Source organism: Streptomyces sp. NPDC051136 (assembly GCF_044455745.1).
Lineage (GTDB): Bacteria > Actinomycetota > Actinomycetes > Streptomycetales > Streptomycetaceae > Streptomyces.
Map to the genome: position 1 here is coordinate 227,177 of NZ_JBITFE010000001.1, position 230,686 is coordinate 457,862.

The 230,686-nt window shown below is 72.6% G+C and carries 189 protein-coding genes and 2 pseudogenes (2 of these 191 cut by a window edge); 103 read left to right on the plus strand and 88 right to left on the minus strand.

Features of this window, described 5'->3' with window-relative positions; all coding sequences use genetic code 11:
* From ACIBCJ_RS00985 to ACIBCJ_RS01000, 4 genes are all read right to left on the minus strand, one after another.
* Positions 1 to 257: the 5' portion of an NADP-dependent isocitrate dehydrogenase gene (locus ACIBCJ_RS00985; protein ID WP_362507544.1), read on the minus strand. The gene continues 1,963 nt to the left of window position 1, outside the view; the window shows 257 of its 2,220 coding nt (coding positions 1-257); the start codon lies at positions 255 to 257; its stop codon lies off the left edge, out of view.
* 102 nt (positions 258 to 359) lie between these two features.
* Positions 360 to 1,439, minus strand: coding sequence for a mechanosensitive ion channel family protein (locus tag ACIBCJ_RS00990; RefSeq protein ID WP_166661543.1), 1,080 nt, complete (start codon positions 1,437 to 1,439; stop codon positions 360 to 362).
* Between the two features lie 205 nt (positions 1,440 to 1,644).
* Complete coding sequence (locus ACIBCJ_RS00995) at positions 1,645 to 3,159, minus strand: amino acid permease (RefSeq protein ID WP_362091444.1); 1,515 nt, start codon at positions 3,157 to 3,159, stop codon at positions 1,645 to 1,647.
* Positions 3,160 to 3,246: 87 nt separating this feature from the next.
* A complete protein-coding gene (locus ACIBCJ_RS01000; RefSeq protein WP_362091447.1) occupies positions 3,247 to 4,257 on the minus strand; it encodes a hypothetical protein in 1,011 nt (336 codons plus the stop codon).
* A gap of 271 nt (positions 4,258 to 4,528) precedes the next feature.
* Here ACIBCJ_RS01000 and ACIBCJ_RS01005 point away from each other — a divergent pair, with 271 nt between their 5' ends.
* The 3 genes from ACIBCJ_RS01005 to ACIBCJ_RS01015 all read left to right on the plus strand — a co-directional run bounded on the left by ACIBCJ_RS01005 (position 4,529) and on the right by ACIBCJ_RS01015 (position 8,995).
* Complete coding sequence (locus ACIBCJ_RS01005; protein ID WP_365978932.1) at positions 4,529 to 5,968, plus strand: FGGY family carbohydrate kinase; 1,440 nt, start codon at positions 4,529 to 4,531, stop codon at positions 5,966 to 5,968.
* 385 nt (positions 5,969 to 6,353) lie between these two features.
* Positions 6,354 to 7,757, plus strand: coding sequence for an FAD-dependent oxidoreductase (locus tag ACIBCJ_RS01010; RefSeq protein ID WP_362091450.1), 1,404 nt, complete (start codon positions 6,354 to 6,356; stop codon positions 7,755 to 7,757).
* Entirely contained in the window at positions 7,754 to 8,995 is a 1,242-nt protein-coding gene (locus ACIBCJ_RS01015) for an FAD-dependent oxidoreductase (protein ID WP_365978868.1), read from the plus strand. Before ACIBCJ_RS01010 ends, ACIBCJ_RS01015 begins: the two co-directional genes overlap by 4 nt.
* A gap of 16 nt (positions 8,996 to 9,011) precedes the next feature.
* Here the strand turns inward: ACIBCJ_RS01015 and ACIBCJ_RS01020 are convergent, their stop codons facing one another.
* On the minus strand, positions 9,012 to 9,911 hold the full coding sequence (locus ACIBCJ_RS01020; protein WP_365978931.1) for a lysylphosphatidylglycerol synthase domain-containing protein: 900 nt from the start codon (positions 9,909 to 9,911) through the stop codon (positions 9,012 to 9,014).
* A gap of 195 nt (positions 9,912 to 10,106) precedes the next feature.
* Here ACIBCJ_RS01020 and ACIBCJ_RS01025 point away from each other — a divergent pair, with 195 nt between their 5' ends.
* A complete protein-coding gene (locus ACIBCJ_RS01025; protein WP_365978930.1) occupies positions 10,107 to 11,981 on the plus strand; it encodes an ABC transporter ATP-binding protein in 1,875 nt (624 codons plus the stop codon).
* A gap of 11 nt (positions 11,982 to 11,992) precedes the next feature.
* Here the strand turns inward: ACIBCJ_RS01025 and ACIBCJ_RS01030 are convergent, their stop codons facing one another.
* The 9 genes from ACIBCJ_RS01030 to ACIBCJ_RS01070 form a co-directional block, all read right to left on the minus strand.
* Positions 11,993 to 13,777, minus strand: coding sequence for a SpoIIE family protein phosphatase (locus tag ACIBCJ_RS01030; RefSeq protein WP_365978867.1), 1,785 nt, complete (start codon positions 13,775 to 13,777; stop codon positions 11,993 to 11,995).
* Positions 13,778 to 13,893: 116 nt separating this feature from the next.
* The gene (locus ACIBCJ_RS01035; protein WP_365978866.1) at positions 13,894 to 15,501 is read right to left on the minus strand and encodes a glycoside hydrolase family 13 protein; all 1,608 of its coding nucleotides are present in this window, start codon (positions 15,499 to 15,501) and stop codon (positions 13,894 to 13,896) included.
* Between the two features lie 142 nt (positions 15,502 to 15,643).
* Positions 15,644 to 16,519, minus strand: a complete 876-nt coding sequence (locus tag ACIBCJ_RS01040) for a carbohydrate ABC transporter permease (RefSeq protein ID WP_362091462.1) — start codon at positions 16,517 to 16,519, stop codon at positions 15,644 to 15,646.
* Positions 16,520 to 16,538: 19 nt separating this feature from the next.
* Positions 16,539 to 17,498 (minus strand): sugar ABC transporter permease, encoded by a 960-nt coding sequence (locus ACIBCJ_RS01045; RefSeq protein WP_365978865.1) that lies wholly within the window; start codon positions 17,496 to 17,498, stop codon positions 16,539 to 16,541.
* 67 nt (positions 17,499 to 17,565) lie between these two features.
* Positions 17,566 to 18,981, minus strand: a complete 1,416-nt coding sequence (locus tag ACIBCJ_RS01050) for an extracellular solute-binding protein (protein ID WP_365978864.1) — start codon at positions 18,979 to 18,981, stop codon at positions 17,566 to 17,568.
* Between the two features lie 150 nt (positions 18,982 to 19,131).
* A complete protein-coding gene (locus ACIBCJ_RS01055; protein WP_365978863.1) occupies positions 19,132 to 20,145 on the minus strand; it encodes a LacI family DNA-binding transcriptional regulator in 1,014 nt (337 codons plus the stop codon).
* 94 nt (positions 20,146 to 20,239) lie between these two features.
* Complete coding sequence (locus ACIBCJ_RS01060) at positions 20,240 to 24,526, minus strand: discoidin domain-containing protein (RefSeq protein ID WP_365978862.1); 4,287 nt, start codon at positions 24,524 to 24,526, stop codon at positions 20,240 to 20,242.
* A gap of 259 nt (positions 24,527 to 24,785) precedes the next feature.
* Positions 24,786 to 25,796, minus strand: a complete 1,011-nt coding sequence (locus ACIBCJ_RS01065; RefSeq protein WP_362506627.1) for a LacI family DNA-binding transcriptional regulator — start codon at positions 25,794 to 25,796, stop codon at positions 24,786 to 24,788.
* Positions 25,797 to 25,883: 87 nt separating this feature from the next.
* A complete protein-coding gene (locus ACIBCJ_RS01070) occupies positions 25,884 to 28,883 on the minus strand; it encodes a carbohydrate binding domain-containing protein (RefSeq protein ID WP_365978861.1) in 3,000 nt (999 codons plus the stop codon).
* 351 nt (positions 28,884 to 29,234) lie between these two features.
* Between ACIBCJ_RS01070 and ACIBCJ_RS01075 the strand changes: the two genes are divergently transcribed.
* The 4 genes from ACIBCJ_RS01075 to ACIBCJ_RS01090 all read left to right on the plus strand — a co-directional run bounded on the left by ACIBCJ_RS01075 (position 29,235) and on the right by ACIBCJ_RS01090 (position 33,889).
* Complete coding sequence (locus ACIBCJ_RS01075) at positions 29,235 to 30,959, plus strand: carbohydrate-binding module family 20 domain-containing protein (RefSeq protein ID WP_365978860.1); 1,725 nt, start codon at positions 29,235 to 29,237, stop codon at positions 30,957 to 30,959.
* Between the two features lie 183 nt (positions 30,960 to 31,142).
* Complete coding sequence (locus ACIBCJ_RS01080) at positions 31,143 to 32,246, plus strand: NlpC/P60 family protein (RefSeq protein ID WP_362091485.1); 1,104 nt, start codon at positions 31,143 to 31,145, stop codon at positions 32,244 to 32,246.
* 4 nt (positions 32,247 to 32,250) lie between these two features.
* Positions 32,251 to 33,192, plus strand: coding sequence for a hypothetical protein (locus ACIBCJ_RS01085; protein ID WP_362506636.1), 942 nt, complete (start codon positions 32,251 to 32,253; stop codon positions 33,190 to 33,192).
* Between the two features lie 97 nt (positions 33,193 to 33,289).
* A complete protein-coding gene (locus ACIBCJ_RS01090) occupies positions 33,290 to 33,889 on the plus strand; it encodes a GNAT family N-acetyltransferase (protein ID WP_362091491.1) in 600 nt (199 codons plus the stop codon).
* 175 nt (positions 33,890 to 34,064) lie between these two features.
* On the opposite strand, the gene ACIBCJ_RS01095 is transcribed toward ACIBCJ_RS01090, so the two are convergent.
* Together ACIBCJ_RS01095 and ACIBCJ_RS01100 are read right to left on the minus strand one after the other, a co-directional pair.
* The gene (locus ACIBCJ_RS01095; protein WP_362091494.1) at positions 34,065 to 35,579 is read right to left on the minus strand and encodes an SAV_2336 N-terminal domain-related protein; all 1,515 of its coding nucleotides are present in this window, start codon (positions 35,577 to 35,579) and stop codon (positions 34,065 to 34,067) included.
* Positions 35,576 to 37,066, minus strand: coding sequence for a hypothetical protein (locus ACIBCJ_RS01100; protein ID WP_362506645.1), 1,491 nt, complete (start codon positions 37,064 to 37,066; stop codon positions 35,576 to 35,578). The genes ACIBCJ_RS01095 and ACIBCJ_RS01100 overlap by 4 nt, the downstream gene beginning before the upstream one ends.
* A gap of 185 nt (positions 37,067 to 37,251) precedes the next feature.
* Here ACIBCJ_RS01100 and ACIBCJ_RS01105 point away from each other — a divergent pair, with 185 nt between their 5' ends.
* The gene (locus tag ACIBCJ_RS01105) at positions 37,252 to 37,671 is read left to right on the plus strand and encodes a hypothetical protein (RefSeq protein ID WP_362091498.1); all 420 of its coding nucleotides are present in this window, start codon (positions 37,252 to 37,254) and stop codon (positions 37,669 to 37,671) included.
* A 22-nt stretch (positions 37,672 to 37,693) separates the two neighbouring features.
* On the opposite strand, the gene ACIBCJ_RS01110 is transcribed toward ACIBCJ_RS01105, so the two are convergent.
* Positions 37,694 to 42,706 carry a hypothetical protein gene (locus ACIBCJ_RS01110; protein ID WP_365978859.1) on the minus strand — a complete coding sequence of 1,671 codons (5,013 nt, stop codon included), beginning with the start codon at positions 42,704 to 42,706 and terminating at the stop codon, positions 37,694 to 37,696.
* A gap of 566 nt (positions 42,707 to 43,272) precedes the next feature.
* Between ACIBCJ_RS01110 and ACIBCJ_RS01115 the strand changes: the two genes are divergently transcribed.
* Genes ACIBCJ_RS01115 through ACIBCJ_RS01125 form a run of 3 tightly spaced genes read left to right on the plus strand, consistent with a single transcriptional unit; the run spans position 43,273 to position 46,729 of the window.
* Complete coding sequence (locus ACIBCJ_RS01115; protein ID WP_365978858.1) at positions 43,273 to 44,598, plus strand: uracil-xanthine permease family protein; 1,326 nt, start codon at positions 43,273 to 43,275, stop codon at positions 44,596 to 44,598.
* Positions 44,595 to 46,022: an amidohydrolase family protein gene (locus tag ACIBCJ_RS01120; RefSeq protein WP_362091508.1), complete on the plus strand. Its 1,428-nt coding sequence runs from the start codon at positions 44,595 to 44,597 to the stop codon at positions 46,020 to 46,022. The genes ACIBCJ_RS01115 and ACIBCJ_RS01120 overlap by 4 nt, the downstream gene beginning before the upstream one ends.
* Positions 46,019 to 46,729: a sulfite exporter TauE/SafE family protein gene (locus tag ACIBCJ_RS01125; RefSeq protein WP_362506657.1), complete on the plus strand. Its 711-nt coding sequence runs from the start codon at positions 46,019 to 46,021 to the stop codon at positions 46,727 to 46,729. The genes ACIBCJ_RS01120 and ACIBCJ_RS01125 overlap by 4 nt, the downstream gene beginning before the upstream one ends.
* 84 nt (positions 46,730 to 46,813) lie before the next feature.
* Here ACIBCJ_RS01125 and ACIBCJ_RS01130 read toward each other — a convergent pair whose 3' ends face one another.
* From ACIBCJ_RS01130 to ACIBCJ_RS01145, 4 genes are all read right to left on the minus strand, one after another.
* Positions 46,814 to 47,854, minus strand: coding sequence for a substrate-binding domain-containing protein (locus ACIBCJ_RS01130; RefSeq protein ID WP_362091514.1), 1,041 nt, complete (start codon positions 47,852 to 47,854; stop codon positions 46,814 to 46,816).
* 202 nt (positions 47,855 to 48,056) lie between these two features.
* Complete coding sequence (locus ACIBCJ_RS01135) at positions 48,057 to 48,470, minus strand: hypothetical protein (RefSeq protein ID WP_365978857.1); 414 nt, start codon at positions 48,468 to 48,470, stop codon at positions 48,057 to 48,059.
* A 128-nt stretch (positions 48,471 to 48,598) separates the two neighbouring features.
* Entirely contained in the window at positions 48,599 to 49,432 is an 834-nt protein-coding gene (locus tag ACIBCJ_RS01140; protein WP_365978856.1) for a DUF4397 domain-containing protein, read from the minus strand.
* Positions 49,433 to 49,542: 110 nt separating this feature from the next.
* Positions 49,543 to 50,205, minus strand: a complete 663-nt coding sequence (locus tag ACIBCJ_RS01145; protein WP_365978855.1) for a sigma-70 family RNA polymerase sigma factor — start codon at positions 50,203 to 50,205, stop codon at positions 49,543 to 49,545.
* 163 nt (positions 50,206 to 50,368) lie between these two features.
* Between ACIBCJ_RS01145 and ACIBCJ_RS01150 the strand changes: the two genes are divergently transcribed.
* From ACIBCJ_RS01150 to ACIBCJ_RS01160, 3 genes are all read left to right on the plus strand, one after another.
* On the plus strand, positions 50,369 to 51,373 hold the full coding sequence (locus tag ACIBCJ_RS01150; protein ID WP_365978854.1) for a MerR family transcriptional regulator: 1,005 nt from the start codon (positions 50,369 to 50,371) through the stop codon (positions 51,371 to 51,373).
* Between the two features lie 231 nt (positions 51,374 to 51,604).
* Positions 51,605 to 52,855, plus strand: coding sequence for an NAD(P)/FAD-dependent oxidoreductase (locus tag ACIBCJ_RS01155; protein WP_365978853.1), 1,251 nt, complete (start codon positions 51,605 to 51,607; stop codon positions 52,853 to 52,855).
* A gap of 426 nt (positions 52,856 to 53,281) precedes the next feature.
* Positions 53,282 to 54,841 (plus strand): FAD-dependent oxidoreductase, encoded by a 1,560-nt coding sequence (locus ACIBCJ_RS01160; RefSeq protein ID WP_365978852.1) that lies wholly within the window; start codon positions 53,282 to 53,284, stop codon positions 54,839 to 54,841.
* A gap of 218 nt (positions 54,842 to 55,059) precedes the next feature.
* Here the strand turns inward: ACIBCJ_RS01160 and ACIBCJ_RS01165 are convergent, their stop codons facing one another.
* The 6 genes from ACIBCJ_RS01165 to ACIBCJ_RS01190 form a co-directional block, all read right to left on the minus strand.
* Positions 55,060 to 56,070: a DUF5914 domain-containing protein gene (locus ACIBCJ_RS01165; RefSeq protein ID WP_365978851.1), complete on the minus strand. Its 1,011-nt coding sequence runs from the start codon at positions 56,068 to 56,070 to the stop codon at positions 55,060 to 55,062.
* A complete protein-coding gene (locus ACIBCJ_RS01170) occupies positions 56,067 to 57,062 on the minus strand; it encodes a phytoene/squalene synthase family protein (RefSeq protein WP_365978850.1) in 996 nt (331 codons plus the stop codon). Before ACIBCJ_RS01170 ends, ACIBCJ_RS01165 begins: the two co-directional genes overlap by 4 nt.
* Entirely contained in the window at positions 57,049 to 58,608 is a 1,560-nt protein-coding gene (locus ACIBCJ_RS01175; RefSeq protein WP_365978929.1) for a phytoene desaturase, read from the minus strand. Before ACIBCJ_RS01175 ends, ACIBCJ_RS01170 begins: the two co-directional genes overlap by 14 nt.
* 5 nt (positions 58,609 to 58,613) lie before the next feature.
* Complete coding sequence (locus ACIBCJ_RS01180) at positions 58,614 to 59,756, minus strand: polyprenyl synthetase family protein (RefSeq protein WP_362091544.1); 1,143 nt, start codon at positions 59,754 to 59,756, stop codon at positions 58,614 to 58,616.
* Between the two features lie 157 nt (positions 59,757 to 59,913).
* Positions 59,914 to 61,410, minus strand: coding sequence for a cryptochrome/photolyase family protein (locus ACIBCJ_RS01185; RefSeq protein ID WP_365978928.1), 1,497 nt, complete (start codon positions 61,408 to 61,410; stop codon positions 59,914 to 59,916).
* 480 nt (positions 61,411 to 61,890) lie between these two features.
* Positions 61,891 to 62,778, minus strand: coding sequence for a sigma-70 family RNA polymerase sigma factor (locus ACIBCJ_RS01190; RefSeq protein WP_365978849.1), 888 nt, complete (start codon positions 62,776 to 62,778; stop codon positions 61,891 to 61,893).
* 84 nt (positions 62,779 to 62,862) lie between these two features.
* Here ACIBCJ_RS01190 and ACIBCJ_RS01195 point away from each other — a divergent pair, with 84 nt between their 5' ends.
* The 7 genes from ACIBCJ_RS01195 to ACIBCJ_RS01225 all read left to right on the plus strand — a co-directional run bounded on the left by ACIBCJ_RS01195 (position 62,863) and on the right by ACIBCJ_RS01225 (position 76,161).
* Positions 62,863 to 63,633, plus strand: coding sequence for an SDR family oxidoreductase (locus ACIBCJ_RS01195; RefSeq protein WP_365978848.1), 771 nt, complete (start codon positions 62,863 to 62,865; stop codon positions 63,631 to 63,633).
* A gap of 186 nt (positions 63,634 to 63,819) precedes the next feature.
* Positions 63,820 to 64,692 (plus strand): MOSC N-terminal beta barrel domain-containing protein, encoded by an 873-nt coding sequence (locus ACIBCJ_RS01200; RefSeq protein ID WP_365978847.1) that lies wholly within the window; start codon positions 63,820 to 63,822, stop codon positions 64,690 to 64,692.
* A gap of 481 nt (positions 64,693 to 65,173) precedes the next feature.
* Positions 65,174 to 66,310: a tyrosine-type recombinase/integrase gene (locus tag ACIBCJ_RS01205; protein WP_365978846.1), complete on the plus strand. Its 1,137-nt coding sequence runs from the start codon at positions 65,174 to 65,176 to the stop codon at positions 66,308 to 66,310.
* 507 nt (positions 66,311 to 66,817) lie between these two features.
* Positions 66,818 to 67,393 (plus strand): hypothetical protein, encoded by a 576-nt coding sequence (locus ACIBCJ_RS01210; RefSeq protein WP_365978845.1) that lies wholly within the window; start codon positions 66,818 to 66,820, stop codon positions 67,391 to 67,393.
* A gap of 101 nt (positions 67,394 to 67,494) precedes the next feature.
* Positions 67,495 to 69,468, plus strand: a complete 1,974-nt coding sequence (locus tag ACIBCJ_RS01215) for a DEAD/DEAH box helicase family protein (protein WP_365978844.1) — start codon at positions 67,495 to 67,497, stop codon at positions 69,466 to 69,468.
* Entirely contained in the window at positions 69,458 to 72,187 is a 2,730-nt protein-coding gene (locus ACIBCJ_RS01220; RefSeq protein WP_365978843.1) for a TerD family protein, read from the plus strand. Before ACIBCJ_RS01215 ends, ACIBCJ_RS01220 begins: the two co-directional genes overlap by 11 nt.
* Before the next feature lie 530 nt (positions 72,188 to 72,717).
* Positions 72,718 to 76,161, plus strand: coding sequence for a hypothetical protein (locus ACIBCJ_RS01225; RefSeq protein ID WP_365978842.1), 3,444 nt, complete (start codon positions 72,718 to 72,720; stop codon positions 76,159 to 76,161).
* Between the two features lie 35 nt (positions 76,162 to 76,196).
* Here ACIBCJ_RS01225 and ACIBCJ_RS01230 read toward each other — a convergent pair.
* Positions 76,197 to 76,881 (minus strand): annotated as a pseudogene (locus ACIBCJ_RS01230) (IS5 family transposase); the annotation flags it as partial.
* Positions 76,882 to 77,003: 122 nt separating this feature from the next.
* On the opposite strand from ACIBCJ_RS01230, the gene ACIBCJ_RS01235 reads away from it, so the two are divergent.
* Both ACIBCJ_RS01235 and ACIBCJ_RS01240 read left to right on the plus strand, forming a co-directional pair.
* On the plus strand, positions 77,004 to 79,133 hold the full coding sequence (locus ACIBCJ_RS01235) for an AAA family ATPase (RefSeq protein WP_365978927.1): 2,130 nt from the start codon (positions 77,004 to 77,006) through the stop codon (positions 79,131 to 79,133).
* Positions 79,111 to 80,607 (plus strand): UvrD-helicase domain-containing protein, encoded by a 1,497-nt coding sequence (locus tag ACIBCJ_RS01240; RefSeq protein ID WP_365978841.1) that lies wholly within the window; start codon positions 79,111 to 79,113, stop codon positions 80,605 to 80,607. The genes ACIBCJ_RS01235 and ACIBCJ_RS01240 overlap by 23 nt, the downstream gene beginning before the upstream one ends.
* Before the next feature lie 372 nt (positions 80,608 to 80,979).
* Here the strand turns inward: ACIBCJ_RS01240 and ACIBCJ_RS01245 are convergent, their stop codons facing one another.
* The 5 genes from ACIBCJ_RS01245 to ACIBCJ_RS01265 all read right to left on the minus strand — a co-directional run bounded on the left by ACIBCJ_RS01245 (position 80,980) and on the right by ACIBCJ_RS01265 (position 86,062).
* Positions 80,980 to 81,669, minus strand: a complete 690-nt coding sequence (locus tag ACIBCJ_RS01245) for a hypothetical protein (RefSeq protein ID WP_365978840.1) — start codon at positions 81,667 to 81,669, stop codon at positions 80,980 to 80,982.
* On the minus strand, positions 81,666 to 83,882 hold the full coding sequence (locus ACIBCJ_RS01250; protein WP_365978839.1) for a hypothetical protein: 2,217 nt from the start codon (positions 83,880 to 83,882) through the stop codon (positions 81,666 to 81,668). The genes ACIBCJ_RS01245 and ACIBCJ_RS01250 overlap by 4 nt, the downstream gene beginning before the upstream one ends.
* 50 nt (positions 83,883 to 83,932) lie before the next feature.
* A complete protein-coding gene (locus tag ACIBCJ_RS01255; RefSeq protein ID WP_365978838.1) occupies positions 83,933 to 84,736 on the minus strand; it encodes a hypothetical protein in 804 nt (267 codons plus the stop codon).
* Between the two features lie 105 nt (positions 84,737 to 84,841).
* The gene (locus ACIBCJ_RS01260; protein ID WP_365978837.1) at positions 84,842 to 85,486 is read right to left on the minus strand and encodes a Crp/Fnr family transcriptional regulator; all 645 of its coding nucleotides are present in this window, start codon (positions 85,484 to 85,486) and stop codon (positions 84,842 to 84,844) included.
* 57 nt (positions 85,487 to 85,543) lie between these two features.
* Complete coding sequence (locus tag ACIBCJ_RS01265; RefSeq protein WP_365978836.1) at positions 85,544 to 86,062, minus strand: hypothetical protein; 519 nt, start codon at positions 86,060 to 86,062, stop codon at positions 85,544 to 85,546.
* 549 nt (positions 86,063 to 86,611) lie between these two features.
* Here ACIBCJ_RS01265 and panD point away from each other — a divergent pair.
* From panD to ACIBCJ_RS01280, 3 genes are read left to right on the plus strand one after another with little or no spacing between them, the layout of a single operon-like run.
* On the plus strand, positions 86,612 to 87,031 hold the full coding sequence (gene panD, locus ACIBCJ_RS01270) for an aspartate 1-decarboxylase (RefSeq protein ID WP_365978835.1): 420 nt from the start codon (positions 86,612 to 86,614) through the stop codon (positions 87,029 to 87,031).
* Between the two features lie 42 nt (positions 87,032 to 87,073).
* Positions 87,074 to 87,418: a GNAT family N-acetyltransferase gene (locus ACIBCJ_RS01275; RefSeq protein WP_365978834.1), complete on the plus strand. Its 345-nt coding sequence runs from the start codon at positions 87,074 to 87,076 to the stop codon at positions 87,416 to 87,418.
* A gap of 46 nt (positions 87,419 to 87,464) precedes the next feature.
* Positions 87,465 to 88,154: an aspartate/glutamate racemase family protein gene (locus ACIBCJ_RS01280; RefSeq protein WP_365978833.1), complete on the plus strand. Its 690-nt coding sequence runs from the start codon at positions 87,465 to 87,467 to the stop codon at positions 88,152 to 88,154.
* Positions 88,155 to 88,575: 421 nt separating this feature from the next.
* Here ACIBCJ_RS01280 and gndA read toward each other — a convergent pair whose 3' ends face one another.
* Entirely contained in the window at positions 88,576 to 90,015 is a 1,440-nt protein-coding gene (gene gndA, locus ACIBCJ_RS01285; protein ID WP_365978832.1) for an NADP-dependent phosphogluconate dehydrogenase, read from the minus strand.
* 288 nt (positions 90,016 to 90,303) lie between these two features.
* Between gndA and ACIBCJ_RS01290 the strand changes: the two genes are divergently transcribed.
* A complete protein-coding gene (locus ACIBCJ_RS01290) occupies positions 90,304 to 91,626 on the plus strand; it encodes a transglycosylase family protein (protein ID WP_365978831.1) in 1,323 nt (440 codons plus the stop codon).
* Here the strand turns inward: ACIBCJ_RS01290 and ACIBCJ_RS01295 are convergent.
* Positions 91,616 to 92,986, minus strand: coding sequence for a DMT family transporter (locus ACIBCJ_RS01295; RefSeq protein WP_365978830.1), 1,371 nt, complete (start codon positions 92,984 to 92,986; stop codon positions 91,616 to 91,618). The genes ACIBCJ_RS01290 and ACIBCJ_RS01295 overlap by 11 nt on opposite strands.
* Positions 92,987 to 93,213: 227 nt before the next feature.
* Here ACIBCJ_RS01295 and ACIBCJ_RS01300 point away from each other — a divergent pair, with 227 nt between their 5' ends.
* From ACIBCJ_RS01300 to ACIBCJ_RS01330, 7 genes are all read left to right on the plus strand, one after another.
* On the plus strand, positions 93,214 to 94,053 hold the full coding sequence (locus ACIBCJ_RS01300) for a (2Fe-2S)-binding protein (RefSeq protein WP_365978829.1): 840 nt from the start codon (positions 93,214 to 93,216) through the stop codon (positions 94,051 to 94,053).
* 37 nt (positions 94,054 to 94,090) lie between these two features.
* Positions 94,091 to 95,254, plus strand: a complete 1,164-nt coding sequence (glgA, locus tag ACIBCJ_RS01305; protein ID WP_365978828.1) for a glycogen synthase — start codon at positions 94,091 to 94,093, stop codon at positions 95,252 to 95,254.
* A 47-nt stretch (positions 95,255 to 95,301) separates the two neighbouring features.
* Entirely contained in the window at positions 95,302 to 96,522 is a 1,221-nt protein-coding gene (glgC, locus tag ACIBCJ_RS01310; protein WP_365978827.1) for a glucose-1-phosphate adenylyltransferase, read from the plus strand.
* A 210-nt stretch (positions 96,523 to 96,732) separates the two neighbouring features.
* A complete protein-coding gene (locus ACIBCJ_RS01315) occupies positions 96,733 to 99,351 on the plus strand; it encodes a PA14 domain-containing protein (protein ID WP_365978826.1) in 2,619 nt (872 codons plus the stop codon).
* Between the two features lie 60 nt (positions 99,352 to 99,411).
* Entirely contained in the window at positions 99,412 to 101,730 is a 2,319-nt protein-coding gene (locus ACIBCJ_RS01320) for a GH92 family glycosyl hydrolase (RefSeq protein ID WP_365978825.1), read from the plus strand.
* 150 nt (positions 101,731 to 101,880) lie between these two features.
* Entirely contained in the window at positions 101,881 to 103,239 is a 1,359-nt protein-coding gene (locus ACIBCJ_RS01325) for a wax ester/triacylglycerol synthase family O-acyltransferase (RefSeq protein ID WP_362091585.1), read from the plus strand.
* Between the two features lie 102 nt (positions 103,240 to 103,341).
* Entirely contained in the window at positions 103,342 to 104,844 is a 1,503-nt protein-coding gene (locus ACIBCJ_RS01330; RefSeq protein ID WP_362091588.1) for an SDR family NAD(P)-dependent oxidoreductase, read from the plus strand.
* A gap of 7 nt (positions 104,845 to 104,851) precedes the next feature.
* On the opposite strand, the gene ACIBCJ_RS01335 is transcribed toward ACIBCJ_RS01330, so the two are convergent.
* Positions 104,852 to 105,307, minus strand: coding sequence for a hypothetical protein (locus ACIBCJ_RS01335; protein ID WP_365978824.1), 456 nt, complete (start codon positions 105,305 to 105,307; stop codon positions 104,852 to 104,854).
* A gap of 475 nt (positions 105,308 to 105,782) precedes the next feature.
* Here ACIBCJ_RS01335 and ACIBCJ_RS01340 point away from each other — a divergent pair, with 475 nt between their 5' ends.
* Positions 105,783 to 105,956 (plus strand): hypothetical protein, encoded by a 174-nt coding sequence (locus ACIBCJ_RS01340; protein WP_133885075.1) that lies wholly within the window; start codon positions 105,783 to 105,785, stop codon positions 105,954 to 105,956.
* 56 nt (positions 105,957 to 106,012) lie between these two features.
* Positions 106,013 to 106,495, plus strand: coding sequence for a GNAT family N-acetyltransferase (locus tag ACIBCJ_RS01345; protein ID WP_362506729.1), 483 nt, complete (start codon positions 106,013 to 106,015; stop codon positions 106,493 to 106,495).
* A gap of 39 nt (positions 106,496 to 106,534) precedes the next feature.
* Here the strand turns inward: ACIBCJ_RS01345 and ACIBCJ_RS01350 are convergent, their stop codons facing one another.
* Complete coding sequence (locus tag ACIBCJ_RS01350) at positions 106,535 to 107,881, minus strand: amidase family protein (protein WP_365978823.1); 1,347 nt, start codon at positions 107,879 to 107,881, stop codon at positions 106,535 to 106,537.
* 125 nt (positions 107,882 to 108,006) lie between these two features.
* Complete coding sequence (locus ACIBCJ_RS01355) at positions 108,007 to 109,053, minus strand: LacI family DNA-binding transcriptional regulator (protein ID WP_362091601.1); 1,047 nt, start codon at positions 109,051 to 109,053, stop codon at positions 108,007 to 108,009.
* Between the two features lie 215 nt (positions 109,054 to 109,268).
* On the opposite strand from ACIBCJ_RS01355, the gene ACIBCJ_RS01360 reads away from it, so the two are divergent.
* From ACIBCJ_RS01360 to ACIBCJ_RS01380, 5 genes are all read left to right on the plus strand, one after another.
* Entirely contained in the window at positions 109,269 to 110,561 is a 1,293-nt protein-coding gene (locus ACIBCJ_RS01360; protein WP_365978822.1) for a sugar ABC transporter substrate-binding protein, read from the plus strand.
* 6 nt (positions 110,562 to 110,567) lie between these two features.
* Entirely contained in the window at positions 110,568 to 111,500 is a 933-nt protein-coding gene (locus ACIBCJ_RS01365) for a sugar ABC transporter permease (RefSeq protein WP_362091607.1), read from the plus strand.
* Positions 111,497 to 112,417 carry a carbohydrate ABC transporter permease gene (locus ACIBCJ_RS01370; protein WP_362091610.1) on the plus strand — a complete coding sequence of 307 codons (921 nt, stop codon included), beginning with the start codon at positions 111,497 to 111,499 and terminating at the stop codon, positions 112,415 to 112,417. The genes ACIBCJ_RS01365 and ACIBCJ_RS01370 overlap by 4 nt, the downstream gene beginning before the upstream one ends.
* A gap of 64 nt (positions 112,418 to 112,481) precedes the next feature.
* Positions 112,482 to 113,774 carry a glycosyl hydrolase gene (locus ACIBCJ_RS01375; protein ID WP_365978821.1) on the plus strand — a complete coding sequence of 431 codons (1,293 nt, stop codon included), beginning with the start codon at positions 112,482 to 112,484 and terminating at the stop codon, positions 113,772 to 113,774.
* Positions 113,775 to 113,837: 63 nt separating this feature from the next.
* Positions 113,838 to 116,858, plus strand: coding sequence for a glycoside hydrolase family 38 C-terminal domain-containing protein (locus tag ACIBCJ_RS01380; RefSeq protein ID WP_365978820.1), 3,021 nt, complete (start codon positions 113,838 to 113,840; stop codon positions 116,856 to 116,858).
* Between the two features lie 49 nt (positions 116,859 to 116,907).
* On the opposite strand, the gene ACIBCJ_RS01385 is transcribed toward ACIBCJ_RS01380, so the two are convergent.
* Complete coding sequence (locus ACIBCJ_RS01385; protein WP_365978819.1) at positions 116,908 to 118,329, minus strand: lipase maturation factor family protein; 1,422 nt, start codon at positions 118,327 to 118,329, stop codon at positions 116,908 to 116,910.
* Positions 118,330 to 118,444: 115 nt separating this feature from the next.
* Here ACIBCJ_RS01385 and ACIBCJ_RS01390 point away from each other — a divergent pair, with 115 nt between their 5' ends.
* Both ACIBCJ_RS01390 and ACIBCJ_RS01395 read left to right on the plus strand, forming a co-directional pair.
* Positions 118,445 to 120,535 (plus strand): SpoIIE family protein phosphatase, encoded by a 2,091-nt coding sequence (locus tag ACIBCJ_RS01390; protein WP_362091622.1) that lies wholly within the window; start codon positions 118,445 to 118,447, stop codon positions 120,533 to 120,535.
* 67 nt (positions 120,536 to 120,602) lie between these two features.
* Positions 120,603 to 121,466: a DNA-formamidopyrimidine glycosylase family protein gene (locus tag ACIBCJ_RS01395; protein WP_365978818.1), complete on the plus strand. Its 864-nt coding sequence runs from the start codon at positions 120,603 to 120,605 to the stop codon at positions 121,464 to 121,466.
* Positions 121,467 to 121,512: 46 nt separating this feature from the next.
* On the opposite strand, the gene ACIBCJ_RS01400 is transcribed toward ACIBCJ_RS01395, so the two are convergent.
* From ACIBCJ_RS01400 to ACIBCJ_RS01410, 3 genes are all read right to left on the minus strand, one after another.
* Positions 121,513 to 122,169 carry a zf-HC2 domain-containing protein gene (locus ACIBCJ_RS01400; RefSeq protein WP_362091627.1) on the minus strand — a complete coding sequence of 219 codons (657 nt, stop codon included), beginning with the start codon at positions 122,167 to 122,169 and terminating at the stop codon, positions 121,513 to 121,515.
* Positions 122,170 to 122,285: 116 nt separating this feature from the next.
* Positions 122,286 to 122,801 carry a hypothetical protein gene (locus tag ACIBCJ_RS01405; protein ID WP_365978816.1) on the minus strand — a complete coding sequence of 172 codons (516 nt, stop codon included), beginning with the start codon at positions 122,799 to 122,801 and terminating at the stop codon, positions 122,286 to 122,288.
* A gap of 141 nt (positions 122,802 to 122,942) precedes the next feature.
* Positions 122,943 to 123,497: a sigma-70 family RNA polymerase sigma factor gene (locus ACIBCJ_RS01410; RefSeq protein ID WP_133885061.1), complete on the minus strand. Its 555-nt coding sequence runs from the start codon at positions 123,495 to 123,497 to the stop codon at positions 122,943 to 122,945.
* A gap of 251 nt (positions 123,498 to 123,748) precedes the next feature.
* Between ACIBCJ_RS01410 and ACIBCJ_RS01415 the strand changes: the two genes are divergently transcribed.
* A complete protein-coding gene (locus ACIBCJ_RS01415; RefSeq protein ID WP_365978814.1) occupies positions 123,749 to 124,903 on the plus strand; it encodes a CapA family protein in 1,155 nt (384 codons plus the stop codon).
* A gap of 22 nt (positions 124,904 to 124,925) precedes the next feature.
* Here ACIBCJ_RS01415 and ACIBCJ_RS01420 read toward each other — a convergent pair whose 3' ends face one another.
* Entirely contained in the window at positions 124,926 to 125,399 is a 474-nt protein-coding gene (locus ACIBCJ_RS01420; RefSeq protein WP_362091636.1) for a MarR family transcriptional regulator, read from the minus strand.
* A gap of 82 nt (positions 125,400 to 125,481) precedes the next feature.
* On the opposite strand from ACIBCJ_RS01420, the gene ACIBCJ_RS01425 reads away from it, so the two are divergent.
* Positions 125,482 to 126,297, plus strand: a complete 816-nt coding sequence (locus ACIBCJ_RS01425; protein ID WP_365978813.1) for an alpha/beta hydrolase — start codon at positions 125,482 to 125,484, stop codon at positions 126,295 to 126,297.
* On the opposite strand, the gene ACIBCJ_RS01430 is transcribed toward ACIBCJ_RS01425, so the two are convergent.
* Together ACIBCJ_RS01430 and ACIBCJ_RS01435 are read right to left on the minus strand one after the other, a co-directional pair.
* Entirely contained in the window at positions 126,294 to 127,700 is a 1,407-nt protein-coding gene (locus tag ACIBCJ_RS01430) for an amino acid permease (protein ID WP_362091642.1), read from the minus strand. The two genes, ACIBCJ_RS01425 and ACIBCJ_RS01430, sit on opposite strands and share 4 nt — an antisense overlap.
* 101 nt (positions 127,701 to 127,801) lie before the next feature.
* Entirely contained in the window at positions 127,802 to 128,263 is a 462-nt protein-coding gene (locus ACIBCJ_RS01435; RefSeq protein WP_133885058.1) for a universal stress protein, read from the minus strand.
* 109 nt (positions 128,264 to 128,372) lie between these two features.
* On the opposite strand from ACIBCJ_RS01435, the gene ACIBCJ_RS01440 reads away from it, so the two are divergent.
* Positions 128,373 to 129,212 (plus strand): polysaccharide deacetylase family protein, encoded by an 840-nt coding sequence (locus ACIBCJ_RS01440; RefSeq protein ID WP_365978812.1) that lies wholly within the window; start codon positions 128,373 to 128,375, stop codon positions 129,210 to 129,212.
* A 31-nt stretch (positions 129,213 to 129,243) separates the two neighbouring features.
* Here ACIBCJ_RS01440 and ACIBCJ_RS01445 read toward each other — a convergent pair whose 3' ends face one another.
* Positions 129,244 to 129,912 (minus strand): class F sortase, encoded by a 669-nt coding sequence (locus ACIBCJ_RS01445; RefSeq protein WP_362091649.1) that lies wholly within the window; start codon positions 129,910 to 129,912, stop codon positions 129,244 to 129,246.
* Between the two features lie 330 nt (positions 129,913 to 130,242).
* Between ACIBCJ_RS01445 and ACIBCJ_RS01450 the strand changes: the two genes are divergently transcribed.
* Positions 130,243 to 130,737, plus strand: coding sequence for a hypothetical protein (locus ACIBCJ_RS01450; RefSeq protein ID WP_362091652.1), 495 nt, complete (start codon positions 130,243 to 130,245; stop codon positions 130,735 to 130,737).
* A 102-nt stretch (positions 130,738 to 130,839) separates the two neighbouring features.
* On the opposite strand, the gene ACIBCJ_RS01455 is transcribed toward ACIBCJ_RS01450, so the two are convergent.
* From ACIBCJ_RS01455 to ACIBCJ_RS01465, 3 genes are all read right to left on the minus strand, one after another.
* Positions 130,840 to 131,355, minus strand: coding sequence for a hypothetical protein (locus ACIBCJ_RS01455; protein ID WP_365978811.1), 516 nt, complete (start codon positions 131,353 to 131,355; stop codon positions 130,840 to 130,842).
* A 188-nt stretch (positions 131,356 to 131,543) separates the two neighbouring features.
* Positions 131,544 to 132,308 carry a hypothetical protein gene (locus ACIBCJ_RS01460; protein ID WP_362091658.1) on the minus strand — a complete coding sequence of 255 codons (765 nt, stop codon included), beginning with the start codon at positions 132,306 to 132,308 and terminating at the stop codon, positions 131,544 to 131,546.
* 15 nt (positions 132,309 to 132,323) lie between these two features.
* Entirely contained in the window at positions 132,324 to 132,455 is a 132-nt protein-coding gene (locus ACIBCJ_RS01465) for a hypothetical protein (RefSeq protein WP_279588467.1), read from the minus strand.
* A 752-nt stretch (positions 132,456 to 133,207) separates the two neighbouring features.
* Here ACIBCJ_RS01465 and ACIBCJ_RS01470 point away from each other — a divergent pair.
* From ACIBCJ_RS01470 to rmdA, 3 genes are all read left to right on the plus strand, one after another.
* Positions 133,208 to 134,155 (plus strand): SCO0930 family lipoprotein, encoded by a 948-nt coding sequence (locus ACIBCJ_RS01470; RefSeq protein ID WP_365978926.1) that lies wholly within the window; start codon positions 133,208 to 133,210, stop codon positions 134,153 to 134,155.
* Between the two features lie 231 nt (positions 134,156 to 134,386).
* Positions 134,387 to 135,199 carry an SAM-dependent methyltransferase gene (locus tag ACIBCJ_RS01475; protein WP_362091664.1) on the plus strand — a complete coding sequence of 271 codons (813 nt, stop codon included), beginning with the start codon at positions 134,387 to 134,389 and terminating at the stop codon, positions 135,197 to 135,199.
* Positions 135,196 to 137,340: a cyclic Di-GMP phosphodiesterase RmdA gene (rmdA, locus tag ACIBCJ_RS01480; RefSeq protein ID WP_362091667.1), complete on the plus strand. Its 2,145-nt coding sequence runs from the start codon at positions 135,196 to 135,198 to the stop codon at positions 137,338 to 137,340. The genes ACIBCJ_RS01475 and rmdA overlap by 4 nt, the downstream gene beginning before the upstream one ends.
* Positions 137,341 to 137,741: 401 nt before the next feature.
* Here rmdA and ACIBCJ_RS01485 read toward each other — a convergent pair whose 3' ends face one another.
* Positions 137,742 to 138,578 carry a LysR family transcriptional regulator gene (locus ACIBCJ_RS01485; RefSeq protein ID WP_365978810.1) on the minus strand — a complete coding sequence of 279 codons (837 nt, stop codon included), beginning with the start codon at positions 138,576 to 138,578 and terminating at the stop codon, positions 137,742 to 137,744.
* A gap of 181 nt (positions 138,579 to 138,759) precedes the next feature.
* On the opposite strand from ACIBCJ_RS01485, the gene ACIBCJ_RS01490 reads away from it, so the two are divergent.
* A complete protein-coding gene (locus tag ACIBCJ_RS01490) occupies positions 138,760 to 139,659 on the plus strand; it encodes an NAD(P)H-binding protein (RefSeq protein WP_365978809.1) in 900 nt (299 codons plus the stop codon).
* A gap of 57 nt (positions 139,660 to 139,716) precedes the next feature.
* Here ACIBCJ_RS01490 and ACIBCJ_RS01495 read toward each other — a convergent pair whose 3' ends face one another.
* Positions 139,717 to 140,601 (minus strand): LysR substrate-binding domain-containing protein, encoded by an 885-nt coding sequence (locus tag ACIBCJ_RS01495; RefSeq protein WP_362091674.1) that lies wholly within the window; start codon positions 140,599 to 140,601, stop codon positions 139,717 to 139,719.
* A 131-nt stretch (positions 140,602 to 140,732) separates the two neighbouring features.
* On the opposite strand from ACIBCJ_RS01495, the gene ACIBCJ_RS01500 reads away from it, so the two are divergent.
* The 6 genes from ACIBCJ_RS01500 to ACIBCJ_RS01525 all read left to right on the plus strand — a co-directional run bounded on the left by ACIBCJ_RS01500 (position 140,733) and on the right by ACIBCJ_RS01525 (position 146,949).
* Positions 140,733 to 141,404, plus strand: a complete 672-nt coding sequence (locus tag ACIBCJ_RS01500; RefSeq protein WP_362513317.1) for a succinate dehydrogenase — start codon at positions 140,733 to 140,735, stop codon at positions 141,402 to 141,404.
* Position 141,405: 1 nt separating this feature from the next.
* Positions 141,406 to 143,355 (plus strand): fumarate reductase/succinate dehydrogenase flavoprotein subunit, encoded by a 1,950-nt coding sequence (locus ACIBCJ_RS01505; protein WP_362091676.1) that lies wholly within the window; start codon positions 141,406 to 141,408, stop codon positions 143,353 to 143,355.
* Positions 143,352 to 144,101, plus strand: a complete 750-nt coding sequence (locus ACIBCJ_RS01510; RefSeq protein WP_362091679.1) for a succinate dehydrogenase/fumarate reductase iron-sulfur subunit — start codon at positions 143,352 to 143,354, stop codon at positions 144,099 to 144,101. Before ACIBCJ_RS01505 ends, ACIBCJ_RS01510 begins: the two co-directional genes overlap by 4 nt.
* 221 nt (positions 144,102 to 144,322) lie before the next feature.
* Positions 144,323 to 145,096, plus strand: coding sequence for a GNAT family N-acyltransferase (locus ACIBCJ_RS01515; protein ID WP_365978808.1), 774 nt, complete (start codon positions 144,323 to 144,325; stop codon positions 145,094 to 145,096).
* A complete protein-coding gene (locus tag ACIBCJ_RS01520) occupies positions 145,093 to 145,959 on the plus strand; it encodes a lysophospholipid acyltransferase family protein (protein WP_362091684.1) in 867 nt (288 codons plus the stop codon). The genes ACIBCJ_RS01515 and ACIBCJ_RS01520 overlap by 4 nt, the downstream gene beginning before the upstream one ends.
* Positions 145,960 to 146,031: 72 nt before the next feature.
* Entirely contained in the window at positions 146,032 to 146,949 is a 918-nt protein-coding gene (locus ACIBCJ_RS01525; RefSeq protein ID WP_365978807.1) for a PRC and DUF2382 domain-containing protein, read from the plus strand.
* Between the two features lie 45 nt (positions 146,950 to 146,994).
* Here the strand turns inward: ACIBCJ_RS01525 and ACIBCJ_RS01530 are convergent, their stop codons facing one another.
* Positions 146,995 to 149,340, minus strand: a complete 2,346-nt coding sequence (locus ACIBCJ_RS01530; RefSeq protein ID WP_365978806.1) for an excinuclease ABC subunit UvrA — start codon at positions 149,338 to 149,340, stop codon at positions 146,995 to 146,997.
* A 42-nt stretch (positions 149,341 to 149,382) separates the two neighbouring features.
* Complete coding sequence (locus ACIBCJ_RS01535; RefSeq protein ID WP_365978805.1) at positions 149,383 to 150,402, minus strand: LLM class flavin-dependent oxidoreductase; 1,020 nt, start codon at positions 150,400 to 150,402, stop codon at positions 149,383 to 149,385.
* Positions 150,403 to 150,500: 98 nt separating this feature from the next.
* On the opposite strand from ACIBCJ_RS01535, the gene ACIBCJ_RS01540 reads away from it, so the two are divergent.
* The gene (locus tag ACIBCJ_RS01540) at positions 150,501 to 150,992 is read left to right on the plus strand and encodes a hypothetical protein (protein WP_365978804.1); all 492 of its coding nucleotides are present in this window, start codon (positions 150,501 to 150,503) and stop codon (positions 150,990 to 150,992) included.
* A 36-nt stretch (positions 150,993 to 151,028) separates the two neighbouring features.
* Here ACIBCJ_RS01540 and ACIBCJ_RS01545 read toward each other — a convergent pair whose 3' ends face one another.
* Entirely contained in the window at positions 151,029 to 151,244 is a 216-nt protein-coding gene (locus ACIBCJ_RS01545; protein WP_030399431.1) for a dodecin, read from the minus strand.
* A gap of 249 nt (positions 151,245 to 151,493) precedes the next feature.
* On the opposite strand from ACIBCJ_RS01545, the gene ACIBCJ_RS01550 reads away from it, so the two are divergent.
* Complete coding sequence (locus ACIBCJ_RS01550) at positions 151,494 to 152,762, plus strand: extracellular solute-binding protein (protein WP_365978803.1); 1,269 nt, start codon at positions 151,494 to 151,496, stop codon at positions 152,760 to 152,762.
* Between the two features lie 258 nt (positions 152,763 to 153,020).
* Here ACIBCJ_RS01550 and egtD read toward each other — a convergent pair whose 3' ends face one another.
* From egtD to egtA, 4 genes are read right to left on the minus strand one after another with little or no spacing between them, the layout of a single operon-like run.
* Positions 153,021 to 153,992 carry an L-histidine N(alpha)-methyltransferase gene (gene egtD / locus ACIBCJ_RS01555; protein WP_362091704.1) on the minus strand — a complete coding sequence of 324 codons (972 nt, stop codon included), beginning with the start codon at positions 153,990 to 153,992 and terminating at the stop codon, positions 153,021 to 153,023.
* Positions 153,989 to 154,789, minus strand: coding sequence for an ergothioneine biosynthesis protein EgtC (gene egtC / locus ACIBCJ_RS01560; protein WP_362091707.1), 801 nt, complete (start codon positions 154,787 to 154,789; stop codon positions 153,989 to 153,991). Before egtC ends, egtD begins: the two co-directional genes overlap by 4 nt.
* Positions 154,789 to 156,171: an ergothioneine biosynthesis protein EgtB gene (gene egtB, locus ACIBCJ_RS01565; protein WP_365978802.1), complete on the minus strand. Its 1,383-nt coding sequence runs from the start codon at positions 156,169 to 156,171 to the stop codon at positions 154,789 to 154,791. The genes egtC and egtB overlap by 1 nt, the downstream gene beginning before the upstream one ends.
* Positions 156,168 to 157,469, minus strand: coding sequence for an ergothioneine biosynthesis glutamate--cysteine ligase EgtA (gene egtA / locus ACIBCJ_RS01570; protein ID WP_362091713.1), 1,302 nt, complete (start codon positions 157,467 to 157,469; stop codon positions 156,168 to 156,170). Before egtA ends, egtB begins: the two co-directional genes overlap by 4 nt.
* A gap of 304 nt (positions 157,470 to 157,773) precedes the next feature.
* On the opposite strand from egtA, the gene ACIBCJ_RS01575 reads away from it, so the two are divergent.
* On the plus strand, positions 157,774 to 158,616 hold the full coding sequence (locus ACIBCJ_RS01575; RefSeq protein WP_362514413.1) for a TIGR02452 family protein: 843 nt from the start codon (positions 157,774 to 157,776) through the stop codon (positions 158,614 to 158,616).
* Here the strand turns inward: ACIBCJ_RS01575 and ACIBCJ_RS01580 are convergent.
* Entirely contained in the window at positions 158,601 to 159,065 is a 465-nt protein-coding gene (locus ACIBCJ_RS01580) for a type II toxin-antitoxin system PemK/MazF family toxin (protein WP_362091719.1), read from the minus strand. The two genes, ACIBCJ_RS01575 and ACIBCJ_RS01580, sit on opposite strands and share 16 nt — an antisense overlap.
* A 133-nt stretch (positions 159,066 to 159,198) precedes the next feature.
* Here ACIBCJ_RS01580 and ACIBCJ_RS01585 point away from each other — a divergent pair, with 133 nt between their 5' ends.
* The 3 genes from ACIBCJ_RS01585 (at position 159,199) to ACIBCJ_RS01595 (ending at position 161,139) form a co-directional block, all read left to right on the plus strand.
* Positions 159,199 to 160,089: an NAD(P)-dependent oxidoreductase gene (locus tag ACIBCJ_RS01585; RefSeq protein ID WP_365978925.1), complete on the plus strand. Its 891-nt coding sequence runs from the start codon at positions 159,199 to 159,201 to the stop codon at positions 160,087 to 160,089.
* Positions 160,090 to 160,175: 86 nt separating this feature from the next.
* Positions 160,176 to 160,598 (plus strand): PPOX class F420-dependent oxidoreductase, encoded by a 423-nt coding sequence (locus ACIBCJ_RS01590; protein WP_362091722.1) that lies wholly within the window; start codon positions 160,176 to 160,178, stop codon positions 160,596 to 160,598.
* Positions 160,599 to 160,710: 112 nt separating this feature from the next.
* Positions 160,711 to 161,139, plus strand: a complete 429-nt coding sequence (locus tag ACIBCJ_RS01595; protein WP_365978801.1) for a VOC family protein — start codon at positions 160,711 to 160,713, stop codon at positions 161,137 to 161,139.
* Between the two features lie 46 nt (positions 161,140 to 161,185).
* On the opposite strand, the gene ACIBCJ_RS01600 is transcribed toward ACIBCJ_RS01595, so the two are convergent.
* Positions 161,186 to 162,448, minus strand: coding sequence for an MFS transporter (locus ACIBCJ_RS01600; RefSeq protein ID WP_365978924.1), 1,263 nt, complete (start codon positions 162,446 to 162,448; stop codon positions 161,186 to 161,188).
* 109 nt (positions 162,449 to 162,557) lie between these two features.
* Positions 162,558 to 163,436, minus strand: coding sequence for an alpha/beta hydrolase (locus ACIBCJ_RS01605; protein WP_365978800.1), 879 nt, complete (start codon positions 163,434 to 163,436; stop codon positions 162,558 to 162,560).
* Between the two features lie 231 nt (positions 163,437 to 163,667).
* On the opposite strand from ACIBCJ_RS01605, the gene ACIBCJ_RS01610 reads away from it, so the two are divergent.
* Together ACIBCJ_RS01610 and ACIBCJ_RS01615 are read left to right on the plus strand one after the other, a co-directional pair.
* Positions 163,668 to 165,638, plus strand: a complete 1,971-nt coding sequence (locus ACIBCJ_RS01610) for a BTAD domain-containing putative transcriptional regulator (RefSeq protein WP_365978799.1) — start codon at positions 163,668 to 163,670, stop codon at positions 165,636 to 165,638.
* Positions 165,639 to 166,256: 618 nt separating this feature from the next.
* Positions 166,257 to 167,276 carry a sigma-70 family RNA polymerase sigma factor gene (locus ACIBCJ_RS01615; protein ID WP_365978798.1) on the plus strand — a complete coding sequence of 340 codons (1,020 nt, stop codon included), beginning with the start codon at positions 166,257 to 166,259 and terminating at the stop codon, positions 167,274 to 167,276.
* A gap of 118 nt (positions 167,277 to 167,394) precedes the next feature.
* Here the strand turns inward: ACIBCJ_RS01615 and ACIBCJ_RS01620 are convergent, their stop codons facing one another.
* Positions 167,395 to 168,657 carry a polysaccharide pyruvyl transferase family protein gene (locus ACIBCJ_RS01620; protein WP_365978797.1) on the minus strand — a complete coding sequence of 421 codons (1,263 nt, stop codon included), beginning with the start codon at positions 168,655 to 168,657 and terminating at the stop codon, positions 167,395 to 167,397.
* Between the two features lie 150 nt (positions 168,658 to 168,807).
* Here ACIBCJ_RS01620 and ACIBCJ_RS01625 point away from each other — a divergent pair, with 150 nt between their 5' ends.
* Positions 168,808 to 169,761 (plus strand): TerC family protein, encoded by a 954-nt coding sequence (locus ACIBCJ_RS01625; RefSeq protein WP_365978796.1) that lies wholly within the window; start codon positions 168,808 to 168,810, stop codon positions 169,759 to 169,761.
* An 88-nt stretch (positions 169,762 to 169,849) separates the two neighbouring features.
* Here ACIBCJ_RS01625 and ACIBCJ_RS01630 read toward each other — a convergent pair whose 3' ends face one another.
* Complete coding sequence (locus ACIBCJ_RS01630; RefSeq protein ID WP_362511329.1) at positions 169,850 to 170,413, minus strand: NAD(P)H-dependent oxidoreductase; 564 nt, start codon at positions 170,411 to 170,413, stop codon at positions 169,850 to 169,852.
* Positions 170,414 to 170,550: 137 nt separating this feature from the next.
* Here ACIBCJ_RS01630 and ACIBCJ_RS01635 point away from each other — a divergent pair, with 137 nt between their 5' ends.
* Together ACIBCJ_RS01635 and ACIBCJ_RS01640 are read left to right on the plus strand one after the other, a co-directional pair.
* Positions 170,551 to 171,258 carry a helix-turn-helix domain-containing protein gene (locus ACIBCJ_RS01635; protein WP_362091747.1) on the plus strand — a complete coding sequence of 236 codons (708 nt, stop codon included), beginning with the start codon at positions 170,551 to 170,553 and terminating at the stop codon, positions 171,256 to 171,258.
* 72 nt (positions 171,259 to 171,330) lie between these two features.
* Positions 171,331 to 172,365 (plus strand): LacI family DNA-binding transcriptional regulator, encoded by a 1,035-nt coding sequence (locus ACIBCJ_RS01640; RefSeq protein ID WP_362091750.1) that lies wholly within the window; start codon positions 171,331 to 171,333, stop codon positions 172,363 to 172,365.
* A gap of 18 nt (positions 172,366 to 172,383) precedes the next feature.
* Here ACIBCJ_RS01640 and trxA read toward each other — a convergent pair whose 3' ends face one another.
* Entirely contained in the window at positions 172,384 to 172,788 is a 405-nt protein-coding gene (trxA, locus tag ACIBCJ_RS01645; RefSeq protein ID WP_362091753.1) for a thioredoxin, read from the minus strand.
* A gap of 119 nt (positions 172,789 to 172,907) precedes the next feature.
* Here trxA and ACIBCJ_RS01650 point away from each other — a divergent pair, with 119 nt between their 5' ends.
* On the plus strand, positions 172,908 to 174,341 hold the full coding sequence (locus ACIBCJ_RS01650) for an NAD(P)/FAD-dependent oxidoreductase (RefSeq protein WP_365978795.1): 1,434 nt from the start codon (positions 172,908 to 172,910) through the stop codon (positions 174,339 to 174,341).
* Positions 174,342 to 174,378: 37 nt separating this feature from the next.
* Here the strand turns inward: ACIBCJ_RS01650 and ACIBCJ_RS01655 are convergent, their stop codons facing one another.
* Both ACIBCJ_RS01655 and ACIBCJ_RS01660 read right to left on the minus strand, forming a co-directional pair.
* Entirely contained in the window at positions 174,379 to 175,035 is a 657-nt protein-coding gene (locus ACIBCJ_RS01655; protein ID WP_362511350.1) for a peptide deformylase, read from the minus strand.
* 42 nt (positions 175,036 to 175,077) lie between these two features.
* A complete protein-coding gene (locus tag ACIBCJ_RS01660) occupies positions 175,078 to 175,425 on the minus strand; it encodes a tetratricopeptide repeat protein (RefSeq protein ID WP_362091759.1) in 348 nt (115 codons plus the stop codon).
* 128 nt (positions 175,426 to 175,553) lie between these two features.
* Between ACIBCJ_RS01660 and ACIBCJ_RS01665 the strand changes: the two genes are divergently transcribed.
* A complete protein-coding gene (locus ACIBCJ_RS01665; RefSeq protein ID WP_362511320.1) occupies positions 175,554 to 176,519 on the plus strand; it encodes a pirin family protein in 966 nt (321 codons plus the stop codon).
* Positions 176,520 to 176,579: 60 nt separating this feature from the next.
* On the opposite strand, the gene ACIBCJ_RS01670 is transcribed toward ACIBCJ_RS01665, so the two are convergent.
* The gene (locus tag ACIBCJ_RS01670) at positions 176,580 to 178,406 is read right to left on the minus strand and encodes a glycoside hydrolase family 3 protein (protein WP_365978794.1); all 1,827 of its coding nucleotides are present in this window, start codon (positions 178,404 to 178,406) and stop codon (positions 176,580 to 176,582) included.
* 500 nt (positions 178,407 to 178,906) lie between these two features.
* Here ACIBCJ_RS01670 and ACIBCJ_RS01675 point away from each other — a divergent pair, with 500 nt between their 5' ends.
* Together ACIBCJ_RS01675 and ACIBCJ_RS01680 are read left to right on the plus strand one after the other, a co-directional pair.
* On the plus strand, positions 178,907 to 179,986 hold the full coding sequence (locus ACIBCJ_RS01675) for a serine hydrolase domain-containing protein (protein ID WP_365978793.1): 1,080 nt from the start codon (positions 178,907 to 178,909) through the stop codon (positions 179,984 to 179,986).
* A 216-nt stretch (positions 179,987 to 180,202) separates the two neighbouring features.
* Positions 180,203 to 181,231, plus strand: coding sequence for a hypothetical protein (locus ACIBCJ_RS01680; RefSeq protein WP_365978792.1), 1,029 nt, complete (start codon positions 180,203 to 180,205; stop codon positions 181,229 to 181,231).
* Positions 181,232 to 181,342: 111 nt separating this feature from the next.
* Here ACIBCJ_RS01680 and ACIBCJ_RS01685 read toward each other — a convergent pair whose 3' ends face one another.
* From ACIBCJ_RS01685 to ACIBCJ_RS01695, 3 genes are all read right to left on the minus strand, one after another.
* Complete coding sequence (locus ACIBCJ_RS01685; RefSeq protein WP_362091931.1) at positions 181,343 to 181,690, minus strand: hypothetical protein; 348 nt, start codon at positions 181,688 to 181,690, stop codon at positions 181,343 to 181,345.
* Entirely contained in the window at positions 181,687 to 182,229 is a 543-nt protein-coding gene (locus ACIBCJ_RS01690; protein ID WP_362091934.1) for a DUF6232 family protein, read from the minus strand. Before ACIBCJ_RS01690 ends, ACIBCJ_RS01685 begins: the two co-directional genes overlap by 4 nt.
* A gap of 310 nt (positions 182,230 to 182,539) precedes the next feature.
* A complete protein-coding gene (locus ACIBCJ_RS01695; RefSeq protein ID WP_362511303.1) occupies positions 182,540 to 182,941 on the minus strand; it encodes a hypothetical protein in 402 nt (133 codons plus the stop codon).
* A 265-nt stretch (positions 182,942 to 183,206) separates the two neighbouring features.
* Here ACIBCJ_RS01695 and ACIBCJ_RS01700 point away from each other — a divergent pair, with 265 nt between their 5' ends.
* On the plus strand, positions 183,207 to 183,839 hold the full coding sequence (locus ACIBCJ_RS01700) for a bifunctional 4-hydroxy-2-oxoglutarate aldolase/2-dehydro-3-deoxy-phosphogluconate aldolase (protein ID WP_365978791.1): 633 nt from the start codon (positions 183,207 to 183,209) through the stop codon (positions 183,837 to 183,839).
* Between the two features lie 302 nt (positions 183,840 to 184,141).
* The gene (locus ACIBCJ_RS01705; RefSeq protein ID WP_393523839.1) at positions 184,142 to 185,098 is read left to right on the plus strand and encodes a sugar kinase; all 957 of its coding nucleotides are present in this window, start codon (positions 184,142 to 184,144) and stop codon (positions 185,096 to 185,098) included.
* 36 nt (positions 185,099 to 185,134) lie between these two features.
* Here the strand turns inward: ACIBCJ_RS01705 and ACIBCJ_RS01710 are convergent, their stop codons facing one another.
* Positions 185,135 to 185,560 carry a hypothetical protein gene (locus ACIBCJ_RS01710; RefSeq protein WP_362091946.1) on the minus strand — a complete coding sequence of 142 codons (426 nt, stop codon included), beginning with the start codon at positions 185,558 to 185,560 and terminating at the stop codon, positions 185,135 to 185,137.
* A gap of 189 nt (positions 185,561 to 185,749) precedes the next feature.
* Between ACIBCJ_RS01710 and ACIBCJ_RS01715 the strand changes: the two genes are divergently transcribed.
* On the plus strand, positions 185,750 to 186,262 hold the full coding sequence (locus ACIBCJ_RS01715) for a DUF2269 domain-containing protein (RefSeq protein WP_362091949.1): 513 nt from the start codon (positions 185,750 to 185,752) through the stop codon (positions 186,260 to 186,262).
* Complete coding sequence (locus tag ACIBCJ_RS01720) at positions 186,259 to 187,260, plus strand: NADPH:quinone reductase (protein WP_365978789.1); 1,002 nt, start codon at positions 186,259 to 186,261, stop codon at positions 187,258 to 187,260. The genes ACIBCJ_RS01715 and ACIBCJ_RS01720 overlap by 4 nt, the downstream gene beginning before the upstream one ends.
* A gap of 68 nt (positions 187,261 to 187,328) precedes the next feature.
* On the opposite strand, the gene ACIBCJ_RS01725 is transcribed toward ACIBCJ_RS01720, so the two are convergent.
* Positions 187,329 to 188,129: a thioesterase family protein gene (locus ACIBCJ_RS01725; RefSeq protein ID WP_365978788.1), complete on the minus strand. Its 801-nt coding sequence runs from the start codon at positions 188,127 to 188,129 to the stop codon at positions 187,329 to 187,331.
* A 179-nt stretch (positions 188,130 to 188,308) separates the two neighbouring features.
* On the opposite strand from ACIBCJ_RS01725, the gene ACIBCJ_RS01730 reads away from it, so the two are divergent.
* The 3 genes from ACIBCJ_RS01730 to ACIBCJ_RS01740 are packed head-to-tail and all read left to right on the plus strand — an operon-like array spanning position 188,309 to position 189,308.
* Positions 188,309 to 188,536, plus strand: coding sequence for a DUF2945 domain-containing protein (locus ACIBCJ_RS01730; RefSeq protein ID WP_362091958.1), 228 nt, complete (start codon positions 188,309 to 188,311; stop codon positions 188,534 to 188,536).
* A gap of 6 nt (positions 188,537 to 188,542) precedes the next feature.
* Complete coding sequence (locus ACIBCJ_RS01735; RefSeq protein ID WP_362091961.1) at positions 188,543 to 188,884, plus strand: DUF3140 domain-containing protein; 342 nt, start codon at positions 188,543 to 188,545, stop codon at positions 188,882 to 188,884.
* Entirely contained in the window at positions 188,877 to 189,308 is a 432-nt protein-coding gene (locus ACIBCJ_RS01740) for a hypothetical protein (protein WP_365978787.1), read from the plus strand. Before ACIBCJ_RS01735 ends, ACIBCJ_RS01740 begins: the two co-directional genes overlap by 8 nt.
* A gap of 51 nt (positions 189,309 to 189,359) precedes the next feature.
* Here ACIBCJ_RS01740 and ACIBCJ_RS01745 read toward each other — a convergent pair whose 3' ends face one another.
* Together ACIBCJ_RS01745 and ACIBCJ_RS01750 are read right to left on the minus strand one after the other, a co-directional pair.
* Positions 189,360 to 190,736 carry a deoxyribodipyrimidine photo-lyase gene (locus tag ACIBCJ_RS01745; RefSeq protein WP_365978786.1) on the minus strand — a complete coding sequence of 459 codons (1,377 nt, stop codon included), beginning with the start codon at positions 190,734 to 190,736 and terminating at the stop codon, positions 189,360 to 189,362.
* A gap of 333 nt (positions 190,737 to 191,069) precedes the next feature.
* Complete coding sequence (locus ACIBCJ_RS01750; RefSeq protein WP_365978785.1) at positions 191,070 to 192,632, minus strand: SDR family oxidoreductase; 1,563 nt, start codon at positions 192,630 to 192,632, stop codon at positions 191,070 to 191,072.
* Between the two features lie 104 nt (positions 192,633 to 192,736).
* Between ACIBCJ_RS01750 and ACIBCJ_RS01755 the strand changes: the two genes are divergently transcribed.
* Positions 192,737 to 193,249, plus strand: coding sequence for a MarR family transcriptional regulator (locus ACIBCJ_RS01755; RefSeq protein WP_362091973.1), 513 nt, complete (start codon positions 192,737 to 192,739; stop codon positions 193,247 to 193,249).
* Positions 193,250 to 193,389: 140 nt separating this feature from the next.
* A complete protein-coding gene (locus ACIBCJ_RS01760) occupies positions 193,390 to 195,489 on the plus strand; it encodes an MMPL family transporter (protein ID WP_365978784.1) in 2,100 nt (699 codons plus the stop codon).
* Between the two features lie 18 nt (positions 195,490 to 195,507).
* Here the strand turns inward: ACIBCJ_RS01760 and ACIBCJ_RS01765 are convergent, their stop codons facing one another.
* Both ACIBCJ_RS01765 and ACIBCJ_RS01770 read right to left on the minus strand, forming a co-directional pair.
* Positions 195,508 to 195,921 (minus strand): TIGR03618 family F420-dependent PPOX class oxidoreductase, encoded by a 414-nt coding sequence (locus tag ACIBCJ_RS01765; protein ID WP_362091979.1) that lies wholly within the window; start codon positions 195,919 to 195,921, stop codon positions 195,508 to 195,510.
* A gap of 113 nt (positions 195,922 to 196,034) precedes the next feature.
* Complete coding sequence (locus tag ACIBCJ_RS01770; protein WP_362091982.1) at positions 196,035 to 196,244, minus strand: hypothetical protein; 210 nt, start codon at positions 196,242 to 196,244, stop codon at positions 196,035 to 196,037.
* A gap of 223 nt (positions 196,245 to 196,467) precedes the next feature.
* Between ACIBCJ_RS01770 and ACIBCJ_RS01775 the strand changes: the two genes are divergently transcribed.
* From ACIBCJ_RS01775 to ACIBCJ_RS01805, 7 genes are all read left to right on the plus strand, one after another.
* A complete protein-coding gene (locus tag ACIBCJ_RS01775) occupies positions 196,468 to 197,469 on the plus strand; it encodes a mechanosensitive ion channel family protein (protein WP_365978783.1) in 1,002 nt (333 codons plus the stop codon).
* Between the two features lie 198 nt (positions 197,470 to 197,667).
* Positions 197,668 to 198,312, plus strand: coding sequence for a class I SAM-dependent methyltransferase (locus ACIBCJ_RS01780; protein WP_362511347.1), 645 nt, complete (start codon positions 197,668 to 197,670; stop codon positions 198,310 to 198,312).
* A 97-nt stretch (positions 198,313 to 198,409) separates the two neighbouring features.
* Positions 198,410 to 198,598 (plus strand): hypothetical protein, encoded by a 189-nt coding sequence (locus tag ACIBCJ_RS01785; RefSeq protein ID WP_133884991.1) that lies wholly within the window; start codon positions 198,410 to 198,412, stop codon positions 198,596 to 198,598.
* A 20-nt stretch (positions 198,599 to 198,618) separates the two neighbouring features.
* On the plus strand, positions 198,619 to 199,326 hold the full coding sequence (locus tag ACIBCJ_RS01790; RefSeq protein WP_365978782.1) for a hypothetical protein: 708 nt from the start codon (positions 198,619 to 198,621) through the stop codon (positions 199,324 to 199,326).
* Positions 199,323 to 200,315, plus strand: a complete 993-nt coding sequence (locus tag ACIBCJ_RS01795; protein WP_362511271.1) for a DUF6895 family protein — start codon at positions 199,323 to 199,325, stop codon at positions 200,313 to 200,315. The genes ACIBCJ_RS01790 and ACIBCJ_RS01795 overlap by 4 nt, the downstream gene beginning before the upstream one ends.
* Positions 200,312 to 201,232 (plus strand): DUF6895 family protein, encoded by a 921-nt coding sequence (locus ACIBCJ_RS01800; protein ID WP_365978781.1) that lies wholly within the window; start codon positions 200,312 to 200,314, stop codon positions 201,230 to 201,232. The genes ACIBCJ_RS01795 and ACIBCJ_RS01800 overlap by 4 nt, the downstream gene beginning before the upstream one ends.
* Positions 201,229 to 202,308, plus strand: coding sequence for a serine hydrolase domain-containing protein (locus ACIBCJ_RS01805; RefSeq protein ID WP_365978780.1), 1,080 nt, complete (start codon positions 201,229 to 201,231; stop codon positions 202,306 to 202,308). The genes ACIBCJ_RS01800 and ACIBCJ_RS01805 overlap by 4 nt, the downstream gene beginning before the upstream one ends.
* A 64-nt stretch (positions 202,309 to 202,372) precedes the next feature.
* Here the strand turns inward: ACIBCJ_RS01805 and ACIBCJ_RS01810 are convergent, their stop codons facing one another.
* Complete coding sequence (locus tag ACIBCJ_RS01810) at positions 202,373 to 203,749, minus strand: trypsin-like serine protease (protein ID WP_362092002.1); 1,377 nt, start codon at positions 203,747 to 203,749, stop codon at positions 202,373 to 202,375.
* Between the two features lie 197 nt (positions 203,750 to 203,946).
* Positions 203,947 to 205,608, minus strand: a complete 1,662-nt coding sequence (locus tag ACIBCJ_RS01815; RefSeq protein ID WP_362092005.1) for an alkaline phosphatase D family protein — start codon at positions 205,606 to 205,608, stop codon at positions 203,947 to 203,949.
* Between the two features lie 234 nt (positions 205,609 to 205,842).
* On the opposite strand from ACIBCJ_RS01815, the gene ACIBCJ_RS01820 reads away from it, so the two are divergent.
* Positions 205,843 to 206,148 (plus strand): hypothetical protein, encoded by a 306-nt coding sequence (locus tag ACIBCJ_RS01820; protein WP_362092008.1) that lies wholly within the window; start codon positions 205,843 to 205,845, stop codon positions 206,146 to 206,148.
* Between the two features lie 48 nt (positions 206,149 to 206,196).
* Here the strand turns inward: ACIBCJ_RS01820 and ACIBCJ_RS01825 are convergent, their stop codons facing one another.
* A complete protein-coding gene (locus ACIBCJ_RS01825; RefSeq protein ID WP_365978779.1) occupies positions 206,197 to 206,997 on the minus strand; it encodes a class I SAM-dependent methyltransferase in 801 nt (266 codons plus the stop codon).
* A 267-nt stretch (positions 206,998 to 207,264) separates the two neighbouring features.
* On the opposite strand from ACIBCJ_RS01825, the gene ACIBCJ_RS01830 reads away from it, so the two are divergent.
* The 3 genes from ACIBCJ_RS01830 (at position 207,265) to ACIBCJ_RS01840 (ending at position 209,368) form a co-directional block, all read left to right on the plus strand.
* The gene (locus tag ACIBCJ_RS01830; protein WP_362092014.1) at positions 207,265 to 207,945 is read left to right on the plus strand and encodes a PAS domain-containing protein; all 681 of its coding nucleotides are present in this window, start codon (positions 207,265 to 207,267) and stop codon (positions 207,943 to 207,945) included.
* Between the two features lie 8 nt (positions 207,946 to 207,953).
* On the plus strand, positions 207,954 to 208,931 hold the full coding sequence (locus tag ACIBCJ_RS01835) for a threo-3-hydroxy-L-aspartate ammonia-lyase (RefSeq protein ID WP_365978778.1): 978 nt from the start codon (positions 207,954 to 207,956) through the stop codon (positions 208,929 to 208,931).
* A 77-nt stretch (positions 208,932 to 209,008) separates the two neighbouring features.
* On the plus strand, positions 209,009 to 209,368 hold the full coding sequence (locus ACIBCJ_RS01840) for a cupin domain-containing protein (RefSeq protein ID WP_133884980.1): 360 nt from the start codon (positions 209,009 to 209,011) through the stop codon (positions 209,366 to 209,368).
* 90 nt (positions 209,369 to 209,458) lie between these two features.
* On the opposite strand, the gene ACIBCJ_RS01845 is transcribed toward ACIBCJ_RS01840, so the two are convergent.
* The 8 genes from ACIBCJ_RS01845 to rhaI form a co-directional block, all read right to left on the minus strand.
* Complete coding sequence (locus ACIBCJ_RS01845) at positions 209,459 to 210,769, minus strand: ABC transporter permease (protein WP_362092021.1); 1,311 nt, start codon at positions 210,767 to 210,769, stop codon at positions 209,459 to 209,461.
* A gap of 3 nt (positions 210,770 to 210,772) precedes the next feature.
* Entirely contained in the window at positions 210,773 to 211,564 is a 792-nt protein-coding gene (locus tag ACIBCJ_RS01850) for an ABC transporter ATP-binding protein (protein WP_393523671.1), read from the minus strand.
* Positions 211,565 to 211,684: 120 nt separating this feature from the next.
* The gene (locus ACIBCJ_RS01855; protein WP_362092024.1) at positions 211,685 to 212,332 is read right to left on the minus strand and encodes a lactate utilization protein C; all 648 of its coding nucleotides are present in this window, start codon (positions 212,330 to 212,332) and stop codon (positions 211,685 to 211,687) included.
* Positions 212,329 to 213,807 (minus strand): LutB/LldF family L-lactate oxidation iron-sulfur protein, encoded by a 1,479-nt coding sequence (locus tag ACIBCJ_RS01860; protein ID WP_362092027.1) that lies wholly within the window; start codon positions 213,805 to 213,807, stop codon positions 212,329 to 212,331. Before ACIBCJ_RS01860 ends, ACIBCJ_RS01855 begins: the two co-directional genes overlap by 4 nt.
* Positions 213,804 to 214,559, minus strand: coding sequence for a (Fe-S)-binding protein (locus ACIBCJ_RS01865; protein WP_362092030.1), 756 nt, complete (start codon positions 214,557 to 214,559; stop codon positions 213,804 to 213,806). The genes ACIBCJ_RS01860 and ACIBCJ_RS01865 overlap by 4 nt, the downstream gene beginning before the upstream one ends.
* A 77-nt stretch (positions 214,560 to 214,636) precedes the next feature.
* On the minus strand, positions 214,637 to 216,091 hold the full coding sequence (locus tag ACIBCJ_RS01870; protein ID WP_365978777.1) for a rhamnulokinase family protein: 1,455 nt from the start codon (positions 216,089 to 216,091) through the stop codon (positions 214,637 to 214,639).
* Positions 216,088 to 218,127 carry a bifunctional aldolase/short-chain dehydrogenase gene (locus ACIBCJ_RS01875; RefSeq protein WP_365978776.1) on the minus strand — a complete coding sequence of 680 codons (2,040 nt, stop codon included), beginning with the start codon at positions 218,125 to 218,127 and terminating at the stop codon, positions 216,088 to 216,090. The genes ACIBCJ_RS01870 and ACIBCJ_RS01875 overlap by 4 nt, the downstream gene beginning before the upstream one ends.
* 120 nt (positions 218,128 to 218,247) lie before the next feature.
* Positions 218,248 to 219,408, minus strand: coding sequence for an L-rhamnose isomerase (gene rhaI, locus ACIBCJ_RS01880; protein ID WP_362092041.1), 1,161 nt, complete (start codon positions 219,406 to 219,408; stop codon positions 218,248 to 218,250).
* Between the two features lie 277 nt (positions 219,409 to 219,685).
* Between rhaI and ACIBCJ_RS01885 the strand changes: the two genes are divergently transcribed.
* From ACIBCJ_RS01885 to ACIBCJ_RS01930, 10 genes and pseudogenes are all read left to right on the plus strand, one after another.
* Positions 219,686 to 221,203: a sugar ABC transporter ATP-binding protein gene (locus ACIBCJ_RS01885; RefSeq protein WP_362503730.1), complete on the plus strand. Its 1,518-nt coding sequence runs from the start codon at positions 219,686 to 219,688 to the stop codon at positions 221,201 to 221,203.
* The gene (locus ACIBCJ_RS01890) at positions 221,200 to 222,240 is read left to right on the plus strand and encodes an ABC transporter permease (protein WP_362092047.1); all 1,041 of its coding nucleotides are present in this window, start codon (positions 221,200 to 221,202) and stop codon (positions 222,238 to 222,240) included. The genes ACIBCJ_RS01885 and ACIBCJ_RS01890 overlap by 4 nt, the downstream gene beginning before the upstream one ends.
* On the plus strand, positions 222,233 to 223,264 hold the full coding sequence (locus tag ACIBCJ_RS01895; protein ID WP_362092050.1) for an ABC transporter permease: 1,032 nt from the start codon (positions 222,233 to 222,235) through the stop codon (positions 223,262 to 223,264). The genes ACIBCJ_RS01890 and ACIBCJ_RS01895 overlap by 8 nt, the downstream gene beginning before the upstream one ends.
* 38 nt (positions 223,265 to 223,302) lie before the next feature.
* Positions 223,303 to 224,384: pseudogene (rhaS, locus tag ACIBCJ_RS01900) on the plus strand (rhamnose ABC transporter substrate-binding protein).
* A 20-nt stretch (positions 224,385 to 224,404) separates the two neighbouring features.
* Positions 224,405 to 224,725, plus strand: coding sequence for an L-rhamnose mutarotase (locus ACIBCJ_RS01905; protein WP_365978775.1), 321 nt, complete (start codon positions 224,405 to 224,407; stop codon positions 224,723 to 224,725).
* An 87-nt stretch (positions 224,726 to 224,812) separates the two neighbouring features.
* Positions 224,813 to 225,838, plus strand: a complete 1,026-nt coding sequence (locus tag ACIBCJ_RS01910; protein WP_362092061.1) for a LacI family DNA-binding transcriptional regulator — start codon at positions 224,813 to 224,815, stop codon at positions 225,836 to 225,838.
* A gap of 115 nt (positions 225,839 to 225,953) precedes the next feature.
* Positions 225,954 to 227,255, plus strand: coding sequence for an alpha/beta fold hydrolase (locus ACIBCJ_RS01915; RefSeq protein ID WP_365978774.1), 1,302 nt, complete (start codon positions 225,954 to 225,956; stop codon positions 227,253 to 227,255).
* 140 nt (positions 227,256 to 227,395) lie between these two features.
* Complete coding sequence (locus ACIBCJ_RS01920) at positions 227,396 to 228,139, plus strand: PIG-L deacetylase family protein (RefSeq protein ID WP_365978773.1); 744 nt, start codon at positions 227,396 to 227,398, stop codon at positions 228,137 to 228,139.
* Between the two features lie 4 nt (positions 228,140 to 228,143).
* Positions 228,144 to 229,091 (plus strand): sigma-70 family RNA polymerase sigma factor, encoded by a 948-nt coding sequence (locus tag ACIBCJ_RS01925; RefSeq protein ID WP_365978772.1) that lies wholly within the window; start codon positions 228,144 to 228,146, stop codon positions 229,089 to 229,091.
* Positions 229,092 to 229,148: 57 nt separating this feature from the next.
* Positions 229,149 to 229,997, plus strand: a complete 849-nt coding sequence (locus ACIBCJ_RS01930) for a pentapeptide repeat-containing protein (protein ID WP_362092073.1) — start codon at positions 229,149 to 229,151, stop codon at positions 229,995 to 229,997.
* On the opposite strand, the gene ACIBCJ_RS01935 is transcribed toward ACIBCJ_RS01930, so the two are convergent.
* Positions 229,959 to 230,686: the end of a cytochrome P450 gene (locus ACIBCJ_RS01935; protein ID WP_362503708.1), read on the minus strand. 850 nt of this gene lie beyond the right edge of the window; the window shows 728 of its 1,578 coding nt (coding positions 851-1,578); its start codon lies off the right edge, out of view; the stop codon is at positions 229,959 to 229,961. The genes ACIBCJ_RS01930 and ACIBCJ_RS01935 overlap by 39 nt on opposite strands.

A 230,686-nucleotide genomic window follows, 5' to 3' on the forward strand; every position in this document is an offset into this window, starting at 1 on the left:
ATGTTCGGCAGCTTGATGATGTTGGCGGCGGGCGTCTTGGCCAGCTCGCCCAGCTCCGCGAGGGCGTCCGGGATGCGCTGGTCCTCGGTGAGGTACTCCGGGAACAGGGCGATGATGCGGCCGGCCAGCGAGATGTCGCGGGTCTCGACCGCGACACCCGCCTGCGAGGCGTACGCCCGGACCACCGGCAGGAACGAATACGTCGCCAGGGCCGGGGCCTCGTCAGTGTGTGTATAGATGATGGTCGAGTCAGTCACCGGGTGCTCCGCTCCACGTCTGCAACATTGCTCGACATCAAGATATCTCCTGATCGACCTCGGCTCGACAGGGGTGGCCGGGAGATTCCGGCCACCCTGCGGTCAGACGAGCGGAAGGGCGTCCTCGCCCGCCCGCTGCTGCGGGAGCACCACGGCCCCCTGCTGGAGCGCGACCGTCCGGGCCGGCGCCGGGATCCGGATGCCCTCGGCGCGGTAGCGCTTGTGCAGGCGCTTGATGAACTCGTGCTTGATCCGGTACTGGTCGCTGAACTCGCCCACGCCGAGGATCACCGTGAAGCCGATCCGCGAGTCGCCGAAGGTGTGGAACCGGATCGCCGGCTCGTGGTCCGGCACGGCGCCGCCGACCTCCGTCATCACCTCGGAGATCACCTCGGTCGTCACCCGCTCCACGTGGTCCAGGTCACTGTCGTAGGACACCCCGACCTGGACCAGGATCGTGAGCCGCTGCTCGGGGCGCATGAAGTTGGTCATGTTGGACTTCGCGAGCTGCCCGTTCGGAATGACGACCAGGTTGTTGGACAGCTCCCGGACGGTGGTCTGCCGCCAGTTGATGTCCTCGACGTACCCCTCCTCGCCGCTGCTGAGCTGGATGTAGTCACCCGGCTGCACGGTCTTCGAGGCGAGGATGTGGATGCCCGCGAAGAGGTTGGCCAGCGTGTCCTGGAGGGCCAGCGCGACGGCCAGACCGCCGACGCCCAGGGCGGTGAGCATCGGCGCGATGGACACGCCCAGCGTCTGGAGCATCACCAGGAACCCGATCGCCAGCACCAGGATCCGGGTGATGTTGACGAAGATGGTGGCCGACCCGGCGACCCCGGAGCGCGAGCTGGTCACCGTCCGCACCAGACCCGCGACCACCCGGGCCGCGGTCAGCGTCACCACGAAGATCAGCAGTACCGTCAGCACCTGGTTGACACTGTGCTGCACCGCCCGCTTCAGCGGCAGCGCCGCCGCCGCGCCGGCCGCCCCGGCGGCGATCGCCGCCCACGGCGCCACCGTGCGCAGCGCGGCCACGATCACGTCGTCGCCGCCCCAGCGGGTGCGCCCGGCGTGACCGGCCAGCCAGCGCAGCAGCAGCCGCAGCAGGAACGCGCCCAGCAGACCCGCCACCAGCGCGATGCCGGCGGGCAGCAGGCGGTCCATGGTCAGGTCCTCGGTCACCGGCCACCTCCAGGGGGCGCGGCCGCGGCGAAGCCCTTCGCCGACGGCCGCGTGTGCTTGCTCGTCACGTCGTCACCTGCTCGATAACGGGATGTCGGGGATGTGCGACCCGGCCGAACCGCAAGGCAGTTCGACCGGTGCGCGGGCTCATCCTGCCGCATCCCGAGCGGTGTTCCGCACCGCGCCGAGGCGCCGGACCGGTGTTTCAGACGATGCCCTCGGCCAGTTCCGCCTGCTCACGGTCGTCGCCGTAGGCCGCGGTCGTGGGCGTGCCGTACGAACGGCGGGCGACGAACCACCACACCGTGGCCAATACCAGTACGACGGCCAGCGCCACGACGGCGTAGTTCATCGTGTCGGCCGTCACCGGGGACGACTGGGGGAGGCAGAACAGCACGGTGACCAACGCCACCCACACCACCGCGACCCACCCGACCGGCCTGCTCCACCGCCCCAGGCTCCACGGGCCCGGCGTGAACCGGTCACCGGCCCGCAGCCGCAGCAGCACCGGGATCGCGTACGCCGGGGTGATGCCGATGACGTTGATGGCGGTCACCGCGCCGTACGCCGTCGCCGAGTACAGGGACGGCACGGCGAGCAGACAGGCCACCGCCACCGACAGCCACACCGCGGCCACCGGCGTCTGGGTGCGGGCGGACACCTTGCGCCACAGCGACGAGCCCGGCAGGGCGCCGTCCCGGCTGAACGCGAACACCATCCGGCTGGCGGCGGCCACCTCCGCGTTGCCGCAGAACAGCTGCGCCACGATCACCACGAGCAGCAGCGCGCTCGCGCCGTCCGTGCCCAGCCCGTCGAGGAGGATCTGCGCGGGCGGCACACCGGTCGCGGTGTCGCGCGTCGCGTCGTAGTCCTGGATGGCGAAGGTCAGCCCGGCCAGCAGCACGAAACCCGCCAGCCACGACACCCAGATGGCCCGCACGATGCCGCGCGCCGCCGACACCGAGGCGTTCGAGGTCTCCTCGGAGAGGTGGGCGGAGGCGTCGTAGCCGGAGAAGGTGTACTGGGCGAGCAGCAGCCCGATCGCGGCCACGTACAGCGGGTTCTCCCAGCCGGTGTCGTTGACGAACTCCGTGAAGACGAAGGACGGTGACTGGTGGTGGTCGGGGACGATCACCAGCGCGCCGACGATCAGCGCCACACCGGCCAGGTGCCACCACACGCTCACCGAGTTGAGGACGCTGACCAGCCGCACGCCGAAGAGGTTGAGGGTGGCGTGCAGCAGCAGGATCACGACGAAGATCAGCATCGTCTTCTCCGGCGTCGGCTCGAAGCCCCACTGCAGGTTCAGGAACGCGCCGGTGAACAGCGCCGCCCCGTAGTCGATCCCGGCGATCGCGCCGAGCAGCCCCAGCAGGTTCAGCCAGCCGGTGTACCAGCCCCAGCGCCGGCCCCCGAGCCGGTCGGCCATGTAGTACAGCGCGCCCGAGGTCGGATAGGCGCTGGTGACCTCGGCCAGTGCCATCCCGACGCACAGCACGAACAGGCCGACGCCCGCCCAGCCCCACAGCATCACGGCGGGGCCGCCGGTGCCCAGCCCGAAGCCGTACAGGGTCATGCAGCCGGACAGGATCGAGATCACCGAGAAGCTGATCGCGAAGTTGCCGAAGCCGCCCATGCGGCGGGCCAGCACCGGCCGGTAGCCGAGTTCGCGCAGGCGTTGTTCCTCGTCGTGGACGGTCGGTTCAGACGGGCGGGACAAGGGAGACCTCCGGGGACGGAAGGGCGGAAGAACGGAAGGGTGGAACGGCGGAAGGACGGAAGGGGGGTAGGGGCGAAAGGGTGGGGGTCAAGGGCGGCGTCGGTCACCGCCGCGGCCGCCGGCGGCCGAGCGGCTGCGCGTGCGGGCCTGGAGGAAGACCTCCACCGCCCGCCGGGCCGAGCCGTCGCCCGGGGTGCGGCAGGCCCATGGCATCGGCGTCCAGTAGGGGCCGAGCGCGTCGAACACCTGGTTCGCCTCCCGGAACTTGAGGGCGCCCCACAGCGCGTGGGCCAGGTGGTTCAGGTCCGGCAGGGAGCGCTCGTCGCGCTGGGACAGCGTGAACCAGGAGTCGAACGCCTGCCGCGCCTCACGGGTGGCGTCCTCCGCCACCCAGTGCAGATCCAGCGCCGCCTCCCGCGCGGCCGAGCGGCGGTAGCGCTCGACCCGCACGTACAGCGGCAGCACGTGCAGCGCCGAGCCCGGCGGCGCCGATCCCGCCGCCCAGTGCGCGAACCCCGCCGCCTGGGCGAGGCGTTCGGAACCGCCGCGCGGATACAGGAACTGCAGCATGCGGTGGTGCGCCTCGCGGTTGTACGGGTCCCGCTTGGCGGCCTCGGCGAGCAGCCCCCACGGCCCCGGCGGCAGCATCGGCTCCGGCGGCGCCATCCGGTGCTCCTCCCAGCGCTGCCCCTCGTCCAGCCGGGCCAGCGCCAGCAGGCACACCCACGGCACCGGGTCCTGGGGCACGGCCCGCGCCGCCGCGTCGCAGGCGTGCCAGGCCTGCAGCCACAGTTCGCGGGTGCGGGGGTGGTCCTCACGGTGCGCGCGCAGTGCTCGCTCCACGACGACCCGCGCGTGCATCACCGCGGCCGCCGCACTGTGCGGCTCCTCCTCGAGCCAGGTCCGCACCACGTCCGTACCGGCCGCCGAGGCGGCCAGCACCTGGGTGCGCCGGGTCCACTGCGACCAGGTGCCGGTCTGCTCCAGCAGGGTGCGCATCGACATCCAGCGTCCGGCCCGCACCTCCTGGAGGGCGGAACGCAGCGCGGTGTCGTGGCCGGCGGGGTCGTAGGCGGGCTGTGCTCCGTCTCTGGCCATCAGGCGCCCGCTGACGGGAGCGGAACGATCCGGACGGCAGCATGGCGTAACAAACAGCCCTCCCCGGGGGCGGTGGTGCGGGTCGATCGGTCGGCGCACACTATAGAGGCGGAGGTTCCGCCTCTGTTCGCTTTTGAGCGAGCGGCACAAAACCTTCGCCACCAGCGCCAACCGACCGACGATCAGCCGCCCTTGACGCGCTTGGGCCGTACGGGCAGGCTGGCGCGCAGTGATCGCCGAGACGGTCGGCGCGGGAGCCTGGAGGTGGGCGGTGCCGGAGTGCGTGCTCGCCGTCGACCAGGGCACGTCCGGTACCAAGGCGCTGGTGCTCTGCCCCGAACGCGGCGTCGTCGGCACCGGGTTCGCGCAGGTGCGTCCCCGGTACCTGCCCGGCGGTCTGGTGGAGGCGGACCCGCGGGAGCTGTACGGCTCGGTGGTGGACGCCGGCCGCCGCGCACTCGCCGACGCCGGCGAGCCGGTCACCGCCGTGGGTCTGGCCAACCAGGGCGAGACGGTGCTCGCCTGGGACCCGGCCACCGGCCGCCCGCTCACCGACGCACTGGTCTGGCAGGACCGCCGCGCCGAACCGGTCTGCGCCGAACTCGCCGACCACGCGGCCGAACTGCGCCACCTGACCGGCCTGCCCCTGGACCCGTACTTCGCCGCGCCCAAGATGGCCTGGACACGACGGCACCTCACCCGCGACGGCCACGTCACCACCTCCGACACCTGGCTCGTCCACCGCCTCACCGGCGCCCACGTCACGGATGCCGCGACCGCCTCCCGCACCGGCCTCCTCGACCTCGACCGGGCCGAGTGGTCGCGACGCGCCGCGGAGCTGTACGGACTGGCCGACGAACGGCTCCCGGACATCGTGGACAACGCCGCCCACGTCGGCACGACCCGGGCCTTCGGCCCCGAACTCCCGCTCACCGGCCTCGCCGTCGACCAGCAGGCCGCCCTGCTCGCCCAGCGCGTCACCGAACCCGGCACCGCCAAGTGCACCTACGGCACCGGCGCGTTCCTCCTCGCCCACACCGGCGGCACCCCGCACCGGGGCAGCTCGGGCCTCGCGGCCTGCGTCGCCTGGCGCCTCGGAGGACGCACCGACCACTGCCTGGACGGCCAGGTGTACACGGCCGCCTCCGCCGTACGCTGGCTGACCGACCTCGGCGTCCTCACCGGCGCCGCCGACCTCGACCCGGTGGGTGCCACGGTGCCCGACGCGGGCGGTGTCACCTTCGTCCCGGCGCTGGCCGGACTCGCCGCCCCCTGGTGGCGCGGGGACCTGCGCGGCTCGCTCACCGGACTCGGCCTGGACACGGCCCCCGGGCACCTGGTGCGGGCCCTGTGCGAGGGCCTCGCCGCCCAGGTCGCCGAACTCGCCGACGCCGCCGCGGCCGACCTCGGCGCCCCGCTGACCGTGCTGCGCGTCGACGGCGGCCTCACCCGCTCGGCGCTCCTCATGCAGACCCAGGCCGACCTGCTGCAACGCCCGGTCGAGGTGTCCGCCCTGCCCGACGCCACCGCGCTCGGCGTCGGCGCGCTCGCCCGGCTCGGCGCCGACCCGGCCCTCTCCCTCGCCGACGCGCTCCCCGGCACCGGCCCCACCACCGTGTACGAGCCCCGCGTCACCGCCGACGAGGCCGCCGAACGCCGGGACCGCTTCCGCGCGGCGGTCACCGCGCTGCTCGCCGGGGACCCGGCATGACGGGCGTCCACCGCCCCGACGCGGCCGGCCCCGCATCCGGCCCGCCCGGCCGGGACGCGTCGGACGCCGGGCGCCTCCCAGACCGGGCCGGTTACTTCCCAGACCGGCCCGGGCACCTCCCCGACCGGCCCGGGCGGCCGACCGGACCCGCCTCGCGGCGACCCGCCCGCCCGTCTCCGGCGGCTGTCCTGTCTTCGGCGGCCGTCCCGTCTCCGGCGCCCGTCCTGTCTCCGGCGGCCGTCTCGTCTCCGGCCCCCGTTCCGTCTTCGGCCCCCGTCCCGGCGCCGGCAGCCGTGCCCGGCGCCGCACGGGCCGTCCACCGGCCGGTCCCCGCCGCGGGGAAGCGCCGTGCCCGGGACGGCGCGTGGTGCCGAGGGAACCGGGCATGACCGTCACCGCGTCGGGGCCCCCTCCCGTCGAGCCGTACGACGTGGCCGTCGTCGGCGCGGGCGTCGTCGGGTGCGCCATCGCCCGGCGGCTCGCGCAGCACCCGGGGCTGAGGGTGGCCCTCGTGGAGGCGCGGGACGACGTCGGGCAGGGCACGTCCAAGGCCAACACGGCCATCCTGCACACCGGGTTCGACGCCGTGCCCGGCTCGCTGGAGGCCCGGCTGGTCCGCGAGGGCGCCCGCCAACTCGCCGAGTACGCCGCCGAGTCGGGCATCCCCCTCGAACGCGTCGGCGCCCTGCTCGTCGCCTGGGACGAGGAACAGCTCGCCGCCCTGCCCCGGCTCGCGGAGAAGGCCCGGCGCAACGAGTACCACGACACCGACGTCCTCGGCCCCGCCGACCTCTACGCCCGCGAACCCCACCTCGGCCCCGGCGCGCTCGGCGCCCTGCACGTCCCCGGCGAGAGCATCATCTGCCCGTGGACGACGACCCTGGCGTACGCCACCCAGGCCGTCCGCGCCGGAGTCGACCTGCACCTCGACTCACCGGTCGGCCACGCCGGTCACGCGGACGGCGTCCACCGGCTCGGCACCCCGCGCGGCCCACTGCGCGCCCGCCGGCTCGTCAACGCCGCCGGACTGCACGCCGACACCCTCGACCGCCAACTGGGTCACGAGGACTTCACCGTCACCCCGCGCCGGGGCCAGCTCGTCGTCCACGACAAGTTCGCCCGCGCCCTCGTCCGCCACATCCTCCTGCCCGTCCCCACCGCACTCGGCAAGGGCGTCCTGGTCGCCCCCACCGTCTACGGCAACGTGCTGCTCGGCCCCACCGCCGAGGACCTGGACGACAAGCGCGACACCGGCTCCACCGCCGAAGGGCTGAGCCGCCTGCGCGCACAGGGCCGCCGTATCCTGCCCGCCCTGCTGGACGAGGAGGTCACCGCCGTCTACGCGGGCCTGCGCGCCGCCACCGAGCACGACGACTACCGGATCACCGCCCACCCCGGCCAGGGCTACGTCACCGTGGGCGGCATCCGCTCCACCGGCCTCACCGCCTCCCTCGCCATCGCCGAGCACGTCACCGGCCTGCTCGCCGGCACCGGCCTGGACCTCGGCCCCCGGCGCCGCCTCGAACCGGTCCTGATGCCCAACCTCGGCGAGGCGTTCCCCCGCTCCCACCAGCGACCCGACCTGGTCGCCGCCGACCCGGAGTACGGCACCCTGGTCTGCCACTGCGAACGGGTCTCCCGCGGTGAGATCCGCGACGCCCTCGCCGGCCCGGTCCCGCCCCGCTCGCCGGACGGACTGCGCCGCCGCACCCGGGCCGGGGCCGGCCGTTGCCAGGGCTTCTACTGCGGGGCGGCGGTACGGGCCCTGTTCGAGGAGGCGCAGAGGTGACCCGTCATCGGGTCGACGTCCTGGTGGTGGGGGCCGGCCCGGCCGGACTCGCCGCCGCGTCGCTGCTCGCGGCCACCGGCGCCCGCGTCGAGGTCCTGGAGCGCGAGCGGACACCCGGGGGAGTGCCCAGGCACTGCGCGCACCGGGGCTTCGGCACCTGGCCGCACGACCTGACCGGACCGGCCTACGCACGCCTGCGCGCCGACGCGGCCGTCCGCGCCGGAGCCGACGTCCGCACCGGCGTCACCGCCCTCGACTGGGCCGGCCCCCGCGCCCTCACCACCGTCGGCCCCCGGGGCACCCGGACGATCGGCGCCGACGCGGTCGTCCTGGCCACCGGCGCCCGGGAACGCCCCCGCGCCGCCCGCCTCGTCCCCGGCACCCGGCCCGCCGGCGTCTACACCACCGGCGAACTCCAGCAGGCGGTCCACCTGTACGGCCAGCACATCGGCACCCGCGCGGTGATCGTCGGCGCCGAGGACGTCTCCCACGCCGCAGCCGACACCGTACGGACCGCGGGGGCCGAGGTCGTCGCGCTGGTCACGGAACCGCCCAGGGCCCCCGCCGCACGCGCCCGGACCCTCCAGGCACGCCTGCGGCACCGCACGCCCGTCCTCACCGGCACCACCGTCACCGAACTCCTCGGCCACGGACGCCTGTCGGGCGTGCGGGTGCGCCACCGCGACGGCCGTACCGCCACGCTGCCCTGCGACACCGTCGTGTTCACCGGCGACTTCGTCCCCGACCACGAACTCGCCCGGCGGGGCGGGCTGCTCCTGGACCCGGGCACCCGCGGCCCCGCCGTGGACGGCGCCCTGCGCACCTCACGGCCCGGCGTCTTCGCGGTCGGCAGCGTGCTGCACGCCGTCGAGAGCGCCGCCACGGCGGCCCGCGAGGGCGCGCACGCCGCCACCGCCGTACGCGAGTGGCTGGAGGACGGCCCGCGGGCGAGCGGGGCGGACCCGCACTGGCCCACCGGTGTCCCCCTGGTCACCGGACCGCCCCTGCTGCGCGTCGCACCCAACCGCGTCACCCCGGCCGACCGCCTCCCGTACCTCCTGCGCACGGCGGTCCCGCTGCCCCGCCCGGTCCTGCACGTCACCCAGGACGGCCGCCTCCTGCACCGCGAACGGTGCCGCCTCACCACCGCCGTCCCGCACCGCCCGCTGACCCTGTCGGCCCGCTGGACGCACCGGGTCGATCCCGACGGCGGCCCGGTGCACGTCACCGTCACCTGACCGTCGCCCCGGCCCCTCAGATCACCCGCATCCGCACCAGCGCCGCCAGCGTCAGCGCCCCCGGCAGCAGCGGCAGCCACACCGTCAGCAGCCGGAACGCCAGCACGACCGCCGTGGCCACGGCCGCCGGCCCGCCCGCCGCCACCAGCGCCACGACCAGCGCCGCCTCGACCGAGCCGAGGCCGCCCGGCGTGGGCACCAGCGCCACCGCGACCGTCGCCGCGAGGTACGCCACCGCCATGTGCCCGGCCGGCACCTCGAGACCCAGCGACCGCCCGACCAGGACCAGCGCGGCGCACTGCAGGGCGGGGAACGCCAGCGCGCCGCCCCACAGGGCCAGTGCCCGCGCCGGACGGGCGTGCACCGAGCGGGCCTCGCCCAACGCCGTCCGCAGGAAGGAGACCAGCGCCCCGCGCAGCCGCGGCAGGAGCGCCAGCACCACCACCGCCACGACCGGCACCGCGCCCGCGAGGGCCAGGAGCGGGCCCATCGCACCCTCGGGCACCAGGGCGCCGACCCGCAGCGCGCCGGGGAACGCGAGGAGCAGGGCGCCCAGCAGGGCGAGGCGGCCGACGCTCTCCGCCAGCAGGTACAGCGCCAGGGCGGCCGAGGAACGGGCGAGCGGCAGACCGCACACCGTCATGAACCGCAGGTTCACCGCGCTCGCGCCCAGGCCCGTCGGCAGCAGGTGGTTGGCCGCGCCGGCCGCGAACTGCGTGGCCAGCAGCCGCCGCCGGGGCAGCCGCTCCACCACCGCGCCCTGCCGGGTGCAGGCGGCGGCCACCCAGGTCAGGCAGGTCGCGCCGGTCGCGGCCAGCAGCCAGGGCCAGCGGGCCGTGGCGAGATGGCCGAACCCCTCGGCCAGCACGGCCCGGTGCCGCACCGCGACCACGCCCACCAGGAGTAGCGGGAGCACGCACAGCACCCGGCGGACCGGGACTCGGTGCAGGAGTGGTTTCTCGGAGATGCCAACCGCTGTCGTCACACCACAAGACATTCCCCCAGTCGCGCCAACTACGGGTGACCGACGCGCGGACAAGGGCTTACGGACCTCCGGCGGCGCCTCCTTGACCTCAAGGCCGGTCGAGGTCCTACCGTCTCCCGCATGAGTATGGAGACCACCGCGTGGACGCAGCTGTACAGCGTCATGCACGCCAAGGACGAGCGCCGCCCCTTCGCCCGCGCCACGCTGCGCCGCATCGGCGCGTTCGCCCGCCCGCACCGCCGCCGCATCGTCCGGTTCGTGCTGCTCGGAACGGCGACCGCCCTGCTCGCCGTCGCCACCCCCGTCCTCGCCGGGAAGATCGTCGACGCGATCGTGTCGGACGGCGACGAGGGCACGGTCGTGCGCCTCGCCCTGCTCAGCGCGCTCATCGCCCTCGCCGAGGCGGTGCTCGGCATCCTCTCGCGCCGGCTCTCGGCGACGCTCGGGGAGGGACTCATCCTCGATCTGCGGACCGCCGTGTTCGATCATGTGCAGCGCATGCCGGTCGCGTTCTTCACACGTACCCGTACGGGAGCGCTCGTCTCCCGGCTCAACAACGACGTCATCGGCGCCCAGCGCGCCTTCAGCAACACCCTGTCCGGCGTGGTCAGCAACGCGGTCACCCTGGTGCTCACCCTCGCCGTCATGCTGACCCTGTCCTGGCAGATCACCCTGCTCGCCCTGGTGCTGCTCCCGGTGTTCGTGCTCCCGGCCCGGCGCATGGGCCGCCGCATGGCCCGCATGCAGCGCGAGGCCGCCGCGCTGAACGCCGCCACGGGCACCCGGATGACCGAGCGCTTCTCGGCTCCCGGCGCCACCCTGATCAAGCTGTTCGGCCGCCCGGAGGAGGAGTCCGCCGAGTTCGCCGACCGGGCCCGGCGCGTCGCCGACATCGGTGTGCGCACCGCCACCGCCCAGGCGGCCTTCATCACCGCGCTCACCCTGGTCTCCGCGCTCGCCCTCGCCCTCGTCTACGGCCTCGGCGGCTTCTTCGCCCTGCGCGGCACCCTGGACCCGGGCGCCGTCGTGGCGCTGGCCCTGCTGCTGACCCGCCTGTACGCACCGCTGACCGCGCTCGCCGGGGCCCGGGTGGAGGTCATGAGCGCCCTCGTCAGCTTCGAGCGGGTCTTCGAGGTGCTGGACCTGACCCCGCTGATCGACGAGAAGCCCGACGCCCGCCCGGTCCCCGACGGGCCGGTCGCCGTCGAGTTCGACGACGTCCGCTTCGGCTACCCGTCCGCCGACAAGGTCTCCCTCGCCTCCCTCGAAGAGGTCGCCACCCTGGACACCCGCGGCGGCGAGGAGGTCCTGCACGGCCTCTCCTTCCGCGCCGAACCGGGCCAGACCATCGCGCTGGTCGGCTCGTCCGGCGCCGGCAAGTCCACCATCGCCCAGCTGCTGCCGCGCCTGTACGACACCGACACCGGCACCGTCCGCGTCGGCGGCGTCGACGTGCGCGAGCTGAGCGCCCGGTCGCTGCGCGACACCGTCGGCATGGTCACCCAGGACGGCCACCTCTTCCACGACACCGTCCGGGCCAACCTGCTGCTCGCCCGGCCGGACGCCACCGAGGACGACCTGTGGGAGGCGCTGCGCCGCGCCCGCCTGGCCGACCTCGTACGGTCCCTGCCGGACGGACTCGACACCGTGGTCGGCGAGCGCGGTTACCGGCTCTCCGGAGGCGAGCGTCAGCGCATGACCATCGCCCGGCTGCTCCTGGCCCGCCAGCGCGTCGTCATCCTCGACGAGGCCACCGCCCACCTCGACAACACCTCCGAGGCGGCCGTCCAGGAAGCCCTCGCCGAGGCCCTCCAGGGCAGGACGGCCGTGGTGATCGCGCACCGGCTGTCCACCGTCCGGGCGGCCGACCGGATCCTGGTGGTCGAGGACGGCCGCATCGTGGAGAGCGGCACGCACGAGGAACTCCTGGTGGCCGACGGCCGCTACGCGCAGCTGCACCGCACCCAGTTCGAGCGGACCGCGATGGACAAGGCCGCGTAGCGCGGACCGCGCTACCGCGGGCCGGGCGCCCCGGCCCGCACCGGCAGGTCCTGCTCGGCCCAGACGACCTTGCCCCCGGGGGTGCGGCACGAACCCCAGCGCCGGCACATCATGTTGATGAGCTGCAGGCCGCGCCCGCTCTCGTCGCTCACGTCCGCGTGCTGGATCTGCGGCAGGTCGGGACCGGAGTCGGAGACCTCGACCGACAGCCGCTCGTGCCGCAGCAGCCGCAGCTCCCCGGGGGCGTTCCCGTACCGCAGGGCGTTGCCGACCAGCTCGCTCACCACCAGCTCCGTGGTGTCGACCAGTTCCTCCAGATCCCATCGCCGCAACTGCTCGCGCACCGCCGCACGGGCCTGCCCGGCCGCCTTGCCGTCCGGCGGCAGCGCCCGCACGTACACGTCGCAGTCCGGACCGAGCGGCCGGGCGAGGGCGGCCAGGACGATGGCGTCGTCCGACCGGTCGCCGCCGACCCGCTCGGAGACCGCCCGGCACACGGTGCCGTCCTCGGGGACGCCGCCCCCCAGAGCCTCGCGCAGCCGCTCCAGCTGCGTGCCCAGGTCCGTGGTACGCGATCTGACCAGCCCGTCCGTGTACAGCGTCAGCCGGCTCCGCTCGGGCACCGGCCGCTCGACCGGGTCGTACGGGATCACCCCCGTGCCCAGCGGCGCCCCCGCCGGCACGTCCAGGAACGAGACGGTGCCGTCGGGTCCGGTCAGCAGCGGGGGCGGGTGCCCGGCGCTGGCGATGCGGAAGGTGCCGCCGCACGGGTCGTAGACCGCGCACAGGCAGGTGGCCACCTGGTCCTCCTCCAGGTCACGGGCGGCCAGGTCGAGCCGGGCCAGCAGCCGCTCGGGAGCGATGTCCAGTGCCATCAGGGTCCGGGCCACCGTGCGCAGCCGCCCCATCGTCGCGGCGGCGGCCAGGCCGCGCCCCATCACGTCGCCCACCATCAGAGCCGTACGGCCGCTGGGCAGCGCGACCACGTCGAACCAGTCACCGCCCACGGCGGCCGGATCGGCCGCCGGGTCGTAGCACGAGGACACGTCCAGGCCCGGGGTGCTCGGAGCTGACCGGGGGAGCAGCGCCCGCTGCAGGGTGACCACGTGGTCGCGTTCGCGCCCGTAGAGCCGGGCGTTGTCGATGTACACGGCGGCCTTGGACGCCAGCTCCATCGCCAGGGCCACGTCGGTGCGGTTGAACGGCGCCCGGCGCCCCGCCCGGACGAAGTCGGCGAGGCCCAGCAGCACCCCGCGGGCGATCAGCGGCACCGCCAGATAGGAGTGGACGCCCGCCCGGCGCATGATGTCCGAGGACTCCCGCGAGGGGGCGATCACGGCGAAGTCCGACCGGGTCATCCGGGACACCAGCACCGGCCGACGGGTGGTGAGGCACCGCTGGCCCAACCGGTCGGCCGTGTGCACCGACAGCTCGCCCACCGGGTCGGGCGCGAGATCCAGCCCGGCGACCTCCGACACCGCCATGGCCCTGAGCCGCGGCGCGTCCCCTCCCGCGGGGGCCCGGTCGCCGTCCTGGAACCGCAGGACCGAGTCCAGCAGGTCCACGGCGGCGCCGTCGGCCAGCTCCGGCACGGTGAAGTCGGCCAGCTCCTCCGCCGTCCGCCGCACGTCCAGTGTGGTGCCGATGCTCAGGTCCGCCGCGTTCAGCCAGGCCAGCCGCCGACGCGCCCCCAGCGCCTCCGACACCGACCGCAGCGCGCCCCGCGCCGCCCGGTGCCCGCTCACCAGGGGATTCGGAGGGCGGCGCAGCCCGCCCGGCCATGGTCGTTCCCGCACGCGTCGCCTCCTCCCACGGCCTCCTGTGCTGATTCTGCCCTGCCGCGGGACGACCGGCGACGGCGGCACCCCCGGCCGGCACCCGCACCGGCAGGGGTCCGCCGCCCCGTCACACCTCAGGCGCGCAGCCACACCGCCGTGTCCGACGGCAGCCGCCCGGCCTCGTCCAGCGACCCGCTGACGAGCAGGACGGCACGGTGCGCGGGCAGCTCCACCAGCGCGGCGGACAGGTTGACGACGCACACCGGGCCGTTCGCGCGCCGGAACGCGAGGACGCCGTCCGGCGCGGGCAGCCAGTGCAGCGGACCGTCGCCGAACCCCTCGGTGGAGCGTCGCAGGCGCAGGGCCTCGCGGTACAGCGAGAGCATCGACCGCGGATCGGCGCTCTGCCGGTCCGCCGCGTACGCCGACCAGCCCGCAGGCTGCGGCAGCCAGGGCTCCGCCTCGGCACCGAACCCGCAGTGCGGCGCGTCGCCGGCCCACGGGAGCGGCACCCGGCAGCCGTCCCGCCCCGGATCCACGCCTCCCGAGCGGAAGTGCATCGGGTCCTGGATGCTCGCGCGCGGTATGTCGGCCTCGGGCAGGCCGAGTTCCTCTCCCTGGTACACGTAGACGGACCCGGGCAGGGCCAGCGTCAGCAGCGCGGCGGCCCGCGCGCGCCGGGTGCCCAGGGCCAGGTCGGTCGGGGTGCCGAAGGCCTTCTTCGCGAAGTCGAATCCGGTGTCCTCGCGGCCGTACCGGGTCACGGTGCGGGTGACGTCGTGGTTGCAGAGCACCCAGGTCGCCGGGGCGCCGACGGGGGCGTGCTCGGCCAGGGTGTCGTCGATGCTGCGGCGCAGCCGTTCCGCGTCCCATGGACAGGACAGGAAGTTGAAGTTGAAGGCGGTGTGCAGCTCGTCGGGCCGCAGATAGCGGGCGAAGCGCTCGGCGTCGGGCAGCCACACCTCACCGACGAAGACGCCCCCGTACTCGTCGGCGACCTTGCGCCAGGAGCGGTAGATGTCGTGCAGCTCGTCCTGGTCGATGTACGGGTGCGGATCGACGCCCTCCACGAAGTCCGCGAGCGCGGGGTTCTTGGCGAGCAGTGCGGCGGAGTCGATGCGCACGCCGGCCACCCCGCGCTCGAACCAGAAGCGCAGCACGTCCTCGTGCTCCCGGCGCACCTCGGGATGGGCCCAGTTGAGGTCGGGCTGCTCCGGGGTGAACAGGTGCAGGTACCACTCGCCGTCCGGGACCCGGGTCCAGGTACGGCCGGAGAACTGGGAGGGCCAGTCGTTGGGCGGCAGTTCGCCGTGCTCACCGCGGCCGGGACGGAAGTGGAAGCGCTCCCGCTCCGCGCTGCCCGGGCCGGCCTCCAGCGCCGCCCGGAACCAGGCGTGCTGGTCGGAGACGTGGTTGGGGACGATGTCGACGATGGTGCGGATGCCCAGCTCGCGCGCCTCGGCGATCAGCTTCTCCGCCTCGCCCAGGGTGCCGAAGGCGGGGTCGATGGTGCGGTAGTCGGCGACGTCGTAGCCGCCGTCGACGAGTGGTGAGACGTACCAGGGGGTGAACCAGACGGCGTCCACGCCGAGTTCGGCGAGATAGGGCAGTCTCGCCCGGACGCCCGCGAGGTCACCGGTGCCGTCGCCGTCGCCGTCGGCGAAACTGCGGGGGTACACCTGGTAGATGACGGCGTCGCGCCACCAGTCTTCGGTGCGGTGGTGCGAGGTGGGGGCTGCCACGTGACGGTCCTTTCGGGCAGGGTGGGTCTTCGCCGCCGGCCCGGACAGAGCGGGGCGTCGGACGGACCGGCGGCGAAGTCTGACGGGACGTGCCGGGAGGCGGGGAGGGCGGCGGGCGGCGAGCGCCCCGGCCGGTGGACCCTCAGCCCTTGAGTCCTCCCGCGGTGAGTCCGCTCATGATGTTGCGCTGGAAGACCAGGAAGATGAGGAGCGTCGGCAGCGAGGCCATGGTGAGCGCGGCGATCAGCACGTTCATGGGCACTCCGTTGGACAGGGAGTAGATCCCGACGTTCAGGGTCTGCTTGGCCGGGTCGGGCAGGGTCAGCATGGGCCAGAGGAAGTCCTTCCAGACGCCCACGATCGCGAAGATGGACACCACGCCGAGGATCGGCCGCGAGATCGGCAGCACGATCGACCGGAGCGTGCGCATCGGCGAGGCGCCGTCCATGGAGGCGGCGTCGAGGAGCTCCTGGGGGACCGAGTCGAAGAACCGCTTCAGCAGGAAGATGTTGAAGGCGTTGGTCACCGAGGGCAGCCAGATCGCCCACGGCGAGTTCAGCAGGTTGCGCTCGAAGATCGGCACGTCGAGCACCGTCAGGTACTGCGGCACGACCAGCACGGTCGCCGGGATCATCAGCGTCGCCAGCATCAGACCGAGGATCGCCTTGCCGAGGACCGGCCGGAGCTTGGACAGCGAGTAGGCCGCCGCCACGTCGAACACCAGCTGGAAGGCGAGCGCGCCGAACGCGTAGAACAGGGTGTTCCCCAGCAGGCTCGCCAGGTCCATCACCTCCCAGGCCTGCGTGTAGTTGCCGGGTTCGAAGGACTCGGGGACCAGTGTCGGCGGGGTCTGCACGGCCTCCTGGGTGTTCTTGAAACCGCTGGAGACCATCCAGTACATCGGGCCCAGGAAGACCACGGTGAACAGGGCGACGACGAGGCCGAAGACCACCCAGTACAGCCGCTTCCCACGAGGCCGGGCGAGCTGGGCCGGTGAAATGAGTGTGCGTGTGGACATCTGCCGATTCCCCCGGGCTCTATTCGTCCTCGACGCGGCTGAGCTTCACGTACGCCGCCGAGACACCGGCCAGCAGTACGAGGAGCAGCAGGCCGAGGGCCGCCGCGGCACCGTAGTTGTTGAAGTTGAAGGCGTACTGGTAGATGAGGTAGACGACCGTGGTCGTCGAGCCCTCGGGGCCGGCACCACCGGTGAGCAGGAAGGGCTCCACGAAGACCTGCATGGTGGCGATGACCTGCATCAGCAGCATCAGCGAGAGGATGAGCCGGGTCTGGGGAATGGTCACGTGCCAGATCTTGCGCAGCAGCCCGGCACCGTCCAGCTCCGCCGCCTCGTACAGCTCGCCGGGAATGCCCTGGAGCGCGGCGAGGTAGATCAGCGCCGCGCCGCCCATGTTCATCCAGGTCGACGCGATGACCACGGACAGCATGGAAAGGCCGGGGTCCTGAAGCCACTGCTGCTCGGGCAGTCCGAAGAAGTCCAGCACCTCGTTGAGCAGGCCGTAACCGGGGTCGTACAGGTACTTGAACAGCAGCACGGAGGCGACCGGGGGCAGCATCACCGGCAGGTAGACGAGCAGCCTCAAGTACCCCTTGCCGTGCCGCAGTTCGTTGATCACGATGGCGACGACGAACGGCACGGCGAAGCCGAGGACCAGGGCCAGCACGGTGAACAGCGCGGTGTTGCGCCACGCCTGCCAGAAGGCCGGGTCGTTGAAGACCGTGGACAGGTTGTCCATGCCGACCCAGGAGACCTCGCCCCGGTCCGTCTTCTGGAAGGCGAGGAGGAACTCCCGGACCATCGGGTACCAGGAGAAGAACGCGAAGCAGAGAACCGCTCCGATCAGGAAGCCGTGCGCGGTGAGGTTGCGCTTCAGGCTCCTGCCGAACGATCCGCCGCGCCGGGGCGGGCCGTCCGCCGGCGGCTGCGCGGGGCGGACTCTGGCCGCCTTGCTCGGGGTCAGGCTGGGGGCCGACATCGTCGCTCCTTGGGGCTGGTCTCATGGGCCCCGGGGGGCGGTGCGTCCCGCCCCCCGAGGGAGCCGGTCACTGCGTGGCCAGAACCTGGTCGACCTGCTGCTCGGCGGTGGAGAGCAGCTTGTCGACGTCGGCGTCCTCGTTGGTGAGGAGGCCCGACATCACGTTGTCCAGGACCTTGTAGACCTCCTGGGCCTTCGGCGGCTCGGCCATGCCCGGGACCGGGTTGTCCATGAACGCCTTGAAGTTCTCGACCGGCATGGTGGCGTGCTCCAGCCGGGCCGCGTCGTCCTTCGTCTTCGAGTCGTTCAGCCAGAAGTTCGGCTGCGGAAGCCCGACGGGCAGCTTGTCGGCCTTCTTGCGGGCCCAGTCGAACTGGCCCTTGCCGACGGTGAGGTTCTCGAAGTTCAGCCAGGCGACGGCCGCCTTGATCTTGTCGGCGGAGATCCCCTTCTTGATCATGTAGCTGTTGCCGCCGGCCAGGGTGTTCTTCTCGCCCGGGATCGGCCCCATGCCGAAGTTCTCGTAGTCGGCGCCCAGTTGCTGCACCATGTAGGTGATGTCGTCCGGTGCGGCGAGGAACATGCCGAGCTTGTCGGTGGCGATCTGCTTCTGCAGGTCGCCCCACTTGAGGAGCTGGGTCTTGCCCATGCTCTCGTCCTCCCAGCGCATCGCGTGGAGGTTCTCGGCCACCTCCTTGCCGGCCTCGTTGTTGAACGCCGCCTTCTTGCCGCTCTCGTCCACGACCTCGGCCCCGCGGCTGTACATCTGGGCGGTGAAGTGCCAGCCGCCGGTGTTGCCCGCGCTGTACTCGCCGAAGCCGGCGATGCCGTCGCCCAGAGCGGCGATCTTCTTGGCGGCGGTGCGGACCTCGTCCCAGGTGCGGGGAGGGGTGTCCGGGTCGAGTCCGGCCTGCTCGAAGAGCTTGCGGTTGATCAGCAGGCCCATCGTGTAGTTGCTCGTGGGCAGGCCGTACAGCTTGTTCTCGTCCTTGAGCGAGCCGAGGACGTTCGGGTCGATGTCCTTCAGCGCCGGGACGGTCTTGTCGTTGACGTAGGCCGTGATGTCCTCGGCGCCGTCGTTGTCCAGCACCTGCGGCAGGTCGGTGAAGTAGGTGTAGAAGACGTCGGGCTGCGACTTGGCCTTGAGCATCGCGGTGAAGCGCGGCGGCTCCAGACACTGGCCCGGGGTGGAGCGGCCCTCGATGGTGACGTTCGGGTAGATCTCGTTGAAGGCCTTGACGTCCTCCTGCCACTCCTTCAGCTCGGCCGCCTTCGCCTTCGGCGGCATGCAGTCGATGGTGATCGTCACCTTGGTCTTCGGGTCCAGCGGGGCGGACGGGTCGGAGGACCCGCTGCCGCCTTCGGAACCGCCGCCGTCGTCGCTGCTGCTCGTGCCGCAGGCGGCGAGAGCGGTCAGGGTGAGAGCGGAGACGAGCGTGATGGCGCCGGCACGGCGAGTACGGCGGAACCGAGCACTTCTCATGGGTGGTCCCCTTCGGGCATGAACGTGGAAGGCGCCCCACCGCCGATGCGTTGTGGGGCGCCGCTCACTCAACCACCGCGAACAAGTGAACGCAATATCTCGCGCTGATTTCGTAATTGTTTGACAGCCCACCGCAGACGGTGGGTTCCGCTAGCGGGCCGAGACCTGTGCCGTGGAGCCGCGGACGACGAGTTCCGGTTCGAAGAGCAGCTCGCTGTGCGGGACTTGGGTGCCCTGGATCTGGGCGCAGAGGAGGTCGACGGCGGCGCGTCCCATGGCCTCGATGGGCTGGCGCACGGTGGTGAGGGGTGGTTCGGTGCAGGTCATGAAGGCGGAGTCGTCGTAGCCGACGACGGAGACGTCGTGGGGGACGCGCAGGCCGCGCCGGCGGGCGGCGCGGACGGCGCCGAGGGCGAGGGGGTCGCTGGCGCAGATGATGCCGGTGACGCCGCGGTCCAGGAGGTGCGAGGCGGCTGCCTGGCCGCCTTCCAGGGAGAACATGGCCCGTTCCACGTGCGCGTCGGGCAGTTCCGTGTGCGCGGCGCGGGCCGCGTCCCTGGCCGCGGCCAGCTTCCGGCGGGAGGGGATGTGGTCGGAGGGGCCGAGCACGAGACCGATGCGCTCGTGTCCCAGTGAGACGAGGTGCCGCCAGGACTGCCCCACGGCGACGGCGTCGTCGCAGGCGATGCAGGGGAAGCCGAGGTCGGCTATGGAGGCGTTGACGAGCACCACGGGGATGTTCCGCTCGGCCAGCAGCCGGTAGTGGTCGTGCGGGGCGTCGGCCTGCGCGAACAGTCCTCCGCCCGCGAAGACGACGCCGGAGACCTGCTGCTGGAGGAGCAGCTCGACGTAGTCGGCCTCCGAGACGCCCCCCTTGGTCTGGGTGCACAACACCGGAGTCAGTCCCTGCTGAGCCAGCGCACCGCCGATGACCTCGGCGAACGCCGGGAAGATCGGGTTCTGCAGCTCCGGCAGCACCAGCCCGACCAGGCGGGCCCGCTCGCCCCGCAGCTGGGTGGGACGCTCGTAGCCCAGCACGTCCAGCGCGCTCAGCACGGACTGCCGGGTCGACTCCGACACCCCCGGCTTCCCGTTGAGCACCCGGCTGACCGTGGCCTCGCTGACCCCAACCTTCTTCGCCACCTGAGCAAGTCGTCGCGTCACAAACGCAAGACTAGCGCAAGTCTCCGCAAGAGACTTGCGCCAGTCGGTGGCCCGTCCGACAAGAGGTGCTGTCGGCCCCCGTTCCGAGCCGGGTCTACGGGTTGCGGATGATCTTGAACGTGGACGTCGTGTTGCGGATGTCCACCGCGTTGTCGCCGAGCTTCAGCCCGTTGAAGGTGACCTCACCGACCGCGGGCCCCTGCCCCGCTTCGGGCATCTCGTTGGCCCACACGCCGAAACCGGACTTGGCGTCGAACTCGTCGCCGCTCTTGTGCGCGCCCGTCACGGACACGTCGGTGAAGACCGTGTCCTTGATGGGGAACTGCGGCTGGCCCCCGACGTAGTTCGTCTGGAACATGACGCCGCTGTAGGTCGGGTCGACGATGTCGACGTTGTTGACCCTGATTCCCTGGAACACCTTGGACGCGGAGAACACCCAGATGCCGGGGAAGGTCTGCCCGCCCCAGAAGTGCCCGCCGGCCCGGACGATCGATACGTTCTCGAAGGTCGTCGGATCGGTGCCGAACCCGTTCATCGGGTAGCCGAAGTCCAGCGAGCTGATGGTGATGCCCGAGTAGACCAGGGTGTCGGCGATGTGGATGTTCCGGAAGGTGTTGTTGTAGCCGCCGTAGACGGCCAGACCCGCGGCACGCCAGGTCAGCGTCGTCGTCAGGTTCTCGTACAGGTTGTTCTTCATGTCCGCGCCGCCCGCGTCGATCGCCGAGAACAGCGCGAAGCTGTCGTCGCCGGTCGCCCGGGCGTCGTTGTTGGACACCAGGTTGTCGGTGGAGCCGTTGGTCATGTTGATGCCGTCGGCGAACATGTTGCGGATCCGGGAGTTCCTGATCGTCATCCGGTCCGTGTTGGCGCCCCAGTACAGGCACACCATGTGCTCGTTCCAGATGTTGTCGATCACGATGTCCGAGGTGTTGGAGAAGTCGAACACCTTGCCCGGCCCGTCGATGCGGGAGGTGTAGTTGCCGAAGTAGGCGAAGTTCGCGAACGTGGAGCCCTTCGAGCTGGCCTCGGCACGGAACCCGATGTCGGTGTTGTCCTGCGTCGTCGGAGCCTGGAACCGGGTGAACCAGGGACCGGCGCCGATCACCTTCACCGCCTTGCCGTACACCTGGAACTTGCTCGACGTCTGGTAGTCACCGGGCGGCAGGTACACCCCGACCAGCTTGCCGGAGGTGTCCATGCGGACCTTGTCGAGCGCGTTCTGCACGTCCTGGTGCGTGAACCCGGCCGGCACCGCGTACGCCGAGGGGTCGGGGTTCGGGACGGCGGAGACCTGCTCCAGGTTGACGAAGTCGATCGCGTAGTCGGAGGTGTTCGCCGCGTCCTTCTGCAACCGGATCCTGCTGCCCGCCGGGACCGTCTCGCCCAGCATGATGTGGGCCTCGTCGTAGATGTGCCGCGGGGCGCCCGCGCCGGGGGAGTTGCCCGGTGAGGCCTCGGCGCCGTACAGCCAGGCGTACTTCGACGTGAGCGGCAGCGCCTTCTTCATGACGCCGTCCACGTACACGTTGAGTGTGGCGTCGATGCCGCCGCCGCCCGGCGCGTCCGGGATCGAGAAGCGCGTCACCAGGGTGTTGGTGTCCGCCTTCGTGGTGAACTCGACGTACTCGCCGGTCTTGTCCAGGTGGACGGCCTTGCGGCCGGACGCCTCGCCCGCGATGTCACCGATGGTCCGGTTGGGCCCGACCACGGTGGCGCCGCCGCCGACCGTCCCGTCCTCCGCCTCGTACATGTCGTACGGCATGTTCGCGCCGCGCCCGACGAACAGCGGCTGGGTGGAGGTGTTGTTCTCCCGCTTGACCGGCAGCTCGTTCGCGTCGTCGGCGACCGTGACCTTCAGGGAGTACGAACCGTTGACCGCCTTCCAGGTGCCGAGGCTCACGGCCGGGGCGGTCGAGCCTGCGGCGACGACACCGGAGTGCGCGCCGGTCAGGGTCTTGACCGTGGCGCCCTTCGCGTCGAGCAGGGCGACGGTCACCGCGTGGCTGCCGCCGGCGGAGTCCCGGGTGCCCTGGTTCTTCAGAGCGACCTTGAAGGTCACGTCGTCACCGGCGGCCGGACTGGACGGCGAGGTGGTGACGGCGGCGACCAGGTCGGAGCTCTGCACCGGCTTGACCACCAGCGGGTCGGGCCGCGTGTAGGTGTTGTTGGTCTCGTTCTGCTCGATGATCTCGTTCGCCTCGTCGGCGACGGCGCTCAGTGTGTACGAACCGGCGTCGCGGGCTCCGACGGACGCGCTGACCGTGCTCTGCGCGCCCGCCTTCAGAGCGGGGACGCCGACGGTGGCGACCTTGGTGTCACCGAGCCTGAGGGCCACCTTGCCGGCCGGGGCGTCCGCCGCGCCGCTGTTGGCGACCGTCGCGGACACCGTGATCTCGTCCGACTCGACGGGGGAGGCGGGAGACGTGGTCAGCCCGGTCACCTCCAGGTCCGGGTTGGGCGCCGGGGTGCCGATGACCTCGAACTCGGCCACCTGTCCGGCCGTCGCCCCCGTGTTGGCGGTGAACCTCAGCTGCACGTCCGCGGCCCGCTTGCCGACGGGTACGGAGACGCTGTTGCCGCCGCTCGCCGGGTCGAAGACGTAGTCCTTCGCGTCGACGAGGGAGGTGAAGCCGGAGGCGTCCTGGGCGCGGCCGAGCACCTGGATGTTCTGGGTGCGCTTCGACCAGGCGGTGTCGGGGTTGAGCTTCAGCACGACGCGGTCGACGTCCGCGTTCGCGCCCAGCTTGAGGGTCAGCGTGTTCGGGTAACTGCCCGCAGCTCCCTCCCAGTAGGTCGACGTGTTGTTGTCGTTGGCGTTCCCGGCGACATAGGTGTGGATGAAGGACGAGGCACTGATCGGCTTGCCCACGGCCAGGTTCGACCCGCTGCCGGTGCCGTTGCGGATCACCTGGTTGCTGTTGCCCGACTGGTTGCCGGCCGCGTCCTTGGCCCGCACGAAGTAGGTCACGTTCGCCGACGCCGGCTGAGTGTCGGTATAGGTGGTCACGTCCCCGGCGACGCTCTTGCGGAGCTGGTTGTTGGCGTAGACGTCGTAGCCGGTGACGCCCTTGTCGTCGGTGGAGGCGGTCCACGCCAGCCTGACCTTGCCCGCGGCCGGCTCGGTGAGCGTCAGGTTCGAGGGCGCGGTGGGCGCCTGTGTGTCACCTGTGTCGGCGCGGCGCGTGACCGTGTTGCTGTTGCCCGACTGGTTGCCGGCCGCGTCCTTGGCACGGACGTAGTAGGTGACCGTCGTACCGGTCGGCCTGGTGTCCGTGTACGTCGTGACGTCACCCGCGACCGAGGTCAGCAGCTTGCCGTCGGCGTAGACGTCGTACCCCGTGACGGCCGTGTCGTCCGAGGACCCGTTCCAGGTCAGCCTGATCTGTCCGGTGGCCGGCTCCGTGAAGGCGAGATTCGCCGGGGTCGTGGGCGCCTGTGTGTCACCCGTCTGCGGGCCGTAGACCTCCAGCTCGGAGATCTGGGCGGCGGGCCGGCCGGTGTTCGCCGTCACCAGGACCCGCACATGGCGCGTGGTGGCCGCGTCGAAGGTGATCGTCGCCGTCTGCCCGCCCGCCGAGTCGAAGGTGTACGCCTTGGCGGCGGTCAGGTCGGTGAAGTCCGAGCCGTTGTCGCTGGCCTGGATCTTCAGGGTCTGGCTGCGGGACGGCCAGCCGTCCGGCAGCCGCAGGACCACGCGGTCGATGCGGCGCGAGGAGCCCAGGTCGGCCTGGAGCCACTGCGGCAGGGCGTCGTTGGCGCTCTCCCAGTAGGTGCCCTTGTTGCCGTCGTTGGCGTTGCCCGGGGTGTACGCGGCCGTCGAACCGCTCGCCGTCAGACGCCGGCCGGCGGCGAGGTTCGTGGACGACTCCCCGGCCGCGTGCACCTCCAGCTCGGAGAGCTGAGCCGCCTGCCAGCCGGTGTTCGCCGTGATGTCCACCCGCACGAACCGGGTCCGGGTGGCGGGGAAGGACACGGTGACCGTGTTGCCCGATCCCGGGTCGAACGCGTACGTGGCCGACGTCTTGAGCGTGCTGAAGCTCGTGCCGTCGGCGCTCCCCTGGACGGAGAGGGTCTGCCGGCGGCTCTCCCAGCCCGCGGGCAGTCGCAGGACCACCTCGTCGATGCGCTCGGTGGCGCCGAGATCGGTCTGGACCCACTGGGGCAGGCTGCTGCCGGCGCTCTGCCAGTACGAACCCTGGTTGCCGTCCGTGATGTTGGCGGCGCCGTACTCACCGTGCGAGCTGCTCGCCGCCGTGGCGTCTCCCACGGCGATGTTGGGACCACCGGCTGCCGTGGCAGACAGCAGCGGTCCTCCCAGCGCCAGGAGACTGGCCGCGACCACGGTGCACAGGGCACGCGATCTCCAGTTCCGGTTTCTCATCTGTCCCCACATCAGGTAGACACTCGATGTTCTCCGACATTTACGTTGAGCGCTCAGAGAGTTGCAGAGAAATGTTGAGTCGTCTACAGAACGGGCAGCCGGAAATTGGCGCACGTCAGCGCGGAGTGTGAGTGGAGACAGCCCAATGCGCACTGGTCTGAGCCTCGGATCAGCGACTTTCAGGCGCTACGTTCGGCAGCCGCAAGCCACTGTCAATTCCCGCAAACAATTTGCGGGCAGGGGTGGGGGTGAGATCCCGTTACCGGGCGGAAACCTGTGCCGTGGAGCCGCGGACGACGAGTTCCGGTTCGAAGAGCAGCTCGCCGTGCGGGACTTCGGTGCCCTGGATCTGGGCGCAGAGGAGGTCGACGGCGGCGCGTCCCATGGCCTCGATGGGCTGGCGGACGGTGGTGAGGGGTGGTTCGGTGCAGGTCATGAAGGCGGAGTCGTCGTAGCCGACGACGGAGACGTCGTGGGGGACGCGCAGGCCGCGCCGGCGGGCGGCGCGGACGGCGCCGAGGGCGAGGGGGTCGCTGGCGCAGATGATGCCGGTGACGCCGCGGTCGAGAAGACGCGAGGCGGCCGCCTGGCCGCCCTCCAGGGAGAACATGGCCCGCTCGACGCACTCCTCGGGCAGTTCCGTGTGCGCGGCGCGGGCCGCGTCCCCGGCCGCGGCCAGCTTCCGGCGGGAGGGGATGTGGTCGGAGGGGCCCAGGACCAGGCCGATGCGCTCGTGTCCCAGGGACGCCAGATGCCGCCAGGACTGCTCGACGGCCACGGCGTCGTCGCACGCGATGCACGGGAAGTCGAGGTTCTCGATCGACGCGTTGATGAGCACCACGGGGATGTTGCGCTCGGCCAGCAGCCGGTAGTGATCGTGCGGGGCGTCGGCCTGCGCGAACAGCCCGCCCGCGAAGACGACGCCGGAGACCTGCTGCTGGAGGAGCAGCTCGACGTAGTCGGCCTCCGAGACGCCCCCCTTGGTCTGGGTGCACAGCACCGGAGTCAGCCCCTGCTGAGCCAGCGCGCCGCCGATGACCTCGGCGAACGCCGGGAAGATCGGGTTCTGCAGCTCCGGCAGCACCAGCCCGACCAGGCGGGCCCGCTCGCCCCGCAGCTGGGTGGGACGCTCGTAGCCCAGCACGTCCAGCGCACTCAGCACGGACTGCCGGGTCGACTCCGACACCCCCGGCTTCCCGTTGAGCACCCGGCTGACCGTGGCCTCGCTGACCCCAACCTTCTTCGCCACCTGAGCAAGTCGTCGCGTCACAGACGAAAGGCTAACGCAAACACCGCAAGCGGCTTGCTCCGGTGCCGGAACCCCGGGGTGCGCCCCCCGGGGTACCGGCGGTCTGCCTCAGGGCTTCAGGTAGGGGCCGTCCGTCCCGATCTTTCCGGTACCGCCCAGGACGTACACCCGCAGGTTGCCCTTGCCCGGCGCGGCGACGGTGAGCCGGCCGTCCGTGACGGTCCTGGTGTCTCCGGTGACCGCGTCCCGGTACGTGCCGTTGGGGATGCCGCTGTACGTGGCGCCGCCGGAGACGGTGACGAGGGCGAAGCTGTCCGTGCCTCCCCCGGTGTAGCGCCGCTTGAAGGCCATGTCGCCGGTGATGCCGTCCGTGGAGTACTGGCCCATCTGCAGGGCGGGTACGGCCCGGCGGATCCGGTTCAGCCGCTGCACGTGCTTGACCAGGGGTTGTGCCAGCGTCGTGGCGACGGCACCGGTGGCCGAGTCCACCGTGGAGAAGTCGGAGGCCGTGACGTCGCCGGCCAGGTGGCCGCCGTAGTAGGCGCGGCCCGTCGTCGCGAGGGGGCAGGTGGGACCGCAGTCGATCTTCTTGCCCTTCTGGAACTCGATCTCCGATCCGTAGTACAGCGTCGGGATGCCGCGGAAGGTCCACATCAGGGACATGTTCTCGGCCCAGGCGTCGGTGCCGCCCGCGTAGCGTTCGCTGCTCTTGTTGGGGCCGTAGTCGTGACTGTCGACGTACACGACGTTGTAGGTGGCGTCGTTGTAGCTGTCGTCGGAGTCCCTGCCGTTGTGGAACGCGTTGCTCGCGTCACCGAAGTTCATGTGCATGCGCATGTCGATGACGTTCATGCCGGAGAAGCGGCTGTGGTCCGGGACGTGGTAGCCGTTGCCGTCCAGGAAGGCGTTGGTGGAGGTGGGCTGGTTCCCCGTGCCCTGCTGCTGCTCGTACGCGTACATCTCGAGCGCGGCCTTCTCGTCGTCGGCGCTGTACTCCTTGCGCTCCTTCCACGTGTAGAACTGCGCCGAGTGGTTGACCGAGCCGCGGTTCCACTTGTCGTTGACGAAGGCGGCCACCTCGCCGAAGACGAAGAAGTTCCGCGCGGCCTCGGCGCCGTGCTGCCGGGCGACGCGCTCCTGGATCGCGGGCAGGAAACGGCGGTTCCAGGTGGTGCGCGGGATGTGCACCGCCGTGTCGACGCGGAATCCGTCGACGCCCATGTCGATGTACTTGTCGTAGGCGCCGACGAGGTAGTTCTGCACCTGCGGGTTCTCGGTGTCGAAGTCGGCGAGGTCCTCGTGCAGCCAGCACGAACGCGAGTCCTCGCCCTCCCAGTTGCCGATCCAGCAGTTGTGGTACAGCGCCTTGGGAAACATGCCGGACGTCGGTCCTGGCCACTGGCAGTTGTAGATCGTGTAGCCCTCGGGACTCCTGGCGCCGGTGGGTCTGCCCCAGTCGACGCAGGTGTTGCCACTGGGCTCGGCCGTGGACCACAGGTCGCCGTTGTAGTACGACTTGCCGCTCTTGGGCTCGACGGTCAGGCCGTCGTACTCGAAGCCGGCCTGCCTCTCGTCGTAGTACCAGCTCCACTGGGAGTCGCGCACCCCGTAGACGGTCGGGGTGAACAGGCCCTTGGCGCCCCAGCGGGAGGAGTGGTTGTAGACGACGTCCTGGTAGATCTTCATGCCCTTGGCGTGGGCCGCGTCGATGAGGTCCTGGTAGGAGGCGCCGGCGGACTCCAGACGCGGGTCGACCCGGTAGAAGTCGTAGCCGTGGTAGCCGTGGTAGTCGTAGTCCGAGCGGTTGAGGACCACGGGTGGGATCCACACGGCGGAGAAGCCGAGGCCCTTGATGTAGTCGAGCTTGTCGACCAGCCCCTTGAAGTCGCCCCGGAACATGGGGTCGGCGTTCGCCGCGTTGCCGGACTTCTCGTGCTGGCTGCCCCCGCGGTTGTCGGAGGCGTCGCCGTCGTTGAAACGGGCGGTGAGGACGAAGTAGATCGGGTCCTTGCGGGGATCGGTGGCCAGGGGCTTGCCGGCGGCGGGCGACGTCGGCTTCGTGCCGGTGGTGGCGATCGCGGCGGCCGAGGCCCCGGAGACGTTGCCCGCCGCGTCCACGGCCCTGACGGTGTAGGTGTAGGTCGTGCCCTCCTCCAAGCCGGTGTCCGAGAAGACGGTGGAGCCGACGTCGCTCACGACCTCACCCCTGGTGCCTCCGGTGCGCGTCACCTGGTACCCGGCGACCCCGGTGGCGTCGGTGGACGGCTCCCAGGTGAGCACGACGGACACGCCGTCGGCCTTCGCACCCACCCCGGCGGGAACGGTCGGTGCCTGTGTGTCGGGCACCTCCTCGGCGCAGGGGTCCTCGGCGTTCGCGGTGACCGTGTTGTCGGCGACGGTGGTGACGCCGGCGGGCAGGGTGTAGTCGGCGCCCCGGTTGTTGTCCCACACGCCGTTGCCGTTGTTGAACGCGGCCTGCGACGAGGTGGCCGCGCCCAGGTCGAGGTCCGTCCGCCACCAGCCGGCGCAGGCCGCCCGCATGCCGACTCCGGGAACGGCGGTCCAGGAGCCGCCCGCGGGCCGGTAGTGGATGTTGGCGGTGGTCCAGCCGAGGGACCGGGTGGAGTAGTAGACGGTGGCCCGGTGTCCGTCACCCGGCGCGGGGCCGCCGGGGTCCGTGCCCGCGCCGCAGGGGTCGGAGTGCGCGACCACGCCGTCCTTGACCGTGATCTCGCCGGTCCCCAGGGCGTAGTTCTCACCCCCGTTGTTGTCCCAGGTCCCGGCACCGTTGTTGAAGGTGGCCCGCAGACCCGCCGCGCTCCCGAGGGTGACCGTCTTCTTCACCCAGTCGGTGCACGCGTTTTCCATCGCCGCTCCGGGGACCTCGGTCCAGGAGCCGCCGTCGGGGGCGTAGTGCAGGTGGTACCGGTCCCAGCCCTTCGTCCCCGTGTAGTAGAAGACGGTCGCCGTGTTGCCGGTCTCGGCTGCCGCCGTCGCGGCGGAGAGGGTGTCCGGTGCGGTGGGCGGCACCGTGAGGACGGCGGCAGCCGCGACGGCCGCGGCCAACGGCCGTCGCAGCCGCTTGCGGAGGTGTCTCATGCGTCTCATGCGTGTCTCCAGGGAGGCGGAGCGGCAGGGCACGGCCGGCGAGCGCCCAGCGGAGGGAGAGCGGCCGGCAGGTGAAGGCAAGGACGGCCAGCAGGTGAAAGGGGGAACGGAAAATTGCAGAAAGTCCTTACGGCAGCCGGAAGTTACCCGTGTACGGGGGAGTCGTAAAGGGGTCGCGCTTCAACTTTCCACCGTGCACAGAGGGTTGACCGTGGTTGAACACCGCATCTACGGTCACCAGCGCAAGCGGTTGCAGAAATATTGCTGCAACACATTGCAAGCATGTGCCGACTCCTCCCCAGGCATCCGTCGGCACCCCCGGGACACCCGCACCCTCACACGGGAGACTCCATGCACGGGAACACCAGCGCGGCACGAAGAGTCACCGCCACCGCGCTCGCCCTCACCGCCGGCCTGGCCGGCAGCCTCGTCGCCACCGCGGCACCGGCCCGGGCGACCCCGCCCGGAGACAAGGACGTCACCGCGGTGATGTTCGAGTGGAAGTTCAGCTCCGTCGCCAAGGCCTGTACCGACACCCTCGGCCCGGCCGGCTACGGCTTCGTCCAGGTCTCACCGCCCCAGGAGCACATCCAGGGCGGACAGTGGTGGACTTCTTACCAGCCGGTCAGCTACCGGATCGCGGGCCGCCTCGGCGACCGCGCCCAGTTCGAGAGCATGGTCGACACCTGCCACGCGGCGGGGGTGAAGGTCATCGCAGACTCGGTCATCAACCACATGTCGGCCGGCAGCGGCACGGGCACCGGCGGCTCGCCGTACACCAAGTACGACTACCCCGGCCTGTACTCGTCGAGCGACCTCGACAACTGCACCTCGCAGATCAGCAACTACGGCGACCGCCGCAACGTCCAGGAGTGCGAGCTGGTCGGCCTCGCGGACCTGGACACCGGCGAGGACTACGTACGGGGAAAGATCGCCGGATACCTGAACGACCTGCTGTCCCTCGGCGTCGACGGCTTCCGGATCGACGCGTCCAAACACATGGCCGCCGGCGACCTGGCCGCCATCAAGTCCCGGCTCACCGAGCCGGACGTGTACTGGAAGCACGAGGCGATCTACGGCGCGGGCGAGGCAGTCTCCCCGACCGAGTACCTCGGCAGCGGCGACGTGCAGGAGTTCCGCTACGCACGGGACCTCAGGCGGATGTTCAACAGTGAGAACCTCGCGTCCCTGAAGAACTTCGGCGAATCCTGGGGCTACATGCCCTCAGGCGGCTCGGCCGTCTTCGTGACCAACCACGACACCGAGCGCAACGGCGAGACCCTCACCTACAAAAACGGCGCCGCCTACACCCTGGCGCACGTGTTCATGCTGGCCTGGCCCTACGGCAGCCCCGACGTCCACTCCGGCTACGAGTTCACCGACCACGACGCCGGTCCGCCGAACGGCGGCCAGGTGAACGCGTGTTACAACGACGGCTGGAAGTGCCAGCACGCCTGGCGCGAGATCTCCTCCATGGTCGGCTTCCGCAACACCGCCCGCGGCCAGGCCGTCACCGACTGGTGGGACAACGGCGGCGACCAGATCGCCTTCGGACGCGGCTCGAAGGCGTACGTCGCCATCAACCACGAGGGCACCTCGTTGACCCGCACGTTCCAGACGTCGCTGCCCGCGGGTGACTACTGCGATGTCCAGACGGGCAGAGGTGTGACGGTCGACGGGGCAGGCCGGTTCACAGCGACCCTGGGCGCCGGCACGGCCGTGGCCCTGCACGTGGGCGCCCGCACCTGCGACGGCACGAGCGGCCCCGTCGACCCCGACCCGGTGGCCTCCGGCGTGTCCTTCGCGGTCAACGCCACCACCACCTGGGGCCAGGACATCTACGTCACCGGGAACCGTCCGGAGCTCGGCAACTGGAACCCGGGCAGCGCCCTGAAACTCGACCCGGCCGCCTACCCGGTGTGGAAGCGGGACGTGGACCTCCCCGCGGGCACGTCCTTCGCGTACAAGTACCTCCGCAAGGACGCGGCGGGCAACGTGACCTGGGAAAGCGGCGTCAACCGCACCGCTACGGTGAACACCGCGAGGACCACGCTCAACGACACCTGGCGCAACTGACGACCGCTCGGTGAACAGGTGCGTGTGAGCAACCTGACACGGGCGGGGACACCGTGGAGGGCCGTTCGGGGGAAGGTAGTGTGTTCAAGGCTCGAACGGCCCACCGTGTGAACCGCGGTGACAGTCGCGGCGGCAGCCGTCCGCCCGGGCCGCGCCCGCACGCGACCTCTGAGAGTGGAGTTCATGAACGTGTCGACCGGCGGCAGACGGTTACGGAGTCGGGGTGTCACGGCAGCCCTCGTCTGCGCGATCGTCCTGTCGCCCGCGCCCGGTCACGCGGCCCCGAGCGAACCCGATCCGCACACCGACAAGTCGATCGAGGACATCCGCAGCGAACTGGACGGTCTCTACCGCGAGGCGGAGGTGGCCACCGAGGCGTACAACGCGGCGAACGAGAAGGCGGCCGGGCAGGAGAAGCGGCTGACGACCCTGCGCAAGGACCTGACCCGGGCCGAGCAGCGGGTGAAAGACCTGCGCGACCTCGCCGGCGCCGCCGCCCGCACCCAGTACCGCGGCGGCGACCTGGCCGCCACCGGCATCCAACTGCTGCTCGGCGACCACCCGGAAGGAGCTCTCGACGAGGCTTCCCAGGCCCGCCAGGCCATGCGCGGCCTCGTCAACGTCTCCGAGACACAGAAGACGGCCCGCGAGAAGCTGAGCGAGCAGACCGACGCCGCCGCGAAGGAACTGCGGGAACTGAAGCGCAGCCGCGCGGACAAGGCCTCGGCCAAGCAGAAGATCGAGAAGAAGATCTCCGCGGCCGAGCGGATCGAGGCGGGACTCGAAGAGGAACAGACCCGCAGACTCGCCCAGTTGGAAAGGGAGCGGGCGAAGCAGGCCGAGGCCAGGTGGACGCAGTCCGGTGGCCCGTCCGGCGGCTCGGTGGGCAAGGGGAAGGGCAAGGGGGCGGCGCCGGGCGGCGGGACGCAGGTCAGCGGCGCCGCGGGCAAGGCCGTCGGCTTCGCCATGGCGCAGATCGGCAAACCGTACGTGTGGGGAGCGGTGGGCCCGTCCTCGTACGACTGCTCCGGACTCACCTCCGCGGCATGGGCGGCCGCCGGGCACCCCATCCCGCGCACCTCGCAGGCACAGTGGGCCGGCCTCACCCGCGTCAGCCTCTCCTCCGCCCGCCCCGGAGACCTGATCATCTACTTCAACGACGCCACCCACGTCGGCATGTACATCGGAGGCGGACAGATCGTCCACGCACCGCGGCCCGGCCGCAGCATCACCACCGCGCCGGCCGCCTCCATGCCCGTCCTCGGCGTCGTACGTCCCGGAGTATGAGCGGATGACCCACTCGCTGACCCCCCGTGACGAGGGGAACCTGCCCGCGCTCGGTGCCCAGCCGCTGATCCGCCTCGACGCCTACGTGGCCGAGGACGGATCGACGGTGGTCAACGGTCACCTGCTGGAGATGGGCGGCATGCGGCCGCCCAACGAGGCCATCCTCGACGCCGTCGCCATGTTCGCCCGCACCCTGGGGGCGCCGGTCGCGGCCACCGTCATCGACCGCACCGTGCAGCAGGTGGCGCGGCTGCGGGTGCACCCCGACGGGTCGAGCCGGACCATCGCCGACGAGGACGACCTGCCGCCCGGCCGTGAACGCACCGCCGCGGAAGAGGCAGGTTTCCCCCCGCTCGCCCGCGTCGAGCGCATCATCCAGCACGCCCAGCGCGAGGAACTGCACGCCGCGTTCGTCCTCGCCAGTGCCCTGCGGGAGCACCTCACGCTGCGGCGCGGCGCGGAGGACGAACTCTCCCTGGAGGCCCGGGCGATCGAGGCGTACCTCGCGTACCTGCGCGGCGACCACATGCTCTCCACCGTCCTGGCGCTGACCGTCGCCCGCATCCGCTGCCGCACCGACCTGAACCGGGCCGCCCCCGACGTGGCCCGCGCCACCGCGGCGTGGCAACGGCTCTGGGACGAGGGCCAGGTGGCCACCCGGGGGCAGGAACTCCTGCACATGTGGGAGCGGTTGTCCTCGGCGGGCCTGCTGCGGGAGCCGGCCCACCAGGCCATGGCCCAGGCCGTCCGGAGCCGGCTGGAACAGGGCGGCCGCCCGGTCACCCGGACGTCTGCGCCCGCGGCCCTCACGGCGGGCCCCGGCACGGCGCCGTCCCCGGAAGCGGCGCCGGTCGCGCCCGAGGACAAGCCCCTCAAGCCCACCCGCCGCGGCCTGCGGCGCTTCACCCGACGGGCCGGCCGCTCCTCCCCGGGACAGCCCGCCTGACGGTGGCTCCCCGAGGTGGGCGCCCCGTCGGCGAAGCGCCGGGACCTCGGCACGACGGCCCTCTTCAGGTGCCGGGCGGGTGGGCCAGGATGCAGGCATGACCGAGGGCACCCTTTCCAGTTCCAGGCTTCCGCGCGAGAACATCCCCCTGCCGGACGGTTCCGTACTGCGACGGCGTTCGCTGGTGCCCGACGCCGCGTTCATCGACGCGGTCGCCGCCGACGTCGAGCACCTGGGCACGTGGCTGCGCTGGGCCCGGCGTCCGCCGACCCGGGAGGAGACGGAGAGGTTCCGTGCCGAACAGGACGCGGACTGGGACGCGGGCCGGTCGTTCGTCTACGTGCTGACGCCCCCGGACCGCCTCGACGCGGTGCTCGGCGGGGGCGCGATGTTCCCGAACGGCGGGGCGGGTGTCCTGGAGATCGGCTACTGGCTCTGCTCCCCGGCCACCGGCCGCGGACTCGCCACCCGGGCCGCGGCCGCGCTGACCGAGGAAGGCCTCCGGCTGCCCGGCGTCGAGGCGATGGAGATCCACTGCGACCGGGCCAACGTCCGCAGCGCGCAGATCCCGCCCCGGCTCGGGTACCGGTTGCTCCGCGTCGAACCGGACGAGCCGCAGACGCCGGCGGAGGCCGGGCAGAGCATGGTCTGGCGCCGGGACGGCGCCGGACCACGCCCCACGCTTCAGGCGCCCTGACTGTTGCTGTCGCCGGTGGTTTCCTTCTTGTCCAGCGGGCGGATCTCGATCTTCTGCGCCATGCCGTGTCCTTCCGTTTGAAGACGGTTGACCGCGCTGCGTGGTGGTGCCGTGATGCCCGTGCTGCGTGGTGCGGGACGTGCTCATGCCAGAGTTCGAGACGGCGGTGCACTTGTCAACGACCGGTGGGCGGCTGGTCCCGGGGCTCGCCCCGTTTGAAGCGATCGATCCGCTCGCCCAGGCGATGAACGGTGTCGGCCCTGGCGTGCGGGATGCGCGCGTGGAAGATGTCCCGCTCCACCTCCAGGAAATGCAGGTTCTCGTAGGTAACGTTGACGGAGTCCGGGGGCGTGAGTTGTCGAATACGCACCGCGAGACCCTCGACCTCCGGAACGGCCGGCGACAGGTACTTGTCGATCAACTGCGCCACCTCGTAGCAGGCCCGCCTTCCGTCCCGCTGCCGGGACAGCAGTTGCATCCGCACTCCCGGCAGGAAGTCGAAGACGATGTGGTGGTACGGGGTGCTACGGGGGTCATTGGTGTCCACGACCTGGAGCAGACCGCTGCTGAGGATCTCGGCGAGATGCTCCGGGCCGGTCTGGGGCATCAGGTGGTAGGCGATGAGCTGCATGATGTGGCGGTTGAGGGGAGCGGCTGCCAACAGCACGGTCAGTTCGCAGGTGTCGCCGAGCGCCTTCTCGAGGAACTCGACGACACGCTGTTCCGCCGTCGGCTCGGCGCACGTCTCCTGCCGGGGCGCCGGCACCCGGGGCGGGGTCACCCGGGCGGCGTCCGCCGGTTTCATCGCGTCCGGGCCTTCCCCCGCGTCGCCGGGGGCGACCACTATGGCCTGCTGGCTCACCCACTTGCTGGAGTTGAGCAGTCGGCACCACTGTTCGATCCAGCGCTTGCTGAGCTCCAGGACGGGGATGACGACGCTGTCCGCGGGCACGGGCTCCGCTGGCACCAGCGCGTCGAGGGCGGCGTCGTCCGGGGTCTGCACCTCGAACGTCGTGTTCGGCCCTCCGAGTTCGGGAGACCTGAGGTTCAGGGGCCGGGTGGCCAGGGCGGACCGGCTCCAGTGCGGGTGCGGCGCGACGTGGAGGACGGCCAAGGGATGGACCGCCGCCCAGTCGGCGAGCCGGCTCTTCAGCGGTTCTCCCTCCCAGGCCGGCCCCACCGCGTCGGTGATGACGAGGACAATCTTCTTCCGTGTCTCGTCCCCGATACCGGCCCGCCCCACCTCCGTCGCGTCGAAGACGGGGCGCATCGGATCGAAGCCCTGGCTGTGGAGGCTGATGACCGGTATGTGCGCGAAGTGGGCGAGCTTGTAGGCACTTTCGACGAAGGTCTTGATGCTGTCGTACCACGCCGCCATGGAGGCGCCGGTGTCGATGATGAGCACGAGGTCCCACGCCGGTGGCCTCGCACGGGGATAAGGGCTCGCGCCGGGCAGGTTGGGAAGCGTGGGGGTGTTCGCCTGTGCCGTCGGATCGAGTGTCTCCAGGGCCTGCAGAGCACTGGCCGCGGCCGGAACGGCCGGCACCGGAGCCGGGCGTGGCCAGTCGTCCGGAGGCTCGGAGAAGAGATCGGGCGCCGGGAAGGGGCGGGGCCGCAGGGAGAAGGACTGGCGTCGGTTGTCCTGTGGTGTGCTGGTGATGAGCCAGTTGCCGTCCGGATGAGTGTTCACAGCACCCTGGCCTCGCTGGGGGCGACCAGACTGTGCAGGGTGGGCAGAGTGTGGGTCGGATCGTCCCAGAGCAGGGTGATGTCGGCGACGGCGTCGTCGGCGGAGGTCGAACGCCGGTGGTCCGCGCGCAGCGCGCTGATGCGGTCCGGCAACTCCTGCAGCGGGCCCGCGCCGATCAGCCGGAGGGCGGCACTCTGGAAGGCGGCCGAACAGTCCAGCCGGTGCCACAGGATGGCCGGGGCCCCGCTGCGCAGAGCGTCGAGGAACTGCAGGCGTCCCTCCTTGTCACTGGGCGGGCTCTTGAGGATGACGGGGTCCTGTGTCTCCCGGGACGCGGGGGACTCCCGGTCCGACCCGGCGTCGTGCGGGGCGCAGGCGGCTGTTCCTCCGGCCGGGGACTTCGCTTCCTCCGAAGCGTGCATGAGGCTGTCCCACCTGGCGCGCCATGCCGACTGGATCGTGGGGATCTGCAGCCGGTCCAGACTCCGGATGAGCACCGTGCGCGCGGGATGAGCCGGCTGGGTGGCATCCGCGCACCAGTCCCAGACGGGCTCGTTGATCAGCGGCAGCGGAAGCCAGAACTCGACGCACATGTCGTCCAGGACGGCCTCGCTGGTCTCCTGCACCCACTGCCGGAGGCGTTGCGCGACAGTGGGCCTGAGTTCGGTGTGGCTGACGGCCTGGGTGTCCTCGTCCCGCAGCGCCGGCTTGGCGCGTGCCCCCTCGCGGTGCCACATGCGCAGGGTGTAGGTGTCCTTCTGCAGCCCGTCGGGCAACAGCACGAACATGACCCGGGCCGGTGACCGTTCGGGCAGGACGAAGTCGGCGGCAGCAGCGCGGCATGCCTGAAGTTCCTCGGTCAGTCCCCAGTCCTCGGCCTTGCTCCAGGCCCAGGCGTGCAAGGCGCTCTCCTGTGCCGGTCTGGCCGCGGCCAGGTGCTCCAGGTAGGCCAGCAAGGGAGGCAGACCGGTGGGCAGCATGTTGCGGCGCAGCAGGTGCAGGGTGGTGGGCCAGGTGCCGGTGCAGTGCGCCGGCAGGTCGGCCGCCAGGAACGGCAGGCACGCCTGCGCGGCCGCGGTGGCCTGGTGGGCCGGTACCTGGTCGACAAGCCGCCGCAGTTCGTCCAGTTCGGCGTCCGACAGCAGCGTCCTGGCCGTGAGCCAGTCCGCGACGGTGCGCAGGGGGAGGACGAGGCCGGGATCGCGGGTGACGTGATCGAGGGCGTCGGCCAGGGCTTCGGCGTCGTCCGCCTGGTCATCGCAGGCCGCGACCAGCTCTCCGATGCGGTCCGCCGGTTGCCCGCCGTCGACGGGAGCCGGTGGGAATGGTCCGCCCTGCCGGGCCAGGCGCGCGGTCAGGGAGCGCCATCCGGACTCGCTGTTCAACACCGGATGGGAAGCGAGGCGCTCGGCCAGGGCGCGCTGGAGGTCGGCGACCGTCCGGCTCGACGAGCCAGTCGTGGGCGCTGTGGCTGCGGAATCCGTCATGGCTGGTCACTCCTGCGATGCCGGTTTGGCGAGGTGATGGCGGGTGGGTCGACCGGTGCGGGGGTGCCGTGCCCGCCCATGGTCCGGCATGGCGACGGGGCTCGGCTAGAGCGCGAAGGGGTGAGTTTGGCGTTCTGGGGCGAACTGCCGTGCGCGGTCTGCCGTATTGCGACAATCAGTGCCCTATGGATGCGAGTGCATGGGCGGCCTGGGCCGCAGCGGTGACGAGTCTTGCGACGCTGGTCGTCACGACGGTCGTCGGCGGACGACGTGAGCGGCACCAGTGGGCGCGCGACGCGCTGACGGACGCTTTCGTGGCCTTTCTGGAGGCGAGCTGGCGGCATTCCGACACGGCCCGGGGGCCGTCGGGTACGGACGCCTACGCCGAGCCGTTGCTCGCCGAGTACAGGGAGATGCGCAGTCAGCTCACGCGGCTGCGGCTGCTGGCCGCCGACGGAGTGGTGGACACGGGGCAGTCGCTGTTGCGCCGGCAGCGGCAGGTGCACGATGTGCCCGCGGGGCCGGAGCGCGACGAGGCGCTGGCGGCCGCGTCCCGGGCCCGGCGGGCGGTGATCGACGCCGCCAAGAAGGAGATGGGCCTGTGAAACGGACGGCACCGCACGGAACTTACCGGACATAGCGACCCATTCGTGTCTCCGCGCTGTCGCGGATGTGGACGAGCGCCGCTCGTGTGGGGGACGGGATCCCGCTTTGCCGCAGGCGCTCACTGATCGAGCGCGCGACGCTGACGAGTGGGTCCTTCTCCTCCGACGGGGGTGTCCATGGCCCCGGCACCCAGTGCATCACGATGTTCCAGGCGGCGTGGTGCATCACCGGATCGTCGGCCTCCAGCCCTTCGAGGATCTCCTCCCAGTCGCCGAGGAAGCCCATGCCGACCAGACGCGCCCGCCGCAGACTCGGATGCGCCTCGTCCGGAGCGAGGATCATGCTGTTGAGCTCCTTGTACGCGGTGGACACGAGCCGGCCGGCCGTGGGGTGCTCCTCGGCCGCCCGGAGGCTCAGGTAGCCGATCGCGGCGACGGCGTGGGCGGCCGGGACGACGGTCTGGACGCCGTGCAAAGGGTGGGAGTGCACCACGGTGGTGGTCCGGTTGCCGGGGTGGGCCGCCGCCGCGCGGACGAAGCTCAGTGCCTGGTGGAGTCCCGTGCTGGCGGCCAGCATCACGAACCGGTGCGCGTCCAGACTGCCGGGGTCGTCCGGTTGCAGTCGCTCGAGGCGCGAGCGTCGTTCTTCGCTCAGGGGCACCGGGTCGAACGGTGGCGCGTCGAGCAGGACGTCGGTCGTTCCGAGCAACTTGAGCATCTCGCTGTCGTCGAGACGGGGCGCCTGCGCGAACAGGTCGATCTCGGAGCGGTCGGGGACGCTCTCGCGCCACGCCGGTGCCCACGGCCAGTACACGCTCGGCGAGCGGCCGGGGCGGCGGGTGGCCTCGTCGAGGAGCAGGGCCGCTCGGGGCCTGGCCTCCAGGTCGTGGCTGCTGACCGCGCGGACGAGTGCCGACAAGGGTTCGAGATACCCCTCGTCGAGCCGGTCCGTGTAGGCATGCACGATGTCATCTACGGCAGGCATCTCGTGACCGTTCAGCGTGTGCACGAAGGCGGCGAGTGCCAGCAGCCGCGTGGGCGAGGCGTCGGCCGCAAGTGCCTGCACGCGGGTGACGGGCAGCGTCCGGCCGCGGTGGAGAAGCATGTGGCAGGCCAGTACCGTCGTGGCGTCGTCGTCCCGGTCGAGCAACGCGTCCCAGTCGACGTCCTCGCCGTCGCGCAGCAGCCGTGCCGGACCGGTGTCGTCGTCGCAGTGCTCCGCCGCGACGGTCAGCAACGGGTGCCAGGTGATGTCGTCGGCCAGGCCGGTCCGGAAGCGGTACTCCAGCAGGGTGCAGAGATCACCGTTGCCGGCCAGGACGGTCAGGATGTCCCGCTGCTCGAGATTTAGCTGATGGACGGTCGTGGCATCGGCGGTCCGGGACAGCTCCGTGAGCGTTTCGGGGAGTCGGCGTCGGCACGCCTCGGTGTACGTCCGGCGCACGGCGCCGCTGGGCCGGACGTTCAACTGGACCAGTGCCTGCCAGGCCTGCCGGATGACCGGCCACGGTGCGTCGGCCCGGACGCGGTCCCACAAGTAGCCGACGAGTTCGTACAGCCGCGTCGTGGCGATCGACCGCACGGCCCGTACGGTCAGGTCCTGATCGACGTGGTCCGGCTGTGCGTCCAGCAGGTGGCTCACGACCTCCGTGAGTGCCTCCTGGGCACCCGGCACGAACCACTGGTGCATCATCACGAGGCCGTCCAGCGCTTCGGCCGCCGCCGGAGCCGCCGCGTCCATGGCGGTCGTCCTCAGGGCCCGGAGCGCGTCCGGGGTACCGTACTTCGCGAAACCGTACGCCGCCTGCCGCCAGGCCGGCTGACCGCTGTCCCCGGCCTCCAACTGTGCGGTGAGCGTGTGCAGGAGCCGGCCCCGCAGTTCCACGAACCGGCCGGGAGGCGCGGCCTGCAGCAACCACGCCCCGTACACGAGGTTGGCGTCCAGCGCGGTCCGCAGGATGTGCTCGACCATGTCCTGCGGCGTCTGCGGATTGGCCACCAGCAGCTGGGCGGCCTCCCGCCAGTGGAACTGCAGGATGCGGTCGGCGACCTTGTCGGAGTCCTCCTCCTGGGCGAGGACGGTGGCCGCGAAGTAGGCGTGGATGACCGGGTTGTCGAAAGCCACCCATCGGCCCGACGGGTCGGTGACGACCGCCGTGCTGCGCAGCAGCGCCTCCAGCGAATCCCTGGCGTTGAAGGGCCTCAACCGCTCCAGGGACTTCACCGCGTCCTCGTACCGGATGGCCGCGCCGAACGCGTCCATGTCGCCGGCCAGGTGCGCCAGGAGCTTCATCCGGCGCTCGACTTCCCGGTCGTCGACGCCGGCGACAAGGCCCCGGGTGTACTCCTCCACCAGCTTGCCCGGGTTGGTGGTGCTGACGGCCTCTTCCTCGAGGTAGCGGTCGACCAGGATGCGCAGGAACAGCGGCTTGGCGGCGAGGTCGCGCAGACTGCCCGCCTCCGGGTCGGCGAACACCGCCTGCTGCAGACTGCTCACGCGGGTTCGCCACGTCACCTGGTCCCGCCGGCGGATCCGGTCCTCGATGTACTCGCGCGCCTGCGGGGCCCTGACCCTGTGCAGCACCACCGCCGGCCATCCCAGGGCGCTGGGCTGGTAGTCACCGCCGCGCTGACAGACCGTCATGCGCAGAGCCGGGAACGCGGCGCCGAGGTCCCGGATCCAGCCCAGTACGAACGGCTTCTCCTCGGCGTCGACCTTGTGCAGCTCGTCGACGACCGCGTACACCCCGCCCAGCCGCAGCATCGTCGTGATCACGGACTCGTCGACATCGCCCAGGTCGGCGCACTCGCACAGGAGTTGCTCGACGGCGGGTTTCGTGGTGCCGGGCACCGCCTCGGCGGCGTCCGCGGTGGAGGTCCGCCAGGTGCGCAGGTACTCGCTGATGCGCAGCGCGTTCAGCTCGAGAGGCCAGCACAAGGGCGGGTGGGAGTCCAGATGGCTCTGGGGTTCGATCCCGCCCCGGATGAGTCGCGCCTGCAACTCCCTGACGGTCGCGCTCTTTCCCGCCCCGCAGTCGCCGACGAGCACACAGCGCTCATGGGACCACAGAAGTTCCGTGGCGGGTCCGGGGTCCATGGCGAGAGCCCCGTCGCCCTGCTGGACGAACGGTTCGCCCGGTTGCAGAACTCGACCGGTCAACGAGATGAACGGGACCGGATTACCGCAGTGGTCACGCTGTTTGTCGAGGGTCTCCGACAGCGGGCCCTGGAACAGGGCGCGCAACAGAACGCTGTCGACGTCCAGTTCCTCGTGCCCGGCCGTCCACGCCGCCTCCCGGGCACCGATGAGCAGATCGAAGGCGCCGGGACGATGCGCCTGACCGGAATCGAGCAGTGCCCGCACGAGGGTGACCGCCTGGTCGGACTCCCATGAGGCGAACAGGCCGGGCGGCGCCCCTCGGAGGGCCTCCGCCGCCACGCCGGCCGCCGCCGCGCACACCGCCACCCGGAAAGGGCTCTGCTCGTCATCCGGGAACTTCAACGGCCGTAACGCCGCCAGGGTCAGATACTCGAAGAAGTGCCGCTGCGCCTCCTCGGGCGAGCAGTGCCGCCTCTCCAGACGCAGAGCCGCGCGTCTGATCTCCCACAGCAGGGCCAGACACCGCCCCAGAGGTCCAGGGCCGGCGTCGACCAGCGCGGCGAGGATCTTGTCCAGGCACTCGCCGTCGACGTAGACGGCCAACTTGCTCATCACGGCCAGTTGCCGCTGCAGGACGAGCAGTTCACGCCAGACGAGGCCGCAGTCCTCCAGCTCCCGCAGCAGGCACACCTCGAGCCATGCGTAGTCGGTGAGCGTCAGACCGTCCGGCTCGGCGTCGGCGAAGTCGATCAGATAGGTGCGGTCGTCCCGGAGAAGGACGTTTCGCGGATTGAGGTCGCCGTGCACAGGGCCGGTGACGCGAGCATCTCTTGGGCGGTCCAGGATCTCGTACAGCTCACGCAGCGGATGGGCGACGGAGACGCCGTCGCAGGCCAGCTCCTCGGCGGTCTCCTCGACGTGCCCGAACGACGAGAGCTTTGTCTTGAGCAGCTGTGAGCGGAGCTCGGCCCGCGTGTGCAGGACGTTCGCACTCACGCGGAGCGGGGAAGTGCCGTCCAACTCCACGCGGAGGTCTTTGTCGCGAGCGCTGCCCTGGGCCACGGCCTCCACGCGAGCTCGGTCGATGCGGCCGGCGAGCTTGTCCCGATCCAGGGTCGGGTCCTCCACAAGGAGCGTCACCCGTCGGCCGGAACAGATCGTGCGCTTTTCGCCGGGAGGAGAGGAGGAGCTGAGGAGCAGGTCCTCCTCGCCACAGCGTTCGGCTTCGATTTCCTCACGGCTGGGAGCGGTGATTCCCAGGTCGAGATCGACCCCTGGGCCGTCCTGTGGTTTGATCCGTTCGAAATACAGGTGCAGGTCCGTCCCCAGCGTGTCGTTCAGGTGTCCCAGGGAAAGACTGCTTTTCCGTGCCACGCGGTGGAACTGGTCCGCCAGGTCTGTGAGCGTGTGACGCAACGACTCGCACGCCGATTCCGTGAACGCCTCGTCGGCGACACCCTGCGCCACCACCTCTTCCAGTGACCGGGTGTCGCCGCGCGCGCCGTGCCGGTCCTCCAGGTGCTGGTAGACGACCACTTGGAGACCGGCGGCGTACGGGTTCCCAGGGCCGGCGTCCAGGACACCCCTGCTGGCGGCGACGATGTCCAGATGCATGGGGAAGCGCTGCGGCTGCGCCACCGGTGCCGCGGCCCGGTACTCCTTGACGGCCTGGTCGCGGGTGGAGAGTTTGGCGACCTGGAGGAGGCTGTCCCCGTCCTCCAGCAGCAGGCGGATCTTGAGGACGGCGGAGCCGCTGCGTCCCCCGGCGAGCCGGCGTAGCACCCGCACTTCGCTCAGGTTGCCCGGCCAGTGTCCGTCCTGTGACGCATCGGTGCTGAGGGGGATGTTCCGCAGGGCACTGCGGATCTCCCGCTGGACCGATGTCTCGAAATCGGAAGGCTGCTCGAATTCGACGGTCCAACTCTCTTTGCGCACACTTTCCCCCTGACCGACCGATGGGACGGACCACTTGTCGGCTGCATCACGTGCGGGAGTGTAGCGGTTCGGGGCATATGCTCAGCCGATCCGGCGGAAATCCAACCGCCGATTTTCGATGCTTCGCCGGTGTAAAGGGAAGCGGCGTTCTCGGCACGGAGAAGGTGGGCGCAGAGCCGGTGGGCGGCCCGCCGTCGTCGGCGGCTCCCCGCCTCGCCCCGCACTGCCGGGTGGGGGAGCCGGAGGACGAAGAGCCGGTGAGCGCCGCACCCCGACCCTTGACGCGATACACGGCGCTCCGCATACTGGCGGCCAAATCGATTTGGCCAAATCGATTTGGCTCTCCGTCCAGGGCCGGATCGCGGCTGAGAATCCGAACGTGCCCGTATGCCCGAACGGAGCCCCGAAACGTGTCCAGTCCCCGTCAGAACCGCCCTCCGGCAGCCCCGGTACCGGCGCCCGCCCCTGCCCCGCACGACCCCGACCCCCGACCCCCGTCCCCGGCCGATGCCGTCGCTCCGCTCCCGGCCGGTGAGGACGACGACGGCCGGGGCAAGGTGCACCCCGTGGACGAGGCGCGTCCGCTGGGCCGGATCCTGCTCTTCGGCGTCCAGCACGTCATCGTCATGGCCGCGACCCCCATCTCGGCGATCTTCCTGATGAGCGCCACCCTCGGGCTCGGCCCCGACCTCACCGTCGACCTGCTCTCGGCGGCGTTCGTGCTCTCCGGCGTCGGCTCCCTCGTCCAGTCGCTCGGCTTCTGGAAGTTCGGGCCCCGTCTGCCGTTCGTGATGCTGCCGGGCGGGGCGCCGCTCATCCTGTTCCTCGCCATCGCCGAACAGCACGGCCTGCGTACCGCCACCGGCGCGGTGATCCTCACGGCGGTGTTCACCTTCGTCGTGCTGCCCCTCTTCTCCCGGCTCCTCGCGTACTTCCCCGCCCTCGTCATCGGCACCATGATTGTCATCGTCGGCGTCAACCTGGTGAAGGTCGGTGCCGTGCTCGTCACCGGCCAACCCGGCTCGCCCGGCTTCGCCGACCCCGGCGACCTGGGCCTCGGCCTGGCCACGATCGGGTTCACCGTCGTCTTCTACCTGTTCTTCACCGGCATCCTGCGCCAACTCGCCGTGATGCTCGGTCTGCTGGCCGGCGCCGTCCTCGCGGCCGTGACCGGCGCGGTCGACGGGACGGGCGCCGACGCGATGGGCGGCGGCCTGGTGAACCTGCCGCACCTGATGCCCTTCGGCTCGCCCCAGTTCAACCTCGTCGCCGCGCTTCCCCTGATGCTGTACACCCTGGCGTCCATGGCCGAGGCCACCGGCCAGACCGTCATCAACGCCGAGGCCGTGGGCAAGCGGATCGATGCCCGCACCGACGTGCCCAGAACCGTCCGCGGCGACGCGCTCACCTCGCTCTTCGGCGGCTTCTTCGGACTGCCGCTCATGGTCACCAGCGGCGAGAACATCGGCATCGTCCGCGTGACCGGCGTGCGCAGCCGCTTCGTCACCGCCGCCGCGGGCGCCGTACTCGTAGCGATCGGCGTCCTCGCCCCCGTCACCCGCGCGATCAGCGTGATCCCCACCCCGGTCGTCGGCGGCACCGCCATGGTCGTCTTCGGCGTCATCACCGTGCTCGGCGTCCAGATGCTCGGCCGGTCCGACCTCGACCGGCACACCAGCACGTTCGTCTGCGCCGTCGCCCTCGCCCTCGGGCTGCTGCCCATCCTCGTCCCCGGGGTGTACGGCGGATTCCCGCCGAACGTCCGCATCCTCCTGGAAAGCGGCGTCGCCGTCGGCACGTTCACGGCCGTCGTCCTCAACCACCTCTTCCACCACGTCAGGCCCGGCGTCGTCGCCCGCCTGACCACACCGCGCACAGGAAGCGACCGATGAACCGACCCGCCCGAGACGCCCTCGCCCACCCCGGCCCGATCCTGCTCGTACCGGGCTCGGTCCTGCTGCCCGAAGGTCCCGTCGACGGCTGGGCGGTCGTGGTCGACGACGGCCGCTTCGCCGTCGTGGGACCGGTGGACGAACTGGCCCGCAGCCACCCGCATCTGAACGCCGTCACCATGCCCGGCCACCTGCTGATGCCCGGCTTCGTCGACACCCACCACCACCTCACCCAGAGCTTCGGCGCCGCACTCGCCTTCGGGGAGCCCTCCGAGATCTTCCGGAGGGTCTGGGTACCGCTGGAGGGCGCGCTGGACGAGGAGTCGGCCTACACGGCGGCCAAACTGGCGGCGCTCGAAGCACTGCGCGGCGGCTTCACCACCGTCGCCGACGCCGGCACCCGCGCCGACGTCGACGTGGACGTGGTCGCCTCGGCCGCGCGAGACGCCGGGATACGCTGCGTACTCGGGCTGGTCTGCAACGACGCGGACGGCCCGGATGGTCAGGACGGCACCGGGGACCCGGCCGTCCTGGAGAGCGCGGAGAAGCACCTCGCCCGCTGGACCGGTGACCCCCTCGTGCATCCCTCCCTGGCCGTGTCCATCCCCGAGGCGGCCACCGAACCCACTCTGCGCGCCACGGCCCGCATGGCGGCGGAAGCGGGCGCCGTCGTCCAGATCCACGTCAACGAACACCTCGCCGGCGTGGAACGCTCCCTGGTACGGCACGGGTTGCGGCCCCTGGAGCACCTGCACCGGATCGGCGCGCTCGGCCCCCAGCTGCTCGCCGCGCACGCCACGCTCCTCACCCCGCGCGAGCTGACCCTGCTCGCCGACACGGGGACCGCCGTCAGCTACAACCCCGTGGCGAGCGCCTGGAAGGGCAACGCGGTCGCGCCCGCCACGACCATGGCCGAGCGCGGCGTGCGCTTCGGTACGGGTACCGACGGCACCCGCGGCGACGGCTTCCGGCTCGCCGACGCCGCCGAGTTCGCCCAGCGGCTCGCGTACGGACTGGCGACCGGCGACTCGTCGTGCGGCGCCGGGTGGACCTGGCTGGAGCGCGGCACCCACGGGGGAGCGGACGCCGTCGGCCTGGGCTCCCTCACCGGCACCGTGGAAGCGGGGAAGGCGGCGGATTTCCTGCTCGTCGACGTCGACACCCCGGAACTGGCCCTTTCGTGGGACCTGCCGTGGGAGCTCGTCCGGCGCGGCAACCGGGACCAGATCACCGCCGTGTTCGTCGCCGGGGTGCTGCGGATGTGGCAGGGGCGGCCCACCGGCTGGGACGGGGCCGCGCTGGTCGAGCGGGCGGCCGGACTGGCCCGCGCCGCCGTCGCCGGGGCCGGCGTCACCCGGGTGCACCCCACCTCCACGGCGGCCCGGGCACTCGACCGGGACCGGAAGGGGAGTGCACGGCGTTGAGCGCACAGATGCTGGCGGTACTCGCCGTGGCGGTGGCCGTCGCCGCCTTCGTGCAGGGCAGCAGCGGTCTCGGCTTCGCGCTGATCGTCGCACCCGTCGCCGGGTTCGTCGATCCCGGCCTGGTCCCGGTGTTCGTCCTGGCGTCGATGATCCCGCTCAACCTGTACGTCGCCTGGCGCGAACGGGCGTCGCTCGACCTGCGCGGGGCCGGCTGGATCACCGGGGCGAGACTCGCCGCCACGCCGGCCGGGCTGGCCCTGCTCTGGCTGATCCCGGAACACGACCTCGGCCTCTTCGTGGGCGTCTCGACGGTGCTCGCGGCCGTCGTCAGCCTCGCCGCCCCCACGTTCGCCCCGGGGCGGGCGGCCTACGTCGGCGCGGGCGCGGTCACCGGACTGACGGAGACCGCGACCGGGGTGGGCGGCCCGCCGCTCGCGCTGGTCTACCAGCACCGGCCGCCCGCCGAACTCCGCTCGACGGTCGCCGCCTGCTTCCTCGTCGGCGAGGTCGCCTCCCTGGTCCTGCTCTTCGCGACGGGGAAGGCCGCCCCCGCCGAACTGGGCCGGGCGGCCCTGCTCCTCCCGGCCATCGCCGTCGGCGCCTGGCTCAGCCGCCTCGTCCACCACCGTCTGGACGCCCGCAGGATGCGCCTGTTCGTCCTGGTCTTCGCCCTGGTGTCGGGGCTGGTGCTGATGCTGGGGCTCTGAGGCCCCGCGGCCCGGCGCCCCGCCCCGGGCAGGCCCCCGGAGCGGGGCCTGCCCAAGCCGAGGCGGTCCGGACCCCGCCGCTCCTCAGGCGCCGGTCACCCGTGCCGACGACGCGCGCACGATCACCCGCGGCGGCGGGGGCACCGTCACGGACGCGGTGGCCGTGTCCCCGCGCAGCCGGGCCAGGAGCAGTTCCACCGCGTCGGACGCGGCACGGTCCAGATGCAGGTCGACCGCGGTCAGCGGCGGCTCGCAGGTGCGGGCGCGCAGCCCGTCGTAGCGGGTGACGACCATGACGTCGTCCGGTACGGTCCGCCCGCTGTCCCGGACCGCGCGCACCGCACCGACCGCGAAGGCGTCGACGAGCGCGCAGACCGCGTCGGTCCGAGGGTGCTCGGCGAGCAGGGCGGCACAGGCGTCGTACCCGGCCTGCTCACCGCCCGACTCCGCGACGCGCGCCACGACCGGCTCCCAGCCGTACCGGTCGGCGGCCCGTTCGTAGGCCGCGAGCGCGTCGACGGACGAGTGGCGGGAACCGGCGCCGACGATCAGCGCGGGGCGCCGCGCCCCCTGCTCCCGCAGATGACCGAGCAGCAGCTCCGCCACCGGTCCGCCGCGCAGATCGACGTAGGGGGCGTCCTCGTCGGGCGACACGGGCCGGCCCAGCGCCACGTACGGCAGTCCCCGCTCGCGCAACTGGGCGGCGGCCGCGTCGTCCACCTCCGGCTCGACGACGATGGCCCCGTCGATGTCCACGGAGTACAGCGCCGATCCCGACTGCACGGGCGGCACCAGGACGAGCGCGTAGTCGTGCAGCAGGGCGCTCTCCGCGGCGGCCGCCGCGACCTCCATGTAGAACCCGAGCCGTGAGGGCCCGCCCGCCACCGCGAACGGCATCGAGGAGGCCAGCGCGATGGCCTTCGCCTCCCCCCGCCGCAGCCGCTGCGCCCGCAGGTTGGGCCGGTATCCCAGCTCCGCCGCGGCCTGCCGGACACGCTCCCGGGTCCGCGGATCGACCTTGCCCAGTCCGTTCAGGGCGTGCGACACGGTCGTGCGCGAGACACCGGCGACGCGCGCGACGTCGGCGATCGTCGGCGGCCTCGAACCAGGGGCGGAAGTGGCCATCTGCGCGAAAGCTCCTCGCTGGCGTGGACGGTGGACGCCACCATCTTCGCCGACGCCCCGTCGGCGTGGGATCAGGGTCCCCGAGTCCCCTGCGGCCGGTACGACGACAGCCACCGCTCCGGATCAGACCCGCAACCGCCCCCGCCGCCGGGCCCGGACGCGGCTGCACCGCGGCGGCCGGCGCCGTCGGTCGGTGCGTCGGTCAGGCGGGGGCACGGCCGGTCCTTGCCCGCAGCCACCGGCGCAGCAGAACGGCGGCGGCCGCGGCGAGTGCGAGGAGCCCGGTGCGCGTCCCGGTGCCGGTCGCCCGCCGGAGCCGGACGGTGCCGGCCTGCTGTTCGGCGGACGGGTGAGGGGGTGGCTCGCGCGGGCGCGGCAGCCCGTCGTCGGTCCGGAACGCTTCCCGGGCGATGCGCTGCCATACGCGCTCGGGCGGGGACACCGGCAGGTCCGGCACCTGCGCGCCGCGCGCGGCGGTCACCACCCGGGTCATGCGCAGCAGTTCACCGCGGCAGCGCGAACACGACGCGACGTGCCGCAGGGCGCCGTCGTCGTCCTCTCCGCTCGTGTGACCGAGTGCCAGCTCCATCAGGTGCGACGGGTCCACGTGGCCCACTGCGTCCTCCTGTGTCTCGGACTCGGTCGTCCGGTGCTCGAAAACGCGGCGGGACTGGTCCCGGAACGGCGCGGACGTGCGCCGGAGCGGCGGCCGTCGTCGCCGCTCCGGTCACCCGTCGGTCGGGGTCAGCCACGCCGGGCGGAGGCCCGGTGGACCAGCAGGGCGCCGGTCACCGTGACCGCTCCGGCCACGGCGGCCCAGGCCAGCCACTGCTCGGCGGAGTTCGGTGCGGCGCCGACGGCGCCCGCGTGCACCGCCTGAGGCGTCGACCCCGTTCCGCTCAGGGTCTGCGTGGCCAGGGCCAGGTTCTTGTCGGCCGCGCTGCCCCAGGCGTAGACGACGTTGCTCGTGCCCTCCTGGAGGTCGAGGTCGGCCGGCCCGATGGCCACCTTGTCCGTACCGGCGAGGACGACGTCCGCGTTCACGGTGCCGGCGTCGACGGACGCGGCGTCCTGGTGGGGGTTGGTCAGGCCGTTGAAGAGGGGCTGCCCGCCGGCCCGTACGTCCACGGCGGGCGCGGCCGCGACATGGCGGACCGTCAGGCGTGCCTTGCCGGCGTCCACCTTCGAGACGTCGTTGGTGAACGCCGTCAGCTCGGGCTTGCCGGTGGCGGAGAGATGGGCGGCGACGGTGGCGTTGCCGCCGTCGGTCACCTTCACCTGCTTCTCCAGCGCCGGCTTCCCGTCGGGTCCCTGACCGGCTTGGAAGATCTCGATGTCGTACGTCCCCGCGTCGAGGGACTGGGCATCGGTCACCGTGCCGGGCTTGAAGTCGCTGAGCAGCTTGTCGCCATTGGCGTACACGTCGACGGTCATGCCGGGGATGCCGTGGAAGACGGACACCATGCCCGTCCCCTGCGCCTGTTCGGGAGCGGCCATGGCGGCGGGTGCGGCCACGCCGAGGGCCAGGGCGCAGGCCCCGGCCGAAGCGGCGGCGGCGATGATGGTCCGGGAGGTCATGTGGATCACCCCTCCATGGGGGATTCTCTCTGTCTGCTGCGGAGTCTCAACGGGGTTTCGCGGGTGGGCCGTGCCGTGGATGCGCTCTCGGCACCACTTCTTCGGCCAGGTCAGATGCCCGTGGCGCCCGTGGCATGCGTGGCATGCGTGTCGCCCGTGGCGCTGGTGACACCCGTGTCGTACGTGTCGCCCCGGTCGACGGCCGTGCGCAGCCGGTGCAGGCCGCGGCGGGCGTGGCTCTTGACCGTGCCCAGCGGAACACCGGTGCGCTCGGCGATCTGAACCTGCGTCAGGTCCTCGTAGAAGGCCATGCACAGCACCTCGCGCTGAGCGCGCGGCAGCCGCGACATCGCGTCGACGAGCAGTACGCGGTCGAGTATCTCGTCCGGTGCCTGCTGGACGAGCCGTGCGGGTGCGGTGTCCTGCGCGACCGACTCGATCAGCGACAGCCGGCGCGTCCGGGCGGCCAGCGCGTCCACGATCTTGCGGCGCGTGATACCGACGAGCCAGGCGCCGAGCGCGCCCCGCTCGGGCCGGAAGCCGTGCCTGCCGCGCCAGGCACCGACGAAGACCTGCTGGGTCACGTCCTCGGCCTCATGCGCGTCGCCCAGCGACCGGGTCGCCATGGTGTGCACGAGGGAACCCCAGCGCCGGTAGATGGCCGCGAACGCCTCCTCGTCGGCGCCGGCGAGGCCACGAGCCAGTTCCTCCTCGTACCGCGTCTCCTCCACGGGCGGGACGACGGTGGTGGTCGGACGGATGGACGTGTTCATGGCCGTTCCTCCTGCCGTGCGTCGTACGGGGACGGAAGGGGCCGTCCGCCGAACGGCAGGTCCGCCGGTCTGCCCCGAACGGCTGCCGTGCGCTCGGTCCCAGTGTTGGAGGCTCCAAGCGACGCAAGCAACATGCGTCGTTTGTGCGTCGTACAGTGGGGGTGTGAGCGCACAGACGGAAGACGGTGCGGACCGGACCGGCGGGGACGGTCCGTGCGGAGGCGGGCTGACCACCGGCGAGGTCGCGCGGCGGCTGGGGGTGGCGCCGACCACGGTCCGCACCTGGGACCGCAGGTACGGGCTCGGGCCGGCCGCGCACACGGGCGGCAGGCACCGGCGCTGGACGGCCACGGACGTGGCGCGGCTGGAGCGGATGTGCGCCCTGACCGCGACCGGGCTGCCACCGGCCGAGGCGGCACGGCTCGCGCGCAGCGAGCAGTCGCCGGCGCCCGTTCCCTCCCGGGGCGCCGCCGGGCCACCACGTCCGGCGACCCCGCACCGGAGCCGGGCGGGGAGCGGCCTGCGACTCGGCGACGTACGTCAGGAGTGCCGGGGAATCGCCAGGGCCGCACTGCGGCTGGACGCCGCCGTCCTGGACGAACTGCTGATCGCGGCGATCGCCGAACACGGACTGGTGACCGCCTGGACCGAGGTGATCGTGCCGACGCTCCAGGCCGTCGGCCGCAAATGGGAGACGTCGGGCGAGAAGTACGTCGAGGTCGAGCACTTCCTGTCCTGGCACGTCTCCGGGGCGCTCCGGCGCGCCACCCCCCGCACGGTCGCGGACCGTCCCGGCGCGACCACGGTGCTCGCCTGTGTGCCAGGGGAGCACCACACCCTTCCGCTGGAGGTCCTGTCCGCGGCACTGACGGAACGAGGGGTTCCGGTCCGGATGTTCGGCGGTGCCCTGCCCGTCGAGTCGCTCGTCGCGGCGGTGCGCAGGACCGGGCCGGCCGCGGTCGGCCTGTGGGCGCAGTCCCGCACCACCGCCAGCCGGCCGCTGGCCCGGCACGTGGCCGCGATGGAGTGGGGCGTGCGGGGTGCGCGGCGCAGACCGGCCGTGCTGACCCTGGGCCCCGGCTGGGCCGGTCAGGCGGTGGCCGGCCTGGCCCGCCCGTCGGGACTGGCCGAAGCGGTCACCGCCCTGGAGTCCGCCATGTCGCCGTGACGTGTGGTCGTCCGGGAGCGCTTGGTCGTGGCGCGCGGGCATCGGCCGCGGGACGTGGTCCGCTGAACCGGTGGCCGCGGCCGCGTCGCCCCCCGGCGGGCGACCGCCGCGCCGCACCGGGTTCCGGCACCGGTCTGGGCCGGCCGGTCGCGGGTACCGGCCGGGGGGAGGGGCCGAGCGGACGGCCTCCGGACCCGGGTGCCACGGACACGGCGTCGACCGAGGAGAAGCATGAGCGACGAACACCACCGGACACCGGACGCCGTCGTCGTCGGTGCCGGACTCGCCGGCCTGGCGTGCGCCCTGGACCTGTGCCGCGCCGGACGGCGGGTGGCCCTGCTGGAGGCATCCGACGGCGTGGGCGGCCGGATGCGCACGGACCGGCGGGACGGATTCCTCCTGGACCGCGGCTTCCAGGTGTTCAACACTTCGTATCCCCAGGTGAAGAGGCGCCTGGAGCTGAGGAGCCTGCGCCTGCGTCCGTTCACCGCCGGGGTGCTCGCGCACACCCCGGCCGGTCTCGTCCGCCTCGCCGATCCGACCAGGGAGCCCCGTTCGGCAGGGACGCTGCTGCCCGGCCGGGCGCTGTCGGCCCGTGATCTGGCCGCGCTGGCGGCGCTCACCGCCCGCGACGGCCTGCTGCCCGCGGCGGCGGTCAGACGGCGCCCCGACGGCTCCACCTCGGCAGCCCTGTCCCGGGCGGGACTCTCGGACGCCGCGATCTCCGACATCCTGCGGCCGTTCCTGTCCGGTGTCTTTCTGGAGGACCGGCTGGAGACCTCCGCCCGGTTCTTCCACCTGGTCTGGCGGAGCATGGTCCGCGGGACCCTGTGCCTGCCCGCGGAAGGCATCGGCGCCGTGCCCGCCCAGCTCGCCGACGGCCTGCCGGACGGCGTCCTGCGCCTCGGCACGCCCGTCGAGGAGATCACCGACAGCGGGGTGCTGCTCGGGGACGGGACCGAGGTGCCGGCCCGGGCCGTCGTGGTGGCGACGGACCCGGCGGCCGCCGCCCGGCTGCTGCCGGGCCTGACCGTGCCGGACACCCGCACCGTCACCACCTACTACCACGCCACCGACCGGTCACCGATGGCCGAACCGACCCTGATGGTGGACAGCACCGGGGCCGTCCTCAACACCTGTGTCATCAGCGAGACCGCCCCCTCCTACGCACCCCCCGGCACCGCCCTGGTCTCCACCTCCGTGCTGGGCACGGACCCGCCCGGCCGGGCACAGGCGGTGCTCCGGCGCCTGGCCGAGCTGTACGGCACCGACACGAGCGACTGGCGACAGGTCGCCGCCCGCACGGTCGAGGGCGCGCTGCCGGCGATGCCGCCGCCCTGGCCGCTGAGCCGCACCACACGCCTCGGCCCCGGCAGACACGTCTGCGGGGACCACCGCGCGACCGGCTCCGTCCAGGGCGCCCTGGCGTCGGGGGCCCGCGCCGCGCGCGAGGTCATGGCCGAGCCGGGACCGGAAAGATGACGGCGCGACGGAGACGGTGCCGGCCGCATCCGCGGAGGGCTGTCGCCCCGAACACCCGACGAGTCGTCCCGAACACACGACGAACGGCCGACGACGCGACCGTGATCGGGGGAGAGGCGTGGAACTGAGGGGGCCACATGGCCTGGCGGCCGGCGCACGTGTCCCGGCGGCCGGCGCCACCGGTGCCCCCGGAGGTCCGGTCACCGCCGGACCGCCGGACCGCCGCGCTCGGGACCACCGTCATCTCCGGCACCGTGTCCCCGCCTCCGGCATTGGCCTGGCACTCGACACCCCTCCGACGCGAGGGGGCCCGACCTCGGTGCGCGTCGACCCCGTCCCCGTCCCCGTCGCCGGACGGCGTACGGGCGTCGTGCACACCTTCCCCGCCCGCAGCGGCGGACCGACCACGACAAGGGAGCGCGCCCAGTGACCGCCCGCCGCACCACCGCAGCCCGACGGGGCCGCGACCGCAAGGCCGAGATCCTCCTCCCCGCACCCGGTGCGGCGCGCTTCCGACCCGGGGACGAGCCGTCCGTCGCGGTGATCGGCGGCGGCATCGCCGGTCTGGCCGCGGCGACCCTGCTGGCCGAACGGGGCGCCCGCGTCACGCTCTACGAGAAGGACGACTCCCTCGGCGGCAGGCTCTCCGGCCGGCGCACCACGCTGCTGGACGGCACCCCCGTGACCATGACCCGCGGATTCCACGCCTTCTTCCGTCAGTACTACAACCTGCGAGGCCTGCTCCGCCGTACGGATCCCGGCCTGGAACGCCTCACCCCGCTGCCCGACTACCCCCTGCGGCACAGCGGCGGTCTGACCGACAGCTTCGCCCGCGTCCCGAGGACCCCGCCCTTCAGCGCGCTCGGCTTCGTCGCCCTCAGCCCCACCTTCGGATGGCGGGACCTCGCCGCCATGGACGCGCGGGCCGCACTCCCGCTCCTCGACGTGCGCGTGCCCGAGGTCTACGAACGCTTCGACACCGTCACCGCCACCGGGTTCCTGGAGGGCGTGCGCTTTCCCGAGGCCGCACACCACCTGGCCTTCGAGGTGTTCTCCCGCAGCTTCTTCGCCGACCCGCGCCGACTGTCCGCCGCGGAACTCCTGCTGATGTTCCACATCTACTTCCTCGGATCGGCCGAGGGCCTGCTCTTCGACGTACCGGGCGAACCCTTCCCCCAGGCGCTGTGGGACCCGCTGCACGACTACCTCCAGCGCCTCGGAGCCGACGTGCGCACCGGCACGCCCGTGCACGCGGTCCGTCCCCGCGAGGACGGGGCAGCGGACGTGCACACCGACACCGGTACCGACCGTCACCAGGCGGTGGTGCTCGCCCTGGACACCGCGGCGCTGCGGCAGGCCGTCGCCGCGTCACCTGGCCTGGGCACGTCCGCGTGGCGTGACGACGTCGCCGCCCTGCGCACCGCGCCGCCGTTCCTGGTCTCCCGCCTCTGGCTGGACCGCCCGGTCCGCGCCGACCGGCCCGGGTTCCTCGGCACCAGCGGCTACGGCGGGCTCGACAACATCAGCGTGCTGGAGCGGTACGAGGGGGAGGCCGCCCGCTGGGCCGCGCGGACCGGGGGCTCGGTCGTGGAACTGCACGCCTACGCCGTGGACCCGGCGGCCGAACCGAAGGCCGTGCAGGACGGACTCGTCGACCGGCTGCACCAGGTGTACCCGGAGACGTGCGGGGCGCGCCTCGTCGACGCCCGGCACGAGTGGCGCTCGGACTGCCCCCTCTTCGAGGTCGGCTCCCACCGCCGGCGCCCCTCCGTGCGTACCCCTCACCCGTGGCTGACCCTGGCCGGTGACGGAATCCGCTGCGACCTGCCCGTCGCCCTCATGGAACGGGCCGCCACCACCGGCTTCCTCGCCGCGAACGCCCTGCTCGCCGACCGGGGGGTGCGCGGCCAGATCCTGTGGACGGTCCCCAGGACGGGCCGCTCACCTGTACTCCGGGCGCTCGGAGCCTTCGCAGGACGCCACTAGGATCTGCCCTCGCGCTCCCCACTGCCCCGCAACGCCACGCGCCTGCCCGGACGGCCCCGGGGGCAGGCCCGGGCAGGCCCGGACGGTGCTGGACAGTTCTGGGGCAGCCCCGGATGGTGCTGGCCGCCCCGGGGCAGACCAAGGCGCCGCCGGACGTCCCCGGGGCCGGGCCGACCGGCGCTCCGTCAGCCGGGGAAACGGCCCGTGCTGCCGCCCCGTCAGCCGGGGAAGCGGCCCGTGCTGCGCAGCGTCCAGCGCCGTTCGGCGTAGGCCAGGTCGTCCTGCCACAGACGCCCGGCCGTATGGCGCATGAGCGGGCGCAGCACGGGAGCGGCCGCCCGGGCGAATGCGAAGCCGGGCCGGTCCGAGACGGCGACGACCGCTTCGACCACGGCGGTGCGCGGACGCGCGTGATCCCGCTCGGTCAGCGGCGTCGCGTGCGTCTCCACGACGGACGTGGCGCCCTCGCCGTCGGTGATGCGCATGACGACCGTGCGCGGCCCCGGCGCCGTGAACTCGGCCCGCACCGGAACCACGAGCCGTCCCGCCACCCGGAAGGAGACGTCGACGACGAAGGCGTCGTCCTCGCCGCCCGTGGGCTCCCGCACCACCGTCAGGTCGACGAACGAGTACGGGTGGAACCACGAGCCGTGCCACGGATCGAGCCGGTTGGCCACCACGTCCTCAGGTTCGCACCGCCCCACCGTCGTGAACACCGCGTCCACCCCACGGCCCGTCGCCGGCCGGGCGGGCACCGCAGGCCGCTCGCCCGGCTCCTCACCACCCACCTCGTCCAGCCGCACCCAGACCAGTACGCCGTCGTCGTGCACGGGGAACGGCCGCCAGCCGGCGGACGGTGAACCGTCCAGCGCCAGGCCGTGCCAGTGGCAGACCAGCGTGCCGCACACCACCCGGCTGTCGCGCAGCGGGGCGCCCAGGTGCGGGCAGATGCCCGGACCGGCGCGGAGCCCGCCGTCCGCCGAGCGCCACAGCACCACCTCCACGCCACCGACCGTCCGGCCGTACGGGCGGTCACCCGCGCGCACGTCCCGGGAGGCACCGACGACGAACCAGTTGCCGGACGGACGGGCGGACGCCCGCTTCAGCGCGTCGGCGATGAGCGCCGGGCGTGCCTGGCGCCACGTCGGTGTCTGCGCCGCCCAGTCCGGGCCGGGCCCCCGCCGCCGCAACGGCGGCGACCACCGCCCGTCGGCCCTTCGACCACTCACCGCACCGACCCCTTCCATTCGACTCCCCGGTCATCCGCCGGTACCCCTCGCTGCGGGTCGCGCGCACGCCACCGGGCACCGGCCACCCGCAGCACACCGGCCGCGGCCGTCGCCGCCCGGCGACGCCGCGGGACCACGGCGCGCCGGTGCAGCACGCTGTAGTCCTGCTCGGCGATCGCGTCGAGAATCCCGCCGTACAGGACGAACGCGGCACGGATGCACGGCCGCACCCGCGGATCGAGCATGGCGATGCCCGGCTCCGCCGTCCGGTACACGTCCCGTGTCATGGCCTCCGCGGCGACGAGAGCGGCACGGATCCGGGGATCGCGCCGCCCGGTGCGGCGGCTCCACTCCAGCAGGGGCCGGTCCACACCGTGCGCGGCCAGCAGATCACCGGGCAGGTAGACGCGGCCCCGGTCGAGATCCTCGCCCACGTCGCGCAGGAAGTTGGTGAGCTGGAACGCCACGCCGAGAGCGGCGGCGTGCGGTGCCGCTTCCTCCCGGGGCGTGACCGTGCCGAGGACCGGCAGCATCTGCAGGCCGATCACCGCCGCCGAACCGTGCACGTACCCCTGGAGATCGGCGTACGTGGGGTACTGGGTGACGGTCAGGTCGGCGCGCATGGAGGACAGGAAGTCGCCGAAGAGGGCGTGATCGATGCGGTAGCGGGCGGCGGTGTCCGATACGGCCCGGACCACCGGTTCGGCGCCGGCTCCGGTGCGCAGCCCGTCGGCCAGGTCACCCTCCAGTCGGCGCAGCAGCCTCTCGCGCTCCTCCGGCGCGCGATGGCGGTCGTGGTCGTCCACGATGTCGTCCGCCCAGCGGGCGAAGCCGTACAGGGCGTGCACGGCGGAGCGCCGTTCCAGGGGCAGCAGGCGGGTGGCCAGGAAGTAGGTCTTGCCGTGGCGGGCGTTGAGCTGCCGGCACCGGGCGTAGGCGGCGCGCAGCGCGGGGTCGGTGATCCCGGCCGCGTCCAGTTCACGACGGGTCATCGGCACCCGCCGAGGCCGGGAGGGAGGAGGTGCCGGGCACCGCCGTGAAGTGACGCCGCCCGAGCGCGGGACCGACGGCGCCGGTGACGCGCGCGGCGGCCAGCTTGCCGCTGATGAGGACGGTCGGGACACCGACGCCCGGAGTGGTCCCGCACCCGGCGAGCACCACGTTGTCCAGCCCCCGTACGAGGTTGCGCGGGCGGAACGGTCCGGTCTGGGCGAAGGTGTGGGAGACCGAGAAGGGGCTGCCGGCCGCGTGCCCCTGCCTCGCCCAGTCGAGCGGCGTCACCAGCAGCTCTTCCCGGACGCTGTCCGCGAACCCGTCCAGGCCCCGGCGCTCCAGCTCGCCGACCAGCCGGTCGCGGTAGCGCGGGCCCAGCTCCCGCCACGCGGTGGCACCGGGCCCGACGGCGGTGTTGGGGCACGGGGCGAGGACGTAGTGGAGGTGGCGCCCCGGGGGTGCCAGGGCGGGATCGTGCGCGGTGGGACGGGTGATCAGGAGGGAGGGGTCGCTCATCAGCTCGCCGGTGCGGGTCAGCTCGTCGAAGGTCCGCTCCCACGCGGCGCCGAAGGAGACGGTGTGGTGGGCGAGTTGCGGCCAGGTGCGGTCGGTGCCCGCGTGCAGGATCACGGCGGACGGCGAGTGACGCAGCCGGACCGGCCGCCGGGGGGACCGGCCCAGCATTCCGTAGGCGGCGGGCAGCTCGCACGTGAGCACCACCGCGTCGCAGGGGACGCGGTCGCCGGAGGACAGCCGGACGGCCCGCACCCGGCCCCCCGAACGCTCCAGCGTGTCCACCTCGGCCCCCCAGCGCAGTTCGGCACCGGCGTCCGCCGCCGCGTCGGCCATGGCGCGGGGCAGGGCGTGCATGCCGCCCTTCGGGAACCAGACGCCGGCCACGGTGTCCATGTACGCGATCACCGCGTAGGCGGCGAGCGCGCGGGCCGGGGCCACCCCGGCGTACAGCGCCTGGAAGGAGAAGACGCGGCGCAGGCGTTCGTCGGACAGGAAGCGGCCGATGCGGCCGTCCAGGCGTCCGAAACCGCCCAGCGCCGCCAGCCGGGCCAGGTCCGGATGCAGCAGCTGGAGGGGCGAGTCGAAGTTGGTGTCGATGAAACGGCGCATCTGCACCCGGTACAGACGCTCCAGCCACAGCCGCAGGTCCCGGTAGCCGGCCGCCTGCACCGGTCCGGCGAAGCGGCGCACCTCCGCCTCCATCGCGTCACCGTCGGTGTGCACGTCGAGCGAGGAACCGTCCGCGAAGCACGCCCGGTAGGCCGGGTCCAGGGCCGTCAGCTCGACACGGCGGTGGAGGCTGTCCCCGACCGCGGCGAACGCCTCGTCGGCCAGGTGCGGCATGGTCAGCACGGTGGGCCCGGTGTCCAGCTCGTAGCCGCCCAGCCGCACCCGGCCTGCCCGGCCGCCGGGACCGTCGTCCCGTTCGACGACGGTGACCCGGCGGCCCGCGCCCAGCAGGTGCAGGGCACAGGCCAGCCCGGACAACCCGGCACCCACCACGACGACGTGATCGGTCCGTCCCGGCATCCTCTTCACGCGGCCCCCTCCCCGCCGTGCCGGGCCACGCCCGTCGCGCGGCCGACCAGCGCCGCGAACTCGCGCCGCACGGCGAGGGGTGCACCGGCGCGCTCGAAGTGGGTAAGGCTCAGGTCCGTCAGCTCCCCGATCTTCGACTCCACCAGGTCCCGGGCGCCGGTGCGCCGCAGCGCGGCCCGCATCCGCCGCACCGCCTTGTCGGACGTCGAGTCCGCGTCCGGGGCGAGCACCGCGGCGGAGTGGTGATCACCGGCGGCGTCGGCGAGCCGGACGGCGACGGCGAGGAGGTAGGTGAGCTTGCGGGAGCGCAGGTCGTCGTCGGCCGGCTTGCCGGTCCGAGCGGGGTCGCCGAAGGCACCCAGGAGGTCGTCGCGCAGCTGGAAGGCCAGCCCGGCGCACCGGCCGGCCGCCCGCAGCGCCTCCCGGACCCGTTCGTCGGCTCCGGCCAGGGACGCCCCCAGCGCGAGGGGCCGGGCGACGGTGTACAGCGCGCTCTTCAGGGTGGCGATGCCGAGGGCCTCGTCGACACCGGAGGACCGGGTGGCCTGCGCGTGCAGGTCGCGGTACTGCCCGGCGACCATCTCGGTGCGCATCGCCCGCCACTCCTCGTGCAGGTGCCGGCCGTGCGGCGTACCCAGCGCCGTCTCGGTCAGCAGATCGTCCGCCCAGGCCAGGGCCAGGTCACCGGCGAGGACCGCGGCCGACGTACCGAAGGACTCCGCCGAGCCGTGCAGGGCCGCGGCCCAGTGCCCCCGGGCGAGTTCGACGTGCAGCGCCGGTGCGCCGCGGCGCTGCACCGAGCCGTCCATCACGTCGTCGTGCACGAGGGCGCAGGCCTGGAGCAGTTCGAGGGCGGCTCCCGTGCGCAGGACGGCCGTGGTGTCTCCCGAGCCACCCGCGGCGCGCCAGCCGCAGAGGGCGAACGCGGTGCGCAGGCGTTTGCCTCCCCGCTCGGCGAGCGCGGCGAGGCGGCCGGCCAGGTCCCGGGCGAAGACCGGGTCCAGGGCACGGGCGTCACGCAGTCGTTCGTCGAGAACCCGCGCGAGGACGACGCCCACGGCGCTCGCCGCCCCGGTCGCGGTGACAGGGTCGTCGACGAGATCGGCCGGTGGGGCCACCATCGGCGGCAGTCCAGGCATGCACAACCCCTTCTCACTCTTGGTCATCCGCACGGCAGTGCTTCCGCCGGGCGCCCTGCCACGGATGCAGGGTTCCCGCCCGGATCGGATGCAGGGTTCCCATCCGGACCGGCTCCATTGCGGCCACCGCCACCCCAGCCGCCGGACGTCGTCCGCCTCATGGCGGGGTGTCACCCCGGGCGCGCTCCTGTGCGCGTACGTCCGCGAGATCGGTGAGCCGGTCCAGCTGCCGTACCGCCCTGGCGACGCGCTGGTTGCCGGCGAGCCGGTCCCGGTGACGGTCGAGGAAGGCCCAGTACCCGGCGGTGTAGGGGCACGCGTGCTCGCCGGTGCGGTCGCCGGGCCGGTGGACGCACGGGCCGCAGAAGTCGCTCATGCGGTTCACGTAGGCGCCGCCCGACGTGTACGGCTTGGTGGTCATCCGGCCGCCGTCGGCGTACTGGGACATGCCGACCACGTTGGGGAGCATCACCCAGTCGTAGCCGTCCACGAAGCAGCGGTGGAACCAGTCCGTGACGGCGGCGGGGTCCCAGCCGCGCTGGAGCGCGTGGCTGCCGAGGACCATCAGCCGGGGAATGTGGTGCGTCCAGCCCGTGTCGCGCACCTGGGCGAGGACGGTGCGCAGGCAGTTCGCCCGGACGGCGTCCGCGTCCAGGTCGTTCCACCAGCCGGGCAGCGGCGCGGTGTGCCGCAGCTCGTTGGAGCGCCGGTAGTCCTCGCCGAAGTACCAGTACAGCTGCCAGACGTACTCGCGCCAGCCCGCGACCTGGCGCACGAAGCCCTCCACGCTGTTCAGCGGCGCCCGGCCCTCCCGCCACGCCCGCTCGGCCTGCTCGACGCACTCGGCGGGGTCGAGCAGCCCGAGGTTCAGGGACGAGGAGAGCAGGCTGTGGCTCATCACTGGGTCGGCGGCGAGCATGGCGTCCTCGTACGGTCCGAACGTCGCCAGCCGGTGCTCGACGAAGCGCCGCAGTGCCCTTCGCGCCTCGTCCCGGGTGGCGGGGAACAGACGCGGCCCGTCCCGCCCGACGAAGGAGACGTCCCCGTCGCGCTCCCACCGGTCGAGGTCGTGACGGACCTCGTCGTCGATGTCGTCCTCGCGGGGCCGGTAAGGACGGCCGATCCGCAGGGCGTCGGCGCCGCGAGGGGGCGGCTCCCGGTTGTCGTGGTCGAGGTTCCACCGGCCCGACGCGGGCTGCTCGCCGTCCATGAGCAGGTCGTGGCCGCGGCGGACCCAGCGGTAGAAGTCCTCCTGCCGCAGGCGCTTGCCGCCGTGCCCGTCGGCCCAGGCGGCGAAGTCGTCCATGGGCACCAGGAACCCGCGCGCCGGGCCCACGGCGACCCGTTCGAGGGAACGCACCAGGCGGAGCGCCGCGTGCGAGGTCGGGTGGTGGACGCCGACCGGACGCCCCCGCGTCGCTCGCTCCAGTCCCTCCCGGTAGGTGTCCGCCCGTACGTACGTGACGCGGTCGCCGAGTTCGGCCGCGCGGTGGCGCATCGCGGACAGCACGAGATGCGCCTTGGCACGGTGGAAGCGGCGCCGCCGGAAGACGGAGCGGGCCTCGATCATGAGGAGGGGAGTGTCGTGCCCGGGACCCCCGTCGCCCGGGGTGAGGAAATGGGGTCCGAGCTGGTCGCCGAAGAGCCAGTGCACGACGGCTGCACGACCGTTCAGCGGTCTTCGGGCGACCGGCATGGAAGGTTCCTCTCCGCGGCGGCGGCTGCCCGGCCCACGCTAGACGCGGCAGGGCCGGTGGGCATGTCATCGGCGCCCCGCCGGGCGCGCCGCCTGCCGCCTCGTCGGGAACGGAGCGAGGCGCCCCGTCGAACGGCCTATGCGGGGCGCCGGTGGAGCAGCCGGCGTACCGGACCTCGATGGGCCGAGGGCCTGCTCCCCTTCGCCCAGCCGGACTGGGGTGGCCGCGTACAGGCTGCCGGCCCCCTCGTCGTCCTGCCGCAGCTCCCCGTCGCGGGGTCGGCGAGATCGACGAGAAGGAACTGCGGCGATTCCGGAGGGCTGACGAGACGCCCGGTACGAGCGGCGGCCCGGCGGCTCGGACAACCGGCCGCAGGCTGCCGGGGCCGACTGGGACGAAGGAGTGACGGCGAGAGGCGTCGGCTTCGGCGCTGTGGGTCAGGCCACCGTCACTTCCACCGCGGCCAGTCGCTCCGGCTCCGCGATCACGTCGATCGCGGTGAACAGACCGCTGTCGGGGTCCGTGGTGAAGGTGAGGAGCACGCGCAAGCGGCCCTGCGGAGCCATCACCAGGCCGTACGCGCCGTCCAGAAGGGCGGGGCCGGTGAACTGGGCGCGTCCGGTGGCCGCCATCGCACCCTTGGCGACCGTGTGCGCGCCGAGGACGACGACCCGATCCGGGGACGGAATCACGGCCGGGTCGGCGGTGAGGACGACGTCGGGGTGGAGCAGGGCGACCAGCGCCTCGAAGTCGCCGGTGCGAGTCGCCGCGAGAAACGCGTCGACCGCCCGCCGCCGACGGGAGGTGTCCGGCGCGGCGGGGGAGGTGCCCCGTATCCGGCGCCGCGCGCGGCTGGCCAGCTGGCGGGCGGAGGCCGGGGTGCGTTCGAGGATCGCGGCGATCTCGTCGAAGGAGACGGCGAAGAGGTCGTGCAGGACGAAGGCGAGCCGTTCGTCGGGCGTGAGCGTGTCGAGTACGACGAGGAGCGCGATGCCCACCGCGTCGGCGGCCTCCACTTCCTGCTCGGGGGTGGGGCTGTGGTCCGGGCGGTCGGTTCCGTGGGAGGTCTGAAGCTCCTCCTCGCGGCGCGCGACGCGGGAGCGAAGGGCGTTCAAGCAGGTCCGGGTGGCGATCGTGGTCAGCCAGCCGCCGATGTTCCGCACCTCGCCGACATCGGCGGCGCCCGCGCGCAGCCAGGTCTCCTGCACTGCGTCCTCGGCCTCCGCAAGGGAACCCAGCATGCGGTAGGCGACGGCGCGCAGGTGCGGGCGGTGAGCCTCGAAGTCCTCGGCCCGCAGGCCCGTCCCGAAACTTTTCTCGGCCATGTGTCACATCTCCCCACGGCGGCGTGTCAGAGCAGCGGAACCACCCTCCGTACGCCACACAAACGATCAACTGAGGGGTACATCATGACTGTTGACACCACGATCCTGGTCACCGGCGGCACCGGAACGCTCGGCCGCCACGTGCTGCCGCTGCTGCGCGAGGCGGCGCCCGCTCACCCGGTGCGGGTGCTCAGCCGCGGCGAACACGCGGACACCGACCACGTCACCTACGTCACCGGCGACCTGACGACCGGCGAGGGCGTCGCCGCCGCGATGGCCGGGGTGGACACGGTGCTGCACTTGGCCGGCGGCGCCAAGGGGGACGACGTGGTGGCCGCACACCTCGTCGCGGCGGCCCGGGAGGCGGGGGTGCGGCACCTCGTGCACATCTCGGTGATCGGCGCCGACCGGATGCCGATGGCCTGGTTCGCGACGCAGCGCGCGGCGGAGGAGGCGATCACCGGTTCGGGCATCGCGTGGACGATGCTGCGGGCCGCTCAGTTCCACGACCTGGTGCACCAGATGGTCGCCAAGATGGCCAAGCTGCCCTTCGTCCCGGCGCCCGGGATGCGCCTGGAGCCCGTCGACGTCCGCGACGTCGCGCAGCGCCTGGTCGAGTTGACCCTCGGCCAACCGGCCGGTCTGGTCGCGGAGCTGGCCGGACCGAAGGTGTACACGATGGATGACGTGGTCCGCTCGTACCTGACCGCCACCGGACGCCGGCGCCCGGTCCTCGGGCTGCGGATGCCCGGCAAGGCCGGCCGCGCGTACCGTGACGGCGTCAACCTCGCTTCGGCGCGGGCCGCGCACGGCGACCGGACCTGGGAATCGTTCCTGACGGAACGGGCCGCCTGAGACGGCGTTTCCGGTCAGGCGGGAGCGGACGGCGGGACCTGCGCAGCCCGCCGGCAGGCCGTGGGCGCCGGCCGTCGGGGCGTCGGCCGTCCCGGCGCCGGTACGCGGAGCGCCGCAGGGCGGCGGGTCACTTCGTCGGCCAGATACGTGGGTCTACTGTGATCATGGACCGAAGGGGGACGGCGCGTGGGCAAGGTGGCGGATCTCATCTGCTATCCCGTCAAGGGGTGTGCGGGCACGCCGATGAGCGATGCGCTCCTGACGCCGGCCGGCCTCGCCCACGACCGCAGTTTCATGGTCATCGGCGAGGAGGGAGTCTTCCGCACCCAGCGCCGGCATCCCCGCCTCGCTCTGATCCGGCCCACCGTGAGCATCGACGGCACGCGGATCACCCTTGCCGCGGCCGACGCGACGAGCCGCTTCGGCACCGTGTGTCTCGACGTGACGACATCCGCGCCGCGGCGCGACGTCGACCTGTTCGGCGCCGCCTTCCAGGGCATCGACCAGGGAGAGGAAGCCGCCGCCTGGCTGTCGGATTTCCTCGGCACCCCCAGCCGTCTGGTCCGCGTGCCGCCGGAGCACGACCGGATCGCCGACGGCCTGACCCCCGGCCCCTCCGGCTATGCCGACAGCAGTGCCGTGCACCTGCTGACCCGCGCCTCCCTCGCCCTCCTCAACCAGCGGATGGCCGAGCGTGGTGCCCCCGCCTTGTCGATGAACCGCTTCCGCCCGAACATCGTCGTCGAGAGCCACGACGGTCACGACCACGACGGCGGGGACTGGGCTGCGCTGCCGCACGCCGAGGATCGCGCCCGCCGCATCACCATCGGTGACACCGAGTTGGGCTTCGCCAAGCTCGCGGTGCGCTGTGCCGTCACTCTGGTCGAGCAGGACACCGGAGCCCGGCGAGGGCCGGAGCCACTGCGCACCCTCGCCGACTACCGGCGTGCGGCGCCCGGCGGCGTGGTGTTCGGCGCGAAGTTCTCCGTGATCACACCGGGGAAGCTGTCGGTCGGCAACGAGGTGCTCGTTGAGGAGTGGGGCGACGCCCGTACGTAGGAACACAACGAAGTCGTCTGCGAGGGAGGGGGATCACTCGGGTGCGCGAAGACGGATGCGGCCTGACCTTCCCGCCGGATCCGTCCCCGCGCCGGGAGACGGGTGTTCGGACAGGTGCTTGATGGCCACGGAAAACAGCCTGATGTGCACGGAAGTGCAGGTGAGGAACCTTTTGCCTTAGTCATGTCGACGTTCCCCGAGATCGTCGAGTCCGAAGCGTGCCGGTGTACAGTGTTGAGCGCCCTTGACCTGCACAAAGCAGGCAGGGAGCCGTCTCCCAGGAGTTCAACATGCTGCGCACCATGTTCAAGTCCAAGATCTAGTATCTGGGCGTTTGTGCAGGTCAGAGGCGTAGTAGGGTCGCTCAGGTCAGCAATTGGTCAGCATCGGGTGCGAGGGCGTCCTGGCTTGCTGACCTGGTGGCCGCTGCGGCGGAGGGCCTGGGCGCAGGTGCCCGGCTCCCGCTCGGAAGGTGCGTCACGTGGCTCGTCAGCTCGCTCGCGGTATGGGGTCGTTCTTCAAGGACTGCGGCTGTGCCAGGCCGACGCGGTGCCTGCACCCGTACACGATCCGTTTCCGTAACGGCGTGGGGAAGCAGCTTGAGGAGGGTGGCTTCGCAACGCAGGACGAGGCGATCGACCGCCTCATAGAGGTCTACGCGGAGAAGAAACGCACGGAGCCGTCTGTCGCGGAGGCGCGCCGGGAGTTGGGTCAGCAGACGGTCGCGGAGTTCGCGAGGCAGTGGTTGCGTCGGCAGCGTCGTATGACCGTGTACTCGACGGGCGAGCACGTCAGCAGCTCCATCAACGTGCATATCGTTCCGCGTCTGGGGTCACGGAAGTTGATATCCGTCACGCCGATGGTGGTGGAGCGCTTTCTGGATGATTTGGAGGCCGACTGTGTCGGCCGGGGTAATCAGGTCAATATTTTGCGTGCGCTCAAGGCGATTCTGCGGGACGCCTATGACAAGGGGGCGATGGCTGATGACCCGGTGAGGGGGGTGCAGGAGCCAGAGTACGTTCGTCAGAGGGTGGTCATTCCGGACCTGGCTTATGTGAGGCGGGCTCTGGCTGTGGCGGGTGAGGACCTTGCTCTGGAGATCGTGATGATGGTGGGGTGCGGGCTGCGTAACGGCGAAGCGCGGGCCGTGAACGTCAACAATCTGGTGGCGGATGACGTGTACCGGGTGCACGAGCAGATCCACTCCAACACGCACCGGCCGGCGAAGCTGAAGCATCGCAAGGTGGGGGAGTTCCGGGAGGTTCCGCTGCCCCGCTCGGTACGGGAGGCGATCGAACGCTATGAGGCAAAGCACGGCACCACGCGGGAGGGGAATCTGCTGCGGGGGCCGAGCGGGTACTACACGGAGCCGATGGAACGCCGGCGCGTCCGCGCACTCTTCGAGAAGCTGCCTGTGGTGGACGGGATGGGGATGTACGGCTTCCGGCACTACTTCGCCTCTAACGCTCTTGGCAGAGGCATTCCGATCACGGACGTGGCCGAGTGGATGGGGCACAAGTCGATCGAGGAGACGTACCGGACCTACCGGCACCTGATGCCGGGAAGTATCACCAAGGCGGCGCGTGTCCTTGACGCGGGACTCTGGGACGCGGCTTGACACCGTGGCGAAACCTGTCGTGCTGCCCTCTGGTTGGGCTGCACCGGCACCACATGGCACAGGTTGTAGAGGCCGTCCAGGGGCGTCTACGTCAGTCCAGCAGAGGCAGGAAATTGCGCTTCAGAGCCTTTTGGTCCGGGAGGGTCTGCCTATAGGTGTGATCCCATGTGCCCTCAGCTCTGTGGACCGTGGCTGTCCCCCTCGGCTGTCCTCATCCCGCGTTCGCGGCTCCGCGATGAAGCGGCAGCACCGTCACCGCGGCGAGGACGGAGCCAGTGACGCAGCGTGCCCCAGCAGGCAGCAGCCGGGATAGCCGCGCCGGGTGAGTGACAGTGCTGATCCCTTGAGGACCTCAGTGGTCGGGCTGGCAAGTCGCTCAGATCGGCGGTGCGTTGGTGTGCGGGCTGCGACAATGAACAACTGCTGTTGCAGAGTAGAGGGCGGCTGGCGCAGAAGTGATCTGCCCAGCTCGGGAAGGCGGGGTGTGTGAGGGCGTGGTTTGAGCGCATGGCGTCGATTCCCGGGATGACGTTCGGCGGGAGTCCCGGCGTCGCCCGTGGCAGGCTGCCCGAAGCGGGGGTGCGCCCGGATGAGTCGTTCGGCAGCGCGATGTGGCCCATCCCCGAGGGACACACCTCTGCGACGCCGGCCAGCCGGCACGTAGCGCACGACGTACACGGCGAGGAGCTGATCGCTCGAGTGTGGGAGGCTCTGGAGCTTCCGGGTTCGGCGATGGACTACCACTTCGTCTTGCAGAACGCGGTCGAGAGGTTGTGGAGTACACGCCGTGCGCACCCTGCGGCACTGGAACTGCTCGAAGTGTTCGCCCTCTTGGATCTGGAGCTGATGGAGGCTGCGCCCGAGGCTGTGTCGTTCGAGGACATGGAGGCGGGAAGGTTCGTGCGGGTCACCTCTGTGCCCCGGCTGATCGGCCTGCTGGAGCGCGAGGGCGCCTTCGTCGAGGCACTCACGGTGTCGAGGCGACTGGTCCGCTTCGGTCAGGGCGAGGACGCAGTGGCCCGGCTGTCGGAGAAGGCCGGTGCGCTGGCAGCCGAGACCACGACGGCGGGCGGGGCACGGTGAGCGTTGGGCTGGAACGGCTCGTGCCTGCCGCGTCTTACCTGGAGGAAGCTTTCTTGCGGTGGGTTCTCACCCCTGCCGCAGATGCGGCCATCGTGCAGCGGGTGCACAGCCAGTACCCGGTCACCGTGCAGGAGCGCACCTACCGGTTGGACTATCTAATCGTGGGCCAGACGCTGCGGCTGGCCGTCGAGCTGGACGGCTTCGCGTTCCACAGCGACCGGGCAGCATTCACCTACGACCGGCTGCGGCAGAACGACCTGGCCGCCACTGGCCTGACGGTTCTGCGGTTCTCCTACGACGCGGTGCGCACGGACACGGCGCGCTGCGTGGCCCAGCTGCAGGCGATGCTGCGGCGCGATCCGGTGCTCGCTGCACTGGTGACAGCGCTGCCGGTCGTCGAGGTTCCGGACATGGCCGGCAACCCGATGCTTGCCGCCGGCCCGCCCCGTGGCATAGGCGCGTACGGGCCAGTGGCGGAGAGCTCCTACTTCGACGAGGTGCGGGAACGGGTCGACCGGGGGCCGCTGCGGTCCTGCCAGGACGAAGCGCTGGTCGCGCTGGCGAATTACTACGCCAGCGGCGGCCGGAATGCGGCCGCGGTGATGGCGGTCGGGGCCGGCAAGACGGCCCTGGGCGTGGCGGCGGCGCTGTCGTTTACCCGGCGGCGGGCGCTGGTAGTGACTCCGGGGTCGGTGATCCGCGGCACTTTCGCGTCGGCGCTCGATGCGGGGGCGCCGGGTAATGTGCTGTACGGGCTGGCGGGCGGGCCGATGCTGCCCGGCGCCCGCCCGCCGTCGACGCTGGTGCTGGATGCGGACGGGGAGCAGATCAGCCGGGTCGGCCGTGAGCGGCTGCTGGCCGCGGACATCGTGGTCACGAACTTCCACGCCCTGGGCACGGGGGACAAGAGCGGGGACCTGCTGGCGAAGCTGGAGCCGGAGGACGTCGACTTCATCGTGGTCGACGAGGCGCACATCGCGGCCAGCGACTCCTACCAGCGGCTGTTCGCACATTTCCCGCAGGCGCGGACGCTGTTGATGTCGGCGTGCTTCACACGCCTGGACGGCAGACCGATCGACGCGGATGTCGTCTATCGCTACCGGCTGGTGGACTCCGTCGCGGACGGGGCAGCGAAGAACCTGCGGGTGCACCGGTTCGCACCCGAGACGGCGTCGACGGTGTATGAGGCGGTGTGGCCGGACGGGCGGCGCGAGCAGGTCGTGGGCCGTGATGCACTGCTGCGTGTGCTGGGGGACGAGCGGAAGCTGGCACGGATCACCGCGCAGTCCGAGGCGCCGATCCGGCAGGTGATGGCGGTGACCCGAGCGTGTCTGGACATGCAGGCCAAGCTGTTGGCCCCCATCAGGCCGCGGGTGCTGTTCGCGGCGATGGGCCAGGCCCACGCTGAGCAGATCGCACGGATCGCTGAGGAGCACGGCATCGCCTGCGCCACGCTGCACCACAGCATGCCGGCCTCGGCGATCGCCGCGACACGGCGCCGGTTCGAGTCGGAGGCGGGCGACCTCGAGGGCATCGTGCAATTGCGGATGCTCGGCCAGGGCTACGACTTCCCTCCCATCACCGTCGTCGTGCCGTTGCGGCCGTATGGCAGCTTCGGCGAGTTCTACCAATTCGCCGGCCGCGGCGTCCGCGTCCTGCGCCACCCCCGTCTCGCCCCTGACCAGCAGTACCTGGACATGGTCTGCCACACAGAGCTCGGCCTGGAGGAGCACTTGGAGGCTTTGTGCGCGGACAACGACATGGACCCTACGGTCCTGCTCGAGGCACCGCTGATCGACACCGGCATGCTGGAGAGCGTTCTCGACGGCCGTGGCGGTGCCCCGGACGGGACCAACCCGGCGGGTGAGGGCGGGATGGACGCGTTCGTGCTGTACGAGCGGGGCCGGGTCGAGGAGCGTGTGATCCACGGCGTGGACCGGGTCGAGGCACGGCGGGCGGAGCGGGAGCAGCGGCTGCTGGCCCAGCGCTACGCCGTCTACGCGCAGAGCACCGCCTCCCCGGTCCCGTTCGAGCAGTTCGTCGACTACATGTGGAGGCTGACCGGTGGCACGTGACCCGTCGTACTGGTGGCATCCGGCCACCCAGGCCGACCCCGGAGAAGCCCTCCGCCTGGAGGCGGCGGCCGGACAGCAGCAGCGGTTCGCCGAGCTCGACGCCCTGGCGGCCCGACTGCTCGGCGCTGCCCTGGCCGGACAGCCGCTGGCCACCGTCACTCCCGGCCGGGGACGCGACACCCCCGACAGGGCCGAGGTGACGGCCCTCACCCCAGCAGAAGCAGCCCTGTGTGCCGGCTTCTTCAGCGTCCAGGAGCAGCACAAGCGCGGCGCGTGGTACCTGCCGGAGAAACTGTCCGTGAAGGCGGGGGCGGTCAACCTGCCGCATCTGCTGCGGGAACGTCCCGGCCACGCTCTGACACTGGCCGCCGATGAGACCGCCCGGCTCACCGCTGTGGAGGGCGCGGACACCATCCTGCTGTGGGCGCTGCTGGTGCCGTTGTTCGAGACATTGCTGCAGCCCGTCCGGCTGCGAGCGGCGGGAGACATCTTCCCGCCCACGCAGCAGCAGCGGTTCTGGACTGTGATCGAAGAGCGCTACCGGCTTTTGGGCATTGGGGACGGTGCGCTGGAAGCTTTCCGCTACGGCGGCGCTTGGCCGACTCTGGACCGTGCGGGACAGCAGCAGGCCCGCCTGGAGCTGCTGGACACCCTCGCCGCTGCCGACCTCACACAACTCGTCGCCCGCCACCGCATCCAGCAGCTCCAGGCCCTGATGTCCGGCTTCGCCAAGAAGGCCAGGGCCGGCACGGCCCTGGCGCGCCGGATACTCACCAAAGAACTGCAGCCTGTCGTCTCCGCGTACTTCGCAGGCGACTGGCTGGCCGCTCTGGACTACCTTCAGGCTCCTGTCCACCCGGACGAGGAAATCATCACCGCTCTTCCTGAGCCCCGCCTGTATGTGGGCACGTCCGTCCAGACAGCCGACGTTGCTGCCGAGGCGGGCATCGCGGAAGCCGAGGTGCAGGCCATGCTGGCCGCCTTCCTCGGCGGGGGCAGTTCCGTGTCCCCGGTGGAGGAGCGGACTGCTGCCCTGCGTCGCTGGTGGGCGGGTTTCGACCAGGCGCATGCGGTCCAGGCGCCGGGGATGCCGTCCTTGTGGGGTCTGGTCGACGAGGAACTGATGAGTCTGTCGCGGACCGAGCAGGGTTTCACCCCTCAGCTGTACCAGCAGTGTCTGCCCGCCGACGTCCTCGATGAGGTCGGACGGCTGTGGGCGACAGTGACGCTGCAGCGGTATCCCGGCCGTATCGTCAGCAATCCGCGGCCGCACCGGATCATGGCCGATGCGCTGGGTCCGGCGGGCGAGTTCTGGCACGGCGTGGGTCTGACCGCCTGGTTCGTGTGCGAAGGGCCGTACTCCCGCACCACCCTGGGCCGCGCCGACCGCTACTACAGCAAGTCTTTGGCAGCCCTGCGCGCGGCGGGCTGCCCCGTCGACCCGTCCTTCTTCCGCGAGCTGGCTGCTGCCGAACAGCTGCTGGGGCCGGAGGAGGACATCACCGACAGCACAAGCAGCACGGTCGAAACTCCCTACGGTCAGGTGATCTTCACCTCCGGCATGAGCGGCCGCACCCGCCGCAAGGGCTTCGAAGGGGTGCGGGACCTCATCACCCTCTACCGGCGTGCCTGGACCGAACAGCACCTCGCAACCTACCTGCAGCACCGGTGGCGCACCGAGCTGGAAAGCGTCGCGCACCAGCTCCACCGGCACGTCGCTGCCAAAGGGAAGCCGCCCACACTCACCCAGTTTTCCCGGTTCGCCACGGAAACCGCCAACCACTGGACCGGCGGCGACCTGGGAGCGCTGTACACAGCCATCGGCGAGCCGGCACCGTCCGAGCAGGAACAGCCTGCTCATTTGCTGACAGGCGACGGATATGACGTGGCCCGGCGGGTGTATCGGGCACTGGGGGGTGAGCCTGTCGACCACGACACGTGGTTGAACAGGCCGGAGGAGACCCAGCGGCAGTGGCAGCTTGGCCGGCTGGCCGCCGAGAGTCTGCGCTATCTGCAACTGCAGGAGGCCCTCGGGCAGCCCCCGACGGCCAAACAGTTCGGGGCCCAGCGTCTGCGCTGGCCCTGGCCCGGCGAGGAGGCAGAGGGCTGGCCTCGCCTCCAGCAGGTTCTCGCTGCGCTCACCGGCATCAGCTCTGCCTCGGAACAAAGCCTCTCCCTCGCTGACGGCTCGACCGTGGTGGTCCGCCCTCGGGACGGCGGACAGCAGATGCTGGCCAAGGGAGCCAACGCGCCCCTGGCACCCGAAGAGGCCGCCATCCGCGTCACTGCCTCCGGCGTGCCCGTGGACGTGTCCGCAGTGCTACTCACCGACGAGGGCAGAGTCCGCAGCGATGACGACCTGGTCTTCTACAACCACCCCTTCCAAGACGGGGTTCGCGTTGACGGCGGGACCGTCACTGCCGAGCTGGGCCTCATCCCGGAAGGCGTCAGCAGCATCGCCATCGTCGTCAGCGTCGATCCCGAGGGTCCGCCCGGCGCAGTCTTGGACCAGAACACCGTGTGGGAGGCACAGATCACTCAGCCGTCCGGCGCCCGGCTGTCCTTCGTGCCGCCGCCGTTCACGGGGGGAGAGACGGTGGCCGTCGCGGTGGAGGTTTACCGCCGTACGGGTAGCTGGAAAGTCCGCGCAGTCGGGCAGGGCTACGCCAGCGGACTGGCAGGTCTGGCCACCGACTACGGCATCGATGTGGAGGCTTGAACCGGACGCACAGCGGGTGGGGGATGGCAGGTCGTCATGGTCAGGTCTGCTGCCCTGGTGGCCTGCAGTCCAGCACTTTGGCCTGCACGGGAAGCCGATGGGCTGCGGCCTGTTGGTGCTGTTGCTGCTCGATCTGCTCCCCGGCTGTGGGCCGGGGAGCAGACCGGCCGCCTGTTGGTGTCCCAGATGTCGCAGTCGAAGAATCCGACCAGGAGGATGCCGGCCGTGCGGGAGTGGCTCAGGTAGCGGGCTACCAGTTGGTCGGTCAGTGCCGTGGGGAGTGTGGGGTTCCAGCACCCCTTGCACTTGAGGACAACCGTGACCGGGGCCGGGTCGTCGGGAGCAGTGGCGGCCTGGATGTGGATGTCGGTGCGGCCTCCTCCCCCGACGCCGGGGCGGTTGACCTGGCCCATCTGAAGCAGGCTCTGGCTGTCGCAGGTGACGACAAGGTCACCCCCGCATCCCTGGATGGGCCCCACCCCGGCCAGCGCACCACGGCCCGCCTTCAGCCGCCTCTCGTACGCGCTGTCTTGAGCCGCTCGATCCCACGCAGCGGCACGCCGGCTGAAGCCAGCATCCACCGCCGATCTCTGAGCTATCAGCGCCTGATCGTGCGCTTTCGCATCGTCGTGCGTTTTCGCGCGCCTGTCCGCGTCTCGGGCGTTGTCAGTGCCGGGTGCGACGATGCAGTCGTGACAAAGCCGAACCTCTCCGAATCCGGCACACTGCGAGAGCCTGAAGGCACCAGCGGTGATCGCGGACCGGCCGCGGACGTCTGGGCGCCATGTGCCGGAGATCCGAACCTGCGCACTCCTCCTCCGGCTGGTTCCCCGGGGCGCACGCCTGCGGGAGCGGATCTGGATCTGCATCTTGGCTGGGACCGTTTCGAGAAGCTGATGCTGGCCCTGGCCCGCCGTGCACTGGGCCTGCGGGACATCCGCTTTCGGCGTTACGGGGTCCAGGGGCAAGAGCAGCACGGCATCGACCTGGCTGGTCGGGAGCCGACGGGTGACTACGCGGTCATCCAGTGCAAGGACTACGCGGCGTTCACCGCCGGGGACCTGCGCAAGGCGGTCGAGAAGTTCGCCGTCGGTCGGCGTCCCTTCGATGCAGGCCGTCTGATTGTGGCGACTTCTGCCTCCACCGAGGCCACGCAGCTGGCCGACGAGCTGGCCGCGCTTCAGCTCCAATATTCTGATCTCGACTTGGACCTGTGGGGAGCCGAGCAGATCAACCAGCACCTGCGCTACTGCGGCGACATCGTCGCCCAGTTCTGGACGCGGGAGACGGCGGCCGACTTCTGCACGGGCGCTCCGCTGCCAGGGGTGCCGGCTCCACCGCCGGACCGGCAGGAGCAAGCCGAGAGGGTCCTCATCGGGCCCCTCAACACAGATGATGTGGCGCCGATGCTGCGGGCCGCGGACAGCAGGCGGACCGAGGCACCGGCGGAGTCAGCCAGGCTCTACGGAGACTTGGCGCACCGGCTGTACGTCGCCGGGTACCGGGGACATGCCACCGTCTTGCGGAAAAAGCAGCTCGAGGCGCTCCAAGAGGGCGGTCTGTTCGACGAGGCAGCCGGCTTGGCGGCCGAACTTGCCGCAGCCGCACTCCACCACGGAGACAGCGATCAGGCACGGATCCTGGGCCACCAGCTCGAGCAGTTCGCCCGCGACGCGGCCAGCTCCCGCACACCAGAGGCTTCGGTCACGGCACGTCACGCCGCCCTCATCAACGCGGCCGCCCAGGACATCGCCCACCCTCTGACCATGAGCCGTCTGGCCCCCGCCCTGGAAGCCGGCGACGAACACGCCCCCGACTACCGGCCGCTTCTGGTCCTTATGCTCGGCGAGTACCGGCTCGCCACCGAGTTCCATACGCTCGAGGAACTCGACGGCCTCATCAGCGCAGCCCTCGCACAGGCAAAAGACCAGCCAGTAACGGAACAGACGCAGGACATTGTTGTGCGCCTGCGTCTGCTGCGAGCCGAATACGACATCGCGCAACGGCAGGAGTTGCTCCGCGAGGCCAGACGGCACCGGATGAAGGGCCGTCACGCAGCACTCGTCAGTGCGCGCGAGGCGCGACGCTGCGCCCTCGAAGGCCGGGCAGAGGAAGCAGTGGAGAACTGGAGGGATGCCGTCCAGGACGGCATCCACGCGGGACTTGCCGAAGAGGCCGCCGACTGGCTTTACGCCATCCGCGCGGCCAACGCACGGTACGGACCGTGGATGACCGAGATCGATGACGAGCATCGCCTTGCCCAGGCACTGCGCACGACGGGCACCGGTCGTCTGTTGGACCGCATCCGGGATCCCAGAGCACAGGCGATGTCGGCGCTGGTGAGGGGCAAGCCCACCGAGGCGGTCCTTGCGGCTCGGCGCTGGCTGGCCGACAGCGTGGTCACCGGGAGTTGGGCGGACGAGAGCGAAGCCGTGACGGTGATCGCGGACCTCTACCGCGATCACAGCGAACCCGCCCTGGCGGCGGCCTACTACCAGCGCGCCGGAAGCAGCGAGAAGCTCGAACAGCTCACCAAGGGCATGGGAGATGAACTGCTTCCCCTGGTGCCCGGCGTGAGCCAGCCGTGGTGGGTCCTGCGTGCACGGGCAGCCCTCATTGCGGCACAAGCCGACCTGGGCGAGGACGCGGCGGCCCACGAGCTGTTCGAGGAGATGCTGGACCTGGCCGTACGCGGCAGGGCTGGTGAACTCGTCGATTCGCCTACACGGTCCCTGGCCGTGCAGGCCGCGAAGAGCGCCTGCGCTCTCGCCTCGCGCAGCTCACCTGAACAGGCCGCAGCACTGCTGGACCTGCTCAGCTCCGACGTCCCCCGCCAACCCCATCAGTACAGTTACACCGATGACGAGCACGCGACCGCATGCGTGGCCATCGCCATGGCACACCCCGAACTCGCCATGCGCGCCCTCACCAGGCTGTTCGATCTCGCCGACGTCCACACCGACAAAGCTCTGAACGTACTTCTAAGGGATCAGACGCTGCGCCTGCTGGGCGCCTGGCCGCAGGGCGACAGCTCGGCTGTCGGCACTGCCTCCTGCAGCCCGCTGAGCGATGACGAACAGAACACCCTGCGCGGGCGAGCCGACGAGCTGGTCAAGCGGGAACACTACCTGTCCAACGTGATCCAGGCTGCCCTCACCCCCGGCCATCCCGACGTGCAGGAGCGCGCCAGGACGGCTCGGGATCGCATTCTGAGTCGGCCTGAGCCGGAGCCCAACTCCATGTCCCTGGGTAGCACGATGGTTCCCGACTCGGCCATGGTCTGTCACCTCGCCTCCGATGATCAGCGAGCCTGCCTGAACAAGCTCCTTGCCGTGGCGAGTGATCGACGAGAGTCGGCGTCCAACCGGCAGGACGCTTTGATCGGCGCTCGCAATCTCGTCGTCGACCAGGAATCGGAGACCAAGGGCACCACCTTCCGTGCGAGTCAGCCCTTCGTTCTGGGCGCGCTCGACGGAAGCCGACTCGACGAGTTCACGGGCCAGGCCCACCCCCTCAGTACCTTGAAGATCAACCTGGGATCCGCGTCGCTGCGCGGCCCCGGACTGCGCCTGGCTGCTGCCTCAGCGACAACAGCTGACGAGCAGGAATGGGTCAAAGAACAGGCAGTTGAACTCCTGCGCAGCGACGATGCCCATGACGTCCAGGAAGCAGCCCTGACACTCAACAGCCTCCCAAGCGACGTCACAGGGGACATTGACGCCCGCGCTCTGGCCGACCACAGCCATGTCACGGTTCGGCAGCTCAGCGCAGTGCTGTGTATGCAGCAGCCCCAGCGCTTTGCCGATACCACGGCTCGTCTTGCCGCAGACCCGAGCGTCCGAGTGCGCCGTACTCTGGCCGAAGCGGCGACAGCTCATGCAGGCCGTGACGCTCCACCAGTAGTCGCGGGACTTCTGGACCGTCTTGGCAAGGACCCCCGGCACAGTGTCCGCGTCTTGGTGCGAGTCCGGTAGAACAAATCTTACGTCGTGTCCGCAATGTCAGGGAGTCAGAGTTGCAGGCAGGCGAGGATGACCATGGCTTGGGAGTGGCGGCCGCGTTTGTCGTACCGGGTGGCCAGGGCCTTGTGGTGCTTGAGCTTGTTGCAGCAGCGTTCGACGACATTGCGGCACCGGCAGGCGGCACGGTCGAGGTAGTAGCGTCGCTCACCGCGCCGGATACGGCCGTTGATCTGGTCGATCCGTTCCGGGATGGCCGCCCTGGTGCATCGCCTGGGCAGGTAGGCGCGGATCTTCACGGACGAGTAGCCCTTGTCCGCGGCGACCTGCTCCGGTCTGGACCGTGGCCGGCCCGGGGCGCGCGCGATCCTGATGCGGGCCATTACTGCCTCGAACTGGGTGCAGTCGTTGACGTTCCTGGCGGTGAGGGTGAAGGCAAAGGCAAGAAGGCGGTCGTGTCCGTCGCAGGGAAGATGGATCCTTGTGGTCAGTCCGCCGCGAGACCGGCCGATCGCCTCGCCCGGCCAGAGCCCTCTTTTCGGGCCCCCGCCGCATGCTGGTGGGCCCGCACGGTGGTGGAGTCACGATGCGCCAGTCGACGGTGCCCACGGCATCGCAATGCTGCTGGGCGTTGGCCAACAGGCGGTCCTAGGTGCCATCGGCCGACCAGCAGCGGAAGGGTTCGAAGACCGTCTTCCATGGGCCATAGCGTTCGGGCAAATCCCGCCAGGCCGAGAACGGCGAGTCGTCTGCGCCCGGCCGCCGCGGGGTGCGGGGCTGGGGGCAGCGGTCATGGCAGGGATGATAAGAGCTGTTGCACCATCAGCGTCTGGGGGGAACTGTTGTATTTGAACCGCGTGAAGGTTGCTGGTCTGAGGGCGAGCGCCGAAGGGGAGATCGATTGTCAATTGCCTGGGCGTTTCAGTGTCCTGATCGGAGCCAACGGGGCCGGTAAGACGACGATCACCGATTCGTTGTACCTGGCGCACACCAGCCGGTTTCCCCTGCTGCCCCGGCAGAGTTCGGCCGTGTTGGGCACCGGTGGCACGCCGGGGGTCGAGGTGCAGTACCGGCTGGAACCCGCGATGGAGGCCGAGGGCCCCTTGGGGCAGCACATCCGCGACACCTGGCACAGTCCTGCTGACGGCGTTGCCCAGAAGTGGTTCTCGGACCTCGAGCGAAACCTGGGCACGGTCCGTGCCCGGGTCGACCACGACCGCATATTGCAACGCGGTCTGGGGACTGACCCGTTCAAGTTCATCTACCTGCCGGCTTGGCGGCATCCCCTGGACGAGCTGGCTCGTCGTGAGACTCGGATCCTTATCGAGCTGCTCCGATCCCAGCAGGAGCGTCTCGACGGCAGCCGCAGCCTGGTGCCACTGCGGGTGAAGGCCTCCCGACTTTTGGAGAACCTTGCCAAGGACGGGCTCATCGCGGCCGTTGAGGAGCGCGTCAGCGCGCATCTCGCCGCGCTTACTTCCGGGGTGCAGCGTCAGTGGCCATTCGTGCGGGGTCAGGTGATAGACGATTCCTACCTCGCGCGGGTGCTGGAACTGATGCTGGCCGTTGTCGAAGGGCGCTCGTCGGCCCGCCCACTGGAGGTCTCGGGCCTGGGTTACGTCAACCTGCTGCATATGGCGGTGACGCTGGCTGCGATACCCGACTCTGCTGCCCGCGCTGCGGCTGCAGCGAAGGCGCCGGACCCGGCCGAAGATGTCGAGGGATTGTCCCTGGCCGATGAGGAACGACTGGCCAGGGAGAGAAACGCACAGGCCACGGCAGAGGCCGAGTCCGAGGCAGACTCCTTTTTCCCTCGCGCCCAGTTCCACGCCACCGTCGTCATCGAGGAACCCGAAGCTCATCTTCATCCTCAACTGCAGCATGCTCTGGTGCGCTATCTGCGGAAAACCGTGCGGGAGCGTCCCGAACTCCAGATCGTGCTGTCCAGTCACGCTACCGACATCATCACCTCCTGCGCCCCCGAAGACCTCGTCGTCGTGCGGCGCACGCCGGAGGGCCAGCGGGTCTGTCGGCCCATCGCGGAAATTGCTATGACCGAGCGGGGCAAGACGCTGCGTATGGCCCGCCTGCACATGGACGCCAGCCGCTCTGCCGCGCTGTTCGCCGAACGGCTCGTCGTCGTCGAAGGCGTGACCGAGGCAGCCCTGCTGCGGGACTTCGGCCGAGCCTGGGCCGGCACGGACGAGGCGAAGCGCGCCTTTGTCGAGGCGCTCAGCATCATGCATGTCGGAACCAAGGTGGGACCATGGACCTCTCGCCTCTTGGCGACGAAGGGCTCAGAGATCTGTACCCGGCTGGCGGTGCTGCGGGACAGTGACAAGCCGTTCGCCGAGCAGCCCGAACCCCCCAGCTGGCTCGCCGAGCACGATCCGGCGGTCGTACAGGCCTTCATCAGCCACCCGACGCTGGAGCCGTCCATCACGCAGGGAAACGAGCAGCTCATCAGGACAGCGTTGCGTGACATCGACGCAGCGGCTCCTGTACCGATCACCCCGCAAACGGTGCATGATCTCTTCAAGAGTAAACGGAAAGGGAAGAAGGGAGCCCCTGATACCTCTGAGGGGCCGCACAAGAAGGACAAGGCGGCCTTCGCCGACGCACTGGCCTTCCGCCTGAGCGACGCGATCGACCGCGGTGACCCCGTCCACGTCCCGGACCATCTACAGCAGCTGTTCGACTTTCTCTTCCCCCATCCCGCAGGCCCGCCGGGCGACGACGGTTCGAAGACGGATGAAGCAGAGCGCGAGGACGCTTCCTCTGGCTTGTCTCCTGCCGTTCCTGACATCGCGCCGTTCGACGCACCGGCCCCGCCACCGGAGTCTGCGCTGATCGGAGGGTGGCCCACCGCTCCGACACATTTCGCAGACCCCGATCCCTGGGCAGTCGCAACTCGGAACCCTGACCCGTGGGCAGACGCTCCCTGGGGGGACCCGCCGTACGGGGATGGCGACGATGACCAGAGCTGACACCGCCGACTCGCTCACCACTGAGCAACTGATCGCGGCGGCGACGCCGCACCGTCGCGTCTACATCGAAGCTGCCCCCGGTTCCGGCAAGACGACCGTGGCCGCTCAACGCTTCGGCGTCCAGCGTTTCAATGGCAATGACCAACGGGCGGTTGTTGCCGTCAGCTTCACCCGCTCCGCAACCGCCGAGCTCCGCGACCGTGTGCTGCGCCACTGGGGGCGGAGCGTCCTTGACTGGCCGCACCGCGTCGTCACACTCGACACCATCGTGTGTGAGCTGCTCACCCACCTTCTGCACACCGGCCACGTGCGCTGGCCCGCAGACCACCGCGAGCTCACGGTCGTCGACCACTGGCGGGTCCTGCTGCCTACTCGGTGGAGCGACTGGGAGCCCACCGTCGTCTTGAGGACAGGACAGGTCGTGGCCCAGACCGTTCGCCGTGCCAGCAAAGCAAACAGGCCGAACGCAGACGACGTCCGCACGGCGCTGAGCGAGGGGTACTGCACCCACCAGGACGCACGCCACGTCTTCGAAACAGCCCTGGACGCGCCCGGCGTACGCGACGTGGTGCGCACCCGCTTCGCCCAGACAGCGCGAGCTCTGATCGTCGACGAGATCTTTGACGCCAACGCACTCGACCTAGCCCTCGTACGACTCGCCGCCGACGCAGGTCTGGAAGTCACCGTTGTCGGCGATCCGTGGCAGGCCCTCTACGCCTTCCGCGGCGCCCGCCCCGAAGAAGTCCCCGCCCTGACGCAAGAAGCCCGCTTTGTCCAGCGGGACCTGCACACCTCGTTTCGATGGACGAGCCCGCGACAAGCACTGCTGGCCGCCGAACTGCGCGCAGGACTGGGCCAGATACTCCCCAAGGGCCCGGCCGAGACCGCGGATGTCCTAATCGCTCTGCAATGGAAGAGCTTGTGGGAGGCAGGCGCTCATGTCCTGCCCCTCGCCTACAAGTCAACCACTGGAAACATTCAAGAAGCAGCCTGCACCCTGGTGCTCAGCGAAGTCACCCAGCGTATGTTCGGTGAAGACGCCACCTTCCACGCCGACGCTCTCATCACCCTCGGCATCACCCACGACGCGGCGCAACGCCTGCGCCCTCTCCTTCAGTCCATCGTTGACGACCTTGAGGGCACGACCGACACAGCTAAAGTCTGGTCCGCCCTTAACGCGGCTGTTGCCACCGAAACCGACCGCCCTCTCCCCAAAAGGCCACACGCCACCCACATAGCGCGGTTGAAGAACCTGAGTACTCGCCTCCGTAACTCCTCGCGCCTGGTCCCTGGCCTCACCGCCCATCAGGCCAAGGGCCGAGAATGGGACGTCGTCGGAGTCCGACTGACTGATGCGGAGTGCGCAGTACTACGACAAGGCCTCCGCGCGGACAGCGAAGACCATCGCAAGCTCTACGTAGCTCTCACTCGGGCCAGAACACGCACCGTACTTGTCCCGGCAAACGAACTATGACGGCCTACTGCGTCGAGAGCGGAACTGACGCCAGCTCCCCACAGGCCGCCGGGATACGGCCATCGCTCTGAGACTCGCTTTCTCGTTGGGGCTCAGGCGCCCGCCGACGGCCGGAAGCGTGGAGGATGGGACGCCTTCACCGTCACCATCACGGGAGACGGTACGTTCCTCTGTCCGGTTGTGCAGGGTCTCCTTCGTCCTCGATGGGGAACTGGTGGCCGTGCAGCCGGTAGACCATCTCGTCTGGAGCAGTCAGCATCCGTGCCTGCCGCCAGGCTGCATCGAATGACAATTGGCTGCCCGCTTTGCGTCGCAGGCCAAGTGCACGCCAGGAAGATAGGGGGTCCAGGACGATCCGCCACAGCGCGGGGCTCATTCCTTGCGCCGCCCTTCCGCAGTACTAGAAGCGACGGAGGAGTCGTCCGGCGAGTCATCGCCCTTCAGCTTCTGGAGCGCGTCGCAGAGCGCGAGCATGGCCCGGTTCTGTAGCTCAATGTCGTTGAAGCCTTGGCCGACCTCTTCCCACTGGTCGAGGATGGGCTGCCACCATTCGTCAGCAGCGACCATCCACCGTGCCAGGCGCTGCCATTGGGCAACCTGCTGAGCGCCCGGCCAATCGCCTTGCTTTTCGATCCGGTCCAGCACGAAAAGGTCGGGCTGCTCGTACAGGTTCGTGCGGAGGAACCGCAGCCGCCGTACCCGTGCCTCGTCTGCCTGCTGTTGAGCAAGGTCTTCCCGTGCGTTCTCCGAGAGCGCCAGTTCCACACGGGCAGCCAGGCACCGGTACCCGGTGGCGCGAGTGTGTTCTGGGGCGCCGAGCTCGGCGTTGATGGTGTCCTGCGCGATGCGCACCTCGACGGCTGGGAAGAGCTGCGCAACCTCGCTGGCCCGCGCTAGGGTCTGGCTGAGTACGAGGTCTTCGAGATTGAGCCGGGTCCGTAACGCGGGGCGCCACTCGATCGTGAACGTGGCCTCGAAGTTGATACCGGGGGTCGCGCAGCGGAGCATCCGTGGCTGGGCGCAGTGGATCGTACGGGCCCGGCGCTGCCAGAACCACCTCACGCCGAATCCCTGTTGAGCTGAAACACCGTGCGGACACGTGGGTCTACGAGACGGTCCCAGAAGTCATTGGCCGCGTTCGTCTCCCCGTCGACCGAGACGTGCTCCAGTGCCTGCATCAGGCCCACGGAAGCCTTGAAGATCTTTTGGCCGCGTAGGACGGGGAGCAACCTGTCGCGGACGCGGGCGTAGGTGTCGGGGTCGGTCGCTGACTGCCTGACCCATGTGGTGAGGTGGTTGATGGCGTCGGGAGCCGTATCGATGTCTCCCAATAGATCCTGCAAAGCCCGCTTCACGTTCACTTCGGAAGGGACTTCATCGGATAGCAGCCACGGGGTGGTGGTGCCTGGTACGGACATCAGGGCCAGGAAGGCTGCGGTGCCGGCCCCGCGGGACCGACCTGACTGCTGCCATGTTCGTACTTCGGTGATGAGCCGCGCCACCCCGGCGGGGTGCTGAGCCTGCTCGATGAAGACTGCGAGGGCCTCAGGCCAGGCTGATTCGTGCCCACTGTTGGCGGCTCGCCGCAGCCGGACCATGGCCATCCTGGCCTGAGAAGACGTGACGTCCGGGGAGTTCAGCACTTGTCGGCAGGCGGCGACCACCGTAGCCGCCCGTTCCTTGCCCGAAGCCCAGCCGTACAGAATGCCCCACGCTTGGCGGCCGATATGCTCGTCCTGTACTGCCTGGACCAAAAGGGCGCTGAGGAGTTCGTCCTTCACTGGGTAGCTCTTGGAGCCGAGCTGTACGAGGTGGTCGACGTTCCCGTGCCGCAGGGTCAGAGCGGCGATGGCATCCACGACGTGCTCGTTCGCCTCGCTGCTGTCCCCAGACATAAGCCACTTGAGCAAGGGCTCGCGCATGACCTCGTAGTTGTCCCAGACGTAGGTCAGGATGGCCCTGCCGTAGCCGGGTTGGTCGAAGATGGCTTCGTCGTTGCTGCTAACTCCGGCGCCGACATCGACAACACGGCGGCGCAACCCGCGGCCGGCGAATGCCGCACTTGTCGACGAGGCGAAGTCGCTGCCGCTGGCGACATCGGCGCTGATGATGCGCTGCAGGTCGCGGGCGGCTTTGGCCACTACGGGCATTGGCGCGGATTGGCACACAGCCAGGGCCAGGAGGAGGCAGCGGTCTTCCAGTGGCAGCGACGTGTCCTTGCCTCCATGCCCGGAGACCGTCTCTCCGAACAGGGTGTCGAGTTTGTCTCGCCAGTCGGACATGGCGGACGTGATCCGTTCGAGCAGTCCGGCATCGAGCGCGGACCATGACGACGGGACGTCCATGGGGAGCGACGTGTCAGTCAGCCGTTCGTGTTCCCGCCACGCCAGCATGATCGAGTCCGCGGTGCGGACCGCTTCCACGGCGTCGAGACGGCTTATCGAAGCCTTGCTCTTGTCGACGGAGTGAAGGTAAGCAATCAGCCCAGCGGCCTCGCGAGCCCTCAGCCGGGCTTCCACGACACCCTGGGCCGGCGGCGGCTCGGTGACGTGGACGATGTGAATGCCGGATTGGACCGAGGCGTAGTGATCAGTCCAGAGATCCTTGGCCACGTTCAGGACGAGGTAGGAGCCGAGTCTTTCCAGAAGCCCGGCATGCTCTTCCAACATGGTGAGGAAATCGGCCGAGATCCGGTCGTGCTCAGGGTCCTTGAGGTCGACCTGGTAGGCGTGGCGCTCCTCGGCGGGAAGCCAGCCCACTTTGGGTGTCTTCCAGTCCGCGTCCAGTTTCACGATGTCGGTCTCCTCGCCCGTGTGCTCGGCGAGGAGGTGCAGGGCCAGGGTGGTCGATCCGTACGACCGCGGGGCGACGATGATCAGTACGTGCTTCGGCGGGTGTAACCCCGCCGGATCCAGAGCCTGCTGCCACGTCTCTGCCCATTGGCCTTCGCGGGCGATCGGCTCCTGCTTGATCCGGTGACGAGAAAGTGTGGAGCCTTCGAGGATGCCCGGTTTGCGGGTCTCGTTGATGATCTTGTCGGCGTGGTTGACGAAAAACTCCGGCCGGTTCACCGTGATCGGTGCCGGCCCAGTGTCCGGTACGGGGGGCACGACGAACGCTGCCGGGGTGGCTCGGCTGGCGCCAACGGGCTCCGTGCCTTCAGGGGCGCTATTGCTTGGGTCCAGCGGACGCGGAGCCATGCCATCCGCTCCCGTCGACGGAGACTCGAGCTCGTCGGGAGAGCGGCGCGGAAAAGGGAATTGGTCATCGGACATGCGCTCTCTGGTTCCTTTCGATGCGGCTCGGTGCGAGGGCACGGGCACGATCAGATCCGGCGCCGGTCGATGCGCATCGTTCCGACGGTGTTGATCACGGTGGTGTCGGTCATTTCGCCGTTGAACTGGAAGATGGCGCCAGTCGGGCTGTTTGAACCGGCCGACGACGTCGGCGCGGTTGTTCCACCTCCGCCTCCGAGGGGCTCCGGGCTGATGAGCGGTGCGAGGGCTTGCGGTGTCATCTGGGGAACGAACAGCCAGCACGGCTCCTCGAATGTCTTGCCGTGCACCCGCGCCGTGGCGCTGAGGAAGCGTTCCTCGTCGAGGTCCGGTGTCCGTCCCGCGCGGACGGTCCGCCGGAACGCCGCCTCCGAGACGACGGCGGCCAGAAAGCCGCCTTGGTGTTCCCGGGCCACGGTGAGGCCCGCGCGCACGACCTGGCTGTCGAGCAGTCGGCACACCTCGTTGATGGCATCGCCACGATGGTCGGGCAGGGAGAGCGGGCCGACATGCACAGCGGCACGCAGTCGGATCGCTGGTGCGTTGGCGAGCCGTTCACGGTCGTAGCGGACGAGCGCTGTGTGCAGGTGTTCCAGCAGTGGGTCGACCAGCCGTGCGATGTCCTTGGCCGGCATGACGAAGATGGCTCCATCTCCGGTGTCCTTGAATGCACCGGGCCGGTCTCGTGGATCCTGCAGTCCAACGTGGGTCAGCACATTGGTGAGGACGTCATCCAGATCGGAACGGATGGGCGCCATCTTCGCTTCCGGAATCTGGCTGTAGCCCTGCATATCCACGGCCAGGAGTGCCTGCTCCGGTGGCACGTCGACGGACGAAGGTGAGGGAATGGGCACGCTGTCACCGACCTTTCGGTCACGACGGAGGAATCGAGTGCCCCATGCTGATCGGCCCGGGCACGCTCTGGTGCCCACTACTGGGCACCGCCCGGGTGCGGCCGGTCACATCGTGCTGCGGGCGTGGGCCGTGATCGATGTGATGTCATGGATCAGTAGTCCGCCGCCCGGATCCGTCTCCAGCCAGCCCTCTTCCCGCCACGGCTTGATCGCCGTACCGACGGCGTTGCGGGACGCACCGATCATCTGGGAGAGCTCTTCCTGAGTCAGGCGGACACTGACCGCTGGCTGATTCGTTGCAGCTGCGTCCACGAGCCGGCGAAGGGCACCGGCCAGGCGTACGGGAACACACGCGGTGGCGAGTTCGAGCCTGACGGCTTCGGACTCCCTGACCCGCGCGATCGCATGGCGTAGCAGCGGGTTGAGTAGGTCGTTGCTCTCGACAAAGGAAAGGAAATCGGGGGCCGGAATGAGGTGCACATGGCAGGATTCCGCGGCGATCACAGAAGCCGAACGGGGCTGCGCATCCAGGACGGCCAGTTCGCCGAGCAGCTCACCAGGGCCGCGTATCGCGAGCAAGGCCCGTTCCCCGTTCGGCCCCGTCAACGTCACGAGGGTCGACCCCGAAGCCAGCAAGACCACATGGGTACCGGGATCCCCCTGCCGCAGGAGGACACTGCGGGCCGGGCGCACCCGCATGGGGGCGAGGGTACGCAACTGAGACCACAGACTCTCGCCGATCACTGCCATGTGCGACTGATACATATCCCCCCAAACGTAGGGACCAACCCATAGAGGGTGAGATTTTCAGGAAGTGAGGAAGGTGAGCAACAGGACCAATCCGGCCACACTGATTGCGGCCACGGTGAGATCGACGGCCACCTTGACCGCCCGGAACTTTCGGCGCGCAAGGGTGGTCAGGGCAGTCTCACGTTCCGGTATCTCGGCGCAGCTCACTGGACGTGGCGGTAGGGCTGACGACGAGTGCCTGCTTCCGCTGCCTCCACCGACGAACTCCTCACGCCAAACGAGCCCGTCGTCCTTCGGGAAGATGGGGCGCAGGGCCATCAGTGCCGATACCAGGGCTGCCCCGAGCAGTGCGCCCACCAGCGCCACAGCCACGCTGAGCATGCGCGACGAGTTCACCGGTGCGGCCAGCGCCATCCCTGCCGTGATCGCAAGTAGGGCACCGGTTACTCCACTCAGTGCTGTTGCTTTCGTATCCGCGCGCTGCACCTCGACGAACATCCTGTTGTCATCACTCGCAGGTGCACCGGTTGTTGTCGAGACGTGCAGCGGGACGTTCTGCGACTCGGGTTCTTCCACTGCCTTCTCCTTGTCGTTGCCTTGCGGCTTGGAGTAGCAGTCTGGGCAGGCGGCCGGAACGCAGCTGCCCACCAGGTGGTAGCGATCGCGATCGATCGGTCACAGTCGGGAGCCTGGTTTGGTTTGAACCACGAGGCTGCCCGGACCGAGTGCTCCGCAGGCGACGGTGGGGCAGCCAGTGGCGGGTTCACTCGACCACCTAATGCTCTGGGGCCGGATGAAGCCCCAGGCTGCCGGGTTCGTCGAACGACTTTCAGGTCGATGCAGATGGCTCCGTGCTCAACGAAGTGCTTACCTGGCGCATCGTCAGGTAAGTCAGCATCTGGTCAGCATGAGTCCTCACATACTCCGAGGCGGGTGCTCACGCGGGTCCTTGGGCGGCGATGGCATAACAGCCGGATTCTACGCGGAAGCGCAGGTGGGGAACCTTCTAGCCCAAGAGGGATCGATGTTCCTCAGCATCTTCGAGTGTGAGGAGTGTCGGTGTACAGTGAACAACGCCCCTGACCTGCAGAAAGTTGGCGGGGAGCCGTCTTCTAGGAGTCCAAAGTGCTGCGCACTGTTCTCAAGTCCAAGATCCACCGCGCCACCGTCACCCAGGCCGACCTGCACTACGTCGGCTCGGTGACCATCGACGCCGAGCTGCTGGACGCCGCCGATCTGCTGCCCGGTGAGCTCGTGCACATCGTGGACATCACCAACGGGGCCCGGCTCGAGACGTACGTCATCGAGGGGGAGCGGGGGTCCGGGGTGATCGGGATCAACGGGGCCGCGGCGCATCTCGTGCACCCCGGTGATCTGGTGATCCTCATCAGTTATGCCCAGGTCACCGACGCCGAGGCGCGGTCGCTGCGGCCCCGGGTCGTGCACGTGGACGGCGACAACCGTATCGTCGCTCTGGGCGCCGACGCGTCCGAGCCGGTACCGGGCTCGGACCAGGAGCGCAGCCCGCAGGCCGTGTCGGCCTGACCGTACTGACCCGGCGATCCCGCGGGGACGAGGAGCGTGGCCGTGAGTGACATCGAGATCCGTGACGACCGGGCAGCCGGACGGCTGGAGGCGGTCGCTGCCGGAGAGGTCGTCGGGCGCATCGAGTACTTCGTGCTCGACGCCCCCGAGCGCGCACTCGTCCCCGTCCACACGATCGTCGAACCGGCCCACGAGGGCCGGGGCATCGCCGGTTCCCTGGCCCGCGAGCTGTACGGGATGGCGCGGCGCGAGGGCACCACGGTCGCCCCGCTGTGCCCCTACGTCGTGAAGTGGGCCGAGCGTCACCCGGACCAGGCGCCAGCCGCCGACCCGGAGCTGCTGCGCGCGGCCAAGGAGTGGCTCGTGGCGCATCCGGGGCTGTTCTGACCGCGAAGCGAACCTGACCGCGGACACGGAGATCGAGGGGGCTCGCGTGCTGGCGCTGTTGCACACGTCAGCCGTCCACGTTCCGGTCTTCGACGCGCTGCGCGACGCGGCGCATCCGGGGCTGGAGCTGCGCCACCACGTCGACGCCGGACTGCTGGAGCGGGCGCGGGGCGAAGGGCCCGACGCGGTGGCCGGAGCCGTCGCGACCCTGCTGAGGCGGGCGGTGGCCGACGGGGCGCGCGCCGTGCTGTGCACCTGCTCCACCATCGGCGGCGTCGCCGAGACAGCGGGAGCCGCGGTCGGCGTCGGCGTGCCGGTGCTGCGTGTCGACCGGCCGATGGCCGCCGCGGCGGTCGCCGTCGGTCCGCGTGTCCTCGTGCTCGCCGCCCTGGAGAGCACACTCGCTCCCACGGCGGCACTGGTCGAGGAGGAGGCCCGGCGTGCGGGGCGGCCCGTGGAGGTGCGGACCCGGCTGGTGGGCGGCGCCTGGCAGCGGTTCGAGGCCGGTGACACCGACGGATACCTGCGACGGGTGACCGAGGCGGCCGACTCCGTGACCGGCGCGGACGTGATCGTCCTGGCCCAGGCGTCCATGGCGCCCGCCCGGGACGTGACGACGGTCCGCGTTCCCGTACTGGCCAGCCCCGGGCCGGGCCTCTCCGCCGCGGCGGCGGCCTGCGTGGGCCACCCGGACCCGCCGGTGCGCCCGGGCGTGGGAGATCGTACGGCCGGGTGAGTGGGGCGTCGGCCCTCGGGTAGGCGGGGGACAAGTCGAGAGAGCCGACGTCGACCGACTGGCCGGAGGACAGCGCCATGACGAACCCTTATCCGGATCCCGCCCCGCCGGGGCCCACTCCAGGACCGGCCCCGGAGCCGCCACAGCCGGCCCCGGACCCGGCGACGCCGCCGGTCCCCGGCCCGGAGCCGACCCCTCCGCCGCCGGCCCCGGGGCCGGGCCCGCAGCCCACGCCGCAGCCTCCGGGTCCCGGTCCGGAGCCGACTCCGCAGCCTCCGGGTCCCGGCCCGCAGCCCACGCCTCCCGGTCCTTCGCCGTCGCCGGTCCCGCCGGGGCCCGAGCCCGTGCCGAACCCCGAGCCGGGGCCACCGCTCACCTGAACGACGGGGCACACGGCTCGCGGGGCTGTTCCGGGACGGTGCTACGCGGTGACCTCCGACCGGTCCCCGCCCCACAGCGTGTGGAACGCGCCGTCCCGGTCCGTCCTGCGGTACGTGTGCGCCCCGAAGAAGTCCCGCTGCCCCTGGGTCAGCGCGGCGGGGAGCCGCTCGGCGCGCAGGGCGTCGTAGTAGGCGAGGGCGGCGGCGAAGCCCGGTGTCGGCACGCCCTGCCGGGTGGCGGCGACCAGGACCTCGCGCCAGTCGTCCTGCGCGGCGGCGATCTCCTGCGCGAAGGTCTCGTCCGACAGCAGGCTCGGCAGGTCCGGGCGGGCGTCGTACGCCGCACGGATGCGGTCCAGGAAGGCCGCACGGATGATGCAGCCGCCGCGCCAGATCGCGGAGACCGCGCCCAGGTCGATGTCCCAGCCGTACTCCTCGCTGCCCGCGGCGATCTCGTGGAAGCCCTGCGTGTATGACACGATCTTCGACGCGTACAGCGCCTGCTCGACGCGGTTGGCGAAGGCCGCCGCCTCCGACTCGCCCAGCGGGGACGCCTTCGGGCCGGCCAGGCCGCGTGAGGCCTCGCGCAGCGCCGCGTGGCCGGACAGCGACCGGGCGAAGACGGCCTCCGCGATGCCCGAGACCGGGACGCCCAGGTCGAGGGCGATCTGCACGGTCCAGCGGCCGGTGCCCTTCTGCTCCGCCTGGTCGACCACGACGTCCACGAACGGCGTGCCCGTCGCCGCGTCCACGTGGGACAGCACCTCGGCCGTGATCTCGATCAGGTAGGAGTCCAGGCGGCCGGTGTTCCAGGTGCGGAAGATCTCCGCGATCTGCGCGGGGGAGTACCCGGCGACGTCGCGCAGCAGCTGGTACGCCTCGCCGATCAGCTGCATGTCGGCGTACTCGATGCCGTTGTGCACCATCTTCACGAAGTGACCGGCGCCGTCGGGACCGACGTGCGTCACACAGGGAGCCTCGTCCGCCGCCTTCGCCGAGATCTTCTCCAGCATCGGCCCCAGCGAGTCGTACGACTCCTTCGAGCCACCCGGCATGATGCTGGGTCCGTGCAGCGCGCCCTCCTCGCCGCCGGAGATGCCGGTGCCCACGAAGTGGATGCCCTGCTCGCGCAGTTCGCGCTCCCGGCGGCGGGTGTCCGCGAAGTGCGCGTTGCCCCCGTCGATGATCATGTCGCCGGGTTCGAGGAGCGGGGCGAACTCCCGGATCACCGCGTCGGTCGGCTCACCGGCCTTCACCATGACCACCAGCCGTCGCGGCCGCTCCAGCGCCGCCACGAACTCCTTGGCGGTCTCGGTCGCGACGAAGTCCCCCTCGCTGCCGAACTCCTCCACCAGCGCGCGGGTGCGTGAAACGGTCCGGTTGTGCACCGCGACCGTGTAGCCGTTGCGGGCGAAGTTGCGGGCGAGGTTGCGGCCCATGACCGCGAGACCCGTGACGCCGATCTGCGCTGTACTGCTCATTGCGTTGGCTCCTCATGACCTTGGTGTCGGTGGTGCCCGTGTCCGCCAGTATCGTCAATTCCGCCGCTCGACCACGCTGACGTGCCGGTACGCCGGTGCACTTCGTGCTCTCAGGACTCCAGTACGAGGGGGAGGGGCCCGGCGCCTCACCGGGAGGACACCCCATCCGGCCAACGGCCGCGCGTTCCCGGCCACTCGGCGCGTTCAACCGGCCGGTTGCCGTCTTGTCATGGCCTGTTCCCCGCGCTTACTTTTGCCGCTCCTGACGCAATGTCGAAGGGGTCCCCCATGGCCGTACGCGGCCGGCACCGCCGGTATCAGCCGAACAGGATCAACCGCGCCTCACTGACCGTCACCGCGGGCGGCGCGGGACTGGCCCTCCCCCTCGTCGGCACCGGCACGGCGCACGCCGCCGACGTGGCGACCTGGGACAAGGTCGCCGCCTGCGAGTCCACCGACGACTGGGACGTCAACACCGGCAACGGCTACTACGGCGGGTTGCAGTTCACCCAGTCCACCTGGGAGGCCTTCGGCGGCACGCGGTACGCCCCGCGCGCCGACCTGGCCACCAAGGATCAGCAGATCGCCGTCGCCGAGAAGGTGCTCGACGCCCAGGGTCCGGGCGCCTGGCCGGTGTGTTCGCAGCGGGCCGGGCTGGCCCGCGGCGGTGACACGCCCGACCTCCGGCCGGCCGGGGGAGCGGGGAGCGAGAAGAGCCGCGAGCAGCTGACGACCCGAGCGGCGGAGAAGTCCGAAACCGTGAAGGACGTCCAGCCCCAGACCACGCCGCAGTCCCGGGCCGGCAAGGCCCGGATGTACACGGTGGTCACCGGCGACACCCTCTCCGGCATCGCGGACACCCACGAGGTCCGGGGCGGCTGGCAGCGACTGTACGAGGCCAACCGCCGCGCGATCGGATCCGATCCCGACCTGATCCTGCCCGGACAGCGCCTGGCACTGCGCGGCCAGGGGGCGGCCACGCCGTCCGATGCCGGGTCGGACCGGGGGACCGAGCAGCGGAAGGAAAAGCACAAGGAACGGCAGCAGGAGCCGAAACAGCAGCAGCAGAAGAAGCAGCAGAAGAAGCAGGAGCCGGAGCAGCGGAAGAAGCCGGCGAAGAAGTCGGAGCCGGAGCGGCAGAAGCACCAGGAGCAGCGGAAGGCGCCGAAGAAGTCGTCCACCGGCAGCGGCGGGGCCGGCGCCCACCAGGCCGTCGTCGCACCCGTCGACGCCGCCACCGGCACGCCGTACCACCAGGCGGGCTCCTCCTGGTCGAAGGGCTACCACACCGGCGTCGACTTCCCCGTGCCCACCGGCACCTCCGTGAAGTCGGTCGCGGCCGGCCACGTGGTCAGCGCGGGCTGGGGCGGTTCGTACGGCTACCAGGTGGTGGTCCGGCACGGCGACGGACGCTTCTCCCAGTACGCGCACCTCTCCGCGATCTCCGTGCGCAGCGGTCAGTCGGTCGGTGCCGGCCAGCGTCTCGGACGCTCCGGCTCCACGGGCAACGTCACGGGCCCGCATCTGCACTTCGAGGTGCGGACGGGGCCCGGTTTCGGTTCGGACGTCGACCCGCTGGCGTATCTGCGGGCCCGCGGCGTCAGGATCTGATCCGGACCCGTCGGCGGTCGAGCACGAGCGGCGGGATGAACAGGCCACCGTAGAGCGAGCCGTAGGCGAGCGTCGTGCCGTCAGGCTCCACCGGTGTCCGGGGGGCGTACGTCTCCTCCTCGGAGGGGACGGTGTCCGGGGCGGGTGACGGGACCGGGGAGGGCACGAAGACCTTGCCGGGCAGCCGGGGCATCGGGGCCACCGGCACCGTCGCCACCCCCGGGACCGCCGCGATCTCGGCGGCCACGGGCGCCGCCGCGACGGACGCGACCACCGGCGCCTGCCCGACCGCCGCGACCGCCGGCGCCTGCCCGACCGCCGCGACCGCCGCAGCCGCCGCACCGCTGTCCGGCGCCGCTGAAGCGACCCCACCGCTCATGGACGCCGAAGCCGCACCGTCCGCGACCGGCGCAGCCGCCGATGCCGCCACCCCGCCCACAGACACCGCGGCCACCGCACCCCCGTGCCGTCCCTCTGCCTCGCCCTCGTCCAGGGCGCCCCCGTCCAGAGCGCCCTCGGCCTCGGCGCCCTCCCGCGCGATCCGCTCCGTCGTCAGCATGATCAGTCCGCCGGCGGCGACGACCCCGCAGCTCAGGGCGAGCGCGGTGCCGGTCGTGCCGTAGCGGAACGTCTCGCCGAACATCGTGATGCCCACGACGGCGGCCACCACCGGGTTCACGACCGTGAGCGTGGCCAGCGGTGCGGCGAGACCGGCGCCCCGGTAGGAGGCCTGCGAGAGAACCATGCCGGCCGTGGCGAGTATCCCGATCACGGCCAGCGACGGCAGGTCGGCGGCGGACACCCCGCCGGTCCAGTCGACCGCGACCGTCTTGGTGAACACCGAGGACATGCCGAAGGCTATGCCGGACGCGGTCGCCAGCAGGATGCTCCGCACCGCCGGGTGCCGGTGCGCGGCCCGCCCCGCGATCATCAGCGCCACGAGCGCACCGCCGGTGACCAGGGCCACCGCCACCCGCTGCGCCGTGCTCAGCGACTGCGCGTCGGAGGCGCCGACCAGCGACAGCAGGCCGGCGAGGCCGACCGTCGCCATCAGCGCGCCCCGCCAGGCCGTCGCACCGGCCCTGCGGCCCACGAAGAACGCCGCCATGGGCAGCGCGAAGACGATGGTGAGCGCTCCCAGCGGCTGCACCAGGCTCAGCGGGCCGAGCGCGAGGGCGACCACGTGCAGCAGACCGCCGAGGCCGTTCAGCGACACCGCCGCCCACCAGGCGGGATGGCGCACGGGAGCGTACTGGGCACCCGGGGACGACGCCGCGACCTGCTCCTGCACGATCGCTCCGCCCGCGTACGCCACGGCGGAGACGAGCGACAGCAGCACGGACAACGCGAGGGCGCTCATCGGCTGCTCCTCTGCGTGAGGCGGGGGCACTGGGCCCGGCGCGGCGAACGGTCGTCATCCATGCACAACACGATGCCGCCTCAGGGTCTTCCCGTCGTCGTCCCTGAGCACTCATTGGGTCCTACTACCGATGGAGTACGCAGCCGCCGCCGTCCTCCCCAGGGTGGGCGACTTCCGTCTCCGGCCCCTGGCTCTGCCCCGTAGGGGCCCTGATACTACTGCTCCTCGTGGACCTCGATCCCGGACTCTCGGCTCTCCGCCCGCTCGGCGGCTTCTCCGTCCTGCGCGCCTCGCTGCCCCTGCCCCCGCCGGGGCCCGCCGCCCCCGTGCCGCTCGCCCACGCCTACACCTCCGCCGTGCAGTACGAGGGCGCGGCCGCGGACGTTCAGGTTCCGGTTCACCGGAGCGGCCCGCCGGCCGGTCCGCTGGACCTGCGCGTCCGGAAGGTGGCCGCCGCGCTCGCCGCTCCCGAGGTCCGGGTCGCCGCCTCCGTGGCCCACCAGGGGCTCGCGGCCCGCCTCTGGTCGGTGACCCTGGCCTGCGCCGTCCTCTACGGGCAGGTCCCCGACCTGGACCCCCGCCTGCTGCACTGGGACCCGGAGGCCACCGCACCCGACGACCTCTGGCTCCCCGAGGTGCACGCCCGGCCGGGGGACGCCGCCACCGTCGCGGACGTCGTGCTCACCGCGCATCTCGCACCCCTCGCCGAGACCGTGCACGCCCGCTTCGGGGTCGCGACCGGGCTGCTGCGCGGCAACACGGCCTCCGCCCTGGCCGGCGCCGGACGCGAACTGGACCGCTGGGCCCGCCGCCACGGCCGTACGGATGTCGCCGACCGGGCCCGGTCGCTCACCTCGGACCTGCTGGCCCACCCGCTGCTCGCCGGAGCCGGCACCCTCACCGGCACGTCCTTCCGCCGCCGCAGCTGCTGCCTGTACTACCGGGTGCCGGGAGGGGGAGTCTGCGGCGACTGCTGCTTCCCGAGTCCGCCCGCACCGGCCCGTTCCGTGCGCCCGCCCCGGACGGCCCGCCCCACGCGCTCTTCCCCCGGCGCCCGCTCTGGGTGACCATGAGGGTGACAGCCGCCGACAGGGGAGGTTCCGGGTGCGCGTGGGACTGCTGACGCGTGAGTTCCCGCCGGACGTGTACGGAGGCGCCGGAGTCCACGTGGAGTTCCTCGCCCGGGAACTCGCCCGTCTCGTCGACCTCGACGTGCACAGCTGGGGCGAGGGCCGCACCGACGGGGTGCTGCGCCACCGGCCCTGGCCGGCGCTCGACGGTGCCAACGACGCGCTGCGCACCTTCTCCGTCGACCTCGCCATGGCCGCCGCCCTCGAAGGCCGCGAACTGGTGCACTCCCACACCTGGTACGCCAACCTCGGCGGACACCTCGCCAAGCTCCTGTACGGCGTCCCGCACGTGATGACCGCCCATTCCCTGGAGCCGCTGCGCCCCTGGAAGGCCGAGCAGCTCGGCGGCGGCTACACCCTGTCCGGCTGGGCCGAGCGCACCGCCGTCGAGGCGGCCGACGCGGTGATAGCCGTGTCCGGCGCGATGCGCGAGGACATCCTCGGCTGCTACCCGGCCCTCGACGCCTCCCGGGTCCACGTCGTGCACAACGGGATCGACACCCAGCTCTACCGTCCGGACCACGGCACCGACGCACTGGACCGGATCGGCCTGGACCGCTCCCGCCCCTACGTCCTGTTCGTCGGCCGCATCACCCGCCAGAAGGGCGTGCCCCACCTGCTGCACGCGGTGCGGGACATCGACCCGGCCGCCCAGGTCGTGCTGTGCGCCGGCGCCCCCGACACCCCCGAGATCGATCAGGAGTTCCGCCGCCTGTTCGCCGAACTGAGCGGCGCCCGCGAGGGCGTCCACTGGATCCCGGGCATGCTGCCGCGCCCCGAGGTGATCCAGCTCCTGACGCACGCCGCCGTCTTCGTCTGCCCCTCCGTGTACGAGCCGCTCGGCATCGTCAACCTGGAGGCGATGGCCTGCGGCACCCCCGTGGTGGCCTCCCGGGTGGGCGGCATCCCCGAGGTCGTGGCCGACGGCGAAACGGGGGTACTCGTGCCGAGAGAGGGTGTCGGGGACGACGACTTCGAGGCGGGACTCGGGCGTGCGCTGGACTCCGTGCTCGGCGACCCGGACGCCGCCCGGCGCATGGGCGAGGCGGGCCGGGCGCGTGCGGTCGGGGAGTTCGGCTGGGACACGGTCGCGCGCCGCACGGTCCGGCTCTACGAGGAGATCCTCAAGCAGGCTTGAGCCGCCCCGCACCGGGGCGGCCGGGGACGAGGGTGAGGGGAGCGGCCATGCGTCGTGGAGGTCCTTCGGTGCTCGGCATCGTGCTGGCGGGCGGAGAGGGCAAACGCCTGATGCCCCTGACCACGGACCGGGCCAAACCCGCGGTCACCTTCGGCGGCACCTACCGGCTGGTCGACTTCGTCCTGTCCAACCTGGTCAACGGCGACATCCTGCGGATCTGCGTGCTGACCCAGTACAAGTCGCACTCCCTGAACCGGCACATCACCACCACCTGGCGGATGTCCAGTCTGCTCGGCAACTACGTCACGCCGGTCCCCGCGCAGCAGCGCCTCGGCCCGCGCTGGTACCTCGGCAGCGCCGACGCGATCCTGCAGTCCCTCAACCTGGTGCACGACGAACAGCCCGAATACGTCGCCGTCTTCGGCGCCGACCACGTGTACCGGATGGACCCGCGCCAGATGCTCGCCCAGCACATCGAGTCCGGAGCGGGCGTCACCGTCGCCGGGATACGGGTGCCGCGCGCCGAGTCGCCGTCCTTCGGCGTGATCACCCCGGGCTCCGACGGGCAGACCGTCACGGGCTTCCTGGAGAAGCCCGCCGACCCGCCCGGCCTCCCCGACGACCCGGGGTGCGTCTTCGCCTCGATGGGCAACTACGTCTTCACCACCAAGGCCCTCGTCGAGGCCCTGCACCGGGACGCCGAGGACGAGAACTCCGTGCACGACATGGGCGGTTCGATCCTTCCCCAGCTCACCGACCGGGGCGAGGCCGCGCTGTACGACTTCAGCGCCAACCACGTGCCGGGGGAGACCTCCCGTGACCAGGGCTACTGGCGGGACGTGGGGACGCTGGACGCCTACTACGACGCCCACATGGACCTCATCGCCGAGCGGCCCGCCTTCAACCTCTACAACCGCGACTGGCCGATCTACACCACCTCCACCCAGCTCTCGCCCGCCCGCTTCAACGCCGGCGGCATCGCCAGCGAGTCGATCATCAGCGCGGGCTGCCTGATCCGGGGGCAGGTCACCCGGTCCGTGCTCTCGCCGGGCGTGGTCGTCGACCCCGGGGCGGTCGTGCAGGGCTCGGTGCTGCACGACAACGTGCACATCGGCCGGGGCGCGGTGGTGCGCGGGGCGGTGCTGGACAAGAACGTGGAGGTGCCGCCAGGTGCGACGATCGGCGTCAACCCGCAGCGCGACGGCGAGTTGTACACCGTCTCCGAGGGCGGCGTGATCGCGCTGGGCAAGGGGCAGCGGGTGCTCTGACGGACGGAGACCGGACCGAGGGACCGGTCCGAGGACCGGGCGGACGGCGGCCCCGGGCGCGCGATACGCGCGTGGACCCCGGGGCCGTTGTCATGTCCCTGGACGCCAAGCGGAATCCGTGTTGTCATGCCTCTGCACCCTGCCGTTACATCGTTGTATGACATCGATGTCCGAGCCATCTGCCACCACCCGTTCTCGAGGAGAGGGTCAGTGCGCACCAAACGACTCAGAGACCGACTCGCGCTGCTGCTGGCGGCCGCACTCGGCGTCGCGGGACTCGCCGCCGTCCCGGCCGCACACGCCGCCGGCGACCACGACGCCGCGGAGATCCACGGACTGATGGGCGAGTACTACACCCAGTCCGCCCCCGGCGCCTTCGACTTCCACGAACTCAAGGCCACCGGCTTCGATCCCCAGGTCGACTTCAACAGCCTGGAGCCGCGACTCGCCTTCGCCACGGGGCAGTCGGACGACGTGAACGTCCGCTGGACCGGCAAGCTCGTCCCGGAGAAGACCGGAGCCCACACCTTCTCGATCACCGGTGACAACGGCTTCCGTCTCTGGATCGGCGGACAACTCGCCATCGACCACTGGGTCGACGACTGGGACCGCGAACAGACCTCCCAGCCCGTCGAGCTGACGGCCGGCCAGTCCTACGACATCAAGCTGGAGTACTTCGAGCACTACGGCGGCTCCAACCTCCACCTGCGCTGGACCGAGCCCGGCGGCGGCAAGGAGGCCGTCCCGCAGTCGGCGTTCCGCCTGCCCGACGGCTTCGACTACGACGGCGCGACGGCGACCACCGTCCAGTCCACCGGCCGCACCCTCAGGCTCGACTTCGCGAGCCCTCTCGCCGCGCCCCCGGCCGGACTCGCCGACCACCTCGAAGCGGTGATCGGCGGCGCCACGTGGCCGCTCGGGGAGACCCGCCTCGACCCCGCCGACCCGAGCGCCCTGCTGGTCGCCCTCGACGAGCCCGTCGTCGGCAACAAGAACGGCGACGCGCCCGGCACCGCCGACGTCCGCTACGACGGCGAAGGCGGCCTCACCGACACCGAAGGCAACGTTGTCAACGCCTTCTGGAGCAGCGGCGGCAACAAGTCCACCTACGAACTGCGCACCGACTGGGCCGACGAGGTGGGCCCGGACAACGCCCTGCCGGAGTACCCGCGCCCGCAGCTCACGCGCGACGACTGGCAGAACCTCAACGGCCGCTGGCAGTTCGCCGCCGCCGAGGCCGGCGAGCAGCCGCCGGTCGGCAAGGACCTCAAGGAGCGCATCCTCGTCCCGTACCCGGTGGAGTCCCAGCTCTCCGGCGTCCAGCGGCACGAGGACCGCATGTGGTACCGCCGCACCTTCACCGTGCCCCGCGACTGGCACATCGGCTCCTCGCAGCGGCTGCAGCTGAACTTCGGCGCCGTCGACTGGCAGTCCGAGGTATATGTCAACGGCACCAAGGTCGCCGAGCACAAGGGCGGTTACGACAAGTTCGGCGCCGACGTCACCGACGCCCTCAAGCCGGGCCGCACCCAGGAGCTGATCGTCGGCGTCTACGACCCGACGGACGCGGCGAACGGCGAGAACCCGCCGCTCGGCAAGCAGCGCCTGGACCCGAGCGGCATCTGGTACACGCCCAGCTCCGGCATCTGGCAGACCGTCTGGATGGAGCCCGTCGCGCGTGACCACGTGGACTCGCTCAAGCTCACCCCGCACGTCGACGGCGCGGCGAGCACCCTGACCGTCGAACCCCGGGGCGTGCGCGACGGCGTGCGCGTCGAGGCCACGGCGTACGCGGGGCACCGCAAGGTCGCCACGGTGAGCGGCCGCACCGGCGAGCCGCTGACCCTGAAGATCCGCGACCCGCACCTGTGGTCGCCCGACGACCCCTTCCTGTACGACCTGAAGGTCACCGTCGGACGCGACCGCGTCGGGAGCTACTTCGGGATGCGCTCCGTCGCCGTGCAGAAGGTGAACGGTGTTCCGCGCACCATGCTCAACGGTGAGCCGGTCTTCATGATGGCCACGCTCGACCAGGGCTTCTGGCCCGACGGACTGCACACCGCGCCCACCGACGAGGCCCTCGCCTCCGACCTGAGGCTGCACAAGCGGCTCGGCTTCAACTCGGTGCGCAAGCACATCAAGGTCGAGCCCGACCGCTGGTTCTACTGGGCCGACCGGCTGGGCCTCATGGTGTGGCAGGACATGCCCGCGATGACCGCCGGCAAGAACCCGTCGACCGCCGCCCGCGCCGAGTACGAGCACGAGATGAAGGAGATGATCGACGAACACGTCAGCCACCCGTCGATCGTCATGTGGGTCACCTTCAACGAGGGCTGGGGCCAGTACGACATCGGCCGCGTCGCCGCCCAGGCCAAGGCCTGGGACCCGACCCGGCTCGTCAACAACCAGTCGGGCCTGAACCTCGGCGCCGACGGAGGCGCCGGCGACATCATGGACGAGCACGGCTACCCGAGCCCCGCGCTGCCGCCCTCCCCGGACGGTGAACGCGCCCTGGTCGCAGGCGAGTACGGCGGCCTCGGTCTCGCGGTGCCCGGACACGCCTGGTCCGTGCAGCAGTCGTACGTCGACGTCGACCCGAAGACGTACACGGACGACTACCTCACCAAGCTGGACGAGGTCCGCGCCCTGGCCTGCCGGGGCGGCAACGGCGCCGTCTACACCCAGATCTCGGACGTCGAGGGCGAGCTGAACGGCCTGACGACGTACGACCGCAAGGTGCTCAAGCCGGACGTCGAGCGGGTGAGGGCCGCCCAGGAGGCCCTCATCCACGACGCGTCCCAGCCCACCCCGGCGGGCTGCACCGCCTGATCACCCGCTCCCGAAGAAGAAGACCGCACGACACCGCAGACCTTCCGGAGGTCACCGCAGATGAGAGCCACCCGGCGTCTGCGGCTGTGCGTCGCCGGGGTGGTGGCAGCGTCCGCGCTGCTCACCGCCCCGGCGGCCCAGGCCGCCCCGACGACCGACCAGCACCTGACCGACCTCGTGAACCCGTTCATCGGGACGGAGAACGAGGGCAACACCTATCCCGGCGCCGCCGTGCCCTTCGGCATGGTGCAGTTCTCGCCGGACACCGGCCACAACACCGGCTACGACCACTCCGACACCCACATCCGCGGCTTCTCCCTGGTCCACCTCTCCGGCGTCGGCTGCGGACTCGGCGGCGACCTGCCGGTGCTGCCGACCACCGGCGACATCACCGAGACGGACTACGCGAAGTACGCCGCCCCCTTCAGCCACGACGACGAGGAGGCGAGCCCCGGCTACTACCGGGTCGGTCTCGGCTCCGGCGTCGGCGCGGAACTGACCGCCACCGAGCGCACCGGCGTGCAGCGCTACACCTTCCCGGCCACCGACAAGGCCAACGTCCTGCTCAACGCCGGCCAGTCGCTGCACAAGAACATCAGCACCGAGGTCGAGGTCCTCGACAGCCGCACCGTGCGCACCGCGATCACCGGCAGCGGCTTCTGCCAGGACACGAAGCCGTACACCGTCTACACGATCACCCGCTTCGACCGCCCCTTCGCCTCCTACGGCACCTGGGACGACGGCACGGTCACCGCGGGTGCGAAGCGCGGCGGGGACGGCGCCTACGTCCGCTTCGACACCACGAAGGACCGCACCGTCGAGGCCACCACCGCCCTGTCCTACGTGGACGCGCGCGGCGCCGCGCTCAACCTGCGCGCCGAGGGGGGCCACTCCTTCGACACCGTGCGCCGCGGCGCCGAGCACAGCTGGGAGCAGCGGCTGGACGACGTGAAGGTCCGCGGCGGCGACGACACCCTGCGCCGTACCTTCTACTCGTCCCTGTACCGGTCCTTCCTCGCGCCCAACGTCGGCAGCGACGCCGACGGCCGCTACACCGGCTGGGACCAGGAGATCCACCGCGCCAAGGGCTTCACGTACTACCAGAACTGGTCCCTGTGGGACACCTACCGCACCCAGTCCCAGCTCCTCGCGCTGCTCGCGCCCCGCGAGGCACGGGACATGGCGATCTCCGTCATCAAGATCGACGAGGAGAGCGGCTGGCTGCCCAAGTGGGGCTACGGCACCGTCGAGACCAACATCATGACCGGCGACCCGGTGACCCCCTTCCTCACCAACGCCTACCAGCAGGGCCTCCTGCACGGCTGGGAGGAACGGGCCTACCGGGCCCTGAAGAAGAACGCCGACGGCGTCCCGCCCGCCGACTCGCCGGCCGTCGGCCGGGAGGCCAACCGGGAGTACCTCGCCGACGGCTTCGCGCCGTACGTCAAGGGCCGCCCGCACGCCAAGCCCGGCGACTCCGACTACGACCACGGGGCCTCCGCGACCCTGGAGTACGCCCTGTCCGACGCCATGCTCTCCCGCATGGCCCGCGACCTCGGCCACGGGGCGGACGCGAAGCGGTACGCCGAGCGGGCCCAGAGCTACCGGAACGTCTTCGATCCCTCGACCGGCTTCTTCCGCGCCCGCGACGCCGAAGGCGCCTTCACCGGCCCGGCCGACCCGGCGCAGAGCGAGGGCTTCCACGAGGGGACGTCCTGGCAGTACCAGTGGCTGGTGCCGCAGGACCTGCCCGGCATGATCGACCTCATCGGCGGCACCGAGGCCGCGACGGACCGGCTCGACTCCTTCTTCGCCTACGACCAGCTCCTCGCCGACCCGGCGAAGACCGCCCGCGAGGTCTGGGTGAACGGGCCGTACGACTACTACAACGCCGACAAGTACAACCCGCAGAACGAACCCGACCTCATCGCCCCGTACACCTACCTGTCGACCGGGCAGCCCTGGAAGACGACCGACGTGGTGCACGCGGCGCTCACCCTGTTCACGGACGCGCCGACCGGGATGACCGGCAACGACGACCTCGGGACCATGTCCGCCTGGAACGTCCTGTCCTCGATCGGCGTCTTCCCGATCCAGCCCGGCTACGACACCTGGGGCCTGTCCACCCCGGTGTTCGACCGCGTCGACCTCACCCTCGACCGCCGCTACTACCCGCGCGGCGCCCTGACAATCACCGCGCCCGGCACCTCGGACACCGACCGGTACATCCAGTCGGCCCGTACCGACGGCTCCGCCTACGCCCGGACGTGGCTGACGACGGACGCCCTGCGCTCGGTGCGGACGCTCGCGTTCACGGTCGGCCCGCAGCCGTCCGGGTGGGGAACCTCGGCTCAGGCGGTGCCGCCGCCGCTGACCTGAGCCGGCCCGGGCACAGTCGTCCCATGAGCCACCCCGGTCCCGTCCCTGCCCGCAGGGGCGGGACCTTGCTCTCTTGTTCACCGAGCGTAGCGTGATCGTACTTGACCGTAATCGGCGGAGAGCGATTGACTGCTTGTCCACCCGTCGTCCATGCGAGGCAGCACCTTGACTCCTCCCGATCCACTCGCCCCCCTCGACCTGGCGTTCTGGAACATCGAGTCCGCCGAGCACCCCATGCACCTGGGCGCGCTCGGCGTCTTCGAGGCCGACTCGCCCACCGCGGGTGCCCACGCCGCGGACCTGCTCGCGGCCCGCGCTCCCGCGGTGCCCGGACTGCGGATGAGGATCCGGGACACGTGGCAGGCGCCGACGGCCCTGCGGCGGCCGCTCACGTTCGGCGGCGCGACCCGCGAGCCCGACCCCCGCTTCGACCCGCTCGACCACGTACGGCTGCACGCCCCGGCCACCGACTTCCACGCCCGGGCCGGGCGTCTCATGGAACGTCCGCTGGAGCGCGGGCGGCCGCCGTGGGAGGCCCATGTGCTGCCGGGCGCGGACGGCGGGTCCTTCGCCGTGCTCTTCAAGTTCCACCACGCCCTGGCCGACGGGCTGCGCGCCCTGACCCTGGCCGCCGGCGTCCTCGACCCGATGGACCTGCCCGCCCCACGGCCCCGCCCCGAGCGGCCGCCGCGCGGCCTCGTGCCGGACGTGCGCGCGCTGCCCGACCGGCTGCGCGGCCTCCTGTCGGACGCCGGGCGCGCCCTGGACATCGGCGCCGCCGCCGCGCTGTCCACCCTCGACGTGCGCTCCTCGCCCGCCCTCGTCGCCGAGTCCTCCGGCACCCGCCGCATCGCGGGCGTCTCCGTCGACCTCGACGACGTGCACCACGTCCGCAAGACCACCGGCGGCACCGTCAACGACGTACTGATCGCGGTCGTCGCCGGCGCCCTGCGCCGCTGGCTCGACGAGCGCGGCGACGGCAGCGAGGGCATCGAGCCCCGGGCCCTCATCCCCGTGTCCAAGCGCCGCCCGCGCACCGCCCACCCCCAGGGCAACCGGCTCTCCGGGTACCTCATGCGGCTGCCGGTCGGCGATCCCGACCCGCTCTCCCGCCTCGGCACCGTCCGCGCCGCCATGGACCGCAACAAGGACGCCGGACCGGGCCGCGGCGCCGGAGCCGTCGCCCTGCTCGCCGACCACGTGCCGGCGCTCGGGCACCGGCTGGGCGGACCGCTGGTCTCGGGCGCCGCCCGGCTCTGGTTCGACCTCCTGGTCACCAGCGTGCCCCTGCCCAGCCTCGGGCTGCGGCTCGGCGGACACCCGCTGACCGAGGTCTACCCGCTGGCGCCGCTGGCCCGCGGCCACTCCCTGGCGGTGGCCGTCTCCACGTACCGCGGACGGGTCCACTACGGTCTGGTCGCCGACGCCGAGGCGGTGCCGGACCTCGACCGGTTCGCCGCCGCTCTGGCCGACGAGGTGGAGACGTTGCTCACGGCCTGCCGTCCCTGACCCCGGCGGGTTTGGATCCGCGCCCCGCGCTGAATAAAATCCGCTGTTCGACAGCGGTCGCCCTCCGAGCGCCGCAACGGTGACCAGGGAACGGCAGCGGCGATGACGGTGACACAGGACGGTTCGGCGACCACGGACGAGGTGGCCGCCTCCGCGTACGGCCCCGGCATCGACCCGGAGCGGCTCGCGGTCTGCCTGAGCGTCCTGGAGGAACTCGACGGGATCGACGTCGACCACCCGGACGCGATCCGGGTCCGCCGGGCCACCTCGCACATCTACCGCACGGTCAAGCAGCGCCGCCGCCAGGAGCGCCGTGCCGCCAAGACCGCCCACGACAGGGCGGTCACCGAGGCCACCGCCACCGGGTCCGCCGAACGCATCGACGACGAGACCGAGGGCCTGCTGCCCTCCTCGCGCACCGAGGAGGGCACGATCGCGGGGATACTGCAGCGCCCCCGTTCCTGCTACATCTGCAAGCAGCGCTACACCGAGGTCGACTACTTCTACCACCAGCTCTGCCAGGACTGCGCCGCCGAGAACCGGTCCCGCCGCGACGCCCGCGCCGACCTCGCCGGCAAGCGCGCGCTGCTCACCGGCGGTCGCGCCAAGATCGGCATGTACATCGCGCTCAGGCTGCTGCGCGACGGCGCGCACACCACGATCACCACCCGTTTCCCGAAGGACGCCATCCGCCGCTTCAAGGCGATGGACGACTCCGCCGACTGGATGCACCGCCTGGAGGTCGTCGGCATCGACCTGCGCGACCCCGCCCAGGCCGTCGCCCTCGCCGAGCAGGTCGCCGAGCGGGGCCCGCTCGACATCCTGATCAACAACGCCACCCAGACCGTGCGCCGTCTGCCCTCCGCCTACGCCGCGCTGGTCGAGGGCGAGAGCGCCCCGCTGCCCGCCGGCGAGCTGCCCGCCCACCACGTGATCGGCGCCTTCAACTCCGGCGCGGTGGACGGGCTGGCCGCCCTGCCGCTGGGCGCCTCCGGGCTCGACGCGCAGAAGGTGGCCGACCTCGCCCTGGTCGCCGGCAACGCCAGCGTCGTCCGGCACCGCGAGGGCACCGCCATCGACGCGGGCGGACTGGTCCCCGACGTCGTCGACTCCAACACCTGGGTCCAGACCATCGAGCAGATCTCGCCGGTGGAGCTGCTGGAGACCCAGCTGTGCAACTACACGTCGCCGTTCATCCTCATCAGCGCGCTGCGCGCCTCGATGGCCGAGGCCGCGCGCAGGGCGCCCGCGGGACGCGCCTACGTCGTCAACGTCTCCGCGATGGAAGGCGTGTTCGCCCGCGGTTACAAGGGCGCCGGACACCCCAACACCAACGCGGCCAAGGCCGCCATGAACATGGTGACCCGGACCAGCGCCCAGGAGATGTTCGACTCCGACCGGATCCTGATGACCTCCGTGGACACCGGCTGGATCACCGACGAGCGCCCGCACTACGACAAGCTGCGCCTGGCCGAGGCCGGCTTCCACGCCCCGCTCGACCTGATCGACGGCGCCGCCCGCGTCTACGACCCCATCGTGCGCGGCGAGGCGGGCGAGGACCTGTACGGCGTCTTCCTCAAGGACTACGCGCCCGGGAAGTGGTGACGCGGCCTCAGTCCACGAGACCCAGCCGCGAGTTCCGGGCCGCCGTCAGCTCCAGTACCGTGCGCCAGTCCTCCAGGACCCCGGCGTCGAAGGCGGCGGTGCGGGCCTCGTCGTCCGCCTGGCGCAGGCTGGCCAGGTCGTCGTCGTGGGCCCACGCCTCGGGGTGGGCCTGACGGCGCACCAGGCGGGCGACGCGGGCGCCGAGCAGGGGCCGTACCGCGTCGGCGGTCCGGGACGCCGGGTCGCCGGGCCACAGCAGCCGGCCGACGGGGGAGACCAGTCCGGCGAGCTGCAACTCCTTGTCGGCCGGGTGGCGCCGGCGCAGCAGCGCGGCCGTCCGCAGCGCGTGCCCGTGCGCATCCCCGGCTCCGTCACCGGGCCCGCCCCCGGGCTCGGCTGCCGCCCGCCCGCCCCGGCAGGCGTACAGCAGGTCCATCAGCTCCTCGACGCTGCGCAGTTCCATGCCTCGGTCCTCCCACGAGACAGCCGTTGCCGACGGGCAGCAGACCATGGCGAGCTTGCGACGCAGCCAACGGCACCTGAACTGTGCGGCCCGCCACGGCGGGCAATCGAAGGTGTGGACGTCCCCGTGGGCCGAACGGGTGACTCGCGCACGGTGCGGAAGTGAACGTTCCGGGGCAGACTTGGGCCAACTGCGCACCGTTCGAAGGGCAATGCTTCTCCCATCTTTCGAGCCCCATAGAGCGCACCCCCGCTCATTTGGTTAGTCTGGATCGGACGGGCGGCAGGAGAGGGCACTACCCGCACCCAAGGTCCGTCATGGGACAAGCCGGTCGACAACGGCCTGCTTCCGAACGAGTTGCCGGCGCCACCGCGTCCTGACTGCATCCGACTCACATCCCAGCGGGCGCCGAGTGCCGGACAGGAGACTGGCGCGCAGAGCCCTCGAGGGTGACCCGACACATAAGGAGTGCGCGGTGACACCGGAAACGACGACGAACCCGGAGCAACGCATCGAAGAACGCGGCGGACGTGGCCGCCGGCCCGGCGAGATCGGCATCCTCGACGTGTGGGCGCGCTCCGCCCCGATCCGCCTGGCGGGTTACGAGGACGACCTCGCCGAGCCGCACATCCTGCCGAGCGTGGACTGACCCGCCCGGGCCGTCCGCCGAGATCGCCCGCGCATGGGCGTGCCAGACTCACGCCCATGCTGATCAGGGAAGCCACGGCCGGCGACTGGCCGCACATCTGGCCCTTCTGGCACCGCATCGTCGCCGCCGGCGAAACGTACGCCTGGGACCCGGACACCTCCGAGGAGGACGCCCGGGCCCTGTGGATGAACCCCGCCAAACGCGTCTACGCGGTCGAGGACGACACCGGCGCCGTCGTCGCCTCCGCCTACGTCACCCCCAACTACGGCGGTCCCGCCGCCCGCATCGCCAACGCGGGGTTCATGGTCGACCCCGACCGGGCGGGGCGGGGCACCGGACGGGCCCTCGCGGAGCACGTCCTGGCGGCCGCCAGGGCCGACGGCTACCGGGGCATGGTCTTCAACGCCGTCGTCGAGACCAACCCCGCCGTGCGGCTGTGGACCTCCCTCGGCTTCACCGTCCTGGGCACGGTGCCGGACGCCTTCGACCACCCGCGGCACGGGCGGGTCGGCCTGCACATCATGCACCGCGCCCTGTAGGACGACCGCGTCCCGCAGGACCACCGCGCCCTGAAGCCGTCATCGGCCGAGCGGCGCCGTCCGCCGCCAGGGCCGCAGCGCCTCGATCCGCTCCGCCAGCTCCAGCAGGGCCGCCTCCGACCCCGGGCGCCCCACCAGCTGCACGGAGCGGGGCGCGCCCGAGTCCGGCGTGTCCAGCGGCACCGACATCGCGGGCCAGCCGGTCAGGTTCCACGGCGGCGTGAACGGCGAGTACGCGGAATTCGCCACCATGTTGCGCAACCAGCCCCGCTCGTGCCAGGGACCGGCCTCGGGGGAGCGGCGGGCCAGCGCGGGGGTGAGCAGGACGTCGTACTCGGCGAAGAACGGCTCCAGGCGCCGGCGCAGCCGCTCCCGGTCCACGCCGGTCGCCACCCGGCCGACGAAGCGCCGCCCGAGCGCCGCGTGCACCCGCGTGCGCCGGGTCAGCAGCCGCCGGTCCAGGCCCCGCGCGTCCACCGACGTGCCGGCCGTCCAGTGGGTCAGGGCGGTCAGGCTCAGCGACGCCGGGTAGGGCGGGTCCGCCCGCCGTATCTGGTGCCCCGCCTTCATCAGGACCCCGGCCGCCTCGCGCACCGCGTGCGCGTACGGCCGGGCGACGGGGACGCCGGCCACCGGGCTGCGCAGCGAGGCGGCGACGCGGAGGGCGCCGGAGTCCTCGCGGTCCGGCAGTGCCCGGTCCGCCAGGACGGCGAGCATCAGACGGGCGTCCTCGACCGTCGTGGCCAGCGGCCCGTTCTCGGACATGCCGAACCAGTCGACCTCGCCGATGCCGGCCGGCACGACGCCGTGACCCGGTTTGAGGGTGACCAGACCGCAGTTGGCCGCGGGTATGCGCAGTGAGCCCATGCCGTCGTTGCCGAGCGCGAGCGGCACCATCCCGGCGGCGACCGCGGCCGCGCTGCCGCCCGACGAACCACCCGCGGAGCGGGCCGGGTCCCACGGGTTGCGGGCGGTGCCGAGCAGCCCGTCGGTGGTGCCGAACACGCACAGCTCCGGCACGTTCGTCAGCCCCACCACCACCGCGCCGGCCGCTCGCAACCGCGCCACGGTGACGTGGTCGGCGTCCGCGGGCGTGTGCGACGTGGCGGCCGAGCCGACGCGCATGGTCTCCCCGCGCACCGCGAGGTTGTCCTTGACCGCGACCGGCACACCGGCCAGCGGCAGTTCGCCCAGATCGCCCCGGGCCCCCACCTCCTCGGCCTCGGCGAGCGCCGCCTCGGCCCGGACCGTACGGAAGGCGCCGACACGGCCGTCCAGCCGGTCGATGCGGGCCAGGTGCTCCGCCACCACCTCGCGGGGCCCGGCCCGCTTCTCCCGTACGGCGGTGGCTATCTCGACGGCGGTACGGCCGGCCCAGTCGGTCACGGAGGTCTCCTCGGGGTGCGGGAACCGGGATGCGGGATTACTGGTGAGTACGCAGGACAGTACTCTGCTCGTCCCGGCGCCCGTACGTCGAGAGAGCGGGCCGCCCGGTCGTCCCGCGCTCCCGCTCACACCGGCCGGGCCGGCCCCGTGCTGTCCCGCGAGATCAGCCGCGGAAGCGGCACCCGCACCGTCCGGGCCGGGCCGCCGTCGAGGAGGGCGGTCAGCTCCGTCGCCGCCGTGCGGCCGAACTCCACGCTGTCCCGGGACAGGGCGGACAGCCACGGCTTGACCATGCGGCACAGCGCCGAGTCCTCCCAGGCCACCACGGACACGTCCGCCGGTACCGAGAAGCCGAGTTCGGCCGCGGCGGCGACCCCGGCGACGGCCATCACGTCGTTGTCGTAGATCAGGGCGGTCGGCGGAGCGGGCGCCTCCAGGACCCGGCGGGTGACGGCCGCGCCCTCGGCGTCCGAGTAGTCCGTGGTCATCGACTCGACCTCGCCGAGACCGCGCCGTCCGGCCTCCGCGCGCAGGGCGCGGACCCGGCGATCGGTGTGGGCCAGGTCCGGCAGCCCGGCGATGTGCACGATCCGCCGGTGCCCGAGCGCGTGCAGCGCGTCCACCAGCGCGGCCATCGCCCCGGCGTCGTCCGCCCACACCGTCGACAGCCCCGGATGCCGCTCGTCCGGCTCCCCGCCGATCACCACGGCGGGCAGGCCGAGTTCGTCGAGCAGGTCCGGACGCGGATCGTCGGTGCGCGGGTCCACCACGAGGACACCGTCCACCCGGTGCTCGGCCCACCAGCGCCGGTAGACCGCGCACTCGTCGTCGACGTCCCGCGCCACCTGGAACAGCAGCCCCAGGTGGCGGCCGGCCAGCACCTCCTGGATGCCCGAGACCAGTTGCAGGAAGAAGGAGTCCACACCGAGGGTGTCGGCGGGCCGGGCCAGGACGAAGCCCACCGTCGCCGCGCCCTCCCCGGACAGCGCGCGCGCGGCCGTGCTGGGGCGCCAGCCGAGCTGCTCCGCCACCCGGCGCACCCGGTCCCGGGTGATCTCGGAGACCCCCGGCCGGTCGTTCAGCGCGAACGACACCGCGCTCTCGGAGACTCCGGCCCGCCGCGCGATGTCCTTCATCGTCGGCCGGCGCGCGGCGGGCCGCTTGGCCGGCATGCGCGCTCCTTTCCTCAGGGTGAGCTAATGCGCTTGAGTGCGGTGATCCTAAAGCGCATTAGTGCTTCTTGACAAGACTCCCCTGTTACTGCTCTGACCTGCACTAATGTTCCTCCTGATTCTTTAGTTGGCGCGAGTCCATTGACTTTCCGCGGAATCGCCGGGCATGGTCGCTGGCATCCCACCGCCGACGTCCTCCAGGGAGACGTGTCACCGTGCCCACCTCGCGCAGAACCTTCGCCGCAGCCGCCGTAGCCGCCCTCGTCCTGCCGCTGAGCGCCTGCGGTTCCGGAGGCGACGGGAGTGGCTCGACCGACGCCTCGGGAAAGGTGGAGGGCGACATCACCTTCCAGACCTGGAACCTGCGGGCCAACTTCAAGGACTACTTCGAGGGCCTGATCGCCGACTTCGAGAAGAAATACCCGGGCACCCACGTCAAGTGGGTCGACCAGCCCGGCGAGGGCTACGCCGACAAGATCAGCGCCGACGCCGCCGGCGGCACCCTGCCCGACGTCGTCAACGTCTCCCCGGACCTGGTGGCTCCGCTCGCCCAGGCGGGTCTCGCCCTCGACCTGGACAAGGCCGCCGGCCAGTACGAGAAGGAGTACCTGGAAGGGGCCTGGGCCAGCCACCGGATACCGGGCATGGAGGGCACGTACGCCTTCCCCTGGTACCTCAACACCGGTCCGCTCTTCTACAACAAGTCCCTCTTCGAGAAGGCCGGGCTCGACCCCGAGCAGCCGCCGAGGACCTACGACGAGGTCTTCGACGCCGCGCTGAAGATCGCCGACCGGACCGACGGCGAGGTCGCCACCCTCGCCAACGTGCCCACCATCGAGGACTTCGGCCGCTACGGCGTCCCGCTCATGAACAAGGAGGGCACCGGCTTCGCGTTCGACGACGCCAAGGGCGTGCGGCTGCTCACCCGCTACAAGGAGCTGTACGACGCCAAGGCCCTCGACCCGCAGGCGCTGACCGCCACCCCCGAGTCCTCCGGGAAGAAGTTCCTCACCGGCGCCGTCGCCATGAACCCGGGCAGCGCACTCGACCTCGCCAACTTCAGGAAGCAGGCGCCGAACCTGTACAGGAACATCGGCATCACCGACCAGATCACCAGCACAGGACACGTCAACATGTACGTGATGGGCCTGATGGTCAACGCGCAGAGCCAGCGCAAGCCCGCCGCGGTCGCCTTCGCGCACCACGTCACCGACGCGGCCCACCAGATGTCGTTCGCCAAGCAGGTCGCCATCTTCCCGAGCACCGCCGGTTCGCTGGACGACCCGTACTTCACCAAGGAGGACGGCACCGACGAGACCCGCGTCCGGGTCGCCGCCGCCAAGTCGCTCAAGGGTGCCGTGAACTACACGCCCGTGCTGTTCAGCGAGCAGATGAAGACCGAGCTGCGCAACGAGGTCGCCAAGGCGCTCCAGGGCAAGCAGAGCCCCCGGGAAGCGCTCGACAACGCTGTCAAGGCGTGCGACCGGCTCCTTCAGCAGCAGGGCTGAGGCGTCATGGCGAGCCCCACCCTCACCACCGGCACGCCGGGCACCGGCAAGCGCGGCGGCGCCCGGCGCGTGCGGCGCCAACTGCCTGCCAGCCCCTGGCTGTTCGCGGCCCCCGGTCTCCTGGTCACCGGCGCCTTCATCCTGTATCCGTTCGTCTCCACCCTCGCCAACTCCCTCACCGACCGCCGTACGCTGGTCCCGGGCGAGTTCGTGGGCCTCGACAACTTCCGCGAGCTGCTCCACGACGACATGTTCTGGATCGGCCTGCGCAACAGCTCCCTGTACGTCCTCGGCGTCGTCCCCGCGCTCGTCCTGCTGCCGCTGCTGCTCGCGCTGCTGGTGCAGCGGCACATCCCCGGCATCACCTTCTTCCGGTCGGCCTTCTACACCCCGGTCGTCGCCTCGATCGTCGTGGTCGGACTGATCTGGGTCTGGCTCCTCGACGAGCGCGGCCTGGTCAACTCCCTGCTGGAGACGCTCGGCGCGAGTCCGGTCGGCTTCCTCAGCGACCAGTGGCTGATCCTGCTCAGCGCGATGGCCGTCACGGTCTGGAAGGGCCTCGGCTACTACATGATCATTTACTTGGCGGCGCTCGCCAACGTGCCCCGCGAGCTGCACGAGGCCGCCGCGGTGGACGGAGCGGGCGCGGTCCGCCGCTTCCTGTCCGTCACGGTGCCGGCCGTCCGCTCCACCATGGTCCTGGTCGCGGCCCTGTCCTCGGTCGCCGCCTTCAAGGTCTTCTCCGAGGTGTACCTGATGGCGGGCCCCAGCGGCGGCCCGGCCGGCGAGGACACCACCCTCGTCATGCTGGTCCAGCGCACCGGCACCGGCCTGACCGGCCGGGTCGGCTACGCCTCCGCCCTCTCCGTCGTCGTCTTCGCCGTCACCGTCGTCCTGATGCTGCTGGTCCTGCGTGCCGACCGGAAGGAGGAGTCGTGAGCCTCGCCGAGAAGACCCGGCCGGCCGGCGGGCACCGGGACACCCCCCGGACCCGGGAACGCGAACCCCGGATCACCGACGAGCACGGGCGCCGCGTACGCGTCTGGGAACTGGCCCTGCGCTACCTGCTCCTGCTCGGCGTCCTCGCCCTGACCATCGGCCCGTTCCTGTGGCAGCTGTCGACCTCGCTCAAGGGCCCCACCGAGGACATCTTCAGCTCCCCGCCCAGGTTCCTGCCCGGCGACCCCACCCTGCACAACTACGAGAGGGTCGCCGACACCATCCCGGTCTGGGACTACGCCCTGAACTCGCTGAAGGTCGCCGCCGCCAACGTCGTCACCAACTGCGTCGGCGCCGCGCTCGCCGGATACGCCCTGGCCCGGCTGCGTTACCGGGGCCGGCGCGTCGCCGCGCTGGTGTTCGTCCTGGCCATGCTCGTGCCGGTGGAGGGCATCGTCATCGCCCAGTTCACCACCATGCGGGAGCTGGGCCTCAACAACACCCTCGTCGGCGTGGTGCTGCCGGGCTGCGTCAGCGCCCTGAACGTGCTGCTGATGCGCAACGCCTTCCTCAACCTCCCCTACGAGATCGAGGAGGCCGCCTTCGTCGACGGCGCCAACGTCTGGCAGCGCTTCTGCCGGATCGCGCTGCCCGCGGTGAAGGGCACCCTCGCCGTCGTCGCGATCTTCGCCTTCATGGGCGCCTGGGACGACTTCCTGTGGCCGCTGATCGTGCTGAGCGACCCCTCCAAGTTCACCCTGACCATCGGCCTGAACTACCTGCACGGCACCTTCGCCAACGACGAACGCCTGGTCGCCGCGGGCACGGTCATCGCCGTGGCGCCGCTCATCGTCCTCTTCGCCTGTCTCCAGCGGTACTTCTTCCGCGGCGTGGGCGAGGGCGCCGTCAAGGGCTGATCCCGGCCGAGGCCGCCGTCCGCACCCCGTACCTCTCCCACGCCCCCGTAGCAAGGACACCCGCATGCCCTCTGCCGTGCGCTTCGGCGTCAACTACACACCGAGCGTCGGGTGGTTCCACCACTGGCTCGACTTCGACCTCGACTCGGTGCGCGCCGACCTGGACTCCGTCGCCGCCCTGGACATGGACCACGTCCGCGTCTTCCCGCTGTGGCCCTACTTCCAGCCCAACCGCTCCCTGATCCGCGAACGCGCGGTGGAGGACCTGGTGGCGCTGGTCGACGCGGCCGGCGAACGCGGCCTCGACGTCAACGTGGACGGTCTCCAGGGCCATCTGAGCAGCTTCGACTTCGTCCCGGCCTGGACCCGCACCTGGCACCGCCGCAACCTGTTCACCGACCCGGACGTGATCGACGGCCAGGCCGCCTACCTGCGCACCCTCGCCGCCGCCCTGGCCGGCCGGGCCAACTTCCTCGGCATGACCCTCGGCAACGAGGTCAACCAGTTCTCCGCGGGCCCCCACCCCGACCCGGACCGCGCCACCAGCGACCAGATCGACGCCTGGCTGGAGCGGATGCTGGCCGCCTGCGAGGAAGGCGCCCCCGGCCGCATGCACCTGCACGCCGAGTACGACGCCACCTGGTACCAGGACGACCAGCCCTTCACCCCCGCCCAGGCCGCCCGGCGCGGCGCGGTCACGGCCGTGCACTCCTGGGTCTTCAACGGCACCGCCCAGCGCCACGGCCGCACCTCCGTGCCCAGCGAACACCACGCCGCCTACCTGATCGAGCTGAGCAAGGCATGGGCCGACGACCCGCGCCGCCCGGTCTGGCTCCAGGAGGTCGGAGCCCCCGCACCCCTCGTCCCCGCCGAGCACGCCGCCGCCTTCACCGAGGCCACCGTCGCCAACGCCCTGGACTGCCCCGGGCTGTGGGGCGTCACCTGGTGGTGCTCCCACGACGTGTCCCGGACGCTGGCCGACTTCCCCGAGCTGGAGTACGGGCTCGGAATCCTCACCAACGACCGCCGCCCCAAGGACACGGCGCGGGCCCTGGCGAGCGCGGCACGCGCGGTCCGAACGGGCGCCCGTCCCGCCCCGGCCCCGCGCACCACGGCCCTCGTCGTCCCGGCCGACCCCGCCGCGCGCCCGGCCTGCGCGCCCGGCGGTGCCGTCTTCGACGCCTTCTTCCGGCTGGTCGCCGACGGCGTCCGCCCCACCACCGTCCTCGACACGCGTGCCGCGGACCCCGGGCACCTCACGGCGCGCGGCATCACCGAGGTCGTCACGCCCGACGCCGTGCTCACCGTCCCCGTCCCGCACGGTTCGGACCGCGCCCGGCGGGGGAGCTGTACCTGACACCGGCCCCGTCCTCGTGGTCCACCCCCGGCAACCACCCGCCCCCGACCCCGGAGCACCCGCATGCATGACGACCGCAGCCTGGTCGAAGCCCGCCTCAAGCGCGTCCTCGACGAGCGCGTCCGCCCCGCCCTGTACCCCGAGTCCGTACCCCTGGAGGTCGCGGTCTGGAACGCGCCGGGCGAGCCCGTCCCGGTCGAGGAGGGCCTCGCGGCCGAGCCCGAACCCATCGAGGTCGGCGCCCGCTGGGGCGCGCCCTGGGGCACCAGCTGGTTCCGCGTCACCGGCACCGTGCCCGACGCGTGGGCCGGCAGGACCGTCGAGGCGATCCTCGACCTCGGCTTCGACGAGAACATGCCCGGCTTCCAGTGCGAGGGCCTGGTGTACCGCCCCGACGGCACCCCGGTGAAGGGCCTCAACCCGCGCAACCAGTGGGTGCGGATCGGCGCCCCCGTCGAGGGCGGCGAGGAGGTCCGCCTGCACGTCGAGGCGGCCTCCAACCCCGTGATCCTCGACTACCACCCCTTCGTGCCCACCCAGCTCGGCGACAAGGACACCGCGGGCGGCGAACCGCAGTACACGCTCGCCCGCATGGACCTCGCCGTCCTCGACGAGACGGTGTGGAACCTGGTGCTCGACCTGGAGGTGCTCGGCGAACTGATGGCCGAGCTGCCGGTGGAGTCGCCGCGGCGCTGGGAGATCCTGCGCGCCGTCGACCGGGCGCTGGACGCCATCGACCTCCAGGACGTGGGCGGCACCGCCGAGCAGGCGCGTTCCCGCCTCACCGAGGTGCTGTCCGCGCCCGCCGTGCCCTCCGCGCACCGCATCAGCGCCGTCGGCCACGCGCACATCGACTCGGCGTGGCTGTGGCCGCTGCGCGAGACGGTGCGCAAGGTGGCCCGCACCACCTCCAACATGACCGCCCTCCTGGAGGACGAACCGGACTTCGTCTTCACCATGTCCCAGGCCCAGCAGTGGGCGTGGGTGCGCGACCACCGGCCCGAGGTGTGGGCGCGGGTCAAGAAGGCCGTGGCGGACGGGCGGTTCGTGCCGGCCGGCGGCATGTGGGTGGAGTCGGACACCAACATGCCCGGCTCGGAGGCGATGGCGCGGCAGTTCGTGCACGGCAAGCGGTTCTTCCTCGACGAGTTCGGCGTCGAGAACGACGAGGCGTGGCTGCCCGACACCTTCGGCTTCGCGGCCGGACTCCCGCAGATCATCAAGGCGGCAGGGGCCAAGTACCTGCTGACGCAGAAGATCTCCTGGTCGCAGACGAACAAGTTCCCGCACCACACCTTCCGCTGGGAGGGCATCGACGGCACCCGGATCTTCACCCACTTCCCGCCCGTCGACACCTACAACTGCTCGATGAAGGGCAGCGAGATCGCCCACGCGGCGAGGAACTTCAAGGACAAGGGCGTCGCCCGGCACTCCCTGGCCCCCACCGGCTGGGGCGACGGCGGCGGCGGCACCACCCGCGAGATGGTCGCCAAGGCGGCCCGGCTGCGCGACCTCGAAGGCTCGGCCACCGTCGAGTGGGAGACCCCGCACGCCTTCTTCGAGAAGGCCGAGGCGGAGAACCCCGAGCCGCCGGTCTGGGTCGGCGAGCTGTACCTCGAACTGCACCGCGCCACCCTCACCAGCCAGGCCAAGACCAAGCAGGGCAACCGGCGCAGCGAGCACCTCCTGCGCGAGGCCGAGCTGTGGGCGGCCACGGCCGCCGTGCGCGCCGGGTTCCCCTACCCGTACGACGAGCTGGACCGCATCTGGAAGACGGTCCTGCTGCACCAGTTCCACGACATCCTGCCCGGCTCCTCCATCGCCTGGGTGCACCGCGAGGCCCGCGCCACCTACGACCGGGTCGCCGCCGAACTGAACGGCATCATCGACGCCGCCCAGCGCGCGCTGGCCGGCGAGGGCGACACCCCGCTGGTCTTCAACTCCGCCCCGCACCCGCGGGCCTCGGTCCCGGCGGGCGGCGCCGCGTCCCCCGCCACCGAGGGCCGCACCGACCTCGGCCCGCGCCCCGGCGGCGGACACGTCCTGGACAACGGCCTGCTCCGCGTCGAGATCGACGAGCGGGGACTGGTCGTCTCGGCGTACGACCTCGCCGCCGACCGCGAGACCATCGCGCCGGGCGGGGCGGGCAACCTGCTCCAGCTGCACCCCGACTTCCCGAACATGTGGGACGCCTGGGACGTCGACGCGTTCTACCGCCACACCGTCACCGACCTCACCGACGCCGACGAGGTCGTCCCCGGCGACGACGGCGCCTCGGTGCGCGTCGTCCGCTCCTTCGGCTCGTCCCGCGTCACCCAGGTGCTGACGCTGGCACCGGGGGAGCGGAGGCTGGAGGTGGACACCGAGGTCGACTGGCACGAGACGGAGAAGTTCCTCAAGCTCGCCTTCCCGCTCGACGTGCACGCCGAACGGTACGCGTCCGAGACCCAGTTCGGGCACTTCCACCGGCCCACCCACACCAACACCAGCTGGGAGGCAGCGAAGTTCGAGGCCTGCAACCACCGCTTCGTGCACCTGGAGGAGCCCGGCTGGGGCGTCGCGGTGGTCAACGACTCGACGTACGGCCACGACGTCACCCGCACCGTCCGCACCGACGGCGACCTCGGCACGACCACCACCGTGCGCGTCTCCCTGCTGCGCGCCCCGCGCTTCCCCGACCCAGAGACCGACCAGGGCGTGCACCGGTTCCGGCACGCGCTGGTGCCGGGCGCGGGCATCGGGGACGCGGTGCGCGAGGGCTGGCGGATCAACCTGCCCGAGCGGCACCTCAGCGGCGCCGCAGAGGTCGCCCCGCTCGTCACCGCGGACCGGGACGCGGTCGTCGTCACCGCCGTCAAGCTCGCCGACGACGGCAGCGGCGACGTCGTGGTCCGCTTCCACGAGGCCCACGGCGGCCGGGTCCGCGCCACGCTCACCACCGGGTTCGCGGCCACCGACGTGCAGGTGTGCGACCTGCTGGAACGCCCGCTCGCGGAGGCGGAGGCCCCCCGGCTGGACGGCGACCGGATCGCGGTACGGCTGCGTCCGTTCCAGCTGGTGACCCTGCGGTTCAGGCGCGCGTAGCGCCCCGGCGGGCCCGGTCCACCGCGGACGGCGGGCCGGGCCCGCACCGCTACGACCGCTCCGGCACCCGGGTCAGCCGGGTGGGCGGCAGGTACTCCCGCACACAGGTCCGCTCCCAGCACGCGCCCGTCTCCCGCAGCTCGCGCCAGGTCGTGTACCGGTAGCGGAAGAGCCGGGCGCGCACGAAACGCGGCGGCGCGTCCGGCGGGAACGGGGAGCGGCGCAGCAGCCTCAGCGTGGCGCGGTCGCTCTCCAGCAGCCGTTCCACGAACGTGCCGAACCACGTCCCGGCGTACGAGGGCGACAGCGCGGCGAACCACATCAGCCAGTCGAGGCGCAGATGGTACGGCGCGAACTGACGCGGCCAGCGGCGCGGGTCCCCGGGCTTGCCCTTGAACTCGTACTCCCGCCAGTCCCCGTCCTCGCGGGCCGTCTCGTCGGCGGTGCCCTCGACCACCACCTCGTACCGGACCCGGCTGACCGAACCGAAGGCGCCGTAGGTGTTGACCAGGTGCAGCGAGTCGAAGGAGCGGTTCATCACCTGGCGGCGGGAGATCATGTTGCGCACCGGCCCACGGCTCAGGAACACCAGCAGCGCCGCCGCCGCCAGGACCACCGCCTCGTACCAGAGCGGGGCGGCGGGCACGGACGGCGGATCGGCCGGGAAGCGCACCACCGACAGGGCCAGCACGACGGTGATCCAGTTGAGCCAGGAGAAGTTGCCCGAGAGGACCAGCCACAGCTGGGTCACGATCATCAGCGCCGCGGCGGCCGTCGACACGGGGTGCGGGGCGAAGAGCAGGAAGGGCACCACCAGCTGCACGACATGGTTCGCGGCGACCTCGACGCGGTGCAGGGGACGCGGGAGGTGGTGGAAGAACCAGCTCAGCGGGCCCGGCATCGGCTGGGTCTCGTGGTGGTGGTCCAGGCAGGTCAGCTTCCGCCAGCACTCGTCGCCCCGCATCTTGATCAGGCCCGCCCCGAACTCCACCCGGAACAGCAGCCAGCGCAGCAGGAACAGGACCACGACCGGCGGCGCCACCTCCTCGTTGCCGAGGAACACCGCGACGAAGCCCGTCTCCAGCAGCAGCGACTCCCAGCCGAACGCGTACCAGGTCTGCCCCACGTTGACGACCGAGAGGTACAGCGCCCACGGCACCAGCCACAGCAGCATCGCGCCCCACAGCGGCAGCAGCGAGTCCACCCCCGCCGCCAGCGCCGCGGACACCGCGCAGCCCGCCCAGGCGCAGCCCGCGAAGAACCGGTCCGAGTAGTGCCACTGGAACAGGCTCGGTGCCCGCCGGAACGGAACCCGCGCGACGAAGCGGGGCACCGGTGTCAGCCCGCGCTCGCCCAGCAGCGCCCGGAACTGCAGGGCGGCCGTCAGGAACGCGACCAGGTACATCACGGCCAGGGCCCGCTGGAAGACCAGCCGGGCCGGCCAGTAGTCGGGTGCGGTGAACCACTCCACGGCCGGGCTCCTCTCCTACCCGCCCCGTGTACCCCGGCCGGCCGCCCGACCCCCTCCGGCCTGCCCGGCGAACCAGGAGTCGAAGATTCGGACAAACCCTGGCAAGGTGGGGTGCATGTCTGATCGGGGAGCGAGCGCCCCGTCACTCCCGGAGGACTGGCCCGCCCACCCGGACCCGATCCTGGCGCTCAACCGCATGGGCAGCTTCGACTGGGACCTGGACACCGGACTGTTCCACATGGACGCCCAGGCCCACGAGGTGTTCGACCTGCGCCCGGAGGAGTACGACGGGCGCCCCGAGACGCTGTCGCTGCGGGTGCCCACGGCGGAGAGCCGCCGGATGGACACCATCGTGGCCCGGGCCATGAAGGACGGCAGCGAGAACTACGGCACCTACTTCCGGCTGCGCCGCCGCGACGGCACCCTGCGCTGGACCCACACCCAGGGCTACATCCGGCGCGACGCGACCGGCCGCCCGCACCGGATCATCGGCATCGTGCGCGACGCCACCCAGGAGATCGCGGACATCGCGGCCGACCGCGAGCAGGCCGAGCTGGACGAGGCCCGCCGCCGGCTCACCAACGTCGTCCAGCTCGCCACGGCCGCCCTCGCGCACGCCCGCACCGTCGACGACGTCATCGACGTGCTGCGCGACACCCACGGCCTCACCCGGCTGGGCGCCACCAGCCTGGTGATGGGCCTCGTCGAGGCGGGCCGCATCCGGCTGGTCGCCGACGGCCCAGAGAACGACTTCGTCCCCGGCACCCGCGTCACCCGGATCGACGAGCCCTACCCGATGAGCGAGGCCGTACGGACCCTCAGCCCCCGCTTCATCGAGTCGCCGGAGGAGTTCGCCCGGCGCTACCCCGCGCTGTGGAAGGACATCACCCACCTCGACATCACCGCGGCCGCCTATCTGCCGCTGATCGCCCAGGCCCGGCCGATCGGCGCCATCGGACTGCTCTACAGCGACCGGCGCGGCTTCTCCCCGGAGGACCGCAACGTCCTGGTGGCGCTCGGCAGCGGCATCGCCCAGAGCCTGCAGCGCGCCATGCTCTACGAGCAGGAGATGGACCTCGCCGAGGGCCTCCAGCAGGCCATGCTGCCGCGCACCATCCCCAGCGTCCCCGGCTGCGACGTCGCCGTCCGCTACCGCGCGGCCTCCATCGGCGGCACCCTCGGCCGCGACATCGGGGGCGACTGGTACGACCTGATCCCGCTGCCCGGCGGACGCGTCGGCGCCGTCATCGGCGACGTCCAGGGCCACGACACGCACGCCGCCGCCGTCATGGGCCAGCTGCGCATCGTGCTGCGCGCCTACGCGGCCGAGGGACACCCGCCGGCCACGGTGATGGCGCGGGCCTCGGTCTTCCTGCACGAGCTGGACACCGACCGCTTCGCGACCTGCCTGTACGCCGAGGCCGACCTGGGCACCGGAGTGGTCCAGGTGGTCCGCGCCGGGCACATCGACCCGCTGCTGCGCTTCGGCGACGGCACCTGCCGCCTGGTGCGCGTGGAGGGCGGGCTGCCGCTCGGCCTGTCCGCGGAGTTCGGGCGCCTCGCCTATCCGGTGGCCACCCTGGAGCTGGACCCGGGCAACACCCTGCTGCTGTGCACCGACGGCCTGGTCGAACAGCCCGGCGCCGACCTCGACGAGGGCATGGACGTCCTCACGGCGCTGATCAGCTCCGGGCCGCAGGACGTGCGGGACCTGGCCGACCGGCTCATCGACGTGGCCGACGAGCGCCGCGGCGACGACGACGTCGCGCTGCTCGTGCTGCGCCGCCACGGCCTGGGCACCCCGAGGACCTTCGGCCGGGTCCAGCAGCACGTCTCCCCGGGCGACCCGGAGGGCCTCACCGAGGCCCGGCACATGATCCGCGCCGCGGTGCGGTCCTGGGGCGCGAAAGGGCAGAGCGACGAGATCGAACTGGTCGCCGACGAGCTGACGACCAACGCGCTCATGCACACCGAGGGCTCCGCGATCGTCACGCTGCGGCTGCTCACCGGCACCGACCGGCGGCTGCGGGTCGAGGTGGAGGACTCATCCAGCGCCCTGCCGCGCCGCCGGGAGGCCGGCGACGACGGGGTCTCCGGACGGGGGCTGCTCCTGGTCGACTCCCTCGCAGACGAGTGGGGCGTGGAGGCCCGCGGCGGCGGCAAGGTCGTGTGGGCGGAGTTCGTGGTGGCGCACGCCCCGGGCTGACCCCGACGGCACGGTGGCCGGTGCCGGGCCCACTGGCACTGTCGGTGGCCGGTGGCACTCTGGACGTATGCCAGAACTGCCCGAGGTCGAGGCGCTCCGCGACTTCCTGACCGAGCACCTCACCGGCCGCGAGATCGTCCGGGTGCTGCCCGTGGCGATCAGCGTCCTGAAGACGTACGACCCCCCGCTCACGGCGCTGGAGGGCCACCGGGTGGCCGGTGTGCACCGCTACGGCAAGTTCCTCGACGTGGAGACCGAGGGCGGCCCGCACCTGGTGACCCATCTGGCCCGGGCCGGCTGGCTGCACTGGAGGGACAGCCTGCCCAGCGGCATGCCCAGGCCGGGCAAGGGACCGCTCGCCCTGCGGGTCGCCCTGGAGACCGGCGCCGGCTTCGACCTCACGGAGGCGGGCACGCAGAAGCGGCTCGCGGTGTACGTCGTGAGCGACCCGCGGCAGGTGCCGGGCGTGGCCCGGCTCGGACCCGACCCGCTCGCCGACGACTTCGACGAGGCGCGTCTCGCCGCGCTCCTGGACGGCGAGCGGCGCCGGCTCAAGGGCGCCCTGCGCGACCAGAGCCTGATCGCGGGGGTGGGCAACGCGTACAGCGACGAGATCCTGCACGCCGCGAAGATGTCCCCGTTCAAACTGGCCGACTCCCTCACCGACGAGGAGACCGCACGGCTGTACACGGCCCTGCGCGGCACGCTCACCGAGGCCGTGGAGCGTTCGCGGGGCGTCGCCGCCGGGCGTCTGAAGGCCGAGAAGAAGAGCGGGCTGCGGGTCCACGGCCGCACCGGCGAGCCCTGCCCGGTGTGCGGCGACACCGTCCGCGAGGTCTCCTTCAGCGACTCCTCGCTCCAGTACTGCCCGACCTGCCAGACCGGTGGCAAGCCGCTGGCGGACCGCAGGATGTCCCGGCTGCTGAAGTGAGGGCACCGGGCGGGGCGGGGAGAGGCGGCGCCTGCCGCCCGGGCGGTCAGCCGGCCGGCAGCGTCACCAGGTGCTCACCGTCGGCCGTCCGCACCTCGTAGCGGTCGATCTGGCCGGGATGCAGCGCGGCACCGCCCCGCACGGTGTGCGGCCGGGCGGCCTCCTGCCCGGGCACCATCCAGCTGGTGACCGTCTGCTCGGACCCGTCGTGGCCGACCGCGACCAGCCGGCACGAGCGCGGCCCCGCGCCGTCCTCGACCTCGAGCCGCACGTCCGTGCCCCAGGCCGCGTCCTCGGCCGTGATCCGCGCCCACACCCCCGACCGGGCGTCGGTCGCGGAGAGCGGCGCCACCGGGTCGTCGCCCCGGCTCGCGTACAGCACGGCGCCGGGCGCCGCCACGGCGCACACGACGGCGGCGGCCACGGCGAACAACACCCGCCTGCGGCCGGCCCGCCCGCGCGTGACGACCTCGGACAGCAGCCGGTCGAGGAGGCGCGGTCCCGGCCCGGCCAGGGGGTTGACGAAACGGGGCGTCGCCTGCCGGTACAGCATCAACTGGCGGGTGGCTGGGCCGAATTCGGTCACCTGGGCCACGCACCGGGGGCAGTCCATGAGGTGGTCCTCGAAGCGGAACGCTTCCGCCTCGTCCAGTACGCCGAGCGCGTACGCGCCGACGTCACCATGCCTTTCCAGGGACCTCATGCCGAATCCTCGTACCGTTGGGTGCGGGTGGGGTTACTCCTTGCTCCCACCCGTACGCACCCGACAGCCGAATCACTCAAGCCGCGACCGAATCGCAACCCGGCGGCGGGCGGGCCTCAGAAAAGGTGGATGGCGAGGTGTCCGAGGGGCAGTCCCAACTGCCAGGCCGGCGTCCACACCTTCGGTCCCTCGTCCTCTCCGGCCACCGCCGCCCCGCCCGGAACCGCGTTGAGGTCGGGGGCGAGCAGTTCCGTCTCCTGCAGCCAGCGCCAGGCCGCCCGGGCCAGCTCCAGGTCCGGCGAGTGGCGTCCCGCGGCGAGCGCGTCGGCCGTGACCTCGGCGAGCCGTCCGTGCACCCACTCGTGCCACGGCTGGTCGTAGGCCGTCAGGGACAGCCAGGTCTCCAGGTGGGTGACGACCCGGATGCCGCCCAGCTCGTCGTCCGTGTCGGACAGGAAGACGGTGAGCGCCAGCGCGTCACGTCCGGCGCGGAACTCGAAGGACGTCGGCGGCATCAGGTCGCCGGTCCGCAGCAGCTCGTCGGCGATGTACTCGGCGTACAACCACGCCATGGGAACGCTCAGTTCGCCCCCGCCGGTACCGTCCGTGCTCTCGTGACCTCTGTGCAGCATCCCTTCCTGCCTTCCTCCGGTGCGTGCGCGTCGCCCGACCCGGGTCGTGGACCCCCGTCCGGAACGCGGATGAGGACAGCCGACTGCCCAACCGGGGTCCTGGGCAAGGCGCTTTGCAGAGGCTTGACCAAAGGGTCGGTTTCACCGCAGGTCGGCGGCGTATCCCGGTAGCACTCTGCGCATGGCACGCAGCGCGTAGTACGCACGGGACTTCACGGTACCGGGTGGGATGCCGAGGGCCGCCGCGGCTTCCGCCACACTCGCCCCCTGGAGGTACACCAGCACCAGGACGTCACGGTGCTCCGGAGTGAGTGTCTTCACAGCCTCCCGCACATCGAGGGCCGCGGCCGCCCGTTCGGCGTGGTCCCCGCAGACGCGCGCGTTCTCCAGCACGGCGTCGCCGACCTCCGGCGGGCGCGCCAGCCGGGCCCGGCGCGCGTCGATCGCGAGCCGCCGGGCCACGGTCAGCAGCCACGGCCGTACGGAGTCGAAGTCGTCGGCGCGCAGCGCCTCGGGGTGCTGCCAGGCGCGGACCAGGGTCTCCTGCACGAGGTCCTCGGCGCGTTGCCGGTCGCCGTCGCTGAGCCGCAGCAGCAGCGCGAAGAGCGGCCGGCCGTGCTCGCGTTGCAGTGCGGCGAGCTCGTGCTCGGCGGTCGTCCCGTTCGCTGTGTCCGTGAGGGTGATTCCGGCCGTCATGGCCGTATGGCACCGCAGGGGGCCGCCCGGGGACAGGGCGCGCGCACGGGAGTGCGGCGGACGGTCGATCGCGTCGACGAACGGTTCGACGAACGGTCGTGCGCGCCCGGTCGGCGGTCCGGGCGCCCCGTTCGTGCACGCCGGACGGGCTAATGGGCGTGTCGGAGCCGCCCGTGACGAGCCGCGACTCTTTACCTGTTTGTCAGTAAATGCGACTTTCATCGGTGTGTGCGACCCAGCGGAGTGAATCGATGATCACACGCAGTCGGCAGGTGGCCCTGGCCCTGACCGCCCTCCTCACCGCGGGCGCGGCCTGCCAGGCCCGCGACCACGAGCCGTCGAGACCTCCGGCGCCGGCCCCGCCCGCCGCCGTCGAAGGCGCCTTCACCCTGGTCGCCTCCGGGGACGTGCTCCCGCACGACTCGATCATCGAGCGGGCGCGCTTCGACGCCGGCGGCGCCGGCTACGACTTCCGCCCCATGTTCGCCGGTGCCCGGCCCGTCGTCTCGCGCGCCGACCTCGCCCTGTGCCACATGGAGACGGTCTACGGCGCGAACGGCGACTACAGCGGCTACCCCCTCTTCAAGTCGCCGCCCGAGGTGGCCCGGGCGCTGGCCGCCACCGGCTACGACGGCTGCTCCACGGCCTCCAACCACAGCGTCGACGACGGCGCCGACGGCATCCGCCGCACCCTGGACGCCCTGGACCGCGCCGGCGTGCGGCACGCCGGTACGGCCCGCACCGAGGCCGAGGCGGACACCGTGACGCTGCTGCGCGCGGGCCGGGCCCAGGTGGCCCACCTCGCCTACACCCTCCACACCAACGGCCACCCCCTTCCCGACGGGCAGCCCTGGGCCGTCGACCTGCTCGACGAGGCGCGCGTCGTCGAGGACGCGCGGGCCGCTCGGGAGGCCGGCGCCGACGTCGTCGTCGTGTCCCTGCACTGGGGCACCGAGTGGCAGGACGCGCCCGATCGGGAGCAGGTGGACCTGGCCCGCGGCCTGACCGCGGCACGCGCCGGCGGCCGTCCCGACATCGACCTGATCCTCGGCACCCACGCCCACGTCCCGCAGGCCTACGAGAAGGTCAACGGCACCTGGGTCGTCTACGGCATGGGCGACCAGATCGCGGGCGAGATGGTGAACGACGAGGGTGCCCGCGACCCGCGCGGCAACCAGTCGACCATCGGCCGCTTCACCTTCGCCCCGCCCGGCCGGGCCGGCGAACGCTGGAAGGTGACCAGGGCCGAGTTCGTCCCGCAGCTGTTCGACGTCGACGCCGGCCGGGTGGTGAACCTGAACCGCGCGCTGGAGAAGGGTGCCGAGCTGCGGGGCGTGCGCGACCGCGTCCGTGACGTGGTGTTCAGCCGGGGCGCCGCCGAGGACGGCCTGGTGATGGGGAAGTAGCCGGGGCGCGGGTGCCGGGGTGTCACGCGTCGTCCACGTGGTCCAGTGCCGCCAGCATGGCCCCGAGCACCCGCAGGCAGGTGGTGACGTCGCTGTCGGTGAGGTCCGAGCCGACCTCGCGCAGCAGCCGGTGCTCCCGGGCGAGGATCCCGTCGATCGTCCCCCGGCCCCGTTCGGTCAGCCGGATCAGCGAGGACCGGCGGTGCGCCGGGTTCGGGACGCTCTCCACCAGGTCCAGGGCTGCGGCGTCGTTGACCATCCGCTGGACGAACTGACGGCTGATCGCCTGGGCCCGGCCCATCTGAGGCACGGTCATCGTCCCGCCGCGGCGCAGCATCGTCAGCACGGCGCGGACGCCCACGGACAGACCGTCGGCGCTCAGCCCCTGCTCGACGCCGCGCTGTGCGCGCCGGTACAGGGGGCCGACCAGGTCGTACACCTCGGTGAGCCGCCGTGCGAGCGCGTCCGGGGGGAGGGGGGTGCCGGTGTCGTTCACTCCGCCATCATGACACCCGGGTTGCCAAACCATCATGACAACTCAGTTGTCAAAGTCGCCCGCACATGACACCTTGGTTGTCATGAATACCGCCTCGGGCCTTCGCCGCTTCCCCTCCGCCGATGGTGATCTCGCCTACCTCGACACCGGCGAGGGGGACCCGGTGGTCCTGCTGCACTCCGGGTTCACCGACCACCGCGTGTTCGACGCCCAGATTCCGTCCCTGGCCCGCCACCACCGCGTGATCGCGCCCGACGTCCGGGGACACGGCGCCTCCGCCAACGCCACCCGGCCGTTCCGCTGGGCGGACGACCTCGCCGCCCTGTTGCGTCACCTCGACGCCGGGCCCGCGGTGCTCGTCGGTGTGTCGATGGGCGGGGCCATCGCCACCGACACGGTCCTCGAACACCCGGAGCTGGTCCGTGCGGTGGTCGCCTGCGGGGCGTCCACCAGCGAGTTCGAGTACACCGGCCGCTGGGCGCGGGGAGTACTGGCGGAGCAGGCCGCCGCCCTGGCCGCCGGAGACGTCGAGGGCTGGCTCACGGCGTTCCTGCGTTTCGTGCCGGGGGAGCACCGCACCCTCGACGACGTCGACCCGGACGTGCTGCGCCGGGTGCGCGAGATGGCCCTCGGCACCCTCTCCAAGCACACCCCGGACGAGGAGAACCACCACGTGCCCCTGACCGGCACCTGGTCCCGCGTCCCGAAGATCGACGTCCCGGTCCTCACCGTCAACGGCGCCCTGGACGCACCAGACCTGATCGCCGACGCGGAGCGGCTCGCCCGAACCGTCCCCGACGGCCGCTGCGTCACGATCGACGGCGTCGCGCACTACCCGAACATGGAGAAGCCCGCGGAGTTCGAGGAGGTCGTCACCGGGTTCCTGCGCGCCCTCTAACGCCGGGCCAGTTCGGACCTGCGGTACGAGTAGGCGAAGTAGACCACCAGGCCGACCACGAACCACACGGCGAACCGCACCCAGGTCTGCCACTGGAGGAAGGTGATCAGCCAGATGGAGAAGACGATGCCCAACGCGGGTACGAACGGCATCCACGGCGTACGGAAGGTGCGCGGCAGCTCCGGCTGGCGGTAGCGCAGCACGATCACCGCGGCGCACACCACCACGAACGCCAGCAGGATGCCGATGTTGGTCAGCTCCGCCGCCTCGCCGATGGGCAGGAACCCGGCGATGGCGGCCGACGCGAACCCGACGATCCAGGTGACCCGGGTCGGTACGTGCCGCGTCGGATGGGTCTTCGCGAACCACTTGGGCAGCAGCCCGTCGCGCGACATGGAGAACCACACGCGGGTGACCCCGAGCATGAACGTGAACATCACCGTGAGGATGCCGATGATGGCGCCCACCGCGATGACGTCGGCCAGCGAGCTCAGCCCCACCGACTTGAACGCCGTCGAGAAGCCGCTCTCCGGGTCGATGTCCTTGTAGTTCTGCATGCCGGTCAGCACCAGGCAGGCCGCCACGTAGAGCACCATCGAGATGATCAGCGAGTAGATGATCGCCTTCGGCATGTGCCGCTGGGCGTCCTTGGACTCCTCGGCCGCCGTCGACATGGCGTCGTAGCCGAACACCGCGAAGAACACCGTCGCCGCGCCGGTGAACGCGCCGCTGATTCCGAACGGGAAGAACGGGTGGTAGTTCGAGGTGTTGATGTGGAAGACGCCGACCCCGATCACCAGCAGCACCACGAGCACCTTCAGGACGACCACGACCATCTCGAAACGGGCCGCGTTCCTGATCCCCAGTGTCAGCAGATACGCGATCAGCAGGCACAGCACGGCCGCGAACAGGTCGACCCTGTGCCCGTCGCCGGTACCGGGCGCCCCCAGCATCCAGTTCGGCAGGTCGGCGCCCATCTCGCCGACCAGGAAGCTGAAGTAGCCCGAGATGCCGATCGCGACCACCGCCACGATCGCCGTGTACTCCAGGAGCAGGTCCCAGCCGATGAACCACCCCACCAGCTCGCCCAGGACCGCGTAACCGTAGGTGTAGGCGGAGCCCGCCTTCGGGATCAGCCCGGCGAACTCGGCGTACGACAGGGCGGCCGCCGCGCTCGCGACGCCCGCGATGAGGAAGGAGATGAGGACCGCGGGGCCCGCCGTACCGTTGGCGACCGTGCCGGCCAGCGTGAAGATGCCGGCTCCGATGATGCCGCCGACACCGATCGCGGTCAGCTGCCACAGCCCCAGCGAGCGCACCAGGCCCCCGCCGCTCTCCGTCTCCTCGATGTGCTCAATGGGTTTGCGGCGGAGAACACCCTCACCCATACGGAACCCGGCCATGCGTCCCACCTCTTTGTGATCGGCAAACGGCTGACGGTGGATCATGATGACGCACCCACGTCCACGACGGAAGCACGACGCACGCACCGGCCCGACCGGTGCTACGGCACCACCGTCACCGGCCAGCGCCCGGCCTTCACCAGCCTCACCGCGACCGAGCCGACGAACCGGTGACCGGCCTGCTCGGAGGCGCCCACCACCACCGCGTCCGCCTTCAACTGGTCGGCCGTCTGCACCAGACCGCTGTACGGGTCGCCGCGGAACGTGTGGAACTCCCAGCGGACGTCGAATATGCCCTTCACCCGCTCGGTCGCCTCCCGGATCTGCGCGACCAGCTCCTCGGCGATCTCGTCGGTCGTCTCGGCCACCGACGCCCCGAGTGCCGCACCCCCCACCAGCACCGGCTGCACGTACACCACGGCCAGCAGGGCGCCCTGCCTCCTGGCCAGCCCGCCGGCGTAGGCCGCGGCCCGCAGCGAGGAGTCGGAGCCGTCCACACCGGCGACGATGACCTTCGGGCCGTCCGTGCCGCGTTCGAACTGATGGGAGTGCTGTTCCGTCACGCGGCGAGGCTATCGGAGCCTTCGTGATCTTGGGCCGGGCGGGTGGTTCCGTGCCGCCGCACCGGTGTTTCTCAGGAGCGGCACACCGCCGGCGGGCGACTGATGAGTCATGAAGAAGGATCAGTTGGTCACCCGCCGCACCCTGCTCACCGGCATCGCGGCCCTGGGCGCGGCCGGCGCCGGCGGCGCACTCGTCCTGGGACGGGGCGACGGAGCGGTCCGCCCGCCCGCCCCCCTCCCCGCACCGGGGGCCCCGCAGCGCAGCCCGCTCAAGCCCTCCGCCTACCGCCTCCAGCCGCTCACCGGATACGGCGCACCCCGCGCCGTGCCCCGGCGGCCCCCGGTGCGCAGCGAGCCGATCCTGCGCATGACCGGCCGGGGCCGCACCCTGCTGCTCACCTTCGACGACGGCCCCCACCCCGAGTACACCCCCGAGATCCTGGACACCCTCGCCAAGTACGAGGTGCACGCCACGTTCTTCGTGTGCGGGGAGATGGCGGACTACAACCGGGACCTGCTGACCCGGATGGCCGACGAGGGGCACACGGTCGGCAACCACACCTGGTCCCACCCGCTGCTGACCAAGCTCTCCCGGCGCCGCATCCGCTCCGAGATGGAGCGCACCAGCGAGGTCGTCGAGCAGGCCTACGGCGAGGCGCCCCGCTGGTTCCGGGCCCCTTACGGCGCCTGGAACCGCGCCACCTTCCAGCTGGGCGCGGAACTCGGCATGGAGCCGCTCGCCTGGAGCGTCGACACCCTGGACTGGACGACTCCCGGGACCGGCACCATCGTCGACCGGGTCGAGGAGGGCGCCGCCCCCGGCGTCGTGGTGCTCTCGCACGACGCCGGGGGCAACCGTTCGCAGAGTGTCCGCGCCCTGCGGCGCTACCTGCCCGAACTGCTCGACTCCGGCTACCACCTCACCGTCCCCCGGCGGCGCCTGATCTGACCGCCGCGGCGCCCGCCGGGCCGGGGCACGCTCAGCGGACCCCGACCAGGCGGGCGAAGGCGACGACGTTCCCGTCGTAGCCGTTCTGCTTGGTGAAACCGCCGCCACAGGTGATGACCCGCAGCTCGGGGCTGCCCTTGGAGCCGTAGACCCGGTCGCCAGGGAAGTTGTTCTTCTCGAACACCTCGATGCCGTAGATCTCGAAGACCGCCGTCCTGCCGTCCTGGCGGTGCACGTCCACCTTGTTGCCCTTCTTCAGGGCGCCGAGCCCGTAGAAGACGGCGGGGCCCTGCTCGTTGTCGACGTGGCCGACCACGACCGCGGTGCCCTTCTCCCCAGGGGCGACCGCGCCGGTGAACCAGCCGGCCAGGTTCGGGTCCTCGGGCGGCGGCGCGTCCACCCAACCGTCCGCGTCGAGACCGACCCCCATGACCGGCGCGTCCACCTGGATGGCGGGAACGGAGACCCGGTCGGGCACCGAGTACGGCAGGGGCGTCACACCGGGGGCGGCGGCGTCACCGCCGGCCGCGCGGGTGTCCGGGGCTGCGGCGGCCGACGCCGGCTGCGGCGGGCCCACGTCGAACTCCCCCGAGCCGTTGCGGATGAGCGCGAGACCGGTCAGCAGAACAAGCGCTATCACGCCCCAGGGAGCGCGCTTCCTCCGCCGCTCCTCCTCTTCGGCCAACTCGGAGTCGTACATTCGCCATCCCCTCTCGACCCGGCCGTCGCCGGATCATCCGCGCATACGAGCACGCTAAGCGCCGTGCCGGGGACCGGCGACGGGGCGGCGGCGAACGGGTGGCGCGCGCGTCCTCCCGTGCGCCATCCGGGACGCGGCCGACGGAGATTTCCTGACGGTGCGTGACCTGCGGCGATATCCACTCGCGCGGTTGCCGCCCGGCGGCCCCCTCACCAGGACGGACCATTCCCGAAATGCGGCTGCGCGCAGGGCAACTGAGGGTCTTTCTGGGAGGCGCTTCTCGCCGATCGACCGGGGACGGGACCCGGGGCGTCTTCCGCGGAGGATCACATGCGCAGCACTCGTGCCCTCGCGGCAGCCGGCGCCGCGGTCGCTGTCCTCGGCCTGGCCGCCCCCGCGGCCACCGCCGGCGGCGACCACAACCAGCCGAGCAACATCGTCGCGCTGCCCAGCGTCATCGCCCGCGGCGGTCAGATGACCGTCACGGTCGACGGCTGCCCCCAGGGCGGCACCATGACCTCGGACGCCTTCCGGACCACCCACCTGACGCCGGTCAGGGGAGCCAACGAGACGTCCAGGGGCACGGCCACCATCAAGCAGGACGCCAGGCCCGGCTCGTACGACATCACCGTCAACTGCTCGGGCCGGCGGCTGACCCGGCCGGCGGCCTTCACCGTCATCGGCGGTGTCCGCGGCGGCCTCGGCGGCAGCAGCTCCGACGGGGCGACCTCGACCGACATCGCGATCGGCGGCGGGCTCGTGGCCGCGGCCGTCGCCGGTGGCGGATTGTTCTGGATGCGCCGCCGGTCCGAGCGGCGGATCTGACCCCGCTCGGCGCCCACCGGACACGGGCGCACGACGTCGCCCCGGACCCTCGTCGGATCCGGGGCGACGTCCTGCGCGCGTCCTGCGGAGGCACCGGGAGTGTCAGGCGCCGTCCTCGCCGGAACGCCGGCGCATGAGGTGGTACGCCGCGCCCACGGCCCCCGCGACGAGCGCCGCGCCCAGCCCGATCTGCTTCAGGTCGAACCCGGCGACGCTGCCGCCCCCACCGGCGTGCACCCCTTTGGAGTGCCAGGGCTCGTCGGACGGGTGGTGCGAGCCGCCCGCGATGGTCAGGTCGGCCGTGCCGGTCTTGTCCCGGCAGGCGAACGTCACCCGGTAGACCGCGCCGCGCCGGGCATCCCGGTCGACGCGCGCGGTCGCGGCCGACTCGTGCCGGGGGATGGTGACCGTGTCGAACACCGGAGAGGTGACCGTCACCCGCCCGTGGCAGCCCGCGGCGGTGCGGCCCACCCCCAGCGTGACCTCGCCGCCCGGCGCCACCGTGGCGGGGGAGACGGTGAAACCGAACGTGTTCGAGCCCACGGCACCCGCCGGGACACAGGCGGAGAGGGCGGCGGCGCCCAGCAGTGCGACCGAGGCGACGGGTATCGCGCGCATGGTGAATCCTCCGGTCCCCGAGGAGCTGCGGCGGACCAGTTCCGCTCGCGCCAGAAATGCACCTCGATGTCCGAAACGCTAGAAAGCCGCGCACCTCACCGCGATCGCAGTCGCGCGAATGGGGCAAAGATGTGGGCCGGTCAGGGGACGGTGGCGGCGTGTCGGCCGCCGCCGTCCCTGGCGCCGTGTCAGTCCCCGGCGCCCGGGAAGAGGCTCAGGAACGGGTCGGTGGACGCCGCCACGCCCCGGCTGAAGGGCGCGTCGAAGTCCCAGATCAGGAAGAGCAGGAAGGCGATCAGCGCGGAGAACAGTCCCGCGAGAACCAGTTCGCGGGGCGTGCGCCGGATCTGCAGGGCGAAGACCATCCCGATGGTGACGACGGCCCCGGCGATGAGCCCGAACCACACCACCCCCGGCATGGTCGCCCCGGTCGACTGCGCCCGGGAGTTGCGGGCCTGGTCCGCGAGGGCGACCTGGTCGACGAGGGGCTGGTAGGCCTGGGCCTCGAAGTCCGACCGCGGTTCGTAGTCGGTGACGTCCGCACGGACGCGGTCCAGCAGGTCGGTGCCGCGGTCGGTCACCTCCCCGTGATCAGCCATGGCCTTCCACTCGGTGGTGACGACGTGTCCGACATAGGCGTTGACATCCGCCCGGATGCGGTCACGGACCTCGGGCGGGTAGACCCGGGCCCGCTCCGAGACCTCGTGCAGCGCCACGGCCTCCGTCTGCACGTCGGCCTGGGCCGCGCTGCGCGCCTCCCAGACCCCCGCGATGGCCAGGCCCAGGACGATGGCGTACACCACACCGATCCACATCGTCATGTACTCGATGACGTCCGGAGTCTCGGTGATGTCCTCGTCGTCGGACGCGGTGCGGTGCCGCAGGAGGGTGACGATGACCACCACGACACAGGCGGCCAGCATCGCGAGGGTGAGAACAAGCCATTCCGGCAAGAGGGCCTCCAGGAATCAGCGCGCACGGAGCGCGGCGACCGCGACCACCGCGGGCACGGTGATGAGCAGGACGAAGACGAGCGGTGACGTGGCTCCGCCCGTGGACCGCCGCGGCGGCCGGGCGGCCCGCTGGCGCGGGTAGTGCACCGGACTGAGGGACGGCCCGGGCGTGGGCGTGACCGACGGCGCCGGGGCGGGCGGCGCCGGACGGGCCGGCGGCGGGGTGGGGGTCGGTGTCGGGGCCGGGGGCGGGGTCGGCGCGGGCCGGGGCGGCGCCGGACGCGGGGCCGGCGGCGGTGGTTCGGGCTTCGGCGCCGGTGGCCTCGGCGGGGGAGGCTTCGGCGTGGGCGGCGGGGGAGGGGGCTCGGGTGGAGGGGGAGGAGGCGTCGGGGTCGGGGTGGGCGTGGGGGTGGGCGTCGGAGTCGGGGTGGGCTTGGGGCACGGCGGGAAGGGCGGCCAGGGATGGCTCCCGGCGACCGCCACCGCTTCGGTGCCGTCCGGTCCGGTCGAGGCGTACGCGCAGGCGTCGGCCTGCGCCGGGCCCACCGGTATGCCGACGAGGGTGAACGTCAGCGTCACCAGGGCCAACACCCGCCCGGCGGCGGGTCGGGTCGGTTCGGGTCCATGCACGACGCAGATCATGAAGCCTGGAGCACCGTCGCACGGCCGGGTGTCCCTCGATTGCCCCGAAGGAGGGATACGGCCCCACCAGGGGTTTGACGGCGACTGACCCGCCCGCGCCGGACTTCGGACATGCGTGCGAGACGTCGGGCGGCGAGTGACGGACGGGAAAGAAACCCGCGCCTTCGTTGAACACAACGGGCGCCCCCGTGCGTACCCAGTGTCGTGCGGCGGCCGGCAGGGCGTCCCAACACCTTCGTGACGATCGGGGATTGACGATGAAGACCTCCTGGCGGAGCGCCTCACTCGTGGTGAGCGCCGCGGCGCTGCTGGCGCTGACGACGGCGTGCGGCCAGGACGGCGGCGGCGCCACCGGCAGTCAGAACGTGGGCGCCACGGCCGCGCCCGGCGACGTCGGCGACCTCGGCGCGAGCACCGGTGACGGCGCCGGTACCGGCGCGGGCGGCGGACAGGCCCCGGCCGGCGCACCGGAGCCCGCGGGCAAGCTGTCCGTCTCGCCGAACGCCGAGATCGGCGACCTGGTGACCGACGGAGCGGGCCGCACCCTCTACCGCTTCGACGCCGACACCGCCGAACCCCCCAAGACGACCTGCGAGAACGACTGCGCCACCGCGTGGCCGCCGGTGGCCGCGGACGACGCCCTCGCCGGTGAGGGCATCGACGCGGACCTGCTCGGCGAGGTCGCCCGCCCCGACGGCACCAAGCAACTGACGATCGGCGGCTGGCCCGCGTACCGCTACGCCAAGGACACCGCCGCCGGTGACGTCAAGGGCCAGGGCGTCGGCAAGAAGTGGTACGCGCTGGCCGCCGACGGCAAGAAGGCCACGGCCGAGCCGGCCGCCGGGCTGGCGACCCGCAAGGACCCGAAACTCGGCGAGATCGTCGTCGACAAGAACGGCATGACCGTCTACCGCTTCATGAAGGACGAGGCCTGGCCGAAGCCGGTGTCGGCGTGCACCGGCGGCTGCCTGGCGCAGTGGCCGGTCGTGGCGCCCGTCGAGGCGAACGACACCCAGGGCGTCGAGAAGAAGGGGCTGATGAGCTTCACCCGCCCCGACGGAGCCGCCCAGCAGACGATCGACTGCTGGCCCATTTACACGTTCGCCGGTGACAAGAAGGCCGGCGACACCAACGGCCAGGGCGTGGGCGGCACTTGGTACGCCGTCAAGCCCGACGGAAAGCCGGTCGGCGCGCCGAAGAAGTAACGGCCCCCGCGCCCCGGCCCCCGGCGCCCTGCTCCCGGCCACAGACCGTCCCCTCCGTCCGCAGACGGAGGGGACGGTCCCGTTCGTGTGTTTTGGGATGCCTTCACGCGCGGCACGTGCCGCAGGCAGTGACCGGGAACGGACGGTCAATTTCCGGTTGGGCTCGCTCCTTTGGCAGGCGATCAGTAGCCTCAGCTCGAACACCGGACCGCCTATGCCTTGGAGAGCTAGATGGAGCGTCCCGCCTGGGCCCCTCGCAGCATCGACATCTCGGTGCCCAGCGTGTCCCGGATCTACGACTTCTACCTGGGCGGTTCGCACAACTTCGAGGTCGACCGGGAAGCGGCCCGCCGGGCCATGGAGTTCATGCCGGGACTCCCCAAGATCATGCAGTCCAACCGGGCGTTCATGCGCCGGGCCGTGCGGTTCGCCGCCGACGAGGGCATCGACCAGTTCCTCGACATCGGCTCCGGAATCCCTACCTTCGGCAACGTCCACGAGGTGGCCGGACGCAGCCGCCCCGGCGCCCGGGTGGTCTACGTGGACCACGATCCGGTGGCGGTGGCGCACAGCGAGGCCGTCCTGGCCGACGTCGACCACGCGGACGTCGTGGCCGGCGACCTGCTCAAGCCGCGGGAGATCCTGGCCGACCCCCGGGTGGAGCGGCTGATCGACCTGAATCGGCCGGTCGCCCTGCTGCTGGTTGCCATACTGCACTTCGTGGAGGACGAGGACGACCCGTACGCCGCGGTGGCCGAGTTGCGCGACGCGCTTGCGCCCGGCAGCCTGCTCGTCCTCACGCACGCCTCGTACGAGAACATCCCGCTGCCCGCCGAGCGGGCCGGGGGCGCGGTGGACGTGTACAAGGACATCCGCAATCCGCTGATCATGCGTTCGCGCGAGCACATCGCGCGGTTCTTCGAGGGGTACGACATGGTGGAACCCGGACTGGTTCCGATGCCGCGCTGGAGGCCGGAGGGGGAGCCCGCGGAAGAGGACCCGTACGCGTTCTCCGGGTTCGCCGGCGTGGGGCGTACGGCGTGAGCGCGGAGCCGGACGGGACGGAGGACCGGCTGCGCCGGTTCGCGACGATCTGGAGCCGGGCGGTGTTCCCGGTGACCTCGACGTCGTCCACGCGGCCCGAGTTCGAGGCCCAACTGCTGCCGCTGGCCCGCCGGCTGAGCGAGGTGCTGCGGGCGCGGAGCTTCGACGCGGCGGAGGGCAGGGCGGTCGGCGCCGCCCTCGTCGACGCGCACTGCACCGACCCCGAGGCGCTCTCCAGGACACTCGACTGCGTCGACGCCTACCTGGTGCTCTACTGCGGGGAGGACGGCGACCCGGAGGACCTGCGGGCACGTTCGGCGCGGCTCCAGCACGCGATGGCGGCCGGGTTCGCCGGGGCGCTGCGCGCGAGGACCCTGGCCGAGCAGGAGGCCATCGCGCAGGCCGCCCTGAAGGCGCAGGGCGTGGTCGCCGAGGCGCTGCACGCCAGCGAGGCCCGCTTCCGCGCGGTCTTCGAGGGCGCCGCCATAGGCATCGGCATCGCCGACCTGGACGGCAACGTCCTCCAGGTCAACGACGCGTTGATGCGGATGTTCGGCATCCCCGACCCCGCGCTCGGCGGCCGCCGGGCGACCGAGTGGACGCACCCCGACGACGCGCCGCAGACCTGGCGACTCTACGAGGAACTGGTGCGCGGCGAGCGCGAGCACTACCACGTGGAGAAGGCCTTCTACCGGCCCGACGGCACGGTTCTGTGGACCAACCTCACCGTCTCCCTGCTGCGCGACGCCGACGGTGCCCCGCAGTACCAGCTCGCGCTGATGGAGGACACCACCGAACGGCGGCTGCTCAACCTGCGGCTGCGTTACGAGGCCACCCACGACGCGCTCACCGGCCTGCCCAACCGCAGTTTCTTCTTCGAGCGGCTGGAGAAGGCCCTGAACGCCGGCCCCGGGCAGCGCTTCGGCCTGTGCTACCTCGACCTGGACGGCTTCAAGGCCGTCAACGACAGCCTCGGCCACGCCGCCGGTGACCGGCTGCTGGTGGAGGTCGCCGACCGGCTCCAGGCCTGCGCCACCGCGCCCGGTGAGATGGTGGCCAGGCTGGGCGGCGACGAGTTCGTGGCGCTGACCACGGGCCCCGACACCCGGCACGAGGTCGACGAGCTGGCCGGGCGCATCATGAACGCGCTGCTCGCCCCGGTCAGCGTCGACGGGCGCGACCTGACCGTGCGCGGCAGCATCGGCGTGGTCGAGGGCCCGGCGGGCGAGCGCAGCCCGGCCGAGGTGCTGCGCAGCGCCGACATCACGATGTACCGGGCCAAGTCGGCGGGCGGCAACCGCTTCGAGCTGGCCGACCCGGAGGCAGACGCCCGCGTCATCACGCGGCACGGACTGACCACCGCGCTGCCCGCCGCCCTGGAGCGCGGCGAGTTCTTCATCGAGTACCAGCCGCTGGTCCACCTCGGCGACGGCAGTGTGCGCGGCGCCGAGGCGCTGGTGCGCTGGCTGCACCCGCAGCACGGGGTGCTCGGTCCCGACCGCTTCATCCCGCTCGCCGAACACACCGGCCTGATCGTGCCGTTGGGCCGCTGGGTCCTCGAACAGTCCGTGCGTCAGGCCCGCCTGTGGCGGGAGCGGTACGGCGAGACGACCGCCGCAGGCCCGCTGCGCATCAACGTCAACCTCTCGCCCTGCCAGCTCACCCACCCGGGACTGGTCCAGGACACCGTGGAGATCCTGGAGCGGGCCGGGGTCACGCCCGACGCGCTGTGCCTGGAGGTGACGGAGTCGGCGCTGATCGGCGCGGACGACGACCTGCTGAAGCCGCTGCGCCGACTGGCCGAGATGGGGGTGGACATCGCCCTGGACGACTTCGGCACCGGCTACTCCAACCTGGCCAACCTGCGCCGGCTGCCGGTGAGCGTCCTCAAGCTGGACCGCTCGTTCACGCAGAGCATGCAGCAGTTCCCGGCGGACCCCGTCGACCTGAAGATCGTCGAGGGGATCGTCGCGCTGGCCCACAGCCTGGACCTCGCGGTCACCGTGGAGGGCGTGGAGACCGGCGCCCAGGCCGAGCAACTGCGCATACTGGGCTGCGACACGGCCCAGGGCTGGTACTACGCCCGCCCGGGCCCGCCGGAGCGGCTGCACGAGCTGGCGCTGGTGGACGCCACGGGCTGACCGCGGCCGCGGCCCCCCGCTCGGGCCGTACCGGTGGTGCGCCCGGCCCGACGTCCGGGCCGCGCGCCTCGCTTCCGGCCCGGACGAGGTGTGCCCGGCCCGGCCCGCCTCCCGTCCCGCACATCGCGCTCCGGGCCCGGACGGGGCCCGCCTCGGCGGAGGGCACGGGAGCGCCGTCGTTCGGTTCAGGTGGCTTGGTGGGCCCGCCCGGGGAAGCGCGGGCGCTGCGTGGACCAGGGTGGCGGTGGCGGTCGAGCGTGACGGGTGGGCCGGCGGAGGCGAAGGCGGCCCGGTGCGCTCGGCGTCGGGCGGCGAGTGGTGTCCCGGGTGCGGACGGTGTCCGGCTCGGGGACGCCGGCGGGCGCGGTGACGAGGTGGGGCGGGCGGCGCCGTCGTCCGTTTCAGGTTGCTGGGCGGGTGGTCTCGGCGACTTCGGTCGCGGCGCGGACGAGGGCGGCGGTGGCGGTCGAGCGTGACTGGCTGGGCCAGGCGAGGGAGAGCACGACCGGCGGTGCGTCCAGGACCGGCCGGTAGGCGACGCCCGGGCGCGGATAGCGGGCGCCGACCGACGCGGGCAGCAGGGTGACGACCTGCCCGAGGGAGACGGCCGTGAGCACCTGCGCCAGGTCGTCGTGGCCGCGCCGGGCCTCGTCGACGTACCCCTGCACGCCGTCCGCGTCCAGCCCGAGGTCGGCCAGCTCCAGGCGGTCGCGTCCGGCGAGCGGGTGGTCCGCGGCGAGGACGGCGACGCGCGCTTCGACGGCCAGCGTCTCGGTGTCGAGGCCGGTGCCGTCGAACGGCGCGTGGACCAGGGCGACGTCGGCCTCGCCGCCGCGCAGCAGCCGTGGCTGCTCCTGCCATCCGCACAGCCGGACGGTGACTGGCACGGCCCCGGGCTCGGCGGCGTAGCGCGCGAGGATCGGCTCCAGCAGTCCCGCGTCCCCGTCCGCCTTCACGGCCAGCACCAGCTTCGGCCCCTCGGCCGCGCGCCTGGCCCGCCGCCCCGCGGCCTCCAGGGCGTCGAGCGCGACGCGTGCCTCGGCGAGCAGCACCTCGCCCGCCGGGGTCCGGGTGACCCGGTGCGTGGTCCGCTCGAACAGGGGGACCCCCAGCTCGGACTCCAGGCGGCGGATCGCCCTCGACAGGGGCGGTGCGGAGATGCCCAGCCGCTCGGCGGCACGTGCGAAGTTCAGCTCCTCGGCCACCGCCACGAAGTAGCGCAGGGACCGCGACTCCATGTCCGCCTCCCGGGAGGTGCCGTCCGGTATTGCTCTCAGGGTAACAACCGGGACCCGACCGGTCCTTCAGTTCCGCCGGGGCGGCGAACAGGATGGAAGGGCGCCGGGCGGCGTACGGGACCAGCTTCCCGCCCCGGCGCGGATCCTCTCTCCCCTCCTCACCCGAACCGGAGTCGTACCCGTGATCGTCATCACCACCCCGACCGGCGGCATCGGCCGGCAGGTCCTCGGCCACGTCCTGGACGGCCTCGACGCCCGCGACGGCTCGGCCGCGGTCCGAGTGATCGTCCGCGATCCCGGCCGTCTCACCGCGCGGGAGCGGGAGCGGGCCGAGGTGTTCCAGGGCTCGCACGCCGACCCCGAGGTCCTGGGCGCGGCCTGCGAGGGCGCCGACCAGGTGTTCTGGCTGGTGCCGCCCGCGCCCGGCGCCGACAGCGTCGAGGGCCACTTCCGCGCCTTCACGCAGCCCCTGTGCGAGGTGATCGCGCGGCAGGGCGTCCCGCGGGTCGTGGCCGTCTCCAGCCTGGGACGCGGCGTGGCGAAGGACGCCGGGCCGATCTCCGCCTCGCTCGCCATGGACGAGCGGATCGCGGCCACCGGCGTGCACTACCGGGCGCTGTGCCCGCCCTTCCTGATGGAGAACCTGCTCGGGCAGGCGGCCGGCCTGCGCGAGACCGGCGAGTTTCGGGTGGCGTACGCCGCGGACCGGGTCCTGCGCACCTGTGCCACCGCCGACATCGCCGCCACGGCCGCACGTCTGCTGCTCGACGGCTCCTGGACCGGCCGCGCCGACGTCCCCCTGGTCGGCCCCGACGAGCTGACCCCCGCCGGCATGGCAGAGGTCCTGTCCGAGGTGCTGGACCGTCCGGTCCGGGTACGCGAGAGCACCCCGGAGGAGTACCGGGCGTCCGCCCTGCGGTTCGGGGCGAGCGAGGCGGGCGCCCGGGGCCTGGCCGACATGGCCTCGGCGATGGACGCCCAGGGCTTCTACGGCGCGACCGAGCCCAGCACCCCGGACACCGCGCCGACGAGCTTCCGCCGCTGGTGCGAGGAGGTCCTCAGGCCGGCCGCGCTCGCCTGATCCGCGCCGCCACCGCCCCCTGCGGCATCGCCGCCACCGCCCCGGCGGCCCGCGCCGTCACCGCTCCAGCAGCATCCGTTGCAGCTCCCGCGCCGCCCGCGGCGGGGCCACGTCGCTGCGGTGGGCCAGCGCGATGGTCCGGTGCAGCCCGGGCCGGGCCAGCGGGGTCACCCGCAGCCCACGCCCGGAGCGGGCGGCCACCATCCGCGGGACCACCGCCATGCCGAGCCCGGCCCGCACGAAGCCCAGCACCGCGTCCATCTCCCCGCCCTCCACGGCGAAGTCCGGTTCGAACCCGGCCGAGCGGCACGCGGCCACGGTCAGCTCCCGCAGGTCGTAGCCGTGCCGGAACATCACCAGACGCTCGCCCTCCAGGTCGGTGATGCGCACGGCCCGGCGCCCGCCGCCCGGCCGGGGCGAGTCCGGGGACGACACCACCACCAGGTCCTCCCGCAGCAGCTCCACCGTGGTCAGCGACGGTGACGCGGTGGGCAGCGGCAGCACGACCAGGGCCAGGTCGAGCGCGCCGCGCGCCAGCTCCCGCACCAGGTCGTGCGAGCCGCTCTCCTCGACGAGCAGCCGGATGCCGGGGTAGCGGTCGTGGAAGGCGCGCAGCACGTCCGGGAGCAGACCGGTGCACAGGCTCGGGGTGGCGCCCAGCCTGACCCGGCCGCGACGCAGCTGGGCCAGCTCAAGCACCTCGTGCCGGGCGGTGTCGGCGTCCGCCAGGATGCGCCTGGCCAGCGGGAGCAGCGCCTCCCCGGCGTCGGTGAGGGTGATGTTGCCGCGCGCCCGCCGGAACAGGTCGGCGCCCAGCTCCCGCTCCAGCGCCTTGATCTGCTGCGACAGGGAGGGCTGCGCCACGTGCACCACCTCGGCGGCCCGGGTGAAGTGCCGGGTCTCGGCCACCGCCACGAAGTACTGGAGCTGTTGCAACTGCATACCGCGAGCATAAAGCTTCGATAGGCAGTACCTATGGAAACCAGGCGTTCCATGTCTTGGACCGATGGGCCCTCGGCGCCGTAGCGTCCTGTGCCATGGCTCTGGCAACGCGGACGGACCGACGGCCGTCCATGGCGCGCACCGTGTGGGACTCGACCGTCGGCAAGAAGACAGTGATGGCGGTCAGCGGTCTCGTCATGCTGCTCTACCTGGTCGCCCACATGATCGGGAACCTGAAGATCTTCTTCGGGACCGAGGAGTTCAACCACTACGCCCACTGGCTGCGCACGGTCGGCGAGCCGTTCATGCACTACGAGTGGACGCTCTGGCTGATCCGTGTCGTGCTGGTGGTCGCCGTCGTCGCCCACGCCGTCTCCGCGTACCAGCTCAGCCGCCGCGACATCAAGGCGCGGCCCAGCAAGTACGTGCACAAGAAGGCCCGCGCCGGCTACGCGACGCGCACCATGCGCTGGGGCGGCGTCATCCTGGGCCTGTTCATCGTCTGGCACCTGCTCGACCTGACCACCGGCACCGTGCACTCCGGCGGCTTCGAGAGCGGCAAGCCCTACCAGAACGTCGTGGACACCTTCTCCACCTGGTACGGCAACCTCGTCTACATCGTCGCGGTGCTCGCTCTCGGCCTGCACATCCGGCACGGCTTCTGGAGCGCCGCCCAGACCCTCGGCGCGGGCAGCCGTACCCGCGACCGCGTCCTGAAGACGACCGCGAACGTCCTCGCGCTGCTGCTCACGGCCGGCTTCGTCGCCGTACCCGTGGGCGTCATGACCGGAGTGGTGAGCTGACATGACTGCCTACGCCGACTACACGACCGGAGAGCCGGTCGCCGACACCAAGGCCCCCGCCGGCCCCGTCAACGAGCGCTGGGACACCCGCCGGTTCGAGGCGAAGCTGGTCAACCCCGCCAACCGGCGCGGCAAGACCGTCATCGTCGTCGGCACCGGCCTCGCGGGCGGCTCCGCCGGCGCGACCCTCGCCGAACAGGGCTACCACGTCGTCCAGTTCTGCTACCAGGACTCCCCGCGCCGCGCCCATTCCATCGCCGCGCAGGGCGGCATCAACGCCGCGAAGAACTACCGCAACGACGGCGACTCGATCCACCGCCTGTTCTACGACACCGTCAAGGGCGGCGACTTCCGCTCCCGCGAGTCCAACGTGCACCGGCTCGCGCAGATCTCCGTCGAGATCATCGACCAGTGCGTCGCCCAGGGTGTGCCCTTCGCCCGCGAGTACGGCGGTCTGCTCGACACCCGGTCCTTCGGCGGCGTCCAGGTCTCCCGCACCTTCTACGCCCGCGGCCAGACGGGGCAGCAGCTGCTGCTCGGCGCCTACCAGGCGCTCAGCAGGCAGATCGCGGCCGGCACCATCGAGATGCACGCGCGCACCGAGATGCTCGACCTGATCGTGGTGGACGGCCGGGCGCGCGGCATCGTCGCCCGGGACCTGATCACCGGGAAGATCGACACGTACTTCGCGGACGCCGTCGTCCTGGCCAGCGGCGGGTACGGCAACGTCTTCTACCTCTCCACCAACGCCATGAACTCCAACGCGACCGCGATCTGGCGGGCGCACCGGCGCGGCGCCCACTTCGCCAACCCCTGCTTCACGCAGATCCACCCGACCTGCATCCCGCGCACCGGCGACCACCAGTCCAAGCTCACCCTGATGAGCGAGTCGCTGCGCAACGACGGCCGCATCTGGGTGCCGAAGGCCAAGGGGGACGACCGTCCGCCGAACCGGATCCCCGAGGACGAGCGCGACTACTACCTGGAGCGCATCTACCCGTCCTTCGGCAACCTCGTCCCCCGCGACATCGCCTCCCGTGCCGCGAAGAACGTCTGCGACGAGGGCAGAGGGGTGGGCCCCGGCGGCCAGGGCGTCTACCTGGACTTCGCCGACGCGATCGGGCGCATGGGGCGCAAGGCGGTCGAGGCCAAGTACGGCAACCTCTTCGACATGTACCAGCGGATCACCGACGAGGACCCGTACGAGGTACCGATGCGGATCTACCCCGCCGTGCACTACACGATGGGCGGCCTGTGGGTCGACTACGACCTCCAGACCACCGTCCCCGGCCTGTTCGCGATCGGCGAGGCCAACTTCTCCGACCACGGAGCCAACCGGCTCGGCGCCTCCGCGCTGATGCAGGGCCTGGCCGACGGCTACTTCGTCCTGCCGGCCACCATCAACGACTACCTCGCCCGCAACCCCCACGAGGACGACGTGGACGACGCGCACCCGGCGGTGCAGGAGGTGCTGGCCGAGACCGAGGACCGGCTCAACCTGCTGCTGTCGGTCGACGGCGACCGCACCCCGGACTCCTTCCACCGCGAACTCGGCGAGCTGATGTGGGAGTTCTGCGGCATGGCCCGCACCGACTCGGGACTGCGCAAGGCCCTGGAGCGCATCCCGCAGATCCGCGAGGAGTTCTGGCGGCGCATCAAGGTGCCCGGCAGCGGCGAGGAGTTCAACCAGTCGCTGGAGAAGGCCAACCGCATCGTCGACTACCTGGAGCTCGCCGAGCTGATGTGCCTCGACGCGCTGCACCGGGCCGAGTCCTGCGGCGGCCACTTCCGCGAGGAGTCCCAGACCCCGGACGGCGAGGCGGCGCGCAGGGACGACGAGTTCGGCTACGCCGCCGCCTGGGAGTTCACCGGCACCGGCGAGGCCCCCACCCTGCACAAGGAAGACCTGGTCTTCGAGTACGTCCACCCCACCCAGCGGAGCTACGCATGAAGCTCACCCTGCGCGTCTGGCGGCAGAAGAACGCCGACGCCGAAGGCGCCATGTCCACGTACCAGGTGGACGGAATCTCCAGCGACATGTCCTTCCTGGAGATGCTCGACACCCTCAACGAGGAGCTCATCCTCAAGGGCGAGGACCCGGTCGCCTTCGACCACGACTGCCGCGAGGGCATCTGCGGCGCCTGCTCGCTCGTCATCAACGGCGACGCCCACGGCCCCGAGCGCACCACCACCTGCCAGTTGCACATGCGGTCCTTCCGGGACGGCGACACGATCGACATCGAGCCCTGGCGGGCCGCCGCCTTCCCGGTCGTCAAGGACCTGGTCGTCGACCGCTCGGCCTTCGACCGGATCATCCAGGCCGGCGGCTACATCACCGCCCCCACCGGTGCCGCGCCGGAGGCGCACGCCACGCCGGTGCCCAAGCCGGACGCCGACCTCGCCTTCGAGCACGCGGAGTGCATCGGGTGCGGCGCCTGCGTCGCGGCCTGCCCGAACGGGGCGGCGATGCTGTTCACGTCCGCGAAGGTGAACCACCTGAACGTCCTGCCGCAGGGCGCGCCCGAGCGCGAGACGCGGGTGCTCGACATGGTGGGACAGATGGACGCCGAGGGCTTCGGCGGGTGCACGCTGGCCGGCGAGTGCGCGACCGCCTGCCCGAAGGGCATCCCGCTGATGTCCATCACCAGCATGAACAGGGAGTGGCTGCGGGCCACGCGCAAGGTGGCGAAGAAGTAGCCCCACCGACGTTCGCCGAAAGGTGCGGACGGACGGGGCCGGGAGAGGTGCTCCTCCCGGCCCCGTTTCGCATGCGCGCGTCCCGGCGCACGGCCGCGCCCGGCATTCAGCAAGCCCACATCCGCGCTCCCGGCACTCGTCACGCGCAGTACAGCCGGCGTCGGAAGAACTGTGGCGGAGCCGTCCCCACGACCACCGTCCCCACGAGCAGGAGAGCACCCATGACCGGCGTACTGACCGCGGACCGCCCCCCGAAGCCCGCCGCTCCCCGCCGCTACACCGTCGCCCTGGCCCGCGACGAGGACGACGTACGGGCCGCGCAGCGGCTGCGGCACGACGTGTTCGCCGGGGAGATGGGCGCCCTGCTGGCGAGCCCGCAGCCCGGGTACGACGTCGACCCCTTCGACGCGTACTGCGACCACCTGCTTGTCCGCGAGGAGATCACCGGGCAGGTCGTCGGGACCTACCGGCTGCTGCCCCCGGACCGCGCGGCGGTCGCCGGACGGCTGTACGCGGAGAGCGAGTTCGACCTCGCGGCGCTGGCCGCGATCCGGCCCGGGATGGTCGAGGTCGGCCGCTCCTGCGTGCACCCCGACCACCGCGACGGCACCGTCATCGGTCTCGTCTGGGCCGACATAGCCCGCTACATGACCGACCGCCGCCACGCCTGGCTTGCGGGCTGCTGTTCGCTCCCGCTCGCCGACGGCGGGGCGCTCGCCGCCGGAGCCTGGGACCGGGTGCGGGCCAAGCACCTGGCGCCCGAGGAGTACCGGGTACGGCCGCTGCTGCCCTGGATTCCGCGCGCCGCCCCGCCCGCCGCCCGCACCGAACTGCCGGCGCTGCTGCGCGGCTACCTCAGGCTCGGCGCCTGGGTCTGCGGCGAGCCCGCGCACGACGTGGACTTCGGCGTCGCGGACCTGTACGTGCTGCTGCCGATGAGCCGCGTCGACCCGCGCTACCTGCGGCACTTCCTCTCGCTCGCCCCGGCCCGATGAGCGGCCGGCCGCCCGTCGCACCCTGCACCCCCGCGGCGTGCGTGCAGCGGCCACCGGCCAGGGCGGCCGTGCCCCGCGCCCTGCTGCGGCTCGCCGTGGTCGCCGCTCTGCTCCTCGCCGGGATCGCCGTCGTCCTCGCGCCGTCCCGGCTGCTGCGGCGCGGGCTGCCCGCGGACGTGGTGCGGCGCTACTGCCGGTGGGTCGTGCGGGCCGTGGGCGTCCGGGTCCGCGTCACGGGGGCGGCGGTTCCCGAGGGCGGGCTGCTCCTCGTCGCCCCGCACGTCTCCTGGCTCGACATCCCCCTGCTGGCCGCCGTACGTCCCGCCAGGATGCTGGCCAAGAGCGAGATCCGGGACTGGCCGGTGGCGGGCGGGCCGGCCGCGCGCGCCGGTGTGCTGTTCATCGAACGGGAACGGCTGCGAGCCCTGCCGGGCACGGTCGGCGCGATGGCGCGGGTCCTGCGCGCGGGCGCCGCGGTGGCCGCGTTCCCCGAGGGCAGCACGTGGTGCGGACGTGCCCGCGGCCCCTTCCACCGGGCCGTGTTCCAGGCCGCCCTGGACGCCGGGGTGCCCGTCCAGCCGGTCCGGATCCGCTACCGCGCGGGGGAGCGGGCGGTGAGCACGACTCCCGCGTTCGTCGGCGCGGACACGCTGCTCGCCTCCCTCTGGCGGGTGGCGTCGGCCCGGGGACTGACCGCCGAGGTGGAGGTCTGCCCGGCCCTGCCGCCCGGCCGGCACCCCGACCGCCGGGCGCTGGCCGAGGCCGCCGAGCGCGCGGTGCACGGTCCGGCCGAGGGCCGCGCGCGCGACCACGCCCACGGCCACCACGGGAAAGCACCTTCGAAAAGTATGTGTGCTTTGTGAGCTATGTGCCGTTTCCCTCCCTCTTGATGCGGACAACCGGAAGGCAGGCACTCGAAAGGAGGGTGATGGCAGATGATCACCCGTGAGGAGATCGCCAACGTCCTGGACCAACCGGTCTACGACGGAGACGGCAACAAGATCGGCGACGCGAAGCATGTCTTCTTCGACGACATGACCGGGCGCCCCGAGTGGGTGAGCGTCAAGACGGGCATGTTCGGCTCTGCCGAGTCCTTCGTGCCCATTCGCGACGCCGCGCTCGTGCAGGACCACCTCGAGGTTCCCTACGGCAAGGACCAGGTCAAGGGCGCGCCCTCGGTCGACGTCGACGCGGGCGGCCATCTGTCGGAGACCGAGGAGCACCGGCTCTACGACTACTACGGCATCAACTGGGACAGCGTGCTGTCCGAGGCCGAACGCACCGACGACGGCCGCTGGGCCGCGGGACCGGGCACGGCGGGCACCGCCACGGCCGCGGGTGCCGCGGGCGCCGCGGGAACCGCAGGAGCCGCGGGCACGGCCGGAACGGCCGGCGGTACGACCGGCCGCGAGGATGCCATGGAGCGCGAGGGCATGCGCGACGACGAGGCCATGACCCGCTCCGAGGAGCAGATGCACGTCGGCGTCGAGCGCCACGAGTCGGGCCGGGCCAAACTGCGCAAGTACGTGGTCACGGAAGAGGTCCAGCAGACCGTTCCGGTCACCCACGAGGAGGTGCGGGTGATACGTGAGCCCATCACGGACGCCAACCGTGACGAGGCCATGGCCGGACCGGAGATCGCCGAGGCGGAGCACGAGGTCACGCTGCACGCGGAACGCCCCGTCGTGGAGACGGAGACGGTGCCGGTGGAGCGCGTCCGGATGACCACGGAGGAGCTGACGGAGAACGAGACGGTGCGCGGCCAGGTCCGCAAGGAGCGCATCGAGGCCGAGACCGAGTCCTTCACGGAGGACGAGATGCGGCGGGGCGACATGCGGCGGGGCCGCGAGTGACCGTCCCCCGGCGTCAGCGCGGGACCGTGCGCCGGTGAACCGGCTTCACCGGCGCTTCCCGCCGTCCAGGGCCCGGGCCAGATAGGGCGCGGTGGCGCTCCCCTCGACGCCTGCCACCTCGGTGGGGGTCCCGGCGGCCACGATCCGGCCGCCCGCGTCGCCGCCGCCCGGCCCCAGGTCGATCACGTGGTCGGCGCCGGCGACCACACCCATGTCGTGCTCGACGACGATCACCGTGTGCCCGGCCTCGACGAGTCCGTGCAACTGGCGCATCAGCACCTCGACGTCGGCCGGGTGCAGACCGGTCGTCGGCTCGTCGAGGAGGTACAGGGTGTGGCCGCGGCGCCCCCGCTGCAGCTCGCTCGCCAGCTTGATGCGCTGCGCCTCCCCGCCGGACAGCTCCGTCGCGGGCTGCCCGAGCCGCAGGTACCCCAGGCCCACGTCCAGCAGGGCGCCGAGCGCGCGGGCCGCCGGGGGCGTGTCCGCGAAGAACTCCGCCGCCGCCTCCACCGTCAGGTCCAGCACCTCGGCGATGCTCCGTCCCCGGTACGCCACTTCCAGCGTCTCGGGGTTGTAGCGCGCGCCTGCGCAGTCGGGGCACGGTGCGTAGGTGCTCGGCAGGAACAGCAGCTCGACGCTGACGAACCCCTCGCCCTGGCAGGTCTCGCAGCGCCCTCCCGGCACGTTGAAGGAGAACCGGCCCACGCCGTAACCGCGCTCCCGTGCCTCATCGGTGGCGGCGAAGACCTTGCGCACGACGTCGAACAGGCCCGTGTACGTGGCCAGGTTGGAGCGCGGGGTGCGGCCGATCGGCCGCTGGTCCACGGAGACCAGCCGGTCCACCCCCGCCAGTTCCCCGGTGATCTCACCGATCAGCGTCGACTTCCCGGAGCCGGACACGCCCGTCACCGCGGTGAGCACCCCGAGCGGGAACCGCGCGGTCACCCCGCGCAGGTTGTGCCGGGTCACCGGACCGACCGTCACCGTGCCGCGCGGCACGCGCACCTCGCGCGCGGGCACGGGGGAGCGGCCGAAGAGGTGGGGGGCGGTGGCGGACTCCGCGACCCGGGCCAGGCCGTCGACCGGGCCGCTGTACAGCACCCGTCCGCCGTGCTCGCCCGCCCGCGGACCGACGTCCACGATCCAGTCGGCGCCGCGCATCACGCCCAGGTGGTGCTCCACCACGAACACCGAGTTGCCGGCCGCCTTCAGCCGCTCCAGCACTGTCAGGAGTGCCTCGGTGTCCGCCGGGTGCAGGCCCGCTGACGGCTCGTCGAGGACGTACACGACACCGAACAGGCCCGAGCGCAGCTGGGTCGCCAGCCGCAGCCGCTGCAGCTCGCCCGCCGACAGGGTCGGGGTGGGGCGGTCGAGGCTCAGGTACCCGAGCCCCAGCTCGACGACCGGCGCGATCCGGGCGGTGAGGTCCTCGGTGAGCACCTTGGCCGTCTCGCCCTCGGCCGGCAGCAGCCCGGCCAGCTCGGTGAGCGGCAGCGCGGCCAGCTCGGCGACGGTGCGTCCGCCGACGGTCACGGCGAGGGACTCGGCCCGCAGCCGGGCACCACCGCACACCGGGCACGGCTCACTGCTGAGGAACCCCTCGGCCTTCGCCCGCAGCGTGGCGCTCTTGGAGTCGGCGAAGGTCTTCATCACGTAGCGCCGGGCGCTCATGTAGGTGCCCTGGTACGGCCGCTGGATCCGTCCCGCCTCCCGCACCGGGTGCACCGTGACCACCGGCTGCTCGTCGGTGAACAGGATCCACTCGCGCGCCTCGGCGGACAGGTCGCGCCAGGGCCGGTCCACGTCGTACCCGAGCGCGTCCAGGACGTCCCGGAGGTTCTTGCCCTGCCAGGCACCCGGCCACGCGGCGATCGCCCCGTCCCGGATCGACAGCGACGGATCCGGGACCAGCAGTTCCTCGGTCGTGCGGTGGACCCGGCCGAGCCCGTGGCACTCCGGGCAGGCGCCGGCCGCCGTGTTCGGCGAGAAGGCGTCGGAGTCCAGCCGCTCGGCGCCCGGCGGGTAGTCGCCGGCGCGGGAGAAGAGCATCCGCAGGGAGTTGGAGAGGTTGGTGACCGTCCCCACCGAGGAGCGCGACGTCGGCGTCGCCCGCCGCTGCTGCAGCGACACGGCGGGCGGCAGTCCGGTGATCTCGCCGACCTTGGGGGCGCCGACCTGGTGGATCAGCCGCCGGGCGTAGGGCGCGACCGACTCGAAGTACCGGCGCTGCGCCTCCGCGTAGACCGTCCCGAAGGCCAGCGACGACTTCCCCGAGCCGGAGACGCCGGTGAACACCGCGACCACGTCCCGGGGGACGTCCACGTCCACGCCCTTGAGGTTGTGCTCGCGGGCGTCGCGCACTCGCACGTACGGATCGTGGGGGCTGTGCATCGCGGGGGACTCCGTACGGTGGGCGGGACAAACCCCGCGATTCTACGCCGGGGTGCCCGCCGGTCCCGTACCGGTGACACGGGCGAGCCGCCGGTAGGAGTCCAGGAGAGCCTCGCGGTCGTACGTGCTGGTGGTGACCAGGACCTCCTGCGCTCCGGTCTCCTTCACCAGCGTCTCCAGCTCGGCGGCGACCTGCTCCTCGGTGCCGGTGACGTGGCCCGCGAGCCCGGCCTCGTACAGGTCGCGTTCCCTGGCGGTCATCGTCCGCGCCCCGACCTCCTCGGCCGGGGGCAGGGGCGGGAAGGAGCCGTGCGTGCGGGCGTGGGCCATGGACCACGCCTCCGGGACCAGGAGCCGCCGGGCCGCCTCGCCGGTGGCGGCCACGGCGACGGTGCCGGAGACGACGACGTACGGTTCGGCGCTCCACTCGGAGGGGCGGAACCCGGCGCGGTAGCGGTCGATGCCGCGGCGCAGCCGGTCCCGGTCCCGCAGGTCCCCGATGACCATCGGCAGCCCCGCCCGGGCGGCGACGGACGCGCCCTCGCCGACGGCCAGCACGAAGGGCGGGACGGTCAGTCCCTCCGCCGGACGCGCGTGCACGCCCGTGGGCGAGGTGCCCCGGAACCAGCCGAGCAGCTCGGCCAGTTGCGCCTCGAAGTCCTCGGCGTCGTCCTTCTCCCGGCCCAGCGCCCGCCGGACGCCGTCGGTGAAGCCCACCGAGCGGCCGAGCCCCATGTCGATCCGGCCGGGGAAGAGCGACTCCAGCACGCCGAACTGCTCGGCGACGACCAGCGGCCGGTGGTTGGGCAGCATCACGCCCCCGGTGCCGACGCGGATGCGACGGGTGGCCCCGGCCACGGCGGCGGCGAGCACGGTCGGCGCCGATCCCGCCACCCCGGGCACGCCGTGGTGCTCCGCCACCCAGAACCGGTGGTAGCCGAGCCGCTCCGCCTCCCGCGCCAGCTCCACGGTGTCGCGCAGCGCCTGTGCGGCAGTGCGGCCCGCCCGGATACGGGAACGGTCGAGGACGGAGAAGCGGGTACCGGAGAGCGCTGAGGTCACACGGTGTTCAACGCCCGCACACCGCACAGATTCCCGGCACGCGGATTCCGGCCCGCGATTCCCGGCAGGCGTTGCGCGCCACGCCCTAGGGTGGCCGGGTGAGCGACAGCAGCAAGCCCCCGGTGGCCGTGTTCGACCTGGACAACACCCTCGCCGACACCGCGCACCGGCAGCGGTTCCTGGAGCGCAGGCCGCGTGACTGGGACGCCTTCTTCGCCGCCGCGCCGCACGATCCGCCGCTCGCGGAGGGTGTCGCGCTGGTGCGGGAGAGCGCGGAGCAGTGCGAGGTCGTCTACCTGACCGGGCGGCCCGAGCGCTGCCGTCGCGACACGCTCGACTGGCTGGCCGCGCACGGTCTGCCGGACGGGACCGTGCACATGCGCGGCGACACCGACCGCAGGCCCGCCCGGCGCACCAAGCTGGAGATCCTGCGGCGGCTCGCGCGGACCCGCGCAGTCCGGATCCTGGTGGACGACGACGAACTGGTCTGCGACGACGCCGAACGAGCCGGTTTCACCGTGCTCCGGGCGCGCTGGGCGGCCCGGTCGGCCGAACTGCGCGCGGCGCAGGAGCGCGAGGGCCGTACCTGACCGACGTGACCGCCCGGTGCCCCGGCGAGCGGCGCGTCAGTCCGACTCCTCCAGGCGGAAGCCGAGCTTCAGGCCGACCTGCCAGTGTGCGACCTGTCCGTCCTCGATCTGGCCGCGCACCTGTGTCACCTCGAACCAGTCCAGCTTGCGCAGGGTCTGCGAGGCGCGGGTGATGGCGTTGCGGACGGCCTGGTCGACGCCGTCGGGCGAGGTGCCGACGACCTCGGTGACCCGGTAGGTGTGGTTGGACATGCGGGGCTCCCTTCCGCAGGACGCCGGTGTGCTCTGCGTCACTCCACCGTGCCCCAAGTCGGGACGGAGCGCGAGGCATCGGCCTTCCTGGCGGAAACCCTCCGGTACTCCCCTTGACCTTTGTATTGGTCCATACCAAAATCCCAGACACCCGTTCGAGCCTCGGGCTCGTCCCCCACGTCGGGTCTCCCTTCGCGTCGGCAGGTCCCCCTGCCTCAGCCCTGTGTTCGTCAGCCAGAAGGACCCCTCGTGAGACGTCGCCTCCTCGCCCTTGTCTGTGTGTCCGCCTCCGTGCTCAGCGGCTGCGGGCTGGTCTCGCAGGACGGCGGGAGCGGGGGGCACACCGTCACCCTGTGGCTCATGAAGGACAGCGCCTCGCAGGACTTCCTCAAGCGGTTCACGGAGGACTTCGAAGCCGACCACCCCGACCTCGACCTGGACATCCGCATCCAGGAGTGGACCGGGATCGGCGACAAGGTGCAGGCCGCGCTGAAGGCCGACGGCACCGACGGGCCCGACGTCGTCGAGGTCGGCAACACCCAGGTCCCGCAGTACGCGGAGGGCGGCCTGCTGCAGGACCTGACCCTGGAGTCGATGCGCGACTGGGGCATCCGCGACTGGCTGCCGGGCCTCGCCGAGCCCGGACAGTGGATGTCCCAGCAGTTCGGCATCCCCTGGTACGCCGCCAACCGCGTCGTCATCTACCGCAAGGACCTCTTCGAGCAGGCCGGCGTCGGCGAGCCGCCCCGTACCCGTGAGGAGTGGCTCGCCGCCACCGAGAAGCTCGACAAGAACGGTGACCAGGGCATCTACCTGGCCGGCCAGGACTGGTACACGCTCTCCGGCTTCATCTGGGACGAGGGCGGCGAGCTGGCCACCCAGGACGGTGACGGCGGTGTCTGGACCGGCGCCCTGGACTCCGAGGCGGCCCTGCGCGGCATGGACTTCTACCGCGAACTCCAGGCCCTGGGCGACGGGCCGGTCGACGCGGACGAGGAACACCCGCCGCAGTCCGGCGTCTTCGCCGAGGGCCGGGCCGCGCAGATCATCGCCGTGCCGGGCCAGGCCCAGTCCATCCTGCGCGAGAACCCCGACCTCAAGGGGAAGATCGGCTTCTTCCCGGTGCCCGGCAGGAACGCCGGCCGGCCCGGGGCCGTCTTCACCGGCGGCTCCGACCTCGTCGTCCCGAAGAACACCGACCAGGAGGACGGGGCCCGCGCCGTCGTCGAGGCGCTCGTGAGCACCGAGTGGAACACCGACCTGGCCCGCACCATGAACTACGTCCCCAACAAGAAGTCGCTCGCCGAGGACGTGTCCGGCGAAGAGGGGATCGAGGCCATGGCGGCCGGCGCCGCGCAGGGCCGGGCGACCCCCGGCACGCCCCGCTGGGGCGCGGTCGAGGCCGACAACCCGATCAAGGCGTACATGACGAAGGTGCTCAAGGGCGCCGACGCGAAGACGGAGGCCCGGAAGGCCTCCGACCGCATCACCGGGCTGCTGGACGCCAACGCGCGCTGACCGGCGCGGGGGGGGGGGGGGGGGGCCCCCCCCGGCGGGGCCCCGGGGGGGGGGGCGCCCCCCGCCCGGGGGGGGGGGGGGGGCGGCCCGGGGCCCGCGCCCGCCCGCCCCGGGGCCCCCCCCCCCGGGCGCGGCCCGCCCCCGCGGGCGCGGCCCCCCCCCCCCCCGCGGCCCCCCCCCCCCCCCCCCCCCCCCCCCCCCCCCCCCCCCCCCCCCGGCTCGCCACCGCCGACGCGCCGGTGCGCTCGGCGCCCGGCCTCAGCGCACCACGCTCAGCGACAGGGCGAAACGGCCCTCCCCGTCCGTCCACCAGTGGGTCAGGTCAAGACCGGCCGCCGCCAGTTCGGTCCGCACGCCCTCGCGGCGGAACTTCGCGGACACCTCGGTGCGCAGCTCCTCCCCGGCCGCGAAGTCCACGGCCAGGTCGAGCGCCTGGACCTTGACCGTCTGCGCGGTGCGCGAGCGCAACCGCATCTCGATCCACTCCCGTTCGGCGTTCCACAGCGCCACGTGCTCGAAGGCCGCGGGCGCGAAGTCGGCCTCCAGCTCGCGGTTCACCACCGACAGCACGTTCTTGTTGAACGCCGCCGTCACCCCCGCCGCGTCGTCGTACGCGCGGACCAGCACCCCCTCGTCCTTGACCAGGTCCGTGCCCAGCAGCAGGGTGTCGCCCGGCGAGAGCAGGGCCCGGACCGAGGCCAGGAACGCGGCGCGCTCCTCGGGCAGCAGGTTGCCGACGGTGCCGCCCAGGAACGCCACGAGCCGGGGGCCCGGCGTGTCGGGCAGCGTCAGCCCCGCAGTGAAGTCGGCGATCAGCGCGTGCACCTGGAGGCCGGGACGCTCGGCCACGAGCGCCTCTCCGGCCAGGGTGAGGGCGCTCTCGCTCACGTCGACCGGCACGTAGCCGCTCAGCCCGGTCCGCTCGGTCAACGCGTCCAGCAGGACGCGCGTCTTCTCCGAGGACCCGGAACCCAGCTCGACCAGGGTGCGCGCGCCGGTCGCCGCCGCGATCTCCGCGGCCCGGTCGACGAGGATCTCCCGCTCGGCCCGGGTCGGGTAGTACTCGGGCAGTGCGGTGATCGCCTCGAACAGCTCGCTGCCCCGAGCGTCGTAGAACCACTTCGGCGGCAGCCACTTGGGCGTGCTCGTCAGGCCCGCCAGGACGTCGGCGCGCAGGGCGGCGTCCGTGGCGTCCTCGGGCAGCGTCCGGGTCAGACGGAACTGGCTCACGTGCGGGGCTCCTTCGGGGTGGCGAAAGCGTCTGCGCGGGCAATCGTGCCGGGATCCTTGAGCGGGGTGAGCCGCACCTCGGTGCCGCTCGCCGCGAGCAGGGAGCGGTCGGGGACCTCCTGCCAGCGCGGGTCGTCGTCGTAGGGCTCGGAGGCGACGACCGTGCCGCCCCCGGGCCGGGACAGGTACCACAGGGTGTCGCCCCAGGTGGTGGCGGTGACGGTGGAGCCGTTCGTGAGGAGCAGGTTGAGCCGGGAGGCGGGAGCCGCCGCGGCGACCTCCTGCACCGTCTCGGCCAGCGCCCGGCCCTCGTCGTCCCCGGCGCGCAGCCGGGCCAGGACCAGCGCCCACACGAGCGCCGAGTCGTTGCGCGCCTCAAGCGCCAGCAGTTCCCCGGGCGGCAGCGTCGCGGCCACCGGGGCGAGCGAGCCGGGCCAGCCCCCCACCGCGCCGTTGTGGCTGAACAGCCAGGTCCCCGCGGCGAACGGCGCCGCGGCCGCCTCCGCGTCGGCGCCGGACAGCGTCGCGTCCCGCACGGCCGCGAGCAGCGCGCCGGTCCGCACCACCCGGGCCAGGTCGGCGAAGGACAGGTCGGCCCAGATCGGACCGGCCCGGCGGTACCGGGCGGGAACCGGGTCGCCCTCGGCGTACCACCCGACACCGAACCCGTCGGCGTTGACCGTGCCGTGCCGCTGGTGCCGGGGCGCCCACGACTGGCGGTACAGACCGTGCGGCGGCGCCACCACGAGCTCGCCGAGCCGCTCCCCGGGGCCCACGTAGGCCAGGTGACGGCACATCAGGCGACCTCCGCCGACCGGGCCGTGCGGAACCCGGAGAAGATCTGCCGCCGGATCGGATAGTCCCAGTTGCGGAACGTGCCCCGGCAGGCCACCGCGTCCACGGCGAAGGAACCACCGCGCAGCACCTTGTAGTCGGGGCCGAAGAACACCTCCGAGTACTCCCGGTACGGGAACGCCCTGAACCCCGGGTACGGGGCGAAGTCGCTCGACGTCCACTCCCACACGTCGCCGATCAGCTGCCGTACGCCGAGCGGCGACTCACCGGCCGGATAGCTGCCCGCCGGTGCCGGGCGCAGGTGCCGCTGCCCGAGGTTGGCGTGCTCCGGGCCCGGGTCGGCGTCGCCCCACGGATAGCGCGTCACGCGGTCGCCGGCCGGGTCGTACCGCGCGGCCTTCTCCCACTCCGCCTCGGTGGGCAGCCGGCGCCCGGCCCAGCGGGCGTAGGCGTCGGCCTCGTACCAGCACACGTGCAGCACCGGCTCGTCGGCCGGCACCACCTCGGTCACCCCGAAGCGGCGCCGCAGCCACTGCCCGCCGTCCCGGCGCCAGAACAGCGGGGCGGTGAGGGAGTGCCGGCGGACGTGGTCCCAGCCCTCGGGGGTCCACCAGCGCGGGTCGTCGTAGCCGCCGTCGTCGATGAACGCCCGGTAGGCGCCGTTGGTCACCGGGACGGTGTCGATGAAGTACGGCGCGACCTCACGCGGGTGCGCGGGACGCTCGTTGTCCAGCGCCCACGGTTCCGTGGACGTGCCCATCAGGAACGGGCCACCCGGCACCAGGACCTCGGCCGGTCCGGTGAACAGCGGCACGGGATCCGGGTCGGGCGCGGTCAGGGCCTGCGGGCCCCTGCGCAGCTGATGCGTGATCAGCATGGTCTCGTCGTGCTGCTGCTCGTGCTGGGCGATCATCCCGAAGGCGAAGCCCGCCTCCGTCAGCCGCGTCCCCTCGAACGCCGTGCTCTCCAGCACGTCCAGGGCCCGTCCGCGCACGTCCGCCGCGTACCGCCGGGCGTCGGCGGGCGACAGCAGCGGCAGGCTCGGCCGTTCGGCCCTGGGGTGCTCGAAGGCGTCGTACAGGCTGTCGATCTCCGGGCGTATCGCCTCGTGCCCGGCGACCGCGCGCAGCAGCCACTGCTCTTCCTGGTTGCCGATGTGCGCCAGGTCCCACACCAGCGGGGACATCAGCGGCGACACCTGGGCGGTCAGGTCGGGGCCCTCCACGCAGCCGGTCAGCAGCGTGGTGCGCTCGCGGGCCGCGACGAGGGTGGACAGGGCCCGCTCCCGCAGCGTCTCGGCGGTGCCGGTCGTCTCGGCGGTGCCGGTCGCCCCGGCGGTGGCCGTCGCCTCGGCGGCCGTGGTCGCGTCAGTGGGGTCGGTCATGAGCGGGTCTCCCTCCCGTGCGGGCCACGGTCCGCGCCGCCCGGCATCTCCAGCAGATCGTCGGCGGGGCAGCGGCCCCTGCGGACGTAGCGCTCCAGGTACCCGCCGACGGCGTCCACGACCTCCGGGCCGGCGCCGAGCCGGGGCAGCGCGGACAGCGCCGCCGTGAAGCAGACGACGGCCGCCTCGCGCAGCTCGGGGTCGGTCAGGGCGTCCCGGGCCGCCGTCTCGTACAGCGGATTGTGCGGCGCGGGCAGCCCGAGCGAGCGCTCGGCCAGGGGCTTGACGGCGCGGTAGGCGGTCTCGGTGGCCTCCGGGTCGTCGAACAGCGCGGCGGTCACCGCCAGCGGCACGATCCAGCCGTCGTCCCCGGGCTGCGCGTCGATCATGCGCAGTTCCAGGTGGCCGCGCGGACGGACCGGCGGGAAGAGCGTGGTGAGGTGGTAGTCCAGGTCCTCCCGGGTCGGCGGCCCCGCCAGCGTGTCGCGGGTCCACTCCCGCAGGGTCAGGCCCTCCGGCACGTCCCAGGGACCGGAGTCCCGGCGCACGCACATCACCGGGGCGTCCAGGACGTGCCGGGACCAGGTGCCGCGCGGGTCGCCGTCCAGCGGCGGGCCGCCCGCCCGGCCCACGCCGATCTGCGTCCAGCGCAGCTGCCGGGTGGACCGCCAGCCCGTGGGCCGGCCGCAGGACAGCGGGGAGTTGGCGAACGCGGCCAGCAGGACCGCGCCCAGGTGATGGGCCAGCCACCACCGGCGTACGTACCCCTGCGGCCCCGGCTCCTCGTGCCCGGCGTCCACGCAGACCTGCACGGAGGCGGAGGCGCACATCATGAAGCGGCCACCGTCGCCGGAACGGTCGAGACAGGCCTCCATGGCGTCGTAGCGCGGCTGCCGGAGGTAGCGGCGCGGCGGGTGCCAGGGATCGTGGCCGAGACCGACCAGGGCGAGGCCGTCCTCGCGCAGGACGGCACGGACGGCGTCGAGGTCGGCGGAGACGGAGCGGACGCACTCCGTCAGCGAGGCGGCGGGGAGCGAACTCAGCTCCAGCTGGCCGCCGGGTTCGACGGTCAGCGCCGACCGCAGGGGCACGGCCCGCAGCGCGGTGTACAGCGCCCGGAGCCGTTCGGGTGACACGGGGAGCCGCGGTGCGCGCAGCTCGTGGACGAGCCATTCCACCTCGACGCCGAGCAGCCTGGGCGGACCGGTCTTGAAGCAGATGCCGCGGACCAGCGCCTCGACCTCGGCCTCACTGACGGCGGTACGGGGCCGGATACAGCCCCCAACCGAATCGGACATGTCGGGATCCTCCTGAGATTCCACCATGCCGCCGGCCCATCTGCAGCGGGCCGGGCCGGCACACTCGTCCCACCCAAGACCCTCGTGCCGCTCCGCACAAGGATGCATATCGGGACGTTCCCGCTCGGCAATCTCCGCGATCCGTCCGTTCCCGGGGACTTTCCCCGTCGTTCGTGTCGTTCGTGTCGTTCGCCGGTCGGGAAACTCCGTTGCACCGCACCCCCAGCATCACCCAGGATTCCCTCATGAGCACCACGGGGGAGACCGCGCGGCGCACGGTCACGACGTCCACGGGGGTGGCGCCGTGAGCGCGCGCCTGCGGGACATCGCACAGCAGACGGAACAGATCGTCGCGGCCGGGTCCTACCGCACGTCCGTCGGCCGGGAGGTGTCCGTCGCGGCCGCCGTTGAGGCGGCACGGGACGGCACGCGCATGTACGGCCCGGGGCCCGTGCAGCCGCCCGCCGCCACGCCGGTGCGGACGGTCTTCGAGGTCACCGGCGAGAGCAGCCTGGAGGCCGCCCGACGGCTCGGCGGCGAGGTCGCCGTCCTCAACTTCGCCTCCGCGCGCAACCCCGGCGGCGGCTACCTCAACGGCGCCCAGGCCCAGGAGGAGGCCCTGTGCCGCGCCTCCGCCCTGTACACCTGCCTGCTGCGGGCCCCCGAGTTCTACGACCACCACCGCGCCCACCGTGACCCGTTCTACACGGACCGCGTCATCCACTCGCCCGGTGTGCCCGTCTTCCGCGACGACCGGGGCCGCCTGCTGGACGAGCCGTTCTCGGCAGGCTTCCTCACCGCCGCCGCGCCCAACGCGGGCGTGGTGCTGCGCACGGCCCCGGAGCGCGCCGCGGAGCTGCCCGCCGTCCTCGCCGCGCGCGCCGAGCGGGTGCTGGAGACGGCCGCCGCGCACGGGTACCGGCGGCTGGTCCTGGGAGCCTGGGGCTGCGGGGTGTTCCGCAACGACCCCGCCCAGGTGGCGGGCGCCTTCCGGACCCTGCTCGGTCCCGGCGGACGCTTCGCCGGGACCTTCGAACGGGTGGCGTTCGGCATCCTGGACCGCACCCCGGGCAGCGCCGTCCGGGCCGCGTTCGACCGCGTCTTCCCCGAGGGCGCGGCCGCCGGCTCCGGTCAGCTCCAGCCGTAGCGCTCCCGCAGCCGCTGCCGCACGAGGTCGAAGCGCATCCGGTCCAGGGCGCACGCCTCCCGGCGCATACCGGCGTCGTGCAGCCGCAGCACCCGGTCCACGTCCACCCAGGAGTCACGCCCGGAGCGGTCCCATGGCCCGCTCCCGATCGGCACCCATTCCCGGTCACCATCATGCCGCCTGCTGGACAGCTGCACCGCCAGCACCGTCCCGGCCGCCTCCCGGGCCACGACCAGCACCGGCCGGTCCTTGCCCCGCCCGTCCGCCTCCTCGTACGGCACCCACGTCCAGACGATCTCGCCGGGATCGGGGTCGCCGTCGTGCGCGGGGGAGTACTCGGTCCGCACCCGGCCCACCTTCCGGGGGTCGGCCTCGGTGGTGGCGGAGGGGCCGTAACGGCCGGGGGCGTTCCCGCCGTTGCTGTCGACGTCGTCGGTAAAGGGGCTCACGGCCGTACCGTACGGGACATGGCCGCGCGGACGCGCGGGGACCCGGATCCGGTGGCAGGCTGGCCTCCGGGCCCGCGCCCGGAAGGCCCGGCCGATGAACCGCACGAGGCAGCACGAGGCAGAAGGCGACGTCATGACCGACCAGCTCACCGTGAGCGTCCTGGGCACCGGCATCATGGGTGCCGCGATGGCCCGCAACCTCGCCCGCGCCGGACACCGCGTCCGCGTCTGGAACCGCAGCCGGGACAAGGCCGAGCCGCTGGCCGCCGACGGCGCGCACGTCGCCGGCAGCCCGGAGGAGGCCGTACGCGGCGCCGACGCGGTCCTCACGATGCTGTACGACGGCCCGGCCGCCCTCGACGTCATGCGGCGGGCCGTGCCCGGCCTGCGTCCCGGCACCGTGTGGGCGCAGTCCACCACGGCGGGCGTCGACGCCGTCGCCGACCTGGCCGCCTTCGCCCACGAACACGACCTGGTCTTCTTCGACGCCCCCGTCCTCGGCACCCGGCAGCCCGCCGAGGCCGGCCAACTGCTGGTGCTCGCCGCGGGTCCCGGCGCGGCACGGGACAGGGTGGCGCCCGTGTTCGACGCCGTCGGCTCCCGCACCGTGTGGACCGGCGAGGACGGCGCGGCCGGCACCGCCACCCGGCTGAAGCTGGTGGCCAACAGCTGGGTCCTCGCCGCCACCAACGCGGTCGGCGAGGCCCTGTCGCTCGCCAAGGCGCTGGGCGTGGACCCGGACGGCTTCTTCGACGCGATCGCGGGCGGTCCGCTCGACATGGGCTACCTCCACGCCAAGGCCGCGCTGATCCGCGACGGGTCGCTGACGCCGGCCCAGTTCGCCGTCACCACCGCCGAGAAGGACGCCCGCCTCATCGTCGAGGCCGGTGAGGCCAACGGCGTCCGCCTGGACCTCGCGGCCGCCGGTGCGCAGCGGTTCGCCCGGGCCGCCGCCCAGGGGCACGGCGACGAGGACATGGCGGCGGCCTACTTCGCCAGTTTCGAGGAGAAGGCGACCGACTGAGCCCGCCCGGGGTACCGGAGGCACGGAACAACCGAACACCGGGACCGGACCCGGCCCGGACCGCACCACCATCCAGAGGAGCCCGCATGTCCAAGCCGCCGCTGCCGGCCGAGGCCGTAGAACTGCTGCGCCGCCCCAACCCCTGCGTCATGGCCACCCTCCGCTCGGACGGCGCCCCCGTCTCCACGCCCACCTGGTACGCCTGGGACGACGACGGCCGTGTGCTGATCAACCTCGACGCGGGCCGCGTGCGCCTCGGCCACCTGCGCCGCGACCCGCGCGTCACCCTCACCGTCCTCGCGGGCGACGACTGGTACACGCACGTCACCCTCATCGGCCGCGTCGCCGAGATGCGCGACGACGAGGACCTCTCCGGCATCGACCGGCTCTCCCGGCACTACACCGGCAACCCGTACCCGGACCGCAAGCGCCCCCGGGTCAGCGCCTTCGTCGAGGTGGAGCGCTGGCACGGCTGGGGTGCGATGAAGGACAGCGACCAGTCCGGCTGAGGCCGGGACGCGGGGACGGACGCGGACTATGATCGCGGGGCGGCATCGCGTGTCGGTCACCGTCCGGGTGAGGCATGGAGGCGCCGTGGAGATGCCCGTGGAGGCATTGACCGTGTCAGTCGAGTTCAACCACACCATCGTCCTCTCCCGAGACCGGGAGAAGTCCGCCCGCTTCCTCGCCGGAATCCTCGGCCTGGAGGTCGGCGAGCCGGCCGGAATGTTCCTGCCCGTGACGACCGCCAACGGCGTCACCCTCGATTTCGCCACCGTCGACATCGAGATCCCCGTGCAGCACTACGCGTTCCTCGTCTCCGAGGACGAGTTCGACGCCGTCCTCGCCCGGCTCGTCGAGGGCGGCACCCCCATCCAGGCCGACCCGCAGGGCCGGCACCCGCGCCGGATCAACCGCAACGACGGCGGCCGGGGCGTGTACTTCACCGACCCGGCCGGGCACGGCATGGAGGCCTTCACCCGCCCCTACGGCAGTGACCCGTCCTCTCCGCTGAACGGCGTCACGGAGGACGTGCCCGGGGCCCGCTGACGGGCACCCGCCGACCGTACGTGAGGCACCGGCGAGCGCCGGTGCCTCACCCGTCACCGGCGGGCTCCGGCAGGGCCGGAGCGGGCGCGTGGGCCCGCCGCGGCAGCAGCAGCAGCGGGGTCGCCAGCATCAGCACGCCGGCCAGCGCGACCGCGGTCCGCGTCCCGGTCAGGCCGGCCAGCAGACCCCATACCGCGGTCAGGGCCGCGGTCGTCAGCTTCGCGCTGATCGTCCAGGCGGACAGGGTGCGCGCCACCCTGTCCGCAGGGGTCAGCTCCAGCCGACGGGTCGCGGCCACCGGGTTGTGGACGCCCACGGAGGTGATCAGCCCGAACTCGACCACCATCACCAGGACGAGACCCGCCGTCCCCGGGCCGACGAAGGCCAGCCCGACGGGCCAGCACACGCGCAGCACCCCGCTGACGACGAGAACGCGGTGCTCCCCGAAACGCGCCACGAGCGGGCGGGCCAGCCGCGATCCGACCAGTCCGCCGGCGCACGGCACCGCGAAGGCGAGACCGTACTGCCAGGGCGCGAAGCCCAGATCGCCCAGCATGAGCACGGCGAGCAGGGGTGCCGTCGCCATGATCAGGCCGTTGACCAGGACCGTGTTGAGGAACAGCGGGCGCAGCGCCGGTGAGGCGAGCACGTACCGCCAGCCGTCGAGCAGGTCACCGGCGCCCGACCGGTTCGCTCCCGCGCGCGGCGGGCGCGGCTCCTCACCGCCGATCGCGCCGATGCCCAGTGCCGACAGGAGGTAGCTCACCGCGTCGACCGCCACCGTCACCACGGGGCCGGAGAGCCCGATCACCACCCCGCCCACCGGTGGCCCGAGCATGGTCGCGGTCCAGGTCGTCGCCTCGAACCGGCCGTTCGCGGTCAGCAGGCGGGCCGGGGGCACCAGCGCCTTGAGGCAGGAACCGGCGGCGGTCCGGAACGTGATGTCGGCCGCGGCGACGACGACCGACACGACCAGCAGCTGGACGAAGCCGAGCCGCCCGAAGGCGTACGCGAGCGGCACGCTCAGCAGCACCGCGCACCGCACCAGGTCCATCGCGACCATCACCGGCCGCTTCCGCCGGAACTCCACCCACGGTCCCAGCGGCACCGCCACCACCGCGCCCACCGCCGCCCCCGCCGCCGCGAGCGCCGCCACCCGTCCCGGTCCGGCGTCCAGCACCACGACCGCGATCAACGGAAAGGCGTCGAACGCGAGCCGCGTGCCGAACGTGCTGACCGCGTACGCGGCCCACAGCCGGCCGAACCCCCGCCCCGTCGGCCCGCCGCCCACCACGTCCGACCCGACCACACCCGACTTCGTCACGCCGACATCAAAACGATCCGGGGCCGGGCGGATCAAACAACCGGCGGGGCACAAGGTACAACCGGTCGTTGTGCGCGTGCGGGGCCGGTCCCGCCTACCGGGTCAGCAGGTCGCGCAGCGCCCCGGCCACCGCGTCGGGCGCCTCCTCCGCCATGAAGTGCCCGCAGCCGACCGTCTCGTGCCGCAGGTCCGGCGCCCAGGCCCGCCACAGCGCGGCGGCGTCGTAGCCCAGCGCGGCGCCCCAGTCCTGCTGGAGGACGGTCACCGGCATCCCCAGCCGGTTGCCGAGCTCCCGGTCCGTCCGGTCGTGGTCGACGTCGATGCCCGCAGAGGCCCGGTAGTCGGCCACGATGGACGGCACCGCCGCGCGGGAGGCCGCCAGGTAGGCGGCGCGGACGTCGGCGGGCAGGGCGTCCGGGTCCCGGGTCCAGACGTCGAGGAAGTGACCGAAGAACGCGTCCGGCGCGGCGCCGATCAGCTGCTCCGGCAGTCCCGGAGGCTGCGCCATCAGATACAGGTGGAAGCCCACCGCCGCCGCCGTGCCGCCCAGGACGTCCCACATGTCCAGGGTGGGCAGCACGTCCAGCGCGGCCAGGTGCGTCACCGCGCCGGGGTGGTCGAGCCCGGCGCGCACCGCGACCAGCGCACCGCGGTCGTGACCGGCCAGCGCGAACCGCTCGTGGCCCAGGCGCCGGGCCAGATCTACCACGTCGGCGGCCATGGTCCGCTTGGCGTAGGCGGTGCCGTCCGGGTCGGCGGGCTTGTCGCTGGCGCCGTAGCCGCGCAGGTCGGGGCAGATGACCGTGTGGTCGGCCGCCAGGTCGGCGGCGACGTGCCGCCACATCAGGTGGGTCTGCGGGAAGCCGTGCAGCAGCACGACCGGGCTGCCGGTGCCGCCGACGGCCACGTGCAGGCCGATGCCGTCGGCGACCGTCACACGGTCGTGGGTGAAGCCGGGGATCGTCGGTTCCATGGGGTGGGTGCCTCTCTGTTCCTGCTCGCGCCACGCGCCTGCGTGACGCCTCCGAGGCTCCCGCCCGCGAATCAGCAACCGATCAGCGACCGATCAGCGACCGTCAGCAGCCGGCCGGGGCCCGGCGGGAAGACCGCCGGCGACCGTTCGGCGACCGGCCGGGGAGCGGCCCGCACGCGTACCGTGGTCAGGGCACGAGCGGTGGCGAGCGGAGCGGACGGAACACGGGACATGGACGCGGTCACGTTCGGCGTGCTCGGCGCGGTCACCGCCCGGCGGGGCGGCCGGACGCTCGGCCTCAAGGGCCCCCGGCACCGCGCCGTACTCGCCCGGCTGGTCCTGGCCCGGCGGCGGGTCGTCCCCGTCGCCCGCCTGGTCGAGGACCTGTGGAGCGAGCCACCGCCACGAGCCGTCGGCGCCGTGCGCACCTTCGTCGGGGACCTGCGCCGCGCCCTGGAACCCGACCGTCCGCCGCGCGCCCCGGCCCGGCTGCTGGTCACCGAGGGTCCCGGATACGCCCTGCGCGCGGCACCGGACGCCGTGGACGCGTGGCGTTTCGAGGCCGCCGTTGCCGAGGCCGACCGGCTGCCCGCCGCCCAGGCACCCGAGCGGCTGCGGGCGGCCCTGGAGGAGTGGCGAGGCCCCGCCTACGCCGAGTTCGGCACGGAGGACTGGGCCCGGGGCGAGCGCGCCCGGCTCACCGAACTGCGGCTGCGCGCCGTGGAGCGCCGGGCGGAGCTGCTGGTGGAACTCGGCCGCGCCGCCGAGGCGGTCCCCGACCTCGACGCGCACCTCGCCGACCACCCCTGGCGCGAGGAGTCCTGGCGCCTGCTCGCCCTCGCCCTGTACCGGACCGGCCGGCAGGCGGACGCCCTCGCCGTGCTGCGCCGGGCCCGCGCCCGGCTGGCCGGGGACCTGGGTCTCGACCCCGGGCCCCGGCTGCGCCGCCTGGAGGCGGGCATCCTCGCCCAGGACCCGGAACTCGACCCGCCCGGTGAACCGGCGGAAGCGGCGGCTCGGCTGTGGGCCCGGGCGACCGAGGCGTACGACCGCACGGTCGCCGCCGGGGCCCCGGCCCGCCTGGAATCCACCGTCGGCCTGCTGCGCGGCCTCGCCGTCACCGGCGGCGGAGGCCTGGAAGCCGCCCGGCAGCATCGCATGGCGGCGGTCAGCGCGGCGGAGGAGACGGGCGACACGGACCTGACGGCCCGGGTGATCGGTGCCTACGACGTCCCCGCCAACTGGACCCGCAGCGACGACCCCGACCTGGCCCGGCGGATCGTCGCCGCCGCCGAGCGCACCCTCGGCGCGCTGCCCGAGGACCCCACCGCCGACCCGGCACGCTGCCGCCTGCTGGCCACCGTCGCCCTCGAATCACGGGGCGTGCGGTCCCCGCGCGGGCCGCGGGCGGCCGCCGAGGCCGAGCGGATCGCCCGCCGCCTTGACGACCCCGCGCTGCTCGCGTTCGCGCTCAACGGCCTCTTCATGCAGTCCTGCACCCGCGCGGGACTGGCACCGCGCCGCGACGCGATCGGCGCCGAACTCGTCGCGCTCGGCGCCCGGCACGGCCTGGTCAACCACGAGGTGCTCGGCCACCTGATCCGGCTCCAGGCCCGCGCGGCCCTCGCCGACCTCACCGCGGCCGACGAGCACGCGAGGGCCGTGGACCGACTCGCCGAGCGCCACGGGCGTCCCCTCGTCGGCGTCTTCACCGCGTGGTACCTGGCCCTGCGCGAGGCGGCCTCCGGCGGGTCCTGCGCCGGCGCCGAGAACGCCTTCCGGGCGGCCGCCGCACGGCTCGACGGCGCGGGGATGCCGGGGCTGGAGCGCGGGCTGCTGCCCCTGGCGCTGCTCGGCCTGCGGCTGGCCCACGGGCGGCCCGTGCGGGTGGACCCGGACGCGGACTGGGGGCCCTACCGGCCCTGGGCCGAGCCGTTCGCCCTCCTGGCCGCAGGCCGTGACACCGAGGCCCGCGGCGCCCTGCGGGCCCTGCCCGAGCCACCGCCCGACCTCCTCTACGAAGCCCTGTGCTGCGCCGAGGCCGCGCTCGCCCTTCGCCTCGGCGACCGCCCGGCGCTGCGGCGGACGTACGACAGGCTGCTGCCCGCCTCCGGTGAACTCGCGGGCGCGGGCAGCGGGTTGCTCACCTTCGGCCCGGTCGACGGATGGCTCGGGGCGATCCGCGCGGCCCTGGGGACGTGACGGCGGAGCGGCCCCGCGCCACGGCACACTCGTCGCGGCGAGGACTGCGCGCAGGCCCTGCGGGTCGGCCCCGCGAGCCAGGGAGCACGGTCCCCGCGGTCCGCCGCACGTCGCCGGACCGGTGTCGCGCGTGCCGGTCCGGGCGAGAACAGGACCCGACCCGGTCCGCACACCCGGAGGCCGGGCACGCCGGTGTCCCCGGGCCTCGGCGCACTCCGGGCCGTCCCGCAGCGGGCGGTGCACGGCGGCTTCGCCGCTGACCCGGGTGCACCGGGTGGGGCCGGTCGCGGTGGGGGACCCGTGCGTGCGGGACGACCCGTGCGTGCGCGACGAGGAGACCGGGGCCGACGGCCGGCCCGAGGGTGTCGGCACCGGGCATGCGCACCGCTGACCGTCGACCGCTGACCGCTGACCGCTGACCGCCGACCGCCGTCCGGTCTCGTGCCGACCGCCGTCCGGTCTCGTGCCGACCGCCGTCCGGTCTGGCGCCGACGGCCGCGACGTGCGGGCCTCGACGGTCGGCGGAGGCGCGCCGGGCCCCGAGGCGGCACGTCGGGCGGGGTTGTCCCGGCCCGCCCCGGGTACCCGCCCGCGACGAGGGGGGACGGAGGAGGCGACATGGCGCCCACGACACGCACACGCGGGGCACCCGCCCGGGACGACCGCCGCGCCACCGCCCGCACCGCCCGGCTGCGCAGCCGGATCCCCGAACCCGACGAGGAACCCGACCTGCTGGGCCAGTACCTGACCCAGATCGGCGCCACGCCTCTGCTGACCGCCGAGGACGAGGTACGGCTCGCCACCCGCATCGAGGCGGGCGTCCGGGCCAGGGAGGAGCTGGAGGCGGCCGACGGCGGCGAGCCCGGCCCCACCCCCGCGCGGCGCCGGGCGCTGGAGGAGAGCGTCCACGACGGCCAGGAGGCCAAGGACCACATGGTGCGGGCCAACCTGCGGCTCGTGGTGTCGATGGCCAAGCGCCACGCGCACCGCGGGCTGCCGCTCCTCGACGTCATCCAGGAGGGCAACCTCGGACTGATCCGCGCCGTGGAGAAGTTCGACCACACCAAGGGCTTCAAGTTCTCGACGTACGCCACCTGGTGGATCCGCCAGGCCATCGAACGGGGCCTGGCCACCCACGCGCGCACCGTACGGCTGCCGGTCCACGTCGTCGAGCAGTTGCAGAAGCTCGCCAAGGTCGAACGCAAGCTCCGCGCGGGCCTCGACCGCGAGCCGACCACCGAGGAGGTCACCGCGGAGAGCGGCATCGACGCCGACAAGGTCGTGTGGCTGCGCCGCGTCGGACGGGACGCGGTCAGCCTGGACACCCCCGTGGACGAGACCGGCGACACCGTGGTCGGCGACCTCATCCCCGACGCCGAGGTGCTGCGCGCCCCGGAGGTCGCCGAGTTCCAGGCGCTCGCGGCGGAACTGCGGGAGGCCGTCGGGACCCTCGCTCCGCGCGAGTCCCTGATCCTCAGCCTGCGGTACGGCCTCCACGACGGCCGCCCGCGCACCCTGAAGCAGGTCGCCGAGCACGTGGGCCTCACCCGCGAACGAGTCCGTCAGCTGGAGAAGGCATCGCTCGCCCACCTGCGCGCCCCCGAGCAGCGAGAACGCCTGCTGGACTGGGCGAGCTGACCCCGCCGGGCGCCGACGCGCTCGCGCCGGGCGCCAGTGCGGCTCCGTCCGCAGCCAGCCCCTGGCGCGGCAGCTCGCGCTGGACCCGGTAGGGACGACCGGCATCGGTCACCTCCCGTCAGGCGTTCAGCGGACGCGGCTCGGCGCGGTACTGCCCCTCGTCGGAGGGCACGGCACCCGCGGTCCCCGGGGCCGCCGCTCCCGCCGCCGGGACGCCGCCCGGCTCGCGCGCGGCGGCGATCCCGTCCAGCAGGGACCCGCACCGTTCGCAGGTCCGGCGGGCCGACGCGGACAGTTCCGTCATCCGGTCCGCGAGGTCGCCCCTGCGCTGCGGATACTCGTCCCAGAGCCGGTCCACCTCCGCCAGCAGCAGCCCGGCCTGCTCCCGCGCCACGCCCACCAGCGCCGGGGCGCCCAGCCGGCGCGCGAAGTCGAAGACCTTGCCGGAGTACGGCAGCGGCAGCACCGGTACGCCGGTGAGCGCGGCGAAGATCACGAAGTGCAGCCGCATGCCGACGGCCAGGTCGAGATGGCGCATGAAACCGAGAACCTGTCCCGGGCTGTAGTCGCCGTGCAGGATGCGACCCTGGTCCGGGGCCGTCATGTGGGAGAGCACCGCGTGCGCGTGCCGCACGTCGTGCCGCTCCATCGGCAGGAACACCACGCGCGCGTCCAGCCGGCGGACCAGGAAGTCCGCCACGTCGGCGAGGAGCGCGTGGTAGTCGCCCTCGTCGAGCTTCTCGGCGGCCCGCCCCGGCTCCCGCACCGACATCCCCACCAGCCGGGTGCCGGACGGGATCCCCTCGTCGCGCATCATCGCCTCGGTGAAGGGCTCCGGGGCCAGCAGCAGCGCCGGATCCGCGGTGACCGCGACCTCGCGCTCCAGGCCGACCTCCTCCAGCACCAGCCGCGACTCCTCGTCCCGCACCACGACGTCGTCCATCTCCGCCAGCACCGTGCGCACCGCCTCGCGGTCCTCGGCGTCGGTGAGCGGCCCGGCACCGACGGCGTAGGCGAAGGTGGGCACCCGGCGGGTCTGCCCGGCGCGCACCAGCCGCAGGTAGCGTCGCGCCTCGCCGTCGTAGAGGATGCCGCCGCCGCCCAGCACCAGCAGGTCGAGGCCCGGCAGGACGTCCAGGACGTGGTTGCGGCTGACCCGCTCCCAGGGCACCACTTCGTCGGCGTCCGGGTGGTGTGCGCGGGTGTGCTCGGCGTTCCGGCTCAGGACGACCAGCCGTGCGTCCGGGCGCCGGGCGCGCAGACAGCTCAGCACACAGGTCAGGATCGCCTCGTCGCCGGTGTTGAAGCCGCCGTAGGAACCCAGTACGCCGATGCGCGGGCCCCGGCGGGCGGGGTGCGGATGCGAGGGCCGAAGAGTCATCCGGGACTCCCGTCACGTCACGGTCGTGCCGACGCGCGCCCGGCTCGGCGCGCGGTGCCGCGCACGCTGCCGGGTTGCCCGCCCGGCGGCGCGGAAACACCCTGATCAGGAACGGCCCGTCCGCGATCCCGCCCCGCACGAGGAGTACCGGTGAACGTCACCCTCAGCGTCTGGCTGCTGACCGTCGCGGGCCTGTGCGTGCTCGTCGCCGCCGACTTCTTCATCGGGCGCAAGCCGCACGACGTGTCCCTGCGTGAGGCCGGGATCTGGACGGCGGTGTGGGTGGCGCTGGCCTGTCTGTTCGGGGTGGGGCTGCTCGTCCTCTGCGGCGGCGGTCCCGGCGGCGAGTTCTTCGCCGGTTACCTCACCGAGAAGTCGCTCAGCGTCGACAACCTCTTCGTCTTCGTCCTGATCATGGCGAAGTTCGCGGTGCCCTCGCAGTACCAGCAGCGGGTGCTGATGGTCGGCGTCCTGGTGGCCCTGGTGCTGCGGGCGGTCTTCATCGCACTCGGCGCGGCCCTGATCTCCGCCTTCTCCTGGGTCTTCTACCTGTTCGGCGCCTTCCTGATCTGGACCGCCTGGAAGCTGATCCAGGACGCCCGCGGGGGAGGGCACGAGCAGGAGGAGTACGAGGAGAACAAGCTGCTGAAGTCGATCGAGCGCCGTTTCGGCGTGGCCGACCGGTACCACGGCACCAGACTCTGGGTGCGGCAGGACGGCAGGCGGGTCATGACCCCGATGCTGGTGGTGATGCTCGCCATCGGGTTCACCGACGTCCTGTTCGCCCTGGACTCCATCCCCGCCATCTACGGGCTGACCCAGGACCCGTACATCGTGTTCACGGCCAACGCGTTCGCCCTGATGGGCCTGCGTCAGCTGTACTTCCTCATCGGCGGCCTGCTGAAGAAGCTGGTCCACCTCTCCTACGGCCTGTCGGTCATCCTGGGGTTCATCGGCGTCAAGCTGGTGCTGCACGCCCTGCACGAGTCCGGTGTCCACGTGCCGGAGATCGGCATCCCGTTCTCGCTCGGTTTCATCGTGCTGGTCCTCGCGGTCACGACGGCGACGAGTCTGTGGACGACGAGGAGGCGGGAGCGGGCGTGACGCCCGGCGCGGCGGTGGCCCGGCACACGACGGGACCGGAGCTCGGTCGAGCTCCGGTCCCGTCGTGTGGTGAGTCGTGCGGCGCCGGTCAGGCGGCGAGGGGCTCGTCCGCGTGGCCGTGCAGGCGGGCGACGACCTCGGTGAGCTGCGCGGCGACCTCGGCGTCGTCCGCCGGGTGGGTCTCGGCGAAGCGGGTGCCCGAACCGGCGATGGACAGCTTGATGTCCTCGATGACCTTGCCGCCGGCGATGCCCACGGCCTTGCGGGCCTCGTCCTGCGCCCACACACCGCCGTACTGGCCGAGGGCGGTGCCGACGACGGCGACGGGCTTGCCGGTGAAGGCGCCGGCGCCGTAGGGGCGGGACAGCCAGTCGATGGCGTTCTTCAGAACGGCCGGGATGGTGCCGTTGTACTCGGGCGAGAAGAGCAGGAAGGCCTGCGCGCCCTGGGCGGCCTCGCGCAGCTTGGCGGCGGCGGCCGGGACGCTGCCCTCGACGTCGATGTCCTCGTTGTAGAAGGGGATCTCGGCGAGCCCCTCGAACAGCTGCACCTCGGCGCCCTCCGGCGCGAGCTGGACGGCTGCCTCGGCGAGCTGACGGTTGTGCGAACCGGCGCGAAGGCTGCCGACGAGCGCAAGGATGCGGACAGACATGAGTACTCCCACGAAAACAGAGGGTGACGGGCGGGCCGAAACACTGCGGAAACGATCCGGACCGGGGTCCGTTTAATTTTCTAGCACGGCAAACGGACCGCGGTCCAGTTTTCTTCCCGGTGCTTTACGCTGGCTTCATGTCCGCCGCCCTGCCGCCCCTCCCGCAGTCGCCTCAGGAGAACGCCGGTCCGTCCGAGCTGCTGCAGCTCGGCTCCGGGATCGACGAGGACGAGCGCTGCCTGCGCGCCGACGCCGCGCGCAACCGCGCCCGCCTCCTGGAGGCCGCCGAGCGCCTCGTCGCCGAGCAGGGCGCGGCCGCCCTCACCATGGAGGCGGTGGCCGCGGCGGCCTGTGTGGGCAAGGGCACGGTCTTCCGCCGCTTCGGCGACCGCACCGGGCTGCTCGCGGCGATGCTCGACCACTCCGAGCGCAAGTTCCAGGCCGCGCTCCTGAGCGGGCCGCCGCCGCTCGGCCCCGGCGCACCGCCGGTCGAGCGGCTGCGGGCCTTCGGCTGCGCGCTGCTGAGCCGCTCCGTCGACCAGCTCGACCTGCTGCTGGCCGGGGAGCCCAGCGCCGAACGGCGCCACAGCTTTCCCCCGCGCCGCTTCCTGCGCCAGCACGTGGCGCTGCTGCTGCGGGAGGCCGTGCCGGACGCCGACTGCGAACTGCTCTCGCACACCCTGATGGCCTACCTCGACGCGCCCCTCGTCCACCACCTCATCGAGCAGTGCGGGATGCCCCCCGAGCGGGTGCGGGCCGGCTGGCTCGACCTGGTCGCGCGGGTGACCCGCACCGAGCCCCCCGCCGCCGGGGCCGCGCCCTCGGCTGCCGCGCCGCCGGTCTGAACTCCGCCCGGAGCGGCCGACGTTGACCCGCCCGCTGCTCCGTGAGCGGCTTCTGCCAGGATGCCGTACGACATGGTGCAGACACCGAATCCGCCGCCCCCCGAGTCCTCCGGCCCGCGTTCCGTTCCCACGAGCGCCGACGTGGCCCGCCTGGCCGGCGTCTCGCGCGCGACCGTCTCCTACGTGCTCAACAACACCGGCGCCGTCAGGATCAGCGAGGCCACCCGTCACCGCGTCCGCGAGGCCGCCCGGGAGCTCGGGTACGTCCCGCACGCCGCGGCCCGGTCACTGCGCGCCGGGCACAGCCGGATGGTCCTGATGCCGGCGCCGTCCTTCCCCGTCGGACCGCTCTACAGCCGCTTCCTCAGTGAACTCCAGTGGGCGCTCGGCCGCCTCGACTACACGGTCGTGCAGTACGGCACCGTCGGCCTTCACGGCGACGACGCCGCCCGCGCCTGGGCGGAGCTGCGCCCGGTCGCCGTCCTGGTACCCGGCTCCGGCCTCGGCCCGCAGGGAGTGGAGGTCCTCAAACGCTCCGGGGCCCGGGCGGTCGTCACCCTCGGTCCCGACTCCGTCGACGGGGCGCACGCCCTGCTCACCGACCAGGAGGGCGTCGGCCGAGCCGCGACCCGCCACCTCCACGACCGCGGCCGCCGCGGCATCGGCGTCCTCGTGCCCGCGGAAGGGGACCTGGACGTCTTCTCGGCGCCCCGCCTCCGCGGCGCACGCCGCGCGGTGGCCGGCACCGAGGCCACCGTCACCGAGCTGCCGCTGCGCTACGACGAGCGCGACGCGGCCCGCCTCGCCGCGCGCTGGCGCTCCCTCGGACTCGACGCGGTCTTCGCGTACAACGACGAGTACGCGATGCTGCTGATGCGGGCCCTTCAGGACGAGGGCCTGGACATTCCCCGCGACGCCGCCGTGATCGGCGCCGACGACCTGATGCTGGGCCGGCTGCTGCGGCCCCGGCTGAGCACCGTCCACCTGGAACTGCCCGCCGGCCGCGACCTGGCGGCGCTCGTCGACCGGGCGGTGCACGACCCCGAGGCCCCGCCCGAGCGCCACAAGGTGCTGGGCGCGACGGTGGTGCACCGGGAGTCGAGCTGACGGCGGCCGGACCGCAGGTTACTGGCCGCCCTGGCCGTCCTCGCCGTTCTGCCCGGCCTGCGCCTGCTGCTCGGCGACGGCCTTGCGGACCTCGTCCATGTCCAGGTTCCGGGCCTGCCCGATGACGTCGGTGAGGGCCTCCTCCGGCAGCGCGCCCGGCTGCGCGAACACGGCCACCTGGTCCCGTACGATCATCAGGGTCGGAATCGACTGGATACCGAACGCCTGCGCGAGCTCCGGCTGCGCCTCGGTGTCCACCTTGCCGAACACCAGGTCGGGATTGGCCTCGGCGGCCTTCTCGTAGACCGGGGCGAACTGACGGCACGGACCGCACCACGACGCCCAGAAGTCGATCAGCACGAACTCGTTGTCCGTGACCGTCTGGTCGAAGTTCTCCTTGGTGAGTTCCACGGTGCTGGTCATGAGGTGTTCCCTCTTCCTGGTTCGGGGGAGAAGCCGTCGGCACAACACTGCCGACCTGGTGGGTATTCCGCGCGCGTACCCATGTGGCCACGCCGCACACCACCCACCAGACTGACCCCATGACGCAATCGGATTCCCTCACGTACGACGTCGTCGTGATCGGCGCGGGCCCCGTCGGCGAGAACGTCGCCGACCGCACCCGCGCGGCCGGACTGTCCACCGCGATCGTGGAGAGCGAACTGGTCGGCGGCGAATGCTCCTACTGGGCGTGCATGCCCAGCAAGGCGCTGCTGCGCCCGGTCATCGCCCGCGCGGACGCCCGCCGCCTGCCCGGCCTCGCCGGAGCGGTCCAGGAACCCCTCGACGCCGCGGCCGTCCTCGCCCGCCGCGACGAGTTCACCTCGCACTGGAAGGACGACGGCCAGGTCCAGTGGGTCGAGGGCATCGGCGCCGACCTGTTCCGCGGGCAGGGACGGCTGGCCGGACCACGCACCGTGGAGGTGGCCGGCCCCGACGGCACCCGCAGGACCCTCACCGCCCGGCACGCCGTCGCCGTCTGCACCGGCAGCGCCGCGGCGCTGCCCCCGCTGCCCGGGCTCGCCGAGGTGCGTCCCTGGACCAGCCGCGAGGCCACCAGCGCCAAGAGCGCGCCCGGCCGCCTGATCGTCGTCGGCGCAGGCGTCGTCGCCGTCGAGATGGCCACCGCCTGGCAGGCCCTCGGCTCCCGGGTCACGCTGCTGGTGCGCGGCGACGGCGGACTGCTCGCCCGCATGGAGCCGTTCGCCGGGGAACTGGTCGCCGACGCGCTCACCGAGGCCGGGGTCGACATCCGCACCGGCGTCTCCGTCGAGTCCGTCACCCGTGAGAACGGCACCGTCGTGGCCGTCACCGACACCGGCGACCGCCTGGAGGCCGACGAGATCCTCTTCGCCACCGGCCGCACCCCCCGCACCGGCGACATCGGCCTGGACACCGTCGGACTGGAACCGGGCTCCTGGCTGGAGGTCGACGACAGCCTCCGGGTGACGGGCCACGACTGGCTCTACGCCGTGGGCGACGTCAACCACCGCGCCCTCCTCACCCACCAGGGCAAGTACCAGGCACGCATCGCGGGCGCCGCCATCGCCGCCCGCGCCTCCGGGGTACCGGACCCGGAGTCCGGCCCGTGGGGCGCGCACGCCGCGACCGCCGACCACGACGCCGTGCCCCAGGTGGTCTTCACCGACCCCGAGGCCGCGTCCGTCGGCCTCACCCTGGCCGAGGCCGAGCGGGCGGGACACCGCGTCCGCGCCGTCGACGTCCCCATCGCGGTGGCGGGATCGAGCCTGTACGGCGACGGCTACCAGGGCCGCGCCCGCATGGTGGTCGACCTGGAGGACGAGATCGTGCGCGGCGTCACCTTCGTCGGGCCCGGGGTCGGAGAGCTGCTCCACTCCGCGACCGTCGTCGTCGCCGGCCGGGTGCCGGTCAGCCGCCTGTGGCACGCGGTCCCGTCGTACCCCACGATCAGCGAGGTGTGGCTGCGGCTCCTGGAGACCTACCGGGACAACTGACGGGATCCGTCCGGGCGTCCGCGGGCCCGGCGGCCGGTCAGGCCGCCGGGCCGGGCAGCTCGAACCCCAGCTCCGACGCCGCCCGCCGCGGCGTCGGCTGCGACCACAGCTCCGCCATCGCGGCGTTCGACGCCAGCGAACGCAGCTCGGCGCGGTCCAGGTACAGGGTGCCGTCCAGATGGTCCGTCTCGTGCTGCACGATCCGGGCCGGCCAGCCCGCGAACACCTCGTCGACCGCCCGGCCCCGTTCGTCCCGCGCCAGCAACCTGACCTCGGCGGGGCGCGCCACCACCGCCTGCCAGCCCGGCACGCTCAGACAGCCCTCGAAGAACGCGGCCCGCCCGCCGCCGACGGGCTCGTACGACGGGTTCACCAGCACCCGGAACGGCTGCGGCACCCGCCCCCGCGCCACCCGCACCTCGTCCGGCACCGGCGCCGGGTCCTCGATCACCGCGATCCTGAGCCCCACCCCGACCTGCGGCGCGGCCAGGCCCACACCCGGCGCCGCGTGCATGGTCAGCCGCAGCGCCTCGACGAACCGCGCGAGCAGGGCGGGGGCCAGCTGCCCGTCGTACGGCTCGGCCGCGCGCCGCAGCACCGGGTCCCCGGCCGCGACGATCGGCAACGGGCCGCCGACGGCGAGCAGTTCCTCGACCCGCTCGGCGAGCGGGGCACGATCACGCGGATTGTCCATCCCGGCTCCCATCGCGGTTCCCATCGCGCCAGGATGCCACGCTCAGACCTCGGTGAAGTCGCCCCCGAGGGCCGAGGCGATCCGCAGCTGGGCGTCGGCCTCCTCCTGCCGCCCCTGCCGTTCGAGGGTGCGGCCCAGCATCAGCCGGGCGTACCGCTCGACGGGATCGCGCTCCACGATGACCCGCAGCTCGGCCTCCGCCCGCCGCAGTTGGGCCGAGTGGTAGTAGGAACGGGCCAGCAGCAGCCGCGGGCCGGTCTGCTCGGGGACCTCCCCGACCAGTCCGTCCAGGACCCGCGCCGCGGCGGCGTAGTCCCTGGCGTCGAAGAACATCCGCGCGCGCTCCCAGCGCTCCGCCGGCGTTCCGTGGTCGTAGTACGTCGTGTCCACGAGAGACCTCCTTCGGCCCCTGTAACCACGCCACACGGTTGAACATTCCACTACTGTTCGTCGCCCGCCACGGTGACGCCTCGGGGACCGCCCCACGCGGAGCACCGGCCGGGGGCTACTTTGGCGGTATGAGCAACCTTGACCGGGACGCGGTCCCCAGCCTGTGCGGCGGCCGCGGCTTCGTGGTGGCGGAGCCCGTACGCGAACTCCTGAGCCCCCGCAGCGTGAAACTCGGCGAGTCCACCGAGGTCCGCCGCCTGCTGCCCAACCTGGGCCGGCGCATGATCGGCGCGTGGTGCTTCGTCGACCACTACGGCCCCGACGACATCGCCGACGAGCCCGGCATGCAGGTCCCGCCGCACCCGCACATGGGCCTGCAGACGGTGAGCTGGCTGCACGAGGGCGAGGTGCTGCACCGCGACTCCACCGGGAGCCTGCAGACCATCCGACCGCGCCAGCTGGGCCTGATGACCTCCGGCCGCGCGATCAGCCACTCCGAGGAGAGCCCGCGCGCCCACGCCCGTCTCCTGCACGGCGCCCAGCTGTGGGTGGCCCTCCCGGACGCCCACCGCCACACCGACCCGCACTTCGAGTTCCACGCCGAACTGCCCCACGTCACGGCGCCCGGCCTGACGGCCACCGTGCTCCTCGGCACCCTTGACAGCGCCACCTCGCCCGGCACGACGTACACCCCCCTGGTCGGCGCCGACCTCGCCCTCACCGCCGGCACGGACGTACGCCTGCCGCTGGAGCGGGACTTCGAGTACGCCGTCCTCGCCATGAGCGGCGAGGCCCACGTCGACGGCGTCCCCCTGGTGCCGGGCTCCATGCTCTACCTCGGCTGCGGCCGCCGCGAACTGCCCCTGCGGGCCGACTCGGACGCGGGCCTGATGCTCCTGGGCGGTGAGCCGTTCGAGGAGGAGCTGATCATGTTCTGGAACTGGATCGGACGCTCCCAGGAGGAGATCGTGCAGGCCCGCAGGGACTGGACGGAAGGGACACGGTTCGGCGAGGTCAAGGGGTACGACGGCGCGCCGCTGCCCGCACCTGAGCTGCCGCCCGTGCCGTTGAAGCCGCGGGGAAGGGTGCGCTGACACGCGCGAACGCGCCGGCGCAGGTGGCCGCGGGCGGCGGACCGGCGCGGGTGGGCGAGGTCAGTCGTCGTACGACAGGCCGTACCTGGTGGGGAAGAGGACCTCGGCCGGATCGTCCGCCCGCTGGACGGGCACGGGCAGCCTGCCGCGCGGTCCGACCCGGCCCGCGATCACCCGGGCGGCGGCGTGCAGTTCGACCTCGGTCCAGCAGTAGGCGGCCAGGGACGCCCGTACCCCACCGAGGTGGGCGATGTCGTAGGGGTTGCGCACCGCGAGGTGGATCACCGGAACGCCGGTCGCGAGCAGCCGGGCCACCAGGGTGCGCTGCGCGCTGGTGGCGCCGACGTTGTCCGTGGTGACCACCACCGCGTCCCGTCCCCGAGCGGCGGCGACGGCCTCGTCGATCTTCGCCGCGTCGGGTGCCGGACCGGTCGCGAGGTGGGTGGCGCGGTACCCCAGTGCCTCGAAGGCCGCGGCCAGTTCGGGCACCGTGCTGCGGGTCGCGTCGGTCGGGAAGGCCGGACTCGCACCGACGACGAGCAGCTTCTGCCGCCCGCGCCGCAGCGGGACCGCCCCGCCCTCGTTGACCAGCAGGGTCGTGGTGCGCTCGGCGATCCGTGCGGCGGCGATCCGGTGCCCCCGGGCGCCGACGACCCGGTCGACCTCCTTCGGCGAGACGTAGGGGCTGCCGCTGAGCAGGCCGGCCTTGTCCTTGAGGCGCAGGATGCGCAGAACCGACTCGTCGAGCCGCTCCTCGCTGATCTCCCCGCTGCGGACGGCGGTCAGGACGCCTTGGTGGGCGACCGCGATGTCCGGTGGGAACAGCAGCTGGTCGGCACCGGCCCTGAGGGCCAGGACGGGCACGCGGTCGTCGCCGTACTTGGTGCGCACACCGCGCATGTTGAGGGCGTCGGTGACGATGACGCCCTCGAAGCCCAGTTCGTCGCGCAGCACCCCCTGGAGGATCGTGGGTGACAGGGTGGCCGGTTCGTTGCTGGGGTCCAGTGCGGGCACCTGGAGGTGGGCGGTCATGACCGAGTCGACGCCGGCGGCGATCGCGGCCCGGAAGGGCGGGGCGTCGATACGGTCCCACTCCTCCCGCGAGTGGGTGATCACGGGCAGTCCGGTGTGGCTGTCCTCCCCGGTGTCCCCGTGACCGGGGAAGTGCTTGGCGCAGGCCACGACACCGACCTGCTGGTAACCCGTCACCTGGGCCGCCACCATGCGGCCGACGTCGCGGGCGTCGGCGCCGAAGGAACGGACGTTGATGACGGGGTTGGCCGGATCGACGTTGACGTCGGCGACCGGCGCGAAGTTCTGGTGGATGCCCAGGGCGGCGAGTTCGGTGCCCGAGATCCGGGCGGCGGTCCACGCGTCGGAGTACGAGCGGCCCGCGCCGAGTGCCATCGCTCCCGGCAGCTGGGTCGCCCCGCTTCCGATGCGCACGTTGGCCCCGTGTTCCTGGTCCACGGAGATCAGGGCGGGGACGGGGGTGGGCAGGGCGAGCGAGGCCCGCTGCACGCCGTTCGACAACTCCGCGACCTGGCGGGGATCCTGGATGTTGTTCGCCCAGCCCGAGAAGTAGACGACACCGCCGACGTGGTACTTGGCGATCAGCTCGGCAACGGTGCGGACACCGAGTTCCTTCAGGTTCCGGTCCTGGTCGAACTGGCTGGGGGAGGTCGCCGACGTGCCGTAGAAGTACGGCACGAACAGCTGGCCGACCTTCGCCTCGACGCTCATCCTCGACATGAGGGCCCTGAGGCGGCGGTCGCGCCCGTGCGCGACGGCGGGAGTGGCCGTCACGCCCACGACGCCCGTGGCACTCGCGGCGGCAACGGTCGCGGAGGCGAGAACGGCCCGCCTCGACGGATTCCGGACCTGCATGCGGCCACGCTCCTTCTACCCGGTTGGAAAAGGGAGTTGACGGACAGTCAGGGATTCCCCCGACAGCGCGAAACGTAGCCGCCGGCGTACGGGCGGGGCAATAGGTCTAGACAAAATGAGGGCTCCGCCGCGAAGGGAGACGAGGCGCGGGGGGCGGCGGCGGCATGGCGGCGGGGCATCGACCAGGTCCGGATCGCCTCTGCCGGTGAGGCAAGGGGGGCACCTGCAGTGTCCGGGCACGGCAGGCCCCCGGCACCGCCCGGGGGCCTGCCCGAGCGACCCTGCTGGGGGCAGCAGGCTGGGCCCGGTTTCGCCCGGCTGGTGGGATGGCGGTCGATCACCGCATCCGAACGGGACGAGGCACCGGTCGTGGGCCGGTGAGCGTCCCCGCGGGGCGACAGGACGAGAAGGGGAATTGCCATCAGCGACTGCGACGGCTCGCCACCACCGCCTTGACCGCGACCGTGCTCGTCTGCGCGTCGACCGGTCCTGTCGCCGCAGTGGCCACACGGCACGACGACGGCCTCTCCCACCAGGTCGAGGCGATCCACGACACGGGTGTCGTGGGCGTCTCCGCCGAGGTGCTGTCGTCGCGCGTACGCCTTTCCGAGAGCGCCGGGACGGCCCGCTGGGGTTCGCCGCGACCGATGCCCGAACAGGGCCGGTTCAGGATAGGCAGCGCGACCAAGACGTTCACCGCCACGGTCGTGCTGCAACTGGTGGCCGAGGGGAGGATGTCGCTGAGCGACACCGTCGGGCAATGGCTGCCGGGCGTCGTCCACGGCAACGGTTACGACGGGAACCGGATCACCGTACGGGACCTCCTCCGGCACACCAGCGGCATCCCCGACGTCCCGAGGGTCGCGTCCATGAGCAGCGCGGACGGCTACCGCGCCGAGCGGCTGCGCACCTACCGTCCGCAGGAGCTGGTGGACATGGCCCTGCGGCAACGTCCCGCGCCGGTCTCCGACCCCGCGGATCCGTACGCCACCTGGTCCTACTCCAACACCAACTACGTACTCGCGGCGATGCTCGTCGGACGGGTCACGGGACGGAGCTGGGAACGCGAGGTCACCGACCGGATCATCCGTCCGCTCGGACTGCACGACACCGGTGTCCCCGGTGCCTTTCCCCTCGTCCTGGGCCCGCACGCCCACGCCTACACCGCATTCGGAGCCGGCCACGGCGGGGATCCCGGCACCGATGTGACGCTGCTCGATCCGAGCATGGCGTCCGGGTCGGGCTCCGTCATCAGTACCACGCACGACGTGAACCGGTTCTACGCGGCACTCTTCGACGGCCGCCTGCTGGACGCGGCCCGACTCGGCGAGATGACGGCCACGGTGCCCGCCGCCGAACTGGGGGACGGGGTGGCGTACGGCCTCGGCCTGGCGCAGATTCCGCTCACCTGCGGTGGCAGCTACTTCGGCCACCGCGGCGAGCTTCTCGGCTACCGGACCTGGGCCGGCATCACCCGCGACGGAACCCGGTCCGTATCGGTGTACGTGACCAGCGACGGCGGCCCCGACACCGAGCAGGCCATGATGACGCTCATGGACGAACAGATGTGCGCGGACTGACCGGCGCCGGTGTCATCCCCCCCCCCGGCGGGTCTTGCCCAAGGCGGCGGGCGGTTCCACTCGGCCGCCCGCTCGCGGGTCCGCCGCCCCTGCCGGTGGCTCCGCGCCGCGGGCCACCGGCAGCCGACCGCCGTCCCGCCGCCGGGCGCACACCACCGAAGGCTCCTTCGCATGACACCGTCCGTCCCATGGCCCGGCCGCGGGATAGTGGGTGGCATGAGGGGGAAGCTGCGAGCGCGTAGCCGGAAGGCCGCCGACGAAGCCATAGCCAGACTGAACGGCGACCTCGGCGAGTTGGGGCTTCCGCCGGCCTCCCGGCGCCTGCGCGTGGCCGTCCGGGCGAGGCACCGCGCGTCTCCTCTGATGCTGGCCGCGATCGAGATCCCCTCCCTGCTCGTCGCGGTGCTGTGGGTCGACGCCATCACCACGACGTGGGTGAAGGGCAGGCTGTGGTTTCCGCTGAAGCCGTTCGCGCAAGTGCCCGTCGACGGTTGGCAGGCCCTGCGGAGCGGGCAGTTCGACACCGTCTCCGAGACGCTGAGCACCTCCGTCGTGATGCCGTGTGTGGCGGCGGCGATCTTTCTGCTGTTCTGGGTCGTCCCTCCCGTACTCGCCTTCGCGACCTCGGCGGGGCGCGGCTGGTCCCTGTCCAGGTCGACTCGTATGGCGACGCGGTTCCGTTCCGTCAGCGCGACCGCGAACGCGATCTCCGTGTGCGCTCGCGTCAGGGAGGCACGGTGGCAGAAGAAGCCCCGGGAACTGCGGCGTCTGGCCCGCGCCCTGTCGCGGGTCGAGGACGAGGTCATGCGTCTGCACCGTACGAGCGGCCGCCTGCCCGTGCGGTCCCATCGCAGGCAGCAGCTCAAGGGGCACGCCGGGCTCGTCGTGGCGGCCCTGCGCCGAGCGGAGGCGCGCATCGACAGCGACGGGGATGCCGCGCTCGCGCCGCTGGCCTCCCTCCTCGCCGCCGTCGCCGAGCGCATCGCCGACGGACGCATCGGTGCGCTCCTCGACGAGCAGCACCTCCCCGAAGACCTGACGCCCGCCCGGGACTTCGAGCCGTTCCGGCTGGCGGCCGCCGCCGTGCTCGTGGCGGCCTGCGCGGTCGGGGCCGCCCTCCTTCCGCTGCCCGAGGGCGCGGACGCCTACGTCATCGGCGGCTGCGGCACCGTGGTCCTCGTCGTGCTGTACGGCCGTCGCGTGCACCAGTTCCTCGACGTCCTGGGCGTGATCAGGGGTGGATGACGTGACGCCGGACCCGTCCGCAGCGGTTCGGCCGCGCACGACCGACTGCTCCCCGCCCGGCGCGCCCGGCGGGGAGTGTGTCGCCGCTGTCGACGGCCGCCCGCCCCCGGGTCACTGGCCGCCCAGCAGTGCCAGCAGTCTTCCCACCGCCTCCGACACCGGCTGGCCCACCGCGCCGACGGCGGCCGCGATCTGCGCGACGGACGCCAGGACGATGCCGCGCTCGCGCAGAGCGCCTGCGTCCGGGGTGAGCTCGGGCAGCGCGTCGTCGACGGTCCGGGTCTGGTCGGGAGTGAGGTGCGGACGCAGCTCACGCAGGAAGCGGGTGAGGTCCTCGACGGCGGCGCGCAGCTCGGCGTCCTGGGAGGCGCCGCCGGCGGTGCCGTAGTTGAAGCCGATGTTCTCGCGACCGCCGGTGATGTTGACCGTGGGGCCGTAGTAGTTCGACGCGTCGCTCACAGCTTGAACCCCGTGTTTCCCCGGCCGTCCCTCATGTTGACGACCGGACCGTAGTTGTTCGTGTTGTTGTACTGCTGCACCAGCGCGGTGAACTCGGCCTCCGGATGGTCGATCGCGTACGCGATCCGTCCGGCGATCCGGCGCAGTTCGTCCATGCTCGGCAGCGTCACGATCACCTTGGAGCCACTGGCCATCTCGACGGTCAGCACCGGTTTGGCCGACACGAAGAGCCCCTTGGAGACGACGGCCAGACCGACCGCGACGATGAGGATCCAGAGGTTGCCGCTGTCCCCGGCGCGTGCCTCGCCGTCGTTCGCGGAGTTGATCAGCACGTAGACCACCACGGCGCCGAGCAGCCACGCCAGGAGGCGGGCGCCGGCCGAACTCCAGTCGGGCTTCATCCGATAGGCGTCGACCCAGGTGATGTTGTGCAGCGGGATCGCGGCCGACCCCACCCACAGCATGCGGCGGCTGACGCGGAGGACCAGGGGACCCCCCTTGGACGGGGCCGGCGGCAGCGGCGGAGGACCGGGCGGCACGGAGGGAGGCGGGAACGGCGCCTGCGGCGCCTGCGGCGGCTCCGGCGATCGCGGTGGCTCCGGTGGCTCGGGTGGCGATGCGCCGACGGTTCCTCTGTGATCCATGACTCCCCCGTGTCGTCGTCCCACCCGCACACCGCAGGAGCACCATTAAGCGCCTGGAGGCCGGGGGGAGGCAGACCAGAAGCAGCCAATCCGCCGGTCGTGGCCGGGAGTTGACCACTCAACGCCTCGACCGAGGTCCGCACGACGGGCATACGGCCGACCGGCCCGGCGGGGGAGCCGGGCCGGTCGGCCGGTACGCCGTCGGTCAATGGTGGCCGTGCGGCCGCAGCCACTGCGGCCGGTGGGCGGCCGGGCGACGGTGCCCGGACGGCTCGTCCGCGGCGCTCGTGCTGCTGCCCTGACCCTCCAGACGGCCGGCCAGCTCGTCGCGCTCCGCGGTGGCGCGCCTGGCGGTCTCGCGGTCACCGCGGCGCTTCTTGCCCCGATGGCGCGCCAGCACCGTCCCGGCCAGGAGCATCCACATGCCCAGGCCGAAGATCAGGGTCAGCGCGATACCGCCGAGGAACGCCCCGAGGGTGCTGATCGTGAACGGTTCGCTCCCCAGCAGCGTCACGGTGTAGTCCGGACCGCCGGACAGGTTGTACGCGATCAGCAGGCCTGCGAAGGCGGCGGCGCCCGCCATGAGCAGGAGGCCCAGCACCAGCATGATTCTCACCTCGTCGCACGTGGATGTCCTCCGTCCGGGTCACCATGACGAATGCGGCAAAACGCGTAATCCGGACTTGGTGGTCGGAAGGGTGGAGGGCCGCGGGCGGCCCGGTGCCGGCACCGCGTTACCACGCCGCCTCGCCGACGCCTCCGGGTCCCCGGCCTGCGACGTCGCCGAGCCGGCGTCCTACGCTGGCCGCCGGGTGCCGCTGCGCGCCGACCGATCCGCAACACCGGGACCTCCCGGAGAAGGAGCCTCGCCCGTGGACCTGCGAGCCGCCCTCGCCGCCCACCGTCTCGTCGCCATCGTGCGCGGGAACGACGCCGACGCCGCGCTGCACACCGTGCTGACCCTGGCCGACGAGGGCGTGGAACTCATCGAGGTGTCGCTGACCGGCAAGGACGCCCTCCTGGTCATCGAGCGGGCCAGAGCGGCCCTCGGGCCGGACCGGCCCCTGGGCGCCGGCACGGTGCTCACCGCCGACGACGCCGTGGCCGCCCACCGCGCCGGCGCCGACTTCGCGGTCACCCCGGGCCTGGGGGAGGGCGTCGTGGCGGCCCGCGAGCGCGGCGTGCCCGTTCTGGCCGGCGTCATGACCCCCACCGACGTCATCACCGCGCGCACCCTCGGCGCCGCCGCGCTGAAGATCTTCCCGGCGGCCCAGGCCGGTGGACCCGCCTACGTCAAGGCCCTGCGCGGACCCTTCCCGCACGAGGTGCTGGTGCCCGTCGGCGGCGTCGACGAGGCGGCCGCCCGCGCCCACCTGGCGGCCGGCGCCACCGCGGTCGGGGTCGGGTCCCCGCTGATCGGGGACGCCGCCGACGGAGGCAGCCTCGACGCCCTCCGCGCCCGCGCCCGCGCCTTCCGCGCCGCCGTCCGTGAGGCCCGGCCGTGACCGGCACGCCGCCCGCCGCCGCCGAGGGGCACGACGGCACCCGCGCCCCCGCACACACACCGGTCCCCGCGAGCACGCCGGCCCCCGTGAGCGCGCCGGCCCCCGCACACGCGCCGGACGCCTCCGCACAGACGCCGGACGCCGCCGTACGCACGCCGGACACCCCGGCACGCAAGCCGGACGCCGCCGTACGCATGCGGGAGGCCGTCCTGCGCACGTGCACGGACGACGACGCCCCCGCCGCGGCGGACGCGGCCTTCTGGCGGCCGGCGCGGGGGCCCGTGGTGTGTCTCGGGGAGACCATGGCGGCCCTGGCCCCGCCCCCGCCGCACGCGCTCGACTCGGCCGACTCCCTGCGCCTGTCGGTGGCCGGCGCCGAGTCGAACGTGGCCATGTACCTCGCGGACCTCGGCCTGCCCGTCTCCTGGCTCTCGGCGGTCGGGGACGACGCGCTCGGCCGGCGCGTGCGGGCTGCCGTCGCACGGGCGGGCGTGGACGTCTCCGGTGTGCGCACCGACCCGGACCGGCCGACCGGCCTGCTCCTGAAGGACCCGGGCGCCGCCGGGACGCGCGTGCACTACTACCGCCGGGGTTCGGCGGCCTCGGCCCTCGGTCCCGGCGTCCTGGACGACGAACGGTTCGGCACGGCCGCCCTCCTTCACCTGACCGGGGTGACCCCCGCGCTCTCCCCGGCCTGCCGTGCCCTGGTGGAACGGGCGCTGCACACCCCGCCGGCGCGACGCGCCCACGCGGTCAGCTTCGACGTCAACCACCGCCCCGCGCTGTGGCCGCCGGACACCGCCCCCTCGGTGCTGCGGGACCTGGCCGACCGCGCCGACATCGTCTTCGTCGGCCTGGACGAGGCCCAGGAACTGTGGGGCGAGCACCTGACCGCAGCGGACGTGCGCCGCCTGCTGAGCGGCCCGCGTGTCCTCGTCGTCAAGGACGGCGGGCGGGGAGCCACCGCGTTCACCGAGCGGGCGGTGTGCACGGTGCCCGCCCTGGCCACCGAGGTGGTGGAGCCGGTGGGCGCGGGGGACGCGTTCGCCGCCGGATTCCTCGCCGGGCTGTGCGGCGGGACGGACCTGACCCGGGCCCTGCGCCTCGGCCACATCACCGCCGCCTCCGCGCTGAAGGTCGTGGGGGACCACGGGCCGCTGCCCGACGCGGACACCGTCGGAGCCATGCTGGCCCTCACCGAGCAGGACTGGTGCCGGGCGACGGTGCCCTGGAACACGGGCCCGGCCACGAGCCGGTGACCCCCGAGGCGTGGCTCCGCCGGCCTTCCGGTGTCGCTAGCGCGACCTGCTCGTGACCCCGTCGACGACGAACCCGACCCCGATGCCGAGCATCCAGGTGTCCTTGGCCAGGGCGATGCCGTCCTGGGTCGGACGCAGGCTGCCCTCCTCGCGCATCCCGGGGGTGCGCAGGTACAGGCCCACCAGTCCGGCCGAGAAGGCGGTCAGGCCGATGCCGGCCAGAGCCGTCGGTACGACCGGCAGGAGCAGCGCCGTGCCGAGCGTGATCTCACCCGCGGACAACAGCCGGAGGAACGTCGCCGGCTGGAGTCTGCCGAGGAACGGATAGGCGTTCTTCGCCATGCCGTGCATCATCGCGGCGGTCTGCTCGTCCCCACCGCGCTTGGCCAGGCCGGAGTTGAGGATGAAGGCCCCGGTGGCAAGTCGCGGGGCGACGTGCCGGAGTGCGATGGGCAGACGCATGGGACCTCCTAGCGGTGTTTCCTGGAGACAGGCTCAGGCTACGGCGCGTGAGTGCCCCTCGCAGCGCGGGTGTCCGCGGCCTGCTCCGATCGGGGCACGGTGACGGCCGCCGCGTACGCCCGGGCCGGTAGGGCGGGTTACTCCCCTCGCGGGACGCCCTGACGGCGGGGGAGCGGCAGCGTGAGGGGCGTGAAACTCACCCGCCCCGCCCGCAGGGCCGCCCTCGTCGTCCACGTCGTCGCTTCCGCCGCCTGGCTCGGGCTCACGCTCGGACTGCTGGCCCTCGGCGTCACCGCCGCGACCACCGATGCCCCGGAGACGGTGGCGGCCGGTGTCCGCGGCATGAAGCTGTTCGCCGACTGGCTGCTGCTGCCCCTCGCCCTGCTCACCCTGACCAGTGGCCTGGTGCTGGCCCTGGGTACGCCGTGGGGACTGGCCCGGTACCGGTGGGTGTACACGAAGTTCTGGCTGACCCTGGGCACGGCCCTCGCCACCTTCTTCGCACTGCGCCCGGGGGTGAACTCGGCGTTCGCCGCCGTGGCCGCCGGCGCACCGCTGCCCGACGCGGGCGACGTGCTCTTCGGGCCGGTCGTCTCGCTGTCCGCCTACGTCTTCATGACGGTGCTCTCGCTGCTCAAGCCCTGGGGACTCACCCGGCGCGGTCGCCGGTCGCGGCCGGCCGTTCGTAGCATGCCCTCATGAACGGCACAGTCTCCGACACCATGCGGGCGGCGTACATCGACGCCGTCGGACCGGCCGAAACGATCAGGTACGGCGAACTCCCCGTGCCGCCGATCGGGCCCACGGACGTCCTGGTGAGAGTCGGCGCCGTCGCGGCCGACCCGGTGGACACCTTCGTGCGGTCCGGGGCGTACGCCACCCCGCTGCCGCTTCCCTTCGTCGTCGGCCGCGACCTGGTGGGCGAGGTCGCGGCGGCCGGACCGGGCACGGCGGGTTTCTCCGCCGGACAGCCGGTGTGGTGCAACAGCCTGGGCCACGCGGGACGGCAGGGCTCCTTCGCCGAGTACGCGGCGGTCGCCGCCGACCGGCTCTACCCCGTCCCGCCCGGCGTCGCCGCCGACGACCTGGTGGCCGCCGCGCACCCGGCGGCCTCCGCCTGGCTGGCGCTGTTCCGGCACGGCCGGCTGCGGGCGGGGGAGACCGTGTACGTCGGGGGCGGCGCCGGGAACGTGGGCGGTGCCGCCGTCGCCCTCGCCGCCCGCGCCGGCGCGCGCGTCGTCGCCACGGCCCGGCCCGAGGACGCAGCCGAGGTGCGGCGCCTGGGCGCGGCCGAGGTCCTCGACTACCGGGCTCCGGATCTCGGCGGGCAACTGCGCCGGGCGGCTCCCGACGGCTTCGACGTGCACCTGGACACGTCCGGGCACGGGGAGCTGGCCGACGCCGTGGACCTGCTGGCCCACGGCGGGCGGCTGGTCGCGATGGTCGGGCTCGGCCGGGGAGCCGTCGAGCTGCCGCTCGGCCGGCTCTACACCCGGGACGCGAGCATCGTGGGCTTCGCCATCAGCAACGCCACGACCGCCGACCTCGCCGACGCGGCCCGGGGCGTCGCCATGGTGCTCGGGGACACGCCGTGGCGCCCGCACATCGCCGACCGCCTGCCGTTGTCGGACACGGCCGAGGCGCACCGCAGGCTGGAGGCCGGGGAGGTGCGGGGACGGCTGGTCCTGACGCCTGGCTGACGGGCCCTTCGGGCCGGTGGTCCTGTCGCCTGGCTGACGGGCCGTTCGGGCCGGCCGGCGCGGGCCGCTCAGGGCTGCGGACGGACGGTCAGCAGCTGCTGGGCGTGGCCCACGGGGCCGTCCACGTCGTGCAGCACGGTGCTGGTGATGCCCTGGCCGGTGGGCCCGAAGACGACGGTGGTGTCCAGACCGGTCCAGCGGCCGCGCGGCGCGCGGTGCAGGTGCAGGGTCAGATCCACGTTGGGGAACATCCACTCCCGTGGCGACTGCCGTACCGCGATGCCGTTGGCCGTGTCGACCAGCGCGACGTAGGAGGCCAGCGGGCTCGCGCTCTCCCCGGCGACCAGATCGAGGGCGGTGGAGACCCAGGCGGTGGTGCGGCCGGGCCGGGGCGGGGAGAGCGGGCGGACGTCCAGGGAGGCGATGTAGCCGCCGGGCCACTGGGCCGCCATCGGCCAAGGGGCCAGCGTGTCCGGAGCGGTGAGCCGGTCGGCGCCGCCCCCCGCGACGCCGCTCGTGTCCCCGTCCGCCAGAAGCCACGCCCTGGCCCGCGCCACTGACCGGTCGGCGATCAGCACCGTCGCCTCGACCAGTTCGATGGTGCGTCCCGGCCGGACGGTCTCCACCCGTATCTCGCACTCGTCCAGCGCCGGGCGGCCCAGGATGTCGAAGCTGATCCGGCTCAGTGACATGTCCGCACCGGCCCGGCCCGCGAGATGGCGGTCCACGGCGTGGACGACCAGCCCCCCGAGCGGACTGAAGTGCTGCTCGTCCGGGCTCCACGCGCCGCCCGCGTGCGGGGTGGGCTTGTAACGGTGCTCGTCGATCCGCTCGTAGTAGCTGTCCGGGGTCGCTGTGCTGGTGTTCAACGGGCTGCTCCTGGAACGACGGCGGCGTGGAGGGCGTGGACGCGGGCCGAACGGGTGGCGCCGGGGCCGCGACCAGGATAGTTCGGCGGCGAATCCGGCCCGGCCCGAGTGGGAGGCCCCCGGCTGGGAACCCAGGGTGTCCGGTAAGCCGAGGGGCGCGCAGGCGAAGGAGCACCACGATGGCGAAGAACCGCGACGACGGCGAGCACCTGAAGAAGGGCGACAAGGTCACCTGGAGCAGCCACGGATCCCGCACCGAGGGCGAGGTGGAGAAGAAGATCACCGAGCGTACCGAGGCGTCCGGCCGCACCGTGGACGCCTCCTCGGACGACCCGCAGTACGAGGTGCGCAGTGACAAGTCGGGCAGGTCGGCGGTGCACAAGCCGTCCGCGCTGAAGAAGAAGTGAGGGGCCATGGACGGCGACGAGCGGGACGAGACCCGGGAAGCCTTCCAGGAGCTGGTGAACATGACACCGGCGGAGCTGGAGAAGTGGCTGGACAGTGACGAGTCGCGGGACGCCGGGCACCACAAGGACGGGGGCGAGTCCGTCGGGCACGCGTCCGGCCGCAGGATCGCCGAGATCCAGCGGAAGAAGAAGGGCGATCTGTCCGACGACGACTACGAGCACATGCGCAAGGTCGTCGGCTACGTGCGCCGGCACCTCGCCCAGCGCCCGTCGGGCGACGTCGAGGACACCCGGTGGCGGTACTCGCTCATGAACTGGGGCCACGACCCCTTGGAGAACCATGGCTGACGAGGCGCACCGGCGCCCCGAGGGGGTCAGCGACGCGACGGTCGAAGCCCTCGGGTCGCTGTCCAAGGCGCTGGAGACGACCGAGTGCGCCCGCGGCCACCTGTTCGCCTTCCACCAGTTCACCGGCTCGGCGGACCTCGAACTCGACCGCGCGGTGGAGCTGCTGCGCGCCGCCGGTCACGAGGACTGGGCGGAGCGCGTCCGCACGGAGATCGTCGGCCGCAACGTCATCCCGGGCCACTGGACGTTCCAGATCGTCGAGGCGTACGACCGGACGTACTACCAGGCGTTCCGGGACCTGGAGCGGGAGGCGGTGGCGCGTCTCGCCCAGGGACGCGACCACCTGTTCGAGGCGGAGCTGAAGGAGGCCCGCCGTACGCGGAACCACCCGGACCACACGTCCCGCCCCGGCAGCCCCGACTGACCGCCGTCCTCAACGGGCCCGGCGCTCCACCGTTCCCGGCGGGCCCGGGGGTCAGTCGCGTCCCCGGGCCCGCTTGAAGCGGTCCAGGCCTTCGGCGAGGTCGACGATCGGGTCCGGGTAGGCGTCGTACGCGGACCGCTCTTTCGCCGGCAGCCGCCACGGCTCGTGCACGGAGCGGCCCTCCAGTCCCGCCAGCTCGGGCACCCAGCGCCGGACGTAGGTCCCGTCGGGGTCGAACCGCCGTGCCTGGGTGGTGGGGTTGAGGACACGGTGCGGCCGGGTGTCGGTGCCGGTGCCCGCGGCCCACTGCCAGTTCATCTGGTTGTTGGCCACGTCGCCGTCGGCCAGCAGGCGCAGGAAGTGCCGGGCGCCGACCCGCCAGTCCACGTACAGCGTCTTGGTGAGGAAGCTCGCGACGAGCAGGCGGCCCCGGTTGTGCATCCAGCCCTCGTGCCGCAGCTGGCGCATCGCGGCGTCCACGATCGGGTAGCCCGTGCGCCCCTCCCGCCACGCGGCGGCGTCCGCCTCGGCGGCGGCACCGGTGCGCCAGCGGTCGTGCCGGGTGCGGTAGTCGGCGGTCGAGGAGTGCGGGCGGGCGGCCAGCACCTGATGGTGGAAGTCCCGCCAGGCCAGCTGCCGTACGAAGGCCTCGGGGCCGGGGCCGTCCACACCGCGCGCCCGGTGCACCAGCTCGACGGGGGAGAGCGCGCCGAAGTGCAGGTCGGGGGAGAGCCGGGAGGTCGCGTCGCCCGCCAGGTCGTCGTGGTGGTCCGCGTAACCGGAGACTCCGTCGCGCAGCCAGGCCGTCATCCGTTTCCTGGCCTCCCGCTCCCCGCCGGCCGCCAGCCCGGGCGACAGCTCCGCCGGCGCCCCGCGGCCGGGCAGCGGTTCCGAACCGACCCCGTCCGGGACACGGACCCCGCGCGGGGCGGCCAGCGGTTCGCGGACCCGGTGGTCGCACCAACGCCGGAAGTACGGCGTGAAGACCGCGAAGTGATCGGAGGACGCCGGGGTGACGGCCCCCGGCGCCAGCACGGTCGTCACGGCGTCGTGCACGTGCAGCCGGCAGCCCCGCGCCTCCAGCGCGGACCGCAGGAGTTCCTCGCGCCGGTGCGCGTGCGCGCTGACGTCGGCCGCCATGTGCACCTCGTCGGCCTCCGCCTCCCCGGCCACCGCGCACACCTGCGCGACGAGGTCCCCGGAACGCACGACCAGCCGCCCGCCCCGGTCGCGCAGGCCCGCGTCCAGGTCCCGCAGGCAGTCGGCGAGGAGGGCGAGCCGGTTGGGCGCGGCGAATCCGGCGGCGTCCACGGCCCGGTCACGGACGAACAGCGGCACCACGGCTGCGGAGCGGTCCAGGGCCGCCCGCAGCGGCGGATGGTCGTGCAGCCGCAGATCGCGGGTGAACAGGACGACCGACGTGGTCATGGCGCTCCTCGCAGGGGTGTCGGGCGGGCGACGGTACCGGACCGGGGGGTGCCTCGGCCGGGGACGCGCGGGAGCCGCCGCCCCGGCACCGGGAACGACGCGGACGACCGGAAAAGACCGTCCCCGCCGTCCACGCCGGCCGGCCCGGAGCCGGCCGGGGGACCGTACAGGGCCGTGATCACCGCCCCGATGGAAGGAGCCGCCGGTACGGGGTCTCCGGCCGCCGTCGTCGCCCGGTGCTGCGAGGCGCCGACGGCGGGGGTGGCTGCATACGGCGTACGCGCCGGACGGAGCCGTGTCCCCGCGGGGCCGGGCGATCCGGCGTACCCGCCCTCACGCGCCGGGGTTCTCGGACGCCGGGTGCGAAGGTCGGGACGCGCGGACGGCGGCGCGGGCGATGTTGCGGGCCATGCCGCCGAAGACCACGGAGTGGAAGGGCCACACGCTCCACCAGTACGCGTGGCCCGCCAGCCCGTGGGGATGGAACAGCGCCCGCTGGCGGTACCGGGTCCGTCCGGCGTCGTCGGTCTCCGCGTACATCTCCAGCCAGGCCAGGCCCGGCAGCCGCATCTCGGCACGCAGGCGCAGCAGCCGGCCGGGGACGATCTCCTCCACCCGCCAGAAGTCGAGCGAGTCGCCGACCCGCAGCCGCGCGGCGTCCCGGCGCCCCCGGCGCAGGCCGACCCCGCCGACCAGCCGGTCGAGCCGGCCCCGTACCGCCCAGGCCAGCGGAAAGGAGTACCAGCCGTTGTCGCCGCCGATGCCCTCGATGACCCGCCACAACGCGTCGGGCGGCGCGTCGACCGTCAGCGTGCGGTGGTCGGTGTAGAGGCTGCCGCCGGCCCAGTCCGGGTCGGTGGGCAGGGGGTCGCTGGGCGCCCCCGGCACGGACGCGGACGACCAGCGGGTGGTCACCCTGGCGTCCCGCACCCGTTGCAGGGCCAGCCGCAGCGCGTCGTCGAAGCCCAGCGGATACCCCGGCGGGGGCGGCACGTACCGCACGATGTCGTTCTCGCGGCACACCACCTCGTGCCGCAGCGACTCGGTGAGCGGCCGTGCGATGCCCGCCGGGACCGGCGTGACCAGGCCGACCCAGTGGCTGGACAGGCCGGGGGACAGCATCGGCACCGGCAGGATCAGGCGCCGGCGCAGCTCGGCGACCTCGGCGTAACGGAACATCATGTCCCGGTAGGTCAGGACGTCGGGACCGCCGACGTCGAAGGCCCGGGACACCTCGGCCGGCATGGTCGCGCTGCCGACGAGGGCCCGCAGCACGTCCCGGACGGCGACCGGCTGGATGCGGGTGTGGACCCAGCTGGGCGTGACCATCACCGGCAGCCGCTCGGTGAGGTAGCGCAGCATCTCGAAGGAGGCCGAACCGGAGCCGATGACGATCGCCGCGCGCAGCACGGTCGTGGGCACCCGGGAGGCCAGCAGGATGCGGCCGACCTCGGCGCGGGAGCGCAGGTGCGGGGAGAGTTCGCCTTCCGGCACACCGGGCGGCGTCAGACCGCCCAGGTAGACGATGCGCCGCACGCCCGCCGCCTCGGCCCGCTCGGCGAAGACGCGCGCCGCCCGCCGGTCGGTCGCCTCGAAGTCGTCGCCGCTGCCGAGCGCGTGCACCAGGTAGTAGGCGACGTCGACGCCCTCCATCGCCCCGGCCACCGAGTCCGCGTCGGTGACGTCCCCGCGCACCACCTCCGCCTTCCCCGCCCACGGATGGTCGCGCAGCTTGTCCGGGGAGCGGGCCAGGCACCGCACCCGGTACCCGGCGTCGAGCAGCTCGGGCACGAGGCGGCCCCCGATGTATCCCGTCGCGCCGGTGACCAGACAGCGCAGGCCCGCTCCGCCGCCCTCGTCGCTCGTCCGGTCGGGTCCTTCGTCTGCCTGGCTCATGGCGCTCCGTCGCTCGCGGGACAGTCGGTCACATGCACCCTTCCCCCCGACGGCCCGCGGCGGACGCGTCCCGGCCCAGGTCGACCCTTCTATACGCTGATCGCGTGGCGACAGCGAACCAGCGCGGACAGCACGCGCACGAGCGGGGGCCCGGAGCCGGACCCGGCACCGAGGCGAGCGACCTGCACGTCCTGGCCGCCCGGCTGAGGCGGATGAACGGCGAGATCAACCGTCTCGTGCACGCGTTCGCCGGCCGCCACGGACTGCACGCCACCGACGTCCAGGCGCTGGCCGCCATCCTGGACGCGCGCGAGCCGATGACGCCGGGGCGGCTGCGCGAGCACCTGGGGCTGACCTCGGGAGCGGTGACGGCCTGCGTGGACCGTCTGGAGCGCGCGGGGCACGTGCGGCGGGTGCGGGAGAACGCGGACCGCCGCGTCGTGCACCTGCACTACGTGCCCGAGGCCCGGGAGACGGCCCGCAGGTACTTCATGCCGCTGGCCGAGGCCGCCGCCGCGACCCGATCCCGCTTCGACGACGACGAAATGGCCGTCGTGATCCGCTTCCTGACGGCGATGAACGAGGAACTGCGCCTGGTGCGCACGGACGAGGGCTGAATCCGCCGCCCGTACCGCGTCCGGGGCGGCTCCGGGGGAACACGTCGGTGTGTCACGACGATCTCAGGTAACTCGATCATTGAGATTGTTTATGATCGAGTCACTTTCCGCGCCGCTGGAGACCTGGAGACCCCACACCGATGTCCACCCCCTCCCGACGGGCCCGCTGGCTCGTCCCGGCCCTCCTGCTCCTGGTCTGGCTCGGCATCGGCGGGGCCCTCGGGCCCTACGCCGGGAAGCTCGGCGAGGTCGCCACCAACGACCGGGCCGCGTTCCTGCCGCGCAGTGCCGAGTCCACCCGGGTCGTCGACGCCCAGAAGGCGTTCCAGCAGGACGAGACGCTCCCGGTCATCGTCGTGTGGACCGCCGACGGCGGCGGCTCCGTCACCGCTCACCGGGCCGAGGCCACCCGGTCCCTCGCCGCCCTGCGGGGCGAACCGGGCGTCGTCGGGCAGGCGTCGCCCGCGCTGCCCTCCGAGGACGGCGAGGCGCTCCAGGCCGTCGTGCAGGTCGAGCCCGACCTCGGCGACGCCCTGCCCGACGTCCTGGCGCAGGTCGAGGACGCCGCCGGACAGGTGCCCGGCACGCGGGCGCAACTGGCCGGCCCCGCGGCCTCCCAGGCGGACCTCTCCGACGCCTTCTCCGGCATCGACGGACTGCTGCTCGGCGTCGCACTGATCACCGTGCTGGTGATCCTGTTGCTCGTCTACCGCAGCGTCCTGCTGCCCCTGGTCATCATCCTGGGCGCCGTCTTCGCCCTCGGCCTCGCCTGCGCGATCGTCTACGCGCTCGCCCAGCGCGACGTCGTACGGGTCGACGGGCAGGTCCAGGGCATCCTCTCCATCCTCGTCATCGGCGCCGCCACCGACTACGCCCTGCTGCTCACCGCCCGCTTCCGCGAGGAACTGGCCCGGCACCCCGACCGCTTCACCGCCGTGCGCGCCGCCCTGCGGGCCTCCTGGAGCGCCGTCGTGGCCAGCGCGGCGACCGTCGCCCTCGCCCTGCTGGCGCTGCTGCTGAGCGACCTGACCAACAACCGCGCGCTCGGGCCCGTCGGCGCCATCGGCATCGTCTGTGCCGTACTGAGCACGCTCACCTTCCTGCCCGCCGTCCTGGTGCTGCTCGGCCGGGCCGCGTACTGGCCCGCGAAGCCCGCACCGGCCGGTGACCCGGATGCGGCCGGCGGACACCCGCTGTGGCACCGCGTCGCCGCGCTGGTGGACCGGGCCCCGCGCCGCATCTGGGCGATCTGCCTGGCCGCGCTGGTCGCCTGCGCCGCCTTCGCGCCGACCCTCACCTCCAAGGGCGTGCCCCTGGACGAGATCTTCGTGAACGACACCCCCTCGGTCACCGCGCAGCAGACCCTGGCCCGGCACTTCCCGGGCGGCTCCGGCAACCCGGCCGTGATCATCGCCGACGCCGACCGCCTCGACCCCGTCCTCGCGGCCGCCCGGGACACCCGCGGCGTCGCCTCGGCCGCCCCGGTGACCGCGTCCGGCCGCCCCGGCGGCGGCGACCCCAAGGTGGTCGACGGGCGGGTGCGGATCGACGCGACACTCCAGGCGCCGGCCGACAGCGACGCGGCCAAGGACGCGGTGGCCCGCCTCAGGTCGGCCGTCCACGACGTGCCCGGCGCGGACGCCCTGGTCGGCGGCTACACCGCCCAGCAGTACGACACCCAGCGCACCGCCGAGCACGACCGCACGCTCATCGTGCCCGTGGTCCTCGCCATCATCCTGGTCATCCTGATCGCCCTCCTGCGCTCGCTGCTGATGCCGGTGCTGCTGGTGGCGACGGTGGCGCTGAACTTCCTGGCCACCCTGGGCGTCTCGGCGCTGGTCTTCACCCACGTGTTCGGCTTCAGCGGCACGGACGCCTCCGTCCCGCTGTACGGGTTCGTCTTCCTGGTCGCCCTCGGCGTGGACTACAACATCTTCCTGATGTCCCGGGTACGGCAGGAAACGCTGCACCACGGGGTGCGCGAGGGCATCCTGCGCGGTCTGACGGCCACCGGCGGAGTGATCACCTCGGCGGGCGTCGTCCTCGCCGCCACCTTCGCCGCGCTCGGGGTGATCCCGCTCGCCTTCCTGGTGCAGATCGCCTTCATCGTGGCCTTCGGCGTCCTGCTGGACACACTGGTGGTGCGCTCGCTGCTGGTTCCCGCGCTCGCCCGCGACATCGGCGCCCCCGCCTGGTGGCCCGGGCGGCCGGGGCGCCGGGCCGGTGCCGGGCGGGAGTGACCCGCCCGGCCGGGGGTCTCAGGCCTCCGGCGGCCGTACCGTGCCGAGGAAGCGCCGTACGGCGATCTCGATGACGACCCGCTCCGGGTTCACCCGGGGCTGCCGGTAACGGGCGGCGTACCGGGCCTCCGCGTCGCGGACGGACCCGGCGTCCTCCCGCACGGACGCGACGCCCTCCAGGGTGGACCAGCGCCTGCCGTCCACCTGACCCACGGCGACGACCGCCCCGGCGGCCCGCCGCACGTTGCGTGCCTTCGTGGTGTCCCGGCCCGTGATGACCCGCGCCGTACGGGTCGCGTGGTCGTACGTCACCCCGACGGGGACCAGGTGCGGGGTCCCGTCGGCCCGCGGCGTCGACAGGAAGCACACCCGGCGCTCCTGCCAGAACCGGACGAACTCGTCGTCCCCGTCGTGCTGTTCCCCGGCGTCCATCCGCTCTCCTCACCCGCGCCGCGTGTGTCCCTTCCGGAACAGCATCGCCCGGCGGGCCGGACGCCCGCTCGGCGGGGTGGGGACAGGGGGTTCCGGGCGGCGGCCGGGGCGGGTCAGGCGGCGTCCCGTTCGGACGCGTGGGCCCCGGCCGGCTCCGGTCGCGGGCGGGAGTGGTGGCCCCGCCCGCCCGGGAGCAGACGCAGATGTCCCCGCCGTGCGTGCCGGGGCGGGGCCGGATCACGCAACAGCCGGTCCTCCAGGTACGTCATGGTGAACAGCAACAGCCCCAGTCCGGGCAGTAGCAGGACGGCAACGACAACCACGCCGCAGGCCCCCTCCGCTGTGGACGACTCCCCGCGGGTGCCCCGGCGGACGCGGACGATGGGCCCGCCGGGGTGAAGATGACGCGACCGTCCGGCATAAAGGGCAAGTCGGGCGAAGGGCGGCGGCCGTCCCGATGCGCGCCGGTCGTCATGTTCGGACGGCGGACGGGTAGGCGGCTGCGACGGCAGACAGATCGTCCAGAGGAACGGAGCAGCCGAGTCCATGTCGTACACCTCCCCGGCCGCCGGACCGGTCACGAACCCGCAGCTGGCGGCCTCGTGGCCGGACTGGATCGGCGACCACACCACGGCGCTGATCGGGATCCCGCTGCGCATCGCGCTGATCGTCGTGGTCCTGCTCGTACTGCGCGCGGTGGCCAAACGGGCCATCACCCGGGTCGTCCAGCGGGTCCTGGAACCCTCGGCGGGCGAGGCCGAACGCGGCCGCCCCCGCAGGCCGGCCCGCGGCGCCGCCGTCCTGCACCGCGACCGGTCCCGGGCCCGGCAGCGCCGCGAACAGCGGGCCCGCACCATCGGGTCGGTGCTCAGCAGCGCCGTGACCATCGTGCTCTTCATGATCGGCGTGGCCATGGTGCTCGACCAGGTCGGCATCGCCCTCGGCCCGCTGCTGGCCAGTGCCGGAGTCGTCGGCCTGGCCATCGGGTTCGGTGCCCAGAGCCTGGTCGCGGACTACCTCTCCGGGCTGCTCATCATGGTCGAGGACCAGTACGGCGTCGGTGACTCCGTGGACCTCGGCGAGGCCGTCGGCGAGGTGGAGCACGTCGGGCTGCGCCTGACCCATGTGCGCGACCTCAACGGCGGTCTGTGGCACATCCGCAACGGTGAGATCCTCCGGGTGCGCAACGACAGCCAGGAGTGGGCCCGCGCCGTCCTGGACGTCGCCGTGGCCCACGACGCCGACCTGGACACCGTCTACCGGATCCTCGAGGACACCGGCCGCGCCCTGCGCGAGGAGCCCGACTTCGCCGACGTCCTGCTGGAGGAACCTGTGGTCTGGGGCGTGCAGTCCGTGGACGCCGACGGGGTGCTGGTGCGCCTCGCCGCCAAGACGGTGCCGCAGCAGCAGTGGGGCGTCACGCGCGAGCTGCGCCGCCGGGTCAAGGAGGCGCTGGACGAGGCAGGCGTCGAGGACCCCTTCCCGCGGCGGACGGGGTGGCTGCGCGGGGACGGCCCCGACGGCCGGTCGGAAGCGCTGACGGGCTGACGGGCCGGCCGCCGGCGCCGCACTTGCCGGATCGGCCGCCGGTGCCGCACTTGCCGGATCGGCCGCCGGTGCCGCACTTGCCGGATCGGCAAACATCTTTGGCGCCTCCCGGTGCACCGGGGCAGCCTGCACACGGAGCGCGTGCCCGTCGCGCGCCCGGCCGAGCAGGCGACCGTCCCGCACCAGGAGGAACCCACCATGTCCGACACCCCCGCGCCGGCTGCCGCCGAGGAGTTCTGGGAGGCCCGCTACCGCGACACCGGCCGCGTCTGGAGCGGGCGCCCCAACGAGCTGCTCGTCCAGGAGGCGGGCGCCCTCGCCCCAGGAACCGCGCTGGACCTCGGCTGCGGCGAAGGGGCGGACGCCGTGTGGCTGGCCTCGCGCGGCTGGCGGGTCACCGGCGCGGACATCTCCGCCACCGCCCTCGCGCGCGCGGCCGGGCACGCCGCGGACGCCGGGGTCGGCGACCGCGTCGCCTGGGAACGCCACGAGCTGGGCCCCTCGTTCCCTCGGGGCTCCTTCGACCTGGTGAGCGCCCACTACCTGCAGTCCCCGGTCGCCCTCGACCAGCGGTCCGTGCTGCACGCGGCGGCCCGGGCCGTGGCGCCCGGCGGCACCCTGCTGGTCGTCATGCACGCGGGCTGGCCCTCCTGGCAGACCGAACCGCCCTTCGACGCCGTCTTCCCCACCCTGGACGGCGTCCTCGCCGAACTCGCCCTGCCGCGGGACGAGTGGACCGTGGTGACCCGCAGGACCGCTCGCAGGCCCAGCATGTCCCCCGAAGGCGCCGAGGGTTTCCGCGACGACCACGTGTGGCGCCTGCGTCGCACGGTTGTTGAATGAGTGACCTAAGAGAATTTTGTGAAGAAAGGCATGTTCTGGGACTTACCGGACACCCTTGGATGTGAAGGCCATTTGGCTACCAGAGGGAGATGGTGAAATGCCTTCCAAGGACAAGGTGCTCAAGGAAGTCACCCGCACCGAGAACATCGACATCGACGCGGTACTCGACCCCGCCGAGCCCGACGGAGTCTTCCGCGACAGTCGCGAGTGCGCAGCGCTCGCCCTGCAGTCCGGAGGCACCAGCCTCCTGCTCTCGCCGCCGACCCCGCGCCCGAAGAAGGGCTGACGGACCGACGGGAGAATGAGATGGAGCAGTCGAGCACATCGGCCCTCCTGCAGGGAACGGTGCTGGACCTCGCTTCAGACGTGGTCTCCGCTCTTCGGAGCGGAGACCACGTGCGAGCGGGCGGCACCCTGACCCGGGACGGCGCCGGTGACGGCGTCGCACGTGCGGCGGTACGCGTCCTGGGCGCGGACACCCTGCTGCCCAGCGTCCTGCTGGGCGTTCCGCCCGACCCCGGGCAAGTCGCCGTGTTCAAGGACGCCGTGGCGGCCCATCCGCCGCGCGACGACGCGGCACCCACCGTCGCGTGGAGCCACTGGGCCATGACCCGTGCCCTGCGCCGGGTCGAACAACCCCTGAACGGCCCCCTCGCCGACGAGCCGGACGCCGAGCCGGACGCCCGCTGGCTGGAGGACGCCGGCTGGCAGTTCCTCACCCACCAGCTCGCCGTCCTGGCCCCGCTCGCACTGCCCGGCGAGGAGTGCGCGGTCACCCGGGCGGCACGCCGCCGGCCCGTGGACGTCGCCCGCGGCTTCGTCCGGGCGGTGCGCCGCCGCGACTGGCAGCAGGCGGCCGGAGCCGGACGCTGGCTCACGCTCCTTGACGGGGTGCCGGACACCCTCGGCCTGGAGGCCGGCCTGGACTTCGTACGCCTCATGGGCGGTTCCGACCCGCGGGTGGCCCTGCAACTGGAGGCGGCGCGGCTGATGCCGGCCGGAGTCCTGCTGTGAGCGTCCGGGGCGCAGGCGTCCGGGACGTCGAGGAGGCCGCACTGGACTGGGTGTGGGCCCACCGCGACCGCTTCGCGCTCGGTGACGACGCGCTGGCGGCCGACGGGCAGGTCAACCGGACGTGGAAGCCCCTGGGCGAGCTGACCCGGGTCTGCGCCTCGGTGTCCCTGTGCACCCCGCCCCGGGACCCGCTGCACACCCGCGTCTGCGAACTCCTCGACTTCGCCTGGCAGCAGACGCACCGGGGTGAACTCTTCCCGCTCATGCAGTCGCTGGAGCCCTTCGCCACCTATCCGCTGGAGGTGTACGCCGCCTTCGCCTCGGCCGGACTGCGCCACCCCGGCTACGAGGCGTCCGCCGCCGTGGTGGCCCGCACCCGGGGCTGGCGGCTGACCGAGCAGTACCCCACCCGCCGCCTGGGCGTGCTCGAGGCCGAGCGGCACAGCGGCATCCCGCCGCACGGGGACGCGCCGCGGGCGCTGGAGCGCACCTGGCTGGGCGGCCTGCCCGAGCCGTGGACCTTCGAACGCGCGGCCGGATACGCGCTCACCCACGTCGTCTTCCACCTGACCGACTGGGGACGCGCCGCACGGGGCGTGCCGCCCGGCCTCGCGGACTACCTGCTGCACTGGCTGCCGCCCTGGCTCGACACCTGCCTGGACGCCCGGATGTGGGACCTGAGCTGCGAGCTGCTCGCGGTCGCCGCGAGCCTGCCGCACCCGCCGGAGCCGGCCGTCCTGGAGGACGCCTGGCAGCGCGTCGCCGCCGCCCAGGACCGCTCCGGCGCGATCCCCGAGGAAGGCGCCGCCCAGGACGCCGCCGGGCCCGACCCGGCACCGGACCCCTACGACTTCGCCGACTGCTACCACTCCACCCTGATGGCGGCGTTCGCGGCGGCCCTCACCACGGCGGCCACGACCCGCCCGCCGGACGTGCGGCGCACCGCGCCCCGCCGAGGACAGCACGCCGGACAAGGAGCGCCGGGATGACGGACACCCGCCTGATCCACCGCGTCGGAGCCGGTGCCCTGGAGTGGCTGTGGGCCCACCGCGACGGATTCCGCCTGGAACCGGATGTGCACCCCGAGATCGGCTTCCTGGAACGCTTCAAGCCGATCGGCGAACTCGCCCTCATCTGTACGGTGCTCTTCCGCGAGGGCGTCGCCGGGTCCCGGCAGGCCCAGCTCGCGCGCCAACTGCTCGACCACACCTGGCGCGAGACCCTGGACGGCGGCCGCATGCTGGTGCGCGCCCAGCGCATCGAACCGTTCTCGCCCGTCCCCTTCGAGGTCTACCTGCCGTTCAAGGAGCTGGGCCACAGCCAGCCCGAGATCGAGGCCGCCACGCTCCTCAACCACCGGCTGGACAGCTGGACACGCTTCCCGGTGACCCCCACCCGGCGCCTCGGTCTGTCCGCCTTCCAGCGCCGCTTCGGCCTGAGCGCCCGGCCGCCCGAGGCCGAACTCGCCGCCACCACCTGGCTGGCGGGCACCCCCGAACCGTGGACGGTCGAGGGCCACACCGCGTACGACATCACGCACACCGTCTTCCACCTCACCGACTGGGGCGAGAACCCCGGCGGGCTGCCGCCCGACGTCGCCGACTACCTGGCCGTTTGGCTCCCGGTCTGGATCGACGACTGGCTGGACCTGGAACGCTGGGATCTGCTCGGCGAACTCCTCGTCGTGGACGCCTGCCTGCCCCGGCCCACCCTGGACGAGGCCGCCTGGCGGGGCTTCGCCGCCGCGCAGCAGCCCGACGGCGCCATGCCCGCCGTACGCACCATGCCCGAGGGCGACGCCGACACGGTGTTCGACGTGGTCTACCACCCGACCCTGGTCGCTGCCTTCGCCTCCCTGCTGGCCACCTCACGCGCCCTCACCGAGCTGGCGCACTCCGCGTCGTGACGGGCCGTCGTACGCCCTGGCCGGGCGTCCCCGACTCCGACGAGCACGCCGTGCCGGAGCCCGGGCCGGCCGACGACGCGGCGCTGCGCGGGCGGCTGGCCGAGGCCGTGGACACCTCCGACGCGCCCGACGTCGTCTTCGCCGTCTCCCGGCGGGGCCGGCGCACCCTGCACAGCGGCGGCACCGCGCCGCCGCCCGACGTCCCCCGCGAGGCCCTGCGCTACGAGATCGGCTCGGCGTCCAAGACGTTCACCGCGCTGCTGCTCACCCGCCTGATCCGGCGCGGGGTGCTCACCGGCGGCGAGGCGGCCGCCGACTGCCTGGATCCCGGCAGGCCGGCCGGCCCGCACCCCGTGACGCTCGCCCACCTGATCACCCACACCTCGGGACTGCCCGCCCTGCCGTCCGACTTCGTGCGCCGGGGCCTGCCCGCCTGGCGCACCAACCCCTACGCCCGCTACCCGGCCGAGCGGCTGACCGACACCTTCCTGCGCCACCCGCCCAGGCACCGGCCCGGAACCCGCTGGCACTACTCCAACTACGGCGTCTCCGTGCTCGGCCACGCGATCGCCGCGACCACCGGCACTCCCTGGGAGGACCTGATCGGCGGGCAGGTGCTGCGCGCACTCGGGCTCAGCGGCACGGCGCTGCGGGCCCACGGCCCCGGGACCGACGCCGTCGGTCACCGCAAGGACGGCCGCACCCCCGTCCCCGCCTTCGACGCGGGCGGTTTCGTGGCCGCGGGGGCCGTCCGCTCCACCCCCTTCGACCTGCTCACCTTCCTGGAGGCGCACCTGGACCCGGCCCGTTCACCGGCCGCCGGCGCGCTGCGGGCGGTGCGGGTGCCGGTGCTGCGGCGGGGCCGGGGGCACCGGCACGTGCACACGGTGGGCTGGTTCCGGCATCCCACGGACGGCGGACCGATGTACTTCCACAGCGGCGCCACCCTGGGCCAGCAGGCGTTCCTGGGTTTCCGGCCGGACACGGACACCGCCCTGGCGGCGGTGTGCACCCGGCGGTTCCGCGCCCGGGACCCGTTCATCGCCACCGCCTACGCGCTCCTCGCGGAGGGATAAACAGACGCGTCCGGCGCGGGACCGCGTCGAGCGGTCCCGCGCCGGAGACGGAGTACGACGCCGGTCAGACCCGCTGCCACAGGGCCGGCGTGCTCGCCGGTGATCCCGCGCCCTGCGCCTGGTGGCTCTGCAGGCACCGGTAGCGCACCCCGTCGAAGGACACGGTGGTGCCGACCTCGTAGACCCGGCCCGCGGCCCACGCGTCCGCCGCCGCGTTGTCCTGCGGCGCGGGCGTCTGCGACGCCGCGGAGGTGGTCTTCAGGGTGAGGCCGAAGTCGCTGAGCGTCGGGTTGATCGGCTGGTAGAAGGTCGTCCCGCCGTTCGTGCAGTCGCCCGAGCCGCCGGAGGTGGTGCCCTGCGCCTGCGTGCCCGACACGTAGGGGCCGCCGGAGTCGCCGGGTTCGGCGCACACCGTCGTCTGCGTCAGCCCGGCGACGGTGCCCTCCGGGTAGGTGACGCTCGTGTCGTGCCGCTGCACGGTCCCGCAGTGCCAGCCCGTGGTCGAACCGGAACGGCACACCGACGCCCCCACCAGCGCCTCCACCGACCCGGCGATCTGGATCTTCTCGCCGTCCTGTGCCTTCACGTCCGGTGTGGCGGTCCAGCCGGAGTTGACCGCCACCCAGGCCATGTCCTTGCCGGGGAAGGTCGAGGCCTGGAAGGTGCCCTGGGCGGCCTCGTTGAACCCGGTGGTGGTGGCGCCCGGGGTGCCGCAGTGCCCGGCCGTGGCGAAGCCCTGCTGCTCGTCCTTGGTGACGGAGAACCCGATGGAGCAGCGGGCCTGGTCGTCGATGTAGAAGGCGTCGCCGCCGACGAGGTCCTCCAGCACCCGGGGCTGGTCGGACGAGACCTGGACGTCGACGTCCTTGTCCGACACCCCGGCGACGGCGAGGAAGGCCTTCGCGAGGGCCTTGCCGGTGGCCTGGACGGCGACCCGGTTGGCCTTCACGTCGACGGACCAGACCGGTGTCTGCCGGGTGCCCATCCGCACGGCGGCGGTGTCCAGCTTCTCCTTGACGGCGCGCAGCTCCGCCAGGTTCCGGTCGACGACGGCCGCCTCGGCGCCCTGCGCCTCGATGGCCGCGGTGTCCGCGGCGTCGGTGGTGGCGACGGTCAGCTCGGCGGAGGTCGCACCGCTCACCCAGGCACCGGCGAAGCGGTCGCCCAGCGTGTTGCGCAGCATGCCCGCACGGGTGCCCGCCTCGGCCTCGTTGACCAGCCGGGCCGCCGCCTGCCCGGGCGCCAGCTTCAGGTCGCGCTCCATGGCGCTGAGCAGCCGCGCCGGGGCCACGGCGGCGTCCGGCGTGCGGGCCGCGGCCGGCCGCGGTCCCGGGACGGGCGGCGGCGCGGCCGACGCGGCCGAGGGAAGTGCGGTCAGGACCAGGGCGCCGAGCGCGGTGAGGGCTGCGCGGCGGCTGCGCGCGGCATGTCTGCCGACCATGCGATGTGCCTCCTTCGAGTGCTGTGCGAGACAGCGGTGTGCGGTGGGCGACCGTGGATGTCGGTGCGCCTGCGGCGAAGTCACAGGCCTTGCCGCAAAGATCCGCGGTGATGCCCGGCGCGGGCCTGTTTCGCGCGATGGGGGACGCCGTGGGTGCCATGTGCAGTACGCGGGCGGCCTCGTGCGGGCGGGCGGGGTCAGGCGGGTTTCAGTCCCGGCTCGCCGGCCTCGGTGACGAAGGACGCGACCGTGGTGACCGGGGCGCCGGGGGTGCTGATGGCGGAGACCGTCCGGAAGTCGAGGTGGGTGGCCTGCCGGCCGAGTTCGGCCCGGACGTAACCGCGCTTGCCGTTGTAGAACTTCATGTGCGGGTTGGCCTGCATGTACAGGTCCCAGTTGGCGGGCTTCTCCACGCCGTCCCGGCCGCTGGCCACCGAGGTGCAGGTGACCTCGGTGCCGACGGTGGCGGAGTCCGGGTCGTCGAAGTCCTCCTTGACGTCGAGGGCGTAGCCCACGTGCACGTCACCGGTGAGGATCAGCCAGTTGTCGACCCCGGCGGCCTTCGCCCCGGCGATCACCCGGCCGCGCGAGGCGCGGTAGCCGTCCCAGGCGTCCATGGAGAGCGCGGCGTCGGCGGTCACGTCGAACTTGCGCTGGGAGAAGCACACCTGCTGGGGCATCACGTTCCACAGCGCCGTCGAGCCCTTCCAGCCGTCCAGCAGCCACTGCTCCTGCGCGGCGCCGGTGATGGTGCGCGCCGGGTCGTCCGACTCGGCCCCGGGGGCGTGCGGCCGGTCGTCGTAGGCCTGGTCGGAGCGGTACTGGCGGGTGTCGAGGAGGTCGAACTGGGCGAGCGTGCCCCAGTGCAGGCGGCGGTACAGCTGGGCGTCCGGGCCCTGCGGCAGCTGGGCGGCGCGCAGCGGCTGGTTCTCCCAGAACGCGCGGTAGGCGGCGGCCCGGCGCAGCAGGAACTCCTCCGGCGGGATGTCGTTCTCCGGGATGCTGCCCGCGTAGTTGTTCTCGGTCTCGTGGTCGTCCCAGGTGACGACGAAGGGGTGGGCGGCGTGCGCGGCACGCAGGTCCTCGTCGTTCTTGTAGAGGGAGTAGCGCAGCCGGTAGTCCGCGAGGGTCATCGTCTCCCGGTTGAACACGTCGGGCAGCGTGACGCCGGTGTAGTGCCGTTCCCCGCCCTCGGGGTTCACCGCGTACTCGTACAGGTAGTCGCCGAGGTGGAACACCACGTCCACGTCGTCCTGGGCGACGTGGCGGAGCACGGTGTAGTAGCCGTCCATGTAGGCCTGGCAGGCGACCGCCGCGAGTTTCAGCGAAGAGGTGGCGCTGCCCGCCGCGGGCGCCGTGCGGGTGCGGCCCGCGGGGCTGAGCCAGACACCGGCGCGGAACCGGTAGTAGTAGACCGTCCCGGGCGTCAGGCCCTTCACGTCGACGTGGACGCTGTGGTTGTACTCGGCGTGGGCGTCGGCGGTGCCGCGGAAGAGGACGCCCGCGAAGTACTCGTCGAGGGCCACCTCCCACTCGACCGTCACCCGCTCCGTGCCCATCCCGCCGTCCTCCAGGAACGGCTCGGGCGCCAGCCTGGTCCACAGCAGCACCGAGTCCGGCAGCGGATCGCCGGAGGCGACACCGAGGGTGAAGGGGTCCTTGTCGATCCGGGCCCTGCGCTGGGGGGCGGCGACCGCGCCGCGGGCGGGCAGGTTGGTGGAGAAGGCGAGCGCGGCGGCGGCCGCGGTCACGGTGAGGAAGCGCCGCCGGCCGAGGTGCCGGACGGCGGCGCCCATCACGGCGTCGTGCGGGGAGAAGGCGTGCTCGGCCAGTGCGCCGGGACGGCCCGTGGTCGCCATCTGCTGTCCTCTCGTACGGGGCGTGGCAGTCCGTGCCGGGGGTCCCGTCGCTCGGCGGCGCCGGCCCCGCGATGCGCGGACCCCGCATGCTAAGCAGACAAAACGCCCCAAACGGGCAGGGCTTGCGGAGTGATCACACAGGAGGAGGTACGCGCGTGTGGGCGCGGCACCCTCGGGGCACCCGGAAGCCGCGAGGCGTGGGCGTACGGGAGAGGAAGGCGGAGGGCCGAACCGATGGCCAGGACACGGCGTTACGACGTGGCGGCCTCCGGCCGCTGGTGGGACGAGGACGACAACCGCTGGCTGCCGGCCGGCGAGGTGCACGCGTGGGAGCAGGGCAGGAACGAGACCGTGTGCGGTCTGTCCCTGCACCGCTCACGGCTCTCCCGGTTCTCCGGCGTCGCGTGGACCGACGTGCTGCCCGAGTCCGGCGGCGCCGCCGACGCCGTGCGCCGGGTCTGCCCCCGCTGTGCCGCCGCGGCCGGCCGCCGGGGCGCGGACGCCCGGCCCGCCTGGCGGCGCGTCAATCCGCGCCCGTAGAGGGCCGGCACCCGCCTCGGCCGGCGGCGGTCGCGTCCGCTCCGTGGTCTACGACGGGAGCGGCGAACGGCTCACCCGGATCTTGGACTGGCCGTGCGGCCGCTTCTCCCAGTCCTCCATGAACCGCGCGTGCAGTCTGTGCCGGGCGGCCAGGGTGAGCAGGGTGTCCGTGCGGTAGTAGAAGTCCTCGCGCAGCACCTGGTGCTCGGTGTCCTCGGTCCGGTCGAAGGTGAGGTCGAAGAACCCGGTGTCGGTCAGGACGCGGCCGACGTGTGCGAGGCACTCGTCGATCACGCGCGGCGGCGAGTGCGAGAAGACGCTGTGCGCGTGGACGACGTCGAAGTGGTTCTCCGGCAGGAAGTCCAGGCGGAGGTCCGCGGTGAGCGTCAGGTGGGGCAGCTTGGCCTGCAGCCCGCGTTCGGTCACCGTCTCCTTGGCGGCGATCAGGATGTCCGGCGAGATGTCGACGCCGTAGTAGTGGCCGGTGTCGAGGTGGTCGATGAACCGCCAGCCGCCGCGCAGGTTGCCGCAGCCGATGTCCAGCATGCGGTGCCCGGGTCGCAGCCCGTGCTCCATCAGGTAGTCGAACTGCATCGCCCCCAGTGCCAGCCAGCGGTCGTGGGTACGGCTCCCTACCGCGGCCTCGGGACTGCGCCGGGTGTCGGAGGTCATCACCGCGCGGTAGTAGCCGACGTGGTCCGGGTGCCGGGCGCGCAGCCACGCGTCCCGGCCGGCCCGGCGGAGGTACGGCGCGACGCGCTCGGGGTGGCGCAGGGCGTACCCGAGCTTGTGCGTGAGCGCGGCGCGGTTGCCGCGCGGCTTCCTGGGGGACCTGGCGTCCTCGGGCATGGGGGGCGACCTCCGTACGAGCGGCTCGGGCGGGGGGAGTGCCGCGCGGGGTCCGGTGGTCGCCGGCCGCGTCGGCCTCGTGGGCAGCGGGACACATACCCGTGCCGGGCCGCGGGCTCCCGCGGTGTCCGGCCGACGGGTGACGCCTGTCGGGCGGGAAGCGCTGGACTGTTCGTCCAATTCCTGGACGTGTAGTCTGGACGTGGAGTCCGGGAAGAGGAGTCCACCAGAGCAGTCCCCGCGGGGAGACGGAGCCAGGAGGGCCGGATGACCGAAGCCGCACCGGACGCCGAGCGCGATGCCGTCCTGGCCGCGCTGCGCCCCGTCGTCGAGGGGATCGCCGCGACCTTCGGACCGGTCTGCGAGGCGGTGCTGCACGACTACCGTCACCCCGAGCACTCCGTCGTCGCCGTCGCCGGCTCGGTGACCGGGCGGACGGCGGGCGGGGCGATGAGCGAGATCGGCATGCGCGTGCTCGCCCGCGGCGACGAGGCCCGCGACGAGCTGAACTACGTCACGCGAACGGCCGACGGCACGCTGCTCAAGTCCTCCACCATGGTGCTGCGCGACTCCACGGGCTCCGTGTTCGGCGCCCTGTGCGTCAACCTGGACGTCACCGCCGTCGACCGGGCCCACGCCCTCCTCGGCGCCCTCGCCGGCACCGCCCGCACCCCGGCCGATGTACCGGCGACCACCTTCGGCGACGACATCGACGCCGTGGTCGACGCCATCGTGGACGACCACCCGCTGCGCCGGGACACCAGCTGGGCCGCGCTGGACCGGGACCGGCGGCTCGAACTGTTCCGCGACCTCGACGCGCGCGGCGTGTTCGCCGTACGCCGCTCGGTCGAGCACGTCGCCGCCCGGCTCGGCATCTCCCGCGCCTCCGCCTACCACTACCTCTCCCAGGCCCGCGCCGTCACCGGACCGGCCGCCGACACCCCCTGAGGACACCCGTGACGACCACCACCCCGCCGGTCACCCTCGACGACGTCCGCTCCGCCGCCGCCCGCATCGAGGGCGTCGCGCACCGCACGCCCGTGCTGCGCTCGCGCACCCTGGACGCCAGGGTCGGCGCCGAGGTCTTCCTCAAGTGCGAGAACCTCCAGCGGGTCGGCGCCTTCAAGTTCCGCGGCGCCTACAACGCGGTCTCCCGCCTCACGCCGGAGCAGCTGGCCCGGGGAGTCGCCGCCTACTCCTCGGGCAACCACGCCCAGGCGGTCGCCCTGGCCGCCCGCGAGTTGGGCACCACCGCCGTGATCGTCATGCCCGAGGACGCGCCGCCGTCCAAACGGGACGCCACCGCCGGTTACGGCGCCGAGATCGTCACCTACGACCGCTACACCGGCGACCGCGTGGCCCTCGCCGAGGCGCTGGCCGCCGAGCGGGGCCTGACCCTGATCCCGCCCTACGAGCACCCGCACGTCATCGCCGGGCAGGGCACCGCCGCCCTCGAACTGGTCGAGGAGACGGGCGAGCTGGACGCACTGGTCGCACCGGTCGGCGGCGGCGGACTGATCGCCGGGAGCGCCACCGCGGTCAAGGGCCTGCACCCCGGCACCCGGGTGATCGGCGTCGAACCGGAGGCCGGTGACGACACCAGGCGCTCGCTGGCCGCGGGCCGGCGCGTGACGGTGCCCGTCCCGCGCACCATCGCCGACGGCCAGGCCCTGCCCACCCCCGGCGAGCTGACGTTCTCCCTCAACCGGCGGCTCCTGGACGACGTCGTGCTGGTGTCCGACGACCAGATCCGCAGCGCCATGCGCTTCGCCTTCGAACGGCTGAAGACCGTCCTCGAACCCAGCGGCGCCACCCCGCTCGCCGCCCTCCTCGCCGGCCGGATCGACGCCCTGCCCGGCCGCGTCGGCGTGATCCTCTCCGGCGGCAACGTGGACGCGGCCCGCTTCGCCGGTCTCTGCGGCGCGCCCCGCTGACGGCGGGCGTCCCCCGGATGGCGCCCCCGGGTTGACAGGTGGACGATGGAGTGGTGGGCCAGGGAAGGAGGAGCGTCATGCTGGAGGCAAAGACGCTCGACAAGCCGGACGAGCGACGCGATTTCCCCCGCGGGCACATCGAGGCCGTGCACATGGAAGGGCTCGACTTCGCCGTCGCCACCTTCGAGCCGGGATGGCGCTGGTCGGAGTCCGTGGCGCCGATCGCGGGCACCGACAGCTGCATGATCCACCACAACTGCTACGTGGCCGAGGGACGCATGCACATCCGCATGGACGACGGCGCGGAGAGCGAGGTGGGTCCAGGCGACGTGTTCGTCTGCTCGCCCGGCCACGACGCCTGGGTCGTCGGGGACGGACAGTGCGTCGTGTACGACTTCGCAGGCAGCATGGCGAAGGAGTACGCCAAGGCCGACTAGCCACGTCGGGAGGCAGGAGGAAAGGGGCGACCGCCACGGCGGCCGCCCCTTCGCTCGCCCCGGGTCTCGCCCCGGGTCTCGCCCCGGCTCTCACGCGGCCGGTGTCACCGCCCGCACCGCCGGCGTCCGCAGCACCCGCCGGGCCGTGCCCAGGCTCGTCCCCAGCGTCACCGCGGCCGACACCGACACCATGGTGAGCCACACCCCGGGGAACTGGTCCGGCAGTACCGCGTCGGTGCGGACCACCGTGAACGGCACCACACCGGCCAGCGCGGCCGCCGTGCCGAGCAGGACCCCCGTCACCGTGAGGATCACGCCCTCGACGGCCACCACACCCAGCACCTGGCCGGGCGTCGCCCCCGCCAGCCGCTGTTGACCGAATTCACGCGAGCGGTAGGTCGTCGCCGCGTACAGCGAGTTCACCAGCATCACGCAGACGAACACCGCGATGATGCCGACCACCGTGAGGTTGAGCGTCTCCAGGTTCTTCGCGTCGACCGACTTGACCAGACCAGAGGCCTTCACCGCGTCGCTCTCCACCGCCTGCATCGTGACCGTCGCCGTCGACACGGCGGTGAACATGATCAACGAGACCAGGACCCCGGCCAGATGGACCGCCCGCTCCCGCAGGTTCCGCACGGCCAGCCACCCGCTCGCACCGCTCAGCGGCAGCCGGTCGAGAAGGCCCTTCAGCAGACGCGGCGACAGCAGCGCGAAACCGGCCGACAGCAGGATCGCCCCGTAGGCCGGCGCCGCCATCAGCGCCTCGTCCGTCGCGGAGAAGAAGAAGGTCGAGCAGGCCCCGAGTGCCCCGGTGACCAGCGCCGCGTACGCCAGGAACCGCTTCGCCCCCGCCCGCTCCCGGCCGCCCCGCGTCAGCCGCCGCACCGCGAGGAACGCGGCGCCCGCGGACGCCAGCAGGGTGATGTCCACGCCGCTCAGCAGCGCGACCGGACCGAAGGAGTAGTCCACGGACCGGGCCACCTGGCCGCTGTCCTGGAACATGTCCAGCAGCGCCCGTCCGCCGAGCATCGCCGGGCCGATCGCCAGCGCGGCGCCCACCAGCGCCACGGCCACCGCCTCGCCCACGACCATCCGCTTGAGCTGCGCCGGGGTCGCCCCCGAGCAGCGCAGCAGCTCCAGCTCGGCGGTGCGCTGACGCACGTTGACCGTCAGCGTCGAGGCCACCGCGAAGAACACCAGCAGGGTGCCGTACCCGCCGACGACCCCCGCCGCCGTGCCCAGGGTCTGAGAGCTGACCGGGTCGACGCCGTCCTGCCCGGCCGTGTCGTGCATCGAGTTGAACGTCATGATGATCGCCGCCCCCAGGAAGGCGGACAGCAGCGTCGCGAGGAAGCGTCCGGGGCGCCGCCGGATCGACCGCAGAGCGAGAACGACCATCGCTCACACCCCCGCCGGCACGTCGTCGCCCAGGTGCGCCAGGCGCTCCGCGACCGCGTCCGGAGTCGGGGCGTCCATCCGCCCCGCCGGCCGGCCGTCGGCGAGGAACACCACCGAGTCGGCGTACGAGGCGGCCACCGGGTCGTGCGTCACCATGACCACGGTCCGCCCGTGCACCCGCACCGCCTCCTGGAGGAGCAGCAGCACCTGCCGGGCGCTGCGCGTGTCCAGCGCGCCCGTCGGCTCGTCCGCGAAGATCACCCGCGGTTCGGTGACGAGGGCCCGGGCGATCGCCACCCGCTGCCGCTGACCGCCGGAGAGCTGGGCGGGACGGTGACCGAGCCGGTCCCCGAGGCCGACCGACGCCAGGACCTCCCGCACCCGCTTCCGGTCGACGCGGCGTCCGGCCAGCTTGAGCGGCAGCACCGTGTTCTGCGCGACGGTCAGCGTCTCCAGCAGGTTGTACTGCTGGAAGACGAACCCGACCCGGCCCCGCCGGAACCTCGTCAGCTCCGCCTCGCCGCCGCCGGTCAGCTCCGTGCCGTCCACGCAGACGATGCCGCTGTCCGGCCGGTCCAGGCCCGCCGCGCACTGGAGCAGCGTGGACTTGCCCGAACCGGACGGTCCCATCACCGCGGTGAAGGTGCCGCGCCCCAGGCTCAGCGTCACACCGTCCAGGGCGGTCACGGCGTTGTCCGCCGAGCCGTACGTCCGGGTCACCTTGACGAGCCGGAGGGCCTCCGGGGCGGGGCCCGGGTCGTGGGAGCCTCGTGCGCCGGAACGAAACATCGTCATCACCTTCCGTGCGGCCCGCCCTGTGCGGCGCCTCGTGGAAGACGCTACGGAGAGCGGCGCCCTGCCACACGGGGCGCAGAGCCCGTATCGGAGGGTGTACTCAGCGACACCCCGGCCGCGCTACGGGCCGCCCAGCAGCACCACCTCCAGGGTGCGCGGACCGTGCACCCCCTCGACCCGGTCCAGCTCGATGTCGCTGGTCGCGGAGGGGCCGGAGATCCACGTCAACGGGCGTGTCGGGTCGAGGCGTCGGAGGGCCTCGGGCACCGACGACACGACCTGCCCGGGCACCCGCACGACGCAGATGTGGTGGTCGGGGACGAGGCTGATGCGCCGCCGCCCCTGGTCGGGGGAGCCGTCCAGGACGATCGTGCCGGTCTCGGCGACGGCGACGGCGCAGCCGGTCACGACGCTCTCCACCCGGTCCAGCTCGTGCGGTGTGCTCGCCGCCCGGTCGTGCACGCGGGCCGGACCGGCGGCCGGCATCCACCCGGGCGGCAGACCCGGCGGCACCAGCACCTGCCGGGAGCCGCGCTCGGCGAGCAACCGCTCGATGAGCAGCGGAAGTTCCTCCTCGTCCGCGCGGTGCACGACCGCCCGGTAGTCCGCCAGGTTCTCGGCGAGCAGGTCCACCGTCTTCGCGGCCGACCGGTGCCCGTGCTCGCGCAGATAGTCCCGCGCGACGGCCTCCTCGTAGGGCCTCGGGTCGGCCGGCACGTCCGCCAGCGCCCGCCGTACCCGGCCCAGGACCCGTTCCCTGCTGCTCACTTGGCTCCGCCCTTCCCGCCGTGCGTGCGCTGCCACCAGTCCCGGAACGGCTCCGCGGGCACCGCGGGCAGGTCCCGGCTGCCGCTCCACGCCCGGCCGGGACCGGGCAGCGTGCGCGGGTGCAGGCGGCGGGTGCGCGAGGCCAGCCGCTGCCCGGCCCGCAGCGCGCCCGGGTGCGTGAACGCCCACTGCGCCGCCCGCATCGCCGCCCGCTCGGCGGCATGGCCCTTGGCGGGCTTCAGCACCACCCGGTTGCCGTGCCGGACGGCCGGCCCGCCCTGCACCACCCGCTCCCGCAGGTGCACCAGCACCTCGGGGATGTCGATGGCGACCGGGCACACCTCGTAGCAGGCCCCGCACAGCGAGGAGGCGTACGGCAGCGAGGCGTCGATCTCGCTTCCGGTGCCGCGCAGTTGCGGGCTGAGGATCGCGCCGATCGGGCCGGGGTAGACCGAGCCGTAGGCGTGACCGCCGGCCCGCTCGTACACCGGGCAGACGTTCAGGCAGGCCGAGCAGCGGATGCAGCGCAGCGCCTGGCGGCCGACCTGGTCGGCGAGGGTGTCGGTGCGGCCGTTGTCCAGCAGGACCAGATGGAAGGTGCCGGGGCCGTCCTCGTCGGTGGTGCCGGTCCACATGGAGGTGTACGGGTTCATGCGTTCGGCGGTGGAGGAGCGGGGGAGGGTCTGCAGGAAGACCTCCAGGTCCCGCCACGTCGGCACGATCTTCTCGATGCCGACGACCGAGATCAGCGTCTCGGGCAGGGTCAGGCACATCCGCCCGTTGCCCTCGGACTCCACGACCACCAGCGTGCCGGTCTCCGCCACGACGAAGTTGGCGCCGGAGATGCCGACCCTGGCCCGCAGGAACTTCTCCCGCAGGTGCAGCCGGGCCGCCTCCGCGAGTTCGGCGGGCGTGTCCGTCAGGTTCTCGGGCGCGGGACGGCCCCACTCGCCCATTTCGGAGCGGAAGATGTCCCGGATCTCCCCGCGGTTGCGATGGATGGCGGGGACCAGGATGTGCGAGGGCCGGTCCTTGCCCAACTGCACGATCAGCTCGGCGAGATCGGTCTCGTAGGCGTGGATCCCCCGCGCCTCCAGTGCCTCGTTGAGGGCGATCTCCTGCGTCGCCATCGACTTGACCTTGACGACCTCCCTCTCACCGGTCTCCTCGACCAGCCGGGCGACGATCTCGTTGGCCTCGTCCGCGTCCGCGGCCCAGTGCACGGTGCCGCCGGCCGCCGTGACCGCCTCCTCCACCTGCACCAGGTACCGGTCCAGGTGGCGCAGCGTGTGGTCCTTGATCTGCTTCCCGGCCTCGCGCAGCGCCGCCCAGTCGTCCAGCTCGGCGACCGCGCGGGCCCGCTTGTCGCGGATGGTGCGGGTGGCGTGGCGCAGGTTGCCGCGCAGCGTCGTGTCGCCCACCGCCTCCCGCGCCGCCACCGGGAAGGCGGGCATCCCCACGAACGTCCCGCTCATACGGCCGCCGCCTCCTCGGTGCTCGCCAGGATCTCCGCGATGTGCACCGGTCGCAGGCCCGTGCGCAGCCGCGTCATGGTCCCGCCGATGTGCATCAGACAGGAGTTGTCGGCCGCGCACAGCACGTCCGCGCCGGTGGATTCCGCGTTGCGCACCTTGTCCGCTCCCATCGCCGCCGACACGTCGGAGTTCTTCACGGCGAAGGTGCCGCCGAACCCGCAGCACTCCTCGGCGCCCGGCAGCTCCACCAGCTCCAGCCCCTTCACCGCCTCCAGCAGCCGCCGCGGCCGGTCGCCCAGGCCGAGGCTCCGCAGGCCGTGGCAGGTCGGGTGGTACGTCACCCGGTGCGGGTAGTACGCCCCCACGTCCGTCACCCCGAGCACGTCGACGAGGAACTCCGTCAGCTCGTACGTCTTCGGCGCCACCGGCGCCAGCGTGGCCGCGAGCGCGTCCCCGCGGCCCTCCGCCCGTGCCCGCTCGCCCATCCGCGGATACAGCTCCCGCACCATCGCGCCGCACGAGCCCGAGGGCGTCACGATCGCGTCGTGGTCCGCGAACACGTCGGCGAAGTGCCGGGCCAGCGGCTCGGCCTCGTGCCGGTAACCGGTGTTGTAGTGGGCCTGTCCGCAACACGTCTGAGCCATCGGGAAGTCGACCTCGACACCGAGCCGGGTGAGCAGCTTCACCACGGCACGGCCCGTGTCCGGATAGAGCGTGTCGTTGACGCAGGTCAGGAACAGGGCGACACGCATCGCGGCTCCTCGCTGTCGGTCGTGGGACGAACGTGAGTGCAGGCTAGTCGGCCGGCCGGGCCGGGGGGAGCCGCGGCTCACCGGTCGGCGATCCGGGCCGCGGCCGCCCGCCACCGGGCCGTGCCGCCGCGCGGCTCGTACCGGGTCAGCGGCTGCGTGCGCGCCAGCAGCCGGCGCATCGAGCGGAGGTCGCCGGCCAGTCCGTGCACGCGAGCCTGCACCAGGACGTTGCCGAGCGCGGCGGCCTCCGTCGGCCCCGCCACCACCGGCAGCCCGCAGGCGTCGGCGGTCAGCTGGCACAACAGCGCGTTGCGCGTGCCGCCGCCGACCACGTGCACCACGTCGACGGGGTGCCCGGCCAGCCGCTGGGCGTCCGCCACCGCTCCCCGGTGGGCCAGCGCCAGCGAGTCGAGGATGCACCGGGTCACCTCGGCGGGCGTGCCCGGCACCGGCTGCCCGGACGCCCGGCACGCCTCCGCGATCCGCTCCGGCATCCGGCCCGGCGCCAGGAACGCCGCGTCACCCGCGTCGACCACCGACCGCAGCGCCGGTGCCCGGGCCGCCGCGCGCAGCAGCTCACCCAGATCCGGGTCGCCCCAGGCCCGTACGCACTCCTGGAGCAGCCACAGCCCCATGATGTTGCGCAGGTAGCGGACGGTGCCGTCCAGCCCCAGCTCGTTGGTGAAGTTGGCGGCCCGGCTCTCCTCCGTCAGTACGGGAGCGGCCAGTTCGAGGCCGGCCAGCGACCAGGTGCCGGTGCAGATGTACGCGAACCGTTCCCCCGTGGCCGGTACGGCGGCCACCGCGGAGGCGGTGTCGTGCGAGCCGACGGCCGTCACCGGCACGGGTCCCGTCAGCCCCGTCTCCTCCAGCACCTGAGGCCGCAGCAGCCCCGCCGGATCGCCGGGCCGGCGCAGCGGCGCGAACAGGCCGAGGTCGATCCCCAGCCGGTCCGCCACCTCCCGCGACCAGTCCCCGGTGCGCGGATCGACCAGCTGGGTGGTGGAGGCGTTGGTCAGCTCCGTGCCCTGCTCGCCGGTCAGCCAGTAGGCCAGCAGGTCGGGGATCAGCAGCAGCCGCCGGGCCGCCGCGAACTGGGCCGTGCCCCGGGCGGCGACGAGCTGGTACAGGGTGTTGAAGGGCGCGTACTGCAACCCGGTCGCCGCGTACAGCTCCGCGGCCGGCAGCGTGGCCCAGACCCGCTCCGCGACACCCTCGGTGCGGGCGTCGCGGTAGTGCGCGGGGTTGCCGAGCAACGCCCCGTCCGCGTCCAGCAGACCGTGGTCCACGGCCCAGCCGTCCACGCCGACCGAGTCCACCCGGCCCGCCGCCCGCAGCCCGTCCAGCACACCGGCGTACAGCGCGAGGACGTCCCAGCGCAGGCCCTCCGGGGTACGGACCGGACGGTTGGGGAACCGGTGCGCCTCGGTCAGCTCCAGCCGGTCCGGGCCGACACGGCCGACCATGACGCGCCCGCTGGACGCGCCGAGGTCGACCGCGGCGTACGCCCTGACGTCCCCGGCGGTGCTCATCGCAGGAAGGCCGCGGCGACGCCGGCGTCGACCGGGACGTGCAGGCCGGTGGTGTGGGTCAGGTCGCCGCCGGTCAGCGCGAACACGGCGTTCGCCACGTGCTCGGGCAGCACCTCGCGCTTGAGCAGCGTGCGCTGTGCGTAGAACTCGCCGAGCTTCTCCTCCGGCACCCCGTACACCGCCGCGCGCCGGGCCCCCCAGCCGCCCGCGAAGATCCCGGAACCCCGCACCACACCGTCCGGGTTGACACCGTTGACGCGGATGCCGTGCTCGCCCAGCTCGGCGGCCAGCAGGCGCACCTGGTGGGCCTGGTCGGCCTTGGTGGCGGAGTAGGCGATGTTGTTCGGGCCGGCGAAGACCGCGTTCTTCGACGCGATGTAGACGATGTCGCCGCCCAGTCCCTGCGCGGTCATCACCCGGGCCGCCTCGCGCGAGACGAGGAAGGAGCCGCGGGCCATGATGGCGTGCTGGAGGTCCCAGTCCTCGGCCGTGGTCTCCAGCAGCGGCTTGGAGACGGAGATGCCCGCGTTGTTGACCACCAGGTCGACCCCGCCGAAGGCGAGCACGGCCGCCTCGAACGCCCCGGCGATCTGCTCCTCCGAGGTGACGTCGACGGTCACGGCCACGGCCCTGTCGTCCCCGCCCAGCTCCTCGGCGACCTCGGCCGCGCTCTCGCCGTTCAGGTCGGCCACCACCACGCAGGCGCCCTCGTCGACCAGCCGCCGGGCGATTGCCCGGCCGATCCCGCTGCCCGCACCCGTCACCAGGGCGACCCGCGTGGCCAGCGGCTTCGGCTTCGGCATCCGTTGGAGCTTGGCCTCCTCCAGCGCCCAGTACTCGATGCGGAACTTCTCCGACTCCTCGATCGGCGCGTACGACGACACCGCCTCGGCGCCGCGCATCACGTTGATCGCGTTGACGTAGAACTCCCCGGCCACCCGGGCGGTCTGCTTGTCCTTGCCGAAGCTGAACATGCCCACGCCGGGCACCAGCACGATCGCCGGGTCCGCGCCGCGCATGGCGGGGGAGTCCGGTTCGGCGTGGCGCTCGTAGTAGGCGGCGTACTCCTCGCGGTAGGCGGCGTGCAGCTCCCCGAGCCGGGCGACGGCCTCGTCCAGCGGCGCGGTCGGTGCCACGTCCAGGACCAGCGGCCGCACCTTGGTGCGCAGGAAGTGGTCCGGGCAGGAGGTGCCGAGCGCGGCGAGCCGCGGGTGCTCGGCCCGCGCGAGGAAGTCCAGCACGACGTCCGTGTCCGTGAAGTGCCCGACCTGCGGCCGGTCCCGCGATGCCAGCCCCCGCACGTACGGCGCCAGCGCGGCCGCCCGCCGACGCCGCTCGGCCTCGGGCAGCGGAGCGTACGCCTCGACCACCGCGCCGAACGGCTCGGCCTTCCCCCGTTCGGCGAGGAATGCCTCGGCGGTGCGGATGATGTGCAGCGAGTTGCGCTCGCACTCCTCGGAGGTGTCGCCCCAGGCGGTGATGCCGTGCCCGCCCAGCACGCAGCCGATCGCCCGCGGGTGGGCGTTCTTCACGGCGGCGATGTCCAGACCGAGCTGGAAGCCGGGCCGTCGCCACGGCACCCACACCACGGTGTCGCCGAAGCACTCGGCGGTCAGCTCCTCGCCGTCCGCCGCACAGGCCAGCGCGATCCCGGAGTCCGGGTGCAGGTGGTCGACGTGCGCGGCCTCGACGAGTCCGTGCATCGCCGTGTCGATCGAGGGCGCGGCGCCGCCCTTGCCGTGCAGGCAGTAGTCGAAGGCGGCGACCATCTCGTCCTCGCGCTCGACGCCCGGGTAGACGTCCCTGAGCGCCCGCATCCGGTCCAGCCGCAGCACGGCGAGGCCCGCCGCGGTGAGCGTCCCGAGGTCCCCACCGGACCCCTTGACCCACATCAGCTCGACGTCACCCCCGGTGACGGGATCGGTGCCGGTGCCCTTGGCGGAGGCATTGCCACCCGCGTAGTTGGTGTTCCGGGGGTCGGAACCGAGCCGATGGGAGCGGGCGAGGAGGGCGGCGGCTTCGGGGTGAGATGTCATGACGGTGCCTTTTCGGTCGAGGGGGAGGAGACGCGCCCCCGAGGGGCGCGGGGAACTGCGCGACCAGCCACAACCGGCCCGCAGCCCGCGAACAACACAAACCCGGCAGACGCTTGCGGACTAGGCCCCCCACCCCGCCTGTTCGCCACCGACCCGCTCGGCGACAACCTTCTCGCCCCAACCGGACGCCCGGTAAGCCTTGAGGGGCTCGGGGTCCAGCCCCGACTCCTCCCGCACCTCCCGAAGAAGCGGCCGCACATCCGTGTTGTACGCGTCCATCAGCACCGCGTTGGCCTCCAGCACATCCCCCGACGCCTGCGCGGCGGCCAGCGCCGCCCCGTCGACCAGCAGCGCCTTCGCCGTGGCCTCCTGCACGTTCATCACCGACCGGATGATGGCCGGGATCTTCGCCTCGATGTTGTGGCACTGGTCGAGCATGAACGCGACGTCGGACGTGAACCCGCCCCCGCGCACCACCTCGTACATGATGCGGAACAGCTGGAACGGGTCGGCCGCGCCCACCATCAGGTCGTCGTCGGCGTAGAAGCGCGAGTTGAAGTCGAAACCGCCGAGCTTCCCCTCCCGCAGCAGCGTCGCCACGATGAACTCGATGTTCGTGCCCGGCGCGTGGTGCCCGGTGTCGACCACGACCTGCGCCTTGTCGCCCAGCTTCAGGCAGTGCGCGTACGCCGTTCCCCAGTCCGGCACGTCCGTCGTGTAGAACGCCGGCTCGAAGAGCTTGTACTCCAGCAGCATCCGCTGCCCCTCGCCGAGCCGCTCGTACACTTCGGCCAGGCCGTCCGCCAGCCGGTCCTGCCGGGCGCGGACGTCGTCCTGGCCGGGGTAGTTCGTGCCGTCGGCGAACCACAGCTTCAGGTCGCCGGACCCGGTGGCGTCCATGATGTCGACACACTCCAGCAGGTGGCCGACGGCCTTCGCGCGCACCGCCGCGTCGGGGTGGCAGATGCTGCCGAGCCGGTAGTCGTCGTCCTGGAAGGTGTTGGAGTTGATCGCGCCGATCCGCACCCCCCGCTTCTCGGCGTGCGCGGCCAGCGCGGCGTAGTCCTCGACCCGGTCCCAGGGGATGTGCAGCGCCACGGTCGGGGCCACGCCGGTGAACTCGTGCACCTTGGCCGCGTCGTCCAGCTTCTCGAACGGGTCGCGCGGAACGCCGGCCTGGGCGAACACCTTGAAGCGGGTACCCGAGTTGCCGTACGCCCACGACGGCGTCTCGACGGCCTGGGTCCTGAGCGCGGCTTTCACCGCGGCGAGCTCGGTCACTTCGGCGCTCCTGTGGCATCGGGTCGTGGTCCGCTGTGAGCACGACCTAGGTGTGAAACGATTCAGAACGTGAAGCTATGAGCCGCCCGAAGGGGTGTCAACCCTTCCGGCCGCCCCGGCGCACCGTGACTCCGTCGTAACCTAAGGCGTTCGACACTTTTTCGATCCGGAACCATTGACGCGACATGGCCCCGCTGCCTAACGTCCCCGGCAACCGAGTTGAAACCTTTCACGACACCGTGAGGGCCATCCCGCCCGGTGTCGTCGAGGAGCCCCCATGACCCACCCGTCCGACACGGGTACGGCCCCGGTCCTGGCGCTCAGGGACGTCTCCAAGTCCTTCGGCGCGGTCCGTGCGCTGCGGGACGTCTGCCTGGAGCTGTTCCCCGGCGAGGTGCACGCCCTCGCCGGCGAGAACGGTGCCGGAAAGTCGACCCTCATCAAGACGCTGGCCGGAGTGCACCGGCCGGACGCCGGCCAAGTGCTGCTCGACGGCGCGCCGGTCGTCTTCCACGGTCCCGGCGACGCCCGCGACGCCGGTATCGCCGTGATCTACCAGGAGCCGACCCTCTTTCCCGACCTGTCGATCGCCGAGAACATCTTCATGGGCCGCCGGCCGCGCCGCTCCCTCGGCCGCATCGACCACAGGGCCACCCGCGCCGCCACCGCCGCCCTCATGCTGCGCCTCGGTGTCGAACTCGACCCCGACCGGCCCGCGCGCGGGCTGTCCATCGCGGACCAGCAGATCGTGGAGATCGCCAAGGCGCTCTCCTTCGACGCCCGCGTCCTGATCATGGACGAGCCGACCGCCGCCCTCACCGGCAGCGAGGTGGCCCGGCTCTTCGGCGTGGTGCGCACCCTGCGCGAACAGGGCGCCGCGGTGCTGTTCGTCTCCCACCGGCTGGAGGAGATCTTCCGCATCTGCGGGCGGGTCACCACCCTGCGCGACGGCGCCCGGATCGCCGCCGAGCCGCTGGCCGGCATGACCGAGGACGACCTGGTGCGCCGCATGGTCGGCCGCGACCTCGACGAGCTGTACCCCAAGCAGGAGGTCACCCCCGGCGAACGGGCCCTCAGCGTCCGCAGGCTGACCCGTGAGGGCGTCTTCACCGACGTCTCCTTCGAGGTGCGCCGCGGCGAGATCGTCGCGCTGGCCGGGCTGGTCGGCGCCGGACGCACCGAGGTCGCCCGTGCCGTCTTCGGCGTCGACCGCCGGGACGCCGGGGAGGTCGAGGTCGACGGGAAGCCGCTCGTCAACGGCTCGCCCTCCGCCGCGATGGCCGCCGGAATCGCCCTCGTCCCCGAGGACCGCCGCGCCCAGGGGCTCGTGATGGGCATGTCCATCGAGCGCAACATCGGCCTCACCGGCCTGCGGACGACCGTCAGGGCCGGCCTCGTGGACCGCGGCGCCGAACGCAGCCGCTCCCTCGACTGGGCCGTCAGGCTCCAGGTCAAGTACGCCCGCCTCGCCGACACCGTCGCCACCCTGTCCGGCGGCAACCAGCAGAAGGTCGTCCTCGCCAAGTGGCTGGCCACCGGCCCGAAGGTGCTGATCGTCGACGAACCCACCCGCGGCATCGACGTCGGCACCAAGGCCGAGGTGCACCGGCTGCTGAGCCGGCTCGCAGCCGACGGCGTCGCCGTCCTGATGATCTCCTCCGACCTGCCCGAGGTGCTCGGCATGGCCGACCGCGTCCTGGTGATGCACGAGGGACGTCTGACCGCCGAGCTGTCCCGCACCGACGCCACCGAGGAGACCGTGATGGCCGCAGCCACGGGGAGGGTCGCCGCATGACGGTCACCGCACCAGACCAGGCTCCCCCGACCGACGTGCCGGGGGCCGGCGCCACCCGGCTGGTGGACCGCATCTTCCGGATGCGCGAACTGGCCATCCTGCTCGTCTTCCTGGTGATGATCGCCGTCACCCAGGCCGGGAACAGCGAGTTCCTCTCCGAGCAGGGCATCAAGGACCTGCTGCTGAACGCGACCATCCTGGTCCTGGTCGCCACCGGGCAGTCCCTGGTCGTCATCACCCGCAACGTCGACCTGTCCGTCGGCTCCACCCTCGGCATCAGCGCCTTCGCCGCCGGCACCTTCCTCCAGGGCGGCGGCAACCCCCTCGTCGCCGTGCTGCTCGCGGTGCTCCTCGGCGTCGGCCTCGGCCTCGTCAACGGCCTGCTGGTCAGCCTCGGCCAGGTGCCCGCCCTGGTCGTCACCCTCGGCACCCTCTACATCATCCGCGGCATCGACTCCATCTGGGTCGGCTCCCGCCAGATCACCGCGGCCGACCTGCCCGGAGGCTTCGTCGACTTCGGCTCCGGCGGCATCTCCGCCGTGCCCTGGCTCGCACTGATCGCGTCGGCGGTGCTCGTCGCCACGGCGTACTACCTCAAGCACTTCGGCGGCGGACGCGAGCTGTACGCGCTCGGCTCCAACCCCGAGGCCGCCCGGCTGGCCGGCATCCCCGTCCGCAAGCGGATCCTCGCCGCCTACACCTGCTGCGGCGCCCTCGCAGGACTCGCCGGCGCCCTCTACCTCGCCCGGTTCGGCAACGTCGACTCCGGCACCGGCAACGGCTACGAACTGACCGTCGTCAGCGCCGTGGTGGTCGGCGGCGTGGTCTTCACCGGCGGTTCCGGCAGCGTCTACGGCGCGGCCCTCGGCGCGCTGCTGCTGACCTCCGTCAACAGCGTGCTGCCCGCCCTCGGCGTCAGCTCCGTGTGGGTGCTGGCCATCAACGGCGTCCTGCTCGTCCTCGCGATCGCCGTCGACCGGATCGTCGCCCTGCGCGTGGCCGACGCCCTGAAGAAGAGGAACGCCCGCCATGGCTGACAGCTCCCCGAAGCGCGCCGTCCTGCGGCCCGCCTCCTTGCGGTGGGACGGGGCCGTGGGCGTCCTGCTCGTGGTCGTCCTGCTGCTCTCCTTCGGCTTCGTCGACGGGTTCGGCAACGCCCTCAACCTGTCCTTCCTCATCGGCAACACCCTGCCCATCGCGCTCATCGCCCTGCCGATGACCCTGCTGGTCGTCTCCGGCGAGATCGACCTGTCGGTCGCCTCCACCGCGGGCCTGTCCGGCGCGGTGATGGGCGCCCTGTGGAACCAGGGCATGAGCATCGAGACGATCATCCCGCTGTGCCTGCTGCTCGGGGTGGCCTGCGGCCTCGTCAACGGCCTGCTGGTCACCCGGCTCGGGCTGCCCTCCCTCGCCGTCACCATCGGCACACTGGCCGCCTACCGGGGCATCGCGCAGATCGTCCTCGGCTCCGACGCGGTGACCGACTTCCCCTCGCAGTACCTGGACTTCGCCGCCGGACGCGTCGACGGAACCTTCCTCCCGTACGCCTTCCTCCCCTTCCTCGTGCTGTTGGCCGTCGCCGTGGTCGCCCTGCACGCCACGCCGTTCGGCCGGTCGCTGTTCGCCGTCGGGGCCAACGAGGAGGCCGCCCGCTTCGCCGGCATCCGGGTCAAGCGGCAGAAGCTGATCCTGTTCACGCTGACCGGTCTGATGTCGGCCCTCACCGGCGTCTTCTGGGCGCTGCACTACGCCAGCGCCCGCTACGACAACGCCACCGGCCTGGAACTCTCCGTCGTCGCCGCCGTGCTCCTGGGCGGCATCGACTTCGACGGCGGCAAGGGCACGCTCGGCGGGGCGATCGCCGGGGTGTTCCTGCTCGGCGCGTTGCAGAACGTGATGAGCCTGCGGGACGTCTCCGCCCAGTCCCAGACCGTCGTCACCGGCGTCCTGCTCGTCCTCTCCGTGCTCGGCCCCCGCCTCGCACGGCAGATCTCCGTCGCGAGGGCCGGACGCAGGGCCGCCTCGGCGCCCCCGCCCGAGGCGCCCGCACCCACCGCGTGATTCCGTCCCGGCTCACCCACCCCCGTAAGGAACCCACCATGCGCAAGTCGTCCGTCCGCCGCACCTGCGCGGTCCTCGCCGCCGTCACCTCCCTCGCCCTGGCGGCCACCGCCTGCGGCGGCACCACGAAGGAGGACGTCAAGGACGAGGGGGCAAGGCCGCCACTGCGGGCAAGGCGGACCCGAACGCCGAGACGAAGAAGGGACTGACCGTCGGCTTCCTGCCCAAGCAGGTCAACAACCCCTACTTCACCGTCGCCGACAAGGGTGGCGAGAAAGCGCTCAAGGAGCTGGGCTCGAGCTACAAGGAGGTCGGCACCTCCAGCGGCACCGACACCGCCGGCCAGGTCTCCTACGTCAACACGCTCACCCAGCAGCAGGTCGACGCCATCGCCGTCTCCGCGCAGGACCCGGGCGCGCTGTGCACCGCGCTCAAGCAGGCCATGAAGAACGACATCAAGGTCGTCACCTACGACTCGGACACCAACGCCGAGTGCCGCAACGCCTTCATCTCCCAGGCCTCCGCGGACGACATCGGCCGCACCCAGGTGCAGCAGCTCGCCGAACAGATCGGCAACAAGGGAGAGATCGCGATCCTGTCCGCCGCGCAGACCGCGACGAACCAGAACGCCTGGATCGACATCATGAAGGACGAGCTGAAGGACCCGAAGTACAAGGACGTCAGGCTGGTCAAGGTCGCCTACGGCGACGACGACGCCCAGAAGTCCTTCCAGCAGACCCAGGGCCTGCTCCAGGAGCATCCGGACCTGAAGGGGATCATCTCCCCGACCACCGTCGGCATCAAGGCCGCCGCCCAGTACCTGTCCGGCTCCAAGTACAAGGGCAAGGTCAGGCTGACCGGCCTCGGCACCCCCAACGACATGCGCACGTACGTCAAGAACGGCACCGTCGAGGCGTTCGAGCTGTGGGACCCGGCCAAGCTCGGCGAGCTGGCCGCCCGCACGGCCGTCGCCCTGTCCTCCGGCCAGATCACCGGCAAGGAGGGCGAGACCTTCGAGGCGGGCGCCCTGGGCGAGTACACCATCGGCAAGGACGGGGTGATCGACCTCGGCAAGCCGACCGTGTTCACCGCCGACAACGTCGACGACTTCGACTTCTAGCCCCGTAGGGAGGGGCCTTCGTGCAACGCGTCTGTTTCCTGCTCAAGGTCCGCCGGGACCGCATCGCTCAGTACCGCGAACGCCACGCCGCCGTGTGGCCGGAGATGTGCGAGGCACTCTCCGCCACCGGCTGGCACAACTACTCGCTCTTCCTGCGGGACGACGGCCTGCTCGTCGGCTACCTGGAGACCGAGGACTTCGCCGCCGCCCGGGCCGGCATGGAGGCCACCGAGGTCAACGGCCGCTGGCAGGCCGAGATGGCGCCCCTCTTCGAGTCCCTCGACGGCGCCCGCCCCGACGAGGCGATGAAGCCGCTCACCGAGGTCTTCCACCTCGCCTGACGGGGCCGTCCAGGGGCGGCGCGGGTACTGTGTGAAGGTCCTGCGGCCGCCCCTCACCCCCAGCCCGACCTCGGAGGTCCCTGCCCGATGGCCCATTCCGTGGGTATCAAGGACGTCGCCCGCGCCGCCGGAGTCTCCGTGGGCACGGTCTCCAACGTCATCAACCGCCCCGACACCGTCGCGACCGAGACCCGCGCGCGCGTGCTGTCCGCGATCGACCGGCTGGGCTACGTCCGCAGCGAGTCCGCACGCCAGCTGCGCGCGGGCCGCAGCCGCATCATGGGGCTGCTCGTCCTGGACATGGGCAACCCGTTCTTCGTCGACGTCGCACGCGGCGCCGAGCGGGCGGCCCGCGAGGCCGGGCTCGGCGTGATGGTCTGCAACAGCGCGCAGAGCCCCGGCGAGGAGGCCGAGTACCTCTCGCTCTTCGCCGAGCAGCGGGTCCGGGGCGTCCTGCTGACCCCCGCCGACGCCACCGGCCGCAACATCGAGGGCTTCCGGCGCCACCGGATCCCCTTCGTGCTCGTGGACCGGGTCGCCGAGGGCACCACCGAGTGCTCGGTCTCCGTCGACGACGTCGCGGGCGGTGCGCTGGCCGTGCGCCACCTCGTGGACGCCGGACACCGCTCCATCGCCTACGTCAGCGGTCCGCCCGGCCTCAACCAGGTCCGCGACCGCCGCACCGGCGCCCTCACCGCGCTCGCCGAGGCCGGACTCGGCCCCGACGCGCTGCGCGAGGTGCCCACCGAGCGGCTCGACGTCGCCGCGGGCCGGGACGCCGGCGCCCGCCTGCTGGGCCTCGCCGACCGGCCGACCGCCGTCTTCTGCGCCAACGACCTGCTCGCCCTCGGCGTGCTCCAGGCCATGTACGCCGCCGGGGTCGGCGTCCCGGACGACCTCGCGATCGTGGGCTACGACGACATCGAGTTCGCCGCGGCCGCGGCCGTGCCCCTCACCTCCGTGCGCCAGCCCGCCGTCACCATGGGCGCCATGGCCGCCGAGCTGCTCCTCGAGGAGACGGAGCTGGCGGGCACCGACCGCGCCCACCCGCACCGGCGGGTCGTCCTCCAGCCCGAACTGGTGGTGCGCCGCTCCAGCCTCGCCGCCCGCTGACCGGCCGTTCAGGAAGATGGCGTGATCCCGGGGGGCGGAGGCCGCGGGAACGTGTGCTGAACTGGGACACGGCCGAAAGATCCGGCCGTCGCGTCCGTCCGTCCCGGGAGACCCGTTGAGCCTCAGCTACCGCCAGCCAGGTGTCGTCCTCACCGACCGCCGTTTCACCGTGCCCCTCGACCACGCCGACCCCACCGGGGAGACGATCGAGCTGTACGCCCGCGAGGTGGTCGCGAGCGGCAAGGCCGACCAGGACCTGCCGTGGCTGCTGTACCTCCAGGGCGGCCCCGGCTTCGGGGCGAACCGTTTCGTCGGCCGCCCCGCCTGGCTCGGCCGCGCCCTCGACGAGTACCGCGTGCTGCTCCTGGACCAGCGCGGAACCGGCGCCTCCACCCCGGCCAACCGCCAGACGCTCCCGCTGCGCGGCGGCCCCGCGGAGCAGGCCGACTACCTCACCCACTTCCGCGCCGACGCCATCGTCCGGGACTGCGAGGCGGTCCGCCGCGAGGTCACCGGCGGCGCCCCCTGGACGGTCCTCGGCCAGAGCTTCGGGGGTTTCTGCACCGTCGCCTACCTGTCGCTGGCTCCCGAGGGCCTGAACGCCGCGCTGATCACCGGCGGCCTGCCCTCCCTCGACGCTCACGCCGACGACGTCTACCGGGCCGCCTACCCCCGCATCGAGCGCAAGGTCGCCGCCCACTACGCCCGTTACCCGCAAGACGTCGAGCGCGCCCGCCGCATCGCCGACCACCTCCTCACCCACGACGTGGTCCTGCCGAACGGCTACCGCCTCACCGTGGAGGCCTTCCAGTCCCTCGGCATCGTGCTCGGCGGCGGTGAGGGCAGCCACCACCTGCACTTCCTCCTGGAGGACGCCTTCGTCCGCACCCCGCACGGACACGCCCTCTCCGACGCCTTCCAGGAGCAGGCCCAGGGCCTGCTGTCCTACGCGAGCCACCCGCTGTACGCCCTGGTCCACGAGGCCATCTACGGCCAGGACGCCCGGCCCACCGACTGGTCCGCCGAGCGGGTCCGCGCCGAGTTCCCGCGCTTCGACGCCGCCAAGACCCTCGCGGGCGACGAACCGCTCCTCTTCACCGGCGAGTCCGTCCACCCCTGGACGTTCGACTGCGACCCGGCCCTGCGCCCGCTGCGCGAGACGGCCGAAGCGCTCGCCGCGCGCACCGACTGGACACCGCTGTACGACCCGGCCCGCCTCGCCGCCAACGAGGTCCCGGCCGCCGCGGCCGTCTACCACGACGACATGTACGTCGACACCGCCCACGCCCTCACCACAGCCCGGGCGATCCGGGGCCTGCGCACCTGGGTCACCGACGAGTTCGAGCACGACGGCGTCCGCGCCGGCGGCCCCCGCGTCCTGGACCGGCTGCTCGCCCTTGCCCGCGACGAGACCTGACGCGCGGGGCGGGGGACGCTGCGGGGCGGGGCGACGCTGCGGGGGCGGGAGACGCTGCGGGGCCGGGGACGCTGCGGGGCAGGACGGGCAAGGGCCGGAAATCCGGGCCCGGTGTCGGCGGCGCGGGTTACTGTGCGGGCATGACGGAGCCGACGATCACCCAACTGGAGCCCATGCCCGGCGCCTGGCGCCGCGCCCTCGCCGTCGTGGCCCACCCCGACGACCTGGAGTACGGCTGCTCCGCGGCGATCGCGGCCTGGACCGACGAGGGCCGCGAGGTCGCCTACCTGCTCGCCACCAGGGGCGAGGCGGGCATCGACACGCTGCCGCCGGAGGAGTGCGCCCCGGTGCGCGAGCGGGAGCAGCGTGCGAGCGCCGCCGTCGTCGGGGTGAGCGAGGTGGAGTTCCTCGACCACCGGGACGGCGTCGTCGAGTACGGCACCGCGCTGCGCCGCGACATCGCCGCCGCGATCCGCCGGCACAGGCCCGAGCTGGTCATCACCATGAACCACCGGGACACCTGGGGCGGCGTCGCCTGGAACACCCCGGACCACGTCGCCGTCGGCCGTGCCACACTCGACGCCGCGGCCGACGCGGGCAACCGGTGGATCTTCCCGGAGCTGACCGAGCAGGGCCTCGAACCGTGGAACGGCGTGCGCTGGGTCGCGGTGGCCGGCTCCTCCTCGCCGACCCACGCCGTGGACGCCGGCCCGGGACTGGAGCGCGCGGTGCGCTCGCTGCTCGAACACCGCACGTACATCGAGGTGCTGACCGACGAGGATCCGGAGACGTACGTGCGCGGCTTCCTCATCGGCTTCGCCCGGACCGCGGGGGAGCGGTTCGGCGGAAAGCCCGCGGTGACCTTCGAGGTCTTCGGACGGTAGCGGCATGACGGGGGAGCGGGACGTGCGGGGGGAGCAGGACGTGCGGGACGTACGGGGGCGGCAGCGTCTCGCGGAGCGGTTCGAGGAGCATCGCGGGCAGCTGCGGGCGGTGGCCTACCGCATGCTCGGCTCACTGGCCGAGGCGGAGGACGCGGTGCAGGAGGCCTGGCTGCGGCTCGACCGCTCCGGCGGGGAGGGCGTCGGCAATCTGGGCGCCTGGCTGACCACCGTGACCGGCCGGATCTGCCTGGACCTGCTGCGCTCGCGCACCGCGCGCCGCGAGGAGCCGATGACCGAGGGCTTCGACTCCTTCGTGCCGGACCCCGTCCTGCGGGCCCTGCCCGGGGCCGACCCGGAGGCGGAGGCCCTGCACACCGACTCGGTGGGCATCGCCCTGCTGGTGGTGCTGGAAGCCCTCGAACCGGCCGAGCGGCTGGCGTTCGTCCTGCACGACATGTTCGCCGTGCCCTTCGACGACATCGCGCCGGTCGTCGAGCGCACCCCAGCCGCCACCCGGCAGCTCGCCAGCCGGGCCCGCCGCCGGGTGCGGGACGCGACCCCCGCCGCCGACCCGGACGTCGGCCGGCAGCGCCGGGTGGTCGAGGCGTTCCTGGCCGCGAGCCGCGCCGGTGACTTCGAGGCGCTGGTGTCCGTGCTCCACCCGGACGTGGTGCTGCGGGCCGACGCCGGCCCGGCGGCCCTCGGCGTGGCGGCCTCGAAGGTGGTGCGGGGCGCGCGGACGGTCGCCACCGGGGCGTTCCACTTCCGCCACCTCGCCGGAGGCGCCCGCGTCGTCCTGGTCAACGGCGCGGTCGGCACCGTCGCCGTGTCCGAGGGGCGCGCGGTGTCGGTCACCTACGTCACCGTCGCGGACGGGCTCATCACGGGGCTGTACATCCTGTCCGACCCGGAGCGGCTGGCCCGGCTGGACCTGCCCGCGGTGGAGGCCTGACCCGGGGCGCGGGGCCGGCCTCGTACCCGCGCCCCGGCGGTCCGTATCCTCGACGACATGCGAGAACACGAGGGGGACCGGGTGGGCGACCGGCCCGGTGCGGAACTGCGCGGCGACTGCGGGAGCTGCTTCGGCCTGTGCTGCGTGGCCCTGCCGTTCGCCCGCTCGGCGGACTTCGCGGTCGACAAGGACGCCGGGACGCCCTGCGCGAACCTGCGCACCGACCACCGCTGCGGCATCCACACGACGCTGCGCGAACGGGGCTTCACCGGTTGCACGGTCTACGACTGCTTCGGCGCCGGGCAGCGGGTCTCGCAGGTCACCTTCGGCGGCCGGGACTGGCGCACCGGCCCGCCGGAGCGGACCCGGCGCATGTTCGACGTGTTCCCGGTCGTCCGCCAACTGCACGAACTGCTCTGGTACCTGACCGAGGCGCTGACCCTGCCCGCCGCCCGTCCGGTCCACGCCGACCTGCGCGGCGCCCTCACCGACACCGAACGCCTCGCCGAGGGGACCCCCGAGGAGCTGGCCGCCCTCGACGTGGCCGCACACCGGCAGCGCGTCAACGCGCTCCTGCTGCGCACCAGCGAGCTGGCCCGCGCCGGCTCCCGCGGCCGGAAGAAGAACCGCCGCAACGCCGACCTGATGGGCGCCCGCCTGAAGGGCGCCGACCTGGCAGGCGCCGATCTGCGCGGGGCCTACCTCATCGCCGCCGACCTCACCGGCGCCGACCTGCGGGGCGCCGACCTGATCGGCGCGGACCTGCGCGACGCCGAGCTGAGCGACGCGGACCTGACGGGCGCGTTCTTCCTCACCCAGCCGCAGGTCGACGCGGCCCGCGGCGGCCCCGGCACCAGACTGCCGGACTCAGTCGCCCGTCCGGTGCACTGGACAGCGGGGCGCTGACACGTCGCTCCGGGCGTCCGCGGTGCCGTCGGCCGCGTCGGCCCCGGTGCGCGAAGCGGGTGCCGGCGCCGACGGGGCCCGCCGGGCCAGGTGCAGGCGCAGGCCCTCCGGCATCAGCGTCAGCCGCTCCGTCACCCGCAGCCGGTAGCCGGGCTCCGGCCGCAGCTCGTAGCGGCGCAGCAGCAGCCCGAGCACCAGCGTCGCCTCGTGCAGCGCGAACTGCCGCCCGATGCACGCCCGCGCTCCCGTCCCGAACGGTTTGAAGGTGTGCGGGGCACGCGACCGCACCGCCTTGGCGTCGAAGCGGTCCGGGTCGAACCGCTCGGCGTCCGGACCCCACACCTCGGGATCACGGTGCAGCATGCCCGTGAGCACCAGCGCCCAGGCCCCCCGCCGCATCGGGTGCGCGCCGCCGAGCACCGTGTCCTCGCGGGCCTCCCGAGCGAAGCCGGGCGCGGTCGGCCACAGCCGCAGCGACTCGTCGAGCACCCGGCGCACGTACCGGAGCTTGGCCACCTGGTCGTACCCGGGCGCCTCGGTGCCGCCCCACACCCGGTCCACCTCGGCGCGGGCCCGGGCCGCGACCTCGGGATTCCGGGCGAGGTAGTGCAGGGCGAAGGAGAGCGCGCCCGAGGTGGTCTCGTGGCCGGCGACCAGGAAGGTGATGACCTGGCGGCGCACGTTCTGCG

Bases quoted from the DNA above. Each gene is read 5' to 3' on its own strand.
- ACIBCJ_RS01000 (WP_362091447.1), bottom strand. From the start codon at position 4,257: ATGGCCAGAGACGGAGCACAGCCCGCCTACGACCCCGCCGGCCACGAC.
- ACIBCJ_RS01010 (WP_362091450.1), top strand. From the start codon at position 6,354: ATGACCGTCACCGCGTCGGGGCCCCCTCCCGTCGAGCCGTACGACGTG.
- ACIBCJ_RS01025 (WP_365978930.1), top strand. From the start codon at position 10,107: ATGGAGACCACCGCGTGGACGCAGCTGTACAGCGTCATGCACGCCAAG.
- ACIBCJ_RS01040 (WP_362091462.1), bottom strand. From the start codon at position 16,519: ATGTCCACACGCACACTCATTTCACCGGCCCAGCTCGCCCGGCCTCGT.
- ACIBCJ_RS01045 (WP_365978865.1), bottom strand. From the start codon at position 17,498: ATGTCGGCCCCCAGCCTGACCCCGAGCAAGGCGGCCAGAGTCCGCCCC.
- ACIBCJ_RS01050 (WP_365978864.1), bottom strand. From the start codon at position 18,981: ATGAGAAGTGCTCGGTTCCGCCGTACTCGCCGTGCCGGCGCCATCACG.
- ACIBCJ_RS01060 (WP_365978862.1), bottom strand. From the start codon at position 24,526: ATGAGAAACCGGAACTGGAGATCGCGTGCCCTGTGCACCGTGGTCGCG.
- ACIBCJ_RS01070 (WP_365978861.1), bottom strand. From the start codon at position 28,883: ATGAGACGCATGAGACACCTCCGCAAGCGGCTGCGACGGCCGTTGGCC.
- ACIBCJ_RS01075 (WP_365978860.1), top strand. From the start codon at position 29,235: ATGCACGGGAACACCAGCGCGGCACGAAGAGTCACCGCCACCGCGCTC.
- ACIBCJ_RS01080 (WP_362091485.1), top strand. From the start codon at position 31,143: ATGAACGTGTCGACCGGCGGCAGACGGTTACGGAGTCGGGGTGTCACG.
- ACIBCJ_RS01085 (WP_362506636.1), top strand. From the start codon at position 32,251: ATGACCCACTCGCTGACCCCCCGTGACGAGGGGAACCTGCCCGCGCTC.
- ACIBCJ_RS01090 (WP_362091491.1), top strand. From the start codon at position 33,290: ATGACCGAGGGCACCCTTTCCAGTTCCAGGCTTCCGCGCGAGAACATC.
- ACIBCJ_RS01100 (WP_362506645.1), bottom strand. From the start codon at position 37,066: ATGACGGATTCCGCAGCCACAGCGCCCACGACTGGCTCGTCGAGCCGG.
- ACIBCJ_RS01105 (WP_362091498.1), top strand. From the start codon at position 37,252: ATGGATGCGAGTGCATGGGCGGCCTGGGCCGCAGCGGTGACGAGTCTT.
- ACIBCJ_RS01120 (WP_362091508.1), top strand. From the start codon at position 44,595: ATGAACCGACCCGCCCGAGACGCCCTCGCCCACCCCGGCCCGATCCTG.
- ACIBCJ_RS01130 (WP_362091514.1), bottom strand. From the start codon at position 47,854: ATGGCCACTTCCGCCCCTGGTTCGAGGCCGCCGACGATCGCCGACGTC.
- ACIBCJ_RS01140 (WP_365978856.1), bottom strand. From the start codon at position 49,432: ATGACCTCCCGGACCATCATCGCCGCCGCCGCTTCGGCCGGGGCCTGC.
- ACIBCJ_RS01145 (WP_365978855.1), bottom strand. From the start codon at position 50,205: ATGAACACGTCCATCCGTCCGACCACCACCGTCGTCCCGCCCGTGGAG.
- ACIBCJ_RS01155 (WP_365978853.1), top strand. From the start codon at position 51,605: ATGAGCGACGAACACCACCGGACACCGGACGCCGTCGTCGTCGGTGCC.
- ACIBCJ_RS01170 (WP_365978850.1), bottom strand. From the start codon at position 57,062: ATGACCCGTCGTGAACTGGACGCGGCCGGGATCACCGACCCCGCGCTG.
- ACIBCJ_RS01175 (WP_365978929.1), bottom strand. From the start codon at position 58,608: ATGCCGGGACGGACCGATCACGTCGTCGTGGTGGGTGCCGGGTTGTCC.
- ACIBCJ_RS01180 (WP_362091544.1), bottom strand. From the start codon at position 59,756: ATGCCTGGACTGCCGCCGATGGTGGCCCCACCGGCCGATCTCGTCGAC.
- ACIBCJ_RS01190 (WP_365978849.1), bottom strand. From the start codon at position 62,778: ATGGCCGAGAAAAGTTTCGGGACGGGCCTGCGGGCCGAGGACTTCGAG.
- ACIBCJ_RS01195 (WP_365978848.1), top strand. From the start codon at position 62,863: ATGACTGTTGACACCACGATCCTGGTCACCGGCGGCACCGGAACGCTC.
- ACIBCJ_RS01210 (WP_365978845.1), top strand. From the start codon at position 66,818: ATGGCGTCGATTCCCGGGATGACGTTCGGCGGGAGTCCCGGCGTCGCC.
- ACIBCJ_RS01240 (WP_365978841.1), top strand. From the start codon at position 79,111: ATGGCGACGATGACCAGAGCTGACACCGCCGACTCGCTCACCACTGAG.
- ACIBCJ_RS01250 (WP_365978839.1), bottom strand. From the start codon at position 83,882: ATGTCCGATGACCAATTCCCTTTTCCGCGCCGCTCTCCCGACGAGCTC.
- ACIBCJ_RS01260 (WP_365978837.1), bottom strand. From the start codon at position 85,486: ATGGCAGTGATCGGCGAGAGTCTGTGGTCTCAGTTGCGTACCCTCGCC.
- gndA (WP_365978832.1), bottom strand. From the start codon at position 90,015: ATGAGCAGTACAGCGCAGATCGGCGTCACGGGTCTCGCGGTCATGGGC.
- ACIBCJ_RS01290 (WP_365978831.1), top strand. From the start codon at position 90,304: ATGGCCGTACGCGGCCGGCACCGCCGGTATCAGCCGAACAGGATCAAC.
- ACIBCJ_RS01295 (WP_365978830.1), bottom strand. From the start codon at position 92,986: ATGAGCGCCCTCGCGTTGTCCGTGCTGCTGTCGCTCGTCTCCGCCGTG.
- glgC (WP_365978827.1), top strand. From the start codon at position 95,302: ATGCGTCGTGGAGGTCCTTCGGTGCTCGGCATCGTGCTGGCGGGCGGA.
- ACIBCJ_RS01320 (WP_365978825.1), top strand. From the start codon at position 99,412: ATGAGAGCCACCCGGCGTCTGCGGCTGTGCGTCGCCGGGGTGGTGGCA.
- ACIBCJ_RS01325 (WP_362091585.1), top strand. From the start codon at position 101,881: ATGCGAGGCAGCACCTTGACTCCTCCCGATCCACTCGCCCCCCTCGAC.
- ACIBCJ_RS01330 (WP_362091588.1), top strand. From the start codon at position 103,342: ATGACGGTGACACAGGACGGTTCGGCGACCACGGACGAGGTGGCCGCC.
- ACIBCJ_RS01335 (WP_365978824.1), bottom strand. From the start codon at position 105,307: ATGGAACTGCGCAGCGTCGAGGAGCTGATGGACCTGCTGTACGCCTGC.
- ACIBCJ_RS01345 (WP_362506729.1), top strand. From the start codon at position 106,013: ATGCTGATCAGGGAAGCCACGGCCGGCGACTGGCCGCACATCTGGCCC.
- ACIBCJ_RS01355 (WP_362091601.1), bottom strand. From the start codon at position 109,053: ATGCCGGCCAAGCGGCCCGCCGCGCGCCGGCCGACGATGAAGGACATC.
- ACIBCJ_RS01365 (WP_362091607.1), top strand. From the start codon at position 110,568: ATGGCGAGCCCCACCCTCACCACCGGCACGCCGGGCACCGGCAAGCGC.
- ACIBCJ_RS01375 (WP_365978821.1), top strand. From the start codon at position 112,482: ATGCCCTCTGCCGTGCGCTTCGGCGTCAACTACACACCGAGCGTCGGG.
- ACIBCJ_RS01380 (WP_365978820.1), top strand. From the start codon at position 113,838: ATGCATGACGACCGCAGCCTGGTCGAAGCCCGCCTCAAGCGCGTCCTC.
- ACIBCJ_RS01390 (WP_362091622.1), top strand. From the start codon at position 118,445: ATGTCTGATCGGGGAGCGAGCGCCCCGTCACTCCCGGAGGACTGGCCC.
- ACIBCJ_RS01395 (WP_365978818.1), top strand. From the start codon at position 120,603: ATGCCAGAACTGCCCGAGGTCGAGGCGCTCCGCGACTTCCTGACCGAG.
- ACIBCJ_RS01400 (WP_362091627.1), bottom strand. From the start codon at position 122,169: ATGAGGTCCCTGGAAAGGCATGGTGACGTCGGCGCGTACGCGCTCGGC.
- ACIBCJ_RS01405 (WP_365978816.1), bottom strand. From the start codon at position 122,801: ATGCTGCACAGAGGTCACGAGAGCACGGACGGTACCGGCGGGGGCGAA.
- ACIBCJ_RS01410 (WP_133885061.1), bottom strand. From the start codon at position 123,497: ATGACGGCCGGAATCACCCTCACGGACACAGCGAACGGGACGACCGCC.
- ACIBCJ_RS01415 (WP_365978814.1), top strand. From the start codon at position 123,749: ATGATCACACGCAGTCGGCAGGTGGCCCTGGCCCTGACCGCCCTCCTC.
- ACIBCJ_RS01425 (WP_365978813.1), top strand. From the start codon at position 125,482: ATGAATACCGCCTCGGGCCTTCGCCGCTTCCCCTCCGCCGATGGTGAT.
- ACIBCJ_RS01430 (WP_362091642.1), bottom strand. From the start codon at position 127,700: ATGGCCGGGTTCCGTATGGGTGAGGGTGTTCTCCGCCGCAAACCCATT.
- ACIBCJ_RS01440 (WP_365978812.1), top strand. From the start codon at position 128,373: ATGAAGAAGGATCAGTTGGTCACCCGCCGCACCCTGCTCACCGGCATC.
- ACIBCJ_RS01445 (WP_362091649.1), bottom strand. From the start codon at position 129,912: ATGTACGACTCCGAGTTGGCCGAAGAGGAGGAGCGGCGGAGGAAGCGC.
- ACIBCJ_RS01450 (WP_362091652.1), top strand. From the start codon at position 130,243: ATGCGCAGCACTCGTGCCCTCGCGGCAGCCGGCGCCGCGGTCGCTGTC.
- ACIBCJ_RS01455 (WP_365978811.1), bottom strand. From the start codon at position 131,355: ATGCGCGCGATACCCGTCGCCTCGGTCGCACTGCTGGGCGCCGCCGCC.
- ACIBCJ_RS01470 (WP_365978926.1), top strand. From the start codon at position 133,208: ATGAAGACCTCCTGGCGGAGCGCCTCACTCGTGGTGAGCGCCGCGGCG.
- ACIBCJ_RS01475 (WP_362091664.1), top strand. From the start codon at position 134,387: ATGGAGCGTCCCGCCTGGGCCCCTCGCAGCATCGACATCTCGGTGCCC.
- ACIBCJ_RS01485 (WP_365978810.1), bottom strand. From the start codon at position 138,578: ATGGAGTCGCGGTCCCTGCGCTACTTCGTGGCGGTGGCCGAGGAGCTG.
- ACIBCJ_RS01495 (WP_362091674.1), bottom strand. From the start codon at position 140,601: ATGCAGTTGCAACAGCTCCAGTACTTCGTGGCGGTGGCCGAGACCCGG.
- ACIBCJ_RS01500 (WP_362513317.1), top strand. From the start codon at position 140,733: ATGGCGCGCACCGTGTGGGACTCGACCGTCGGCAAGAAGACAGTGATG.
- ACIBCJ_RS01505 (WP_362091676.1), top strand. From the start codon at position 141,406: ATGACTGCCTACGCCGACTACACGACCGGAGAGCCGGTCGCCGACACC.
- ACIBCJ_RS01510 (WP_362091679.1), top strand. From the start codon at position 143,352: ATGAAGCTCACCCTGCGCGTCTGGCGGCAGAAGAACGCCGACGCCGAA.
- ACIBCJ_RS01515 (WP_365978808.1), top strand. From the start codon at position 144,323: ATGACCGGCGTACTGACCGCGGACCGCCCCCCGAAGCCCGCCGCTCCC.
- ACIBCJ_RS01520 (WP_362091684.1), top strand. From the start codon at position 145,093: ATGAGCGGCCGGCCGCCCGTCGCACCCTGCACCCCCGCGGCGTGCGTG.
- ACIBCJ_RS01525 (WP_365978807.1), top strand. From the start codon at position 146,032: ATGATCACCCGTGAGGAGATCGCCAACGTCCTGGACCAACCGGTCTAC.
- ACIBCJ_RS01530 (WP_365978806.1), bottom strand. From the start codon at position 149,340: ATGCACAGCCCCCACGATCCGTACGTGCGAGTGCGCGACGCCCGCGAG.
- ACIBCJ_RS01545 (WP_030399431.1), bottom strand. From the start codon at position 151,244: ATGTCCAACCACACCTACCGGGTCACCGAGGTCGTCGGCACCTCGCCC.
- egtC (WP_362091707.1), bottom strand. From the start codon at position 154,789: ATGTGCCGTCACCTGGCCTACGTGGGCCCCGGGGAGCGGCTCGGCGAG.
- egtB (WP_365978802.1), bottom strand. From the start codon at position 156,171: ATGACCGACCCCACTGACGCGACCACGGCCGCCGAGGCGACGGCCACC.
- egtA (WP_362091713.1), bottom strand. From the start codon at position 157,469: ATGTCCGATTCGGTTGGGGGCTGTATCCGGCCCCGTACCGCCGTCAGT.
- ACIBCJ_RS01585 (WP_365978925.1), top strand. From the start codon at position 159,199: ATGACCGACCAGCTCACCGTGAGCGTCCTGGGCACCGGCATCATGGGT.
- ACIBCJ_RS01590 (WP_362091722.1), top strand. From the start codon at position 160,176: ATGTCCAAGCCGCCGCTGCCGGCCGAGGCCGTAGAACTGCTGCGCCGC.
- ACIBCJ_RS01605 (WP_365978800.1), bottom strand. From the start codon at position 163,436: ATGGAACCGACGATCCCCGGCTTCACCCACGACCGTGTGACGGTCGCC.
- ACIBCJ_RS01610 (WP_365978799.1), top strand. From the start codon at position 163,668: ATGGACGCGGTCACGTTCGGCGTGCTCGGCGCGGTCACCGCCCGGCGG.
- ACIBCJ_RS01615 (WP_365978798.1), top strand. From the start codon at position 166,257: ATGGCGCCCACGACACGCACACGCGGGGCACCCGCCCGGGACGACCGC.
- ACIBCJ_RS01620 (WP_365978797.1), bottom strand. From the start codon at position 168,657: ATGACTCTTCGGCCCTCGCATCCGCACCCCGCCCGCCGGGGCCCGCGC.
- ACIBCJ_RS01630 (WP_362511329.1), bottom strand. From the start codon at position 170,413: ATGTCTGTCCGCATCCTTGCGCTCGTCGGCAGCCTTCGCGCCGGTTCG.
- ACIBCJ_RS01635 (WP_362091747.1), top strand. From the start codon at position 170,551: ATGTCCGCCGCCCTGCCGCCCCTCCCGCAGTCGCCTCAGGAGAACGCC.
- ACIBCJ_RS01640 (WP_362091750.1), top strand. From the start codon at position 171,331: ATGGTGCAGACACCGAATCCGCCGCCCCCCGAGTCCTCCGGCCCGCGT.
- trxA (WP_362091753.1), bottom strand. From the start codon at position 172,788: ATGACCAGCACCGTGGAACTCACCAAGGAGAACTTCGACCAGACGGTC.
- ACIBCJ_RS01650 (WP_365978795.1), top strand. From the start codon at position 172,908: ATGACGCAATCGGATTCCCTCACGTACGACGTCGTCGTGATCGGCGCG.
- ACIBCJ_RS01655 (WP_362511350.1), bottom strand. From the start codon at position 175,035: ATGGACAATCCGCGTGATCGTGCCCCGCTCGCCGAGCGGGTCGAGGAA.
- ACIBCJ_RS01665 (WP_362511320.1), top strand. From the start codon at position 175,554: ATGAGCAACCTTGACCGGGACGCGGTCCCCAGCCTGTGCGGCGGCCGC.
- ACIBCJ_RS01670 (WP_365978794.1), bottom strand. From the start codon at position 178,406: ATGCAGGTCCGGAATCCGTCGAGGCGGGCCGTTCTCGCCTCCGCGACC.
- ACIBCJ_RS01680 (WP_365978792.1), top strand. From the start codon at position 180,203: ATGAGGGGGAAGCTGCGAGCGCGTAGCCGGAAGGCCGCCGACGAAGCC.
- ACIBCJ_RS01695 (WP_362511303.1), bottom strand. From the start codon at position 182,941: ATGCTGGTGCTGGGCCTCCTGCTCATGGCGGGCGCCGCCGCCTTCGCA.
- ACIBCJ_RS01705 (WP_393523839.1), top strand. From the start codon at position 184,142: ATGGCGGCCCTGGCCCCGCCCCCGCCGCACGCGCTCGACTCGGCCGAC.
- ACIBCJ_RS01710 (WP_362091946.1), bottom strand. From the start codon at position 185,560: ATGCGTCTGCCCATCGCACTCCGGCACGTCGCCCCGCGACTTGCCACC.
- ACIBCJ_RS01720 (WP_365978789.1), top strand. From the start codon at position 186,259: ATGAACGGCACAGTCTCCGACACCATGCGGGCGGCGTACATCGACGCC.
- ACIBCJ_RS01730 (WP_362091958.1), top strand. From the start codon at position 188,309: ATGGCGAAGAACCGCGACGACGGCGAGCACCTGAAGAAGGGCGACAAG.
- ACIBCJ_RS01735 (WP_362091961.1), top strand. From the start codon at position 188,543: ATGGACGGCGACGAGCGGGACGAGACCCGGGAAGCCTTCCAGGAGCTG.
- ACIBCJ_RS01740 (WP_365978787.1), top strand. From the start codon at position 188,877: ATGGCTGACGAGGCGCACCGGCGCCCCGAGGGGGTCAGCGACGCGACG.
- ACIBCJ_RS01745 (WP_365978786.1), bottom strand. From the start codon at position 190,736: ATGACCACGTCGGTCGTCCTGTTCACCCGCGATCTGCGGCTGCACGAC.
- ACIBCJ_RS01750 (WP_365978785.1), bottom strand. From the start codon at position 192,632: ATGAGCCAGGCAGACGAAGGACCCGACCGGACGAGCGACGAGGGCGGC.
- ACIBCJ_RS01760 (WP_365978784.1), top strand. From the start codon at position 193,390: ATGTCCACCCCCTCCCGACGGGCCCGCTGGCTCGTCCCGGCCCTCCTG.
- ACIBCJ_RS01765 (WP_362091979.1), bottom strand. From the start codon at position 195,921: ATGGACGCCGGGGAACAGCACGACGGGGACGACGAGTTCGTCCGGTTC.
- ACIBCJ_RS01775 (WP_365978783.1), top strand. From the start codon at position 196,468: ATGTCGTACACCTCCCCGGCCGCCGGACCGGTCACGAACCCGCAGCTG.
- ACIBCJ_RS01780 (WP_362511347.1), top strand. From the start codon at position 197,668: ATGTCCGACACCCCCGCGCCGGCTGCCGCCGAGGAGTTCTGGGAGGCC.
- ACIBCJ_RS01785 (WP_133884991.1), top strand. From the start codon at position 198,410: ATGCCTTCCAAGGACAAGGTGCTCAAGGAAGTCACCCGCACCGAGAAC.
- ACIBCJ_RS01790 (WP_365978782.1), top strand. From the start codon at position 198,619: ATGGAGCAGTCGAGCACATCGGCCCTCCTGCAGGGAACGGTGCTGGAC.
- ACIBCJ_RS01800 (WP_365978781.1), top strand. From the start codon at position 200,312: ATGACGGACACCCGCCTGATCCACCGCGTCGGAGCCGGTGCCCTGGAG.
- ACIBCJ_RS01810 (WP_362092002.1), bottom strand. From the start codon at position 203,749: ATGGTCGGCAGACATGCCGCGCGCAGCCGCCGCGCAGCCCTCACCGCG.
- ACIBCJ_RS01815 (WP_362092005.1), bottom strand. From the start codon at position 205,608: ATGGCGACCACGGGCCGTCCCGGCGCACTGGCCGAGCACGCCTTCTCC.
- ACIBCJ_RS01820 (WP_362092008.1), top strand. From the start codon at position 205,843: ATGGCCAGGACACGGCGTTACGACGTGGCGGCCTCCGGCCGCTGGTGG.
- ACIBCJ_RS01825 (WP_365978779.1), bottom strand. From the start codon at position 206,997: ATGCCCGAGGACGCCAGGTCCCCCAGGAAGCCGCGCGGCAACCGCGCC.
- ACIBCJ_RS01830 (WP_362092014.1), top strand. From the start codon at position 207,265: ATGACCGAAGCCGCACCGGACGCCGAGCGCGATGCCGTCCTGGCCGCG.
- ACIBCJ_RS01840 (WP_133884980.1), top strand. From the start codon at position 209,009: ATGCTGGAGGCAAAGACGCTCGACAAGCCGGACGAGCGACGCGATTTC.
- ACIBCJ_RS01845 (WP_362092021.1), bottom strand. From the start codon at position 210,769: ATGGTCGTTCTCGCTCTGCGGTCGATCCGGCGGCGCCCCGGACGCTTC.
- ACIBCJ_RS01850 (WP_393523671.1), bottom strand. From the start codon at position 211,564: ATGACGATGTTTCGTTCCGGCGCACGAGGCTCCCACGACCCGGGCCCC.
- ACIBCJ_RS01860 (WP_362092027.1), bottom strand. From the start codon at position 213,807: ATGAGCGGGACGTTCGTGGGGATGCCCGCCTTCCCGGTGGCGGCGCGG.
- ACIBCJ_RS01865 (WP_362092030.1), bottom strand. From the start codon at position 214,559: ATGCGTGTCGCCCTGTTCCTGACCTGCGTCAACGACACGCTCTATCCG.
- ACIBCJ_RS01870 (WP_365978777.1), bottom strand. From the start codon at position 216,091: ATGAGCACCGCCGGGGACGTCAGGGCGTACGCCGCGGTCGACCTCGGC.
- ACIBCJ_RS01875 (WP_365978776.1), bottom strand. From the start codon at position 218,127: ATGACATCTCACCCCGAAGCCGCCGCCCTCCTCGCCCGCTCCCATCGG.
- ACIBCJ_RS01885 (WP_362503730.1), top strand. From the start codon at position 219,686: ATGACCCACCCGTCCGACACGGGTACGGCCCCGGTCCTGGCGCTCAGG.
- ACIBCJ_RS01890 (WP_362092047.1), top strand. From the start codon at position 221,200: ATGACGGTCACCGCACCAGACCAGGCTCCCCCGACCGACGTGCCGGGG.
- ACIBCJ_RS01895 (WP_362092050.1), top strand. From the start codon at position 222,233: ATGGCTGACAGCTCCCCGAAGCGCGCCGTCCTGCGGCCCGCCTCCTTG.
- ACIBCJ_RS01910 (WP_362092061.1), top strand. From the start codon at position 224,813: ATGGCCCATTCCGTGGGTATCAAGGACGTCGCCCGCGCCGCCGGAGTC.
- ACIBCJ_RS01920 (WP_365978773.1), top strand. From the start codon at position 227,396: ATGACGGAGCCGACGATCACCCAACTGGAGCCCATGCCCGGCGCCTGG.
- ACIBCJ_RS01925 (WP_365978772.1), top strand. From the start codon at position 228,144: ATGACGGGGGAGCGGGACGTGCGGGGGGAGCAGGACGTGCGGGACGTA.
- ACIBCJ_RS01930 (WP_362092073.1), top strand. From the start codon at position 229,149: ATGCGAGAACACGAGGGGGACCGGGTGGGCGACCGGCCCGGTGCGGAA.